This window comes from Curtobacterium sp. YC1 (assembly GCF_016267665.1).
Taxonomy (GTDB): Bacteria; Actinomycetota; Actinomycetes; order Actinomycetales; family Microbacteriaceae; genus Curtobacterium.
Genome location: NZ_CP066341.1, coordinates 1715682 through 1946367 on the forward strand (window position 1 = coordinate 1715682; position 230686 = coordinate 1946367).

The 230686-nt window shown below is 72.0% G+C and carries 201 protein-coding genes and 2 tRNA genes (2 of these 203 only partly in view); 56 read left to right on the top strand and 147 right to left on the bottom strand.

Annotated elements, in window-relative coordinates; genetic code table 11:
- The 6 genes from I8920_RS08130 to I8920_RS08155 form a co-directional block, all read right to left on the bottom strand.
- Window positions 1-948, bottom strand: the 5' portion of a protein-coding gene (locus I8920_RS08130; protein ID WP_198655903.1) for a zinc-dependent alcohol dehydrogenase. It extends 192 nt beyond the left edge of the window; 948 of the gene's 1140 nt are visible here — the first part of the coding sequence; it begins with the start codon at window positions 946-948; its stop codon lies beyond the left edge, outside the window.
- 158 nt (window positions 949-1106) lie between these two features.
- Complete coding sequence (locus I8920_RS08135) at window positions 1107-2435, bottom strand: NAD(P)/FAD-dependent oxidoreductase (protein WP_198655904.1); 1329 nt, start codon at window positions 2433-2435, stop codon at window positions 1107-1109.
- A 32-nt stretch (window positions 2436-2467) separates the two neighbouring features.
- Window positions 2468-2677 (bottom strand): hypothetical protein, encoded by a 210-nt coding sequence (locus tag I8920_RS08140; protein ID WP_198655905.1) that lies wholly within the window; start codon window positions 2675-2677, stop codon window positions 2468-2470.
- A gap of 7 nt (window positions 2678-2684) precedes the next feature.
- A complete protein-coding gene (locus I8920_RS08145; RefSeq protein WP_198658676.1) occupies window positions 2685-4478 on the bottom strand; it encodes a DEAD/DEAH box helicase in 1794 nt (597 codons plus the stop codon).
- 161 nt (window positions 4479-4639) lie between these two features.
- On the bottom strand, window positions 4640-5884 hold the full coding sequence (gene dinB, locus I8920_RS08150) for a DNA polymerase IV (protein ID WP_198655906.1): 1245 nt from the start codon (window positions 5882-5884) through the stop codon (window positions 4640-4642).
- 79 nt (window positions 5885-5963) lie between these two features.
- The gene (locus I8920_RS08155) at window positions 5964-7127 is read right to left on the bottom strand and encodes an acyl-CoA dehydrogenase family protein (protein ID WP_198655907.1); all 1164 of its coding nucleotides are present in this window, start codon (window positions 7125-7127) and stop codon (window positions 5964-5966) included.
- Window positions 7128-7150: 23 nt separating this feature from the next.
- Here I8920_RS08155 and I8920_RS08160 point away from each other — a divergent pair, with 23 nt between their 5' ends.
- The gene (locus I8920_RS08160; protein WP_198655908.1) at window positions 7151-7945 is read left to right on the top strand and encodes an SGNH/GDSL hydrolase family protein; all 795 of its coding nucleotides are present in this window, start codon (window positions 7151-7153) and stop codon (window positions 7943-7945) included.
- 109 nt (window positions 7946-8054) lie between these two features.
- Here I8920_RS08160 and I8920_RS08165 read toward each other — a convergent pair whose 3' ends face one another.
- The 3 genes from I8920_RS08165 to I8920_RS08175 form a co-directional block, all read right to left on the bottom strand.
- Complete coding sequence (locus I8920_RS08165; protein ID WP_198655909.1) at window positions 8055-9392, bottom strand: serine hydrolase domain-containing protein; 1338 nt, start codon at window positions 9390-9392, stop codon at window positions 8055-8057.
- Between the two features lie 33 nt (window positions 9393-9425).
- The gene (locus I8920_RS08170) at window positions 9426-10658 is read right to left on the bottom strand and encodes a D-alanyl-D-alanine carboxypeptidase family protein (RefSeq protein WP_198655910.1); all 1233 of its coding nucleotides are present in this window, start codon (window positions 10656-10658) and stop codon (window positions 9426-9428) included.
- A gap of 66 nt (window positions 10659-10724) precedes the next feature.
- Complete coding sequence (locus I8920_RS08175) at window positions 10725-11543, bottom strand: TrmH family RNA methyltransferase (RefSeq protein ID WP_198655911.1); 819 nt, start codon at window positions 11541-11543, stop codon at window positions 10725-10727.
- Window positions 11544-11876: 333 nt separating this feature from the next.
- On the opposite strand from I8920_RS08175, the gene I8920_RS08180 reads away from it, so the two are divergent.
- From I8920_RS08180 to I8920_RS08190, 3 genes are all read left to right on the top strand, one after another.
- Complete coding sequence (locus I8920_RS08180; protein ID WP_198655912.1) at window positions 11877-12767, top strand: Sir2 family NAD-dependent protein deacetylase; 891 nt, start codon at window positions 11877-11879, stop codon at window positions 12765-12767.
- Window positions 12768-12881: 114 nt separating this feature from the next.
- Window positions 12882-13520 carry a histidine phosphatase family protein gene (locus tag I8920_RS08185; protein WP_198655913.1) on the top strand — a complete coding sequence of 213 codons (639 nt, stop codon included), beginning with the start codon at window positions 12882-12884 and terminating at the stop codon, window positions 13518-13520.
- Window positions 13521-13579: 59 nt separating this feature from the next.
- Window positions 13580-14311 (top strand): hypothetical protein, encoded by a 732-nt coding sequence (locus tag I8920_RS08190; RefSeq protein WP_198655914.1) that lies wholly within the window; start codon window positions 13580-13582, stop codon window positions 14309-14311.
- A 127-nt stretch (window positions 14312-14438) separates the two neighbouring features.
- Here the strand turns inward: I8920_RS08190 and I8920_RS08195 are convergent, their stop codons facing one another.
- Together I8920_RS08195 and I8920_RS08200 are read right to left on the bottom strand one after the other, a co-directional pair.
- Window positions 14439-15512 (bottom strand): glycosyltransferase family 4 protein, encoded by a 1074-nt coding sequence (locus I8920_RS08195; RefSeq protein ID WP_198658677.1) that lies wholly within the window; start codon window positions 15510-15512, stop codon window positions 14439-14441.
- 5 nt (window positions 15513-15517) lie between these two features.
- A complete protein-coding gene (locus I8920_RS08200; protein WP_332873155.1) occupies window positions 15518-16564 on the bottom strand; it encodes an alpha/beta fold hydrolase in 1047 nt (348 codons plus the stop codon).
- A 114-nt stretch (window positions 16565-16678) separates the two neighbouring features.
- On the opposite strand from I8920_RS08200, the gene treS reads away from it, so the two are divergent.
- Both treS and I8920_RS08210 read left to right on the top strand, forming a co-directional pair.
- Complete coding sequence (gene treS, locus I8920_RS08205) at window positions 16679-18388, top strand: maltose alpha-D-glucosyltransferase (RefSeq protein WP_198655915.1); 1710 nt, start codon at window positions 16679-16681, stop codon at window positions 18386-18388.
- A gap of 142 nt (window positions 18389-18530) precedes the next feature.
- Window positions 18531-19238, top strand: coding sequence for a 3'-5' exonuclease (locus I8920_RS08210; protein ID WP_198658678.1), 708 nt, complete (start codon window positions 18531-18533; stop codon window positions 19236-19238).
- A gap of 387 nt (window positions 19239-19625) precedes the next feature.
- Here the strand turns inward: I8920_RS08210 and I8920_RS08215 are convergent, their stop codons facing one another.
- The 3 genes from I8920_RS08215 to glgA form a co-directional block, all read right to left on the bottom strand.
- Window positions 19626-19874, bottom strand: coding sequence for a type B 50S ribosomal protein L31 (locus I8920_RS08215; protein ID WP_017887280.1), 249 nt, complete (start codon window positions 19872-19874; stop codon window positions 19626-19628).
- Between the two features lie 102 nt (window positions 19875-19976).
- Window positions 19977-20759, bottom strand: coding sequence for an ABC transporter ATP-binding protein (locus tag I8920_RS08220; RefSeq protein ID WP_198655916.1), 783 nt, complete (start codon window positions 20757-20759; stop codon window positions 19977-19979).
- Window positions 20760-20768: 9 nt separating this feature from the next.
- Window positions 20769-21968 (bottom strand): glycogen synthase, encoded by a 1200-nt coding sequence (gene glgA, locus I8920_RS08225; protein ID WP_198655917.1) that lies wholly within the window; start codon window positions 21966-21968, stop codon window positions 20769-20771.
- Between the two features lie 47 nt (window positions 21969-22015).
- On the opposite strand from glgA, the gene glgC reads away from it, so the two are divergent.
- Window positions 22016-23257: a glucose-1-phosphate adenylyltransferase gene (gene glgC, locus I8920_RS08230; RefSeq protein WP_198655918.1), complete on the top strand. Its 1242-nt coding sequence runs from the start codon at window positions 22016-22018 to the stop codon at window positions 23255-23257.
- An 81-nt stretch (window positions 23258-23338) separates the two neighbouring features.
- Complete coding sequence (serB, locus tag I8920_RS08235) at window positions 23339-23977, top strand: phosphoserine phosphatase SerB (protein ID WP_198655919.1); 639 nt, start codon at window positions 23339-23341, stop codon at window positions 23975-23977.
- Window positions 23978-24085: 108 nt separating this feature from the next.
- On the opposite strand, the gene fabG is transcribed toward serB, so the two are convergent.
- The gene (gene fabG / locus I8920_RS08240; RefSeq protein ID WP_198655920.1) at window positions 24086-24799 is read right to left on the bottom strand and encodes a 3-oxoacyl-ACP reductase FabG; all 714 of its coding nucleotides are present in this window, start codon (window positions 24797-24799) and stop codon (window positions 24086-24088) included.
- Window positions 24800-24966: 167 nt separating this feature from the next.
- Between fabG and I8920_RS08245 the strand changes: the two genes are divergently transcribed.
- The 3 genes from I8920_RS08245 to I8920_RS08255 are packed head-to-tail and all read left to right on the top strand — an operon-like array spanning window position 24967 to window position 26659.
- A complete protein-coding gene (locus I8920_RS08245; RefSeq protein ID WP_198655921.1) occupies window positions 24967-25389 on the top strand; it encodes a DUF3099 domain-containing protein in 423 nt (140 codons plus the stop codon).
- Window positions 25389-25697 (top strand): hypothetical protein, encoded by a 309-nt coding sequence (locus tag I8920_RS08250; RefSeq protein WP_232832696.1) that lies wholly within the window; start codon window positions 25389-25391, stop codon window positions 25695-25697. The genes I8920_RS08245 and I8920_RS08250 overlap by 1 nt, the downstream gene beginning before the upstream one ends.
- Window positions 25694-26659, top strand: coding sequence for an SURF1 family cytochrome oxidase biogenesis protein (locus tag I8920_RS08255; RefSeq protein WP_198655922.1), 966 nt, complete (start codon window positions 25694-25696; stop codon window positions 26657-26659). Before I8920_RS08250 ends, I8920_RS08255 begins: the two co-directional genes overlap by 4 nt.
- A gap of 220 nt (window positions 26660-26879) precedes the next feature.
- Here I8920_RS08255 and I8920_RS08260 read toward each other — a convergent pair whose 3' ends face one another.
- Window positions 26880-28478, bottom strand: coding sequence for an ABC-F family ATP-binding cassette domain-containing protein (locus I8920_RS08260; RefSeq protein ID WP_198655923.1), 1599 nt, complete (start codon window positions 28476-28478; stop codon window positions 26880-26882).
- Window positions 28479-28594: 116 nt separating this feature from the next.
- Between I8920_RS08260 and I8920_RS08265 the strand changes: the two genes are divergently transcribed.
- Window positions 28595-29194, top strand: coding sequence for a biotin transporter BioY (locus I8920_RS08265; RefSeq protein WP_198655924.1), 600 nt, complete (start codon window positions 28595-28597; stop codon window positions 29192-29194).
- A 310-nt stretch (window positions 29195-29504) separates the two neighbouring features.
- Here the strand turns inward: I8920_RS08265 and I8920_RS08270 are convergent, their stop codons facing one another.
- The 5 genes from I8920_RS08270 to sufB all read right to left on the bottom strand — a co-directional run bounded on the left by I8920_RS08270 (window position 29505) and on the right by sufB (window position 33711).
- Entirely contained in the window at window positions 29505-29834 is a 330-nt protein-coding gene (locus I8920_RS08270) for a metal-sulfur cluster assembly factor (RefSeq protein WP_198655925.1), read from the bottom strand.
- Window positions 29834-30607 (bottom strand): Fe-S cluster assembly ATPase SufC, encoded by a 774-nt coding sequence (gene sufC, locus I8920_RS08275; protein ID WP_198655926.1) that lies wholly within the window; start codon window positions 30605-30607, stop codon window positions 29834-29836. The genes I8920_RS08270 and sufC overlap by 1 nt, the downstream gene beginning before the upstream one ends.
- Window positions 30608-30685: 78 nt before the next feature.
- A complete protein-coding gene (locus tag I8920_RS08280; protein WP_372454437.1) occupies window positions 30686-31012 on the bottom strand; it encodes a non-heme iron oxygenase ferredoxin subunit in 327 nt (108 codons plus the stop codon).
- On the bottom strand, window positions 31012-32292 hold the full coding sequence (gene sufD / locus I8920_RS08285) for a Fe-S cluster assembly protein SufD (RefSeq protein WP_232832697.1): 1281 nt from the start codon (window positions 32290-32292) through the stop codon (window positions 31012-31014). The genes I8920_RS08280 and sufD overlap by 1 nt, the downstream gene beginning before the upstream one ends.
- Window positions 32293-33711: a Fe-S cluster assembly protein SufB gene (gene sufB, locus I8920_RS08290; RefSeq protein WP_198655927.1), complete on the bottom strand. Its 1419-nt coding sequence runs from the start codon at window positions 33709-33711 to the stop codon at window positions 32293-32295.
- A gap of 251 nt (window positions 33712-33962) precedes the next feature.
- Here sufB and I8920_RS08295 point away from each other — a divergent pair, with 251 nt between their 5' ends.
- Window positions 33963-34937, top strand: coding sequence for a COX15/CtaA family protein (locus I8920_RS08295; RefSeq protein ID WP_198655928.1), 975 nt, complete (start codon window positions 33963-33965; stop codon window positions 34935-34937).
- 562 nt (window positions 34938-35499) lie between these two features.
- Here the strand turns inward: I8920_RS08295 and I8920_RS08300 are convergent.
- Complete coding sequence (locus I8920_RS08300; RefSeq protein ID WP_198658681.1) at window positions 35500-36426, bottom strand: heme o synthase; 927 nt, start codon at window positions 36424-36426, stop codon at window positions 35500-35502.
- A 424-nt stretch (window positions 36427-36850) separates the two neighbouring features.
- On the opposite strand from I8920_RS08300, the gene tkt reads away from it, so the two are divergent.
- The 6 genes from tkt to pgl all read left to right on the top strand — a co-directional run bounded on the left by tkt (window position 36851) and on the right by pgl (window position 45169).
- Complete coding sequence (gene tkt, locus I8920_RS08305; protein ID WP_198655929.1) at window positions 36851-38944, top strand: transketolase; 2094 nt, start codon at window positions 36851-36853, stop codon at window positions 38942-38944.
- A gap of 141 nt (window positions 38945-39085) precedes the next feature.
- Window positions 39086-40198, top strand: coding sequence for a transaldolase (gene tal / locus I8920_RS08310; RefSeq protein ID WP_198655930.1), 1113 nt, complete (start codon window positions 39086-39088; stop codon window positions 40196-40198).
- On the top strand, window positions 40198-41796 hold the full coding sequence (locus I8920_RS08315) for a glucose-6-phosphate isomerase (protein WP_198655931.1): 1599 nt from the start codon (window positions 40198-40200) through the stop codon (window positions 41794-41796). The genes tal and I8920_RS08315 overlap by 1 nt, the downstream gene beginning before the upstream one ends.
- 22 nt (window positions 41797-41818) lie before the next feature.
- Entirely contained in the window at window positions 41819-43357 is a 1539-nt protein-coding gene (gene zwf, locus I8920_RS08320) for a glucose-6-phosphate dehydrogenase (protein ID WP_198655932.1), read from the top strand.
- Complete coding sequence (locus I8920_RS08325; protein ID WP_198655933.1) at window positions 43354-44298, top strand: glucose-6-phosphate dehydrogenase assembly protein OpcA; 945 nt, start codon at window positions 43354-43356, stop codon at window positions 44296-44298. Before zwf ends, I8920_RS08325 begins: the two co-directional genes overlap by 4 nt.
- A 100-nt stretch (window positions 44299-44398) precedes the next feature.
- Entirely contained in the window at window positions 44399-45169 is a 771-nt protein-coding gene (gene pgl, locus I8920_RS08330; RefSeq protein ID WP_198655934.1) for a 6-phosphogluconolactonase, read from the top strand.
- Between the two features lie 925 nt (window positions 45170-46094).
- On the opposite strand, the gene I8920_RS08335 is transcribed toward pgl, so the two are convergent.
- From I8920_RS08335 to polA, 15 genes are all read right to left on the bottom strand, one after another.
- Complete coding sequence (locus I8920_RS08335; protein ID WP_198655935.1) at window positions 46095-46463, bottom strand: RNA polymerase-binding protein RbpA; 369 nt, start codon at window positions 46461-46463, stop codon at window positions 46095-46097.
- A gap of 2 nt (window positions 46464-46465) precedes the next feature.
- On the bottom strand, window positions 46466-46717 hold the full coding sequence (secG, locus tag I8920_RS08340) for a preprotein translocase subunit SecG (protein WP_058727797.1): 252 nt from the start codon (window positions 46715-46717) through the stop codon (window positions 46466-46468).
- Between the two features lie 83 nt (window positions 46718-46800).
- Entirely contained in the window at window positions 46801-47580 is a 780-nt protein-coding gene (gene tpiA, locus I8920_RS08345) for a triose-phosphate isomerase (protein WP_198655936.1), read from the bottom strand.
- Window positions 47577-48794, bottom strand: coding sequence for a phosphoglycerate kinase (locus I8920_RS08350; protein ID WP_198655937.1), 1218 nt, complete (start codon window positions 48792-48794; stop codon window positions 47577-47579). The genes tpiA and I8920_RS08350 overlap by 4 nt, the downstream gene beginning before the upstream one ends.
- 4 nt (window positions 48795-48798) lie before the next feature.
- A complete protein-coding gene (gene gap, locus I8920_RS08355; RefSeq protein ID WP_198655938.1) occupies window positions 48799-49803 on the bottom strand; it encodes a type I glyceraldehyde-3-phosphate dehydrogenase in 1005 nt (334 codons plus the stop codon).
- A 256-nt stretch (window positions 49804-50059) separates the two neighbouring features.
- On the bottom strand, window positions 50060-51040 hold the full coding sequence (gene whiA / locus I8920_RS08360) for a DNA-binding protein WhiA (protein ID WP_198655939.1): 981 nt from the start codon (window positions 51038-51040) through the stop codon (window positions 50060-50062).
- Window positions 51041-51115: 75 nt separating this feature from the next.
- Window positions 51116-52015 (bottom strand): RNase adapter RapZ, encoded by a 900-nt coding sequence (rapZ, locus tag I8920_RS08365; RefSeq protein ID WP_198655940.1) that lies wholly within the window; start codon window positions 52013-52015, stop codon window positions 51116-51118.
- Between the two features lie 103 nt (window positions 52016-52118).
- Window positions 52119-54254 (bottom strand): excinuclease ABC subunit UvrC, encoded by a 2136-nt coding sequence (gene uvrC / locus I8920_RS08370; protein WP_198655941.1) that lies wholly within the window; start codon window positions 54252-54254, stop codon window positions 52119-52121.
- Window positions 54255-57272 carry an excinuclease ABC subunit UvrA gene (gene uvrA / locus I8920_RS08375; protein ID WP_232832698.1) on the bottom strand — a complete coding sequence of 1006 codons (3018 nt, stop codon included), beginning with the start codon at window positions 57270-57272 and terminating at the stop codon, window positions 54255-54257.
- A gap of 48 nt (window positions 57273-57320) precedes the next feature.
- A complete protein-coding gene (locus I8920_RS08380) occupies window positions 57321-58238 on the bottom strand; it encodes an SDR family NAD(P)-dependent oxidoreductase (protein WP_198655942.1) in 918 nt (305 codons plus the stop codon).
- On the bottom strand, window positions 58228-60300 hold the full coding sequence (gene uvrB, locus I8920_RS08385; protein ID WP_269802241.1) for an excinuclease ABC subunit UvrB: 2073 nt from the start codon (window positions 60298-60300) through the stop codon (window positions 58228-58230). The genes I8920_RS08380 and uvrB overlap by 11 nt, the downstream gene beginning before the upstream one ends.
- A gap of 22 nt (window positions 60301-60322) precedes the next feature.
- On the bottom strand, window positions 60323-60973 hold the full coding sequence (gene coaE, locus I8920_RS08390) for a dephospho-CoA kinase (protein ID WP_198655944.1): 651 nt from the start codon (window positions 60971-60973) through the stop codon (window positions 60323-60325).
- Between the two features lie 91 nt (window positions 60974-61064).
- Window positions 61065-62531 (bottom strand): 30S ribosomal protein S1, encoded by a 1467-nt coding sequence (gene rpsA, locus I8920_RS08395; protein ID WP_198655945.1) that lies wholly within the window; start codon window positions 62529-62531, stop codon window positions 61065-61067.
- A 169-nt stretch (window positions 62532-62700) separates the two neighbouring features.
- Window positions 62701-64380, bottom strand: a complete 1680-nt coding sequence (locus tag I8920_RS08400) for a DUF885 domain-containing protein (protein ID WP_198655946.1) — start codon at window positions 64378-64380, stop codon at window positions 62701-62703.
- Window positions 64381-64503: 123 nt separating this feature from the next.
- On the bottom strand, window positions 64504-67173 hold the full coding sequence (gene polA / locus I8920_RS08405; RefSeq protein ID WP_198655947.1) for a DNA polymerase I: 2670 nt from the start codon (window positions 67171-67173) through the stop codon (window positions 64504-64506).
- Between the two features lie 101 nt (window positions 67174-67274).
- Between polA and I8920_RS08410 the strand changes: the two genes are divergently transcribed.
- Window positions 67275-67643, top strand: a complete 369-nt coding sequence (locus I8920_RS08410) for a PaaI family thioesterase (protein ID WP_198658683.1) — start codon at window positions 67275-67277, stop codon at window positions 67641-67643.
- A 4-nt stretch (window positions 67644-67647) separates the two neighbouring features.
- Here the strand turns inward: I8920_RS08410 and I8920_RS08415 are convergent, their stop codons facing one another.
- The 3 genes from I8920_RS08415 to I8920_RS08425 form a co-directional block, all read right to left on the bottom strand.
- Window positions 67648-68118 (bottom strand): GNAT family N-acetyltransferase, encoded by a 471-nt coding sequence (locus I8920_RS08415; protein WP_232832699.1) that lies wholly within the window; start codon window positions 68116-68118, stop codon window positions 67648-67650.
- Window positions 68119-68224: 106 nt separating this feature from the next.
- Window positions 68225-68830, bottom strand: coding sequence for an ANTAR domain-containing response regulator (locus I8920_RS08420; RefSeq protein WP_198655948.1), 606 nt, complete (start codon window positions 68828-68830; stop codon window positions 68225-68227).
- Between the two features lie 96 nt (window positions 68831-68926).
- Window positions 68927-69008 (bottom strand) — tRNA-Leu (locus tag I8920_RS08425).
- Between the two features lie 119 nt (window positions 69009-69127).
- Here I8920_RS08425 and I8920_RS08430 point away from each other — a divergent pair.
- Window positions 69128-69667, top strand: coding sequence for a DUF308 domain-containing protein (locus I8920_RS08430; protein ID WP_198655949.1), 540 nt, complete (start codon window positions 69128-69130; stop codon window positions 69665-69667).
- Here the strand turns inward: I8920_RS08430 and I8920_RS08435 are convergent.
- The 17 genes from I8920_RS08435 to I8920_RS08515 form a co-directional block, all read right to left on the bottom strand.
- On the bottom strand, window positions 69664-70764 hold the full coding sequence (locus I8920_RS08435; RefSeq protein WP_198655950.1) for a VIT1/CCC1 transporter family protein: 1101 nt from the start codon (window positions 70762-70764) through the stop codon (window positions 69664-69666). The two genes, I8920_RS08430 and I8920_RS08435, sit on opposite strands and share 4 nt — an antisense overlap.
- Window positions 70765-71067: 303 nt before the next feature.
- Window positions 71068-72513, bottom strand: coding sequence for a pyruvate kinase (gene pyk, locus I8920_RS08440; protein ID WP_198655951.1), 1446 nt, complete (start codon window positions 72511-72513; stop codon window positions 71068-71070).
- A 144-nt stretch (window positions 72514-72657) separates the two neighbouring features.
- Window positions 72658-74115 (bottom strand): glutamate synthase subunit beta, encoded by a 1458-nt coding sequence (locus I8920_RS08445; protein WP_198655952.1) that lies wholly within the window; start codon window positions 74113-74115, stop codon window positions 72658-72660.
- Window positions 74108-78712 (bottom strand): glutamate synthase large subunit, encoded by a 4605-nt coding sequence (gene gltB / locus I8920_RS08450; RefSeq protein WP_269802225.1) that lies wholly within the window; start codon window positions 78710-78712, stop codon window positions 74108-74110. The genes I8920_RS08445 and gltB overlap by 8 nt, the downstream gene beginning before the upstream one ends.
- 228 nt (window positions 78713-78940) lie before the next feature.
- A complete protein-coding gene (lgt, locus tag I8920_RS08455; RefSeq protein WP_198655953.1) occupies window positions 78941-79927 on the bottom strand; it encodes a prolipoprotein diacylglyceryl transferase in 987 nt (328 codons plus the stop codon).
- 96 nt (window positions 79928-80023) lie between these two features.
- Window positions 80024-80833 (bottom strand): tryptophan synthase subunit alpha, encoded by an 810-nt coding sequence (gene trpA / locus I8920_RS08460; protein WP_198655954.1) that lies wholly within the window; start codon window positions 80831-80833, stop codon window positions 80024-80026.
- Window positions 80830-82044: a tryptophan synthase subunit beta gene (gene trpB, locus I8920_RS08465; RefSeq protein WP_198655955.1), complete on the bottom strand. Its 1215-nt coding sequence runs from the start codon at window positions 82042-82044 to the stop codon at window positions 80830-80832. Before trpB ends, trpA begins: the two co-directional genes overlap by 4 nt.
- Before the next feature lie 62 nt (window positions 82045-82106).
- A complete protein-coding gene (trpC, locus tag I8920_RS08470) occupies window positions 82107-82901 on the bottom strand; it encodes an indole-3-glycerol phosphate synthase TrpC (protein ID WP_198655956.1) in 795 nt (264 codons plus the stop codon).
- A 7-nt stretch (window positions 82902-82908) separates the two neighbouring features.
- Complete coding sequence (locus I8920_RS08475) at window positions 82909-83148, bottom strand: HGxxPAAW family protein (RefSeq protein WP_198655957.1); 240 nt, start codon at window positions 83146-83148, stop codon at window positions 82909-82911.
- Window positions 83145-83843, bottom strand: a complete 699-nt coding sequence (locus I8920_RS08480; RefSeq protein ID WP_198655958.1) for a Trp biosynthesis-associated membrane protein — start codon at window positions 83841-83843, stop codon at window positions 83145-83147. The genes I8920_RS08475 and I8920_RS08480 overlap by 4 nt, the downstream gene beginning before the upstream one ends.
- Window positions 83840-85384, bottom strand: coding sequence for an anthranilate synthase component I (locus I8920_RS08485; protein ID WP_198655959.1), 1545 nt, complete (start codon window positions 85382-85384; stop codon window positions 83840-83842). Before I8920_RS08485 ends, I8920_RS08480 begins: the two co-directional genes overlap by 4 nt.
- Window positions 85381-85818, bottom strand: coding sequence for a phosphoribosyl-AMP cyclohydrolase (gene hisI / locus I8920_RS08490; RefSeq protein WP_225558016.1), 438 nt, complete (start codon window positions 85816-85818; stop codon window positions 85381-85383). Before hisI ends, I8920_RS08485 begins: the two co-directional genes overlap by 4 nt.
- Before the next feature lie 42 nt (window positions 85819-85860).
- On the bottom strand, window positions 85861-86616 hold the full coding sequence (hisF, locus tag I8920_RS08495) for an imidazole glycerol phosphate synthase subunit HisF (protein WP_225558017.1): 756 nt from the start codon (window positions 86614-86616) through the stop codon (window positions 85861-85863).
- A gap of 11 nt (window positions 86617-86627) precedes the next feature.
- Window positions 86628-87467, bottom strand: coding sequence for an ATP phosphoribosyltransferase (hisG, locus tag I8920_RS08500; RefSeq protein WP_198655961.1), 840 nt, complete (start codon window positions 87465-87467; stop codon window positions 86628-86630).
- Between the two features lie 45 nt (window positions 87468-87512).
- Window positions 87513-87776: a phosphoribosyl-ATP diphosphatase gene (locus I8920_RS08505; RefSeq protein ID WP_071256418.1), complete on the bottom strand. Its 264-nt coding sequence runs from the start codon at window positions 87774-87776 to the stop codon at window positions 87513-87515.
- A gap of 101 nt (window positions 87777-87877) precedes the next feature.
- Window positions 87878-88537: a ribulose-phosphate 3-epimerase gene (gene rpe / locus I8920_RS08510; protein WP_198655962.1), complete on the bottom strand. Its 660-nt coding sequence runs from the start codon at window positions 88535-88537 to the stop codon at window positions 87878-87880.
- A 71-nt stretch (window positions 88538-88608) separates the two neighbouring features.
- Complete coding sequence (locus I8920_RS08515) at window positions 88609-89208, bottom strand: TetR/AcrR family transcriptional regulator (protein ID WP_198655963.1); 600 nt, start codon at window positions 89206-89208, stop codon at window positions 88609-88611.
- A 62-nt stretch (window positions 89209-89270) separates the two neighbouring features.
- Between I8920_RS08515 and I8920_RS08520 the strand changes: the two genes are divergently transcribed.
- The gene (locus tag I8920_RS08520; protein ID WP_198655964.1) at window positions 89271-89924 is read left to right on the top strand and encodes an NAD(P)-dependent oxidoreductase; all 654 of its coding nucleotides are present in this window, start codon (window positions 89271-89273) and stop codon (window positions 89922-89924) included.
- 24 nt (window positions 89925-89948) lie between these two features.
- Here the strand turns inward: I8920_RS08520 and I8920_RS08525 are convergent, their stop codons facing one another.
- The 3 genes from I8920_RS08525 to I8920_RS08535 form a co-directional block, all read right to left on the bottom strand.
- Complete coding sequence (locus I8920_RS08525; protein ID WP_232832700.1) at window positions 89949-91523, bottom strand: RsmB/NOP family class I SAM-dependent RNA methyltransferase; 1575 nt, start codon at window positions 91521-91523, stop codon at window positions 89949-89951.
- A complete protein-coding gene (locus tag I8920_RS08530) occupies window positions 91520-92455 on the bottom strand; it encodes a methionyl-tRNA formyltransferase (RefSeq protein ID WP_198655965.1) in 936 nt (311 codons plus the stop codon). The genes I8920_RS08525 and I8920_RS08530 overlap by 4 nt, the downstream gene beginning before the upstream one ends.
- A 66-nt stretch (window positions 92456-92521) precedes the next feature.
- Entirely contained in the window at window positions 92522-95491 is a 2970-nt protein-coding gene (locus I8920_RS08535) for a DEAD/DEAH box helicase family protein (protein ID WP_198655966.1), read from the bottom strand.
- Window positions 95492-95638: 147 nt separating this feature from the next.
- Between I8920_RS08535 and I8920_RS08540 the strand changes: the two genes are divergently transcribed.
- The gene (locus tag I8920_RS08540) at window positions 95639-96094 is read left to right on the top strand and encodes a DUF4383 domain-containing protein (protein WP_198655967.1); all 456 of its coding nucleotides are present in this window, start codon (window positions 95639-95641) and stop codon (window positions 96092-96094) included.
- Between the two features lie 114 nt (window positions 96095-96208).
- On the opposite strand, the gene I8920_RS08545 is transcribed toward I8920_RS08540, so the two are convergent.
- The 14 genes from I8920_RS08545 to I8920_RS08610 form a co-directional block, all read right to left on the bottom strand.
- On the bottom strand, window positions 96209-98191 hold the full coding sequence (locus tag I8920_RS08545; RefSeq protein ID WP_198655968.1) for a primosomal protein N': 1983 nt from the start codon (window positions 98189-98191) through the stop codon (window positions 96209-96211).
- 8 nt (window positions 98192-98199) lie between these two features.
- Window positions 98200-99411 (bottom strand): methionine adenosyltransferase, encoded by a 1212-nt coding sequence (gene metK / locus I8920_RS08550; protein ID WP_198655969.1) that lies wholly within the window; start codon window positions 99409-99411, stop codon window positions 98200-98202.
- A 5-nt stretch (window positions 99412-99416) separates the two neighbouring features.
- Window positions 99417-99680 carry a DNA-directed RNA polymerase subunit omega gene (gene rpoZ, locus I8920_RS08555; protein WP_017887186.1) on the bottom strand — a complete coding sequence of 88 codons (264 nt, stop codon included), beginning with the start codon at window positions 99678-99680 and terminating at the stop codon, window positions 99417-99419.
- 70 nt (window positions 99681-99750) lie between these two features.
- Window positions 99751-100674, bottom strand: coding sequence for a guanylate kinase (gmk, locus tag I8920_RS08560; RefSeq protein WP_225558024.1), 924 nt, complete (start codon window positions 100672-100674; stop codon window positions 99751-99753).
- Window positions 100671-101555: an orotidine-5'-phosphate decarboxylase gene (pyrF, locus tag I8920_RS08565; protein WP_269802226.1), complete on the bottom strand. Its 885-nt coding sequence runs from the start codon at window positions 101553-101555 to the stop codon at window positions 100671-100673. Before pyrF ends, gmk begins: the two co-directional genes overlap by 4 nt.
- An 11-nt stretch (window positions 101556-101566) precedes the next feature.
- Window positions 101567-104860, bottom strand: coding sequence for a carbamoyl-phosphate synthase large subunit (gene carB, locus I8920_RS08570; protein ID WP_198655971.1), 3294 nt, complete (start codon window positions 104858-104860; stop codon window positions 101567-101569).
- A complete protein-coding gene (gene carA, locus I8920_RS08575) occupies window positions 104860-106059 on the bottom strand; it encodes a glutamine-hydrolyzing carbamoyl-phosphate synthase small subunit (protein ID WP_198655972.1) in 1200 nt (399 codons plus the stop codon). The genes carB and carA overlap by 1 nt, the downstream gene beginning before the upstream one ends.
- A complete protein-coding gene (locus tag I8920_RS08580) occupies window positions 106056-106619 on the bottom strand; it encodes a PH-like domain-containing protein (protein ID WP_198655973.1) in 564 nt (187 codons plus the stop codon). The genes carA and I8920_RS08580 overlap by 4 nt, the downstream gene beginning before the upstream one ends.
- Window positions 106616-107974, bottom strand: coding sequence for a dihydroorotase (locus I8920_RS08585; protein WP_198655974.1), 1359 nt, complete (start codon window positions 107972-107974; stop codon window positions 106616-106618). Before I8920_RS08585 ends, I8920_RS08580 begins: the two co-directional genes overlap by 4 nt.
- The gene (locus I8920_RS08590; RefSeq protein WP_198655975.1) at window positions 107971-108954 is read right to left on the bottom strand and encodes an aspartate carbamoyltransferase catalytic subunit; all 984 of its coding nucleotides are present in this window, start codon (window positions 108952-108954) and stop codon (window positions 107971-107973) included. Before I8920_RS08590 ends, I8920_RS08585 begins: the two co-directional genes overlap by 4 nt.
- Window positions 108954-109553 (bottom strand): bifunctional pyr operon transcriptional regulator/uracil phosphoribosyltransferase PyrR, encoded by a 600-nt coding sequence (gene pyrR, locus I8920_RS08595; RefSeq protein ID WP_225558028.1) that lies wholly within the window; start codon window positions 109551-109553, stop codon window positions 108954-108956. The genes I8920_RS08590 and pyrR overlap by 1 nt, the downstream gene beginning before the upstream one ends.
- A gap of 24 nt (window positions 109554-109577) precedes the next feature.
- Window positions 109578-110030: a transcription antitermination factor NusB gene (nusB, locus tag I8920_RS08600; RefSeq protein WP_198655977.1), complete on the bottom strand. Its 453-nt coding sequence runs from the start codon at window positions 110028-110030 to the stop codon at window positions 109578-109580.
- A gap of 11 nt (window positions 110031-110041) precedes the next feature.
- Window positions 110042-110605 carry an elongation factor P gene (gene efp, locus I8920_RS08605; protein WP_071255797.1) on the bottom strand — a complete coding sequence of 188 codons (564 nt, stop codon included), beginning with the start codon at window positions 110603-110605 and terminating at the stop codon, window positions 110042-110044.
- Window positions 110606-110729: 124 nt separating this feature from the next.
- Window positions 110730-112421, bottom strand: coding sequence for an ABC1 kinase family protein (locus tag I8920_RS08610; protein WP_198655978.1), 1692 nt, complete (start codon window positions 112419-112421; stop codon window positions 110730-110732).
- A gap of 154 nt (window positions 112422-112575) precedes the next feature.
- Here I8920_RS08610 and I8920_RS08615 point away from each other — a divergent pair, with 154 nt between their 5' ends.
- Window positions 112576-112866, top strand: a complete 291-nt coding sequence (locus I8920_RS08615; protein WP_198655979.1) for a hypothetical protein — start codon at window positions 112576-112578, stop codon at window positions 112864-112866.
- Window positions 112866-113060, top strand: coding sequence for a hypothetical protein (locus I8920_RS08620; protein ID WP_198655980.1), 195 nt, complete (start codon window positions 112866-112868; stop codon window positions 113058-113060). Before I8920_RS08615 ends, I8920_RS08620 begins: the two co-directional genes overlap by 1 nt.
- A gap of 9 nt (window positions 113061-113069) precedes the next feature.
- Here the strand turns inward: I8920_RS08620 and aroB are convergent, their stop codons facing one another.
- The 9 genes from aroB to I8920_RS08665 all read right to left on the bottom strand — a co-directional run bounded on the left by aroB (window position 113070) and on the right by I8920_RS08665 (window position 123861).
- Window positions 113070-114167 carry a 3-dehydroquinate synthase gene (gene aroB, locus I8920_RS08625; RefSeq protein ID WP_198655981.1) on the bottom strand — a complete coding sequence of 366 codons (1098 nt, stop codon included), beginning with the start codon at window positions 114165-114167 and terminating at the stop codon, window positions 113070-113072.
- On the bottom strand, window positions 114164-114898 hold the full coding sequence (locus I8920_RS08630) for a shikimate kinase (RefSeq protein ID WP_232832701.1): 735 nt from the start codon (window positions 114896-114898) through the stop codon (window positions 114164-114166). Before I8920_RS08630 ends, aroB begins: the two co-directional genes overlap by 4 nt.
- Entirely contained in the window at window positions 114895-116115 is a 1221-nt protein-coding gene (gene aroC / locus I8920_RS08635; RefSeq protein ID WP_198655982.1) for a chorismate synthase, read from the bottom strand. The genes I8920_RS08630 and aroC overlap by 4 nt, the downstream gene beginning before the upstream one ends.
- A 42-nt stretch (window positions 116116-116157) precedes the next feature.
- Window positions 116158-117768, bottom strand: a complete 1611-nt coding sequence (mltG, locus tag I8920_RS08640) for an endolytic transglycosylase MltG (protein WP_198655983.1) — start codon at window positions 117766-117768, stop codon at window positions 116158-116160.
- A gap of 95 nt (window positions 117769-117863) precedes the next feature.
- Complete coding sequence (gene ruvX / locus I8920_RS08645; protein WP_198658689.1) at window positions 117864-118307, bottom strand: Holliday junction resolvase RuvX; 444 nt, start codon at window positions 118305-118307, stop codon at window positions 117864-117866.
- Between the two features lie 8 nt (window positions 118308-118315).
- Window positions 118316-120973 (bottom strand): alanine--tRNA ligase, encoded by a 2658-nt coding sequence (gene alaS, locus I8920_RS08650; protein WP_198655984.1) that lies wholly within the window; start codon window positions 120971-120973, stop codon window positions 118316-118318.
- Between the two features lie 63 nt (window positions 120974-121036).
- Complete coding sequence (locus I8920_RS08655; RefSeq protein ID WP_198655985.1) at window positions 121037-121219, bottom strand: hypothetical protein; 183 nt, start codon at window positions 121217-121219, stop codon at window positions 121037-121039.
- A 425-nt stretch (window positions 121220-121644) separates the two neighbouring features.
- Window positions 121645-122274 (bottom strand): 30S ribosomal protein S4, encoded by a 630-nt coding sequence (rpsD, locus tag I8920_RS08660; RefSeq protein WP_198655986.1) that lies wholly within the window; start codon window positions 122272-122274, stop codon window positions 121645-121647.
- Between the two features lie 234 nt (window positions 122275-122508).
- Window positions 122509-123861, bottom strand: a complete 1353-nt coding sequence (locus tag I8920_RS08665; protein ID WP_198658690.1) for a replication-associated recombination protein A — start codon at window positions 123859-123861, stop codon at window positions 122509-122511.
- A 139-nt stretch (window positions 123862-124000) separates the two neighbouring features.
- On the opposite strand from I8920_RS08665, the gene I8920_RS08670 reads away from it, so the two are divergent.
- Together I8920_RS08670 and I8920_RS08675 are read left to right on the top strand one after the other, a co-directional pair.
- Entirely contained in the window at window positions 124001-124834 is an 834-nt protein-coding gene (locus I8920_RS08670) for a peptidylprolyl isomerase (protein WP_198655987.1), read from the top strand.
- 92 nt (window positions 124835-124926) lie between these two features.
- Entirely contained in the window at window positions 124927-126159 is a 1233-nt protein-coding gene (locus tag I8920_RS08675; RefSeq protein WP_198655988.1) for a DUF349 domain-containing protein, read from the top strand.
- Between the two features lie 341 nt (window positions 126160-126500).
- Here I8920_RS08675 and I8920_RS08680 read toward each other — a convergent pair whose 3' ends face one another.
- From I8920_RS08680 to I8920_RS08700, 5 genes are all read right to left on the bottom strand, one after another.
- Complete coding sequence (locus tag I8920_RS08680; protein WP_198655989.1) at window positions 126501-127463, bottom strand: bifunctional riboflavin kinase/FAD synthetase; 963 nt, start codon at window positions 127461-127463, stop codon at window positions 126501-126503.
- A gap of 8 nt (window positions 127464-127471) precedes the next feature.
- Entirely contained in the window at window positions 127472-127921 is a 450-nt protein-coding gene (locus I8920_RS08685; protein ID WP_198655990.1) for a hypothetical protein, read from the bottom strand.
- A gap of 110 nt (window positions 127922-128031) precedes the next feature.
- A complete protein-coding gene (locus I8920_RS08690) occupies window positions 128032-128397 on the bottom strand; it encodes a hypothetical protein (protein ID WP_198655991.1) in 366 nt (121 codons plus the stop codon).
- Window positions 128394-129353 (bottom strand): tRNA pseudouridine(55) synthase TruB, encoded by a 960-nt coding sequence (gene truB / locus I8920_RS08695; protein ID WP_198655992.1) that lies wholly within the window; start codon window positions 129351-129353, stop codon window positions 128394-128396. The genes I8920_RS08690 and truB overlap by 4 nt, the downstream gene beginning before the upstream one ends.
- A gap of 37 nt (window positions 129354-129390) precedes the next feature.
- Window positions 129391-129837, bottom strand: a complete 447-nt coding sequence (locus I8920_RS08700) for a hypothetical protein (protein ID WP_198655993.1) — start codon at window positions 129835-129837, stop codon at window positions 129391-129393.
- Window positions 129838-129859: 22 nt separating this feature from the next.
- Here I8920_RS08700 and I8920_RS08705 point away from each other — a divergent pair, with 22 nt between their 5' ends.
- A complete protein-coding gene (locus I8920_RS08705) occupies window positions 129860-130786 on the top strand; it encodes an A/G-specific adenine glycosylase (RefSeq protein ID WP_442873553.1) in 927 nt (308 codons plus the stop codon).
- Between the two features lie 78 nt (window positions 130787-130864).
- On the opposite strand, the gene rbfA is transcribed toward I8920_RS08705, so the two are convergent.
- From rbfA to I8920_RS08765, 12 genes are all read right to left on the bottom strand, one after another.
- Window positions 130865-131344, bottom strand: a complete 480-nt coding sequence (gene rbfA, locus I8920_RS08710) for a 30S ribosome-binding factor RbfA (protein ID WP_198655994.1) — start codon at window positions 131342-131344, stop codon at window positions 130865-130867.
- A 137-nt stretch (window positions 131345-131481) separates the two neighbouring features.
- The gene (gene infB / locus I8920_RS08715; protein ID WP_198655995.1) at window positions 131482-134319 is read right to left on the bottom strand and encodes a translation initiation factor IF-2; all 2838 of its coding nucleotides are present in this window, start codon (window positions 134317-134319) and stop codon (window positions 131482-131484) included.
- 74 nt (window positions 134320-134393) lie between these two features.
- Window positions 134394-134705 carry a YlxR family protein gene (locus I8920_RS08720; protein WP_198655996.1) on the bottom strand — a complete coding sequence of 104 codons (312 nt, stop codon included), beginning with the start codon at window positions 134703-134705 and terminating at the stop codon, window positions 134394-134396.
- Window positions 134706-134772: 67 nt separating this feature from the next.
- Window positions 134773-135768, bottom strand: coding sequence for a transcription termination factor NusA (gene nusA, locus I8920_RS08725; protein WP_198655997.1), 996 nt, complete (start codon window positions 135766-135768; stop codon window positions 134773-134775).
- A gap of 143 nt (window positions 135769-135911) precedes the next feature.
- The gene (locus I8920_RS08730; RefSeq protein WP_198655998.1) at window positions 135912-137666 is read right to left on the bottom strand and encodes a proline--tRNA ligase; all 1755 of its coding nucleotides are present in this window, start codon (window positions 137664-137666) and stop codon (window positions 135912-135914) included.
- A gap of 90 nt (window positions 137667-137756) precedes the next feature.
- Window positions 137757-138890, bottom strand: a complete 1134-nt coding sequence (gene ispG, locus I8920_RS08735) for a flavodoxin-dependent (E)-4-hydroxy-3-methylbut-2-enyl-diphosphate synthase (RefSeq protein ID WP_198658692.1) — start codon at window positions 138888-138890, stop codon at window positions 137757-137759.
- Between the two features lie 77 nt (window positions 138891-138967).
- Window positions 138968-139522 (bottom strand): cysteine hydrolase family protein, encoded by a 555-nt coding sequence (locus I8920_RS08740; protein ID WP_198655999.1) that lies wholly within the window; start codon window positions 139520-139522, stop codon window positions 138968-138970.
- A complete protein-coding gene (locus tag I8920_RS08745; RefSeq protein ID WP_198656000.1) occupies window positions 139519-140961 on the bottom strand; it encodes a purine-cytosine permease family protein in 1443 nt (480 codons plus the stop codon). The genes I8920_RS08740 and I8920_RS08745 overlap by 4 nt, the downstream gene beginning before the upstream one ends.
- A 34-nt stretch (window positions 140962-140995) precedes the next feature.
- The gene (locus I8920_RS08750; RefSeq protein ID WP_198656001.1) at window positions 140996-142330 is read right to left on the bottom strand and encodes a M50 family metallopeptidase; all 1335 of its coding nucleotides are present in this window, start codon (window positions 142328-142330) and stop codon (window positions 140996-140998) included.
- A 188-nt stretch (window positions 142331-142518) separates the two neighbouring features.
- On the bottom strand, window positions 142519-143640 hold the full coding sequence (dxr, locus tag I8920_RS08755) for a 1-deoxy-D-xylulose-5-phosphate reductoisomerase (RefSeq protein ID WP_232832702.1): 1122 nt from the start codon (window positions 143638-143640) through the stop codon (window positions 142519-142521).
- A gap of 2 nt (window positions 143641-143642) precedes the next feature.
- Window positions 143643-144614 (bottom strand): FKBP-type peptidyl-prolyl cis-trans isomerase, encoded by a 972-nt coding sequence (locus tag I8920_RS08760; RefSeq protein ID WP_198656002.1) that lies wholly within the window; start codon window positions 144612-144614, stop codon window positions 143643-143645.
- Window positions 144615-144620: 6 nt separating this feature from the next.
- A complete protein-coding gene (locus I8920_RS08765) occupies window positions 144621-145130 on the bottom strand; it encodes an OsmC family protein (protein ID WP_198656003.1) in 510 nt (169 codons plus the stop codon).
- 55 nt (window positions 145131-145185) lie between these two features.
- Here I8920_RS08765 and I8920_RS08770 point away from each other — a divergent pair, with 55 nt between their 5' ends.
- Window positions 145186-146178 carry an asparaginase gene (locus I8920_RS08770; RefSeq protein ID WP_198656004.1) on the top strand — a complete coding sequence of 331 codons (993 nt, stop codon included), beginning with the start codon at window positions 145186-145188 and terminating at the stop codon, window positions 146176-146178.
- Window positions 146179-146212: 34 nt separating this feature from the next.
- Here the strand turns inward: I8920_RS08770 and I8920_RS08775 are convergent, their stop codons facing one another.
- The 22 genes from I8920_RS08775 to I8920_RS08880 form a co-directional block, all read right to left on the bottom strand.
- On the bottom strand, window positions 146213-146971 hold the full coding sequence (locus I8920_RS08775; RefSeq protein ID WP_198656005.1) for a hypothetical protein: 759 nt from the start codon (window positions 146969-146971) through the stop codon (window positions 146213-146215).
- A 114-nt stretch (window positions 146972-147085) separates the two neighbouring features.
- Window positions 147086-149320, bottom strand: coding sequence for a zinc-ribbon domain-containing protein (locus I8920_RS16290; RefSeq protein ID WP_442873554.1), 2235 nt, complete (start codon window positions 149318-149320; stop codon window positions 147086-147088).
- Window positions 149317-151788: a DUF3488 domain-containing protein gene (locus tag I8920_RS08785; RefSeq protein WP_198656007.1), complete on the bottom strand. Its 2472-nt coding sequence runs from the start codon at window positions 151786-151788 to the stop codon at window positions 149317-149319. The genes I8920_RS16290 and I8920_RS08785 overlap by 4 nt, the downstream gene beginning before the upstream one ends.
- Window positions 151785-153098: a DUF58 domain-containing protein gene (locus I8920_RS08790; RefSeq protein ID WP_225558052.1), complete on the bottom strand. Its 1314-nt coding sequence runs from the start codon at window positions 153096-153098 to the stop codon at window positions 151785-151787. Before I8920_RS08790 ends, I8920_RS08785 begins: the two co-directional genes overlap by 4 nt.
- Before the next feature lie 98 nt (window positions 153099-153196).
- Window positions 153197-154168, bottom strand: coding sequence for an AAA family ATPase (locus I8920_RS08795; RefSeq protein ID WP_198656009.1), 972 nt, complete (start codon window positions 154166-154168; stop codon window positions 153197-153199).
- A 57-nt stretch (window positions 154169-154225) separates the two neighbouring features.
- The gene (locus I8920_RS08800) at window positions 154226-160111 is read right to left on the bottom strand and encodes an Ig-like domain-containing protein (protein WP_198656010.1); all 5886 of its coding nucleotides are present in this window, start codon (window positions 160109-160111) and stop codon (window positions 154226-154228) included.
- Window positions 160084-161496 (bottom strand): serine/threonine-protein kinase, encoded by a 1413-nt coding sequence (locus I8920_RS08805; RefSeq protein WP_198656011.1) that lies wholly within the window; start codon window positions 161494-161496, stop codon window positions 160084-160086. Before I8920_RS08805 ends, I8920_RS08800 begins: the two co-directional genes overlap by 28 nt.
- A 127-nt stretch (window positions 161497-161623) precedes the next feature.
- Window positions 161624-162445, bottom strand: coding sequence for a PP2C family protein-serine/threonine phosphatase (locus tag I8920_RS08810; protein ID WP_198656012.1), 822 nt, complete (start codon window positions 162443-162445; stop codon window positions 161624-161626).
- Window positions 162446-162448: 3 nt separating this feature from the next.
- On the bottom strand, window positions 162449-163303 hold the full coding sequence (locus I8920_RS08815; protein WP_198656013.1) for an FHA domain-containing protein: 855 nt from the start codon (window positions 163301-163303) through the stop codon (window positions 162449-162451).
- 25 nt (window positions 163304-163328) lie between these two features.
- On the bottom strand, window positions 163329-163886 hold the full coding sequence (locus I8920_RS08820; RefSeq protein ID WP_198656014.1) for a hypothetical protein: 558 nt from the start codon (window positions 163884-163886) through the stop codon (window positions 163329-163331).
- Between the two features lie 110 nt (window positions 163887-163996).
- A complete protein-coding gene (locus I8920_RS08825) occupies window positions 163997-164767 on the bottom strand; it encodes a YaaA family protein (protein WP_332873174.1) in 771 nt (256 codons plus the stop codon).
- Window positions 164764-165027: a F0F1 ATP synthase subunit epsilon gene (locus I8920_RS08830; RefSeq protein ID WP_027465776.1), complete on the bottom strand. Its 264-nt coding sequence runs from the start codon at window positions 165025-165027 to the stop codon at window positions 164764-164766. The genes I8920_RS08825 and I8920_RS08830 overlap by 4 nt, the downstream gene beginning before the upstream one ends.
- A gap of 1 nt (window position 165028) precedes the next feature.
- Window positions 165029-166483 (bottom strand): F0F1 ATP synthase subunit beta, encoded by a 1455-nt coding sequence (gene atpD / locus I8920_RS08835; RefSeq protein ID WP_065959250.1) that lies wholly within the window; start codon window positions 166481-166483, stop codon window positions 165029-165031.
- 47 nt (window positions 166484-166530) lie between these two features.
- Window positions 166531-167433, bottom strand: coding sequence for a F0F1 ATP synthase subunit gamma (locus I8920_RS08840; RefSeq protein WP_198656015.1), 903 nt, complete (start codon window positions 167431-167433; stop codon window positions 166531-166533).
- Entirely contained in the window at window positions 167434-169062 is a 1629-nt protein-coding gene (gene atpA / locus I8920_RS08845) for a F0F1 ATP synthase subunit alpha (protein ID WP_198656016.1), read from the bottom strand. It lies immediately after the preceding gene.
- Between the two features lie 108 nt (window positions 169063-169170).
- Window positions 169171-169965 carry a F0F1 ATP synthase subunit delta gene (locus tag I8920_RS08850; RefSeq protein ID WP_198656017.1) on the bottom strand — a complete coding sequence of 265 codons (795 nt, stop codon included), beginning with the start codon at window positions 169963-169965 and terminating at the stop codon, window positions 169171-169173.
- A gap of 2 nt (window positions 169966-169967) precedes the next feature.
- On the bottom strand, window positions 169968-170522 hold the full coding sequence (locus I8920_RS08855; protein ID WP_198656018.1) for a F0F1 ATP synthase subunit B: 555 nt from the start codon (window positions 170520-170522) through the stop codon (window positions 169968-169970).
- Between the two features lie 9 nt (window positions 170523-170531).
- Window positions 170532-170768 (bottom strand): ATP synthase F0 subunit C, encoded by a 237-nt coding sequence (gene atpE, locus I8920_RS08860; protein ID WP_027465781.1) that lies wholly within the window; start codon window positions 170766-170768, stop codon window positions 170532-170534.
- Between the two features lie 61 nt (window positions 170769-170829).
- Window positions 170830-171690 (bottom strand): F0F1 ATP synthase subunit A, encoded by an 861-nt coding sequence (gene atpB / locus I8920_RS08865; protein ID WP_232832703.1) that lies wholly within the window; start codon window positions 171688-171690, stop codon window positions 170830-170832.
- Window positions 171691-171794: 104 nt separating this feature from the next.
- Window positions 171795-172286, bottom strand: coding sequence for a hypothetical protein (locus I8920_RS08870; RefSeq protein WP_225559219.1), 492 nt, complete (start codon window positions 172284-172286; stop codon window positions 171795-171797).
- Window positions 172283-173509: an MraY family glycosyltransferase gene (locus tag I8920_RS08875; protein ID WP_198656019.1), complete on the bottom strand. Its 1227-nt coding sequence runs from the start codon at window positions 173507-173509 to the stop codon at window positions 172283-172285. The genes I8920_RS08870 and I8920_RS08875 overlap by 4 nt, the downstream gene beginning before the upstream one ends.
- Window positions 173506-174180 (bottom strand): L-threonylcarbamoyladenylate synthase, encoded by a 675-nt coding sequence (locus I8920_RS08880; protein ID WP_198656020.1) that lies wholly within the window; start codon window positions 174178-174180, stop codon window positions 173506-173508. The genes I8920_RS08875 and I8920_RS08880 overlap by 4 nt, the downstream gene beginning before the upstream one ends.
- Before the next feature lie 37 nt (window positions 174181-174217).
- Here I8920_RS08880 and I8920_RS08885 point away from each other — a divergent pair, with 37 nt between their 5' ends.
- Complete coding sequence (locus I8920_RS08885; RefSeq protein WP_198656021.1) at window positions 174218-174868, top strand: HAD family hydrolase; 651 nt, start codon at window positions 174218-174220, stop codon at window positions 174866-174868.
- 44 nt (window positions 174869-174912) lie between these two features.
- Here I8920_RS08885 and prmC read toward each other — a convergent pair whose 3' ends face one another.
- The 9 genes from prmC to argS form a co-directional block, all read right to left on the bottom strand.
- The gene (gene prmC / locus I8920_RS08890) at window positions 174913-175710 is read right to left on the bottom strand and encodes a peptide chain release factor N(5)-glutamine methyltransferase (RefSeq protein WP_232832704.1); all 798 of its coding nucleotides are present in this window, start codon (window positions 175708-175710) and stop codon (window positions 174913-174915) included.
- Window positions 175711-175802: 92 nt separating this feature from the next.
- Window positions 175803-176885: a peptide chain release factor 1 gene (gene prfA / locus I8920_RS08895; protein WP_198656022.1), complete on the bottom strand. Its 1083-nt coding sequence runs from the start codon at window positions 176883-176885 to the stop codon at window positions 175803-175805.
- A 3-nt stretch (window positions 176886-176888) separates the two neighbouring features.
- A complete protein-coding gene (gene rho, locus I8920_RS08900; protein WP_198656023.1) occupies window positions 176889-179120 on the bottom strand; it encodes a transcription termination factor Rho in 2232 nt (743 codons plus the stop codon).
- A 182-nt stretch (window positions 179121-179302) separates the two neighbouring features.
- Window positions 179303-180223, bottom strand: a complete 921-nt coding sequence (thrB, locus tag I8920_RS08905) for a homoserine kinase (RefSeq protein ID WP_232832705.1) — start codon at window positions 180221-180223, stop codon at window positions 179303-179305.
- Window positions 180224-180327: 104 nt separating this feature from the next.
- Window positions 180328-181407, bottom strand: a complete 1080-nt coding sequence (gene thrC, locus I8920_RS08910) for a threonine synthase (RefSeq protein WP_198656024.1) — start codon at window positions 181405-181407, stop codon at window positions 180328-180330.
- A 72-nt stretch (window positions 181408-181479) separates the two neighbouring features.
- On the bottom strand, window positions 181480-182787 hold the full coding sequence (locus I8920_RS08915; RefSeq protein ID WP_198656025.1) for a homoserine dehydrogenase: 1308 nt from the start codon (window positions 182785-182787) through the stop codon (window positions 181480-181482).
- A gap of 42 nt (window positions 182788-182829) precedes the next feature.
- Window positions 182830-184320, bottom strand: a complete 1491-nt coding sequence (locus I8920_RS08920; RefSeq protein ID WP_198656026.1) for a diaminopimelate decarboxylase family protein — start codon at window positions 184318-184320, stop codon at window positions 182830-182832.
- Between the two features lie 55 nt (window positions 184321-184375).
- The gene (locus tag I8920_RS08925) at window positions 184376-185134 is read right to left on the bottom strand and encodes a DUF2993 domain-containing protein (RefSeq protein WP_198656027.1); all 759 of its coding nucleotides are present in this window, start codon (window positions 185132-185134) and stop codon (window positions 184376-184378) included.
- Between the two features lie 321 nt (window positions 185135-185455).
- Window positions 185456-187078 carry an arginine--tRNA ligase gene (argS, locus tag I8920_RS08930; RefSeq protein ID WP_372454464.1) on the bottom strand — a complete coding sequence of 541 codons (1623 nt, stop codon included), beginning with the start codon at window positions 187076-187078 and terminating at the stop codon, window positions 185456-185458.
- 107 nt (window positions 187079-187185) lie between these two features.
- Here argS and I8920_RS08935 point away from each other — a divergent pair, with 107 nt between their 5' ends.
- The 4 genes from I8920_RS08935 to I8920_RS08950 all read left to right on the top strand — a co-directional run bounded on the left by I8920_RS08935 (window position 187186) and on the right by I8920_RS08950 (window position 193487).
- Window positions 187186-187755 carry a hypothetical protein gene (locus I8920_RS08935; protein WP_198656029.1) on the top strand — a complete coding sequence of 190 codons (570 nt, stop codon included), beginning with the start codon at window positions 187186-187188 and terminating at the stop codon, window positions 187753-187755.
- 157 nt (window positions 187756-187912) lie between these two features.
- Window positions 187913-187984 (top strand) — tRNA-Arg (locus I8920_RS08940).
- A gap of 248 nt (window positions 187985-188232) precedes the next feature.
- Window positions 188233-192117, top strand: a complete 3885-nt coding sequence (locus tag I8920_RS08945; protein ID WP_198656030.1) for a Pls/PosA family non-ribosomal peptide synthetase — start codon at window positions 188233-188235, stop codon at window positions 192115-192117.
- 26 nt (window positions 192118-192143) lie between these two features.
- Entirely contained in the window at window positions 192144-193487 is a 1344-nt protein-coding gene (locus I8920_RS08950; RefSeq protein ID WP_232832706.1) for a M1 family metallopeptidase, read from the top strand.
- On the opposite strand, the gene I8920_RS08955 is transcribed toward I8920_RS08950, so the two are convergent.
- Window positions 193484-193753: a helix-turn-helix domain-containing protein gene (locus tag I8920_RS08955; protein WP_198656031.1), complete on the bottom strand. Its 270-nt coding sequence runs from the start codon at window positions 193751-193753 to the stop codon at window positions 193484-193486. The two genes, I8920_RS08950 and I8920_RS08955, sit on opposite strands and share 4 nt — an antisense overlap.
- 32 nt (window positions 193754-193785) lie before the next feature.
- Here I8920_RS08955 and map point away from each other — a divergent pair, with 32 nt between their 5' ends.
- Window positions 193786-194553, top strand: coding sequence for a type I methionyl aminopeptidase (gene map / locus I8920_RS08960; protein WP_198656032.1), 768 nt, complete (start codon window positions 193786-193788; stop codon window positions 194551-194553).
- On the opposite strand, the gene I8920_RS08965 is transcribed toward map, so the two are convergent.
- A complete protein-coding gene (locus tag I8920_RS08965) occupies window positions 194537-195112 on the bottom strand; it encodes a 4'-phosphopantetheinyl transferase family protein (RefSeq protein WP_198656033.1) in 576 nt (191 codons plus the stop codon). The two genes, map and I8920_RS08965, sit on opposite strands and share 17 nt — an antisense overlap.
- Window positions 195113-195145: 33 nt before the next feature.
- A complete protein-coding gene (locus I8920_RS08970) occupies window positions 195146-195349 on the bottom strand; it encodes a hypothetical protein (RefSeq protein WP_198656034.1) in 204 nt (67 codons plus the stop codon).
- A gap of 209 nt (window positions 195350-195558) precedes the next feature.
- Between I8920_RS08970 and I8920_RS16295 the strand changes: the two genes are divergently transcribed.
- The 5 genes from I8920_RS16295 (at window position 195559) to I8920_RS08995 (ending at window position 201074) form a co-directional block, all read left to right on the top strand.
- Complete coding sequence (locus I8920_RS16295) at window positions 195559-197553, top strand: TPM domain-containing protein (RefSeq protein WP_198656035.1); 1995 nt, start codon at window positions 195559-195561, stop codon at window positions 197551-197553.
- A gap of 106 nt (window positions 197554-197659) precedes the next feature.
- A complete protein-coding gene (locus tag I8920_RS08980) occupies window positions 197660-198388 on the top strand; it encodes a PspA/IM30 family protein (protein ID WP_198656036.1) in 729 nt (242 codons plus the stop codon).
- Between the two features lie 44 nt (window positions 198389-198432).
- Window positions 198433-199254, top strand: a complete 822-nt coding sequence (locus tag I8920_RS08985) for an arginase family protein (protein WP_198656037.1) — start codon at window positions 198433-198435, stop codon at window positions 199252-199254.
- A gap of 54 nt (window positions 199255-199308) precedes the next feature.
- Window positions 199309-200712, top strand: coding sequence for a dihydrolipoyl dehydrogenase family protein (locus I8920_RS08990; RefSeq protein WP_198656038.1), 1404 nt, complete (start codon window positions 199309-199311; stop codon window positions 200710-200712).
- Window positions 200713-200714: 2 nt separating this feature from the next.
- The gene (locus I8920_RS08995) at window positions 200715-201074 is read left to right on the top strand and encodes a Fe-S oxidoreductase (RefSeq protein WP_198656039.1); all 360 of its coding nucleotides are present in this window, start codon (window positions 200715-200717) and stop codon (window positions 201072-201074) included.
- A gap of 412 nt (window positions 201075-201486) precedes the next feature.
- Here the strand turns inward: I8920_RS08995 and I8920_RS09000 are convergent, their stop codons facing one another.
- Together I8920_RS09000 and I8920_RS09005 are read right to left on the bottom strand one after the other, a co-directional pair.
- Window positions 201487-202314 carry an ABC transporter ATP-binding protein gene (locus I8920_RS09000; RefSeq protein ID WP_198656040.1) on the bottom strand — a complete coding sequence of 276 codons (828 nt, stop codon included), beginning with the start codon at window positions 202312-202314 and terminating at the stop codon, window positions 201487-201489.
- Window positions 202314-203216, bottom strand: a complete 903-nt coding sequence (locus I8920_RS09005) for a siderophore-interacting protein (protein WP_225559110.1) — start codon at window positions 203214-203216, stop codon at window positions 202314-202316. Before I8920_RS09005 ends, I8920_RS09000 begins: the two co-directional genes overlap by 1 nt.
- 64 nt (window positions 203217-203280) lie before the next feature.
- On the opposite strand from I8920_RS09005, the gene I8920_RS09010 reads away from it, so the two are divergent.
- The 6 genes from I8920_RS09010 to I8920_RS09035 are packed head-to-tail and all read left to right on the top strand — an operon-like array spanning window position 203281 to window position 209360.
- A complete protein-coding gene (locus tag I8920_RS09010; protein ID WP_198656041.1) occupies window positions 203281-204228 on the top strand; it encodes an alpha/beta fold hydrolase in 948 nt (315 codons plus the stop codon).
- A gap of 58 nt (window positions 204229-204286) precedes the next feature.
- On the top strand, window positions 204287-205840 hold the full coding sequence (locus I8920_RS09015; RefSeq protein WP_198656042.1) for an ABC transporter substrate-binding protein: 1554 nt from the start codon (window positions 204287-204289) through the stop codon (window positions 205838-205840).
- 34 nt (window positions 205841-205874) lie between these two features.
- The gene (locus I8920_RS09020; protein WP_198656043.1) at window positions 205875-206828 is read left to right on the top strand and encodes an ABC transporter permease; all 954 of its coding nucleotides are present in this window, start codon (window positions 205875-205877) and stop codon (window positions 206826-206828) included.
- On the top strand, window positions 206825-207739 hold the full coding sequence (locus I8920_RS09025) for an ABC transporter permease (RefSeq protein WP_198656044.1): 915 nt from the start codon (window positions 206825-206827) through the stop codon (window positions 207737-207739). Before I8920_RS09020 ends, I8920_RS09025 begins: the two co-directional genes overlap by 4 nt.
- The gene (locus I8920_RS09030; RefSeq protein WP_198656045.1) at window positions 207736-208581 is read left to right on the top strand and encodes an ABC transporter ATP-binding protein; all 846 of its coding nucleotides are present in this window, start codon (window positions 207736-207738) and stop codon (window positions 208579-208581) included. The genes I8920_RS09025 and I8920_RS09030 overlap by 4 nt, the downstream gene beginning before the upstream one ends.
- Window positions 208578-209360: an ABC transporter ATP-binding protein gene (locus tag I8920_RS09035; protein WP_198656046.1), complete on the top strand. Its 783-nt coding sequence runs from the start codon at window positions 208578-208580 to the stop codon at window positions 209358-209360. Before I8920_RS09030 ends, I8920_RS09035 begins: the two co-directional genes overlap by 4 nt.
- A gap of 208 nt (window positions 209361-209568) precedes the next feature.
- Here the strand turns inward: I8920_RS09035 and I8920_RS09040 are convergent, their stop codons facing one another.
- Window positions 209569-211014 (bottom strand): amidase, encoded by a 1446-nt coding sequence (locus tag I8920_RS09040; protein ID WP_198656047.1) that lies wholly within the window; start codon window positions 211012-211014, stop codon window positions 209569-209571.
- 40 nt (window positions 211015-211054) lie between these two features.
- On the opposite strand from I8920_RS09040, the gene I8920_RS09045 reads away from it, so the two are divergent.
- Complete coding sequence (locus I8920_RS09045; protein ID WP_198656048.1) at window positions 211055-211357, top strand: hypothetical protein; 303 nt, start codon at window positions 211055-211057, stop codon at window positions 211355-211357.
- A gap of 15 nt (window positions 211358-211372) precedes the next feature.
- Here I8920_RS09045 and I8920_RS09050 read toward each other — a convergent pair whose 3' ends face one another.
- Complete coding sequence (locus I8920_RS09050) at window positions 211373-211789, bottom strand: HIT family protein (RefSeq protein ID WP_198656049.1); 417 nt, start codon at window positions 211787-211789, stop codon at window positions 211373-211375.
- Between the two features lie 52 nt (window positions 211790-211841).
- Between I8920_RS09050 and I8920_RS09055 the strand changes: the two genes are divergently transcribed.
- Complete coding sequence (locus tag I8920_RS09055; RefSeq protein ID WP_198656050.1) at window positions 211842-213521, top strand: ABC-F family ATP-binding cassette domain-containing protein; 1680 nt, start codon at window positions 211842-211844, stop codon at window positions 213519-213521.
- A 22-nt stretch (window positions 213522-213543) separates the two neighbouring features.
- Window positions 213544-214461, top strand: a complete 918-nt coding sequence (locus I8920_RS09060; protein ID WP_198656051.1) for a L,D-transpeptidase — start codon at window positions 213544-213546, stop codon at window positions 214459-214461.
- Window positions 214462-214518: 57 nt separating this feature from the next.
- Here the strand turns inward: I8920_RS09060 and I8920_RS09065 are convergent, their stop codons facing one another.
- The 3 genes from I8920_RS09065 to I8920_RS09075 are packed head-to-tail and all read right to left on the bottom strand — an operon-like array spanning window position 214519 to window position 218000.
- Window positions 214519-215835, bottom strand: a complete 1317-nt coding sequence (locus I8920_RS09065) for a cytochrome P450 (protein WP_198656052.1) — start codon at window positions 215833-215835, stop codon at window positions 214519-214521.
- Between the two features lie 27 nt (window positions 215836-215862).
- Window positions 215863-216411, bottom strand: coding sequence for a gluconokinase (locus I8920_RS09070; protein ID WP_442873557.1), 549 nt, complete (start codon window positions 216409-216411; stop codon window positions 215863-215865).
- Window positions 216412-216416: 5 nt separating this feature from the next.
- Window positions 216417-218000 (bottom strand): GntP family permease, encoded by a 1584-nt coding sequence (locus I8920_RS09075; RefSeq protein WP_198656054.1) that lies wholly within the window; start codon window positions 217998-218000, stop codon window positions 216417-216419.
- Between the two features lie 202 nt (window positions 218001-218202).
- Between I8920_RS09075 and I8920_RS09080 the strand changes: the two genes are divergently transcribed.
- A complete protein-coding gene (locus I8920_RS09080) occupies window positions 218203-218901 on the top strand; it encodes a FadR/GntR family transcriptional regulator (protein WP_198656055.1) in 699 nt (232 codons plus the stop codon).
- An 87-nt stretch (window positions 218902-218988) separates the two neighbouring features.
- On the opposite strand, the gene I8920_RS09085 is transcribed toward I8920_RS09080, so the two are convergent.
- The 5 genes from I8920_RS09085 to I8920_RS09105 all read right to left on the bottom strand — a co-directional run bounded on the left by I8920_RS09085 (window position 218989) and on the right by I8920_RS09105 (window position 222471).
- Window positions 218989-219594, bottom strand: coding sequence for a GNAT family N-acetyltransferase (locus tag I8920_RS09085; protein WP_198656056.1), 606 nt, complete (start codon window positions 219592-219594; stop codon window positions 218989-218991).
- Between the two features lie 83 nt (window positions 219595-219677).
- A complete protein-coding gene (locus I8920_RS09090) occupies window positions 219678-220361 on the bottom strand; it encodes a uracil-DNA glycosylase (RefSeq protein WP_198656057.1) in 684 nt (227 codons plus the stop codon).
- Window positions 220362-220366: 5 nt separating this feature from the next.
- Window positions 220367-221086, bottom strand: coding sequence for a Type 1 glutamine amidotransferase-like domain-containing protein (locus tag I8920_RS09095; RefSeq protein ID WP_198656058.1), 720 nt, complete (start codon window positions 221084-221086; stop codon window positions 220367-220369).
- Window positions 221083-221616: a phosphoribosyltransferase gene (locus I8920_RS09100; protein WP_225559094.1), complete on the bottom strand. Its 534-nt coding sequence runs from the start codon at window positions 221614-221616 to the stop codon at window positions 221083-221085. The genes I8920_RS09095 and I8920_RS09100 overlap by 4 nt, the downstream gene beginning before the upstream one ends.
- 81 nt (window positions 221617-221697) lie before the next feature.
- Window positions 221698-222471 (bottom strand): SDR family oxidoreductase, encoded by a 774-nt coding sequence (locus tag I8920_RS09105; protein WP_198656059.1) that lies wholly within the window; start codon window positions 222469-222471, stop codon window positions 221698-221700.
- A 110-nt stretch (window positions 222472-222581) separates the two neighbouring features.
- On the opposite strand from I8920_RS09105, the gene I8920_RS09110 reads away from it, so the two are divergent.
- The 6 genes from I8920_RS09110 (at window position 222582) to I8920_RS09135 (ending at window position 230184) form a co-directional block, all read left to right on the top strand.
- A complete protein-coding gene (locus I8920_RS09110) occupies window positions 222582-223676 on the top strand; it encodes an acyltransferase family protein (RefSeq protein WP_198656060.1) in 1095 nt (364 codons plus the stop codon).
- Window positions 223677-223851: 175 nt separating this feature from the next.
- The gene (locus I8920_RS09115; protein WP_198656061.1) at window positions 223852-225183 is read left to right on the top strand and encodes a bifunctional o-acetylhomoserine/o-acetylserine sulfhydrylase; all 1332 of its coding nucleotides are present in this window, start codon (window positions 223852-223854) and stop codon (window positions 225181-225183) included.
- Window positions 225184-225457: 274 nt separating this feature from the next.
- A complete protein-coding gene (metX, locus tag I8920_RS09120) occupies window positions 225458-226660 on the top strand; it encodes a homoserine O-acetyltransferase MetX (RefSeq protein ID WP_198656062.1) in 1203 nt (400 codons plus the stop codon).
- A gap of 289 nt (window positions 226661-226949) precedes the next feature.
- Entirely contained in the window at window positions 226950-228107 is a 1158-nt protein-coding gene (locus I8920_RS09125; RefSeq protein WP_198656063.1) for a sensor histidine kinase, read from the top strand.
- On the top strand, window positions 228104-229426 hold the full coding sequence (locus tag I8920_RS09130) for a hypothetical protein (RefSeq protein WP_198656064.1): 1323 nt from the start codon (window positions 228104-228106) through the stop codon (window positions 229424-229426). The genes I8920_RS09125 and I8920_RS09130 overlap by 4 nt, the downstream gene beginning before the upstream one ends.
- Window positions 229427-229512: 86 nt before the next feature.
- The gene (locus I8920_RS09135) at window positions 229513-230184 is read left to right on the top strand and encodes a response regulator transcription factor (RefSeq protein ID WP_198656065.1); all 672 of its coding nucleotides are present in this window, start codon (window positions 229513-229515) and stop codon (window positions 230182-230184) included.
- A gap of 168 nt (window positions 230185-230352) precedes the next feature.
- Here the strand turns inward: I8920_RS09135 and I8920_RS09140 are convergent, their stop codons facing one another.
- A protein-coding gene (locus I8920_RS09140) for an MFS transporter (RefSeq protein WP_198656066.1) crosses the window boundary here: on the bottom strand, window positions 230353-230686 show its 3' portion. 932 nt of this gene lie beyond the right edge of the window; only the last 334 of its 1266 coding nucleotides appear in the window; its start codon lies off the right edge, out of view; the stop codon is at window positions 230353-230355.

The following is a 230686-nucleotide window of genomic DNA, read 5'->3' on the forward strand; positions in this document are numbered from 1 at the left end:
CTTGTTCATCGCGTCGCCGAACTTCACCAGGTTCGGGATCGGTCCGTACGCGCCCATGGCCGACACCGTGCCGCCCTTGCGCACGCCGTCGATCGCCCAGTTGAGCGCGACCGGCGAGCCGCCCTGCAGCTTGAGCTTCGAGGCGGTGACGTGCTGCAGGAAGCTGCCGTCGGCCTCGGCCCCGACGGCGTCGATGACGCTGTCGGCACCCAGGTGGTCGGTCTGCTTCTTCAGCTCCACCACGACGTCGTCGACCTCGGTGAAGTTGATGGTCTCGGCGTGCGCGAAGGTCCGCGCCTTCTCCAACCGGTACTCGAGCTGATCGACCACGATCACGCGGCCGGCACCCATGAACCACGCCGACTTCGCCGCGAACAACCCGACCGGTCCGGCGCCGAGCACCACGACCGTGTCGCCCTCGCGGATCGAGGCGAGCTGCGCACCGAAGTAGCCGGTGCCCAGGGCGTCCGTCATCATCAGGGCGTCGTCCGGGTCGAGCCAGTCCGGGATCACCTGCGGGCCGACGTCGGCGTACGGCACGCGCACGCGTTCGGCCTGCCCGCCGTCGTAGCCACCCGTGGTGTGCGAGTACCCGAAGATCCCACCGACCGCGGTCGCGTTCGGGTTCACGTTGTGGCAGTTCGTGAACAGGCCCCTGGCGCAGAACCAGCAGCTGCCGCACGAGATGTGGAACGGGACCATCACGCGGTCGCCCACACTGAGGTTCTGCACCGAGGACCCGATCTGCTCGACCACCCCGATGAACTCGTGGCCGAACGTGTGCCCGACGCGGGTGTCGGGCATCATGCCGTGGTACAGGTGCAGGTCGGAACCGCAGATCGCGGCCCGCTCGACCCGGACGACCGCGTCGTTCGGGTGCTCGATCCGGGGGTCGGGCTTCTCGTCGACGCGGATCCGGTAGGGCCCGCGGTAGGTCATGGCGCGCATGTCGCGCTCCTCTCGCTCGTCCGTCAACGCTGACGGCAGGCGCGTGGGAGCGGACACAGGACCGCACATGCCGGCTACTGGGGTGGACGGTGCGAACAGAGAAACGGGAGGCGCGGTGCCAGCTGGCACCGCGCCTCCCGTCCGTCTGGTGGTCTCGACTAGCTCTTCGACGCCTCGACGAAGTTGCGGCGCGGGTCGGTCTCCTTGATGAGGGAGGTCGCGTCGCGACCGGACACCGCACCGGTGATCCAGCCGATGACGATGCGGGCCTTCCGGTTCAGCGTCGGCATCGCGTACACGTGGTACGAACGGTGTGCGAGCCAGGCGAACAGGTTCGTCATCTTGACGCCCTTGATGTTCCCGGCGCCCTTGCCGACACCGTACGACGCGACCGTGCCGATGGAGGGGTGGCGGTACTCCTCGAGCGGCTTGCCCGTGATCGACGCCACGATGTTGTCGGCGGCGACGACGGCCTGGCGCACGGCGTTCTGCGCGTTCGGCGGGTAGTACGCCGGCTGCTTGTCGGCGGTCAGGTCGGGGACCTGCGCGACGTCACCGAGACCCCAGACGCCCGGCACGACCTCGTGGGTGTCCTCGGCCTCGACCTGCAGCTTCGCGTTCGCGGCGAGGTGTCCCTTCGGACCGCGCGGCAGGTCGGAGGCGTCGAGCAGCGGGTTCGGCTTGACGCCGGCGGTCCAGACGAGCAGACCGGTCGGGATCGCGTCGCCGTCGGACAGCGTGACGACACCGTTCTCCGCACTGGGCATGGTGGTCTTCAGGCGGACGTCGATGCCACGGGCGCGGAGCGACTCGAGGGTCCACTTCGACAGCTCGGGACCGACCTCGGGGGCGACGCGGTCGAGCGCATCGATGAGGATCCAGCGCGGCTGCTCGCCGGCGAGCGACGGGTAGGTCTTGATGGCGGCCTGCGACACGTCGAAGAGCTCGCCGATCGCCTCGACGCCGGTGTAGCCACCGCCGACGAAGACGCTGGTGAGCAGGCGGCGACGCTCGTCCTCGTCGCGCGTGGCAGCGGCCTTCGCGATGTTGTCGAGGAGCTTGGCGCGCACGTAGGCGGCCTCCTCGACACTCTTGAACCCGACGCCGTACTCCTCGAGCCCGGGGGTCGGGAACGTCCGGGTGACGGAGCCGAGGGCGACGACGAGGTGGTCGTAGCCGAGGGTGCGGTCGTCGCCACCGGCGGTCGCGATGGACACGGTCTTGTCGGCCGACGAGATGCCGGTGACCTTCCCCTGGATCACGCGGGTCTTGCGGAGCGCTCGGCGCAGTTCGACGGTGACGTCCTTCGGCGCGATGTGGCCACCGGCGACCTCGGGCAGGAACGGCAGGTAGGTGTAGTAGGTGTTCTGGTCCACCAGGGTGATCCGCATGGGCACCGTGGCCGCGTGCTTCTGGAGCTGCTTGACGGTGCCGTAGCCGGCGGAGCCACCGCCGAGGACGAGGACGTGAGGGATCGAGTCTGCCATTCCTCCGGTCTACCGGACTTTGCCTCGACGCGTCATGAGCTGCGCGGCCTGTCGCGGAGCCGCCACCACGCGGTCTCGGCGAGTTCCGGGCCGGTGAAGACGCCGTGCGGGGTCCGTCGCGACTCGGTGAGCGAGAACCGGCGCAGACGGTAGCCGCCCCCGAAGCGGTCGATGATCGCCTCGGGTGACGCCTCGGGGTCGCGCTTGACGTACCAGGTGCGGTCGTCGACCGGCTCGATCACGCGAGGGTCACCGACGCCCGCCGATGCGGGAGCGCAGGACGTCGATGCGCTTCTGGATCTGCTCGATGCTCGCCTGCGCCACGGCCGGACCACCGCTGATCCGCCGGAGTTCGGCGTGGATCGCACCGTGCGGCTCGTTCGAGTGCCGCGACCAGATCGACACGAGCCGGGCGAGCTCGGTGCGCTGCTCCTTGATCGTCATGTACATCGGGCGGTTCTCGGGCTCGGCGGCCTTCGGCCGCCCGTCCTTGACCGTGCGGCCCTTGGACCGCATCGCCTGGGTCGCCTGCCGTGCGCGGAGCAGGTCGCGCACCTGGTCGGGTTCGAGCAGGCCGGGGATGCCGATGAAGTCGAGCTCCTCGAGGGACCCGACCTCGCCGCCCGTCCCGAACTCGCCGCCGTCGTAGAGCACACGGTCGAACGACGCCTGCGAGTCGAGCGCCTCGAACGGCTGCACCTCGAGCAGGCTCTCGGACGCCCGGTCCTCCTTGTTCGCCTCGGCGACCATGGCGTCTTCCGGGTTGTAGAGCCCGTCGTCGGCGTCCTTCGGCCGGTCGAGGGCGTGGTCGCGCTCGAGCTCCAGGCTCGCGGCCAGCGCCATCAGGCCGGGCACGCTCGGCAGGAACACGCTCGCGGTCTCACCGCGACGTCGAGCCCGCACGAAGCGGCCGATCACCTGGGCGAAGAACAGCGGCGTGCTCGCGCTCGTGGCGTACACGCCGACGCACAGCCGTGGGACGTCCACGCCCTCGGACACCATGCGGACGGCGACCATCCAGCGCGAGGTGTCGGCGGCGAACGCGCTGATGCGGCTCGACCCGGCGGCCTCGTCGGACAGGACGACGGTGGGGCGCTCCCCCGTGATCTGCTGCAGGATGCGGGCGTAGGCGCGTGCCGTCGTGGTGTCCGTCGCGATGACGAGCCCGCCGGCGTCGGGCACGCCCCGACGGACCTCGGTCAGGCGCTTGTCGGCAGCGCTGAGCACGGCCGGCATCCACTCGCCCTCGGGCGACAGCGCGGTGCGCCACGCCTGCGCGGTGATGTCCTTCGTGACCTGCTCGCCGAGGGACGCCGACATCTCGTCGCCCATCCGGGTCTTCCACCGCATCTGGCCGGCGTAGGCCATGAACAGCACCGGACGGACCACGCCGTCCTTGAGGGCGCGGCCGTAGCCGTAGTTGTAGTCGGAGATCGAGGTCCGGATGCCCTGCTCGTCGGGGGCGTACTGCACGAACGGGATCGGTGCGGTGTCGGAGCGGAACGGGGTCCCGGACAGCGACAGACGGCGGGTCGCGCCGGTGAAGGCCTCGCGGATGCCGTCGCCCCAGGTGAGCGCGTCACCGCCGTGGTGGACCTCGTCGAGGATGACCAGGGTGCGGCCGCCCTCGGTGATCGTCTTGTGGACCTCGGGGTTCATGCCGACCTGGGCGTAGGTGATCGCGACGCCCTGGTAGTGGCGGCCGAACATGCCGTCGCCGTTCTTGAACATCGGGTCGATGCGGATGCCCACGCGGTCGGCGGAGTCGGCCCACTGCCGCTTGAGGTGCTCGGTGGGCGCGACGACGACGATCCGGTCGACGGTGCCGCGGGCGAGCAGTTCCGTCGCCAGGCGCAGCGCGAAGGTCGTCTTGCCGGCGCCGGGCGTGGCGGCGGTCAGGAAGTCGCGCGGCTCCTTCTCGAAGTACTTCGTGAGCGCTTCGACCTGCCAGGCGCGGAGCTTCGACGCGGTCCCCCACGCGGCGCGGTCGGGGAACGCGGGAGACAGGTGCTGGACGGCCGCGTTGCCGGCGGCCTCGGCCAGTGCCGCTGCGTCGGCCTCGTCACGTGCGGCGTCGCCGTCCACCGACGGTGACGACCCCGCACCGCCTCCGGCCCGGTCGTCCCCCGACTCGGCCCACAGCGTGGCGGGCTGCTGCTCTTCGTACTCCGCTGCGCTCACTGGATGCGATTCTACCGCCACCGTCAGTCCTGTCTGGCGTGCGGGACGTGACCGTCCGGGGTGCGCCGGACCAGCGACGCCGGGCGCAGCACGCCGGCGCCGAAGCGAGCCGCCACCGCGTCGACGGTGGTCTCGGTCTCGCGCCACGGCGCGTCGTCGTCCCACAGGGCGTTGCTCGCCGCGGCGGGGACGAGGTTCTCGCCGCGGACCCCGATGAGCCGGATCCGGTTGCCGGGACGGTGCAGCACGTCGTACAACTCGACGGCTTCGCGGTGCAGTCGCTTCGCGACGTCGGTGGGTTCGGCGAGCGTGCGCGACCGGGTCAGCGTGGTGAAGTCGGTGTAGCGGACCTTGAGCGCCACGGTGCGGGCCTGCACCTCGGCGTGGCGGAGCCGGACGGCGACCTTGTCGGCCAGGCGCAGGAGCTCGCGAGCGACGTCGTCGCGTTCGGTCAGGTCGTGGCCGAACGTGACCTCGTGCCCGATCGACTTCTCGCCGACGCCGGTGTCGACCACACGGGGGTCGCGCCCCCACGACAGGTCGTGCAGGCGCTGCCCACCGGCCGGACCGAGGGCGGACACCAACGAGCCGAGCGGCGTGTTGGCCAGGTCGCCGACGGTGCGGATGCCCCGGCGCTCCAGCGTCTCCTGCGTCTTGCCACCCACGCCCCACAGCGCGGAGACCGGCTGGGGGTGCAGGAACGCCACCGTGTCGGCCGCCGGCACGACGAGCAGGCCGTCCGGCTTGGACCGGCTGGACGCCAGCTTCGCGACGAACTTGGTCGACGCGGCACCGACCGAGCAGTGCAGTCCGGTCTCGGCGAAGACGGTGCGCCGGATGGCCTGGCCGATCTGCCACGGGGTGCCGTACAGCCGGAGCGCGCCGGCGACGTCGAGGAAGGCCTCGTCGATGCCGAGGCGTTCGACGCGCGGGGTGAACCGGTCGAACACCGCCATCACGGCGGCGGACTTCGCGCGGTACTTCTCGAAGTGCGGTTCGACGATGACGGCGTTCGGGCAGCGGCGCTTGGCCACGGCCATCGGCATCGCGGAGTTGACGCCGTACTTCCGGGCCTCGTACGTGGCGGCGGTCACGACGGACCGGTCGGAGTCGTGACCGACGATGACGGGCAGCCCCACGAGGTCGGGGCGGTCGAGCAGCTCGACGGAGGCGAAGAAGGCGTCCATGTCGACGTGCAGCACGGTCGCCGAGACGTCGTCCACCGGTGCGTCGGAGACGAGGCGGTTGCGTCCGTCCTGCTTGCTCACACCGCGATGATGCCAGGCGCCGCCGACATCGCCGCGACGAGCGCCCCGCCCACCCCGCCGGTACCGCCCACTCCGTCCGTCAGCCCAGGGGCCCGAGCACCGACGCCGCGATGGTCCGAGCCGCCGAGTCCCGCGTCGACGGGTGGTACTGCCCGGCCCGGACGTCACGGGCGAGTCGCGCGAGCTCGCTCGTCGACCGGAAGGCGGACCCGCCGACGACCCGCATCGCCTCGTCCACCACGTGCTGCGCCGTGTCCACCGCGCGGGCCTTCGTGCCGACGAGCAGCGGGAACCACCGCGCCCCGAGGTCGTCCTGCTCGTCGACGGACCGTGTCAGCGCGTCGACCTGCAGCGTCACGGCGTCCACCGCCCCACGCAGGTCGGCGACCGTCCGGCGCACGTCCGGGTCCTGCGACCGCGGCGTGCCGTCCGACGCCGTCCGTGCGGCGACGGCCTCGGCCGCCAGGGCGATTGCCCGCTCGGCGATGCCCACGTACACCGACGCGACCAGGAGCTCGAACGCCGCGAAGATCCCGAACACCAGGGGGTCCTGGGTCGGTCCGACCGGCAGTACCCGGACGATGCGCTCGGCGGGCACGTGCGCCGCCCGCAACCGTGTGGTGCGGCTCTGCGTCGCCCGCATCCCGAGGGTGTCCCAGTCGTCCAGGTGCTCGACGCCCCCGTCGGAGCGCAGCAGGAATCCGTGCACGAGCCGCGGCTCCGGTCCGGACGTGTCCTTGCCGAACACGCTCAGCACGTCCCATGCCGGCGCGAGCGACGTGGACACCTTGGTGCCGGTGAACCGGTACCCGCCGTCGCCGTCCGGCTCCGCCGTCGTCGACGAGTCGAACAGGACGGCGTCGTTGCCGGGTTCGCTCACCCCGAAGGCGAGCAGGTGGTCGTCGGCCGCGTGGTCGGTGACGGCCTGGAGGAACGCCCCACCCCGCGCGGTCACGCTGCGGGCCGCCTGCACCCACACCTGGTGCATGCCGAGACCGAGCGCCGTCGCCGGCGCGGCCTGGGCGAGGGTCCGCTGCACCTCGGCTGTGGCGCGGAGCCCGAGCCCGGACCCGCCCTGCTCGACGGGCACCCCGATGCGCAGGTACCCGGCCGCGCGCAGCTCGTCGAGGTCCTCGGCGCAGAACGCGTTGGCGGCGTCGTACCCGGGCGCGCGTCCGGCGATGCGGGTGAGCAGTCCCTCAGGGACCGACCATCCGGCGGCATCCGTGTTGGCCTTCGTCATGGCACGAGACTATGGTCCGGAACGTGTCAGATCGTCATCCGTGGACCAGGTACGTCGCGATCGGTGACTCGTTCACCGAGGGCATCGGTGACCCCGACCCGACCGTGCCCGGCGGCAACCGCGGCTGGGCCGACCGGGTCGCCGAGGTGCTCGCGCACCAGACCGAGGACTTCGCCTACGCGAACCTGGCGATCCGCGGGCGGCTGCTGCAGCAGATCATCGACGAGCAGGCCGAGGCCGCCGTCGCCCTGCACCCCGACCTCATCACGGTGTCCGCCGGCGGCAACGACATCATCCGCCCCGGCTCCGACCCGGACGAGCTGGCCGAGCGCGTCGACCGGCTCGTCGCCGACCTGCGCCGGGACGGTGCGACCGTCGTGCTGTTCACCGGCCCCGACGTCGGCATGACGCCGGTGCTCGGCATGGTGCGCGGCAAGACGGCGATCTACAACGAGAACCTGCACGCCATCGCGCTGAAGCACGGTGCCCTGATCGCGAACACGTGGGCGCTCCGCGTGCTCCGGGATCCGCGGATGTGGGCACCGGACCGGCTCCACCACTCCCCGATGGGCCACGCCACCATCGCCGCCGCCGTGCTCGACACCCTCGGCGTGCCGCACGGGCTCGAACCCTCGAACCCGGAGCCGCTCGAGGCCCGGCCCTGGCGCGAGGCCCGCGCCGAGGACCTCGGCTGGGCGAAGGAGTACCTGGTGCCGTGGGTGGTCCGCCGCATCCGGCACACGTCGTCCGGCGACGGGGTCTCCGCGAAGCGTCCGGAGCTGCAGATCGTGACCGAGCACCCGTCAGACACCCCGTAGCCGCCGGTCGGTCGCGGGGTCCCACGCAGTGCGCCCCGCCACGGTCGTCGCGCCCCGGAGAGCCGGGGTGCGATGACCGTCACGGGGCGCGATCGCGCGCGGGACGGGCTCAGTCGGCCGGGCGCCGCAGCGTGAGCGGGCCGTCGTGCAGCGGCTGGGTCTGCCACGCGGTCGTCACCGCGCCCGTCGCCGGGTCGACCCGCACGTGCAGCAGGTGCGGGGTCTCGACGAACCGCACGTCCACCCGCAGCGTCCCGTCCTGGTCGGCCGCCCCGCTCGCGGCGAGCGGCCCCTCGACCGTCCACTCCCCCTGCCCGACCGGCACCGACAGCGTCCCGCCGTCGACGTCGACCGTGAGCCGCCACGCGTCGCCGTCGCGCGCCAGCGGACCGACGTCGGCCGTGCCCCGGAGCGACCCGCCGACCAGGGCGGGCAGCCCCAGGGAGGCGAGCCGGGCCTCCAGGGCGCGGTCCGCAGCCGCGTCGGACGAACCGTCGACGGCGGGCAGCAGGTGCTGCCAGACCGCGTCGAGGACCGCCTGCATGTCGAGGCTCTGCCCGGTCAGGGCAAGGACGACGTCCTGCTCGGGCAGGACCACGCAGAACTGGCCGTACGCGCCGTCGCCGCGGTAGCCGTGCCGGGCCATCCAGAACTGGAACCCGTAGCCCTGCGACCAGTCCGGGTTGCCCTCGTCGGGGTTGGCCACCTGCGTGCTCGTGGCCTGCGCGACCCAGTCCTCGTCGAGGATGCGCTCGCCGTCCCACACGCCGCCCTGCAGGTACAGCTGCCCGAGCTTCGCGACCGCGGACGTCGGGGCGTAGCAGCCGCTGAAGCCGAGCTCGGCACCGGTGTCGTCCAGACGCCAGGCCAGGTCGTCGATGCCCAGCGGGTCGAGCAGGTGCGGACGCAGCCAGTCCACGAGCGAGCCACCCGTCACCCGTCGCACGATCGCCGCGAGGGTGTACGTGCAGGGCTGGTTGTAGGCGAAGACCGTGCCGGGCTCCTCGTCGGGCGGGAGCAGCAGGAAGCCGCGCACCGTGTCCGTCGGGTCGAGTGCCTCGGCGCGGTCGAGCGTCTCCTCGCGGTGCCCGCTCGCCATCGCGAGCAGGTGCCGGACGCTGATGCGGCGGCTGCGCTCGTCGGTGACGTCCGCGTCGAGCTCGGGGAAGTACGACAGCACGGTCGCGTCGAGGTCGATCAGACCGGCCCGGACGGCGATGCCCACCCCCGCGGCGGTGAAGCTCTTGCTGAGCGAGTACAGCAGGTGCACGCGCTCGGCGGTGTACGGCTGCCACCAGCCCTCCGCCGCCACCTGACCGTGCCGCAGCAGCACGATGCTGTGCGGTTCCACGTCGGGTGTGGACTCGAGTGCGTCGAGCAGGGCGGTCACGCCCCGGGCGTCGATGCCGAGCGCGGACGGGGTGGAGGCCGGGAACGTCGTCGTCACGCGTCCGACCCTACGGCTGCGACCGCCCGGGCGTCACGCCCCCTGGAACGGGTTCGTCCAGCGCCACCAGACGCCGGGATCGTCGATCGTGCGCTCGAGCACGAGCGGCACCGTGACCGGGTCGTGGTCGGAGATCCGGAACCGGACCTTCCCGACCCGCTCGCCCTCCGTGCCGACGGTCACCTGCTCGAGCTCCGTCTTCGCGGTGACGGTGGCCCTGCCCCACACGAGCACCTCGGCCGCCGTGGTCGTGACCGCGTCGGCCTCGTCCTGCCACGGTGTCGAGAACGTGCCGAAGGTCTGGCCCTCGTGCGCGAGCGTCACCACCTGGAAGTTGTCCGCCACCGAGCGGAGCAGCCGCTGCACGTCGACGTCGAGGGAGTCGTGGTCGACTCCGCCGAGCATCACGCCGATCACCGTCACGTCGCGTCCGCCGCGCTCGTACGTCGCCGCGAACAGCAGGCAGGCACCGGCCTCGTCGAGGGTGCCGGTCTTGATGCCCTCGATCCCGTCGATCCCCAGCAGCTTGTTCGAGTTCTCGATCTCGCCCACCGTGGGGATCGTGACGTCCTTCGTGCCGACGATCTCGTGCACCACCGGGTCCGCCAACGCGAGCTGGCCGAGTTCCACCAGGTCGGTCGCGGTCGAGGTGTTGTCCGGGTCGAGGCCGGTCGGCTCGTGGATCGTCGTGTCGTCCAGGCCGTGCTCGTCGAGCCAGGCGTTCGCCGCACGCTCGTACGCGGCGATCGAGCCGAAGGCCCAGATCGCCAGGGCACCCGCGTAGTTGTTCGCCGACTCCATGAGCATCACCTGGAAGGTCTGGTGCTGCGTGAGCTCCAGCCCGGCGGGCATCGGGGCGACCTCGCCGTTCTGGGCCGCGTACTTGGCGTACAGGCCCTCCATCTGCTTCGTGAAGCGGATCGACGCCCCGGACTCCCCCGCCGCCATCGGCTTCTCGTCGAGCACCACGAGCGCCGTGACGACCTTCGTGATGCTCGCGATCGACCGCGGCTTCGTGTCCCCGCTGGTGCGCAGGCTCTCCGGGAAGTCGGTGGCCTCGACGGCGGTGGCGCCGTACCCGGGGAAGCTCAGCTCGGGCACGGTCGTCTCCGGTGCCGAGTACGTCGTGGTCGAGGCGCTCGCCGGCCCGAACGGCACGATGGCCGCGGCGACGAGGTAGCCGACCACGAGCACGAGGACGGCGACCACCGAGATCGTCACCGGCCTGCGGACGGCGGAACGGGGGCGGCGCACGACTCGGGACACGGTCACCGAGCGTACCGGCCCGCGTGCGTGGCGGAGGCGGGGCGCGCCTCCAGGCCGTGGTCGGGGCTAGGAGGCGCGCCGCTGCGCGTGGGTGACCGCCCACAGGCCGACGGCGCTCGCCGCGGCGACGTTGAGCGAGTCGACGCCGTGCGCCATCGGGATCCGGACCGTCGTGTCCGCCGACGCGATCGCGGCCGGGGTGAGCCCCTGACCCTCCGTACCCATCACGAGTGCGACCTTGTCCGGCAGGTCGGCGACGAAGGCGTCGAGGTCGACCGAGTCGTCGGTCAGTGCCATCGCGGCCAGGTGGAAGCCCTGGTCGCGGAGCTCCTCGCCCGCCGCGGGCCAGTCGCCGATGCGGGTCCACGGCACCTGCAGGACCGTGCCCATGCTCACCCGCACGCTGCGCCGGTACAGCGGGTCGGCGCAGCGCGGGCTGACCAGCACCGCGTCGGCACCCAGGCCGGCCACGCTGCGGAAGACGGCGCCGACGTTGGTGTGGTCGACGATGTCCTCGAGGACGACCACGACCCGCGCGTCCCGCACGACCTCGGCGACGGTCGGCAGCTCGGGGCGCTGCACGGCGGCGATCGCGCCACGGTGCATGCGGAAGCCGGTGAGCTCCTCGAGCAGGGCGTCCGGGCCCACGAACACCGGGCCGTCGTGGTCAGCGACCAGGGGCAGGACGCTGTCGAGCCACTTCTCCTGCACCAGGATGCTGCGCGGCACGTGCCCGGCGCGGATCGCACGCTCGATCACCGTGTTCGACTCGGCGATGTACAGGCCACCCTCGGGCTCGCTCACACGGCGCAGCGCCACGTCGGTGAGGCGGGCGAAGTCGTCGAGGCGGGCGTCGTCGAGGGAGTCGATGCGGACGGGGTGCACGGGGCTCGTTTCGGTGTGGTGCGGGCGGGTGCCGGGGAGCGGCGGGGTCCTGGTCTTGGTCTTGGTCGGCTGCGCTGGACCGGGGTGCCGGGGACCGGGGTTCGGGGTTCGGGGTCGGGGCTCCGGGGTTCGGGTCCGCGGTCCGGGGTCTTGGTCGTGGTCGGCTGCGTGTGCCGGGCGCGCGCGGCGCCGGTGACCGGGGTCCGGGGTACGGGTCCTGGTGCTGGTGCTGGTGCTGGTGCTGGTGCTCGGTGCTCGGTGCCGGGTGCGGGGTGACTGCGCCGCCGCGGGAAGCGATCGGCACGGTCGGGTGTTGAGGGTACCGTGAACAGGGTGCTGGATGATGCTGCGTCGACGACCGCGCCGACCGCCGGGTCGGCCGACACGGCCGACCTCGACCGGCTGGTCGAGGTGCTCGCCGGCAAGCGCGTCGCGGTCCTCTCCGGGGCCGGGCTGAGCACCGACTCGGGCATCCCCGACTACCGCGGTGCCGGTCGCGTCGTGCGCAAGCCGATGACGTTCCAGGAGTTCCTCGCCGACCCCGCGAAGCGGCAGCGGTACTGGGCGGGATCGCACCTGGGCTGGCGGAGCTTCGCCGCGGCGACGCCGAATGCTGGGCACCGCGCGCTCGCCGCACTCGAGGACGCCGGCGTGGTCGCCGGGATCATCACGCAGAACGTCGACGGCCTGCACCTGCGCGCCGGTTCGCGCCGGGTGGTCGAGATCCACGGCTCGATGGACCGCGCGGTCTGCCTGACCTGTGGCCAGGTGTTCTCGCGCGCCGACCTCGCCGCGACCATCGACCGCGCGAACCCCTGGATCGACGAGCCCGGCTCCGTCCAGCTGCAGCCCGACGGCGACGTCGAGATCACCGACGTCGAGCGGTTCGTCGTGCCGGCGTGCTCGGTGTGCGGCGGCGACCTGAAGCCCGACGTCGTGTTCTTCGGCGAGTTCGTCCCCACCGAGAAGTTCCACGAGGCCGTGTCGATCGTCGCCGACGCCGATGCCCTGCTCGTGGTGGGGTCGTCGCTCACGGTGAACTCCGGCGTCCGCCTGGTCGACCACGCGACCCGTCGGAAGAACCCCGTCGTCATCGTGAACCGCGGGGCGACCCGGAGTGATCGCCGCGCTGCGGTGAAGGTGGACGGTGGGACCACCGAGACGCTGGTGCACCTGGCGGAGCGGCTGGTCGCGGGGGCGGCGCCGATGGCGGGCGGCGAGTAGCGCGCCGGGCCGGCCGAGCTGCCGGGGCGTGCGGGCTGCCAGCCTGCCGCGCTCGCCCCGCTCGCGCTCCGGTACGGACCCCTGGTCCCCCGCGTCGTCTGCGAAGATCGACGGGTGACGACCCACCTGTACCTCGTCCGGCACGGCGAGACCGACTGGAACGCGCAACGCCGGATCCAGGGCTCGACCGACATCCCCCTCAACGACACCGGGCGCCGACAGGCCGCCGAAGCCGCCGAACTGCTCGCCCGGCGACCCTTCGACGCCGTCGTGGCGTCACCGCTGTCCCGTGCGGCCACCACCGGGGCGATCATCGCCGACCGCCTCGGCCTCGCGGCCCCGGCGACGTACCCGGGCCTGGCAGAGCGCTCCTACGGCGAGGCCGAGGGCCTGACCGACGACGAGGTCCTGGCCCGCTACCCGCACGACGACATCCCAGGTCGTGAGTCCCGGTCCGCCCTGCTCGCGCGCACCACCGAGGCCCTCGGCGAGATCGCGGTGCAGTTCGACGGCGGGGTCGTGGTGGTCGCGACGCACGGTGCCGTGATCCGTGCCGTGGTGAACGCCTCGGCGCCGGGCACCGCAGACCGTCGGGACACCCCGATCCGCAACGGCTCGATCCACTCGTTCCGCTGGGACCCCGAGCGGTTCCACGCCGAGCTCGTCCGGTTCGACGACCCCATCGACGACGTCTCCGACGCGACCGGCGGCGCTCCGTTCGACCACCAGAACCCGCTCGAACGCCGCAGCTGACCAGGGACTAGGCTCCGACGCACCCGTATCCGCCTGCGCGTCCGGGTGGAGGGAGCGACATGTCCGACGACGGAACCGACCGCTCCACGCAGCGCGCCCTCGACCCGCCGGACGACGACCTCGACCAGGTCTTCGGCCCCGAGACCGCGTCCGTGCCGTCGCGGACGCGGGCGCGCACCTGGGTCGTCATCGGCGTCGGCGTCCTCGCGGTCGCCGCGGTCATCGTCGTGGCGCTCGGGTCGATCGTCGGGAGCGTCCAGAACGGCATCGGCGGGGTGTTCCCCCGACCGGAGGCGGCGCTCGACCGGTTCGACGCGCGCGTGAGCGACCTGCCCGGCGTCGTCGAGGTGCGGCACCACGAACCGCGGAAGACGGCGTTCGCGAGCTACGACGCGACCGCCACCGTCCGCGCCGACCCAGCCCTCGACCGCGCGGCGCGTGCGGACCTCGTCGAGGCCGTGAGCCGTGCCGCGGAGGACGCCGGCGGCAACGGCGTGCGCATCGTCGCCATCGCCGACCTCGGGGTGCTGCACGTCGGTGTCACGGGCGACCGGGCGGTGACGGAGCGCCGCCTGGTGCTCGCGGACACGCTCGACCGCATCGGCGGGGTGACCGCGGTGCGGTGCTCGTGGGCCCGGGGCACCGAGGCCTCCGACGACGACGCCGACCAGTCGGTCGTCGTCGAGACCCCGGGACGGGGCAAGGCCCTGCCACCGATCGTGGCGCGGGTCACCGAGGACACCCAGCGGGTGTTCCCGGGAGCGGACGTCGAGGTACGGGCGCCGCAGTAGCGCCAGCAGGCAGGCCGACCGCGGTGCCGCCCGGCGCCAGCAGGCAGACCGACCGCAGTGCCGCCCGGCGCCAGCAGGCAGACCGACCGCGGCGCCGCCCGGCGCCAGCAGGCGCTGGCACCCGGGGTCAGCGTGCCGCCCGGTCCCGCACGGCCCGCTCCACCGCGCGGACCACCTGCTCCGCCGAGTCCTGCCACCGGAACCGCCCGGCCCGCGCGATCGACTGCTGCGAGGCCTCCTGCCACCGCCCCTCCACGCGCCGCACCGCCGCTGCGACCGCCGACGGCGACGCCGGGTCGAAGTACTCGGCCGCCTCGCCGCCGATCTCCCGGAAGATCGGGATGTCGCTCACCACCACCGGCGTGCCGACGCCCATCGCCTCGACCAGCGGGATCCCGAACCCCTCGTCGTACGAGGCCGTGGCCAACGCCGTGGCCGACCGGAGCACCGACAGGTACTCCTCGTCCGACGCCCCGTCGTGGAACACGATCGCCCCCGCGGGCGCGAGCCCCTCGAGCCGGGCACGGTCGGCTGCGGACACGCGCGACATGCAGTGCAGCGTCCAGTCCGGGCCGAGCAGCGGCAGTGCCGCCGCGAGTGTCTCGACGTTCTTGTACGGCATGAAGGAGCCCATGTAGACGAGCGAGCGCGCACGCGCCCCGTCTGCCGGGCGTGGGTCCGCCGGGTCCGCGGCGTTGTACGCCACGGTGACCGGACGCCGGGTGAGCCGGTGCTCGGCGATGAGCGCCGCGCTGGTCTCCGACACCGTGACGACCCCGTCAGCGCCGTTCAGCAGCAGGCGCTGCGGCACCCAGGACAGGTGGAACGCCCGCCACCCGAGCCGGAGTGGCCACGAGAACTCCCGTGGAGGCGTGCGGTTGCGGTAGTAGATCAGGTCGTGCAGCGTCAGCACGAGCGCGTGGTCGCGGCCGCGCGACCCCATCGTCTGCATCGGCGAGAACACCGCGTCGAGTCCCAGACGGTTCACCCGGCGGGCGACGAGCGGCTCCCCCGCGTCGGTCGGGGCCGGCAGCAGTTCCCACGGCAGCTCACGCGGCAGCGACTCGAGCTGGCGTTCGTCGCTGACGAGCAGCACGTAGTCGTGGCGGTCGGGCAGGTGCGCCACGACGCCCGCGGTGAACCGGCTGATCCCGTCGTGCCGGCCGATCCGCACGTAGCGGCAGTCGATGCCGATACGCAGCCGCGTCACGACGCGTCCGCCTCGCCGGCCGGGGCGGCCGTCCCGTGCTGGTCCTGGTCCGCTCCCCGGGTCGCGCCGTCGCGTGCCTCGGTCGGCCGGGAGGCCCGGGTCGGCCCCGGCGACCGTCGCGCCTTCGCCCTCCGGTCGCGTGCCGGACGGGCCGGCGTGTCGGCCATCCGCCGCAGGACGGCGGCCGCGGCCGGCGCCGGCGTCTCGTAGTGCACCAGGTGTCCGACGCCCGGGATCACGACGAGCTCGGCGTCGCGCAACCGGGCGGCCAGCGCGCGCTGCTCGGGCACGGCCGTGATGTCGTCGTGCTCGGCGGCCACCATGAGCACCGGCACGTCGATCCGGTCGGCGTACTCCGACACGTCGTGCGTGACCGAGGTCCGGAACGCCTCGAGCACGCTCGTGCGGTTCGCGAAGGCCGAGAAGTACCGGTCGTGCTGGTCGTGCACCCAGCGGCGCAGCGCCGGGTCGTGGGACTTGAGCATCGCGACGCTCATCGCGCGGACGATCGCGCCGTTGCGCAGGATGCCGAGTCCGATCGGCCGGGGCAGCACCGCGCCCGCCCGGTAGTAGCCGATCGCGATGGCCGTGCCGATCGCGCGCGGACCCCGCAGGGCCGGGGCGGCGATCGGGTTGACGAGGACGAGCAGCCGGGTGTCGAGTCCGGCGGCGACGGCCGCCGAGACGACGATCGAGCCGAACGAGTGGCCGAGCACGACGGTGTCGCGGCCCAGGCCGAGCGCGGCGGCGAACCCCTTCAGCCACGTGACGTACCCGTCGACGTCGGAGACCGGCAGCGGGTCCGACTCGCCGAAGCCGGGCAGGTCCGGCACGATCACGCGGACGCCCTCCAGGTGTGCGGCGATCGTCTCCAACCCGTGGTGGTCCCCGCGGAACCCGTGGACGGCGAGCACGGTCCGGTCGGCGTCCTCGGGCCCGTAGACCCAGTGGTGCGTGGTCCGGCCGTCCACCTGGACGGCCCGGTGCACGACCGGGGTGGCGGCCATCAGCGACTGGTACGGGGAGAGCACGGGCGGTTGCATCCGCGCCAGTCTAGGGAGCCAACCGCACGAAACCCCGGACACCCGCAGCGTCGCGCGCCTATCGTGTCCGGGGCGGGCCGTCGACGGGTCCGACGACCTTCGACGAGGAGCACGGTGACCTTCACAGCCCCGATCCAGTTGCCCGGACTGACGCTCGACCCGCAGTGGTACAAGCGCTCGGTCTTCTACGAGTGCATGATCCGCTCGTTCGTGGATTCGAACGGTGACGGCATCGGCGACATCCAGGGCGTGATCGGAAAGCTCGACTACCTGCAGTGGCTCGGGGTGGACGCCCTGTGGCTGCCCCCGTTCTTCCAGTCGCCGATGCGCGACGGCGGGTACGACATCGCCGACTACCGGGCGATCCTGCCGGAGTTCGGCACCCTCGACGACTTCCGCGAGCTGGTCACGAAGTCGCACGAGCGCAACATGCGCATCGTCATCGACATGGTGATCAACCACACGAGCGACCAGCACGAGTGGTTCCAGCAGTCCCGTGAGGACCCGGACGGCCCCTACGGCGACTTCTACGTCTGGCGGGACACCGACGAGGACTACTCGAACATCCGCATCATCTTCGTGGACACCGAGGAGTCGAACTGGACGTTCGACCCGGTGCGCCGGCAATTCTTCTTCCACCGGTTCTTCTCGCACCAGCCCGACCTGAACTTCGAGAACCCGGCCGTGGTCGAGGCCGTGTACGACGTCGTCCGGCACTGGCTGGACATGGGCGTCGACGGTCTGCGGCTCGACGCCATCCCGTACCTGTTCGAGTCCGAGGAGGGCAACGGCGAGGGCGAGCCGGAGACCCACGAGTTCATCAAGAAGCTCCGCGCGATGGTGGACGACGAGTACCCCGGCCGGGTCCTGCTGGCCGAGGCGAACCAGTGGCCCCGTGAGACCGCCGCGTTCTTCGGCACGGACGAGGAACCCGAGTGCCACATGGCGTTCGACTTCCCGGTCATGCCCCGCATCTTCTACTCGCTCCGCGCCCAGCACGCGGCCGAGCTCAAGGCGATCCTGTCCGAGACCCTCGACGTCCCTTCGTCGGCGGCGTGGGGCGTCTTCCTCCGCAACCACGACGAGCTCACGCTCGAGATGGTGAGCGAGGAGTACCGGCAGGCGATGTACGGCTGGTACGGGTACGACCCGCGGATGCGCTCGAACATCGGCATCCGTCGCCGTCTCGCTCCCCTGCTCGACAACTCCCGCGCCGAGCTCGAACTCATCCACGCGCTGCTGTTCTCGCTGCCGGGATCGCCGTTCCTGTACTACGGCGACGAGATCGGCATGGGCGACAACATCTGGCTGCCGGACCGCGACTCGTCCCGCACGCCCATGCAGTGGACGCCGGACCGGAACGCCGGCTTCTCGACCGCCGACCCGGGCAAGCTGTACCTGCCCGTCGTGCAGTCCCTGGTGTACAACTACGCGCAGGTCAACGTCGAGGCACAGCTCGCACAGTCCCGCTCCCTGCTGCACTGGGTCCGGAACGTCATCCACGTGCGGAAGGCGCACCCGGTCTTCGGACTCGGCACGCTCGACGTGCAGGAGACCTCGAACGAGTCCGTGCTCGCCTTCGTCCGCTCGTGGGAGGGCTCCGGGCAGCAGTTCGGCCCGTCCGCCGAGGACGTCCTGTGCGTGTTCTCGTTCGCGACGAACCCGACCTCGGTCACCATCACGGCACCCGAGTACGCCGGTCGCCCGCTGTACGACCTGTTCGGCGGCAGCTCGTTCCCGTCCTTCGACGAGGACGGCACCGTCACGCTCACCATGGGCACGCAGTCGTTCTTCTGGCTGCACGTCGGCGCGCCGGTCGGCTGACCGGGGCGCCGGGCGGCCCACGGCTGGCCGGACGAGCGGCCGGCGGGCGGGTCGCCGTGGTGGTGTCGGTGCGTCCGGCTAGCCTCGTCGGGTGACGTACTCCGCAGCAGCGCTCGACACGCCCGCGCCGACGACTCCCCCGGTGCAGGACCTCTCCGGTCGGCCCTGGTGGCACGCGCTCGGCGTGTTCGACCTCGAGACCACCGGTGTCGACGTCGAGACCGCCCGCATCGTCACCGCCCACGTGGGCCTGATCGACGTCACCGGGCGGTCCATCGTCGAGGGCGCGTGGATCGCCGATCCCGGCGTCGAGATCCCCGAGGGCGCCGCGGCCGTGCACGGGTACACCACCGAACGCGCGCAGGCCGAGGGGCGTCCCGCCGCCGAGGTCGTGGGCGAGATCATCGCCGCCATCGAAGCGGTGTTCGCCCGCGGCATCCCGCTCGTCATCTACAACGCCCCGTACGACCTCACCGTCCTCGACCGCGAGGCCAAGCGCCACGGGTTCGCCTCGCCGGTCATCGGCAACGTCGTCGACCCGCTCGTGATCGACAAGGCGCTCGACACCTACCGCAAGGGCAAGCGCACGCTCGAGGCCGCGTCCGAGCTGTACGGCGTGGCCCTCGACGACGCCCACGACGCCGGCGCCGACGCCATCGCTGCCGGGCGTGTCGCGCAGGCCATCGCGAACCGCTACCCGGACGAACTCGGCGTCTCGGCCGAGGAACTCCACCGCAAGCAGGTCGGCTGGTGCGCCGAGCAGGCGACCTCGTTCCAGGACTACATGCGGAAGAAGCGCGACCCGGCCTTCGTCGCCGACGGCCGCTGGCCGCACCGCAACGGCGCCTGACCCGCCCGCGGGTGCACGGCAGCCGCCCACCCCATGCCGCCTGCCCGCGGGCGCACGACCGCGCCCGAGCACGCAAGCCGCGCCCGCGTCCGCGCCCGCGCCCCGCACCACCAAAGTGCATCGGAACCACACGAAGAGGTGGCGCCGATGCACTTTGGTGGTGCGCCGCCACCCCGCGCCGCCACCCCGCGCCACCCCGCGCCACCGCTCCGCACCACTCCCGCGCGCCAGCAGCACCGCGCCCCGCTCCGGTCATCGCGCCCCCGCACACCCGGGCGCAACGACCACAGCGGGGCGCAACCGGTCAGGGAACTCGCGCCGACGCCCCACAACGCGAACGGGCGGCCCTCCCGAAGGAGAGCCGCCCGTCGGCGTTGTGTGAGCTGCTTACTTGCTGAAGCCCTTGAAGCGCTGGTTGAACTTCTCGACGCGACCGGCCGAGTCGAGGATGCGCTGCTTGCCCGTGTAGAACGGGTGCGACGCGGAGGAGATCTCGACGTCGATGACCGGGTAGGTCGCACCGTCGAGCTCGATGGTCTTGTCGCTGTTCGCGGTCGAACGCGTCAGGAACGTCTCACCAGAGGCCAGGTCGCGGAAGACGATGGCGCGGTACTCGGGGTGGGTGTCGGTCTTCATGGAGATTCCTCGATAGCGGTGGTGGGATTGCGCGAACTGCGCGGGAAGTCGTCGGCTTGCGCCAGCCGTCCACGATACCAGAGAGACGACCGGATCGCAGCGCTACGCGGCGCGTGCCGTGTAGCGACCGGCGTCCTTGGTGACGGAGAGCTCGATGCCGAACGCCTCGGTCAGGGTCTGGTCGGTCAGGACCTCGTCGATCGGCCCCGCGGCCTGCACGTGGCCGTCTGCGAGGACGAGCGCGTGCGTGAACCCGGCCGGGATCTCCTCGACGTGGTGGGTGACGATGACGATCGCCGGCGAGTCCGCGCTCTGGGCGTAGCCGCCGAGGGTGCGGACGAGGCTCTCGCGGGCGCCGAGGTCGAGCGACGCGGCCGGTTCGTCGAGGAACAGGATCTCCGGGTCGGTCATCACGGCGCGGGCGATCTGGACGCGCTTCTGCTCGCCGTCGCTCAGTTCGCCGAACGTGCGGTCGGTGAAGGAGCCGAGGCCCCACTCGTCGAGCACGCGCTGGGCACGGCGGACGTCGAGCTCCTCGTACTCCTCGTTCCAGCGGCCGGTGACCGAGTAGGCCGCGGTGAGCACCACGTCGATGACCTTCTCGGTCACCGGGATGCGACGTGCCAGCGCGGTCGAGGCGAAGCCGATGCGCGGCCGGAGCTCGAACAGGTCGGCGCCGCCGAGCTCGGTACCGAGCACCTCGACGTCGCCCGAGGTCGGGAACGTCTGGGCGCCGGCCACCTGCAGCAGCGTGGTCTTGCCGGCGCCGTTCGCACCGAGCACGACCCAGCGTTCGTCGTCCTGCACCTCCCACGAGATCGCGTCGAGGATGGTGGCCCCGTTGCGGACCACGGAGACGTCTGACAAGCGCACGACCGAGGGCATGCCCCCAGCCTACGGCTTCTGCCCGAGCACCTGGTCGTAGACCTGCCGTGTCCTGGTGGCGATCGCGTCCCACGTGAACTCGGTCTCGACGCGCAGCCGCCCGGCGCGCCCCATGAGCTTCGCCAGCCCCTCGTCGGCGAGCACCTCGGTGAGGGTCGCGGCCAGGTCGGCGACGAAGCGGTCGGGGTCGGTCGGGGTGCCGGTGCCGTCCTGCACCTGGTCGATCGGGACGATGCGCCCGGTCAGACCGTCGGCGACGACCTCGGGGATGCCCCCGGTGCCGGTGCCCACGACGGGGATCCCGCAGGCCATGGCCTCGAGGTTCACGATGCCGAGCGGCTCGTACACCGACGGGCAGACGAACACGGTGCCCGACGAGAGCACGTTGACGATCTCCTGGTGGGCGAGCATCCGGTCGATCCACACGACGCCCTCGCGCTGTTCGCGCAGCGAGGAGACGAGTTCGGTGACCTCGGCGAGGATCTCCGGCGTGTCCGGCGCGCCGGCGCACAGCACGATCTGCACGTCCTCCGGCAGCGACGCGACGGCGCGCAGCAGGTAGGGCAGGCCCTTCTGGCGGGTGATGCGCCCGACGAACACGACCGAGCGCTTCGACGGGTCGATCCCGAGCGAGCGGACGGCGTCCTCGTCGACGGTGGGCTTCCACTCGTCGATGTCGATGCCGTTGTAGACGACGTGCACCTTCGCGGGGTCGATCGACGGGTACGAGCGGAGGATGTCCGCGCGCATCGCCTTCGACACCGCGATGACACCGTCGGCGTGTTCGAACGCCTCGCGCTCCATCCAGCTCGACAAGCGGTAGCCGCCGCCGAGCTGCTCGGCCTTCCACGGGCGCAGGGGCTCGAGGCTGTGGGCGGTGACCACGTGCGGGATGCCGTAGGTCAGCTGCGCGATCCGGCCCGCCGAGTTCGCGTACCAGGTGTGGGAGTGCACCAGGTCGGCGCCCTCGACGTCGGCGGCGATGGCCACGTCGGTCCCGAGGGCCTGCAGCGCGCCGTTCGCCTGACCGAGCCCGTCCGGGGTCCGGTAGGACCACACGTCGGCTTCGTCTCGGAAGGCCCCGAAGGCCCGGACACGGACGTCGGTGTCGGTTCCCGACCGCAACGCGGCGGTGAGTTCGGACACGTGGACACCCGCTCCGCCGTAGACCTCCGGCGGATACTCCCTGGTCAGCAGATCGACTCGCACTGGTTCAAGGTAACCGGTTCCCAGTGCTGACGCCTACTGTGAGCGGCATGGCACCAAAGAAGGTCTTCGGCATCGTGCTCGCTGGCGGCGAGGGCAAACGACTCATGCCGCTCACAGCAGATCGCGCGAAGCCCGCCGTCCCGTTCGGCGGCAACTTCCGTCTCATCGACTTCGCACTGTCCAACCTCGTCAACTCCGGTCTCCAGAAGATCGTCGTCCTGACCCAGTACAAGTCGCACAGTCTCGACCGGCACGTCGCGGAGACGTGGCGCATGGAGGGGCTGCTCGGCTCCTACGTGGCGTCCGTCCCCGCGCAGCAGCGGCTCGGCAAGCGCTGGTTCGCCGGTTCGGCCGACGCGATCCTGCAGTCGCTCAACCTGCTGCGCGACGAGCGACCCGACGTCGTGGTCGTCGTCGGCGCCGACCACGTGTACCGGATGGACTTCCACCAGATGGTCGAGGCGCACATCGCCTCCGGCCGCAGTGCCACGGTCGCGGCCATCCGCCAGCCGATCGGGCTCGCCGACCAGTTCGGCGTCATCCAGGTGGCCGAGGACGACCCGACGAAGATCGCGGCGTTCCTCGAGAAGCCGAAGGACGCGGTCGGCCTGGCCGACTCCCCCGGCGAGGTCCTCGCGTCGATGGGCAACTACGTCTTCGACGCCGACGCCCTGGTCGACGCCGTCCTCCGCGACGGTCAGCTCGAGACGTCGAAGCACGACATGGGTGGCGACATCGTCCCCGACTTCGTGAACCGCGGCGACGCCGGCGTCTACGACCTGCAGCGCAACGAGGTGCCGGGGTCCACCGACCGCGACAAGTACTACTGGCGCGACGTGGGCACCATCGACTCGTTCTTCGACGCCCACATGGACCTCATCGCACCGGTCCCGGTCTTCAACCTGTACAACCAGGACTGGCCGATCTTCAACCAGCAGACGAACCTGCCCCCGGCGAAGTTCGTCCGCGACGCGAACGGCAACACCGGCTCCACGGTGGACTCCCTCGTGTCGCTGGGCTGCCTGGTGTCCGGGGCGCAGGTCGAGCGCAGCATGATCGGCTCGTGGTGCTCGATCGACTCGGGCGCGAAGGTGCTCGACTCGATCGTCTTCGAGCGGGCGACGATCGGTGCCGGCGCGGTCGTGAACCGCGCCATCCTCGACAAGGACGTCGTCATCGCGCCCGGTGCGCAGGTCGGCATCGACCGTGAGACCGACGAGGCCCGCGGCTTCACCGTCACCACGTCGGGCATCACCGTGGTCGGCAAGGGCGTGCGCGTCGACGCGTAGCGCGTCACAGGGCACCGGATCGGAGGCACGGCTCGCGTCACACGACGCGGCCGTGCCTCCGTCTGTCGGTACCGTTGGTGCGTGCCCCGCTTCCTCGTCGTCCTCGATGCCGATTCCACGCTCCTCGAGGACGAGGTGATCGAACTGCTGGCGGACGCCGCCGGGACCCGACCACAGGTCGCCGCGATCACGGAGCGCGCCATGCACGGCGAGATCGACTTCGCCGCGAGCCTCCGGGAGCGTGTCGCGACGCTGGCGGGCCTCCAGGCCGACGTCTTCGCCCGCGCACAGCGGGCGGTCCGCGTCACGCGGGGCGCCGACGCGCTCGTCCGCGGCGTGCACGCCGCAGGCGGCACGGTCGGCGTGGTGTCCGGCGGGTTCCACGAGGTGCTCGACCCGTTCGCGGAACGGCTGGGGCTCGACCACTGCCGCGCCAACCGGCTCGAGGTGCGCGACGGGGTGCTCACCGGGCGGGTGCTCGGCGGGATCGTCGACGCGCACGCCAAGGCCGTCGCGCTGCGCGAGTGGGCCGACGCGGACGGTGTGGACGCGGTGCGGACCGTGGCGGTCGGCGACGGCGCGAACGACCTCGAGATGATGCGGGTCGCGGCCCTGTCCGTGGCCTTCGACGCGAAGCCGCGGGTGCGGGAGCAGGCCGACGTGTCGGTCGTCGACCGCGACCTGTCGGTCGTGCTCGCGGCGCTCGGCCTGCGCGGCTGAGCGCGCCGGGCGCACCCGTCGCTTCGACGCTTCGCGCTCGGCGACAGGTCACGCGCACGCGTGCCCGTGGAGTGTCGCCCAGCGCGAGACCACGTGCCGGCGGCGCGCCTAGTGCCCCATGCCCAGGCCGCCGTCGACCGGGATGATCGCACCGGAGACGTACCCGGCCCCGTCGCTGGCCAGGAAGAGCGTGGCGTCGGCGACGTCGTCCACGGTGCCGTAGCGGGCGGCCGGGATCGCCTTCTTGAACTCGGCCTGCAGCTCGTCGGACAGCGCCGCCGTCATGTCGGTCTGGATGAAGCCCGGGGCGACGACGTTCGCCGTGATGCCGCGCGACCCGAGCTCGCGGGTGATCGAGCGGGCCATGCCGACCAGCGCCGCCTTCGACGAGGCGTAGTTGACCTGGCCGATCTGGCCGTAGGCACCGACGACGCTCGACATGAGCACGATGCGGCCGAACTTCGCCTTCATCATGCCCTTCGTGGCGCGCTTGACGACGCGGAAGGTGCCCGTGAGGTTCGTGTCCACGACGCTCGTGAAGTCGTCCTCGGACATGCGGAGCAGCAGCTGGTCGTTCGTGATGCCGGCGTTGGCGACGAGCACCTCGACGGGGCCGTACTCGGCCTCGACCTGCGTGAAGGCGGCGTCGACCGAGGCCGTGTCGGTGATGTCGGCCTGCACGGTCAGGGCGCCCTCGGGTCCGCCCTGGCCGCTCCGCGAGGTGACCGCGACCCGGTGGCCGGCGGCGACGAACCGCTCGGCGAGGGCGCGGCCGATGCCACGGTTGCCGCCGGTGATGAGGACGGTACGGGGGGTGCTCATGGTCGCTCCGTTCGGTGGGGTGGGGTCGTGTCGATCGGCGCCGAGTGCCCGGCTGACACGCCCGGACGAGCGTACCGGAGCCGGTCCGTCCACCGGTTCGCGCGCGGCGCGAGCACGATCCACCTGACGGGCTTAGGCTTGACCACGGGTAGACGGAGACCATCTGTATGAAGAGCACGAACACGAGCATCACCTCGCTCCCGGACACGCCGGAGCAGGACCGGGCGCACCGCCTGTCCCGCTACGTCTGGCAGATGGCCGTGCGGGTCGTCCTCTTCATCGCGGCCGTGCTCATCTGGACCACGTGGCACTCGTGGATCGTCGCGATCCCGATCGTCCTGGCCGCCGTGATCCCCTGGGTCGCCGTCGTCATCGCCAATGCGGGCAGCCGCACCGAGAGCGACATGATCTCCCCCGCCGGTGCCATCGAGCTCTACGACGCCGTCGACCCGCGCCTGCGCGAACAGCAGGAGGACGCCCGGGCACAGGCCTACCGCGACGAGCAGGACCGTCTGCGGCAACAGGCGCAGCACGCCCAGGACGAGTGGCAGCGCAACGGCGACCGGTCGAAGATGTGGGGCCACCGCTGATGGGGGCGACCTTCGACCTGCAGACCGAGCCGGGGTCGACCCCGGTGTGCTCCCGCGCCGGCTGCACCTCGACCGCCGCGTGGCGGATCAACTGGCGCAACCCCCGCATCCACGCGACCGACCGCGTCAAGATCTGGGCGGCGTGCGAGGAGCACCGCGACTTCCTGGCGGACTACCTGCGCTCGCGTTCCTTCCCGGTGCGCGTCACCGGCATGCACGAGGACGTCGACCGCCTCGACGACGAACGCGACCCGGCGGCCACCCCCAAGAACGACGTCGGGGTGCGCTCCACCGGCACCACGCGATGACGCAGGACTTCGATCCGCAGTCGCGCTACGGCCGGAAGCACGCCGCACAGCTGCAGCGCGCCGCCGCGGCGGACGACCGCGCCGATGCGGGCCGCGACCCGGACGAGCCGTTCGTCGGGTGGCGCTTCGTCCGCAGCCGTCGCTGGCTCGGGTACTTCGCCATCGCCGTGGCCTTCGCCGTCGTCTGTGCCCTGTTCGGCATGTGGCAGTGGGACCGCCGCAACGAAGCCGTCCGGCAGAACGCGCAGGTCGCACAGAACTACGACCATGCGCCGGTCCCCCTCGACCAGGCGCTGCCGCAGGCCTCGAGCTGGCAGGACGACCAGGAGTGGCTCCGCGTCTCGGTGACGGGCCAGTACGACGTCGACGCCCAGCTGCTCGTCCGCAACCGCGTGCACAACGGCCAGCCCGGGTTCGAGGTCCTGACCCCCCTGGTCACCGACACGGGCCGGGCGTTCATCGTCGACCGCGGGTGGGTGCCGACCGGCAACGCGCAGGACGCGCCCGACCACGTCCCCGCGCCACCCTCGGGTGAGGTGACGGCCGTCGTCCGTCTGCAGGAGAGCGAACCACGCATCCCGGGCCGTTCCGACCCGGCCGAGTCCGACCAGGTGCAGTCGGTCACGCTCGACGACGTCGCCGCCAAGGTGGACACCCCGATCTGGACGGGTGCCTACGGGCAGCTCGCCTCGGAGTCCCCGGCCCCCGTCGAGGCCCGCCCCCTCGGCTGGGAACGCCCGAACGCCGACACCGGGCTGCACTTCAGCTACTTCATCCAGTGGTTCCTGTTCGCCGCCGGTGGCTTCGGGTTCCTGGCGTACGTGATGGTGCAGGAGTACCGGAACCTCAACCAGGACGACCCCGAGGAACGCGAACGCGCCCAGGAACGGCAGCGCCGCAAGGACGCCAAGCCGAAGACCGACGACGAGATCGAGGACGAACTCATCGCGTCCCGCCGCTGACGCGGCCCTCTCGCGGGGCCGGAAGACGCCGTCGTCTCCGGAGGACGCCTCCGGATCCGGCGGCGTCTCGACGACCGCGCGGCGTCCCCACATCACGCCGTCGTCTCCGCCTCCGACACGCGACCACGCGACGGACGGGAGGCCCGTGGCGGCGCCGCCACGGGCCTCCAGTCCGTCAGTGGGTCACGTCGGGAGGCGTGCCGCCCCGGCGCCGCCTCGCCTAGGCGAGCTCGATGAGCTCCGCGTAGTCCTTGTTCCAGTGGTCCTCGGTGCCGTCCGGCAGCAGCAGCACGCGCTCCGGGTTGAGCGCCTCGACCGCACCGGCGTCGTGCGACACCAGGACGACAGCGCCCTCGAAGCCGGCCAGCGCGCCGAGGATCTCCTCGCGCGATGCCGGGTCCAGGTTGTTCGTCGGCTCGTCGAGCAGCAGCACGTTCGCACCCGAGACCACGATCATCGCGAGCGACAGTCGGGTCTTCTCACCGCCGGAGAGCACGCCGGCCTTCTTGTAGCCGTCGTCACCGGTGAACAGGAAGGACCCGAGGACACGACGGGCCTCGGTCTCGTTGAGCTCCGACGACGCCGACACCATGTTCTCGATGACAGTGCGGTTGACGTCGATGTTCTCGTGCTCCTGCGCGTAGTACCCGATGCGCAGACCGTGGCCGGGCAGGATCTCGCCGGTGTCGGGCTGGTCGGTGCCGGCGAGGATCCGCAGCAGCGTCGTCTTGCCGGCACCGTTGAAGCCCAGGATGACCACGCGCGAGCCGCGGTCGATCGCCAGGTCGACCCCGGCGAAGATCTCGAGCGACCCGTAGGACTTCGACAGGCCCTCGGCCATCAGCGGGGTGCGCCCGCACGGCACCGGGGTCGGGAACCGGAGCTTGGCGACGCGGTCGGCGACACGCTCGTCCTCGAGGCCGGCGAGCAGCTTGTCGGCGCGCGCGACCATCTGGTGCGCCGCGGCGGCCTTCGACGCCTTCGCACCGAAGCGTGCGGCCTGGTCCTTGAGGGTCGCGGCCTTCTTCTCGGCGTTCGCGCGCTCCTTGCGGCGGCGCTCCTCGTCGGCGGCGCGCTGCCGCTGGTAGAGCTTCCACCCCATGTTGTAGACGTCGATCGACTGGCGGTTGGCGTCGAGGTAGAAGACGCGGTTGACGACCTCGTCGACCAGCTCCACGTCGTGGGAGATGATGATGACGCCGCCGGCGTAGGTCTTCAGGTGCTCACGGAGCCACACGACCGAGTCGGCGTCCAGGTGGTTGGTCGGCTCGTCGAGGATCATCGTCTCGGCGTCCGAGAACAGGATCCGGGCGAGCTCGATGCGGCGGCGCTGACCACCCGAGAGCGTCTTGAGCTGCTGGTCGAGGATGCGGTCCGGCAGCTTGAGGTTCGAGGCGATCGACGCGGCCTCGGCCTCGGCCGCGTAGCCACCGAGCGCGTTGAACTGGTCGTCGAGCCGGCTGTACCGACGCATCGCCTTCTCGGCGACGGCGGGGTCGTCGCTCGCCATGTCGAGCGTCGCCAGCCGGATGCCCTCCACGAGCTCACCGAGCCCGCGGGCGTCGAGGATGCGCTTGCGCGCGGTCTCCTCCGGGTCGCCCGAGCGCGGGTCCTGCGGCAGGTACCCGATCTCGCCGCCGCGGTCGATGGTGCCGCCCGTCGGCTGGGTCTCCCCCGCCAGGGCCTTGGTCATCGTCGTCTTCCCCGCGCCGTTGCGGCCGACGAGTCCGATCTTGTCGCCCTTCTCGACACGGAAGGACACACCCTCCATGAGGAGACGAGCTCCGACGCGGATCTCGAGTTCGTGCACGGCAAGCACAGTGGACGTCCAATCAGTTGGTGGGTTTGCACAACGACGTGTGCGTGAGGTGCACCGCTACGCTGACGGGACCGATGGTTCCAGAACGGGACCAGCAGTCCATTCTAGGAGAATCCATGACGAACGCCACCGGGTTCGCTCCCCGCGCAGTCCTCGCCGACCGTCTGCGGACGCACGGGCTGGCCACCGACGCCGCCCTGGTCGCGGGTGGAGCCCTGTTCACCGCCGCGATGGCGCAGCTCGAGGTGCCGATGTGGCCGGTCCCGGTCACGGGGCAGACCCTGGCCGTGGTACTCGTCGGTGCGACCCTCGGCGCACGTCGCGGCATGCTCTCCCTGCTCGTCTACGCGGTCGCCGGACTCGCCGGCGCTCCGTTCTTCGCCGGGTTCTCGGGCGGGTTCGCCGCCCTGGCGTCGCCGAGCTTCGGCTACGTCCTCGGGTTCATCCCGGCCGCCGGCCTCGTCGGCTGGCTCGCGCGCCGCAACTGGGACCGCCACGTCGGTCGGGCGGCCGTGGCGATGCTCCTCGCGAGCGCGATCCCGTTCGTCACGGGTCTGCCCTACCTGGCCCTCGCGCTCGGCCAGCTCGGCGCCCCGAACGACCTGCAGTCCGTGCTCGCAGCCGGCCTGTACCCGTTCATCGTCGGCGGCGTCGCCAAGGCCCTCATCGCGGCGGGCGTCCTGCCCCTCGCGTGGAAGGCACTCGGCCGCCGCTGACGCCTGGCGCGACGACGGCCCCGCACCGATCGGTGCGGGGCCGTTCTGCGTCCGGTGCGGTGCGGTACGCCGAAGGAGCCACGCCGCGTGTGCGGCCCGTCCGACGGTCACGACTCACCGTTACCCGGACCCCCGGTGGTCACGTCCGGTCGCCTGGCGCGCCGGCAGCCGACAGGGCGCGACCACTCGGCGAACGTGAGCGGGTGGTCACGACCGCTCGGCGGCGCGCCCCGCGCGTGGCGTGCGCACAGACGGACGGGAGGCGCGGTGCCAGCTGGCACCGCGCCTCCCGTCCGTCAGGGGGTCGCGACTAGATCGCGAACCCGAGGGCGCGCATCATCTCGCGCCCGTCGTCGGTGATCCGCTCCGGACCCCACGGCGGCATCCAGACCCAGTTGATGCGGAAGGCGTCCACGATGCCGTCGAGGGCGTTGGCGGTGTCGCCCTCGATGACGTCGGTGAGCGGGCAGCCGGCGCTGGTGAGCGTCATGCTGATGACCAGGGCGTTCGCCTCGTCGTCCCAGGCGAGGTCGTAGATCAGGCCGAGGTCGACGATGTTGACGCCGAGCTCCGGGTCCTGGACCTCCTTGAGGCCCTCGACGACCTCGTCGAACTTCTCGGGTGCGAGTGCCGCGATCATCAGGCCTGCGCCTCGGCGGCTGCGGCCTGCACGTAGCGGTCGTAGCCCTCGTTCTCCAGGCGCTCGGCGAGCTCCGGGCCACCCTGCTCGGCGACCTTGCCCGCGACGAACACGTGCACGAAGTCGGGCTTGATGTAGCGGAGGATGCGCGTGTAGTGCGTGATGAGCAGCACGCCGAGGCCGGTGGCGGCCTTGGCGCGGTTGACGCCCTCGGACACGATCTTCAGCGCGTCGACGTCGAGGCCGGAGTCGGTCTCGTCGAGCACGGCGAACTTCGGCTTGAGGAGCTCGAGCTGCATGATCTCGTGGCGCTTCTTCTCGCCACCGGAGAAGCCCTCGTTGACGTTGCGCTCGGCGAACGACGCGTCCATCTTCAGGTCCGTCATCGACTGGCGGAGCTCCTTGATCCACCCACGCAGGGCCGGGGCCTCGCCGTCGATCGCGGTCTTGGCGGTGCGCAGGAAGTTCGACACCGTGACGCCGGGGATCTCGACCGGGTACTGCATCGCGAGGAACATGCCGGCACGGGCGCGCTCGTCGACGCTCATCGCCAGGACGTCCTCGCCGTCGAGGGTGATCGAGCCGCCGACCACGTTGTACCGCGGGTGCCCGGCGATCGTGTACGCCAGGGTCGACTTGCCGGAGCCGTTCGGCCCCATGATCGCGTGGATCTCGCCCTCGTTGATGGTGAGGTCGACACCCTTCAGGATCTCCTTGGTGCCCTGATCGGTGTCGATCGAGACCTTGAGATCACGGATTTCCAGAGTGGACATTGCGTTCCTTCGGTTGCAGCTGTGGTGCGGCGTCAGCCGCGGGAAGTGTGGGGACGACCGATGCCGGCCGCCGTCCGGTCAGTCGACCGGGACGACGTCCTGCACGTCGACGTAGACGTCGCCGTCACGGACCTCGACCCGGAACACCGGGACGGGCTCGTAGGCCGGGAAGTTCTGCGGCTTGCCGGTGGTCAGCGAGAAGCGGGACCCGTGGGCCCAGCACTCGAGCGCGTCACCCTCGACGAAGCCCTCGGCGAGCGAGATGTCGCCGTGGGTGCACGTGTCGCCGATGGCGTGCACGGTGCCCGCCGAGTCCTTGACGATCGCGACGGCGGTACCGCCGACGACCACCCGCATCGGGCTGTCCACCGCGATGTCGGCTTCGGCGCAGACCTTCTCGGCCATCAGGCGTCGGCCCCCGTCGGAGCGGCCGTGGCCGGTGCTGCGACGGCCGTACGACCCTCGGCGAGTTCCTGCTCGACGGCCGCGATGAGGCGTTCCTCGAGCTCCGGTGCACCGATCTTCTGGATGATCTCGACCAGGAAGCCGAGCACGACCAGACGGCGGGCCTCTTCTTCCGGGATGCCACGGGCCTGCAGGTAGAACAGCTGCTCGTCGTCGAAGCGTCCGGTCGCACTCGCGTGCCCGGCGCCCTCGATGTTGCCCGTCTCGATCTCGAGGTTCGGGATGCTGTCGGCACGGGTGCCGTCGGTCAGCACGAGGTTGCGGTTCTGCTCGTACGAGTCGGTGCCGTCGCCCGCCCGGCCGATCAGCACGTCGCCGATCCACACCGTGTGCGCGCCCTCGCCCTGCAGCGCGCCCTTGTAGTTGACGCGGCCGCGGGTGTTCGGTGCGTCGTGGTTCACGTACACCTGCTGCTCGATGTACTGACCGGCGTCGGCGAAGTACACGCCGTACATCTCGGTGTCGGCGCCCTGCGCACCCAGGTGCGTCGAGGGGTTCACCCGGACGACGTCGCCGCCGAGCGAGACAACGACGTGCTTGAGGAAGGCGTCACGGCCGACCTCGGCGAAGTGCGTGGAGACGTGCACGGCGTCGTCGTCCCAGTCCTGCAGGCTGACGACCGTGAGGCGCGCGCCCTCGTGGACGACGATCTCGACGTTCTCGCTCAGCAGCGCACTGCCGCGGTTGTCGAGCACGACGATGCCCTGCGCGTGCGCCTCGGCCGTGATGACCGTGTGCGCCGCACGGGGCTGGGGACCGAAGTCCGAACGGGTCAGCGTGATGAACTCGTTCGCCTCGGTCGCGGTGATCGTCACGGCGAGCACCGCGTCGCGGGAGGTCCAGGCCGCGGCCGCAGCGCGGTCCTCGGGCAGGCCAGCCGTGCCGACGCGCGGGTCGTCGCTGCGACCCCACTCGACGTCGGCGCCCTCGGACTGACGCGCGAGGTACGGGTAGGCGGATCCGTCGAGCCCGCCGTCCAGCAGCGGCTGGAGCTTCGTCAGGGGCGCGAACTTCCAGTTGACCTCTCGGCCGGTGACCGTCGGGAACGCGTCGACGTCGCCGGACTGGAACCGCTCGGAGCGGGTCTGGACCGGGACCTTGGAGTCAGGGGCGTCCCAGCCGCCGTCGGAGTGGGCTCCGGCGCCGTGCTGGGTGCCACCCTGTGCGGAGGCAGCGGGCTCGATCGGCTGGTCGATGTGGGGAGGGGTGGTGCTGGACATCTAGCCGACGGATCCTTCCATGCTCATCTCGATGAGCTTGTTGAGTTCGAGTGCGTACTCCATCGGGAGCTCACGGGCGATCGGCTCGATGAACCCGCGGACGATCATCGCCATCGCCTCGTCCTCCGCCATCCCGCGGGACATCAGGTAGAACAGCTGCTCCTCGCTGACGCGGGAGACGGTTGCCTCGTGCCCGAGCTGGACGTCGTCGACGCGGATGTCGATCGCCGGGTAGGTGTCGCTGCGGCTGATCGTGTCGACGAGCAGCGCGTCGCAGCGCACGGTGTTGGCAGCGTGGTGCGCGGCCGGGTCGACCCGGACCTCACCGCGGTAGCCCGCACGACCGCCACCGCGTGCGATCGACTTCGAGACGATCGACGACGTCGTGTACGGCGCCATGTGGACCATCTTCGCGCCGGCGTCCTGGTGCTGGCCGGGGCCGGCGAAGGCGACGGACAGGGTCTCGCCCTTGGCGTGCTCACCGGCGAGGTAGATCGACGGGTACTTCATCGTCACCTTGGAGCCGATGTTGCCGTCGATCCACTCCATCGTGGCGCCCTCGTGCGCGATCGCACGCTTGGTCACCAGGTTGTAGACGTTGTTCGACCAGTTCTGGATCGTCGTGTAGCGCACGCGGGCGTTCTTCTTCACGATGATCTCGACGACGGCCGAGTGCAGCGAGTCCGACTTGTAGATCGGGGCGGTGCAGCCCTCGATGTAGTGGACGTACGAGTCTTCGTCCGCGATGATCAGCGTCCGCTCGAACTGGCCCATGTTCTCGGTGTTGATCCGGAAGTAGGCCTGCAGCGGGATCTCGACGTGCACGCCCTTCGGCACGTAGACGAAGGACCCACCGGACCAGACGGCCGTGTTCAGCGCGGCGAACTTGTTGTCGCCGGCCGGGATCACGGTGCCGAAGTACTCCTCGAACAGCTCCGGGTGCTCGCGCAGCGCCGTGTCGGTGTCCATGAAGATGACGCCCTGCTCCTCCAGGTCCTCGCGGATCTGGTGGTAGACGACCTCGGACTCGTACTGGGCGGCGACGCCGGCGACCAGGCGCTGGCGCTCGGCCTCCGGGATGCCGAGCTTCTCGTACGTCTCGCGGATGTCCTCGGGGAGGTCCTCCCACGACTGCGCCTGCTTCTCGGTGGAGCGCACGAAGTACTTGATGTTGTCGAAGTCGATGCCCGTCAGGTCGGCACCCCACGTCGGCATCGGCTTGCGACCGAAGAGCTGCAGCCCCTTGAGGCGGTTCTTCCGCATCCACTCGGGCTCGTCCTTGAGGGCGGAGATGTCGGTGACGACCTCTTCCGAGATCCCACGACGGGCGGAGGCCCCGGCCGAGTCGGAGTCGGACCAGCCGAACTCGTATTGGCCGAGCCCTTCGAGCTCTGGACGGTCGATGAGCACGTCGGACATGGTCTCCTCGTTTCCTTCTCGCGGACAGCGTTCTCAGGTGTGAACCCGTGGCGTCTGGACGCCATTCCACCGCAGACCGCCGACAGGCGGACACGGTGCTGCTCCCTCGCAACGACAATGGTTCCACGCAGTCCGTGGAGTGATCGGCGATCACGGCCCATTCGGAGCCGGCGCCTGCCTAGACTTGACTGCTGCTGAACCCTCGAATCCTACAGGTTCACTGCACGGAACAACAGGAAGGCACCACCCTCGTGACACGCGTCGGATCCCCCGTCGAGCAGGACGTCCGGACCGGACGGTGGTGGTCGCTCCCCCGCGTCGTCGACCGCCGGGTGGTCGCGCTGGCCTGGGCGTCGTTCGTCGTCGAGGTCGTGCTCATCGGCACCGGCGGCCTCGTGCGCCTCACCGCATCGGGCCTCGGGTGCCCGACCTGGCCCAAGTGCACGGCCGACTCGCTGGTCTCGACGCCCGAGATGGGTGTCCACGGGGTCATCGAGTTCGGCAACCGGCTGCTGACGTTCGTGCTCGTGATCGTGGCCGTCGCGATGTTCCTTTCGGTGGTGCGGATGCTCCGGACGCGTCCCGAACTCTTCTGGCTGGCGTTCGCCCAGGGCGTCGCGATCCCGGTGCAGGCCGTCATCGGCGGCATGAGCGTCTGGACGAACCTCAACCCGTTCGTGGTCGGTCTGCACTTCGTCGTCTCGGCGGCGCTCACCTCGGTCACCGCCGCCCTGGTCTACCGCACCTCGAACGGTCCGCGCACCGACGAGCGCCTGGTGCCCGGTTGGTACACCGGCGTCCTGCGCGGCACGATCGCCGCCGTCGTCGTCACCGTCCTCGTCGGCATCCTCACCACCGGCAGCGGACCGCACGCCGGTGCGGACGCCGCCGTCGACGGTGGTCGACTGCACCGCACCGGGTTCGACCCCGCGGTGATGGAGCACCTGCACGCCTGGCCCGCCTACGCCCTCTTCGCACTGACCCTCGTGCTCGTGGTCGGTGCCGTGCGGCTCGGTCGCCCGAGCAGGTGGCCGCTGCTGCTGCTCGTCGTCGAGTTCCTGCAGATCGCGGTCGGCCTGACCCAGGCGCGGACCGGGCTGCCCGTCGGGCTCGTCGGCACGCACATGGTGCTCGCCGGGCTGCTCGTCGGCGCCGTCACGGTCGTGGCGCTCTCGACGCGTGGTTCGGCCGGCCGCGCGGCCATCCGGGAGCCCGTTACCGCCTGACGCCCGGGCGCGTCGCGCGCTCGACACCGGTTCTCCGACACCCCACGAGTCGATCGTCTCGTGGGGTGTCGTGCGTCCGGACCGCGCCGGGCGGTGGGTGCCGACGCGGGACGACAGTGTCGTCGTCGCACGACATCGGTTCTGTCGCGGTCCCGTGTGCGCGGGTCCGGTGCCGCGCTCGGACGACACTGTCGTCGTCGCACGACATCGGCGTCGTCGCACTGCGTCCGCCCCGCGGCCGACGGTCGCGGCGCCGGCCTGGAGGCCCGTGGCGGGCCCGCACCGCGCCTCCAGGCCGACGCGTGCACAGCGCGAGACGCCGGCGTCACGGTGGTGGGTGCCTGGAGTGCGACGGGGGACGCCGGCGTCACGGCACGGCACCGTCGGGTGTGCGGCGGTGGACGCCGGCGTCACGGCGGGACGCCGCCGAACGTGCGAGACGCCGCCGGCAACGGCGGCGTCTCGGCGGCAGGGCGGCGCATCGGGACGACGCCGGCGTGTCAGCACGGTGCCGGCGTCTCAGCACGACGCCGGCGTCGAGCGCCTGCCCGCGCCCGCGCCCCTAGAAGGTGAAGACCTGCGGCAGCAGCGGGTCGATGCCCACCGCGATGAACAGCAGCGTCAGGTACGTGATCGAGCTGTGGAAGACGCGCATCGGCTGCACGTGCTCGACGTGCTGGATCGCCCGCGAGTACAGCCGGTGCGACTCGACGACGAACCAGATGCCGCCGGCCAGCGCGACCACGGTGTAGAGCGGGCCCATGTCCGCCACCGGGATGAGCAGCAGCGAGCAGACCAGGGTCGCCCAGGCGTACAGCACGACCTGCAGGCCGACGACGGTGCGGCCGCGCACGACCGCGAGCATCGGCACGTCGGCGGCGTCGTAGTCGTCGCGGTACTTCATCGACAGCGGCCAGTAGTGCGGCGGCGTCCACAGGAAGATCACCATGAACAGGATGATCGGGGTCCAGGTCAGCGAACCGGTCACGCCCGCCCAGCCGATGAGCACCGGCATGCAGCCGGCCGAGCCGCCCCAGACGATGTTCTGCGGCGTGCGGCGCTTGAGCCACAGCGTGTAGACGAACACGTAGATCAGGATCGCGACGACGCTCAGCGCGGCGGCGAGCCAGTTCACCAGGAACCCGAGCACCGCGGTGGACAGGATGCCGAGCACCCACGAGAACACCAGGGCCTCGCGGTCGGACAGCTCCCCCGTGACGAGCGGGCGCGTGCTCGTGCGCTTCATGAGCCGGTCGATGTCGCGGTCGATGTAGCAGTTGAAGGCCGACGCCGACCCCGCCGACATCGCACCGCCGAGCATCGTCCAGAAGACCAGCCACAGGTCGGGCACGCCGCGCTCGGCGAGGAACATCGTCGGCGCCGTGGTGACGAGCAGCAGCTCCATCACGCGCGGCTTCGTCAACGAGACGTACGCACGGACCTTGCGGGACAGCCGCGACCGGGGTCGGTCGGTGTCGGGCCGGGTCACGGTGGCAGTCGGCAAGGGAACCTCAGTCTGTTCGCATCAGCTCGCACACTCGGTGGACGACTGCGGCGGCGTCCGGGCATGCGCTGACCCGGAATGACCACGGGTCCCGACCAGTTTACGGGATGGAAGCGCCGCGATGGTGCCCCGCTTCGCCGTCCGGACCGGATCCGGACGACGCCGACACGCCCGAGCCGCTGTCCCAGCCCGGTCCCGACGCGCACATCGGGGGTCACCTGAACCCCTTCTGAGTGCCGGGTCACTATGCTGGAGAGGCCCTCCCGCAGTGCGCGCCCCGATGACGTCGGCCGCGATGAGCCGGTCGGCCGCCGCTCGACGGCGACACGACTCGGTCCCGGGATGGCCACATGTCCGTGCGATGGCACGAGCCCTCGCACATGTCGCATCAAGAAGGGTCAACATCCAAGTGGCTGAATTCACCTGGGACGCCATCGACCGGAAGGCCGTCGACACGGCCCGCGTTCTCGCCGCCGACTCGGTCGAGGCCGCCGGCAACGGTCACCCCGGCACCGCGATGAGCCTCGCTCCGCTCGCACACCTGCTCTTCCAGAAGGTGATGCGGCGCGACCCGAGCGACTCCACCTGGATCGGCCGCGACCGCTTCATCCTCTCCGCCGGTCACGCCTCGATCCTCCAGTACGTGCAGTTCTACCTGCACGGCTACGGTCTCGAGCTCGAGGACCTGCAGCACCTGCGCAAGTGGGGCTCGAAGACCCCGGGTCACCCGGAGTACGGCCACACCGACGGCGTCGAGATCACCACCGGCCCGCTCGGCCAGGGCCTCGCCTCCGCCGTGGGCTTCGGCTACGCGCAGCGCTTCGAGCGTGGTCTGTTCGACCCGGAGACCGCCGACGGCGAGTCGCCGTTCGACCACTACACCTACGTGATCGCCGGTGACGGCGACATGCAGGAGGGCGTCACGAACGAGGCCGCCAGCCTCGCCGGCCGCCAGCAGCTCGGTCGCCTGGTCGTCTTCTACGACTCGAACCAGATCTCGATCGAGGACGACACCGACATCTCCTTCTCGGAGAGCGTCCCGGACCGCTACGAGGCGCTCGGCTGGCACGTCCAGACCGTCGACTGGAAGCAGACCGGCGAGTACTCCGAGGACGCCGAGGCGCTCTTCGCCGCCGTCGAGGCCGCCAAGGCCGTCTCCGACAAGCCGTCGCTCATCGTCCTCAAGACGATCATCGGCTGGCCGTCGCCGACCAAGCAGAACTCCGGCAAGATCCACGGCTCCGCGCTCGGCGCCGACGAGCTGAAGGGCCTCAAGGAGGTCCTCGGCTTCGACCCCGAGAAGACCTTCGACGTCGACCCCGAGGTGCTCGAGTACACCCGCGGCGCGATCGCCAAGGGCCAGGAGCAGCACGCCGAGTGGCAGAAGAGCTTCGACGCGTGGGCCTCGGCCAACCCGGAGAAGAAGGCGATGCTCGACCGCATCAACGCGGGCGAGCTCCCCGAGGGCCTCGAGGAGGCGCTCCCCGTCTTCCCGACCGACAAGGCTGTGTCGACCCGCGCCGCCTCCGGCAAGGTCATCAACGCCATCGCGCCGCTCATGCCCGAGTTCTGGGGCGGTTCGGCGGACCTCGCCGAGTCGAACCTCACCACGATCGAGGACGCCAAGTCCTTCGGTCCGGCCGAGGCCTCGACGAAGACCTGGAGCACCGACCCGTACGGCCGCGTGCTGCACTTCGGCATCCGTGAGCACGCGATGGGCTCGATCCTGTCGGGCATCGTCCTGCACGGGAACACCCGCCCCTTCGGTGGCACGTTCCTCATCTTCAGCGACTACATGCGCCCGGCCGTCCGTCTCGCCGCGCTCATGCAGGCGCCGGCGATCTACGTCTGGACGCACGACTCGGTCGCGCTCGGCGAGGACGGCCCGACGCACCAGCCGATCGAGCAGATCTCGTCGCTCCGCGCGATCCCCGGTCTCGACGTGGTCCGCCCCGCCGACGCCAACGAGGTCGCGTACGCCTGGTTCGAGATGCTCAAGCACACCGACCGCCCGGCCGGCATCGCGCTGAGCCGCCAGAACCTGCCCGTGTTCGAGCGTGGTGACGGCGACGCCTCGGGCGAGGTCTTCGCTTCGGCGAAGAACGTCGGCAAGGGCGCGTACGTCCTGGCCGAGGCGCCGAACGGCACCCCGGACGTGATCCTCATCGCGACCGGTTCCGAGGTCCAGATCGCCGTCGAGGCGCGCGAGCAGCTCAAGGGCGAGGGCGTCAACGCCCGCGTCGTGAGCGCCCCGTCGCTCGAGTGGTTCTTCGAGCAGCCCGAGTCCTACCGCGAGCAGGTCCTGCCGAAGGCCGTCACCGCACGCGTCTCGGTCGAGGCCGGCATCGCCATGAGCTGGCGCGACATCGTCGGCGACAAGGGCCGCAGCGTCTCGATCGAGCACTTCGGTGCCTCGGCCGACTACCAGACGCTCTTCAAGGAGTTCGGCTTCACGACGGAGCACGTCGTGGCCGCCGCGAAGGAATCGATCGCGGCTTCCTGATCCCTCGAGGGCCGGGTCCGGTTCACCGGATCCGGCCCTTCGTCCGGGAGGCCCGGCGCGGTCCCGCCCCGGGCCTCCCGTCCCCAAGACCCCGACACCACGGCCCGTCCGGGCCGGTCGACGAAAGAAGAAGAGAAACACATGGCTGACACCACCCCCACCGCCGCCCTCTCCGCGGTCGGCGTGAGCATCTGGCTCGACGACCTCTCCCGTGAGCTCCTCGAGACCGGCAAGCTCACCGAGCTCATCGAGCAGAAGAACGTCGTCGGTGTGACGACGAACCCCACCATCTTCGCCTCGGCCCTGGCCAAGGGCGAGCGCTACGACTCGCAGGTCAAGGAGCTGGCGGCCGCCGGCACCGACGTCACCTCGGCGATCTTCGAGATCACCACGCAGGACGTCGCGAACGCGTCTGACGTGTTCAAGCCCATCTACGACGAGACCAAGGGCTTCGACGGCCGCGTGTCGATCGAGGTCGAGCCGGGCCTGGCGCACGAGACCGCCAAGACCATCGAGCAGGCGAAGTTCCTGTTCGAGAAGGTCGGTCGCGAGAACGTCCTCATCAAGATCCCGGCGACGCTCGAGGGCCTCGAAGCCATCACCGAGGTCATCGGTGCCGGCATCTCCGTCAACGTCACCCTCATCTTCTCGCTCGAGCGCTACCGCGCCGTCATCGACGCCTACCTCGGTGGGCTCGAGAAGGCCAAGGCCGCCGGCCACGACCTGTCGAAGATCCACTCGGTCGCCTCGTTCTTCGTGTCGCGCGTCGACTCCGAGATCGACAAGCGCCTCGACGCCGTCGGTACCGACGAGGCCACGGCCCTCAAGTCGAAGGCCGGCATCGCCAACGCGCAGCTCGCCTACCAGGTCTGGACCGAGGCGTTCGCCTCCGAGCGCGCCCTCGGCCTGCTCGAGTCCGGTGCGAACACGCAGCGCCCGCTGTGGGCCTCCACCGGTGTGAAGGACCCGTCGCTGCCCGACACGCTCTACGTGACCGAGCTCGCGGCGCCGAACACCGTCAACACCATGCCGGGCAAGACGCTCGACGCGACCTTCGACCACGGCGAGATCCACGGCGACGCGATCGCGGGCTCGTTCAACGACGCGCAGCAGGTCCTCGACCAGATCGCCGCGCAGGGCGTGGACTACGACGAGGTCGTGGCGCTGCTCGAGAAGGAGGGCGTGGACAAGTTCAACGTCTCCTGGGGCGAGCTCGTCGACACCGTGAAGACCGCGCTCGAGGGCGCCAAGTAGTGACGGTTTCCATCGCAGCCAGCGGCGACGCCGCGCGGGCCATCGACCAGGTGGTCCCGCGGCTCGTCGCTGACCTGGTGGCCTCGGGCATCACCGCCCAGGACGCCGACCTGTGGGGATCCGACGCCGAGGCCGAAGCGTCGAAGCGCCTCGGCTGGGTGGAGGCCGTCTCGGTCTCCCGCCCGCTCGTCGCCGAGGTGACCGCGCTGCGCGAGTCGCTGCGTGCCGACGGGGTCGACCACGTCGTCCTCGCCGGCATGGGCGGCTCGTCCCTGGCGCCCGAGGTCATCACCCGCACCGCCGGCGTGCCCCTGACGGTCCTCGACTCGACGGATCCCGCCCAGGTGCGTGCCGCCGTCTCGACCGACCTCGAGCGCACCGTGCTCGTGGTGTCGTCGAAGTCCGGCTCCACGCTCGAGACCGACTCGCAGCGTCGCGTCTACGAGCAGGCGTTCCGCGACGCCGGCATCGATCCGGCCCGTCGCATCGTGGTCGTCACCGACCCGGGTTCCGCGCTCGAGGCCACCGCGGTCGACGCCGGCTACCGCGTCTTCACCGCCGACCCCACCGTCGGCGGCCGCTACTCGGCACTCACGGCGTTCGGTCTCGTGCCGTCCGGCCTCGCCGGAGCGGACATCGCGGCGCTCCTCGACGAAGCCGACGCCATCTCGGCGCTGCTCTCCGTCGACCTCGACGAGAACCCCGGGCTCGTGCTCGGCGCGGTCCTCGCCGGCACCGCGCCCCTGCGCGACAAGATCGCCATCGTGCCCGACGGCACCCACATCGTCGGGTTCGGCGACTGGGTCGAGCAGCTGATCGCCGAGTCGACCGGCAAGGACGGCCGCGGACTGCTGCCCGTCGTGCTGCACCCCGACTCCCCCGAGGTCACCGCCGGCCTGCCGGACGTCCAGGTCATCCGCCTGGTCGGCTCGCGCGAGGACGAGCGCCACGTCGCCGAGGGCGAGGTCGAGATCACCGGCACGCTCGGTGGCCAGATCCTGGTCTGGGAGTACGCGGTCGCGATCGCCGGCCGACTGCTCGGCATCAACCCGTTCGACCAGCCGGACGTCGAGGCCGCCAAGGTCGCGACCCGCGCGCTGCTCGACGACCGCCCCGAGCCGGCGGAGCCGGCGTTCACCGAGGACGGCGTCGCCGTCCGTGCGACGCCCGGACTCGCGGTCGGGACGACGCTCGCAGAAGCCGTGTCGGGCCTCCTGTCCGCACTCGACCCCACCGGCTACGTGTCGGTGCAGGCGTACGTCGACCGCACCGCGCACGGCGACCTCGAGTCGCTGCGCGACGCGATCGCGGCGCGCACGGCGCGCCCCGTCACCTTCGGGTACGGCCCGCGCTTCCTCCACTCGACCGGCCAGTACCACAAGGGCGGCCCCGCCACGGGAGTGTTCCTCCAGATCGTGGCCGACGAAGCGGAGGACCTGGCCATCCCGGGTCGACCGTTCACGTTCGGGCAGCTGCTCCGGGCCCAGGCCGCCGGCGACGCGAGTGTCCTCGCCGAGCACGGCCGGCCGGTCCTCACCCTCACGACGTCGGACGTCGGTGCCGCCACAGCGGCGATCACGTCCGCCGTCTCCCACTGACCCGTAAGGAGTTCACCGACTCATGTCACCGGTGGCAATCACCCCGGAGCACAACCCGCTCCGGTTGCCGACGGATCGCCGACTGAACCGGATCGCGGGACCGAGCACGCTCATCATCTTCGGCGTGACAGGAGACCTGTCCCGCAAGAAGCTGATGCCCGCGGTCTACGACCTGGCCAACCGGGGGCTGCTGCCCCCGGGGTTCGCGCTCGTCGGTTTCGCCCGTCGCGACTGGGAGGACCAAGACTTCTCGCAGCTCGTGCACGACGCCGTCAAGGAGCACTCCCGGACCCCGTTCGACGAGGACGTCTGGCGTCAGCTCGAACAGGGCATCCGCTTCGTGCAGGGCTCGTTCGACGACCCCGAGGCCTTCCGTGAGCTGAAGCGCACGGTCGACGACCTCGACGCCGAACGCGGCACGCTCGGGAACCACGCGTTCTACCTGTCGATCCCGCCCAAGATGTTCCCGGTCGTCACCGAGCAGCTCAAGCTGTCCGGCCTGACCGAGAAGCGCGAGGGCTCCTGGAGCCGCGTGGTCGTCGAGAAGCCGTTCGGCTCCGACCTCCGCACCGCCCGCGAGCTCAACGCGATCGTCGAGAGCGTGTTCGCGCCCGACGACGTGTTCCGCATCGACCACTACCTCGGCAAGGAGACCGTCCAGAACCTGCTGACGCTCCGGTTCGCGAACCAGATGTACGAACCCATCTGGAACTCGAACTACGTCGACCACGTGCAGATCACGATGGCCGAGGACATCGGCGTCGCCGGACGTGCCGCCTACTACGACGGCATCGGTGCGGCGCGCGACGTCATCCAGAACCACCTGCTGCAGCTCCTCGCGCTCACCGCGATGGAGGAACCCGTCTCGTTCAAGGCCGCCGACCTGCGCGCCGAGAAGGAGAAGGTGCTCTCCGCCGTGCGCCTGCCCGAGGACCTGTCGACGGCGACCGCCCGCGGGCAGTACGCCGGCGGCTGGCAGGGCGGCGAGAAGGTGCTCGGCTTCCTCGACGAGGCCGGCATGGACCCGGAGTCCGGCACCGAGACGTACGCGGCGATCAAGCTCGACATCGCCACGCGACGCTGGCAGGGCGTGCCGTTCTACCTGCGCGCCGGCAAGCGCCTCGGCCGTCGTGTGACCGAGATCGCGATCGTGTTCAAGCGCGTCCCCGAGGACGTCTACGGCAACACGCAGTCGCCGCTCGGTCAGAACGCACTCGTGATCCGCGTGCAGCCGGACGAGGGCGTCACGCTCCGCTTCGGTTCGAAGGTCCCCGGCGTCGGCACCCAGGTGCGCGACGTGACGATGGACTTCGGCTACGGCCACGCGTTCACCGAGGCATCCCCCGAGGCGTACGAGCGACTCATCCTCGACGTGCTCCTCGGTGACCCGCCGCTGTTCCCGCGGCACCAGGAGGTCGAGCTCTCGTGGAAGATCCTCGACCCCATCGAGGAGTTCTGGGCCACGCAGGGCCAGCCCGAGCAGTACCGTCCCGGCACGTGGGGCCCGGCATCCGCCGACGCCCTGCTCGCCCGTGACGGTCGGACCTGGAGGCGTCCGTGAAGATCGACATGCCGGACACCACGGTGTCCAAGATCCAGAAGAAGCTCGTCCACATCCGCGAAGAGGGCGGCGCAGTCGCCCTCGGCCGTGTGCTGACCCTCATCATCTCGACGGCCCTGGGCCATGAGGAAGAGGCGATCGAGGCCGCGAACGAGGCGTCCCGCGAGCACCCGATGCGCGTCATCATCGTGTCGAAGAACGACGGGGACACGAAGTCGCCCGGTCGTCTCGACGCGCAGATCCGCGTGGGTAGCGACGCGGGCGCCAGCGAGGTCATCGTGCTGCGCGCCTACGGGGAGACCGCGACCGACGAGGAGAGCCTGGTCACGGGCCTCCTGCTGCCGGACGCGCCCGTCGTCGCCTGGTGGCCGCAGAACGCTCCGGCGCAGCCGGCGGCCTCGGCCCTCGGCCGGATCGCCCAGCGCCGGATCACCGACGCCGCAGCGCAGAAGGACCCCGCCACGGCGATCGAGGCCCTCGGGGCGTCGTACGTGCCGGGTGACACCGACTTCGCGTGGACCCGGTTGACGCTCTGGCGGAACCAGCTCGCCGCGGCGCTCGACCAGCCGCCGTACGAGCCGATCACCGCGGTCGAGGTCTCGGGCGCGTCCGACAGCCCGTCGACGTTCCTGCTCGCCGCCTGGCTGCAGCTGCAGCTCGAGGTAACGGTGTCGGTCGTCACGTCGCCCCGCGCGACGGGGTCGAGCGGCATCCACGGCGTCACGCTGACCCGCGAGTCCGGCACCATCGAGCTCGAGCGGTCCCTGGTGGACGTCGCGACGCTCTCGATGCCCGGGCAGCCGACGCACGACCTGTCGCTGCCACGCCGCAACCTGCGCGACTGCCTGGCCGAGGAACTCCGTAGACTCGACCCGGACGTCCTCTTCGGAGACGTCGTCAAGCACGGGGTGGCCCAGCTGCGCGAGACCATCGCCGGCTGAGCCCCACCCCACACGGTCGGGCCGCCTGTCTGGTGCAGGCGGCCCGACCGGACCGGAGCTGGTCGGATGACCGGTCGGCCGCCACGAACACGGGAGTCACGTGACCAACGAACGGCGGGTGCTCGTGCACCCGGACAAGCAGGCCCTCGGCGCGTCGGTCGCCGCACGCTTCATCACGAAGATCATCGACGTCCTCGACGAGCAGGAGCGCGCCGACATCGCCATCAGCGGCGGCTCCGTTTCGTCGCTCGTGCTCGCCGCGATCGCCCAGTCGCCGGCGCACGAGAGCGTCGACTGGTCGAAGGTGCACGTCTGGTGGGTCGACGAGCGCTGGGTGCCCGCGGGTGACGCGGACCGGAACACCACCGGCACGCAGACCGACTTCTTCGACCACGTCGACATCCCGGCCGCGAACATCCACCCGATGCCCGCCTCCGACGCCGGGATCGACATCGAGACCGCCGCCACGCAGTACGAGCAGGAGCTCCAGCAGGCCGCGCCCGAGGGTGCGGTCGCGCCCCGCTTCGACATCACGCTGCTGGGTGTCGGGCCCGACGGCCACACGGCATCGCTCTTCCCGGAGTTCCCGCAGCTCACCGTCACCGACCGCGCCGTCGTGTCGGTCGACGACTCCCCCAAGCCGCCGCCGCAGCGCCTGACGGTGACCTTCCCCGTCATCAACGCGTCGCAGCGGGTCTGGGTCATCCTGTCCGGTGCCGAGAAGGCGTCCGTCCTGGGCCTGGCCCTCGCCGGTGCGTCGGTCGACGACGTCCCGGTGGGCGGGGTGCAGGGCCGCAAGCGCACGGTCTTCTTCGTGGACCAGGACGCCGCGCGCGACGTGCCCGAGAACCTCATCGCGTCGACGTACTAGACACGCGACCTGCCTGACGGGAGGCCCGGTGCCAGCTGGCACCGGGCCTCCCGTCCGTCTGTGGTCGCGTGATGGCGGGGTCGCGGGATCGGCGGGTGGTCGCGACACCCCGCTCGTGTTCGCCGAGGTGTCACGAACCGTCGTCTCACGCCGATCCAGCCGACACAACGTGCGACGTCGGCGCGTCGCGCGCGGCATGTCGTGGCCGCTCGGCGCGCCCCGGCTCGGCGTTCGCGCCGCCTATCGCCCGGTCGGGACACGCCATCGGCACGACGCCGAGGTCGCACGAACGGTCGCCATGCGTCGGCGCAGGCGACACGAAGTGCGACCTCGGCGCCAGGCAGGCGGCACGTCGTGACCGCTCGGTGCGCCCCGGCCCGGCGTTCGCTCCGCCGGTCGCCCGGATCGCGACACGCCGCCGGCACGATGCCGTGGAGGCAGGAACTGTCGCTCGGCGCCGGCGCAAGCGACACGAAGTGCGACCTCGACGCATCGCGCGCGGCATGTCGTGACCACTCGGCGCGGCCCGTCGCCCGTCCGACCGTTCGACCTGGTCGACCGGTCGGGACACGCCATCGGCACGACGCCGAGGTCGCACGAACGGTCGCTCGGCACCGCCGCAAGCGACACGACGTGCGACCTCGGCACCAGGCACGCGGCACGTCGTGACCACTCGGCTCGGCGCGGCTCGTCGGCCGTCCGACCGTTCGATCGGTCGCGACATGCCGTCGGCACGACGCCGAGGTCGCACGAACGGTCGCCATGCGTCGGCGCAGGCGACACGAAGTGCGACCTCGGCGCCAGGCAGGCGGCACGTCGTGACCGCTCGGCGATGCAGCACCGGGCGCGCCGCACCACTGGCCGCCGGACGCACGAAGGCCCCCGGACCGGATCGGTACGGGGGCCTTCGCTGCGTTCGTGGGCGCTACGCCTTCTTCGCCGCGGTGCCGCGACGCTCGCGGAGCTGCTGGAGCGCGTCCTCGAGGAGCTGCGCTGCCTCTTCCTCGGTACGCCGTTCCTTCACGTACGCCAGATGGGTCTTGTAGGGCTCGGTCTTGGAGACCACCGGCGGGTTCTCCTTGTCGCGCCCTGCGGGGAGACCGCTGGACGGCGAGTCGACCGTCTCGGGGATCTCCTCTTCCGGCAGGTTCGCCGCGAAGTACCGCACGACCTCGTTGCCGAGGGCGTCCCAGTAGGAGATCGCCACGCGCTCGGCCTGGACCCCGCGGTCCTGCTCGCCCATGGGGCCTGCGCCGACGCGCGACCCTCGGATTGCACTGCCTCCGGTTGCCATGGTCAGCTCCCCGCCGTGAACTTGTTGATGAGACCGAGCACGATGATCGACACGATCCAGACCAGACCGAGGATCACCGTGATGCGGTTGAGGTTGCGCTCGGCGACGCCGGACGCCCCGAGGTTGCTCGTCACACCGCCGCCGAACATGTCGGACAGGCCGCCACCGCGGCCCTTGTGCAGCAGGATGAGGAGCGTGAGCAGGAGGCTCGTGATTGCGAGCAGGACCTGCAGCACGACGGAGAGTATCGCCACGACGTACCTTTCGTGTCAGTCAGCCGTACCAGTGTACCGGCCGCGCAGCGCACGGCCGGTACCCGGACGGGAGTGGTGCGGAACTACAGCCCGACGTGCTGGCGGAACCGGGCGATCGCCGCGAACTCCTGCACGTCGAGGGACGCGCCGCCCACCAGGGCGCCGTCGACGTCCGGCTCGCGGAGGAACCCGGCGATGTTGCCGGACTTGACCGAGCCGCCGTACAGCACGCGGGTGTCCGCTGCTGCCTGGTCACCCCAGGCAGCCGCGATGCCGCGACGGATCGCGGCGCACTCGTCCTGCGCTTGCTCGGCGCTGGCGGCCTGACCGGAACCGATCGCCCAGACCGGCTCGTACGCGACGACGATCTCGGACGGCTGCACCGCGTCGAGCACGACGCGGAGCTGCTCCACCGGCACGACACCGGCACCGCGCTCCTCGCGCTGCGCACCGGTCTCGCCGACGCACACGATCGGCACGAGCCCGTGCTTGACTGCAGCAGCCGTCTTCGCCGCGACGACCTCGTCGGTCTCACCGTGCAGCGTGCGCCGCTCGGAGTGGCCGACGATGACGTACTGCGCGTCGAGCGCGGACAGGAAGGCGCCGGAGACGTCACCGGTGTAGGCACCGGAGTCGTACTGCGACAGGTCCTGCGCGCCGAAGTGGATCGGCAGCTTGTCGGCCGAGATGAGCGTCTGCACACTGCGGAGGTCGGTGAACGGCGGGAACACCGCGACCTCGACGTCGTCGAAGTCGTGCCGGGCGTCCTTGAGGGTCCACGCGAGCTTCTGCACGGTGGCGATGGCCTGGAGGTGGTCCAGGTTCATCTTCCAGTTGCCCGCGATCAACGGCGTCCGGGTCATGCTGTCCACCCCAGTGCTTCGAGACCGGGCAGCGACTTGCCCTCGAGGAACTCGAGGCTCGCACCGCCACCGGTCGAGATGTGCCCGAACCGGTCGTCCGAGAAGCCCAGCGAGCGCACCGCGGCAGCGGAGTCGCCACCGCCGACGACGCCAAGGCCGTCGACGTCGGTGAGCGCCTGCGCGACCGTCTTCGTGCCGGCGGCGAAGGCCGGGAACTCGAACACGCCCATCGGGCCGTTCCAGAACACCGTCTTCGAGCCGGACACCGCCGACGCGAAGCGCGACGCCGTCTCCGGACCGATGTCGAGGCCGATGCCGTCCGCCCCGAAGGAGGACGACTCGATCGCGTCGGCAGCGACCGTCTCGTGCGAGGCGTCGGCCGAGAAGCCGGACGCCACGACGACGTCGGTCGGCAGGTCGATCGTCACGCCGAGCTCCTGCGCCCGCGACAGGTACTCGCGGACGACGTCGAGCTGGTCCTGCTCGAGCAGCGACTTCGCGACCCCGTGGCCCTGGGCCGCGAGGAAGGTGAAGAGCATGCCGCCACCGATGCAGAGCGTGTCGACCTTCGGCAGGATGTGGTCGATCACCCCGAGCTTGTCGCTGACCTTCGAACCGCCGAGCACCACCGTGTAGGGGCGCTCGGGGTCCTTCGTCAGGCGCTCGAGCACGCGGAGCTCGGTCTCGATGAGCGAGCCGGCCGCACTGGGCAGCGCGGCCGCGAGCTCGTAGACCGAGGCCTGCTTGCGGTGCACGACGCCGAAGCCGTCGGAGACGAAGGCGTCCCCGAGGGCGGCGATCCGCTCCGCGAACGCACGGCGCTCGTCGGCGTCCTTCGAGGTCTCCTCCGGGTTGAAGCGGAGGTTCTCGAGCAGCAGGACGTCGCCGTCCCCGAGGGCCTCGGCGGCCGCGGTCGCTTCGTCACCGACGGTCTCGCCGACGAACGTGACCTCCTTGCCGAGCAGCTCGGAGAGCCGCTGCGCCACGGGGGCGAGCGAGTACTCCGGGGCGGGCGAACCGTCCGGGCGCCCGAGGTGCGAGACCACGATGACGCGGGCCCCGGCGTTCACCAGCGTGTTCAGGGTGCCGAGCGACGCCCGCACGCGGCCGTCGTCCGTGATCGTGCCGTCCTTGAGCGGGACGTTCAGGTCACAACGGACGACGACGCGCTTGCCGGCGAGGTCGCCGAGGTCCTCGAGGGTGCGGAGAGCCATGCGCTTAGAGACGCTCGCCCACGTACTCGGTCAGGTCGACGAGACGGTTCGAGTAGCCCCACTCGTTGTCGTACCACGAGGTGATCTTCACGAGGCCGCCGATGACCTTGGTCAGGCCGGAGTCGTAGATCGAGGAGTGCGGGTCCGTGGTGATGTCGGTCGACACCAGCGGGTCCTCGCTGTAGAGCAGGATGCCCTTGAGCGGGCCCTCGGCGGCCTCCTTGTAGGCGGCGTTGATCTCGTCGACGGTGACCTCGGACTTGGTCTCGAGGGTCAGGTCGGTGATCGAGCCGGTGGGGACCGGCACGCGCAGCGCGAAGCCGTCGAGCTTGCCGGCGAGCTCCGGGAGCACGAGGCCGATGGCCTTCGCGGCACCGGTCGAGGTCGGCACGATGTTCAGGGCCGCGGCGCGGGCACGACGGGGGTCCTTGTGCGGGCCGTCCTGCAGGTTCTGGTCGGCGGTGTAAGCGTGCACCGTCGTCATGAGGCCACGCTCGATGCCGAACTTGTCGTGGAACACCTTGGCGAGCGGCGCGAGGCTGTTCGTGGTGCAGGACGCGTTCGAGATGATGTGGTGGTTCGCCGGGTCGTACTCGCCCTCGTTCACGCCGAGCACGATGGTGACGTCGTCACCCGAGGCCGGCGCGGAGATGATGACCTTCTTGGCACCGGCGTCGATGTGCTTCTGCGCGTCCTCGGCCTTGGTGAAGAAGCCGGTCGACTCGATGACGATGTCGACGCCCAGCTCGCCCCAGGGGAGGTTGGCGGGGTCGCGCTCGGCGAGGACCTTGATGGCCTTGCCGTCGACGACGATGTTGTCACCGTCGAGCTCGACCGTGGCGGGCAGCTTGCCCGTGATGGAGTCGTACTTGAGCAGGTTGGCGAGCGACGCGTTGTCGGTGAGGTCGTTCACCGCCACGATCTCGAGGTCGGAGCCCTTCGCGAGGGCGGCCCGGAAGAAGTTACGGCCGATACGGCCGAAGCCGTTGATACCGATCTTGACGGTCAATGGATCTCCTGATGGGTGTGGAGCGCCCGGGGGGCGCTGCTTTCGGAGTCGCGCACCCTGGCGGGCCCGCGTGTGGTGGACGATACGCCCCGTAACGTCGCCGTAACGACCCTAGCAGTCGGACACTGCGCGACCGCGCTGGATGACGGTCCGTCCGGACGGTCGCGACCGGCGCCCTGGACGCACCGGGGAACGGACGGGAGGCGCGGTGCCAACTGGCACCGCGCCTCCCGTCCGCAGGGTCGACCGACCCGACTCAGGCCCCTTCGAGCTCCTCCGGGACGCTCGCCTCGGTGCCCGGGATGCCGAGGTCCGACGCCTTCTTGTCGGCCATCGCGAGCAGGCGACGGATGCGCCCGGCGATGGCGTCCTTCGTCATGGGCGGCTCCGCGTGCTGGCCGAGCTCGTCGAGCGAGGCGTCGCGGTGCTGCAGGCGCAGCGAGCCGGCGTACTGCAGGTGGTCCGGGACCTCGTCGCCGAGGATCTCGAGCGCACGCTCGACGCGGGCGCAGGCGGCGACGGCGGCCTGGGCGGAGCGACGGAGGTTCGCGTCGTCGAAGTTGACCAGGCGGTTCGCGGTCGCACGGACCTCGCGGCGCTGGCGCATCTCCTCCCAGTCGGCGGTGGTGCGGGCGGCTCCCATGACGGTGAGCATCTGGCCGATCGCCTCGCCGTCCCGGATGACGACGCGGTGCACCCCGCGGACCTCGCGGCCCTTCGCGGCCACGCCGAGACGCGACGCGGCGCCGACGAGCGCCATCGCGGCCTCGTTGCCGGGGCAGGTGACCTCGAGCGCGGCGGCCCGACCCGGGTCGGTCAGGGTCCCCGAGGCGAGGAACGCGCCACGCCAGATCGCGGCGAGGTCCTCGCGGTTGCCGGTGGTGAGCCGGTTCGGCAGCCCGCGCACCGGACGACGACGGGCGTCCATCAGCCCGGTCTGGCGTGCGAGGGTCTCCCCCGCCTCGAGCACGCGGACCAGGTAGCGGGTGCCACGACGAGCGGACGCGGACGACCCCACCGACGCCTCGCTCCGGACGCCGTACAGCTCGGCGAGGTCCTTGCGCACCCGGTGCACGATGATCCGGGTGTCGAGCTCGACCTCGACCGCGATGCGGCCCGAGATGACGTGCAGACCACCCGCGAACCGGAGGATCGTGGCCAGTTCGGCGGCGCGGACCGTGTTGCGGTTCACGGCGACCCTGGCCAGTTCGTCCTTGACCTCGGCAGTCAACGGCACAGCATCATTCCTAACGTTCATCTGGTGGTTCCCGCAGATCCGGCGGCACGGGCGTGGGAGCGGCCGGAGGGACGGTCACTCCCGGCCGAGATCTCGGTTCTTCACACGCACGGCGACGCCTGGCATCCCGCGGAGGAGGTTCGCCAACTCGGCGACGATGGCGACCGAGCGGTGCTTGCCGCCGGTACAGCCGATGGCGATCGTAGCGTGTCTTTTGTTCTCGCGCTGGTACCCCTCGAAGACCGGCTCGAGCACGGAGGCGTACCGGTCGACGAACGGACGCGCCCCCGCCTGAGCGAGCACGTAGTCGGAGACGGGCTGGTCGAGCCCCGTGTGCGGGCGGAGTTCCGGCACCCAGTAGGGGTTCGGGATGAACCGGACGTCGGCCACCATGTCGGCGTCGGCCGGCAGTCCGTACTTGAACCCGAAGCTCATCAGCGTGACCTGGACACCGACGAAGTGGTCGTCGGCGAACTGCTCCGTCACGGAGTTCGCGAGTTGGTGGATGTTCAGGTCCGATGTGTCGATCACCATGTCGGACGCCTCGCGCAGACCGGCCAGGCGGTCACGTTCGCGGGCGATCCCGTCGAGCAGGGTGTCCTCGCCCTGCAGCGGGTGCGGACGGCGCACCTGCTCGAACCGGCGGACCAGCACGGCGTCGGTCGCCTCGAGGAACAGCACGCGGACGCGTGCCGAGGTGCTCGAGCGGACCTGCTCGACCGCCTGCTCGGGGTCGGTGAAGAAGCGACCGCCCCGCACGTCCACCACGGTCGCGATCTTCGGGATCTTCTCACCCGCGCGCTCGGCGAGCTCCGTGAGCGGCGCGAGCATCTGCGTCGGCAGGTTGTCGACGACGTACCAGCCGAGGTCCTCGAGCGCCTTGCCGACGGTGGACCGGCCGGCACCGGACATGCCGGTGACGATGAGGATGTCGTGCTGCGACGCGTGGCTGGTCGCTGGGGCGCTGTCGGTCATCTGGGAGTGGGCTCCGTCGTGGCGGCCCGGGCGCGTCGCCCGGGGAGGTCTCGGCTGCCGGACCAGGCTACCGCCCGGTCCCGGTCGGGAGGCACGGCGCCCGTCACGACGGCCGCTGCGGACCGTCGGCGGTCACCTCGGGGACCCGCACCGGGCCTCCGGGGCGGGTGGCGGTGGCGGGGTCCGCGCCGCTTGCGGGTCCGGTCTCGGTCCCGGTTCCGGTCTCGGTCCCGGGTCCGGTCTCGGTTCCGGGTCCGGTCTCGGCGATGGCGTCGTCGTCCGGTTCGGGGGCGCTCGAGGCGCTGGTGGCCGGTGCGCTCGTCGGGGTCTGAGCGAGCTTCGCGACGACCGCCGCAGCGGTCGCCGGGCCGACGCCGTTCACCTCGGCGATCTCCTCTGCGGTGGCCTCGCGCAGCCGCGCGACCGAGCCGAAGTGCTTCAGCAGCGCGTTGACCCGGGTGGGGCCGAGTCCGGGGATCTCGGACAGCCGGGAACGGACGTCGCGCTTGCGGCGGGTGCGCTGGTGCGTGATGGCGAACCGGTGCGCCTCGTCACGGATGCGCTGGATCAGGAACAGCGCCTCGGAGTTGCGCGGCAGGATGACCGGGAAGTCGTCGTCGGGCAGCCAGAGCTCCTCCAGCCGCTTGGCGATGCCGACGAGGGCGATGTCGCGCACCCCGGCCTCGTCCATCGCACGCTTCGCGGCCTGGACCTGCGGTTGACCGCCGTCCACGATGAGCAGCTGTGGGCGGTAGGCGAACCGCTTCGTGGGCTTCGACCCCTCGACGACCTCGTCCGTGGTGACGTCGGGGACGTCCGGCAGCTCGGCGTCCTCGTCCAGCCGGGCCAGCCGCCGCGTGAGCACCTGGTGCATGCTGTCGGTGTCGTCGGTCGTCTCGGCGATCGTGTAGCGGCGGTACTGGTCCTTGCGCGGCAGGCCGTCCTCGAACACGACCATCGACGCCACGACGTTCGTCCCCTGCAGGTGCGAGATGTCGTAGCACTCCATGCGGAGCGGCGCCTCGGTCATGCCGAGGGCGTCCTGGATGTCGGCCAGTGCCGCGGCACGCGTCGTGTAGTCGGCGGAGCGCTTCGTCTTGTAGAGCATGAGCGCCTGGGCCGCGTTCTGCGCCGCCGTCCGCGCCAGACCCGCGCGGTCGCCGCGCTGCGCGGTGCTGAGCTTCGTCCCGCGACCCCCGCGGCGTTCGCTGAGCCACTGCTGCAGCGCCTCGGCGTCGTCGGGCAGGGTCGGCACGACGATCTCACGGGGAGGTTCCTCGGACACGGCCGCCGGCGTGAGCTCGGAGTCGGCGTAGACGCCCTGCACGATCTGCTCGACCAGGTCGCCGGTGGCGATGTCGAGCTCCTTGTCGACCACCCAGCCCCGCACACCGCGGATGCGACCGCCGCGCACCGAGAACAGCTGCACGGCGGCGGCGAGCTCGTCCTCGGCGATGCCGAACAGGTCGAGGTCGACCGAGTCCCGGAGCACCACGGCGGACTTCTCGAGCACGGCTTCGAGCGCCTCGACTTGGTCACGGTACTTCGCGGCCTGCTCGTACTGCATGGCGTCGGCCGACGCGCCCATGCGCTGCCGGAGCTGCGTGATCACCCGGCGGTCGTACGAGCCCATGAAGCGCACGAACTCCTCGACGAGCGCGCGGTGCTCCTCGATCGTCACCTTCTGCGAGCAGGGACCGCCGCACTTGCCGATCTGGCCGGGGAAGCAGGGCTTGCCCGACTGCATCGCCTTCTTGTACGACGAGTCCGAGCAGGTGCGGATCGGGAACACCTTGATCATCAGGTCGATGGTGTCGTGCACCGCCCAGATCTTCGGGTACGGGCCGAAGTACTTCGCGCCCTTGATCCGACGGTTGCGCGTCACCATCACCCGCGGGGCCTCGTCGCCGAGGGTGATCGCCATGTACGGGTACGACTTGTCGTCGCGGAACTTGACGTTGAACGGCGGGTCGAACTCCTTGATCCAGGTGTACTCCAGCTGGAGCGCCTCGATCTCGGAGCCCACCGTCGTCCACTCGACGCTGCGCGCCGTCAGGACCATGCGGCGGGTGCGCTCGTGCAGTGTCGGCAGCGGGGCGAAGTAGTTGCTCAGCCGGGCGCGGAGGTTCTTCGCCTTCCCGACGTACAGCACCCGGCCGGCCTCGTCACGCCAGCGGTAGACGCCCGGGTCGGTCGGGATCTCCCCCGCCTTCGGCCGCCACGGAACGGTGTCCGCCACCTACCGAGCACCCGCCTTCTGCTTGCTCTTCTGGGTCGCCTTCCGGGCACCGACGGCCTGCTGCTTGCCGACCCGGGCGTCCTGCGCGTCGAAGATCTCCCGCAGGAAGACGCCGGTGTGGCTATCCGGAACGGTCGCGACGTGCTCGGGCGTGCCGGTCGCGAGCACGGTGCCGCCGCCGGAGCCGCCCTCGGGGCCCATGTCGATGAGCCAGTCGGCCGACTTGATCACGTCGAGGTTGTGCTCGATGGTGATGACGGTGTTGCCCTTGTCGACCAGGCTCTGCAGCACGAGGAGCAGCTTGCGGACGTCCTCGAAGTGCAGGCCCGTCGTCGGCTCGTCGAGCACGTAGACCGTGCGGCCGTTCGAGCGGCGCTGCAGTTCCGTGGCGAGCTTGACGCGCTGCGCCTCGCCACCGGACAGCGTGGTCGCGCTCTGACCGAGACGGACGTACCCGAGCCCCACGTCGACCAGGGTCGCCATGTAGCGGTGGATCGCCGAGATCGGCTCGAAGAACTCCGCCGCCTCGCTGATCGGCATGTCGAGGACCTCGGAGATGTTCTTGCCCTTGTAGTGCACCTGCAGGGTCTCGCGGTTGTACCGCGCACCGCCGCAGACCTCGCACGCGACGTACACGTCGGGCAGGAAGTTCATCTCGATCTTGATCGTGCCGTCACCCGCGCAGTTCTCGCAGCGGCCGCCCTTGACGTTGAAGCTGAAGCGTCCGGGCTGGTAGCCGCGGGTCTTCGCCTCCTGCGTCTCGGCGAACAGCTGGCGGATCCGGTCGAACACGCCCGTGTAGGTCGCCGGGTTCGACCGCGGCGTGCGCCCGATCGGTGCCTGGTCGACGTGCACGACCTTGTCGAGCTGGTCGAGGCCCTTGACGCGGGTGTGCTTGCCGGCGATGTGCCGGGCGCCGTTGAGCTGGTTCGCGAGCACCTTGTACAGGATGTCGTTCACCAGCGTCGACTTGCCCGAGCCGCTGACGCCGGTGACGGCGGTGAAGACCCCGAGCGGGAAGTCGGCGTCGATCGACTTGAGGTTGTTCGCCCGCGCACCCTGCACCGTGATGGCGCGCTTCAGGTTGACCGGGCGGCGCTCGGACGGCACCTCGATCGCCCGTCGGCCGGCGAGGTAGTCACCGGTGATCGACTCGCGGTTCTCGATGATGCCCTCGTAGGACCCGGAGTGCACGACGTTGCCGCCGTTCACACCGGCGCCCGGGCCGATGTCGACGACCCAGTCGGCCGTGCGGATCGTGTCCTCGTCGTGCTCGACGACGATGAGCGTGTTGCCGAGGTCCTTCAGCTTGACCAGGGTGTCGATCAGACGACGGTTGTCGCGCTGGTGCAGGCCGATGCTCGGCTCATCGAGGACGTAGAGCACGCCCGTCAGACCCGACCCGATCTGGGTCGCCAGGCGGATGCGCTGCGCCTCGCCACCGGACAGGCCGCCCGCCCCACGCGCCAGGGTCAGGTAGTTGAGCCCGACCTCGAGCAGGAACTCCAGGCGGGCGCGGATCTCCCGCAGGACCGCGGCCGCGATGTGCGCCTCGCGGTCGGTCAGCGTCAGCTCGTCCATGAACGCGTAGGCGTTGTCGAGCGACATGTCGGTGACGTCCGCGATGCTGCGGTCGTTCACCGTGACCGCGAGCACCTCGGGCTTGAGACGCGTGCCGTCGCACACCGGGCACGGGACCTCGCGCAGGTAGCCCTGGAACCGCTGCCGCTGCGAGTCCGACTCGGCCTCGGCGAACTTGCGCTCGATGTAGGGCATGACGCCCTCGAACCCGCTGGTGTACCGCATCTCGCGACCGAAGCGGTTGCGCCAGGACACCGAGACCTGGAAGTCCTTGCCGGTGAGGATCGCCGCCTGCACCGACGGGTCGAGCTGGTTCCACGGGGTGTCGAGCGAGAAGCCGAGCTCCTTGCCGAGGCCGCCGAGCAGCTTCTCGAAGTAGGAGTACAGGCCGCTCGTGCCCGTCCACGGCAGCAGCACGCCGCCGCGCAACGATGCCTCGGGATCGCCGAGGACCAGGTCGGGGTCGACCGACATGCGGGTACCGAGACCGGAGCACTCCGGGCACGCACCGAACGGCGCGTTGAACGAGAAGGTGCGCGGCTCGATCTCGGTGAGCGCGAGCGGGTGGTTGTTCGGGCACGACAGGTTCTCGGAGTAGGTCCGGACGGCGCCGGGCCCCTCGTGGTCGACCAGGTCGATGCCGACCGTGCCGTCGGTCAGCCGCAGTGCCGTCTCGAGCGAGTCGGTCAGGCGCCCGAGGATGTCTTCGCTCGCCACCAGACGGTCGACGATGACCGAGATGTCGTGCTTGACCTGCTTCTTCAGCTTGGGCGGGTCGCTGAGCTGGATGCGCTCCCCGTCGACGATCGCACGCGCGTACCCGGACGCCGCGAGCTCCTGGAAGAGGTCGACGAACTCGCCCTTCTTCTTCGAGACGACGGGGGCGAGCACCTGGAACCGCGTCCCGGTCTCGAACTGCATCAGCTGGTCGGCGATCTGCTGCACGCTCTGCTTGCTGATGACCTCGCCGCAGGTCGGGCAGTGCGGCACCCCGATGCGCGCCCAGAGCAGACGCATGTAGTCGTAGACCTCGGTGATCGTGCCCACCGTCGACCGCGGGTTGCGGTTCGTCGACTTCTGGTCGATCGAGACCGCGGGAGACAGTCCCTCGATGAAGTCGACGTCGGGGCGGTCGACCTGGCCGAGGAACTGGCGGGCGTACGCCGACAGCGACTCCACGTACCGGCGCTGGCCCTCGGCGAAGATCGTGTCGAACGCCAGCGAGGACTTGCCCGACCCGGAGAGGCCCGTGAACACGACGAGGGAGTCGCGCGGGATCTCGAGGTCGACGTCGCGGAGGTTGTGCACGCGGGCACCGCGGACGCTGAGCGTCGAGGTGCTGTGCGGCGCCGTCCCGCCGGGGATGTGGAGGTCAGCGGGCTCGCCGAAGGCGTTCCGGCCAGACGTCGAGGTACCGCGGTCAGAGGTGATGGTCATCACGGACGATTCTACGGAGCGGCACCGACATCCGTTCCGGATCGCGGCTCAGGCGAGTGCGTCGAGAGCGAACGCGACCCCCGAGGCGCGCTCGCTGGCGGCCCAGAGCTGCGCCGCCGCCGTGCGGTCGTGGGCCCAGGCCTCCGCGTGCACCCGGGCCGCGGGACCGCGGAGCTGCAACCGACCGGCCGGCCCCCAGTACTCCCCCGCCCGGACGTCCGCGCCGACCGCGGCGTGCACGAGCGGCTGCGCGCCGACGTCCTTGCCCTGGGCGACCAGCCGGTGCGCCGGTCGGATCCACGCCGGGTCGGGCCGCGTCGGGGCGATGTCCGGACGCGCGGGCGACAGGCGGTCGAGCGAGAGCCCGGGGTGCGCGACGACGCTCGTCACGGCCGACCCCGCGTCGGCGAGCCGCTGCGCGAGCTCGAAGCCGAAGAGCATCACCGCGAGCTTGCTCCGCGCGTACTGGCGGTGGTTCACGTAGTGGCCGTCCCCCAGTGGGTCGACCGGATCGAGCCGGACGAAGCGGTGGGCGATCGAGCCGAGGTGCACGACCCGGCCGCCCCGGCGCTCGAGCAGCGGCATCGCGAGCGCCGTCCACGCGAAGTGCCCGAGGTGGTTCGTCCCGATCTGCAGCTCCGTGCCCTGCGCGGTCGTCCGGCGGATCGGGGCGCCGACCACGCCGGCGTTGTTCAGGACGGCGTCGACGCCGTCCGGCTCGAGCGCCGCGAGCTCGTCGGCGGCGGAGCGGACGGAGCCGAGGTCGGCGAGGTCCAGGTGCACGTGCACGATCGACGCGTCGTCGACGAACCGCCGGATGCTCCGTTCTGCCGCCTCCGCGCGGCCGCGGTCACGAGTCGCGAGCACGACGCGGTGCCCCGCGGCCGCCAGTTGCTCCGCTGCGTGGTACCCCAGGCCGGCGCTCGCCCCGGTGACGACCACCGTGCGGCGGCCGTCAGCTGACATGCCCCGCGGACTCCATCTGCCGGAGCGCCTTCTTCAGGTCCTGCACCTCGTCGCGCAGTCGCGCGGCGAGCTCGAACTTCAGCTCTGCCGCCGCCTGCAGCATCTGGTCGTTGAGGTCGCCGATGGTGGCCTCGAGCTGGGTGGCACCCTCGCCCGCGATGCCGCCGCGGCGCAGGTTCGGCGTCGGCGAGCGTCGGCCGTCGGCCGCCGGTCGACCCTCGAGCAGGGCCTTGGTGTCGTCGTTCTCGCGCTGCAGGACCTCGGTGATGTCGGCGATCTTCTTGCGGAGCGGCTGCGGGTCGATGCCGCGCTCCAGGTTGTAGGCGACCTGCTTCTCGCGCCGTCGATCGGTCTCCTCGATCGCGACCTTCATCGAGTCGGTCATCTTGTCGGCGTACATGAGCACCTGACCCGAGACGTTGCGGGCCGCTCGACCGATGGTCTGGATCAGCGAGGTCGACGAGCGGAGGAAGCCCTCCTTGTCGGCGTCCAGGATCGCGACCAGGGAGACCTCGGGCAGGTCGAGGCCCTCGCGCAGCAGGTTGATGCCGACGAGGACGTCGTAGACGCCCTGCCGCAGCTCGGTCAGCAGCTCGACACGCTTCAGGGTGTCGACGTCCGAGTGCAGGTACCGCACACGCACGCCGGCGTTGCCGAGGAAGTCGGTGAGCTCCTCGGCCATGCGCTTGGTGAGGGTCGTGACGAGCACGCGCTCGTCCTTCTCGACGCGCTGCGTGATCTCCTCGAGCAGGTCGTCGATCTGCCCGTCGCTCGGCTTGACGACGATCTCCGGGTCGATCAGGCCGGTCGGGCGGATGATCTGCTCGACGACGCTGTCCGTGACCCCGAGCTCGTACCGGCCCGGCGTTGCCGACAGGTAGACCTTCTGCCCGACGCGCTCGAGGAACTCCTCCCACTTGAGCGGGCGGTTGTCCATCGCACTCGGCAGCCGGAAGCCGTGCTCGACCAGCGTGCGCTTGCGCGACGCGTCGCCCTCGTACATGGCGCCGATCTGCGGCACCGTGACGTGCGACTCGTCGATGACGATGAGGAAGTCGTCCGGGAAGTAGTCGATGAGGCAGTGCGGGGCCTCACCCGGCCCGCGACCGTCCATGTGCCGCGAGTAGTTCTCGATGCCGGAGCAGAACCCGATCTGCTCCATCATCTCGATGTCGAACGTCGTGCGCATGCGCAGGCGCTGGGCCTCGAGCAGCTTGCCCTGCCCCTCGAGCTCGGCGAGCCGCTCGGCCAGTTCCTCCTTGATGCTGCCGATGGCACGGTGCATCACGTCGGTGTCGGCGACGTAGTGCGACGCCGGGAAGATCGACACGGCCGGCAGGTCGTCGATCACGTTGCCGGTGAGGGGGTGCAGCGACGAGAGCGCTTCGATCTCGTCACCGAACATCTCGATGCGGATCGCGTGCTCTTCGTACATCGGGATGATCTCGATGGTGTCGCCGCGCACACGGAAGGTGCCCCGGGCGAAGTCGACGTCGTTGCGCTGGTACTGCATGGCGACGAACTTACGGACGAGCTGGTCGCGCGAGATGGTCTGCCCGACGTGCAGTGCGACCGAGGCGTTCATGTACTGCTCTGGCGTACCGAGGCCGTAGATGCAGGACACGGTGGAGACCACCACGGTGTCGCGACGGCTGAGCAGGGAGTTCGTCGTCGAGTGCCGCAGCCGCTCGACCTCGGCGTTGACCGAGGAGTCCTTCTCGATGAAGGTGTCCGTCTGCGGCACGTACGCCTCGGGCTGGTAGTAGTCGTAGTACGAGACGAAGTACTCGACCGCGTTGTTCGGCATCAGGCCGCGGAACTCGTTCGCCAGCTGCGCCGCGAGGGTCTTGTTGTGGGCGAGCACGAGCGTCGGCCGCTGCACCTGCTCGATGAGCCACGCCGTCGTCGCCGACTTGCCGGTACCGGTCGCACCGAGCAGCACGACGTCGGTCTCACCGGCGTTGATCCGCCCGGCGAGTTCCGCGATGGCCGCGGGCTGGTCGCCACTCGGCGAGTACTCGCTGATGACCTCGAACGGACGCACCGCTCGGGTCGGTTCGATCGCAACACCCATGGTGTCAACGCTAGTCGGAGCCCCTGACACCCGGGGCCGTGCTCGCCGTCGGCGTACCGTCCGCCGCGATGCGCGACCACACCTCGTCGGCAGACCGCACCGTCTGGTCGAGGGTGCCCGTCGCGTCGACCACGTGGTCGGCGAGGGCCATGCGCTCGGCGTCGCTCGCCTGCGCGGCCACGCGCCGTTCCGCTTCCTCGCGGGCCATGCCGCGGTGTGCCACCAGCCGCTCGACGCGCTGCGAAGCCGGCGCGTCCACGACCACGACGGCGTCGAAGCGCAGGGGCCGCGCGCCACGCGCCTCCGCGAGCAGCGGGACGTCGTAGACGACCACGGCGTCCGGGTCGTCCGCCTCGGCCGCGTCGAACGCCTGCTGGGCGAGCCGCCACACCTCCGGGTGGGTGATCGCCTCGAGGTCCCTGCGCGCCGCCGGGTCGGCGAACACGATCGCACCGAGCGCCGGGCGGTCGAGCGACCCGTCCGCTGCGATCACCGACGGGCCGAAGCGCGCTGCGACCTGCTCGAGGCCGGAGCTCCCGACAGCCACCGCGTCGCGCGCCAGGCGATCCGCGTCGACCACCACCGCGCCGTGCTCCGTCCACCGCCGCGAGACCGTCGACTTGCCCGCGGCGATGCCGCCCGTGAGACCGATGATGCGCACGACGACAGGCTAGCGACCGCGACCCGGGAACGCCGGAAGCCCGGCACCCCGTTCAGGGGTGCCGGGCTTCCGGTCGGTGCGACCCGCTCGATCAGTTGGTCGAGCTGAGCTTCTCGCGGAGCGCCGCGAGCGAGGCGTCGTCGGCCAGGGGGCTCGCGCCACCCGTCTCGCCGGCGAACGACGAGGACGACGACGATGCGCTGGCCGGGAGGTCGAAGCCACCCTGCGCCTCGTCGGCGATGGTCTTCGCGACCTGCGCCTTGTGGGCTTCCCAACGCGCCTGGGCGGCCGCGTACTGGCCCTCCCACTCGGTGCGCTGGGTGTCGTAGCCCTCGAGCCACTCGTTGGTCTCCGGGTCGAAGCCCTCGGGGTACTTGTAGTCACCCTTGTCGTCGTACTCGGTCGGCATGCCGTAGAGCGCCGGGTCGAACTCGTCGCTCTCCGGGTCCACGCCCTCGTTCGCCTGCTTGAGGCTGAGCGAGATGCGACGACGGTCGAGGTCGATGTCGATGATCTTGACGAAGACCTCGTCGTTGACCGAGACGACCTGCTCGGCGAGCTCGACGTGCTTGTTCGACAGCTCCGAGATGTGCACGAGGCCCTCGATGCCGTCGGCGACACGGACGAAGGCACCGAACGGCACGAGCTTCGTGACCTTGCCCGGTGCGATCTGGCCGATCGCGTGGGTGCGGGCGAAGACCTGCCACGGGTCCTCCTGGGTCGCCTTGAGCGAGAGCGACACGCGCTCGCGGTCCAGGTCGACCTCGAGGATCTCGACGGTGACTTCCTGACCGACCTCGACGACCTCGCTGGCGTGCTCGATGTGCTTCCAGCTGAGCTCGGAGACGTGGACGAGGCCGTCGACGCCGCCGAGGTCCACGAACGCACCGAAGTTGACGATCGAGGAGACGATGCCCTTGCGGACCTGGCCCTTGTGCAGGTTGTTGAGGAACGTGGTCCGGGACTCGGACTGCGTCTGCTCGAGGAGCGCACGGCGCGACAGGACCACGTTGTTGCGGTTCTTGTCGAGCTCGAGGATCTTCGCCTCGATCTCCTGGCCGAGGTACGGCGTGAGGTCGCGGACACGGCGGAGCTCGATGAGCGACGCGGGGAGGAAGCCGCGGAGACCGATGTCGACGATGAGACCGCCCTTGACGACCTCGATGACCGTCCCGGTCACGACGCCGTCGGACTCCTTGATCTTCTCGACGTCGCCCCACGCACGCTCGTACTGCGCACGCTTCTTCGACAGGATGAGGCGACCTTCCTTGTCCTCCTTCTGGAGGACCAGGGCCTCGACCTCGTCGCCGACCTCGACGACCTCGTTGGGGTCGACGTCGTGCTTGATCGAGAGCTCGCGCGAGGGGATGACACCCTCGGTCTTGTACCCGACGTCGAGGAGGACCTCGTCGCGGTCGATCTTCACGACGGTGCCGGAGATGAGATCACCGTCGTTGAAGAACTTCAGGGTCTTCTCGACCTCGGCCAGGAAGTCATCAGCCGAACCGATGTCGTTGATGGCGACCTGCTTAGGAGCCTTGGTCGTAGTGGTTGTCATGTAGAGATTGCTCCGAACGGACATGAGTCGGGCCATGGCGTGCGGGGACTCGGCCCCCGTGGTGCACCGCCGTGGCGATTGATTGTGTGACGCGGTTTGCGCCGCACAAGTCTAACCGCACCGGCGGAGCCCCCACAACCGGGCGTGTCACCGGCGCGTCACCGGCAGATCAGCGCAGCAGCGCGCTCCGCAGGGTGTCGAGCCCGATGCTGCCGAGCGAGAGCGCCCGGTGGTGGAACGCCTTGAGGTCGAAGGCGGCACCCTCGCGCGCGGCGACCTCGTCGCGGATGGACTCCCACACCCGCTGGCCGACCTTGTACGACGGCGCCTGGCCCGGCCACCCGAAGTACCGGGCGACCTCGAACCGCACGAACGCGGGGTCCATGTTGACGTTCTGCCCCATGAAGTCGAGGGCGTACTCCCACGTCCACCCGCCGCCGTCCGGGTTGGTCTTCTGCAGGTGCACGCCGATGTCGAGCACCACGCGGGCGGCCCGCATCCGCTGGCCGTCGAGCATGCCGAGCCGGTCGCCGTCGTCGTCGAGGAACCCGAGCTGCTCCATCAGGCGCTCGGCGTACAGCGCCCACCCCTCGACGTGCCCGGACGAGCCGGACAGCTGCCGGCGCCACGTGTTCAGCTCACCGCGGTTGTAGACGCCCTGGCTGATCTGCAGGTGGTGTCCCGGCACACCCTCGTGGTAGACCGTGGTCTTCTCGCGCCAGGTGCCGAACTCCGTGACGCCCTCGGGCACCGACCACCACATGCGGCCGGCCCGCGAGAAGTCGTCCGAGGGGCCGCTGTAGTAGATGCCGCCCTCCTGCGTCGGGGCGATGCGGCACTCCAGCCGACGGATGGGCTCGGGGATGTCGAAGTACGTGCCGGCCATCGCGGCGATCGAGGCGTCGCTCGTCTCCTGCATCCAGCGCTGCAGGGCGTCGGTCCCGTGCAGCACGCGCGCCGGGTCGGTGTCGAGCACCTCGATCGCACGGGCCACGCTCGCGCCGGACTCGATGCGGTCGGCGATGCGCTCCTGCTCGTCCCGCATGCGGGCGAGCTCCTCGAGGCCCCACTCGTACGTCTCGTCGAGGTCCACGACCGCGCCGAGGAACCGGCGGGAGTGCAGCTCGTACGCCTCGCGGCCGACCGCGTCGACCGGGGTGGCGAGCGGCAGCAGCTCGTGCTCGAGGAACTGCCCGAGGCTCCGGTACGCGGCCGCGGCGACCTCGGCACCGCGGACCAGCTCGGTGCGCAGGGTGTCGGGGACCGGCGAGCCGTCGTCGAACGCGGCGCCGTCGGCGAGCCGGCGGAAGAACCCGTCCTCGGCGCCGTTGCGGGCGGCCTGCTCGGCGACCAGCGCGACCTGGCGCTTCGCCGGGGTGACGTCCTCGCGCGTGCCCTCGAGCAGGGTCTCGCGGATCCCCTCGATCGCGTCGGGGAGCGCGTGCAGTCGGCTCGCGATGTCCTGCCAGTCACCCTCGGTCGCGGTCGGCATCAGGTCGATGACCTCGCGCACCGACTGGGCCGGGCTCGCGATGACGTTGAGGTCACGGAGGTGCAGCCGGCGGTCGTACGACTCCTGCACCAGGTCGAGCTCGGCACCGAGGTCGGCCTTCGTGACCTCGTCCACCGCATCGGTGGCGGCCGCGGCGTCGAGCGCGCGCTTCGCCGCACGGGCGGCGTCGGCCACGGCAGCGGCGCCGGCCGGCGACGTGTCGCCGTACTCCCCCGTGCGCCCGGGCACCCCGATCGAGGAGGCGATCGTCGGGTCGAGGTCGACGAGGGTGGTCACCCAGTCCTCGGCGACCCGGTCGACGGCGGACGGCTGGCGGTCGGGACGCTGTTCGCTCATGCACCCGAGCCTAGCCACGCGTCGGGTCGCGGTGCAGGTCGCGGGAGCCGGCGGCCGGGAGGCGCGGTGCGGGCCCGCACCGCGCCTCCCGGCCGTCACCGGTCGCGTCGCGACCGGACGGGGTCAGTGTGCCGCGCTCTCCCAGTTCGGCCCGACGCCCACCGAGACGTCGAGCGGCACGCTGAGCTCGGCCGCGCTGCCCATGCGGGTCCGGAGGATCTCCTCGACGCGCTCCTGCTCGCCGGGCGCGACCTCGAGGATGAGCTCGTCGTGCACCTGGAGCAGCAGGTGCGACCGCAGGTCGCCCGTCTGCAGGTCGTCGGCCACCCCGAGCATCGCGATCTTCATGATGTCGGCGGCCGAGCCCTGGATCGGAGCGTTCAGCGCGGCCCGTTCGGCGTTCTCCCGCAGCACCCGGTTCGGGCTCTTCAGGTCGGGGAAGGGACGACGGCGACCGAAGATGGTCTCGGTGTAGCCGTCCTCGCGCGCCTGCTCCACGACGTTGCGCAGGTAGTCGCGGACCGCACCGAAGCGGGCGAAGTACTCGGTCATCAGCGTGCGCGCCTCGGACTGCTCGATCCGCAGCTGCTTCGACAGGCCGAAGGCGCTCAGGCCGTAGGCCAGGCCGTACGACATCGCCTTCACCTTGGTGCGCATCTCGTTCGAGACGTCGGCGGGGTCGACACCGAAGACGCGCGCGCCGACGAACCGGTGCAGGTCCTCGCCCTCGTTGAAGGCCTGGATCAGTCCGGGGTCGCCGGAGAGGTGCGCCATGATGCGCATCTCGATCTGCGAGTAGTCGGCGGTGACGAGCGTCGTGTAGGGCTCAGCGACGGCGAACGCCGAGCGGATGCGTCGGCCGACGGCGGTCTTCACCGGGATGTTCTGCAGGTTCGGGTCGGTGGACGAGACGCGTCCGGTGCTCGTGCCGGTCTGCTCGTAGCGGGTGTGGATGCGCCCGTCGACCACGGCGGCGTCGAGCGTGTCGACGATCTGGCGGAGCTTCGTGGCGTCGCGGTGCTGCAGCAGGAGGCCGAGGAACGGGTGCGGGTGCTGCTCCTGCAGGTCGGCGAGGCTCGCGGCGTCGGTCGAGAAACCGGTCTTGGTCTTGCGGGTCTTCGGCATCGCCAGCTCGGTGAACAGGACCTCCTGCAGCTGCTTCGGGGAGCCGAGGTTGACCTCGTGCCCGATCTCGGCGAAGGCCTGCTGTGCCAGTTCGGCGGCGCGCTCCCCCAGCTCCTTCGACAGGCCGGTGAGCACGGGGCGGTCGATCCCGACACCGATGGTCTCCATGCCGGCGAGCACCGAGACCAGCGGCAGCTCGATGTCGTCCAGGACCTGCAGCGAGGACTCGTCGATCCGGGCGCGCAGGGCCGTCGTCACCCGCAGCACGAACCACGCGTGCACCCCGACGTTGACCGGGTCGGTCTCGGGGACGAGCTGGTTCGGGTCGGCCGTCGGCAGTTCCTCGCCGAGCTCCTGGTAGACGAGGTCGGCGAGGGGCTGCCCCTGCTTGCCGGGGTTGGCGAGCCAGCCCATGATCCGGGCGTCACCGGCGACACCGTTCACCGTGATGCCGACCGAACCGAGCGCCTTGATCGCGGCCTTGGCGTCGTGGAAGTGCTTCGGGGCGTCCGAGGCGAACCACGCCGTCAGCTGCTCGTAGTCCTTCGCACCGCTGCCGCCGGGCACGAGCACCGCGTCGTCGTGCGTCGCGATGCCGATCGCGCTGAGCCGACCGTCGATCACCTCGACCGCGACGCCGTAGCCGTTCGCTGCCTCGGTCGCGTTGCGGCGCTCGAGCCAGTAGCCGAGCTCCTCGTCGATCAGGGTCTTGACCGGCGGCGGGGTCGGCGCACCGCTGTCGACGGAGCCCTCGGCGGGGGCGTCGGACGGCTCACCGGTGCCGGCGACCTTGAACACGCGGTCGAGCAGCGTGCGGAACTGCAGCTTGGCGAACAGCTCGCGGACCGCGGTCTCGTCGAGGGGACGGAGCGCGACGTCGGCGGGGCCGACGGGCAGCTCGACGTCGGTGACGAGCCGGTTGAGCTTGCGGTTCCGGACCGCCCGGTCGCGCTGCTCGCGCAGGTTGTTGCCGACGACGCCCTTGATCTCGTCGGCGTGCTCGAGGACGCCGTCGAGCGATCCGTACTGGGTGACCCACTTCACGGCGGTCTTCTCGCCGACCTTGTCGATGCCGATCAGGTTGTCGCTCGTCTCGCCCACGAGCGCCGCGATGTCCGGGTACTGGTGGGGCTCGATGCCGTACCGCTCGTACACCTTGTCGCGGTCGTAGCGGGTGAGCTCGGAGACGCCGCGGACGGACGGGTACAGCAGGGTGACGTCGTCGTTGACGAGCTGGATCGAGTCACGGTCGCCGGAGACCACGTACACCTGGAAGCCCTGCTCCGCGCCCTGCTTCGAGAGGGTCGCGAGGATGTCGTCGGCCTCGTAGTCCTCCTTCGTGACGGTGGTGATGCCCATCGCCTCGAGCGCCTGCTGCAGCAGCGGGATCTGCCCCTTGAACTCGGCGGGGGTCTCGGAGCGCGTGCCCTTGTAGGCCTCGTACTCGCGGGTGCGGAACGAGAACCGCGAGATGTCGAAGGCCACCGCCAGGTGGGTCGGCTTCTCGCGCTGGAGCAGCATGAGCAGCATCGAGATGAAGCCGTGGATGGCGTTCGTGTGCTGCCCGTCGCGGTTCACGAAGCTGTCGACCGGCAGCGCGTAGAACGCCCGGAAGGCGAGCGAGTGGCCGTCGATGACCATGAGGGTAGGCTTTGCGGAGTCCGACACCCGGACAGCCTACCGACGCCATCCGACACGGGAGTCCTGCGCGCGTGACCGACGAAGCGACCACCACGACCGCGGTCGACGACCGCCTGGCCGAGCGCGGCATGGGCGAGCTCGCCGAGAAGATGGGCATGGTCATCACCGAGCTCACCGCCGAGCGCGCGGTGGGCACGATCCCGGTCGAGGGCAACCGCCAGCCGGTCGGCCTGCTGCACGGGGGCGCCTACGTCGTGCTGGCGGAGAGCCTCGGCTCGATGGCCGCGAACGTGCACGCCGGTCCGGGTCGCTACGCAGTCGGCATCGAGCTGAGCGCCTCGCACTCGCGCAGCGCCACGAGCGGGACCGTCACCGGCACCTGCACCGCCATCCACCTGGGCGGCACGCTCACCACGCACGAGATCGTCCTCACCGACGACCAGGGCCGGCGCTGCTCGACCGTGCGGATCACGAACATGATCCGCGAGCGGCGCTGACCCGTCAGTCCTCCGGCGGGCGCTGCAGCAGCAGGCGCGCGTCGCCGAACCCGAGGCGCCGGTAGAGCCGCTCGCCGTCCACGCTCGAGTGCACCGACGTCCGCTCGACGCCCAGCTCGTCGGCGACGTCGAGCAGCGCCGTGACGAGCCGGCCGGCGACGCCGGACCCGCGCAGGTCCGGGTGCACGTACACCGTCTGCACGTCCGCGGTCTGCCGGCTGCCCGGGCGGTCCGGTGTCGGTGGTCGCGCGACGAGCCCGAGCCACGCCATGCCGAGCACGACTCCGGCCCGCTCGGCGACCACGCACCGGTGGGTGTCCGTGTGGGCAGCCGCGAACGCCGTCATCGCCTCGCGGTAGGCCTCGACGCTCACGGCCGGCTGCGCGCCGCCCTCGTCGACGCTCCACCGCCACCGCAGGTCGGCCACCGCTGCCATGTCCTCCGGCCGGGAGGCGCGGATCACCACGTCGTCCATCGCTCCACCCTGCCAGGTGGTCGCCGCCCACGCCGCGTCGCCGCTCCGGACGCAGGAACGCCGCCGGACCGGAGGGTCCGACGGCGTTCCGTGAGCGACGGGGGCGCTACTTCTTGGCGCTGAGCTGCTCGATGATCGCCTTGGCGACGTCGTGCATGGTCAGGCGGCGGTCCATCGAGGCCTTCTGGATCCAGCGGAACGCCTCGGGCTCGGTCAGGCCCATCTTCTCGTTCAGCAGGCCCTTGGCACGGTCGACGAGCTTGCGAGTCTCGAAGCGCTCGACGAGGTCGGCGACCTCGGCTTCGAGCGTGATGATCTGCTGGTACCGCGAGAGGGCGATCTCGATCGCGGGGAGCAGGTCGTTCGGGGTGAAGGGCTTGACGACGTAGGCCAGGGCGCCGGCCTCGGTCGCACGCTCGACGAGGTCCTTCTGGCTGAACGCCGTGAGCAGGACCACGGGGGCGATGTGGTTCTTCGACAGCTTCTCGGCCGCCGAGATGCCGTCGAGCTGGGGCATCTTGACGTCCATCACGACCAGGTCGGGACGGAGGTCCGTGGCGAGCTGCACGGCGGTCTCGCCGTCGCCGGCCTCACCGACCACGTCGAACCCGTTGTCGCGGAGGATCTCGACGATGTCGAGGCGGATGAGCGACTCGTCCTCGGCGACGACGACGCGACGGGGTGCTGGTGCGGTTGCTTCTGAGTCACTCACGACGAGCAGCCTACTAGACACCGGAAGTCCCGGACCCCAGACCACGCGGGCCGGATCGTCCCACACCGCTCCGGACCAGGAGTGGGCCGTGCACAGTACGAGTGGCGGGACTTGAACCCGCACGCCGTGAGGCAGAGCATTTTGAGTGCCCCGTGTCTGCCGATTCCACCACACTCGCGAGGGCACCAACACTACCAGCCCGGCCGTCGTCCCCGGCCCTGGGAGCCCGGCATGCACGGGCGCCCGACCGACGGGTAGCGTGCTGGGGGCCTGCAGTCCGACCAGGGAGGAGTGCTCGTGGATTCCCGTGCCGTCCGCACGTTCCGGGTGTTCGTCGTCGTCACCGCCGTCGTCGCCGTGGCCCTCGGGGTCGTCGCCGTGGCTTGGCCGCGCCCGACGCTCGTGCTCGTCGCCCTGGTGTTCGGCGTCCACCTCGTCGTCGCCGGTGCGCTCCGGGTGTTCGCGGCGGTGCGCGGGCGCGACACCGCGCCGGTCTGGCGGTGGACCTCCGGCGTGGTGGGTGGCCTCGTCGCAGCGGCCGGGCTCGTCACGCTGGTGGACCCGGCGATCCCCCTGGTGGTCTACGCGGTGCTCGCCGGTGTCGGCTTCGTCGCGGAGGGCATCGCGGCGCTGGTCGGCGGGGTCGTCGGGCACCCGGGCTCGTCACGCGTGCCGACGGTGGTCAGCGCCCTGCTGTCGGTCGCGGCGGGGGTCGCCGTGCTCGCCGCTCCCGGCCTGGCGCTGACCGTGTTCGTGGTCGTCGCGGGCGTCGCGCTGGTCACCGTGGGCGCCGCGACCCTGCTGCTCCTGCCGCCACGCGCCGCCGTCCGCCGCTAGGCCGGACCGGTCCCGAAGAGCAGCCCGAGCCCGTACGTCACGGCCGCCGCGCCGAACCCGATGGCGAGCTGCCGGAACGCCCGCCTGCCCGGGGACGCCCCGCTGAGCACCCCGACGACGGCACCGGTGCCGAGCAGGGCGATGCCCACCAACCCGCCCGCGACGGCGATCGCCGGCAGCCCCTGCATACCGAGCAGGAACGGCAGCACCGGGATGACCGCGCCGGACGCGAAGAAGCAGAAGCTCGACACCGCGGCGCTGAGTCCGGTACCGACGGCCTCGTGGTCGTCGCCGACCGGTGTCGACCCGGTCGCGGGACGCCGTTCACCGATGCCGGACAACACCTCGGCGGCGTGGGCGGTCGCCTCGTCCTCGCTCATCCCGCGCGCCCGGTAGACGAGCGCGAGCTCGTTCGCGTCGACGTCCAGGTCCGACACGGCGTCCCGTGCCTCGGGGTGCGGCGCCGACGCCTCGAGCAGTTCGCGCTGCGACCGCACGGACACGTACTCCCCCGCACCCATCGAGAGCGCGCCCGCGAGCAGGCCGGCGACGCCGCTCAGCAGGACGACGTGACGGTCCGCCCCGGACGCGCTGATGCCGATGATGAGCGCCAGGTTCGACACCAGCCCGTCGTTCGCCCCGAAGACCGCCGCGCGGAAGGTGCCGGACAGCCGCATGCGCCCGCGGTTCGCGAGCCCCCGGACGACCTCGCCGTGGATGCGTTCGTCGGCCGCCATCCGTGCGGTGGCGTCGGCGTCGTCGGCGTAGGGCGAGCGGTCCTCGGCACGCTGCATGAGCGCGAGGACGAAGACCGACCCGAACCGCTTCGCCAGGGCGGCGAGCACCCGCGTCCGCAGGCTCCCTCGCTGCGGCCGTCCGACCTCGTCGCCGAGCAGGTCGATCCAGTGCTCGGCGTGACGACCCTCGGCCTCGGCCAGGGCGGCGAGGATCGCGCGCTCCTCGCCGGAACGGCGGGCCGCCAGGTTGCGGTACACCGCGGCCTCGGCGCGCTCGTCGGCCAGGTAGCGCCGCCAGCGGCGGACATCGGCCGCGGTGGGTGGGGACACGGTGTCGTCCTGGAGGCTCACACCAGCCATCCTGCCCGCTCGCGCGGCCGTCCGGGCGCGTCTGCCGCGGGGCGGGAGCGCGCCCGGCGCCCGGGGTATACGCGTCCGCGCACGGAGCGCCGGCGCGCGAGCGCGCCCCGCTGCGGTCGTCGCGCCCCGGCACACCGGGGCGCGATGACCGCAGCGGGGCGCGGAGCGGCGCAGGCGCGGCGGCGCGGAGCGGCGCAGGCGCGGCGCCGCGCGGGGTGGACGCGACAGGGCGCGGACCGGAGGCGGTCGGTGCAGCTGCACCGGGCCTCCCGTCCGCGCCCTGGTGGCGACGGATCCCGCGGATCAGTCCCGGACGTACGCCGGGGCGGCCTCGGCGTGGGCGTCGCCCACGCGGTGCACGCGGAGGTCGTTCGTCGAGCCCTCGATGCCGGGAGGGGACCCGGCCGTCACGATGACGCGATCGCCGGGGGCGGCCAGGCCGTTCTCGAGGAGGACGTCGTCGACCTGCGAGAAGAGCTCGTCGGTGTGGGTCTTCCGCTCGACCAGGAACGAACGCACGCCCCAGGTCAGGGCCATCCGTCGGCGCGTCGCCTCGTTCGGCGTGAAGGCGATGATCGGCAGGCCGTGGCGCAGGCGCGACATGCGGCGTGCGGAGTCACCAGACTCGGTGAAGACGCAGAGGTACGACGCCTCGGTGAACTCGGCGATCTCGACGGCGGCGAGGGTGATCGCACCGCCGAGCGTGCGCGGCTTGGTGCCGAGCGGGGCGATGCGCTCGAGGCCGTGGTCCTCGGTGGACTCGACGATGCGCGCCATGGTGCGGACGGTCTGCACCGGGTACTCGCCGACGCTCGTCTCGCCGGACAGCATGACCGCGTCGGCGCCGTCGAGGACGGCGTTGGCGACGTCGGAGGTCTCGGCGCGGGTCGGGATCGGCGACGAGATCATCGACTCGAGCATCTGCGTCGCGACGATGACCGGCTTCGCCATGCGGCGGGACAGCTCGACGGCGCGCTTCTGCACGATCGGCACCGCCTCGAGCGGGAGCTCGACACCCAGGTCACCGCGGGCGACCATGATGCTGTCGAAGGCGTCGATGATCTCCTCGAGGGCGTCGACGGCCTGCGGCTTCTCGACCTTGGCGATGACGGGCAGGCGCTTGCCCTCCTCGTCCATGATCTCGTGGGCGCGGTCGACGTCGGCGGCGTTCCGCACGAACGACAGCGCGATGAGGTCGGCGCCCTGGCGGATGGCCCAGCGCAGGTCCGCCTCGTCCTTCTCGCTCAGCGCGGGGACGTTGACGGCGACGCCGGGCAGGTTGATGCCCTTGTTGTTCGACACCGTGCCGGCGACGACGACCTCGGTCCGGACGCGCACGCCGTCGGTGTCGAGGACGCGGAGTCGCACGCGGCCGTCGTCGATGAGGAGCGGGTCGCCGGGCTTGACGTCCTGCGGCAGGCCCTTGAAGGTCGTGCCGCAGATCTCCTTCGAGCCGGGGACGTCCTCGGTCGTGATGGTGAAGACGTCACCCACGGCGAGGTCGTGCGGGCCGTCGGCGAACTTGGCCAGACGGATCTTCGGACCCTGCAGGTCGACGAGGATCGCGACGGGCTTGCCGAGCTCCTCGGCGGCACGGCGGACGTTCACGTAGTTGGCCTCGTGGACGCTGTAGTCACCGTGGCTGAGGTTGAGGCGGGCGACGTCGACGCCCGCTTCGATGATCTCCTTGACGGTCTCGTAGTCCGACGTTGCCGGTCCGAGCGTCGAAACGATCTTTGCGCGTCTCAATGGATTCCTTCGTGGTGGTGGATGGAGCCTGGGGTTTCCGCGCCGTGGGGCTGCGCGGAACGCAGTGAGGCCACCAGCACCTTACCGAGTGCTGGTGGCCTCACGCTCACGGCTGGGTGAGCATCTGGTGGTGACCGGTCGACATCAGACCGAGATCGCCCGGTCGGTCGCCTTGACCGGTGCCGGCAGGATCGTGGAGCCCTCGAGGTACTCGTCGACCTGGGCCGCGGCGGCACGGCCCTCGGCGATCGCCCACACGATGAGCGACTGCCCGCGACCGGCGTCACCGGCGACGAACACGCCGGCCTCGTTGGTCGCGTAGTCGGCACGGCGGTCGAGCGCACCGGAGGCCGTGGTCGGCAGTCCGAGCTGCGGCTCGATGGTGTCGGACTCGGGTCCGGTGAACCCCATCGCGACGAGCACGAGGTCGGCGGGGATCTCGCGCTCCGTGCCGGCCTTCGGGACGCGTCGCCCGTCGAGGTACTCGGTCTCGGCGACCCGCAGCGCGCGGACCTCGCCCGCCGGGTTCGCCAGGAACTCGACCGTGGAGGCGAGGAAGTGCCGCTCGCCGCCCTCCTCGTGAGCGCTCGTGACCTCGAACACCGTCGGGAACATCGGCCACGGCTGGTCCGAGGGACGCTCGAGCGGCGGCTGCTTGCCGATCGCCAGGTTCGTCACGCTCAGCGCGCCCTGGCGGTGCGCCGTGCCGATGCAGTCGGCGCCGGTGTCGCCGCCGCCGATGACGACGACGTGCTTGCCCTCGGCGGTGATCTGGTTGTCGACCGTCGTGCCGGCGTTCGCCTTGTTCTGCTGGACGAGGTAGTCCATCGCGAAGTGCACGCCCTCGAGGTCGCGCCCCGGGATCGGCAGGTCGCGCGGCACGGTGGCACCGGTGGCGACAACGACCGCGTCGTAGCGCGACTTCAGGTCGTCCCAGGTGATGTCCTTGCCGATCTCGACGCCGGCGCGGAACCGCGTGCCCTCGGCCTGCATCTGGGCGAGGCGCGCGTCAATCTGGCGCTTCTCCATCTTGAAGTCCGGGATGCCGTAGCGGAGCAGACCGCCGATGCGGTCGTCACGCTCGTAGACGGCGACCGTGTGCCCGGCACGCGTGAGCTGCTGCGCGGCGGCCAGGCCGGCCGGGCCGGACCCGACGACGGCGACGGTCTTGCCGGTCAGGCGCTCCGGCGGGTGCGGGGTGACCCACCCGTTCTGGAACGCCTGGTCGATGATCGAGACCTCGACCTGCTTGATGGTCACCGGGGGCTGGTTGATGCCGAGCACGCACGACGACTCGCACGGTGCCGGGCAGAGCCGACCGGTGAACTCCGGGAAGTTGTTCGTCTCGTGCAGCCGCTCGATGGCCTGACGGCCCTCGCCGCGCCACGTCAGGTCGTTCCACTCCGGGATGAGGTTGCCGAGCGGGCAGCCCTGGTGGCAGAACGGCACGCCGCAGTCCATGCAGCGGCCGGCCTGGCGCTTGAGGACACCGGACTCCTGCTGCTCGTAGACCTCTTTCCAGTCCATGAGCCGCACGGGCACGGGCCGCCGCGGCGGGAGTTCGCGTTCCTGGACCTTGAGGAAGCCCTTCGGGTCAGCCAACTGTTACCTCCAAGATGCGGTTCCAGACGACGTCGCCGTCGGGGTCGAGCCCCTCGTCGACGGCCTGCTTGCGGGTCTCGAGCACCGCCGCGTAGTCACGCGGCAGCACCTTGACGAAGTCGCTCAGGTCCCCGGACGCGAGCAGGTCGGACGCCAGGGTCGACCCGGTCTCGTCGGCGTGCCGGGTGAGCAGGTCGGTGACGATCGCGACGTCGGCGCTGTCGAGCGCCTCGAGTCGCAGCTCGCCGGAGGCCAGCGCGTCGGTGTTGACGTGCTCCTCGCGCAGGCCGCGGACGTACGCCGTGCCGCCGGACATGCCCGCACCGAGGTTCCGGCCGGTCTCGCCGAGCACGAGCGCGAGCCCGCCCGTCATGTACTCGAGCGCGTGGTCGCCGACGCCCTCGACGACGGCGGTGGCACCGGAGTTGCGGACCAGGAAGCGCTCCCCCACGATGCCCCGGATGAACATGGTGCCCTGGGTCGCGCCGTAGCCGATCACGTTGCCCGCGATCACGTTCTGCGCCGGGTCGAAGCCGGACTCGGCGTCCGGGCGCACGACGATCTGCCCGCCGGACAGCCCCTTGCCGACGTAGTCGTTGCTGTCGCCGATGAGCCGCAGCGTGATCCCCGCCGGCAGGAACGCGCCGAGCGACTGCCCGGCGGATCCGCGCAGCGTGACGTCGATCGAGCCGTTGGGCAGCCCGTGTTCGCCGTGCCGCAGCGTGACGTGGTGGCCCAGCATGGTGCCGACGGCCCGCTCGGTGTTGCGGATCGGCAGGTCCAGCGTGATCGAACCACCGTGCTCGAGGACGTCGGCGGTCTGCTGGATGAGCTGCACGTCGAAGTGCTCGTCGAGTTCGTGGTCCTGCTCGCGGTGGTGGCGGCGGGGTTCGGCGTCGTCGAAGTCCGGCCCCGTGAGCACCGGGCCCAGGTCGAGCCCGGACGCCTTCCAGTGCTCGACGGCGCGGTCGACGTCGAGTGCCTGCGTCTGCCCGATCGCCTCGTCCAGGCTGCGGAAGCCGAGCTCGGCGAGGAGCTCGCGGACCTCTTGCGCGATGAACTCGAAGAAGTTCACGACGAACTCCGGCTTGCCGGTGAACCGCTTGCGCAGCTCCGGGTTCTGCGTCGCGACCCCGACGGGGCAGGTGTCCAGGTGGCAGACCCGCATGAGGATGCAGCCCTCGACGACGAGCGGAGCGGTGGCGAAGCCGTACTCCTCGGCGCCGAGCAGGGCGGCGACGACGACGTCGCGACCGGTCTTCATCTGCCCGTCCACCTGCACGACGACGCGGTCGCGCATGCCGTTCAGCATGAGCGTCTGCTGCGTCTCGGCGAGCCCGATCTCCCACGGGGTGCCGGCGTGCTTGAGCGAGTTCAAGGGGCTCGCCCCCGTGCCGCCGTCGTGGCCGGAGACGAGCACGACGTCGGCCAGGGCCTTCGTCACCCCGGCCGCGACCGCGCCGATGCCGGACTGGCTGACGAGCTTGACGTGCACGCGGGCGGCCGGGTTGGCGCGCTTGACGTCGAAGATCAGCTGCTTGAGGTCCTCGATGGAGTAGATGTCGTGGTGCGGCGGCGGCGAGATGAGCCCGACACCGGCCGTCGCGTGCCGCGTGCGCGCCACCCAGGGGTAGACCTTCTGCGGGGGCAGCTGCCCGCCCTCGCCGGGCTTCGCGCCCTGCGCCATCTTCAGCTGGATGTCGGTCGCGTGCGTCAGGTACATGCTCGTCACGCCGAACCGGCCGGACGCGACCTGCTTGATGGCGCTGCGACGCTCCGGGTCGAGCAGGCGGTCGACGTCCTCGCCGCCCTCACCCGTGTTCGACCGGCCGCCCAGCCGGTTCATCGCGATGGCCAGGGTCTCGTGGGCTTCCTGCGAGATCGAGCCGTACGACATCGCGCCGGTGTTGAACCGCTTGACGATCGACTCGATCGGCTCGACCTCGTCGAGCGCGACCGGCTGCCGGGCACCCTGCTTGAAGCGGAAGAGCCCGCGCAGGGTCATGAGTTCCTCGGACTGGTCGTCCACGGCGCTCGAGTACTCGCGGAAGATGTCGTACCGGCGCGCACGGGTGGCGTGCTGCAGGCGGAACACCGTGTCCGGGTTGAACAGGTGCGGCGGGCCCTGGCGGCGCCACTGGTACTCGCCACCGATCTGCAGGCGCTCGTGCGAGAGCACCGCGCCGTCCTGCGGGTAGGCCTGGGCGTGCCGCTCGGCGTTCTCCTTCGCGATGACGTCGATGTCGACGCCGCCCAGGATCGACGAGGTGCCGGTGAAGTACTTGTCGACGAACTCCTGGCTGAGCCCGACCGCCTCGAACGCCTGCGCACCCGCGTAGCTGGACACCGTCGAGATGCCCATCTTCGACATGATCTTCAGCACGCCCTTGCCGAGCGCCTTGATGACGTTCTTGACGGCCTGCTCGGGGGTGATGCCCGGGATCATGCCGGCCCGGACGAGGTTCTCGCAGGTCTCCATCGCGAGGTACGGGTTGATCGCCGATGCGCCGTACCCGATGAGCGTCGCCACGTGGTGGACCTCGCGGACGTCACCGGCCTCGACGATGAGCCCGACCTTCATGCGCTGCTCGGTGCGGATGAGGTGGTGGTGCACGGCGGCGAGCAGCAGCAGGCTCGGCACGGGCGCCTGCTCGGCGTTGCCGTCGCGGTCGGACAGCACGATGAACTGCTTGCCCGACTCGATCGCCGCGTCGACCTCGTCGCAGACGGCGGCGATGCGCTTCTGCATCGCCTTCTTGCCGGCGTCGACGCGGTACAGGCCCCGGATCGTCACGGTGAGGTGGCGGCCGGTCGCGGACTCGTAGTGCTGGATCTTGGCGAGCTGGTCGTTGTCGATGACCGGGAAGTCCAGCACGATCTGCTCGGCGTGCTCGGGCCCCGCGGACAGCAGGTTGCGCTCCGGCCCGAGACCCAGACCCATCGACGTGATGACCTGTTCGCGGATCGAGTCGAGCGGCGGGTTGGTGACCTGGGCGAACTGCTGGGTGAAGTAGTCGAACAGCAGGCGCGGGCGCTGCGACAGCACCGCGATCGGGGTGTCCGACCCCATCGCGCCGAGCGGCTCCGCGCCGGCGGCTGCCATCGGGCGCAGCAGGATCCGGACCTCTTCCTCGGTGTACCCGAACGCGCGCTGGCGACGGGTGACCGAGGCCGGGGTGTGCACGATGTGCTCGCGCTCCGGCAGGTCGTTCAGGTTGATCCGGCCGGCTTCGAGCCACTCGGCCCAGGGACCGGACGTCGCGAGGCCGCGCTTGACCTCGTCGTCCTCGATGATGCGGCCGGCCTCGGTGTCGACCAGGAACATCCGGCCGGGGCGCAGGCGGCCCTTGCGGACGACCTTCGCCGCGGGGACGTCGATGACCCCGGTCTCGGAGCCCATCACGATGAGCCCGTCGTCGGTGACCAGGAAGCGGCCGGGGCGGAGCCCGTTGCGGTCGAGCGTCGCGCCGACCAGGGCTCCGTCGGTGAAGGTGATCGCGGCGGGGCCGTCCCACGGCTCCATGAGCATCGAGTGGTACTCGTAGAAGGCCCGCAGGTCCGGGTCCATGCCGACCTGGTTCTCCCACGCCTCCGGCACCATCATCGACACCGCGTGCGGCAGCGAGCGTCCGGTCAGCGTGAGCAGCTCGAGCGTCTCGTCGAACGAGGCCGAGTCGCTGGCACCAGGGCTGACGATCGGCAGCAGCGGCGCCATGTCCCCGAGCAGGTCGCTCTCGAGCTGCGACTGGCGGGCACGCATCCAGTTGCGGTTGCCCCGCACGGTGTTGATCTCGCCGTTGTGCGCGATCGTCCGGAACGGCTGCGCGAGCGGCCACGACGGGAACGTGTTGGTGGAGTAGCGCGAGTGGACGATGGCGAGCTTCGACGCGAAGCGCTCGTCGCTGAGGTCGGGGTAGAAGGGCTCGAGCTGCAGCGTCGTGACCATGCCCTTGTAGACCATGGTGCGGCTCGACAGCGACATGAAGTACAGGTCGTTGTCGTGCTCGGCGCGCTTGCGGAGCCGGAAGGCCTGGCGGTCGAGGGCGATGCCGCTCCACGACGCACCGTGCACGTCGTGCCGGATCGAGGCGACGAAGAGCTGCTCGAAGGCGGGCATCGCCGCCCGGGCCAGGGTGCCGAGCTCCTCGGGGCGCACCGGCACCTCGCGCCACCCGAGCACCTTCAGGCCCTCTTCGCGCGCGAGCCGCTCGACGGCGCCCTTCACGGCGTGCCGGGCGTCCTCGTCGACGGGCAGGTAGGCCGTGCCGACCGCGTACTCCCCCGCCTGCGGCAGGTCGAACGGCACGACGGCCCGCAGGAACGCGTCGGGCACCTGGCAAAGGATGCCGGCGCCGTCACCGGTACCGGCGTCGGAGCCGACGGCACCGCGGTGCTCGAGGTTCCGCAGCGCGCCGAGCGCCGCGTCGACGATGTCGTGGCCGGGCGTCCCGCGCAGGGTCGCCACCATCGCGAGACCGCACGCGTCCTTCTCGTTCGCCGGGTCGTACGCGCCGGTGGCGTCGGGCACCGCCGAGAACCGTCGGTGCGGCGGCACGAGCGTCGTCGGTGCCGAGGGCTGGGTTGGCTGGAGCGCCATGGGGAACCGTCCTCACGAGGAAGTGGAACAGGGACAGCGGTGGCCCGGTGGTGCGTTCCGCCCGAGCGGGCGGGACTGGTGCCCGTGCCCGCCGGCAACGGTGTGCGCTGCCGGCCGGCGAGGTTGCGCGGGACCCGCTTGTGGTGGGCCCGGGGGTGGTGCTGCTGCTGGTACTGCTGGTGCTGGTGCGGTGACCGCGGTGTCGGACGGGCTGTGCCGCCGCGGTGGCTAGCGGGTGGTCGTCACCGCGTCGTCGCTCGTGACGGCTGCTGCGTCGTCGTCGTCGTGCTCCGAGAAGGTGTCCTCGGAGTCTACAGCGGACCTCGGACGGGGCTCGCGACCCGGCAGGTACGGGCTCGGCTCCTTGCCCGTGTGGCGTCGGCTCTGCACCACGAAGATCAGGATGCCGACGAGGATCGCCGCCAGCGCCATCCAGACGTTCGTGCGGACACCGAAGAAGGTCTCGCTCGTGTCGACGCGGATGGACTCGAGGACCGACCGGCCGACGCCGTACCAGATCAGGTACAGGGCCAGGACCTTGCCCCACTGCAGCGTGAACCGGCGCGCGAGGAACAGGATCACGACGACGCCGAGCACGTTCCAGAGGATCTCGTACAGGAACGTCGGGTGGAACAGCGTGCCCTCGGGCAGCCCCGTCGGGAACGCCGCGTTGGTCGAGTCGATCTCGAGCCCCCACGGCAGGCTCGTCGGCATGCCGAAGAGCTCCTGGTTGAAGTAGTTGCCCAGGCGACCGAACGCCTGCGCGAGCAGCACGCCGGGCACGACCGCGTCGATGAACGACGTGAAGCGCAGCCCGACCTGGCGGCACCCGATCCAGGCGCCGACCGAGCCGAGGATCAGCGCGCCGAAGATCGCGAGCCCGCCCTCCCAGATGTACAGGAAGGACAGCGGGTCGATGCCCGGACCGAAGTAGTCGGACACGTGCGTGACGACGTGGAAGAGCCGACCGCCGATGATGCCGGCGGGGACGGCCCAGATCGCGATGTCGATGATGATCCAGCGCTCGACGCCCCGGGCGTTGAGCCGACGGTTCGCGAGCAGCACCGCGGCGACGATCCCGACGAGGATGCAGATCGCGTAGGCGTGGATGCGGAAGTCGAGGGGCAGCGACCAACCGAACGCGTCGCGCAACCAGGCGGTGAGGTCGAAGTACTGCCAGGCGGTGCTCGGGCTCGGGATGCTCAGGAGGGGCATGGAGGAACGGTCGCCTTTCGGGACTGACGGGGCGCGGTCGACGTGGCGTCGGACCCGCTCACTGTAGCGCGGGGAACGGGTCCGACAGGAACTGGACTAGCGGCGGCGGGCACCGGTGGTGAGGTCGGCGGCACGGTCGGCCACGCCCTGCACACCGAGGTCGGCCAGTGCGCGCACGAAGGCCGACCCGACGATGGCGCCGTCGGCGTACTCGAGCACCTCGCCGACCTGCTCGGCGGTCGAGATCCCGAGGCCGACGCAGGTGCGCTCGACGCCGGCGTCGCGGAGCCGGGACACCACGGTGCGTGCGGCCGAGTCGACGCCCGCGCGGGCACCCGTGACGCCCATCGTGGAGACGGCGTACACGAACCCGCGGCTCGCTTCGACGGCCTGGCGCATCCGGTCGTCCGACGACGACGGCGCGGCGAGGAACACCCGGTCGAGCCCGGTGCGCTCGGAGGCCTCGGTCCACGCCGTGGCCTCGTCGGGGATGAGGTCCGGCGTGATGAGTCCGGCGGCCCCCGCGGCGACCAGGTCGTCGGCGAAGCGGTCGACGCCGTAGCGCAGCACCGGGTTCCAGTAGGTCATCACGAGCACCGGGACGTCGGCGCGTTCGGTGATCTGGTGCACGGCGTCGAAGACCTGCGCGACGCGGAAGCCGTTCGCCAGGCTCTCCTCGGCGGCGCGCTGGATCACCGGTCCGTCCATCACGGGGTCGGAGTACGGCAGACCGAACTCGATGACGTCGACCCCGTTCTCCGCCAGGGCGACGGCCGCGTCGACGCTGGTCTGCAGGTCGGGGTACCCGGCGGGCAGGTAGCCGACGACGGCACCGGCACGCTCGGCGTTGGCGCGGTCGATCGTCGTGGCGACGGACCGGGGCGCGGTCGTCTCGTCAGTGGTCACAGCTGCACCGCGTTCTCGTCGAGGATGCCGAAGTAGCGACTGGCGGACGCGACGTCCTTGTCACCACGGCCGGACAGGTTCACGAGCACGACGCCCTCGGGGCCGAGCTCCTTGCCGAGCTTGATCGCGCCGGCCAGGGCGTGCGACGACTCGATGGCGGGGATGATGCCCTCGGTCTGACTCAGCAGGCGGAACGCCTCCATCGCCTCGGCGTCGGTGATCGGCTCGTACTTCGCCCGCCCGATGGAAGCCAGGTAGGCGTGCTCCGGGCCGACGCTCGGGTAGTCGAGGCCGGCGGAGATGCTGTGGCTCTCGATGGTCTGGCCGTCCTCGTCCTGCATCAGGTAGGACTTCGTGCCTTGCAGCACGCCCTCGCGGCCGAGCGTGATGCTCGCGGCGTGCCGACCGGTCTCGACGCCCTCGCCGCCGGCCTCGAAGCCGTGCAGCGCGACGGACTCGTCGTCGAGGAACGCCTCGAAGATGCCCATGGCGTTCGAGCCGCCGCCGACGCAGGCCGCGACGGCGTCGGGCAGGCGGCCGATGCGGTCCAGGACCTGCTGGCGCGCCTCTTCCCCGATCACCTTGTGGAACTCGCGGACCATCTCCGGGAACGGGTGCGGACCCGCGACGGTGCCGAGCAGGTAGTGCGTCGACTCGACGTTGGCGACCCAGTCGCGCAGCGCGTCGTTGATGGCGTCCTTCAGGGTGCGTGATCCCGTCTCGACCGGGATCACCTCGGCGCCGAGCAGCCGCATCCGAGCCACGTTGAGCGCCTGGCGCTCGGTGTCGACGGCGCCCATGTACACGACGCACTCCATGCCGAACAGCGCGGCGGCCGTCGCGGTGGCGACACCGTGCTGGCCGGCGCCGGTCTCGGCGATCAGGCGGGTCTTGCCGAGCCGACGGGCGACGAGCGCCTGGCCCAGGACGTTGTTGATCTTGTGCGACCCGGTGTGGTTGAGGTCCTCGCGCTTCAGGATGACGCGGGCGCCGCCCGCGTGCTTCGCGAACCGCGGCACCTCGGTGATGATCGAGGGCCGACCGGTGTAGTCGCGCTGCAGTTCGTCGAGTTCCGCCCGGAAGGACGGGTCCGCCCAGGCCTCGCGGAACGCGGCTTCGAGCTCGTCGAGCGCGAGGACGAGGGACTCGGGGACGAAGCGCCCGCCGAAGTCGCCGAAGTACGGGCCGTGCAGGTCGCGGAGTGAGGTCACGATGGGTTCTTCCCGGGACGAGCCCGACACCGCCGGGTCGGCGGGGTCGGACGGTGGAACGGTCAGCCGCGGTCGGCGGCTGCGATGAACGACGCCAGGGTGGCGGCGGGGTCGGCGCCCGTCACGAGCGCCTCACCGACCAGCACGACGTCGGCGCCGGCCGCCCGGTAATGGGCGACGTCGGCAGGACCGGAGACGGCGGACTCGGCGACGCGCACGACCCCGGCGGGGATGCGGTCGGCGAGCCGGCCGAACAGGTCGCGGTCGAGCGAGAAGTCGGTCAGGTCACGGGCGTTGACACCGAGGATCCGTGCTCCGGCGTCGAGCCCGCGGGTGACCTCGTCGGCGGAGTGGGCCTCGACGAGCACCCGCATGCCGAGCTCCTCGGCCAGGGCGTGCAGCTCGACCAGGCGCGCCTGCTCGAGCGCCGCCACGATGAGCAGCACGACGTCGGCGCCCGAGGCCCGTGCCTCGACCACCTGGTACGGGTCGGCGATGAAGTCCTTGCGGAGCACGGGTACCCCGACGCGGGCCTTCACGGCCTCGAGGTCGGCGAGGCTGCCGAGGAACTTCCGGCCCTCGGTCAGCACGCTGATGGTCGACGCGCCACCGCGCTCGTAGTCGGCGGCGAGGGCCGCGGGGTCCGCGATGGGGGCCATCGACCCGCGGGACGGGCTCGCGCGCTTGACCTCGGCGATCACCTTGACGTGGTCGCCGGGCTGCAGGAAGGTCAGGGCGTCGAGCGGCGACGCGACCCGGTCGAGGTCACGTTCGACGTCGGCGTACGGACGGTCGACGCGACGGGCAGCGGCGTCCTCGAGCGCGCCCGTGACGAGGGTCTCGAGCACGTTCGGCATGGGTGCTCTACTCGCCGTGGTGCTTGGGGACGAACTTCGGGCCGTCGACGCCGTAGCCGGCCTTCTTCATCACACCACCGGCGATGAGGCCGATGAGGACGACGCCCGCCGAGGCCCAGACGCCCCACGGCATGTCGAACCAGAAGAACAGCGTGCCTGCCGCGAATCCGATCAGCATGATCACGACGGCGGTCCAGGCGGCCGGCGAGTGGCCTTCGCCGAGTTCTGCGGGCTCAGTGTTGCTCACGGTGCTCCTCGTTCTGTTCCGGCGTCGTCGGACGACCGACGCCGCTCCGATCCTACCGTGTCGTCGGTGGGTGACCCGGCGACCGCGCCGTCCGCGGAGGTCGGGTCGACGCCCGCGCTGAGGTCGTCCCAGTCGACGACGGCGTCGCGCTCCACCGGTGCCGCACGGCGTGCCGCTGCCGCCGCTCCCGAGGTGGTCGCACCGTACTTGCGGCTCGGGCCGGGCCAGGAGCGCTGCACGACGACGACCACGACGCCGAGCAGCACGGCGAGCACGCCGCCTGCGATGCCCACGGCCGGCCACGGGCTGACGGAGACGCTCGCGACGACCTGTCGCACGGCCCCGAGGTCGCTCACACCGGCGACCTCGCCGACGGCACCGCGGGCTGCGGCGAGCGGGTCGACGAGCGCCGTGATCCCGCTGACGACCACACCGACGCCCAGCAGGATCTCCACCCCGGCGAGGACGACGCGCAGCACCCGGCCGGCGATCGTCATGGCGAGGAACAGCGCGAGGCTCGCGATCGCGAGGGCCGTGTACTGCGGCACCACCGCTGCGCCGTCGGCCGCGACGGTCGACGTCACGGCGGCGCCGGCCTGCAGCCGCACGGTGAACCAGGTCTGCGTCCAGGCGAGCATGATCACGCCGGCCACCAGGAGCCCGGCCACGACGACGATCGGGCGCGAGCGCTTCACGGGCGGACCTCGCGCATCCGGTTCGCCGTCGCGACCGCTCGGAGCGGGGCTGCGGCCTTGTTCACGGCCTCGACGTGCTCGGTCTCCGGATCGGAGTCGGCCACGAGGCCGGCACCCGCCTGCACGCGGGCGACCCCGTCCTTGATGAGGGCGGTCCGGATCGCGATCGCGAGGTCGGCGTCCCCGGCGAAGTCGAAGTACCCGACGACGCCGGCGTAGGCGCCGCGCTTCGCCGGCTCGAGCTCGTCGATGATCTCGAGCGCGCGCGGCTTCGGCGCGCCCGAGAGCGTGCCGGCCGGGAACGTCGCGCGGAACACGTCGATCGCCGAGGCCTCCGGGCGCACCCGGCCCTCGACGCTCGAGACGAGGTGCATGATGTGGCTGAACCGCTCGACCGTCATGAACTCGGTGACACCGACCGTGCCGGGCTCGCACACCTTCTGCAGGTCGTTGCGGGCGAGGTCGACGAGCATCAGGTGTTCGGCGCGCTCCTTCGGGTCGCCGAGCAGCTCCTCGCCGAGACGGACGTCCTCCTCGGGCGTCGCGCCGCGCGGTCGGGACCCGGCGATGGGGTGCGTGATGGCGCGGCCGTCCTGCACCTTGACCAGGGCCTCGGGCGAGGCGCCGACGATCCAGAAGCGCTCGTCGGCGGTGTCCGCCAGGGCCAGGAAGTACATGTACGGGCTCGGGTTGAGCGTCCGGAGCACGCGGTAGACGTCGAGCGGGTCGGCCGTGACCTCGTGGTCGAAGCGCTGCGAGATGACGACCTGGAACACGTCGCCGTCGCGGATGAACCCCTTCGAGCGGTCCACCGCCGCCATGTAGTCGGCCGGGCTGGTGCGGTGCGTCGGCGTCGGCTCGGCGATCTCGAACGCCTCGGCGACGGTCGCCACGGTGGGCTGCACCAGGTCGCCCTGCATGCGGTCGAGGCGCTGCTGCGCGTCGGCCCACAGGGTGTCCGCGTCGTCGGTGCCGTCGTTCAGCACGCTCGCGACGAGAAGCACGAGCCCCGTGCGGTGGTCGAGCGCTGCCAGCTCGGACACGAAGGACAGCGCCTGGCCGGGCACGTCGAAGTCGGCCGGCGGCACGTTCGGCAGGTGTTCGAGCTGCCGGACGGCCTCCCACCCGATGAAGCCCACCGTGCCGCCGACGAGCGGGGGCGACCCCGGCACCCGGGGCGTGGCCCACCGTTCGTGCAGTCGCGCGAGCACCTCGAGCGGTGCGCCGTCGAGCGACCCGACGGCCCGCTCCGCGGCGATGCCGGTGTCGATCCAGGCGGCGCGGTCGCCGTCCTGCGTGAGCACGCCGAAGCTGCGCACACCCACGAAGGACCAGCGCGACCACAGGCCGCCCTGCCCCGCGGACTCGAGCAGGAAGGACCCGGGACGGCCGTCGGCGAGCTTGCGGTACACGCCGACGGGCGTCTCGCTGTCGCCGTAGAGCGCGCGCACCACCGGCACGACCCGGTGGTCGCCGAGCAGGGCGTCGAACTCCGGCCGGGAGGTCGTGTGCGGCTGGTCGGACCCGGTCGCGGCCGTCACCGGCTCGCCTCCACTGCCGTGTCCGCTCGAGCGGGCCCGGTCGCGTCCGGCGCACCGGAGGACGACGGCGCCGACGCCGTCACCGGCGCGAGGGGGTCGACGTCGAAGCACCGGTGCGCACCGGTGTGGCACGCGGCACCGACCTGCTGGACCGTGACGAGGAGCGTGTCGTCGTCGCAGTCGAGCGCCGCCGCGCGCACGTACTGGGCGTGTCCGGACGTGTCACCCTTGCGCCAGTACTCGTTCCGCGACCGCGACCAGAAGGTCACGCGTCCCTCGGTGAGGGTGCGGCGGAGGGCTTCCCGGTCCATGTAGCCGAGCATGAGGACGTCCTTCGACGATTCCTCCTGCACGATGGCGGGGAGCAGGCCGTCCGCACCGAAGCGTGCGCGGTCGAGGACCGCTTCGGTGTCGGTGCTGGTGCTGTCGGTCATCAGGCTCCTAGCCTACGGCGGCGGGTGAGCGGACGGCGCCGCTCAGCGGACGACGTGGCCGGTCGCGCGGAGCGCGTCCTTGACGTCGCCCACGGTCATCTCGCCACGGTGGAAGACGGACGCGGCGAGGACCGCGTCGGCACCCGCGTCGACGGCCGGGGCGAAGTGCTCGACCCGACCCGCGCCTCCCGACGCGATGACCGGGACCGACGAGACGGCCCGCACCGCGGCCACGAGTTCGAGGTCGAACCCGTTCTTCGTGCCGTCGGCGTCGATGGAGTTGACGAGCAGCTCCCCCGCACCACGCTCGACGGCCTCGCGCGCCCAGGCGATCGCGTCGAGGTCGGACTCGGTCCGCCCGCCGTGGGTGGTGACCACGAAGCCCGAGGGCATCCGGTCGGAGCGCTTGACGTCGAGCGACAGGACGACGGCCTGCGCGCCGAACCGGTCCGCGATCTCGCCGACCAGCTCGTGCCGGGCGATCGCCGCGCTGTTCACGCCGATCTTGTCCGCGCCGCACTGCTGCAGCCGCGAGACGTCGTCCACCGATCGCACGCCGCCACCGACGGTGAGCGGGATGAACACCTGCTCGGCGGTGCGGGTCACGGTGTCGTACATCGTCGCGCGGTTCTCGACCGTCGCGCCGACGTCGAGGAAGGTCAGCTCGTCGGCACCCTGCTCGTAGTACCGGGCGGCGAGCTCGACGGGGTCGCCGGCGTCCTGCAGGTCCAGGAAGTTGACGCCCTTGACGACCCGGCCGCCCTTGACGTCGAGGCACGGGACGACCCGGACCGACACGCCACCGGCGGTCACAGGCGTGCGGCGTGGATCGGGCTGACCAGGATCGCCCGGGCGCCGAGGTCGTAGAGCGCGTCCATGATGAGGTTCGCGTCGTCGCGCGGGATCATCACCCGGACGGCGGCCCAGTCGCGGTCGTGCAACGGCGAGACCGTGGGCGACTCGATGCCGGACGCCACGGCGGTGGCCTGCTCGAGCAGGGCCGTGGGGACGTCGTAGTCGAGCATCACGTAGCCGCGTGCGACGAGGACACCCTGCAGGCGGCGGCGCAGCACGTCGATGCCGGGGATGGTCTCGTCGGTGGAGACGAGCACCGCCGTCGACTCGAGGATCACGGGGCCGAAGATCTCGAGCCCGGCCTGTCGGAGCGTGCTGCCCGTCGACACGACGTCGGCGACGGCGTCCGCGACGCCGAGCTGGACGGCGCTCTCGACGGCGCCGTCGAGCTTGACGAGCGTCGCGGTGACGCCGTGCTCGGCGAGGAACGCACCGACGAGACCGGGGTAGCTCGTCGCCACCCGCACGCCGTCGAGGTCCTGCAGCGAGCCGAAGCGCCCGGGCGTCCCAGCGAACCGGAAGGTGGAGTCGGCGAAGCCGAGCGCGTCGACCTCGTGCGCCTCGGACCCGGAGTCGAGCAGCAGGTCACGACCGGTCACGCCGACGTCGAGCGCGCCGGACCCCACGTAGGTGGCGATGTCGCGCGGCCGGAGGAAGAAGAACTCGACGCCGTTGCGCTCGTCGAGCAGGTGCAGCGCCTTCGGGTCGCGGCGCCCGGCGTACCCGGCCTCCCGCAGCATCTCGGAGGCGGTCTCGGACAGGGAGCCCTTGTTGGGCACGGCGATGCGGAGCATCAGGGGTCTGCTTTCTACGGGGAGGGTCGGCGGCTGATCAACGGATCAGAGATGTCGCCAGACGTCCGCCGGGGTGAGCCCCTTGGCGACCATGAGCACCTGGAGGTGGTAGATCAGCTGGGAGATCTCCTCCGAGGTGCGCTCGTCGCCCTCGTACTCGGCCGCCATCCAGACCTCGGCGGCCTCTTCCACGATCTTCTTGCCGATCTGGTGCACACCGGCATCCAGTTCGGCGACGGTGCCGGAGCCGTCGGGGCGCGTGCGCGCCTTCTCGGTCAGCTCCGCGAACAGGTCGTCGAACGTCTTCACGCCGACCAGGCTACCGGTCTCCGCGGTCGCCGCCGACGCACCGTCCGGACGGGAGGCCCGGGTCGGCACCGCGGGACCGCCCGCGTCCGGCGCTCCCCCGGTCACGAGCGCGCCGCTGCGGCCGCCGCGCGCAGGTCGGCGATGCGGGCCGCCGGCTCGCCGCCGTACACCGCGGAGCCCGCCACCAGCGTGTCGGCGCCGCTGCGGACGGCCTCGGGCACGGTGTCGACCGCGATGCCGCCGTCGACCTCGAGCCAGACGTCGAGCCCGGAGGCGTCGACGGCCGCACGCGCGTCGGCGAGCTTCGGCATCACCGACGGCATGAACGGCTGGCCGCCGAAGCCCGGCTCGACGGTCATGAGCAGGATCATGTCGTAGGCGTCGAGGTGGTGCAGCACCTGGGTGATCGGGGTGCCGGGCTTGACGGCGACGGCGGCGCGGGCTCCGTTCGAGCGGATCGCGGCGGCGGTGGCCACCGGGTCGTCGGCGGCCTCGAAGTGGAACGTGACGCTCGACGCACCGGTCTCGGCGTACTTCGGTGCCTCGGTGTCGGCGTCGGTGATCATCAGGTGCACGTCGAGCGGTACCGGCGACACCTGCTGCAGGCGCTGCACGATCGGCAACCCGAGGGTCAGGTTCGGCACGAAGTGGTTGTCCATCACGTCGACGTGCACCAGGTCGGCGGTCTCGATGCGGTGCAGCTCGCGCTCGAGGTTCGCGAAGTCGGCGGACAGGATGCTCGGCGAGATGCGGATCGTCACCCGTCGAGCCTACCGGCGCGTGCCTGCCCGGCCACCCCGCACCGGTGCGCGCCGCGCCGTTCCGGGCGGTCTCAGCCGGTGCCGAGAGCGCGCGTGCCGAGGTCGGACCGGAGCATCGTGCCGAGTGCTGCTCCGACCAGCCGCTCGCCCTGCGGGCGGTCGATGCGGCGCGCGACGACGAGGGCCGCGATCCCCTGCATGGTCGCGGCGAACAGGAGCTTGAAGGTGGTCCGGGGGTCGTCTCCGGGATCGACCGGTGCGGTGCCGAGCGCGCCGTCGAGCACGGCGAACAGCGACTCGGCGGCGGCGCGGACGGGCCCGGACCGACCCCCCGTCGACGCCTGGAACATGAGGTCCATGAGCGCCGCGTCGTCGATGGCGAAGTCGACGTAGGCCATCGCGACCCGGCGGAACCGGTCGTCGAGGTCCGCCGAGCCGGAGAGCGCCCGTCGCACCGCGGCGGTCAGTCGCTCGAAACCGAGCACGGCGAGGGCGTCCACGAGCGCCTGGCGGTCGACGAAGTGGCTCCGCGGGGCACCGTGACTGACCCCTGCGCGGCGCGCCAGGTCGCGGAGGGACAGCCCGTCGACGCCGTCCTCGCGCAGGACCGCGACGGCCTCGTCGAGCAGCACGGCCCGCAGGTTCCCGTGGTGGAAGGGACGCTCCGGCATGGGGAGAGCCTACCGCGGTACTAGGCATTGCCTATTTTCTAGTCAGTGCCTAGATTGGGCGCATGACACTTCGAGAGCACCTGCTCGTCTTCGGCGCCACGGGCCAGACCGGCCAGCACTTCACCCGCCTCGCACTCGATTTCGGACACCGTGTCCGCGCCGTCGCCCGGACGCCGTCGAAGCTGGCGGTCCAGCACGACGACCTGCAGGTCGTGCAGGGCTCGGTCACCGACGGCCTCGACCTCGACGCGCTGCTCGACGGCGTGACGGGCGTGGTCGTGATGCTCGGGGACGTCGCCGCGCAACGCGAGCGACCGGTCAACACGGCGTTCGTCCGCGAGCTCGTTCCGGCCATGCGCCGGAGCGGCACCCAGCGGTTGCTGTACCAGGCCGGTGGGCTGAGCGCGCCTCCCGGCAAGCGGCTCGCGCCGCTGCTCCGGCTCGTCCGGTCGACGCTCGCGCGGGAGTACCTCGGGCAGCACGCGGACAACGAGTCGGTGATGCGCTACCTCGACGCCGAGGCGCAGGACATCGCCTGGACGGTCCACCGCGCCGGCATCGGCTCGGACGGCCCCGCGAAGGGCGAGCTGCGCCGCTCGGCGCGGTGGATCAGCATCGGCACCTTCCGGGACTGCGCTGCGTACAACCTGCGCGCCCTGTTCGACGAGACGGCCGTGCACACGTGCGACGGCAGTGCCTATCGACGGTCGCGCTGAGACGATCCCGGGTCGGCGGGCTGGTCAGTCGACGCGGCGGAACAGCGCGATGAACATGGCGTCCGTCCCCACCCGGTGCGGCCAGAGCTGCACGGTGTCGCCGTCCGCCACCCGCGGGTCGCGCGCGGCGACGCCCCGGACGACCGACGCGGTGTCGAGCTGTTCGAGCAGGTCGCCGTGCCGCCGCATGAGCGCGTCGACCTGCCCCCGGGTCTCGGCCAGGTGCGGCGAGCAGGTCACGTACGCGAGCGTCCCACCGGGTGCCAGCACCCGGACGGCCGCGTCGAGCAGTTCGGTCTGCAGGGCCGCGAGCTCCTGGACGTCCTCCGGGACCTTCCGCCAGCGCGCCTCCGGCCGACGCCGCAGGGCGCCGAGTCCGGTGCAGGGTGCGTCGAGCAAGATGCGGTCGAAGGTCAGTCCGGTGCCGTCGCGCCCGTACCGCCGGGCGTCGCCCTCGACGACGCGGACGTGGTCACCGAACACCTCGAGCGCGTTCCGCACGAGGCCGGCACGCGCCGGCACCAGTTCGTTCGCGACGAGGGTCGCGCCGCCCTGCTGCGCCTCGGCCGCGAGCAGCGCCGCCTTGCCGCCGGGGCCGGCGCACATGTCGAGCCACCGCTCCCCCGCGCGCACCGCGGACGACCGGCTGAGCGCCAGCGCGGCGAGCTGCGACCCCTCGTCCTGCACGCGCAGGCGACCAGCGGCGACGCCCGGCACGCGGGCCGGGTCGCCGGAGATGCCCCGGATCCCGACGGGCGACACCGGTGACGCGTCGGCCTCCGGCACCGGGTCGACGGTCCGGACGGGAGGCACGGTCCCGGTCGCCCCGTCGGCCTCCGGTTCGTCGTCGGCCGCCACCAGGGCCGCCGGTGCGTCGCCCGCGCCGGTCGCGTCCACGAACGCGGCGTCGTCGGCGCCGTCGGCGTCCGGCTCGGTGCGCGCGGTGGCGGCGGCGACGTCCTCGTCGGTGGCGAGTCCGGGCAGCGCCGCGAGCTGCACCCGCGGCGCGGCGTTGTCGGCCGCGAGCAGGGCCGCGAGCTCGTCGCGGGAGCGCTCGGCGGCCAGGGCGTCGCGCAGTGCCGAGACGACCCAGGTCGGGTGCGACCACCGCGTGGCGAGCAGGGCGTCGCCGCCGCGCCCCTCGGTGATCAGGGCGTCCCACTCGTCGTCGGTCCGGGCGGCGATCTTCCGCATCACGGCGTTCACGAAGCCCGTCGCCCGGCGGGCACCGACCTCGCGTGCGAGTTCCACCGTGGCGTCGACCGCGGCGTGCGTCGGCGTCCGCATGGCCAGCAGCTGGTGGGCGCCGAGGCGCAGGACGTCGAGCACGTCGGCCTCGATGTTCTCCGCCCGACGGCCGGACGCGAGCGCGATGACGACGTCGTAGCGGCCGAGCATCCGGATCGACCCGTAGGTGAGCTCGGTCGCGAACCCGGCGTCGCGGGCGGAGAGACCGGCGCGGCGGATGCGCGTCGGCAGCAGCAGGTTCGCGTAGGCGTCGTCGACCTGCACGGCGCGGAGGACGTCGAAGGCGACGCGACGGGCGTTCGCCGGACGGGGGCCGCGGCGGGCCCCCTGGTGCTTCGTCGGCTGGCTCATGCGAGGACCTTCCCGTCCAGTGCACCGAGGCCACGGGCCCAGGCGGCGGCGTCCATCGCCTTCTTGCCCGCGGGCTGCACCTCGAGCAGCACCAGCGGCGTGTCGGCGGTCCCGACCAGCAGCCGACCGCCGTGGAGTGCGAGCGCGCCGGGCGCGAGCTGCGGGGCGGGGTCCCCCGTGCCTCCCGACAGGCGGGTGCTGCGGAGCAGCTTCACGCGGGTCTCGCCCAGGTGGGCGAACGCACCGGGCTCTGGTGTGACCCCGCGCAGGTGCGCGTGGACGGCGGCGGCGGGCGCTGCGAAGTCGATGCGGCCGTCGTCGATGGTCAGCTTCGGTGCGAGGCTCGGCGCACCGGACTGGTCCGTCGCGACGGCGGTGCCGGCCGCGATGTCGTCGACCACGCGGGCCACCGTCTCGGCACCGGTCTCGGCCATCGCGGCGAGGACCTCGCCCGCCGTCGCCTCCGGGTCGATGACGAACGGGTCGGCCGCGTACACCGGTCCGGCGTCGAGCGCCTCGACGAGCTGGAACACCGTCGCGGCGGTGTGCGTGTCACCCGCCATCACGGCGCGCTGCACCGGAGCGGCGCCGCGGTACGCCGGCAGGTCGGAGAAGTGCAGGTTGACCCATCCGTGCCGCGGGGCGTCGAGCGCCGGGCGGCGGAGCAGGGCGCCGTACGCGACGATCACACCGAGGTCGACGTCGAGCTCCGCGATGCGGGCGGTGACGGCGTCGTCGACCCGGCTCGCCTCGATCACCGGCAGCCCGAGCTCCTCGGCGACGACGGCCACCGGGGTGGGCGTCAGGACACGCTTCCGGCCCTGGGGCGTCGCCGGCCGCGTCAGGACCGCGGCGATCTCGTGGTCGGACGCCGCCAGACGGCGGAGGGTGGGGACGGCCGCAGCGGGGCTGCCGGCGACGACGAGACGCATGGGTTCGATCCTCCCACGAGCGCCGGGCCGACCGGCACGGTCACGCTCGGTCGGCACGGGCCGTCGTCAGGACCACTGGTCGCGCAGCGACGGCGGAGTCCGTGTCGCACCGGAGTCGCGTCGTGCGCGGAGCAGCAGGACGAGCGACCCCGGTGAGTCGATCTCGTGGAGCCGGCAGGGACCGACCGAACGCTCCCAGTCGGCGGCGAAGGCCTCGGCGTCCTCGCGCCGCCGGCCGATGCCGGTCGGCACCGCCAGGGAGCGGCCGCCCCGGGTGAGTCCGCGCGCGATCCACAGGGCGAGCGCGAGCAGCGGCGCCCGTCGGAGGCGCGCCGGTGACGCGCGCCCGGTCTCGAGCAGGAACCGCGGCGTCCGGACCGGGCCGAACAGCTCCGCGAGCGCGTGCGTGACCGTGCGGCGGTCCTCGACGCTGCCGCCGACGGCCTCGAGGGTGAACGACAGCGTCACCCGACCCGCCGTGTGCGGGGTGACGCGGATGTCGCCCTCGCCGTACGCGGGGATGCGTCCGGCGCGGTGCAGGCCGTCCACCACGGCCCGGACGGCGCCCCGGTGCCCTCCGGCGGTGTCGATCCGTTGCCGGAGCGCGGTGCCGAGCTGGCGCGCGACCGGCCAGGCGACCACGATCGCGGCCACCACCACGGCGGCGGTGCCGACCACGCCGGGGACCGCTCCGGCCCGCCAGAGCTCCACGAGGACGCGCAGCGACTGTCCGACGACGGCGAGCACGAGCGCGAGCACGGCGGCCATCACGGCGGCTGCGGTCGGTCCGGTGGTGAAGGGGGCGGCGTCGGGTTCGTGCAGGACGGCCGCGGTGCTCTCGCGGTCGGCGTAGGGCTCACCGATGCGCCAGGCTGCGTGGGTCTGCTCGCGCGGCGGCAGGATCGCGGCGAGGTCGTCGTCGAGCGCCCGCACCGTCTGCCGCCGGTCCTTCGCCACGAGTGCGGCGAGGCGCAGGGCGTGGCGGTCGCTGAGGGCGGTTCCGGTGCCGCGGACGACCTGGGTGTCGTCCTCGCGCAGGAGTCCCCAGATCTGCTCGTGCTTGCGGTGCATCCGGCTGACGTCCGGGGCCGCGAGCAGGGGGACGTCGGCGGGGAGGACCGTCGTGATCGTCCAGTTGTGCGCCACCTTGCGCGGCCAGGCGGGGTCGAGGCGGAGCGTCCGGCCGCGGAGCTGCTGGGTGGCGGACGAGGTCGCGACGGCCGTGAGGTCGATCAGGGTGTTCGCGGCCGGGCAGTCCCAGCCCTCGCCGAGGAGGCCGCGGGTCCCCACGACGAGACGGGTCGTGGCGTCGGTCAGCAGGACCGAGACGGCGGCGATGACCGCGGCCGACCCGGCGCCGGCGGTGTCGACCGCCAGGACGTCCGGTGCGCCCTCCACCGGGGTGACGGTGAGGTCGGCGTCGAGGTGTCGGCGGAGCGCGGGCAGCAGGACGTCGGCGTCGCGGGCGGCGATCCGCAGGTGCTTCGCGGTGACGAGGACCGGGTGCAGACCGGCGAGGGTCGGGTCCGCGGCGACGGTGGCGAAGGTGCGGAGGGCCCCGCCACTGCGCGCACCGGTGCCGCGGGCGTTCCCGTGGGTGGCGTGGTCGGTCACGACGACGGCCCGCAGGTGGTCGGCGCTGTCCTGCTCGAGCTCGAGCCGCAGGATCTCGCCGACGGCGGTGTCCTTCGCCGCGGACGAGGCGAGCACGGTGTCGACCGGGTCCCGGCCGCGCCGGACCCCGCGGTCGGTCAGGGTGAAGCCGAAGTCGACGATGGACCGCTTGATGCGGTGCCACTGCTCGGCTCGTCCGGGATCGGGCAGCACCCGGTCGAGGGCGTACCGGGCGAGGATCCGGAGTCGTTGCTCGGCGTCCGGGGCCGTCCGGGCACCCGGGTGCACGAGGGCGAGGACGGGGTGCTCGGGACGGACCTCGGCGAGCATGCGCGCGGCGGACTCCGCGACGGCGAAGTCGGCGTCGAAGGCGCGGGCGAGCCGGGCCTCGGACGCCGTCCCGCTCGGACGGTCGCGGTCGCCGTCAGGGTCGTCGAGCGGCGGCTGCAGGGTGTGCACGAGCCAGTCGACCCCGTCCGGGTCGTCGAAGGTCGTGCTCACGAGGGCCGCGAGCCGGTCCTGGTGGTCGCGGAGGAACGTGCGCTCCTCGTCCGTGGGTTCGACGAACCAGACGTGGTCGCGGTACGGGGCGAGGTTGCCCTCCTTCACCACGGCCGGCGTCGGGACCTCGTGGTCGACGTCGCCGAGCAGCGCGGTGTAGTTGTCGTGCGCGTCCCGGTCCTCGGTGGACGGCAGGGTCGCGGTGAGCCCGATGAGCAGGGGCTCTCGGCCGCTCTGGCGGATGCGTCCGGCGAGGTACGCGACCACGAGCGCCCAGTGGTCGAGCAGGTGGTGGCACTCGTCGAGCACGATGGTCTCGACGCCGTGGGCGACGAGCCGGTCGACGAGGGCTCGGGCGTTCGGGTGCAGTGCGGTCTCGAGGAGCGCGGGGTCCTCGCGGGCGAGTCGACGTCGGACCGCCCGCGAACGCCGGGCGATGCCCTTCCGGTACGCGGCCCGGTTCGCGGCCTCGAGCTCGACGAGCCACGCGGACGCACCGTCCTCGTCGCGGCCGCCCTCGACGAGTTCGCGCTGCCAGTCGGCGCGAGCGAGCTCGGTGAGGGGCTTGCCCGTCTCGAGGACCGAGAGCATCTGGTAGGTCAGCGCGGTCAGGTCACCGGGGTGCTCCGGGTCCTCGGACACGGTGACGGCCGGGCCGCCGTCGGTGGTGCCGAGGGCGGCCGCCGACGCCGCCCACTGGGAACGGATCGTCGCCGTGGGTGCGAGGGCGAGCGCCCGGGCGCCGTGGCGTCCGGCGAGCAGCAGCCCGAGCAGGGTCTTGCCGGAGCCGGGCGGCGCGACGACGTGCACCGGGTCCCCCGGCACGACGGGCACCCGGTCGAGCACGTCCTGCTGGTAGCGCCGCAGTGTCCCCTGGTGGCGCCAGCCGCTGAGCGGACCGCCCCGTTCCCCCGTCGTCACCCCACGAGTCTGCCACGGCCCGTCCGGCCTGCCCGAGCGGCGGCGGGCACCGCGTGCGGTCGAGCCCGGGTGTCCGGTGCGCGCGGCCTGCGCACCGACTGCGAGCGGGGTGCGTACCGTCTGCCACACCAGATCAGGGAGGGCACCATGTCCGATGTCACCACGTCCACCAACCGCTACGCCGGTTCGTCCATCCAGAAGGCCACGCTCGTCGTCGGCATCGTGTTCCTGCTCGTCGGCATCGCGGGGTTCGTCCCGGGGCTGACGACGGGTGACCTCGCGGGCGCCGGGCACGAATCGATGGGCATGCTGCTCGGCATCTTCCAGGTGTCGGTGCTGCACAACGTCGTGCACCTGCTGTTCGGCATCGTCGGGCTGCTCGCCGCCGCACGCGCGTCGGGTTCGCGGATGTACCTGGTGATCGGCGGGATCGTCTACTTCGTCCTGTGGATCTACGGCCTGTTCACCGCCGGGCACAGCTCGGGCGCGAACTTCGTGCCGCTGAACAACGCCGACAACTGGCTGCACCTGGTGCTCGCCATCGGCATGGTCGCCCTCGGCGTGGTGCTGCCGCGCGAGCGTCGCCGGCCCGTCAGCGCCTGACGGACCCCGCACCGGTCTGACGCGACACCGCGTCGGACCCGGAACGACACCGCCGACGTCGCACGACGTCGGCGGTGTCGTTCTGCGTCGGGGCATCGCGGGGCCGCCCCCGGGTCAGACCTCGGAGAACGGCTCGGCGTCGTCCAACCGCACACGGAGCGTCGGAGCGGCCCGCCGCCGGTTGCCGCCCTTGATCACCCGACGGGTGGACGAGCGCCGGATCACCTCGGCCTTGAGCGTCGCGGCGACCTCGGCACCGTGCGCGTACGGGAACCGCACGATCGCCCGGACCGTACCCGGCAGGGCGTCGTCCTCCACCGGCACCGGGCCGAGCACCGGGCCGACGACGGCGTCGCCCAGCGCCTCGACCGCCGCGGTCACGGCCTCGTCGGTGCCGGTCATCGTGGCGACCCGGACCGCGGGCGGGAAGTGCAGCTCGCGGCGGTCGGTGAGTTCGTCGTGCGCCGGGCCGTCGAGCCGCCACAGCGCCATCGCGGAGGCCAGCCGCCCGCCGATCCCGACCAGGTACACCTCGGCACCGGGCGCCGCCTTGGCCGCCGCGTTCGTCCAGAAGCGGAGGACGTCCTCCTGCACCCGCAGCCCCTCGCGGGCGAGCATCTTCTCGCCGTCGAGCAGCAGCACGCACGCGTAGCCCCCCGGCACCGACGGCTCGGCCCCGCGGGTGGCGACGACGACCGACGGCTTGGCGGGCACCTCGTCCAACGGGCGTGACCCGTCGGCGACCACGATCCGGGTGCCGGGGAAGGCCCGACCGAGTTCGTCCGCCGTCCGCTGGGCGCCCTGGCCGACCGGCTTGACGGTGCCGTTGCCGCAGGTCGGGCAGCGGAACCCGACCGCCAGGGCACCGCAGAACCGGCACTGCGGCGTCGCTCCGCGGTGCGGGGTCCCGAGCGGGCCGCCGCACACCCGGCAGTGCGCCCGCTCCCCGCACTCGGCACAGACCAGTCCGGTGCCGAAGCCGGGGCTCGCGACCTGCACGAGCACGGGCCCGTGCTGGCTCGCCTCGCGCGCGGCACGCCAGGCGGTGCTCGGGATGCGCGCCTGGGCTGCGAAGCCCTCGGCGCCGGTCTGCTGCACCGTCGGGATGACCTTCGGGGCCTTCACCCGGTGGGGCGCGACGTCCTGCAGCCAGTGCAGCTCGACCAGGCGCTGCACGTCGGTGCTGCGGGCGTGCGACACGAACAGCAGCGCTGCCCCGGACTGCGCGGCCCGCACCAGGGCGACGTCACGCGTGTGCACGTAGGGCGCCCGCTGCTCGATGAACGAGGCGTCGCCGTCGTCCCACATCGCGATCAGCCCGAGCTCCGTCGCCGGCGCGTACACCGCGGTGCGGTTGCCGATCGCCACGACCGCGTGGGTCCGGGCCTGCAGCAGGGCCTTCGCCCGTTGCCCGTTCGTCTGCTTCGCGTCGAACCGCACCACGCGTTCCGGGGGCAGCACGGCGAGCAGGGCCCGCTCGAGGTCGGTGACGTCGCGGAAGTCCGGCACGGCGATCACGGCCGACTGCTCGGCGGCCACCGTGTGCGCGGCGGTCTGCGCGAGGGTGGCGGCCCACCCGGGCACCCAGACCGGTGCGTCCGCGTCACCCAGCGCCACCGGCTGGGGAACGGCGGCGACCGCAGCGCGTCCGTGGTCGGCGACCAGGGCCTCCAGGACGCCGTCGGCGTAGCCGGAGACGGGCGGAGCGGTCACCGGCGGGGGCGACCAGGATGTGTCGCGAGCGAGCCAGGCCTTCTCGGCGCGCACCTGTCGGGGCGGGACGGCCAGGCGCAGGACGTCGGAGGCGACGCCGGCGGCACGGTCGGCGACGGCGCGTGCGAGGGTCCAGATCTCCGGCGCCAGGACGGGCACCGGGGACAGGACGGCCTCGATCTGACTGAGCTCACCGGGGTACTCACCCTCGGTGACGATCTCGACCACGTACCCGTCCGACATCCGGGCTCCGGTGCGCAGTGGCACCTTGACGCGGACCCCCGCCACGCAGTCGTCCTCGATCTCGGCCGGCACCCGGTAGTCGAACAGACGGTCCAACTGCGGGAGCGGCGAGTCGAGGACGACGCGCGCGACGGTGGTCACGCGGTGCTTCAGACGGTCGCGGTGACGAGTCCTGCGGCAGCGCGGAGTTCCTCGACGCGGTCGAGCTGCTCCCAGGTGAAGCCGGGGAGTTCGCGGCCGAAGTGGCCGTACGTCGCGGTCTGCGCGTAGACCGGCCGGAGCAGGTCGAGGTCGCGGATGATCGCGGCCGGGCGCAGGTCGAACACCTGGCGGATCGCGGCCTCGATCGTGGCGTCGTCCACGTGACCGGTGCCGAAGGTCTCCACGTAGAGCCCGACGGGCTTCGCGCGGCCGATCGCGTACGCGACCTGGACCTCGAGGCGGTCGGCGAGCCCGGCGGCCACGGCGTTCTTCGCGACCCAGCGGAGCGCGTAGGCGGCCGAACGGTCGACCTTCGACGGGTCCTTGCCGCTGAACGCGCCGCCACCGTGACGGGAGGCCCCGCCGTAGGTGTCGACGATGACCTTGCGGCCGGTGAGCCCGGCGTCGCCCTGGGGGCCACCGATCTCGAAGCGGCCGGTCGGGTTCACGATGACGTCGACGTGCGACGAGTCGAGGTCGACCAGGTCGAGGACCGGACGGATGACGTGCTCGGTGATCGCCGCGGTGAGGTCGGCCAGCGAGACGCTCGGCGAGTGCTGCGTCGACAGCACGACCGTCTCGACCGTCTTCGGCACGACGCCGTCGTAGCCCACGGTGACCTGGGTCTTGCCGTCGGGGCGCAGGAACGGCAGCTCGCCGGACTTGCGGACGGCGGCCAGACGCTCGGCCAGGCGGTGCGCGAGCCAGATGGCGACCGGCATGTACTCGGGCGTCTCGTTCGTCGCGAACCCGAACATGATGCCCTGGTCGCCGGCGCCCTGGCGGTCGAGCGGGTCGACCGCACCGGTGCGGGAGTCGAGCGACTCGTCCACACCCTGCGCGATGTCCGGCGACTGCGCACCGATCGACACCTCGACACCACAGGTGGCGCCGTCGAACGAGACGTCCGACGAGTTGTAGCCGATGCCGGTGATGACGTCACGCACCAGCTTGGGGATCTCGACGTAGCCCGAGGTCGTGACCTCGCCGGCGACGTGCACGAGCCCGGTCGTGACCATCGTCTCGACGGCGACGCGTGCGTTCGGGTCGACCGTCAGCAGTGCGTCGAGGATGCTGTCCGAGATCTGGTCGCAGATCTTGTCGGGGTGCCCCTCGGTCACCGACTCGGACGTGAAGAGGCGGAGGGCGGCTGCAGTCACCGGGATCAGTCGGTGGGCTGCTGCTGCTTGGTGACGGTGAGCTTGTCCTCGTTGATCTCGTGGAGCGCGACGGACAGCGGCTTGTCGTCGATCGTCGAGTCGACCAGCGGGCCGACGTTGTCGAAGAGCGAGCCCTCGTGCAGGTCGGCGTAGTAGTCGTTGATCTGGCGCGCACGCTTCGACGCGAAGATGACCAGCGCGTACTTCGACTCGACCTTGCTGAGCAGGTCGTCGATGGGCGGGTCGATGATGCCCTGGGGGTTGGCCATGGTGTCTCCTGTCGACTGCGGATGTCAGGGGCGCGGCACCCGGCGGGAGCCCGGCACGCGCGTGCACCCGTCAGGGCGCAGAGAACAAGTCTACGACCTCGCGTGCCGCGGTGCCGACATCGGAGTTCACGATCCGCACGTCGAACTCGTCCTGCGCCGCCAGTTCGACCTTCGCGGTCTCCAGACGACGTGCCTGCTCCTCGGCCGACTCGGTGCCGCGGCCGATGAGCCGGCGCACCAGCTCCTCCCACGTCGGGGGCAGCAGGAAGACGAGCACGGCCTCGGGCATGGCGTCACGGACCTGCCGCGCGCCCTGCAGGTCGATCTCAAGCATGACCTTCTCGCCGGCGTCGAGCGCGCGGTCGATCGGCGGCCGCGGGGTGCCGTAGCGGTACGAGTTGTGCACGGTCGCCCACTCGAGCAGCTCGCGGTCGCGGATCATCCGGTCGAACTCGGCGTCGTCGACGAAGTAGTAGTGCACGCCGTCGACCTCGCCGGGGCGGGGCTTCCGGGTGGTGGCCGAGACGCTCAGGTTGACGTCCGGGTACTGCTCGCGGATGTGCGCGCTGACCGTGCCCTTGCCGACCGCGGTCGGGCCGGCGAGCACGACGAGCTTCGAGCTGCCGCGCTTGCGGCCGCGTGCGGCGAGCCAGTCGGCCAGGGCGGTCCGCTGCCGGCTGCCGAGTCCCCCGAGGCGCTTCGACGACGCGATGCGCAGGCTGCCCATGATCGCCTCGGCGCGTGCCGGGCCGATGCCGGGCAGGCTGACGAGCAGGTCACGGACCCGGAGCGACCGCTCGGCCGAGGTCGTCTCGACGAGCGAGTCGTCCCACGCGGCGCGCGCGACGTCGAGGGCCGAGCGCTCCCCCGACGCGATCGCGGCCTTCACCGCGGCCCGGGCGCGTCGGGCCGCCACGGCGGCCTGCGCCGCCGCGACCCGGTCGACCTCGGGCGGGACGCGGTGCGCGGGCAGGTCCTGGTGCTCGTCGGTCACGCGGCGGCCCCGAGCGCGGCACGGATCCGGTCGGCGCGGTCGGCGACGGACGCACGGACCCCGTCCGGACCGTCGGCGAGCAGGCCGCGCGACTCGCTCACGAGCACCTGCTCGGCACGGGTGCCGTACAGGGCGCGGAGGTCCTCGATGCGGGCGCCCTGGGCACCGAAGCCCGGCGCCAGCACCGGCGCGGTGCCGATCGCGTCCGCGTCGATGCCGAAGTCGGCGAGGTGAAGGGTGGCGCCGAGCACGAGCCCGACGTCGCCCAGGGCCTGATCGCCCACGGACCGGTTGTCGTCTGCCACGTCCACGACGATACCGGCAGCGACCGTCCGGCCGGTACGCGGCCCCTCGGCCAGCACCGCGGTCTGCAGCACCCGGGCCTCGGGGTTGCTCGTCGCCGCGAGCACGAACACCCCGGCGCCGTTCCGCCGTGCGACGTCGATCGTGCCCGCCAGCGAGCCGTACCCCAGGTACGGCGACACCGTCATCGCGTCCGCCGCGAACGGGCCGTCGCGATCGAGCCACGCGAGCGCGTAGTCGTCACCGGTCGTCCCGATGTCGCCCCGCTTCACGTCGGCGACGACCAGGAGGCCCGTATCGCGTGCCCGACGGATCGTCGCGTCGAGCGCACGGTAGCCCGCCACCCCGGCCGCCTCGAAGAACGCGACCTGCGGCTTCACGATCGCCGCGCGGCCGGCGGCCGCGTCGACCAGGGTCGCGCCGAAGGCGGTCAACCCCTGCTCGTCGCGGCCGAGCCCCCACGCCGCCAGGGTGGCGGCGTGGGGGTCGATGCCGACGCAGAGCGGTGAACGCTCGCGCATCGCGGAGGCGAGACGGTCGCCGAAGGGGGCCGGGCCTCCCGTCCGGGTCGTGCCCACGCTCGCAGCCGTCACCAGGTCGCGCGCTCGAGCGCGTAGTCCTGCAGGCTGCGGACGTTGAGCGGCGTGCCGATCGTCTCGATCGCCGCGACCGCCGCACCGATCTGCGCGATGGTCGTGAACAGCGGCTTGTCGGCCGCGACCGTCGCCGCGCGGATCTCGTACCCGTCCGCACGACCGGCGGCACCGGACGGCGTGTTGATGACGATGTCGACCTCGTTGCGCGTCAGCAGGTCGACGACGCTCTCGCCGCCCTGGCTGTACTTGCCGACGATCCCGACCTCGATGCCGTTGCGGCGGAGCACCTCGGCCGTGCCCTCGGTCGCGATGATCGTGAAGCCGAGCTGCTGCAGGCGGTGCACCGGCAGCACGATCGCACGCTTGTCGGTGTCGGCGACGCTCACGAAGACCGTGCCGCTGGTGGGCAGACCGCCGTACGCCGCGTCCTGCGACTTGAGGAAGGCCCGCGGGAAGTCTCGGTCGATGCCCATGACCTCGCCCGTCGAGCGCATCTCGGGGCTGAGCACCGAGTCGACGACCTGGCCCTCGCGCGTGCGGAAGCGTCGGAAGGGCAGCACGGCCTCCTTGACGGCGACCGGGGCCTCCATCGGCACGAAGGCACCGTCGCGCGCGGGCAGCATGCCCTCGGCGACGAGCTCGTCGACCGTGCTCCCGGTCATGATCCGCGACGCCGCCTTGGCGAGCGGGATGCCGAGCGCCTTCGACACGAACGGCACCGTGCGGCTGGCACGCGGGTTCGCCTCGAGCACGTAGAGCACGCCCGCACCGATGGCGAACTGGACGTTGAGCAGTCCCTTGACGCCGATGCCGCGCGCGATCTGCTCGGTGGCGTCGACGACGGCCTGGATCTCGGCGCGGCCGAGGCCGACCGGGGGCAGGGTGCACGCGGAGTCACCGGAGTGGATGCCGGCCTCCTCCAGGTGCTCCATGATCCCGCCGGTGTACAGCCGCTCGCCGTCGAAGAGCGCGTCGACGTCGATCTCCACCGCGTCGTCGAGGAACCGGTCGACCAGCAGCGGGAGCTCCGGGCCGATGATCGCCTGGTCGGCCATCCGGTCGAAGTAGTCCGCGAGCGAGGCCGAGTCGTACAGGATCTCCATGCCGCGGCCGCCGAGCACGAAGGACGGGCGGACGAGGACGGGGTACCCGATCTCCTCGGCGACCGCCGTGGCGCTGGCCAGGTCGTGCGCCGTGCCGTTGCGCGGCGCGAGCAGGCCGGCGGCGTCGAGGATCGCGGAGAACTGCCCGCGCTCCTCGGCCGAGTCGATCGCCGACGGGCTCGTGCCGAGGATCGGGATCCCCGCGGCCTCGAGCGGCTTGGCGAGACCCAGGGCGGTCTGACCGCCGAGCTGCACGACCACGCCGACGAGCTCGCCGGTCGCCGCCTCGGCCTCGATGACCTCGAGGACGTCCTCGGCGGTCAGCGGCTCGAAGTACAGGCGGTCCGAGGTGTCGTAGTCGGTCGACACGGTCTCGGGGTTGCAGTTGATCATGATCGTCTCGAACCCGGCGTCGCTCAGCGCGAAGGACGCGTGCACGCAGGAGTAGTCGAACTCGACGCCCTGCCCGATGCGGTTCGGGCCGGAGCCGAGGATGACGACCTTCCTGCGGTCGCTCGGGGCGACCTCGGTCTCGGCGTCGTACGACGAGTAGTGGTACGGCGTCAGGGCCGGGAACTCGCCGGCGCAGGTGTCGACGGTCTTGAACACCGGGCGGATGCCGGCCGCGTGACGCTCGTCGCGCACCTGCTGCTCGGTGACCGGCTGCGCGTCGGTGCTCCGCAGCGACGCGATCTGGGTGTCGCTGAAGCCGTGCTCCTTCGCCCAGCGCAGGGTGTCGGCGTCCAGGGTCTCGGCGGCGCGGACCTCGGCGGCGACCTCGTTGATGAGCACGATCTGGTCGATGAACCAGGGGTCGATCTTGGTGGCCTCGAAGACCTCGTCCGCGGTGGCGCCCGCGACCAGGGCCTGCTGCACCGTGACGATGCGGCCGTCGGTCGGGGTCGTCGACTTCTCGAGCAGGGCGTCCTTGTCGAGCTCGGACGCCGGGGTGTCCCAGTGGAAGCTCGACCCGCGCTTCTCGAGCGATCGCAGCGACTTCTGCAGTGCCGTGGCGTAGTTCCGACCGATGGCCATGGCCTCGCCGACGCTCTTCATCGTCGTGGTGAGGGTGGCGTCGGCGGCCGGGAACTTCTCGAACGCGAACCGCGGGGTCTTCACGACCACGTAGTCGAGCGTCGGCTCGAAGCTCGCCGGGGTCACCCGGGTGATGTCGTTCTGGATCTCGTCGAGCCGGTAGCCGATGGCGAGCTTCGCGGCGATCTTCGCGATCGGGAAGCCCGTCGCCTTCGAGGCGAGCGCCGACGAGCGGGACACGCGGGGGTTCATCTCGATGACGATGACGCGGCCGTTCGACGGGTCGACGGCGAACTGGATGTTGCAGCCACCGGTGTCGACGCCGACGCGACGGATGATGTCGATGCCGATGTTCCGCATGTTCTGGTACTCGCGGTCGGTCAGGGTCAGCGCGGGGGCGACCGTGATCGAGTCTCCGGTGTGCACGCCGACCGGGTCGACGTTCTCGATGGAGCAGATGACGACCGTGTTGTCGTAGTTGTCGCGCATCAGCTCGAGCTCGTACTCCTTCCAGCCGAGGATGGACTCCTCGAGCAGCACCTCGGTGGTCGGGCTGGACTGCAGCCCGTCACCGACGAAGCGGACGAGTTCGTCCTCGTTGTACGCGAAGCCCGAGCCGAGGCCGCCCATGGTGAAGGACGGGCGGACGACCAGCGGGTAGCCGAGGTCCTTCGCGAACTCCTTGGCTTCTTCGAGGGTGTGGGCGATGTGGCTGCGGGCGACGTCGGCGCCGGACTCGAGCACGAGCTCCTTGAAGAGCTGGCGGTCCTCACCGCGCTGGATCGCGTCGACCTTGGCGCCGATGAGCTCCACGCCGTGCTTCTCGAGGATGCCCGCCTCGTCGAGCGCGATGGCCGCGTTGAGGGCCGTCTGCCCGCCGAGCGTCGGCAGGACGGCGTCCGGCTTCTCGATGCGGATGATCTCCTCGAGGGACGCGTTCGTGATCGGCTCGATGTAGGTCGCGTCGGCGAAGTCGGGGTCGGTCATGATCGTCGCCGGGTTCGGGTTGACCAGGATGACCCGGACGCCCTCGGCCCGGAGGACACGGCACGCCTGGGTGCCGGAGTAGTCGAACTCGGCGGCCTGGCCGATGACGATCGGGCCGGAGCCGATGACCAGGACGGAGTTGATGTCTGCGCGCTTCGGCATCAGTTGGCTTCCTTCGTGACGTCTGCTGCAGGGGTGGTCGCGTCGGCGGTGGCCGGGTCGAGCGGCTGCCCGTCGCGACGCTCGCGCACCATGTCCGCGAACCGGTCGAACAGGTACATGCTGTCGTGCGGTCCGGCGGCGGCCTCGGGGTGGTACTGCACGCTGAACGCCGGCACGTCGAGCGCGCGGAGACCCTCGACGACGTTGTCGTTCAGGGAGTAGTGCGAGACCTCGACCCGACCGAACCCGGCCGGCGACTCGAGGACCTCGCCGAGGGGCGCGTCGACCGCGAAGCCGTGGTTCTGGCTCGTGATCTCGACCTTGCCCGTCGTCGTGTCGAGCACCGGCTGGTTGATGCCGCGGTGCCCGAACGGCAGCTTGTACGTGCCGAAGCCGAGGGCACGGCCGAGCAGCTGGTTGCCGAAGCAGATGCCGAAGAACGGACGACCGCTCCGCAGCGACTCCTGCAGCAGCTCCACCTGCGCGTCACTCGCCGCGGGGTCGCCGGGGCCGTTCGAGTAGAACAGTGCGTCCGGTGCGAGCTCCGCCAGGGCCGCGGCGGAGATGTCCTGCGGCACGACGTGCACCTCGAAGCCGCGGGCGGCGAGGTACCGGGTGGTCGAGGCCTTCACGCCGAGGTCGAGCACGGCCAGGCGGCCGATCTGCTCGCCGACGGCCGGGACGACGTAGGTCTCCGGGGTGGACACGACCGACGAGAAGCTCGCCCCGGCCATGCCCGCCTGGTCGCGCACGAGCTGCTCCTGCTCGGACGCCGGCAGCGCCGCGTCGGCACCGCTGAACACGCCGCCCTTCATGGCACCGGCGTCACGGATGCGGCGGGTGAGCGCGCGGGTGTCGATGCCGGAGATCCCGACGATCCCGTCGCGCTCCAGGTGCTGGTCGAGCGAGGCGGTGGCGCGGTGGTTCGACACCACGCGGCTGGGGTCGCGCACCACGTACCCGGCGACCCAGATGCGACGGGACTCGGGGTCCTCGTCGTTCACCCCGGTGTTGCCGATGTGCGGCGCGGTCTGCACCACGATCTGTCCGGCGTAGGAGGGGTCGGTCAGCGTCTCCTGGTAGCCGGTCATGCCGGTCGCGAAGACCACCTCACCGAGCGTGCGCCCGCGGGCGCCGTAGGCCCAGCCGTCGTACCGGGTGCCGTCTTCGAGGACCAGGACGGCCCGTTCGCGTGTCATGCTTTCTTCCCTTCGCCCGCGGTCCGCGGGGCATCGGCCGCAGCTGCCTGCGGCCCGGTCTCGGTCAGTCCCTGCAGGGCGTGCAGCGCGGCTGCGTCACCCTGCGGGAACCGGAAGTAGGTGTCGAGGTCCGTCGCACCTGCGGCGCCGGTCGCCGTCCATCGCAGACGGACCAGTCCCCCGGGCTCGACCACGCGGTCGATGGCCGCCGTGGACCGGTCGGCGCCGCGGACCGCGTCACGCGCGATCCAGCGGTCGTCGGTACCGGCGAGGTGCATCACCACGCCGGTCGCGTGGACCGTCACCCCGCCGCGGCCGCGGAACCCCAGGCCGCCTGCGGTGATGCGTTCCAGCGGCTGGTCGGCGCGGGTCGTCGCGACGGTGAAGCCGTCCCACGACCCGACCGCCGGTGGCAGGTCGGCCGGCACCCGGACGGGAGGCACGGCCTCGCTCTGCTTCCGGGTGCGCGTCCGCCAGGTGCGCGCCATCGCGAGGAACAGGGCAGCGACCGCGAGCAGGATCACCGCGCCGAGGAGCCACCGCTGCGCGTCGCCGCTCACGCGTGCGCCCCCGCCCGCAGCGCCGCGGCCTGCGCCGCGACGGTGTCCGCATCGACCAGCTCGCCGTCGAGGAGGGTCGGGTAGCCCTGGTGGAAGGTCGCGACGACCCGGCCGGGCAGGGTCGTGCCGAGGTACGGCGAGTTCTGCGACTGGCCGGCCAGGTCGGTGACGGCGAACGCCCGGCTGACCGAGGGGTCGTAGAGCGTCACCTCGGCGGGGGCACCCTCGGCGATGCGCTGACCCTGGCCGGCGACCTGACCGATGCGGGCCGGCGCCTCGGACAGTACGCGGGCGACGTCGGCCCAGTCGAGCCGGCCGTCGTCGACCACGGCGGCCTGCACGACGCTCAGCGCTGACTCGAGGCCGACCATGCCGTTCGCGGCCGCCGGCCACTCGCAGCACTTCGCCTCGGCCGTGTGCGGCGCGTGGTCCGTCGCGACGATGTCGATCGTGCCGTCGGCCAGGGCGGCACGGAGCGCCTCGACGTCCTCGCTCGCGCGGAGCGGCGGGTTCACCTTGTACCGGGCGTCGTACCCGGGGGCGCCGTCGACGCCGGCGATCAGGTCCTCGGTGAGCAGCAGGTGGTGCGGCGTCACCTCGGCCGTCACGTCGATGCCGCGGGACTTCGCCCAGCGGATCACCTCGACGCTGCCGGCCGTGGAGACGTGGCAGACGTGCAGGCGTGCGCCGACGTGGTCGGCGAGCAGGACGTCGCGGGCGATGATCGCCTCCTCGGCCACGGCCGGCCAGCCGGCGAGGCCGAGCTCCGACGACAGCCGGCCCTCGTTCATCTGCGCGCCGATCGTCAGCCGGGGCTCCTGCGCGTGCTGCGCGAGCACCCCGCCGAAGCCCTTGATGTACTCGAGCGCACGGCGCATGAGCAGCGGGTCGGCCACGCACGAGCCGTCGTCCGAGAAGACGCGGACCCGCGCGCGGGAGGTCGCCATCGCACCGATCTCGGACAGGTGCGTCCCCTGCAGCCCCTGCGACACGGCACCGATCGGCCGGACCGTGACGTAGCCGGCGTCGTCGCCGAGCGCCTGGACCTGCTCGACCACCCCGGCGGTGTCGGCGACCGGGCTCGAGTTCGCCATCGCGTTGACGGCGGTGAAGCCGCCGGCGGCCGCGGCGCGCGAGCCGGTCAGGACGGTCTCGGACTCCTCGTGTCCCGGCTCGCGCAGGTGCGTGTGCAGGTCCACGAGACCGGGCAGGGCGATCAGCCCGTCGGCGTCCACGGTGGTGGTGCCGGCCGCGTCGAGACCGGACCCGACCGCGGTGATGCGCCCGGCCTCCAGACGGATGTCGGCACGCGAGCCGTCGACCAGCTGCGCGCCACGGATCAGGTGAGCGGTCATGCGGCGGACTCCTTCGGTGCTGCGGCGACCGGCGCGGTCGCTCCGGTGCCGGTCAGGGCGAGGTACAGGACGGCCATCCGGACGGAGACGCCGTTCTCGACCTGCTCGACGACCGTCGAGCGGGGGTCGTCGGCGGCGACGCCGGCGATCTCGAGCCCGCGGTTCATCGGACCGGGGTGCATGATCAGCGTGCGCTCGGACAGCCGTCCGAACCGAGCGGCGGTCAGGCCCCAGTGCCGCGTGTACTCGCGGGGGTTCGGGAAGAAGGCGTCGTTCATCCGCTCCTGCTGGATGCGGAGCGTCATGACGACGTCGGGGTCCTCGGCCAGGGCGGCGTCGAGGTCGTGGTGCACCGCGGCGCCGAACGGGTTGGCGGACACGGGCAGCAGGGTCGGCGGTGCGGCGAACGTCACGCTCGCGCCGAGGGTGCGGAGCAGCCAGGCGTTCGACCGGGCGACGCGGCTGTGCAGCACGTCCCCGATGATCAGCACGCGCACGCCGTCCAGGCCCTGACCGCGCGAGCCGGCACCGTGCAGGCGGCGGCGCATCGTGAACGCGTCGAGCAGGGCCTGCGTCGGGTGCTCGTGGGTGCCGTCACCGGCGTTCACCACGGGGACGTCGATCCAGTCGGCGTCGGCGAGCACGCGGGGTGCGCCGGATGCCCCGTGCCGCATGACGATCCCGTCGATGCCCATCGCACCGAGCGTCTGCACGGTGTCCTTGAGGGACTCGCCCTTCGAGACGCTCGAGCCCTTCGCGGCGAAGTTCAGGACGTCGGCGGACAGGCGCTTCGCGGCGGCCTCGAACGAGATCCGCGTACGGGTGGAGTCCTCGAAGAACAGGTTCACGACGGTCTTGCCGCGCAGGGCCGGGAGCTTGCGCACCTCGCGGGTGTTCACCTCGGCCATCTCCTCGGCGACGTCGAGGATGTGCACGGCCTGGTCACGGGACAGGTCGGCGGTGGAGAGCAGGTGCCGCATCACGCCACCCCCTGCTCGATGAACACGGTGTCGTCGCCGTCGGTCTCGACCAGGTGGAGCGTGACCCGCTCGTCGGACGCGGTCGGCAGGTTCTTGCCCACGTGGTCCGCGCGGATCGGCAGCTCGCGGTGGCCGCGGTCGACGAGCACGGCGAGCCGGACGGCGCGCGGCCGACCGATCCCCTGCAGGGCGTCGAGCGCGGCGCGGACGGTGCGGCCGGAGTAGAGCACGTCGTCGACGAGCACGACGACCTTGCCGTCGATGCCCCCGGCGGGGATGACCGTGCGGTGCGGCGCGCGGCCGATGCCGTGGCCCAGGTCGTCCCGGTGCATGGTGACGTCGAGCGTGCCGACACGCTCGCTGCCGATGCCGTCGACCGCCGACGCCCAGTCGGGCTCGATGCCCGCCAGGATCCGGCCGAGCCGTTCGGCCAGGACGGCGCCACGGGTCGGGATGCCGAGGAGCACGAGGTCCGAGCCACCGTGGTTGGCCTCGAGGAGTTCGTGCGCGATGCGTGTCAGGGCACGCGTGATGTCGGGCTGGTGCAGGACCGTTCTGGTTCCCACGTCGACCCCCTTCCCCGCCTCACTGGACGGCATTAAAGGATGCTGACGTGGTCAACCCTACCGGGACTCCTGGTCCCCTGCGACCGTCCGACCGGACGGTGCACGACCGCCCGAGACGGCTCCGAGCACACCGTTGACGAACCCGGCGGAGTCGTCGGTGGACAGCGACTGCGCGAGCTCGACCGCCTCGGCGATCGCGACGGCGTCGGGCACCTCCGGGTTGAACCGGAGCTCCCACACGCCCATGCGCAGGATGCAGCGGTCGAGCACGGGCATGCGGGCGATCGACCAGCCCTGCGCGTGGTCGACGATGACGGCGTCGATCTCGTGGCGGGCTTCGTCGACCCCGGTGACGATCTGCCGCGCGTAGTCCCAGCTGGACGCACGCTCGGGCTGGTCGAGGTGTCGGACGGTCTCGGTGGCCAGGACGTCCGCGATCGGCAGTTCGCGCACCTCGGCCACGTACAGCATGTCGAGGGCGCGCTTGCGGGCCTTCGAACGAGCACTCATACGGTCAGCGCCTAGGAGTTGACGCGACCGAGGAAGCTGCCGTCACGCGTGTCGATCTTCACGGTGGTGCCGCTCTCCAGGTACAGCGGGACCTGGATGCGGTGGCCGGTCGCGATGATGGTCGCGTCCTTGGTGCCGCCGGACGACCGGTCGCCCTGCAGGCCCGGCTCGGTCTCGACCTCGGTGGTGATCGACGTCGGGAGCTCGACGTACAGCGGGTTGCCCTCGTTCATCGCGATGGTGACCATCGCCGACTCGAGCAGGTAGTTCTTGGCGTCGCCGACCACGGTCGCCGAGACCGGGATCTGGTCGTACGTGTCGGTGTCCATGAACACGTAGGAGTCGCCGTCCTCGTAGAGGAACTGGTAGTCACGACGGTCGACGGTCGCGGTGTCGATCTTCGCGCCGGCGTTGAACGTGCGGTCGACGACCTTGCCGGAGACGACGTTCTTGAGCTTCGTGCGGACGAACGCGCCGCCCTTGCCCGGCTTGACGTGCTGGAACTCGACGACCGACCACAGCTGGCCGTCGATGATGAGAACGGCGCCGTTCTTGATGTCTGTGGTACTGGCCATGAGTCGTCGGTGTCCCGTTCGGTCGTGTTGTGGGGTGTCCTGGGCCGCGGACGGCCCCGGACGAGTGTAGCGGACGCCCGCCCGCCGACCGCAGTGGTCCGGGGCGTGCGCGCCGGATGCGCGCTCAGCGTCGCCGTCGCGCGCGCCACGCGTCGATCGCCGCCCAGGCGAGCAGCACCACGGCCGTCCCGCCGAGCAGCGCACCGGCCGCGCCGGTCGACAGCGCCGCGGTCGGCCGCGCGGGCATCGCCAGGTAGACGATCGACAGGACCCCGGCACCGGCGCCGAGCAGCACGAGCAGGATCCGTCGGATCGTGCCGGACACGAGTTCACGGTCGCGCCGGTCCGCGAAGAGCCGGATGTTGACGGTGAACTTCCCGGTCTCGATCGCCTCGCCGATCCGGTCGACCCGGCGCGGCAACCGGCGCGCGGCGGACACCACACCGACCAGTTCCTTGACCGCGAGGTCGCGCAGCTTGCCGGGACGCAGCTGGTCGGTGATCTGCTGTCGTGCCAGCCCCCGGGACTCTTCCAGCAGGTCGAACGACGGGGCGAGCGTGCGGAGGGTCCCCTCGAAGATCGCCAGTGCGCGGGCAGCCGCGACGAAGTCCGGCGGCGGCTTCAGCCGGTACCGGCCGAACACCTCGACGGCGTCGTCCACGGTCTCGACGCCGATGCGTGCGCCGGGGCCGAGCTCGTCCGCGACGAAGCGCGCGATGTCCCGACGGAAGTCGGGCTCGTCGTGCGCGTCGCGCACGGGTGCCATCCGCAGGACCGCATCGGCGATCCGCGAGGTGTCGTCCTGCAGGTAGGCGGCCAGCAGGTCCTGGACCGTGTCCCGGAGACCCGGGTCGAGCCTCCCGACCGACCCGAAGTCGATCAACGCGGGCCGACCGTCGGGCAGCAGCAGCACGTTCCCCGGGTGCAGGTCCGCGTGGTACAGGCCGTCGAAGACGACCTGGCGCAGGAAGGCGCGGAGGATCGCGCGCATCGGCGCGTCCAGGTCGCGCTCGGAGCGCTCGGCGCGGATCGCGCTGAGCGTGTCGCCCTCCAGGAACTCCATGACGAGCACCCGGCGGCCCGACAGCTCCGGGTACGGGTCCGGGAACCGCACCTCGTCGGCACGGGCACTGCGGGCCTGGGCCGCCCGCAGCGCGGTCAGGTTCCGCAGCTCGGAACCGAAGTCGACCTGGCGCACCAGGTCGTCGGCGTACTGCGCGGCGATGTCCTGGACCCCGACCTGCCGGGCCTCGGTCGACCACCGCGCCAGGAACCGGACGACCCGGAGGGCGATGTCGACGTCGCGGCGCACGGCGGCGTCGATCCCCGGCCGCTGCACCTTCACGGCCACCGCGGTGCCGTCCGGCAGCCGCGCCCGGTGCACCTGCGCGATCGACGCCGCGGCGACGGGCACCGGGTCGAAGGTCGCGAAGACCTGCTCGACCGGGGCGCCGAGCTCCTGTTCGAGCAGCGCGAGCACCTCGTCGGCCGGGGCCGCGGTGACGTCGCGCTGCAGGTGTGCGAGGCCCTCGGTCCACTCCTCGGGCAGCAGGTCGTCGCGCGTCGAGAGCAGCTGGCCCATCTTGACGAAGCCGCCACCGGCCTCCTCGAGGGCCCGACGCAGGTGCTCCGCCTGGTCGCGGCGCAGGTCGGACGAGGCCGGGTCGTGCGAGAAGTCCAGGCGACGGAAGGGCAACAGGTGGTGTCGGCGGGCGATCGACAGGACTTCGGTGAAGCGTCGGCTCCGGGAACGCAGCGTGCCGACGTCGGCATCGCGGGGGCCGGAGAGGTCGCTCAGGCGGGGCGGGGTGGGCACGCCCGCCAGTCTGCTCTCCGGTGCTGTGGCCCTGCTCCCCGCAGGCTGCGTCGCGTCGTCCTCCTGTTCCTCCACAGACGGGAGGCGCGGCGCGGCCTCCACAGGTCGGCCGACGCCCGGCCACCGGGCGCGTTCCGTGCGCCACGCTGCCGGCATGGAGACAGCACTGGTCGCGGCGTGCATCGCCGCAGGGGCGGCGATCGTGGCGGCCGTGGTGAGCTGGTTCGGGGCGTTCCAGAACCGGCGCGCCGCGGACCGCGATCAGGCGTGGAGGCGACTCACCTGGGCGCTGCGGGCCGATCGCCCCCGGGCGGAACACGACATTTCGAGAGCTGTCCTCGAACGGCTCATGACCGTACGGTGGGCCTCGAAGTCCGACCAGGACCTCGCACGTCGCGCCCTGCGTCGACACGTCCGCCCCGACCCCGAGATGGAGGATCCCTGATGCACCTGTTCGCCCCGCTGCCGGACCGGCCGGCCTTCAAGATCGACGGCACGCCCGAGGACGACGCCGCAGTCGACGCGTGGTCGGAGGGCGCCACGGTCGACGAGTGGCTCGAGTCTGAACGGACGGGCGTCGTCACCCTGTCGATGCGCGTGAAGTGGTGGTGGCGCCGGACCAGACGGGTCCTGCGCTGACCGGTCGGGCTAGACGCCGACCTCCTGGTAGGCGGTGAACAGCAGGTGGTCCTCCGGGCCCTCGAGCACGACGGGCTTGCCGACGCCGTCCAGGATGATGAACCGGAGCATGCCGGCCCGGGCCTTCTTGTCGCGGCGCATCGTGGCGAGCAGGCCCTGCCACCGGCCGACGCCGTACGAGGTCGGCAGGTCCAGCGAGTCGAGGATCGCCCGGTGCCGGTCCACCGTCGCGTCGTCCAGGTGCCCGGTCAGGCGCGCGAGCTCGGCCGCGAACACCATGCCGACCGACACCGCGGCGCCGTGCCGCCACTGGTAGCGCTCGGCGTGCTCGATGGCGTGGCCGAGGGTGTGCCCGTAGTTCAGGATCTCGCGGCGGCCCTGCTCCGTGAAGTCGTCCGACACGACCTCGGCCTTCAGCGCGATGGCCAGCTCGACGACACGGCGGAACTCCGGCGTGGTCGGGTCGGTGACGCGGTCGACGCCGGCCTCGATGATGTCCAGGATCTCCGGCACGGCGATGAACCCGGCCTTCACGATCTCCGCGAAGCCGGTCAGGATCTCGTTGCGCGGCAGGGTGCGTGCGAGCTCGAGGTCCACGACAACCGCTCGGGGCGCGGAGAAGACGCCGACCAGGTTCTTGCCCTCGTTCGTGTTGATGCCCGTCTTCCCGCCGACGCTGGCGTCGACCATGCCGAGCACGCTCGTCGGCACGGCCACGTAGGGCACACCGCGCAGCCACGTGGCGGCGACGAAGCCGGCCAGGTCGGTGGCCGCGCCGCCCCCGAGCCCGATCACCGCGTCGGTGCGGGTGAAGTCGGCCTGGCCCATGATCTGCCAGCAGAAGGCCGCCACCTCGACGCGCTTGGCACCCTCGGCGTCGGGCACCTCGGCGATGAGGGCCTCGAGGCCCGCGTCGGCCAGCAGGGCGCGGAGGTCGTTCGCGCGCGCACCGAGCGTCGGGGCGTGCACGATGAGGACCTTCGCGACGCGCGGGCCGAGGATCGCAGGCAGTGCGCCCAGCAGATCGGTGCCGACGGCCACGGTGTAGCCGTCGTCGCCGCCGACGCGGATCTCGGTGGTCCCGGCGGGCAGGGTCGGCTCGGTCACGGTGCTCCCTCGGTGCTGCTGTCGGTGCTGGCGCTGCCGGCGCTGGTCGCGCTGCTGGCGCTGGTGGCGCTGGTGGCGCTGGTGGCGCTGCTGGCGCTGGTGGTGCTGCTGCTGGTGGCGCCGCTGGCGGTGGCGCTGCCGGTGCTGGTCGTGCTGCTGTTGGCGTCGTCGTCGCGCAGCCACGCCACGACCTCGTCGACGACGTGGGACATCGGCCGCCGGGACGTGTCGACCACGACGTGCGCAAGTTCCGCGTAGGTGGCGGCCCGCTCGTCCGTGATCGCCTTCCACGCGTCGATCCCGCCGTTCGCCAGCAGGGGCCGGTCGGACCCGGCGATGCGCTGGGCGACGGCCTCGGCCGAGACGGTCAGCAGGACGACACGGACCCCGGCCAGTGCGCGACGGGTGTCCGGGTGCGTCACGGCTCCCCCGCCGACGGCGATGACGCCGCCGGTGGTCAGCGCGGCGCGGACCGCGTCGGCCTCGAGCGCCCGGAACGCGGGCTCGCCGCGCTCCGCGAAGATCCCCGGGATCGGCCCGTGTGCACGCACGATCGCCCGGTCGGTGTCGGTGAACGGCACGCCGAGCGCCTTGGCCACCCGCTTGCCGACGCTCGACTTGCCGGCACCCATCGGTCCGATGACGACGACGGGCGCGACGGCAGGGCCGGCGGGTCCGCCGGGTCCGGCGGCTGGTCGCCCCGAGCCCGCCGCCCCCGTGTCGTCGCTCACTGGTCGGCGGACGACGCAGCCGGGTCCGTCCGACGCGTCCGGAGGGTATCCGGGATCGCCGCGAGGTACGCGTCCAGGTTGCGCTTCGTCTCCAGGACGTTGTCGCCGCCGAACTTCTCGAGCACCGCGTCGGCGAGCACCAGGGCCACCATCGCCTCGGCGACCACACCGGCGGCGGGCACGGCGCACACGTCGGAGCGCTGGTGGTGGGCCGAGGCGTCCTCGCCGGAGACGACGTCCACGGTGTGCAGCGCGTGCGGCACGGTCGCGATCGGCTTCATGCCGGCGCGGACGCGCAGCACGGTGCCGGTGGACATGCCGCCCTCGGTGCCGCCGGCCCGGTCGCTCGTGCGGTAGATCTCGCCGTCCTCGCGGTACAGCTCGTCGTGCGCAGCGGAGCCGCGGCGTCCGGCGGTCGCGAAGCCGTCACCGACCTCGACGCCCTTGATGGCCTGGATGCCCATGATCGCCGCCGCCAGGCGCGCGTCGAGTCGACGGTCCCAGTGCACGTGCGAGCCGAGGCCCGGCGGGACGCCGTAGAACAGCACCTCCACGACGCCGCCGAGCGTGTCGCCGTCCTTCTTCGCGGCCTCGACCTCGGTGACCATGCGCGCCGACGTCTCCGCGTCGAAGCAGCGCAGCTGGTCCTCGTCGAGGCGGTCCACGTCGTCGGGCAGCGGGAGCTCGGTGCCGTCCGGCACCCGGACCGTGCCGACCTGCAGCGTGTGCGCGACCGAGCGGATGCCGAGCTCGGCGAGGAACGACTTGGCGACGGCGCCGAGGGCGACGCGGGCTGCGGTCTCGCGAGCGCTGGCGCGCTCGAGGATGGGGCGGGCCTCGTCGAAGCCGTACTTCTGCATGCCGACCAGGTCCGCGTGACCGGGCCGCGGGCGTGTCAGGGGCGCGGAACGCCCGCGGGACATCTCGGTGGACTCCACCGGCTCGGGGCTCATGACCTCGACCCACTTCGGCCACTCGGTGTTGCCGATGCGGATCGCGATCGGGCTGCCGAGCGACCGGCCGTGCCGGACACCGCCGGAAACGTGCAGTTCGTCCTGCTCGAACTTCATGCGCGACCCCCGGCCGTAGCCGAGCTTGCGGCGCGCGAGATCGGCGCGGATGGACTCGAACGACACCGGGACACCCGCGGGCAGGCCCTCGAGCATGGCGATCAGTTCGGGTCCGTGGGACTCACCAGCAGTCAACCAACGAAGCATGCGGCAATCCTCCCACAGCGTCCGTGCGTGCGACGTCCTCGGCTACTGGTACTCGGGGTGCGCGCGCAGCCAGGCCTGGAACCGGTCGACCGCCACCAGGTGCTGGTCGTACGTGTCCGAGAAGACCGTCTCGCCCGACTCCAGATCGACCGTCACGAAGTACAGCCACTTGCCCTGCGCCGGGGCCGTGACCGCCTTGATCGCGATGTCGCCCGGGTTCGAGATCGGCGCCGGCGGCAGCCCCTCGTGCACGTAGGTGTTGTACTCGTTCGACGCGTCCGCACGCTCGGCGTCGGTGGTCGTGACGGTGTGGGTGTTGCCCGTGCCGTACGCAACGGTCGCGTCGGACTGCAGCTTCATGCCCTGGTCGAGACGGTTCTGGAACACACGCGCGACCTTGGGGTAGTCGGCTGCGAGCCCGGCTTCCTTCTGCACGAGCGAGGCGAACACGATCGTGCGCTCCTGGTCGGCCTCCTTCACGCCGGCGGCGGCGAGGTGCTCCTTCATGGTGTCGACCATCGACGCGAAGTACTGCTCCGCCGTCCACCCCGGGTTGATGGGGTAGGTCGCGGGGAACAGCCAGCCCTCGAGCGTGGTGACGCCGGACGGCAGGTCGTAGGCCGACAGGTCCTTCGCCGCGGCGGCGACCTCGCGCTTCGTCAGCCCGGCCTTCGAGACCATGCCGGCCTGGATGTCCGCCAGGGCCGTGCCCTCGGGGATGACGATGGACGCCTGTACCCGGTTCGCGTCGTCCTCGAGCGCCGCCAGGGCCGACTTCGAGCTCATCTGCTTCTTCATCGCGTACGACCCGGGCTGGAACTGCACGTCGGGCGACGCGAGCAGCAGCTTGTAGAACACCTTCGAGTCCTTGACGACGCCACTGCGCTGCAGCGTGGCCGCGACGTCCTCGCCGATGTCGCCCTGCTTGATCGTGATGGTGACCTTCGCGGTGCCGTCGCCCGTGTAGTCGTCGGGCTCCTGCGACCCGCTCACCGCGGCGATGAGCTGCTGGATCTTCGGCGCCGCGAACGTGTAGGCACCGACACCGGCGGCGAGCACCACCGCGACGATGACGATCCCGGCGACGAGCGGGCCGCGCCGGCGCTTCGGTCGCGGTTCGCGGTCCGGCCTGGAGGCACGTCCGCCGCCGCCACGTCCCCCGCGTCCGCCGCCTCCCGCGGCGCTACCGCCGCCGGTGCGGTCGGTCCCGTCAGGGCCGTCCGTCCCGCGATCGCGGACGGACGGCGCGGACGGCACCTCGCCGGTCAGCAGCGCCTGCACCTCGGGGTGCAGCTCCTCCGGACGGGTGGCGATCGGCGCATCGGCGGGCGAGACGGGGCGCTCGTCGTCGACGCCCGCCGACCGGCGGTCCACGGAGTCGACGCCCTGCGGCCGGGACGCGTCCGACGGAGCGTCGGTGCGGTCCTCGCTCAGCGCCGATCCGGGCCCTGAGCTGCCAGCCTCGCCGTCCGACGTGCGACGGGCGCGCTCGGCCTCGCGGGCGCGGGCTTCGCGTCGGGACATCGGGCGATCAGGCGCCGGTGCGCCGGCGTCCTGGTCATCAGGACCCACGGTGCGGTCGGGTGCGGACGGCTTGCGCTCGGGGTCGTTGCCGGACGCGATGATCGCGTTCCAGTCCAGATCGTCTGCCAACGGTCCTCGGTCTCTCGGTCGGGAACTCCACCTGGGCACCGTCGTCCGTGGGGTGACGTCGAGAGCACCCATGTGTCACGGAACGGGCAGCCCTGTCAGGGAAGCGTGGTGCCCGGAGGGGCACCGGCACTGCGCTCGTGGTCGAGCGCGTGTTGCAGAATGATAACAGCGGCCGCTTGGTCGATCACGGCCCGCGACTTCTTCGTGTTCCGGCCGGCCTGGTGCAGCCCGCGCTGGGCCGTCACGGTCGACAGCCGCTCGTCGACCAACCGCACCGGGCGGTGGGCCGCGATCCGGGCCGCGAAGTCCCGGGCGTCCGCGGTCGACGGGGTGTCGCCGCCGGACATCGACAACGGCAGGCCGACGACGACCTCGAGCACGTCGTACTCGTCCGCGATCGCGGTGATGCGCCCCAGGTCGGTCGCGTCGTCACGGGGCACCGTCTCGACCGGCGTCGCGAGCAGGCCGTCTCGGTCGCACACGGCGACGCCGATCCGGGCGCGCCCGACGTCGATGCCGAGTCGGCGCCCGGACCGCATCCCCACGATCAGCCCGCGAGCCGGGCGGTCACGGCACGCAGCGCTGCGGGCAGCGCAGCCGCGTCGGTGCCGCCACCCTGCGCCAGGTCCGGCTTGCCGCCGCCACCACCACCGAGCACGCCGGCGGCTTCCTTGGCGAGCGGACCCGCCTGCACACCGGCGGCACGGGCCGCGTCGTTCGTCGCGACGATGACGATGGGCTTGCCGCCCACGACCGCCCCGAGGACCACCACGGCCGCACCGTCACCGAGCTGCCCGCGCACACCCGTCGCGAGCGACCGCAGGTCGTCGCCGGACTGCAGGCCGTCGACGACCTCGGCCACGACGGTCGTCGCACCGATGGTCGTCGCGGTCCGCGCGATGGTCGGGACACGCTGCTGCAGGTTCGCCGACTCGTACTCGGCGATCTTCTTCTGCGCGGTCCGCAGGTCCTCCATGAGGGTCTGGACGCGGGTCGGCAGGTCGGCGCGCGGGGCCTTCAGGGCGCTGGAGAGCTGCGAGACGATCGTGCGCTCGACGGCGAGGTCGCGGAAGCCCTCGAGGCCCACGAGTGCCTCGACGCGACGGTTCGTCGAACCGACGCTCGACTCCCCCACCAGGTTGACGAGCCCGATCTGCGCGCTCGACGCGACGTGCGTGCCACCGCAGAGCTCGCGCGACCACGGGCCTCCGATGTCGACCATGCGGACCTCGGCGCCGTACTTCTCGCCGAACAGGGCCTGCGCGCCGAGCGCCTTGGCCTCGTCGATCGGCAGGACCCGGGTGGTGACGTCGAGGTCGGTGCGGATCGCCGTGTTCACGACCTCCTCGATCTCGGAGCGGGTCTCGAGCGACACCGGCTGCGACCACGAGAAGTCCAGGCGCATGTAGCCGGACTTGTTGTACGAACCGGCCTGCAGCGCCTCCGGGCCGAGGATGTCGCGCAGCGCCGCGTTCACCAGGTGGGTCGCGGAGTGTGCCTGGGTCGCGCCGCGCCGGTACTCCGCGTCGACGACGGTGTTCGCGGCGTCGCCGACACCGACCTCGCCGGACCGCACCTGCACGGTGTGGCTCCAGAGCCCGGAGACCGGACGCTGGACGTCGAGCACCTCGAGGTCGAAGCCGTTGCCGACGATCGAGCCCTGGTCGGCGTCCTGGCCACCGGACTCGGCGTAGAGCGACGTCTCGCCGAGGATGACCTCGGCGATGTCCCCGGCCACCGCACGGTCGACGCTGACGCCGCCGACGATGATGCCGAGCACGCGGGTCTCGGCCTCCAGGGCGTCGTAGCCCAGGAAGACGGTCTCGCCGGCGGCCCGGAACGCGCTGTACACGCTCAGGTCGGCGATCGCGGTCTTCTTGCTCTTGGCGTCCGCCTTGGCACGGGCCCGCTGCTCGGACATCAGGGTCTCGAAGGCGGTGCGGTCGACGTGCACGCCGGCCTCCTCCGCCATCTCCATCGTCAGGTCGATCGGGAACCCGAACGTGTCGTGCAGCAGGAACGCCGTGTCCCCGCCGATCGAGGGCGCACCGTCCTGCTTCGCGCGCTCGACGGCGACGTCGAGGATCGTCGTCCCCTGCGCCAGCGTGCGGAGGAACGTCTCCTCCTCGGCGTAGGCGATCCGGGCGATGCGGTCGTAGTCGGACGCGACCTCGGGGTACGCGTCGCGCATGGCGTCGCGGGAGGCGGGGAAGAGCTCGGGGAACGTCGCGGTCTCGACGCCGAGCAGGCGCATCGCGCGCACCGTGCGGCGGAGCAGACGACGGAGGATGTAGCCGCGCCCCTCGTTCGACGGGCTGACCCCGTCGGCGATGAGCATGAGCGAGGACCGGACGTGGTCGGCGATGACGCGCATGCGCACGTCGTCCTCGTGCACCGCGCCGTACCGGCGTCCGGAGATCTCCGACGCGCGGTCGAGCACCGGGCGGACCTGGTCGATCTCGTACATGTTGTCGACGCCCTGCTTGATGAACGCGACGCGCTCGAGACCCATGCCGGTGTCGATGTTCTTGTTCGGCAGCTCGCCGGTGATCTCGAAGTCGTACTTCGAGCGGACGTCGGCGATCTGGTACTGCATGAACACGAGGTTCCAGATCTCGACGTAGCGGTCGTCGTCCGTCGCCGGGCCGCCGTCGATGCCGTACTCGGGGCCGCGGTCGAAGAAGATCTCGGAGCAGGGCCCCGCGGGACCGGGCTGACCGGTCGACCAGTAGTTCGTGTCCTTGCCGAGGCGCTGGATCCGGTCGTCGGGCAGCGAGGAGTGCTGCTTCCAGAAGCCGATCGCCTCGTCGTCCTCCTCGTACACCGTGACCCACAGGTCGTCGGGCGAGAAGCCGAGCCCGCCGTCGGTCTCCGGCTTGGTCAGGAACTCCCAGGCGAACTGGATCGCCTGCTCCTTGAAGTAGTCGCCGAACGAGAAGTTCCCGTTCATCTGGAAGAACGTGCCGTGGCGCGGGGTCTTGCCGACCTCTTCGATGTCGTTGGTGCGGATGCACTTCTGCACACTCGTCGCACGGGGGTACGGCGCGGGGATGAGCCCGGTCAGGTACGGGATGAACGGCACCATGCCGGCGACCGTGAACAGGAGCGACGGGTCGTCGGAGACGAGGGACGCGGACGGGACGACGGTGTGCCCGCGGTCGCCGAAGTACTGGAGCCAACGGCGGCGGATCTCTGCGGTCTGCATGGTGCTTCCTGGGTTCAGGTCGTGGGTGGAGAGGAGCGACGTGCCGGCGCGGGGCCGGACTGCTCAGACGTCGGTGCGGAGCTCGGCTTCGCGGGACCGGTAGCCGTCGGCGACGGCTCCCGTGAAGGCCTTCGTCCTGGCGTCGACCTCGGCGAGGAGCCGGGCGCCAGGTGCGGTCCGTGCGACCTGCCGGGCGGCGGCGAGGCCGATGACGATGCCGATGGCGACGAAGAACAGCTGCTTCACGGTGCCTCTCCCTCTGTGCACCCGGGCGGTGCATGCCCGGACAAGCTTAGCCGCCGAGCCCACCCGCGCGCCCGCGGCCGCACGACGCCGTCGTGTCGTCGACACGCCGCCGGATGCGGCGGCGCCTCGGCGAGCGGGAGGTGTCGGGCGGAGACACCGGCGTCGTGCGGACCGACGCGATGTCGGACGGGAGGCGCGGTGCACGTCGTGCCCCGGGCCTCCTGTCCGGCTCTGGTCGCCCCCACCGCCCACGCAGGACGCCGTCGTGTCGTCGACACGCCGCCGGAAGTGGCGGCGTGTCGACGAGCGCGAGGCGTCGGGCGGAGACGCCGGCGTCCCGCGACGTCGCGGCAGGAGCGGGCCGGGACGCCGAACGGCGGGCCGCCCTCGAGAGGACGACCCGCCGTTCGGGTGTGATCAGTGGATCAGCGAGCTGCGTAGTACTCGACGACGAGCTGCACTTCGCAGGTCACGGGGACCTCGGCGCGCTTCGGGCGACGCACGAGGCGGGCCTGGAGCTTCTCGATCTCGACCTCGAGGTAACCCGGGACCTTCGGCAGGACTTCCTGGTGGCCACCGGCGGCGGCGACCTGGAAGGGCTCGAGCGACTCGGAGCGCTGCTTGACGTGGATCAGCTGGCCCTCCTTGACGCGGAAGGAGGGGCGGTCGACGAGCTTGCCGTCCACCAGGATGTGGCGGTGCACGATCAGCTGGCGGGCCTGCGCGGTGGTGCGGGCGAAGCCGGCACGGACCACGAGGGCGTCGAGGCGCTGCTCGAGGAGCTCGACCAGGTTCTCACCGGTCAGGCCCTTCGTCTTGCGGGCCTCTTCGAAGACGATGCGGAGCTGCTTCTCGCGGATGCCGTACTGGGCGCGCAGACGCTGCTTCTCACGGAGGCGGACGGCGTAGTCGCTGTCCGCGCGACGGCGGGTGCGGCCGTGCTCACCGGGGCCGTAGGGGCGCTTCTCGAGGTAACGGGCCGCCTTCGGCGTCAGCGGGATGCCGAGCGCGCGCGACAGGCGGGTCTTGCTACGGGTACGTGACTTGGTAGACACAGGGTCCTTTTCTCTGTTCGAACTGAATACTCACCGGAGGCCGGGCACGCGAGTGCCGGTGGCCCCGACGACGGGATCCAGAGGGATGAGCCTGTGGGATCGGACGGCTACAGTCCGAACCTCTGCCCCCGTACCACCGGAGTGGCACTCTGTCCTCGACGCAGCCGTGCTCGAGGACCAGGACGTAGGCCCGGTAATGCTAGCAGCATCGGGGCGAGCGCAGAAGCACCGCCGCTAGTGCCCGCGTGTGATCTTCCGGAGTCGTTCGAGCCGCGGGCCGACCTCGCGCTCGAACCCGTTGGCCGTGGGCGTGTAGTACTCGGTGCCCTCGAGGGCATCCGGCAGGTACTGCTGCTCGGCGACCCCGTGCTCGGCGTCGTGCGAGTAGACGTAGCCCTTGCCGTGCCCGAGGCGCTTCGCCCCGGCGTAGTGCGCGTCGCGCAGGTGCATCGGGACGGTGCCCATCCGGCCCGCCTTGACGTCCGCCATCGCCTGGTTGATGCCGTTGTAGGCCGCGTTCGACTTGGGCGCCGTCGCCAGGTAGACCACGGCCTCGGCCAACGGGATCCGCCCTTCCGGCATGCCGATGAGCTGCACCGCCTGTGCCGCGGCCACCGCGATCGGCAACGCCTGCGGGTCGGCCATGCCGATGTCCTCGGACGCCGAGATGATGATGCGCCGCGCGATGAACCTGGAGTCCTCGCCGGCCTCGATCATCCGGGCCAGGTAGTGCAGTGCCGCGTCGACGTCGCTCCCCCGCACCGACTTGATGAAGGCGCTGATGACGTCGTAGTGCTCGTCGCCCTGGCGGTCGTACCGGAGCAACGCGCGGTCGACGGCCGCGGCCACGGTGTCGGCGTCGACCACGGGCACGGTGTCGTCGTCGTCGTCCTGTGCGGCGGTGGCCGAGGCCGCGGCCGCCTCGAGCGCGGTGAGTGCCCGTCGTGCGTCACCGGAGGCCAGCCGGACGATGGCACCGCGGGCCTCGTCCCCGAGGACGACCGCACCGCCGAGACCACGTGCGTCCTCGACCGCGCGGTCGACGAGCATGCCGAGGTCGGCGTCGGTGAGGGGCTTGAGGGTCAGGAGCAGCGAGCGGGACAGCAGCGGCGAGATCACCGAGAAGGACGGGTTCTCGGTGGTGGCCGCGATGAGGATGACCCAGCCGTTCTCGACGCCGGGCAGCAGGGCGTCCTGCTGGGCCTTGCTGAAGCGGTGGATCTCGTCGAGGAACAGCACCGTCGTCGAGCCGTACAGGTCACGGTGGGTCAGTGCCTTCTCCATGACCTCGCGCACGTCCTTCACGCCCGCGGTGACCGCGGAGAGCTCGACGAACTCGCGGCCGGACTGTCGGGCGATCGCCTGCGCCAGGGTGGTCTTGCCCGTGCCGGGTGGACCCCAGAGGATGACGGAGACCCCGCCCGGGTTCTCGCGCGTGCCGGAGGCCAGCTGCACCAGGGGCGACCCGCGGCCGAGCAGGTGCTGCTGGCCGGCGACCTCGTCGAGGCTGGTGGGGCGCATCCGGACGGCCAGCGGGACCGACCCCTGCGCGAGACCGGCGCGACCGCCGGTGGTCGGCGCGTGCATGCCCGATCGGTCCGCTGCCATGCTCCAATCGTAAGCCGGTCCGCCGACACCACCCGCGCCTCCAGACCGCCCTCGGCCGTCCGCAGTGTCGACTCGGCTACGCTCGTCGCAGACTGCGACGAGAGGGCAGACCAGCACCGTGGCACCGAAGAACCAGGCGCGTGACAACCGTGAGGCGCGCGAGCGTCTCCGCCTCTACCAGGCCCGCCGTGGTCTGCACGAGCGGCAGCGTCGCCGTCGCGTCCGTGACGACGTGATCGCCGTGGGGGCACTCGTCGTGGTCGCCGCCCTCGCCACGGTGTCGCAGCTGGCCTTCGCCGGGTCGCGGGACGCCGACGCCCCGGGCGCGAGCGCCTCGGCGTCGGCACCCGTCACGCCGTCGGCCAGTGCGACCGCCGGCAACACCGGCGACGTGCCGAGCAAGTCGATCGCGAAGGGCTCCACCTGGACCGGCACCCTGACCCTGAACGACTCGATCGACCTGGGCATCGAGCTCGACGGTGCCGCGGCCCCGCAGGCGGCCAGTGTCGAGATCTCGCTCATCCGCGAGCAGTTCTACAACGGCACCTCGTGCCACCGCCTCGCCGACCGCGAGGGCATGGAGTTCCTGCAGTGCGGTTCCGCGAACGGTGACGGCACGGGTGACGCCGGCTTCGAGTACGGACCGCTCGAGAACGTGCCGAGCGACGGCGTCTACGACGAGGGCACCATCGCGATCGCCCGATCCGAATCGCCGTACTCGCAGTCCACCCAGTTCTTCATCGTGACCGGCGACACCGAGCTCGACTCGTCGACGGGCGGCTACACGCGGGTCGGCACGGTGACGAGCGGCCTTTCCGAACTGCGGTCGGAGATCGCCGACCAGGGCGTCTCCTCGCCCGGCGACGATGGTACGGGCGAGCCGAAGGTGGCCACCACCATCACCGGCGCGACCATCGAGCAGGAACGGTCATCCACAAGCCGTGGCCGGTGACCGACCGCCGAGCCGGTCCGTGCAATAGGCTGACGACCTGACCGTGCCGACGGTGACGTCGGCGATGCACGACCACGATCGAGGCGAGACCTGTGGCATCTGACGAAGCAACGACCTGGGGGCGGGTCGACGAGAACGGGACCGTGTACGTCCGGTACGAGGACACCGAACGGACGGTCGGTGAGTACCCGGACGCCACCCCCGACGAAGCCCTCGCCTACTTCGCGCGGAAGTACGCCGACCTCGAGGGGCAGGTGAAGATCGCCGAGCAGCGCGTCCAGCGTGGCGCCTCGGCGAACGACGTCGCACGCACCGTCGAGCACCTGACGGCCCTGGTGGCCGAGGCCCGGGTGGTGGGCGACATCAAGTCGCTCGAGACCCGCGTCGGCGCGCTGTCCGAGCAGCTCGGCTCGCTCACCAAGGAGCAGGCGGAGCAGGCGCAGCAGGCCCTGAACGACGCCCTCGCGCACCGCACGGCCCTGGTGGAGGAAGCCGAGGCCCTCGCCGCGGTCGACCCGGCACGCGCGCAGTGGAAGCAGATCACCGCGCAGCTGGACGACGTGTTCGCCCGCTGGCAGCAGCACCAGCACGACGGGCCGCGGATCCCGAAGAACGAGGCGAACGAGCTCTGGAAGCGGTTCCGTGCCGCGCGCTCCACCGTCGACCAGCACCGCCGAGCGTTCTACTCCGAGCTCGACGCGCAGCACCGTGACGCCCGGACGCGCAAGCAGGAGCTCGTCGCCCAGGCCGAGGCCCTGGCACCCCGTGGCTCGGACGCGATCCCGGACTACCGCCAGCTGCTCGACGACTGGAAGAACGCCGGTCGAGCGGGCAAGCGGCACGACGACGCGCTCTGGGCACGGTTCAAGGCCGCCGGTGACGTGCTGTTCGAGCAGCGCCACGCCGAGAGCGCCGCCGAGAACGAGGAGTTCTCCGCCAACCTCGAGGCCAAGCAGGCGCTCCTGACCGAGGCCGAGCCGCTGCTGCAGGCGACCGACCGCGTCGCGGCGCGCAAGACCCTGACCGGCATCCAGCGCCGGTGGGACGAGATCGGCAAGGTCCCGCGCGGGGACGTCCGTCGCGTCGAGGACCGTCTGCGTGCGATCGAGGACCACGTGCGTGGCCTCGAGGACGCGCACTGGAAGGAGTCCAACCCGGAGCGCAAGGCCCGGCAGACCGGACTCGCGAGCCAGCTCGAGGACGCCATCGGCAAGCTCGAGGCCGAGCTCGCTGCTGCGCAGGCCACCGGCGATGCACGGAAGATCAAGGACGCGCAGGAAGCCCTCGACGCGCGCAAGATCTGGCTGGACGCGCTGGGCGGCTGAGCGGCCCCGGCTGACTGCGGGACGCCCCGTGACCGATCCGGTCGCGGGGCGTCCCGCTGTCCGGGCCGTCGTGCGGGGGTCGGTTCGCCGCGGTCCGAGACTCGCGCAGCCGGACACGGCTCGCGCCTCGGCAGGCGCAGCTTGTCCGTCACGCTGACGAAGCGCCCGGTACCGGGCGCGCGTCTCCGCACAGAGCGCCGGCTCGTGATCGCACCCCGCTGCGGTCATCGCGCCCCGTTGTGTCGGGGCGCGGCTTGGCGCGGCGCGGCCCGGCGCGGATCGGCGCGGCTCAGCGCGGCGCGGCGAGAGGTCATCGTCCACGCCGGCGGCCCGGTCGCCGCTCAGACCGGCGCGGGGAGCCCGAGCATCAGCCGGATGTCGAGGTCGTCCTGCCGCATCTGGGCCGCGAGCTCGTCCATCGACGAGAACTTCACCATCCCGCGCACGTACGCCACGAAGAGCACCGAGATGCGGTCGTCGTACAGGTCGATGTCGACGTCGAGCAGGTGCGCCTCGATCTGCTTCGCCGGCACCCCCTCGAAGGTCGGGTTGTTGCCCACGGAGACCGCCGCCGGGTACACGGTGCCCTCGTGCAGGACGCGTGCGGCGTAGACGCCGTCCGCGGGGACGAACCCCTCGCACGCCGGGTCGAGGTTGGCGGTCGGGTACCCCATCGCACGGCCGCGCTGGTTGCCGTGCACCACGGTGCTGCGGACCGCGTGCTCACGCCCGAGCAGCCGGGCGGCCTCGGCCACCCGGCCGTCGCCGAGGAGCTCGCGGATCCAGGTCGACGAGACGCGACGCTCACCCTCCGGACGCACGTCGTCGACCAGGTCGACGTCGTCGATGAGCTCGACGGTGAACCCGTGCTGCTCCCCCAGTCGGCGCAGGAGCGCAACGTCCCCGGCGCCCTTCGCGCCGAACCGGAAGTCGCTGCCGACGAAGACGAGCCGGGCGTGCAGCGTGTCGACGAGGACCTCGGACACGAACGCTTCGGGCGCCTTCGACTGCAGGTCCGGGTCGAATCGGAGCAGCAGCGTGGCGTCGACCCCGGCGTCCTCGAGGAGCTCACGCCGCTGCGCCGTGCTGGTGAGCGCCGGCGGGACGTGCTGCGGGTCGATGACGTTGAGCGGGTGCTGGTCGAAGGTCACGACGGTGGCGACGAGCCCCTGGTCGCGGGCGGCGCGCTCCAGGTGGGCGATGACGGCGCGGTGACCGACGTGCACGCCGTCGAACTTGCCGATCGTGACGGCGCTGGGTCCGAAGTCGTCCGGCACCTCGGCGGTGTCCTGGTAGAACTGCACGGCCGCTCCTACTCGCTCGTCCGGGCGCCCGACGGCGCGACCGGGCCGGAGCCGCTGACGGCGGCGCGGTGGTGCTTCCGGAGCCACCAGAGCCCGGCGATCGGCAGCACGAGCGGCGCGAACAGGTAGCCCATGCCGTAGTACGACCACACGGTGTCGTCCGGGAACAGCTGGCGGTCGACGAGCGAGAGCGTGCCGACGACGAGCACACCGGCCATCTCGAACCCGATGGTGACGCAGGCGACGCGGTACCAGGTGCGACCGGGCACGATCAGGGCGATCATCGCGACGATGTAGACGACCGCGGCCAGGGCGCTGAGCGTGTAGGCGAACGGGGCGTACGAGAACTTCTCGATGATCTGCACGACGCTGCGGCCCGTCGCCGCCAGCGCGAGGATGCCGTACACGGCGATGAGGACCCGGCCGACGCCGGTCGCGAGTGAGGATCTGGTCGCCATTGCACCGATCCTACCGATCACCGTGGGCCACCATGACCTCGGACGTCAGGCGAGCGCGTCAGGCGAGCGCGTCAGGTCAGCGCGTCAGGTCAACCCGTCAGGTCAGCCCGTCAGGTGAGCGCGAACCAGATCTGGTACATCCGGTACACCATGACCGCGACGGTGAACGCTCCGGCGCCGAGGACGACGGTGCTCCACTTCGTGCGGTCGATCAGCGCCCAGACCACCGCTGCCGGCGGGACCAGCAGCACGGACACCGCGTAGACGCCGAACTCCAGTGCGTTGCCCACGGGCGGGCTGCCGGTCAGGGCCTGCACGATGGAGATCACACCCTGCGCCAGCAGCAGGAGCTCGATGAGCACGAGTGCGCCGACCGTGGTGTCGTTCGGCTTCCAGCCGACGAAGCCGACCACGACCGCGAAGAGCCCGACGACGGCCGCCAGCACGACCTGCACCCACATGAACCACTCGATCATGCGCGCGACCCCGCCTGCGGTCGATCGGCGGCGGGCGCCGGGAAGTTGGTGATGACCCGGAGCAGTCCGCGACGGACCGAGACCAGCCCGACGAGCCGGTCGTCCTCGGCGGCGATCGCGGCCACCGGTCCGTCCGAGTCGGGGTGCTCGGCAGCCACGCGCTTGCCGTCGGTCAGGTCCTTCGCCGACGCGGCGTCGAGCGTCACGGACGTGAACAGTCGGCGGGCGACGTCGGCGGGTCGGGCGAGGGCGCCGCGGACGTCCACCGCGTCGTCCTCGAGGTCGATCGCGTCGTCGACGTCGAACGGTCCCACCCGGGTGCGACGGAGGGCCACGAGGTGCGCGCCGGTCCCGAGCGCGGCGCCGACGTCCCGCGCGAGGGCCCGCACGTAGGTGCCCGACGAGCAGGTGACGACGACGTCGAGGTCCACGACGGTCACCTCGGCGCCGTCGACCACGGCGGTGGCGTCGGTGCGGGCGGTGACGTCGAACTGCGACACCGTGACCCGGCGCGAGCGGAGTTCGACGGTCTCACCCTTGCGCGCGAGGTCGTAGGCGCGTCGCCCGTCCACCTTGATCGCGCTGACGGTCGAGGGCACCTGGTCGATGACCCCGCGCTGCTCGGCCACGGCACGCTCCACTGCGGCGTCCGAGACGTCGGCAGCGGCGGTCCCCACCGCGGCGGTCGGGGTGCCGTCGGCGTCGTCGGAGTCGGTCGAGACCCCGAGGCGGACGGTGGCGGTGTACGTCTTGTCGAGTCCGACCAGGTGCGTCAGGAGTCGTGTGGACGGACCGATGCCCAGCAGCAGGAGTCCGGTGGCCATCGGGTCGAGGGTGCCGGCGTGGCCGACCTTCTTCAGGCCGAGGCGGCGCCGTGCGATGGAGACCACGCGGTGACTGGAGATCCCCTGCGGCTTGTCGACCAGGAGGATGCCGTCCGGAGGGGTTTCGAGCACCACAGGAGCGTACCAGCGCCCTCCAGGCCAGAGCGGCTCAGCAGGCGTCGTTCCACTCGCGGCGCGGGTGCTCCGGGTCGGTGACGTCGAGCACCGCCGACGCCGCGATCTTGACGTCCGCCCGGCGTTCGAGGCGACCGGCCTCCTGCTCGACCCACAGCGACCACCGCCACAGCGTGCGCACCCCGGGGGCGAGGACGCCCTGCCCGTGCACGACGAGCACCCCGGCGCCGGCGCCGGTCGTCCGGAACGGCGTCACGAGGTCCGACCGCAGCGTGTCCTGGTCGGCCGAGGGCGCCGCCGCGGCCATGGCCGGGATCCCGTGCTGCTCGAAGCCGGTGACGAGTGCGGCCGCCACGCGCTCGAGGTCGGTGCCGTCCTGGCCGTCGACACCGATCACGGTGCGGTTCGTGCCCACCTGGCCGATCACCTCCGCAGCGATCGCGGCCATCGTGTCGGTCTCTTCTGGTGCCCAGCGTGCCATGCGTCCACCGTAGGCTGTCGTGGTGAACGCGAGCAGAGCCTCCCGTCCGGCGGACCGCGTCGCCGACGCGACGGTCCCCGACATCGCGACCCCGCTCGTGGCCTGGTTCCGCCGGCAGGCCCGCGACCTGCCGTGGCGCCGCCCCGGCTTCCCCGCGTGGGGCACGCTGGTCAGCGAGATCATGCTGCAGCAGACGCAGGTCGCCCGGGTGGTCCCCCGACTGGAGGCGTGGCTCACCCGGTGGCCGACCCCTGCGGACCTCGCGGCGTCGCCCCCGGCGGACGCGGTGCGTGCGTGGGACCGGCTCGGCTACCCGAGACGCGCGCTCGCGCTGCACGCGGCGGCCACCGTGATCGCGACGGAGCACGACAACGTCGTGCCGCGCGACGTCGACGCGCTCCTGGCGCTGCCCGGCATCGGCGACTACACGGCGCGGGCCGTCGCGGTCTTCGCGTACGGCGACCGGCACCCGGTCGTCGACGTGAACGTCCGGCGGGTGCTGGCGCGGGCGGTGCTCGGACAGGGCGAGCCCGGTCCGGCGAAGGCGAAGCAGGACCTGCCGCTCATGGAGTCCGTCCTGCCGGCGGACCGTGACGACGCCGCCGCGACGAACGCGGCGGTGATGGAGCTCGGCGCGCTCGTGTGCGTCGCCCGCTCCCCCGCGTGCGACGCATGCCCGATCGCCGACCGCTGCGCCTGGCGCGCGGCGGGGTACCCGGAGCACGACGGCCCGCGGGCCCCGCGACAGTCGAGGTTCGCCGGCAGCGACCGGCAGGTGCGCGGCCTGATCATGGCGGAGCTGCGGGCCAGCGACGTGCCGGTGACCCGGGCCGAGATCGCGCCGGTGTGGCCCGACGCCGAGCAGCGCGACCGGGCGCTCGCGTCGCTCCTGCGCGACGGCCTTGCCGTCGGGGACGACACGCTCGGGTACCAGCTGCCCGGACACTGAACGCGGCTGCCGGGGCGGTGTGCCCCGGCAGCCGTGTCGTCGGTGCGGACGCGGGACGTGCCCGCGGTGTCGACGCGCTCAGGCGCGAGCGGTCCCCGCGGTGTCGTCGTCGGCGGTGTCGTCGTCCGTGTCCTCGTCGTCCTCGTCGCGCTTGTACGGGTCGGCGTCGCCGGCGTACGTGGCGCCGACCGAGGCCGCCCGGACCTGCTCGTCACGCATCTGGGCCTGCACGAGCAGGTCCTCCATGTGCGCCGAGGTCTCGGGCAGGGCGTCCGCGATGAACTCGAGCGACGGGGTCAAGCGGGCGGTGATGTTCTTGCCGACCTCCGACCGGAGCATGCCGGTCGCGGCCTTCAGGGCTGCGGCGGAGTCGGCGCGCTCCTCGTCGGTGCCGTACACGGTGTAGAAGATCGACGCGTGCTGCAGGTCGCCGGTGACACGGACGTCGGTGATCGTGACGAACCCGAGTCGCGGGTCCCGCAGGCCCTTGTCGAGTCGACGTGCGACGACTTCCTTGATGCGGTCCGCCATCTTGCGTGCGCGCTGCGGATCGGCCATGGGGTCCTCTTTCGGTGTGTGGAACGGGTCGGGCCTGTGGGACGGGGTCGTACCCGTGGAACGGGGTCGGGTCCGTGGAACGGGGTCGGGCCCCGACCCTGCCGTTCGGCAGGGTCGGGGCCCAGGGAGTCACACGATCAGTCGCGCGGCTTCTCGACGAGCTCGGTGGTCTCGATCTCGTCACCGATCTGGATGTCGTTGAACTTGCCCAGACCGATACCGGCCTCGAAGTCCGTGCGGACCTCGGTGACGTCGTCCTTGAAGCGACGGAGCGACTCGATCGCCAGTCCGTCGGCGAGCACGACACCCTCACGGATGACACGCGCCTTGGCGTTGCGCGTGATCGTGCCGGAGCGGACGATGACACCCGCGATGTTGCCGAACTTCGAGGAGCGGAACACCTCGCGGATCTCGGCGACACCCGACTGGACCTCTTCGTACTCGGGCTTGAGCATGCCCTTGAGGGACTGCTCGATGTCCTCGAGTGCGTTGTAGATGACCGAGTAGAAGCGCACGTCGATGCCTTCGCGCGCCGCGCGCTCGCGGGCCTTGACGTCCGGACGGACGTTGAAGCCGACCACGATGGCGTTGTCGATCGTGGCGAGGTCGATGTCCGACTCCGTGATCGCACCGACACCGCGGTGGAGGATGCGGAGCTGGACGCTGTCGTCGACCTCGATGTCCAGGAGCGACTGCTCGAGTGCCTCGACGGCACCGGAGACGTCACCCTTGATGATGAGGTTGAGCGAGTCGACCTTGCCCTCTTCGAGTGCACGGGTGAAGTCCTCGAGCGAGATGCGCTTGCGGGCCTTGGCCAGCTGGGCGTTGCGCTCGGCGGCTTCACGCTTCTCGGCGATCTGACGCGCGGTGCGGTCCTCTTCGGTGACCAGGAACGTGTCACCGGCGCGGGGCACCGAGGACAGACCCTGCACCTGGACCGGACGGCTCGGCGTCGCGGCCTTGACCGAGACACCGTTCTCGTCCGTCATCGCACGGACGCGGCCGTACGCCGTGCCCGCCACGATGGCGTCACCGACGTGCAGCGTGCCGGACTGGATGAGGACGGTCGCCACCGCACCGCGGCCCTTGTCGAGCCGCGCTTCGATCGCGACGCCTCGGGCGTCCTTGTCGGGGTTCGCACGGAGGTCGAGCCCGGCGTCCGCGGTGAGCAGCACGGCGTCCAGGAGGTCCTGGATGCCGACGTTCTGCCGTGCGGACACGTCGACGAACATGACGTCGCCGCCGTACTCCTCGGCCACCAGGTTGTACTCGGTGAGCTGCTGACGCACCTTCGCCGGGTTCGCACCCTCCTTGTCGATCTTGTTCACCGCGACCACGATCGGCACACCGGCCGACTGCGCGTGGTTCAGTGCCTCGATCGTCTGGGGCATGATGCCGTCGTCCGCCGCGACCACGAGGATCGCGATGTCCGTGACCTGGGCGCCACGGGCACGCATGGCCGTGAAGGCCTCGTGACCCGGGGTGTCGATGAAGGTGATCGGGCGCTCGATGCCCTCGTGCTCGGTGACGATCTGGTACGCACCGATGTGCTGCGTGATGCCACCGGCCTCGCCCTCGACGACCTTCGAGTTCCGGATCGCGTCGAGCAGTCGGGTCTTACCGTGGTCGACGTGACCCATGACGGTGACGACCGGGGGACGCTGCTGCAGGACGGAGTCGTCCTCGTCGGCGTACTCGGCGTCGATGTCGATGTCGAAGCCCTCGAGGAGCTCGCGGTCTTCGTCCTCCGGCGACACGATCTGGATCTTGTAGCCCAGCTCGTCACCGAGGACCTCGAACGTGGCCTCGTCCAGCGACTCGGTCGCGGTCGCCATCTCACCGAGGTGGAACAGCACCGTCACCAGGTTGCCGGGCATGGCGTCGATCTTGTCCGCGAAGTCCGAGATGCTCGCACCACGACGGAGTCGGACGACCGTGTTGCCGTCGCCACGCGGGACCTGCACACCACCGAGCGACGGCGCCTGCCGCATCTCGTACTCGGCGCGCTTCGTCCGCTTCGACTTGCGGGCACGGCTCTTGCCGCCACCGCGACCGAACGCACCGGCGGTCCCACCACCGGGGCCACGACCACGGCCGCCGCCACCGGCGGGACGCGGGCCGCTGAACGCCGGACGCGGGAAGCCGCCACCGGCACCGCCGCCGGCACCCGGACGGGCACCGGGGCCACCACGGCCGCCACCCTGGCCCGGGCGCTGCCCGAAGCCGTTGGGACGGTTGCCCTGACCGGGACCACCCGGACGCGGAGCACCCGGACGGGGCGTGCCCGGACGCGGGGGCTGCGGACGCGGGATGCCGCCACCACCGGCTGCGCCGGCGGCAGGGCGCTGTCCCATGCCCTGGTTGGACGAGTAGGGGTTGTTGCCGGGACGCGGCGGACGCGAGCCCATGCCCTGGTTCGACGAGTACGGGTTGTTGCCCGGACGCGCGCCGGGCTTGGGGCCGCCCGGCTTCGGGCCGGCCGCGGGGGGCTTCGGGCTGCTGCCCGGCTTCACCGCGTCGGACTTCGGTGCCGCGTCGGTGGACGCGGCGGTCTGCTGCTCGGCGGCCTGCTTCTCGGCGCGGGCCTTCTGCGCAGCCTCGGCCTCGGCCTGTCGCTGGGCGACCGACTTCGGCGCGGCCGGAGTCGGCACGTCGGCAGCGGGTGCTGCAGGGGCCTCGGGCTCCGGGGTCGGAGCCGGACGGGCCGGACCCGGGCGGGGGCCGCCGGGCTTGGGGGCACTCGACTTCGGCGCGCTGGCCTTGGCCGGTGCGCTCGGCGCGGACGCCGAGGCGGCGGGCTTCGCGGCGGGGGCGCCGTCTGCCTGCAGGGCGGCACGGAGCTTCCGTGCCACGGGGGGCTCGATGCTCGAGCTGGCACCCCGGACGAACTCGCCGAGCTCCTTGAGCTTCTCGAGTGCGGTCTTGCTGTCGACGCCGAGCTCGCTTGCGATCTCGTGTACGCGTGGTTTAGCCACTGTTCTCCTTCACGGGTCCCACCCCGTGAAGGGGCAGGACTCAATGGATGACGGGTCTCATTTCGAGCCGCTCATCAGTTGTCCATAAGCCGTTCAGCCTGTTCTGTCATGTCCTGGCGCTCGGTCGTGGCCTCTGGGAGACCGGCGATGTGGTCGAGCACCGCGGACGTGTCGGGATCGCGATCCAGCCGGAGTGCACGGCGGAAGGCCCTGCGCTTGACGGCCAGATCGTAGGCATCGACCGTCGGTGTGAGCCATGCTCCCCGGCCCGGCATGACTGCCTTCGGATCCGCCACGACGCGTCCGTCGCCCAGGGCGACGACTCGGAGGAGGGAGGATCGGGGTGCGCGACGACGACTGCCGATGCACGTTCTGACGGGGACCACTGTACTCCTTGCCTCGGACGTCCGCGATCCGGCGCGCCCTCACGGGGCACGCCGGAGGCGAAATCGCCTAGTCCTCGCCGTCCATGACGGAGTCGGGCTGGATGTCGATCCGCGCGCCGGTGAGCTTCGCGGCGAGGCGGGCGTTCTGCCCCTCCTTGCCGATCGCGAGCGACAGCTGGTAGTCCGGCACGAGTGCGCGGACGGCCTTCGTCGACGCGTCGAGCACGAAGGCGCTCGTCACCTTGGCGGGCGACAGCGCGCTCGCGACGAACGACGCGAGGTCGGACGACCAGTCGACGATGTCGATCTTCTCGGCGCCGAGCTCGTTCGTGACGGACCGGACACGCGCGCCGAGCTCGCCGATGCAGGCACCCTTCGCGTTCACACCGGGCTCGTTCGCCTTGACGGCGATCTTCGTGCGGTGCCCGGCCTCGCGGGCGAGCGAGGTGATCTCGACGACGCCCGACGCGATCTCGGGCACCTCGAGCGCGAACAGCTTGCGGACCAGGCCCGGGTGCGTGCGGGACACCGTGATCTGCGGGCCCTTGTTGCCGCGGGCGACGCTCGTCACGTAGACGCGGATGCGGGAACCGTGCGTGTACGACTCACCCGGCACCTGCTCCTCGGGGGGCAGGATCGCCTCGATCGTGCCGAGGTCGACGTGCACCATCTTCGGGTTCGGGCCCTGCTGGACCACACCCGCGACGATGTCGCCCTCCTTGCCGCGGAACTCGCCGAGGATCTTGTCGTCGCCGATGTCGCGCAGGCGCTGGTTGATGACCTGCTTCGCCGCGAAGGCCGCGATGCGCCCGAAGTCGCTCGGCTGGTCGACGGCTTCACCGATGACGGTGCCCTCGTCGTCGAGCTCGGGGACGTAGACGCTGACCTCGCCGGACTTGCGGTCGAGCTCGACGCGCGACTGCGGGTGGGCCGGCTCGCCGTTCTCGTCGGCGTGCTTCTGGTACGCGGTCAGGATGGCAGATTCGATGATCTGGACCAGTTCGTCGAACGGGATCTCCCGCTCGCGCTCCATGAGTCGCAGGACTGCGAGATCGATCTTCACCGAGGTGCCTCCGTATTCAGCTGAGTCGCTCCTGCGGATGGAACCGTCGCAGAAGTCGGCCACAAGCGTACCCCAGAACCACGAGACGGACGGGAGGCCCGTGGCGGCGTCGCCACGGGCCTCCCGTCCGTCGAAGATCGCGTCTAGATCGCGCGGACCGCGTCGAGCAGCTCGGCGACCGGGACGTCGCGGCGGTCGCCCGTCGCGCGGTCCCAGAGCTCGACGACGCCGTCGGCGGCACCACGGCCGGCGACGACGACGATCGGCATGCCGAGCAGTTCCGCGTCGCGGAGCTTCACGCCGGGCGAGACCTTCGGCCGGTCGTCGTAGACGACCTCGAAGCGCTCGCCCTCGAGCTGCGCGACGATGTCCGTCGCCAGGTCGTAGGCGACCGCGTCCTTGCCCGTGGCGACCACGTGCACGTCGAAGGGCGCGACGTTCTTCGGCCAGACCAGGCCCTTCTCGTCGTTGTGCGCCTCGGCCAGGATCGCCAGGATGCGCGTCACGCCGATGCCGTACGACCCCATCGTGACGGTCGCGAGCTTGCCGTTCTCGTCCTGCACCTTGAGCCCGAGCGCCTCGGCGTACTTGCGGCCGAGCTGGAAGACGTGCCCGATCTCCATGCCACGAGCGGTCTCGAGCGGGCCGGAGCCGTCGGGCGCCGGGTCACCGGCACGGACGTCGGAGACCTCGGCGACGCCGTCGGCGGTGAAGTCGCGGCCCATGACGAGGCCGGAGACGTGCACGCCGCGCTCGTTGGCGCCGGTGATCCAGCTCGTGCCGTGGACCACGCGGGGGTCGACGAAGTAGCGGATGCCCGAGGGGCTGTCGGCACCCAGGACCTGCGGGCCGATGTAGCCCTTCACGAAGACGCCGGGGTGCTTCTTGAAGTCGTCGTCGCCGGCGGCCTCGACCTCGGCCGGCGCGAACGCCACCTCGGCGCGCTTCAGGTCGACGTCGCGGTCACCCGGCAGCCCGACGACCACGACCTCGCGCGTGCCGTCGAGGTGGGTCAGGGCGAGGACGACGTTCTTCAACGTGTCCGCGGCCGTCCAGGGGGCACCCTCGCGCGGGGCGGCCTGGTTCGCGTGGGCGACGAGGGTGTCGATCGTCGGGGTGTCCGACGCCGGCAGGGTGCTCGGCTCGGGGAGCCCCTCGACCGGACGGGACTCGGGCACCGGGGTGACGTACGCCTCGACGTTGGCTGCGTAGCCGCCCGCACTGCGCACGAAGGTGTCCTCGCCGACGCCGATCGGGTGCAGGAACTCCTCGGACTTCGAGCCACCCATCGCGCCGGCGTCCGCCTTGACGATCACGTACTCCAGGCCCAGGCGCGCGAAGATCTGCTCGTAGGCGTCGCGCATGATCTGGTAGCTGCGCTCGAGTCCCTCGTCGGTGAGGTCGAACGAGTACGCGTCCTTCATCGTGAACTCGCGGCCGCGCAGCAGACCGGCGCGCGGGCGTGCCTCGTCGCGGTACTTGTCCTGGATCTGGAACAGCGTGACCGGCAGGTCCTTGTACGAGCCGTACAGGTCCTTCACCAGGAGCGCGAACATCTCCTCGTGCGTGGGGGCGAGCAGGTAGTCGGAGCCCTTGCGGTCCTGCAGGCGGAACATGCCGTCGCCGTACTCGGTCCAGCGGTTCGTCGCCTCGTACGGCTCGCGGGGCAGCAGCGCGGGCAGCAGGACCTCCTGCGCACCCGCGGCGACCATCTCCTCGCGGATGATGCCCTCGATCTTGGCGCGCACCCGCAGGCCGAGCGGCAGCCACGCGAAGATCCCCGGGGACTGGCGACGGACGTACCCGGCGCGGACGAGCAGCTTGTGGCTCGTCACCTCGGCGTCGGAGGGGTCGTCGCGGAGCGTACGGAGGAACAGATGCGAAAGCCGAGTGACCACGCGCCAAGCCTAGCGGCGGCGCGCGGGCGGCGCGGGTCGCGCCGTGCCCGCGGCTCCGTCGCCACCGTGACGACGGACGGGTGGTCGCGCCTAGGGCGTCGTGATGACCTGGACGGACCCGGTGGCGGCCGCCGGACCCATCTCGTCGGCGATGCGGTTCGCCTCGGCGATCAGGGTGGCGACGATCTCGCGCTCCGGGACGGTCGCGATGACCTCGCCCTTCACGAAGATCTGCCCCTTGCCGTTGCCCGAGGCGACGCCGAGGTCGGCCTCGCGCGCCTCGCCGGGGCCGTTGACGACGCAGCCCATGACGGCGACGCGCAGGGGCACGGTCATGCCCTCGAGCCCCTTGGTGACGTCGTTCGCCAGCTGGTAGACGTCGACCTGGGCGCGGCCGCAGCTCGGGCAGGAGACGATCTCGAGCTTGCGCTCGCGCAGGTTGAGCGACTGCAGGATCTGCAGGCCGACCTTGACCTCCTGCGCCGGCGGGGCGGAGAGCGACACGCGGATGGTGTCACCGATGCCCTCGGCCAGCAGGATGCCGAACGCCGTGGCGCTCTTGATCGTGCCCTGGAACTCCGGCCCGGCCTCGGTCACGCCGAGGTGCAGGGGCCAGTCCCCCGCCGCTGCGAGCTGGCGGTAGGCCTTGACCATGACGATCGGGTCGTTGTGCTTGACGGAGATCTTGAAGTCGTGGAAGTCGTGCTCCTCGAACAGGCTGGCCTCCCACACCGCCGACTCGACGAGTGCCTCGGGCGTGGCCTTGCCGTGCTTCTGCAGCAGGCTCGGCTCGAGCGAACCGGCGTTGACGCCGATGCGCAGGCTCACGCCGGCGTCCTTGGCGGCCTTCGCGATGGCGCCGACCTGGTCGTCGAACTTGCGGATGTTGCCGGGGTTCACACGGACGGCCGCGCACCCGGCGTCGATCGCCTGGAACACGTACTTCGGCTGGAAGTGGATGTCGGCGATCACCGGGATCTGCGACTTCTTGGCGATGATCGGCAGCGCGTCGGCGTCGTCCTGGCTGGGGACGGCGACGCGGACGATGTCGCAGCCCGAGGCGGTGAGCTCGGCGATCTGCTGCAGGGTCGCGTTGATGTTCGTCGTCGGCGTCGTGGTCATCGACTGCACCGACACCGGCGCGTCACCGCCGACGAGCACCTTGCCGACCCGGATCTGCCGCGACCGGCGACGGGGGGCGAGGGTTTCGGGCGACTTGGGCATACCGAGGTTCACTGCGGGCACGGGTGCACTCTACGCGCTCGGTCTGACCTCGCCGGGTCCGGTCGCCGCGGGTCCGTTCAGACGTCGCCGACGGAGTCGACGACGGTGATGAGCGGCGCGTAGAGCCGCATCACCGCGAGTGCCCGCTCGTGGTCCTCGTCGCTCGCGCCCGCGCACGCGTCGGCGACGACGGTCACGGTCGCGCCCGCGTCAGCCGCCGCGAGTGCGGTCGACAGCACGCAGCAGTCCGTGGACACGCCCGTCAGCACCAGGTGCGGGTGGTCCCCGACCACGGCCTGGAGGCCCGTCCCCCACTTGCCGAAGGTGGGCTCGGTCACGACGGGGTCGTCCCGGTCCGCGGCGGCGGACGCGAAGGGCTCGGTGAGGGCGTACAGGGGGTCGGCGTCCGGGACGAGCGCGAAGGGCCAGTCGCGGTAGTACGGCACCCACGCCCCCTGCGGCTCGGACGGTGCGACGAAGCGGGTGAACACCGTGCGGCCGGTGAACCGCGGCAGCAGCCGTTCGATGCCGGCGCCGGCGTGGTCGTAGCGCGGGGCTGCCCACGAGCTCTCCCCCGTGAAGACCTGCTGCATGTCGACGACGACGAGCCAGGCGTCCGCGGGCACCGTCATCGCAGGGACTCCTGGCGACGGACGGACCCCCGGGCGAGGACGAGCGTGCCGAGGAACCCGACGACCAGGGCCACGAGGACGCCGAGGTTGGCGTAAGCCCAGGGTCCCGCGCGGCCACCGAGCCCGAGCGGTCCGAGCAGGTAGCCCTGCCAGCTCAGCCAGGCCGGTGACGCCAGGGTCACCAGGCCCCAGCCGAGCGCCGTACCGACGGCGACCAGGGCGATCGCGCGCCACCGGACGTCGCCGTAGCGCCCGCGGCGGTCGTCGAGCTCGGCCTCGGCGTACGCCGTGCGGCGGAGCACGACGTCAGCCACGAAGACCCCGGCCCACGCCGCGATGGGCACGCCGAGCGTGATGAGGAACGCCTGGAACGGGATGATGAAGTTCTCGGCGAAGAACGCGATGTAGACGGCGCCGGCGACCATGAACAGCCCGTCGACCCCGGCGGCGACCGGACGCGGGATCCGCACGCCGACGCTCAGCAGGGCGAGCCCGGACGAGTAGATGTCCAGCACCGCGCCGCCGACGAGCCCGAGGATCGCGACGATCGCGAACGGCACCAGGAACCAGACCGGCAGGATCGAGGTGAGGGCGCCGATCGGGTCGCCCTGGATCGCGGCGTCGAGATCGGGCGACGAGCCGGCGAGCAGGACGCCGAAGACCACCAGGACCGCCGGGGCGAGCGCGCCGCCGAACGTCGTCCACCCGACGACCCCGCGGGTCGAGGTCGCGCGCGGCAGGTACCGCGAGTAGTCGGCCGCGGCGTTCACCCAGCCGAGGCCGAAACCGGTCATCACGAGCACCAGGGCGCCGATGACCTGCTGGGCACTGCCGGACGGCATCGCACCGACGACGGCGAGGTCGACGGACGGCGCCGCGAGCACGATGTAGACGACCGTCAGCACCGCCGTGATGACCGTGATCCACGTCTGCAGCCGCATGATGACGTCGAATCCCGCGACGCCCGCGCCGACGACGAGCGCCGCGACGACGATCAGCGCGACGACCTTCGTGAGCACCCCGCCGTCCCAGCCGAGCTCGGCGAACACCGTCGAGGTCGCCAGGACCGCCAGGGCCGCGAGCGAGGTCTCCCACCCGACGGTGAGCACCCAGCTCAGGAACGACGGCACCCGGTTCCCACGCACGCCGAAGGCCGCGCGGCTGAGCACCATCGTGGGGGCCGAGCCGCGTTTGCCCGCGATCGCGACGATGCCGCACAGCAGGAACGAGAAGGCGACACCGACGACGGAGACGACGGTCGCTTGCCAGAACGAGATGCCGAACCCGATGACGAAGGACCCGTAGGCGATGCCGAGGACGGAGATGTTGGCCGCGAACCACGGCCAGAACAGGCCACGCGGGGTGCCTTTCCGGTCCGACTCGGCGATGACGTCGAGGCCCTGCCGTTCGACGGCGCGGACTTCCGGAGCTGTGCTCATGGAGTGAGCGTAGTGCTCCGGCGGAGTCGCCCGGCTACCCGAACAGGTCCACCGGGCGCACGAGGTCGGCGTAGATGAGCAGGGCGCTCATGCCGGCCAGGAGCACCACGACGACCATCGTGAGCGGCATGGTCTTCGCCAGGTCGATGGGCCCCGGGTCGGCCTTGCCCACGAGCCGGAAGGCACGGCGCTTGATCGCCTCCCACAGAGCACCCGCGATGTGCCCGCCGTCGAGGGGCAGGAGCGGCACCATGTTGAGCACGAACAGGCCGATGTTGAGCGAGGCGAGGAGCCCGAGGATCGTGTAGGCCTTGTCGACCACGGGCACGCCGCTCATCGACGAGACCTCGCCGATGGCCCGACCGACGCCGACCACCGAGACGGGGCTGTCCTGCGACCGCTCCTGGGCGCCGAACGCCGCGTTCCACACGGCCACCAGCCGCTGCGGCAGGTCGATGATGAGGTGCGCCGACGCGGCGATCTGGGCGCCGGTCGCGGGCAGGACCTCGGCCGGCGACTGCCGCACCAGGGACTGCCCGATGCTCACCCCGACCACGCCGACCTGCTGCGTCTTCGTGGTGCCGTCGTCGCCCTCGACCGCCTTGCCCTCGGCGTCGGTGACGTCGCGGGTGGCCGTCGCCGGGGTGATCTCGAGCGTCTTCTCGGCCCCGTCGCGCTCCACCACGACCGTGACCTGCTCGCCAGCCGACCGCTGGAAGACCTGCGAGACCCGCGCGATCGTCGGGTCCTGCTCGCCGTTCACCGACAGCACGACGTCGCCGGACCGGATGCCGGCCTGCTTCGCCGGGGACTCCTCGTCGCCCGGGGCGCACTCGGTGGCCTGGCTGGTCGGCAGCACGCAGTCGACGCTCGACGTGAAGGTCGTGGTCGGGGCACCGAACCCGCACAGCAGCACGCCGAACAGCACGATGCCGATCACCAGGTTCATGGCCGGACCGGCGACCATCACGATGATCCGCTTCCACGGGGTGAGCCGGTAGAAGGCGCGCGAGTCGTCGCCGCCCGAGTCCGCGATCTGCTCGGCGCTGGCCTGTCGGGCGTCCTGCACGAACGCCCCGTACATGCCGGTGTTCGTGATGGCGTTGGCACGACCGGAGGCACGCGGCTTGAGCATGCCGACCATCGAGATGTAGCCGCCGAGCAGGATCGGTCGGATGCCGTACTCGGTCTCACCCCGGCGGAACGACCAGATCGCCTTGCCGAAGCCCAGCGAGTACTGCGTCACCTTGACGTTGAAGAGCTTCGCGAAGGACAGGTGCCCCAGCTCGTGGAGTCCGATCGAGACCAGCAGGCCGATGATGAAGACGACCACGCCGAGGACGAAGAGCAGGACGGATTCGACGGTCACCGGGAAAGGGTACGGGACCGATCCCATGACGGAGCCGAGCGCCGTCTGGGAGGTGATCCGGGCCTCTCCCCACCGGCACGGCCGTCCCGCCGCTGACGCGTCGCGCCGGAACCGGCGGTGTGGGCCCAGGCCTGTGCGTCACGGACGCGCTCCACCGCCGCCGATGCGAACGGGAGGCGCGACTCGCGTCAGCGGGTCAGCGCGCGGTCCGCCGCGGCGCGGGCCCACTGCTCCGCCGCCAGCACGCCGTCGAGGGACGACTCCCCCGCGGTGTGCTCGTCGACGATGCGCTCGACGGTGTCGACGATGTCGAGGAAGCCGATCGCCCCGGCGTGGAACGCGGCGACGGCCTGCTCGTTCGCGGCGTTGAAGACGGCCGGGAACGTGCCGCCGAGCTCGCCGACGCGCTTGGCGAGGGCGACGGCACCGAACGCGTCGGCGTCGAGCGGCTCGAAGGTCCAGGTGCTGGCGGTCGTCCAGTCCAACGCGACGCCGACGCCGGGGACGCGGTCCGGCCAGGCCAGGCCGAGCGCGATCGGCAGCCGCATGTCGGGCGGCGACGCCTGCGCGATGGTGGAGCCGTCGACGAACTCGACCATCGAGTGCACGATCGACTGCGCGTGCACGGTGACGTCGATGCGGTCGTAGGGGACGCCGAACAGCAGGTGCGCCTCGATGACCTCGAGTCCCTTGTTCACCAGGGTCGCGGAGTTCGTCGTGACGACGAGCCCCATGTCCCAGGTCGGGTGCGCCAGTGCCTGTGCCGGGGTGACGTCGGTCAGCTGCTCGCGGGTGCGCCCGCGGAAGGGGCCGCCGCTCGCGGTGAGCACGAGCCGCCGGACCTCGGTGTCCGCACCCGACCGCAGGGCCTGCGCGATCGCCGAGTGCTCGCTGTCCACCGGCACGATCTGGCCGGGCGCGGCCGCCTGCTGCACGAGCGGGCCGCCGACGATCAGGCTCTCCTTGTTCGCGAGGGCCAGCGTCGCACCGCTCTCGAGTGCGGCGAGGGTCGGGCCGAGACCGACGGAACCGGTGATCCCGTTCAGCACGACGTCGGCCTCGACGCTCCGGACCAGGCGTTCCGCGTCCTGCGCGCCGAACGCCGTGTGGCGGACACCGAAGCGCTCGGCCTGCTCGGCGACGAGGTCCCGGTTGCTGCCGGCAGTGAGGCCGACGACCTCGAAGCGGTCGGGGTTGCGGGCGACGACGTCGAGTGCCTGCGTGCCGATCGACCCGGTGCTGCCGAGGACGACGATGCGTCGTCGGCCCGGGCCGGTGCTGCCGAGCACGTCGTCAGCGCCCCCGGTCACGGTCAGCCCTTGGCGAGGACGTCGACGACGAAGACGAGCGTGGCGTTCTTCGGGATGCCCGAGCCCTCCTGGGGGTTCGCGCCGTAGGCGTCCTCCGGGGTCGCGACGATCAGCACCTGCGAGCCGACCTTCTGGCCGACGAGCCCGGTGACGAAGCCCTTGATGAGCGCGCTCTCCGAGATCGTGAAGGTCGTCGGCACGCCCTTCGACCACGAGGAGTCGAACTCCTTGCCGGTGTCGTAGACGACTCCCTTGTACTGCACGAGGGCGGTGTCGCCGTCGGCGATCGTGGCACCGTCGCCCTGCTTGAGCACCTCGACCGTGGTCTTGGTGGGCGCCTTGACGCCGTCGGGGATGGTGATCTCCGGCTCGCCGGACTTCTTGTCCTCGACCGTGGGCAGGCCCGGGTCCTGGTCCTGCGGGGTGCCGTTCGCCTTGGTCGGGGTCTGCGCGACGACGTCCGCCACGACCACGATCTCGCCGCCGGTGTTGAACCCGAGCGCCGAGGACTGTCCGACCACGGCGAACCGGTCGCCGACCTTCGAGCAGGCCAGGAGCGCACCGAAGCCGGAGCCTCCGACCGAGAGCACCTGCGGGTTGCCCTCGTCGAAGCCGACGGTGCCGAGCTTCTTCGCGTCCGACGCCTCGTAGACGCTGTACGACACCTGCGCGTAGTCGCCGTCGTCCAGCGCCGCGCCCGTGCCCTTCACGAGCCGGGTCGCCTCCGGGGTCTTCGCGGACAGGCCCTTGTCGAACGAGACCTTCGGGGCGGCACCGCTGCCGAACGCGCCCTTCGCCGTGATGGCGTCGGAGGAGTCGCCCGGGTCGGGGCACGACGTGATCGCCGAGGCGGTGGCCTTGGCGGACGGGGTCGGCGACGCCGAGGACCCGTCCGAGCCGGGGCCGGAGCAGGCGGCGAGTCCCAGCACGACGGCGGGGACGATGGCGATCGGGAGCAGGCGGAGACGCTTCACGAGAACCTAGTGTGCCCCACCATCCGACGAGTTCCCTGCCGATGACGCAGCACGGACGACGACGCGCGGTTCGTGGTGCACCGGGAAGGCGACCGAGCGGGCGATGAAGCAGAGCTCGTTGGCGGTCGCGTGGGCGGCCTCGGCGTCGGCGACGCGGTCCGCCTCGAGGATCGTGACGACCGGGTGCAACGTGGCTCCGGTCAGCTCCCCCGACCCGTCGCGGTTCAGGGTGAGGGACGCGGTGGCGGTGTCGTGGTAGTCGACGACCGTGAACCCCCGGGTGACCGCCACGTGCAGGTAGCTGAGCATGTGGCACTGGGCCAGCGCGGCGAGGACCATCTCCTCGGGGTTCCACCGGTCGCGGTCGCCACGGAAGGTCGGGTCGGCGGAACCGGGGACGTCGGGCTTGCCGACCGCGGACACGACGTGCTCGCGGCCGTAGTCGCGGTACCCGGAGGTCCCGGTTCCCCGGTCTCCGGTCCAGCTGACGGCGACTTCGTAGGAGTGGTCGTGCACGGGTGGTCCTTCCTCGGTGCCGTCGGGCGTCGTGCGGCTTGGCTAGCATGGCGGCATGACGGTGAGCCCCGACATCCGCACTGATCGCCATCCTCTCACCGCCGACGGGTCCGTCGAACTGGCGGTCCTCGAACGCTCCGGGTTCGACGAGAGCCGACACATCGGCGCCGGGGTGGTGGTGGCACCCGACGGCACCGTCCTCGACGCCGTGGGCGACGTCACCGCGAGCATCTACCCGCGATCCACGATGAAGCCCTTCCAGGCCCTGGCGGTCCGTCGCGCCGGCGCGCTGTTCTCGGACGAGGAGCTCGTGCTCACCACGGCGAGCCACGCCGGCACCGCGGCGCACCAGGCCCTCGCCCTGCACATGCTCGAGTCGTTCGACCACGTCGAGGCGGACCTCGGCTGCCCGCCGGACATGCCGTTCGACCGCGGCACCGGGCGCACCATGGACGGTCCGCGGCGCCTGGCGATGAACTGCTCGGGCAAGCACGCCGGGATGCTCGCCGCCTGCCGGGTGAACGGCTGGGACGAGGCCACCTACCTGGACATCGACCACCCGATGCAGCAGCGCGTCCGCTCCGTCGTCGAGGAGTACACGCACGAACACGTCGACCTGGTCGGCACCGACGGCTGCGGCGCCCCCGTGTTCCCGCTCACCCTGAGCGGACTCGCCCGCGGGTTCGCGGGCGTCGTCGCGCGGGCCGACGACGACTCGGCGGCGCTGACCGACGCGGTCCTGGCGCACCCGTGGGCGATCGACGGCGTCGGACGTGCGAACACCGTCACGATCGAGCGCCTGCAGGTGCTGGCGAAGCTCGGCGCCGAGGGCGTCATGGTGATGGGGCTGCCGGGCGGCGCCGCGGTCGCCGTCAAGGTGCTCGACGGTTCGCAGCGCGCCGGCACCCTGGCGGCGCTCGCCCTGCTCGAACGCAACGGCCTGGTGGCGGCGGACGGTGTCGCCGCGGTGCTCGCCGCGACCGGCGAGCAGGTGCTCGGCGGCGGCGTGCCGGTCGGCGAGGTCCGTCGGGGCGCCGGCCTGCGCTGACCTCGCTGCTCCTGCGCGGCTGGCGCTCTCCGGCTCATGCCGTCGGCGTACCCGAGGCATCGGGGTCCCGCTGCAGCACCGGGAGTGCCGGGGACACGGTCGTCGCGTGCTGGTCGCCCGGCCGGCGGACCGAGCAGCCGTAGCGCGTGACCTCGACGGTGACGTCCCACCGCCGCGGTAGGGCGCCGAGGCCCGGGACGAGCACGACCGTGCCGCGAGGGCGGCCGTCGTCCTGCACCCGGACCGCTGCCGCGGTGTCCGGCGGCAGTGGTCGCATCGGTCCCTCCACACCGCGGAGCAGACCCGGCGCCGCGGCCGTCCGGAGCTCGGCGGCTCCGGCGGCTCCGGCGTCACCGACGGCTCCGACGTCACCGGCGGCTCCAACGTCTCCGGCGGCGAGCCGGAGTTGCTCGAGGATCCCGCGGAACACCGCCGCCGCCAGTGCGCCCTTGCCGACGACCACGACGTGTGACCGCTCGGTGACTTCGACCGCGGTGCCGTCGGGGCGGCGGCCGAGCACGAGGACCGGTGCGCCGTCCTCGTGAGCCCGCTGCTCGTCCGTAGCGAGGGCCGCAGCGGGCGGAGTGAGCACGGGTGGAGTGGCCACGGGCGGCGTCGGTCCGGTCACCGCTTCGCCCACCGACCGGTGCAGCAGCACGTCGACCAGGGCGCAGCAGGCCGCCGCCACGAACAGGACCCAGCGCTGGCCGCCGGACAGCGGCGCCAGGAGTCCCGTCAGCGCGAGCGCGCACGCCGCCCCGACCACGAGACAGCGGGCGCGGAACGGGGACACGATGCCATCGCACCACCCCGAGCGCGTCGACACGGCGCGTGATCGTCATCTGTGGAGAAGTCGACGCTGTGGCGCGTGACCGTCAGCTGTGGAGCAGTGACGGCCCGCCTGTGGTCACTGCACCAGGAAGAACTGCTCCCCGATGTCGACCCGGGCGCCGCGCTCGACGCGGTAGCGACGACCCGGCTCGCACCGACGGATCGACCCGTCGACGTGCCGGACCACCGTGCCGTTGCCGGAGAACCGGTCCGAGACCCAGAGGTCCTCGCCGTCGCGACCGAGCTCGAGGTGGGTCTTCGACACCGACTTGCCCGGGTCGTGCACGGTCAGCAGGGCGTCGAACCGCTCACCGGGCTGGGGACGCGGAAGCCGACCGAGCAGGCCCGTCCCGTGCACGCCGAACCGCTCGCCCGTGCTGAAGTGCAGCACGAAGGGGGCGTGCGTCGGGGTCTTCGCCACGATGCGGGTCTCGTCGATGTCCTCGTCGAGTTCGTCGGAGCCGGCCACCGGCGCGGGACGGTCGTCGGGTGCAGCGCGGTCGTCGAGTGCGGGACGATCCTGCGGCGGGAGCGAGAGCGCCGGGTTCGTCGCGCCGGGGATCGGCGGCAGCGGGGCGGCGGTGGGCGCGGGAGTGGCCGTCGCGGCCGGCGCGGAGGTCGGCGCGTTCGCGGAACCGGGAACCGGTGGGATCGGCGAGCCGGCGAACGGGGACCAGCGGCTCGGAGCCTCTGACTCGGACAGGGGTGCCGCGTGTGCACCGCGCGGACGGTCGGTCTGGGCAGCGTCGTCCGGCGAACCGATCGGCCACCGCTCGTCGGCGTCCTGCTGCGCGGAGGGATCGGTGCCGTCCGTCGTGGGCGCGGAGGAGGACTCGGTGCTCGTGCCGTCGCGGTCGTCCTGCGCGTCCGGGGTCGCGGTCCGAGCCCGGCGGCCCGTGCTGGTCGGAGCCTGCGACCAGGACGAGGCGACCGAGCCGGTCGTCCCCTCCACGTCGGTCGGCAGGTCTGCCGCTCGCAGGTCGTGCGCGTCGGTCCGGCCGTCGGTGCCGGCTGCGCCGTCCGCATCGGTCGAGCCGGATGCGTCCGTGGTGCCGGCCGTACCGGCCGATCCCGCCGCACCCTCGGTGCCGTCCGATGCCGCGGTGCTGTCGGAGGCCGTGGCGTCGTCGGGCGCTCCGGGACCGTCTAGGGCTTCGGCGTCGTCGGACGCCGCGACGTCGACGGAGTCGTTCGCCGCCCAGTCGGGCCGCAGCATGGGCAGGGGCACGACCGGTCCCGTGAAGGCCGCGGTCACGGCGGGTCGGACCGCACCGCACTCGCCGCAGAAGATGTCGTCGGGCTCGAGCTGGTTGCCGCAGACGTGGCAGATCGTCGTCGCGTGCATGCCCGGAGTCACGAGGGGGGACGGCCGCTGCGGGCGACGGTCGACCAACGGCTCGACGACGGCGGTGTCACCCGGTTGCGGCGGCGAGACCACGGGCGGGTGCTCGACGGCAGGGCCATCCGGGTCGGACCCGACCGCGTCGTGCGCGTCGTGGGCCTCGTCCGCCTGCTGACCGCCGTCGATCCCCTGCTGGGCGTCTGGCTCGTCACCTCTGCCGGACGGGCCGGAGGTGTCGGACGCGCCGTCGTCGTCCGGCGCGGCCGGCATCGGCGGCACGACCGGGTCGGCCGGGGCCTGAGCCGGGGCGGTGCTGCGTCCCACCCACCAGGACGGACCGGCCGGTGCCGTCGGGGGCGCTGTCGCTGCGGGCGGTGCCCAGACCGGCGCGGCCGGCTCGGCGTGGGTCGGCTCGGTGTACGTCGGCTCGGAGCTGGTCTGGTCGTCGGGCTGGGATGCGTCGCCCGCACCCGTCGCCGGGGCCGACGGCGCGCCGTTGCCCGGGGCCAGCCGGGTGCGTTCGGGGTCGTCCTCTGCCGGGGCGCCGTCGGCCTCGGACGGGTAGGCGTTGGGGTCGAGGGGCGGCTCCTGCTCGCCGCGCGCCGGGGACCAGGCTGCATCGGTCAGGCCAGATCCGGCTCCGTGCACGTGCGACGGGGCCTCCCTCGGGGCGAAGGCGTCGGGTCGCTCCACCGGCACGGTCGGCGAACCGGTTCCGCGGCGGTCGGCGCCGGTCAGCCACGCGCGGGTCGCCGGGTCGAGCGTCGACTCGGGCAACCAGGCGTCGGCGGCGGGGTCGGATCGGCGCCCGTGGGAGTCCGGCTGCTGCAGGGGCGGCGGCGGCGCCTGGTCGACGGGGGTCGGCGCGGCCGGGCGACGGCTGGCCGCCGCGGTGACCGCGCGACCGCACTCACCGCAGAAGATCGCTCCGTCCGGGAGCATCGATCCGCAGTGTTCGCATCTGATCACGGGGTGCCTCTGTCCTCACTCGGCCGTCCACGACGCTCGTCCGGCCTCGGACCACTGTAGTCGCCGCGCCCCGACGGACCCTGGCCGCGTCCGCCCCGGACCCGCCCCGGCCGTCGCAGTGATCGGAGCGACACCGCCGAGCGGAACCGCTCCCGTCGGTTCCGACCCGTGTGCAGGGTGCCGATCGCGTCCTCGGTGGCCGACCACATGCGATCGGCCGTGGTCGCGTCGGGATCGTTCGGTCCGAAGACGGCACGGTCGGCGAGGGCAGCGAGGCCGGTACCGCCGGCACCCGGAGCGCCGGCGACGGCCTCACGCCGGGTGGCCGCGCCGGACACCTCGTGGCCCCGGTCGAGCAGGGCGTCGCGGTACTCGTCCCAGGCGCCGACGATGCGACCCCGCGGCGTCGGGGCGTTCCGCCGCCTCCGCCGTCGGACGCGCTTGGCCGCGACGATCAGGGCGAAGGGCAGCAGGACGATCGCCAGGACGCCGAGCACGCCGAGCGCCCAGGGCAGGACGGCGAGCAGGATCTGCAACCACAGCGGCTGCACCGGCGGCGTGTTGCGGTCGCTCTCCGGCGGCGCCTGCTGGTCCTGGTCCTGGCGGTCGACGGGCGGCGGCGGCACGACGGTCTCCGGCCGGGTCACCGGCTGCGGGGTCTGCTGCTGCTCGTTCGGGATCTCGCGCACGGTGGGGTTCGGGTTGAGCAGCACCCACCCCCACTGGGCGGTGTCGACCTCGATGCGCGCCGTGACGTCCGATCCCCGGAAGGTCGTCGTGCCGCCCTTCTCCGTCGATGCACCGCGCGCGGCAGCACCACCGGCGTCGCCACCGGGCGTGAACCCCATGACGACCCGCGCCGGGAAGCCGAGTTCGTCGGCCATCAGTGCCGCCGCCGCCGCGTACTGCTCCTGGTCACCGATCATCAGCGGCGCGGTCAGCAGCTCCTGGATCCGGTCGGCGCCGTGCCCGGACCGGCTCGTCCGGTCGTCGCCGACACCGTGGCTGACGTAGCCGTTGCGCTTGAGCGCCTGCAGTGCCGCCAGCAGCTTCGCGCCGGGCGTCGTCGCACTCGCCGTCGTCGACTCCACCGTGTCGCGCACCGCGTCGGGCACGTCGCGCGCGGTCGGCACCGCGGCGTCGCCGGGTCGGGCGGACGCGAGCTGCCGTTCGGTCGGCTGGTCGGGCAGCACGGCCGTCAGCTCGTACGAGGTGCCCTCGTCGACGCCGCCGATCACCGCCCCCGTGCTCGTCGAGTCGTTGTAGAAGAACGCGCCGCGGGTCTCGTCCGCACCGGCCCCCGTGAAGTCGACCCGTTCCAGGTCGCCGACGGTCGGCAGCCAGACGCCGCGGTAGCCCTCGACGGTGACACCGACGTCGACCGTCGTGCCCCGGACACCGCGGACGTCGACCGCGGTCGGCACACGCTCGAAGGTGCCGGACGCCGTCCCACCGTCGGAGCCGCCCACCCGGTAGACGACCCCGTCGTACGTGTCGAGGGTGGCGATTCGGACGAACCCGTCCTCGGGCAGACCCGACACCCGCAACTGCGGCGCGTCCGCGGTGTCCTGCTCCTCGTAGGACCGGAACCCGCTCAGCGGGCTGACGTGGTCGCGCGGGTCGAAGGGCTTGACGACGTCGGTGCGGGCGACGGTGCGCTCGGCCGACGGCGGCGCGACGAGGCCGAGTCCGGTCGCGACGACCGCCGCGGCGACGATGGTCCCGGTGCCGACGAGCGCGGGGCGCACGATCGACCGCGCGACCGGCACGCGGGACCCGATGGTCGTCGCCACCGCCACGGCCCGCCGCACGTGCCGGACGGTCAACGCCCACACCAGCGCGATCGCGACCAGCACCACGGCCGTCACGATCGACGTGTCGAGTCGACTCGGTCCGACCACGATGCCGACGGCGAACAGCACCAGCGCCGGGATGCTCGCGAGCTCCTGCCTGGAGGCGCGGGTCGCCACGCTCACGGCCGTCACCGTGGCCACGAGGAGCGTCACGAAGTACGGCACGAGCAACGCCTCGTACGACCCCACCGGCAGGCTGATGGTCACCAGCTGCTTCCACCCGAGCGCAACGCCGGCGAACAGGTCGACGAGGCCACGCCCGGTGGGCAGCAGACCGTTCGCCTGGCTCGGCACCGCCGCCGGGACGCCGCTGACCGTGAAGGCCGCGACCGTCGCGATCGCCACCACGGCGGTCGGCAAGCGCAGCACCGCACCGAGCAGCGCGACGACCGTCCCGAGCACGATCGCGGTCGCCGCTGCCGTGACCATCGCGCCGTCGCGGTGGATCGGCCACCACGAGGTGCTCGCCACCGCCAGCAGCAGCCACACCACGAGCGTGCCGCCGGCCAGCCGGAACGGGACGAGCCGTCGTGCGTCGCGGCGGTCGGAGCGCCGGGTCGAGCGTCGCGCGCGGTCGACGGGCGGGGAGGGCGCGGCGACCGGTGCCTCGCTCACGCTGCCGCCGCCGACCGGTGCAGGGCGTGCCGGAGGTCGTCCAGGTAGCCGATGGTCATGACGGTCAGACCCGCGACGCGCAGGAACCGGGGCTGGGCCTCGGGCTCGCAGATCACCGCGACGACCTCGACCCCGACCGGGAACCGCGTCGCCGCGAGTCGGAGTGCCGGCAGGCCCACGGTCGACCCGACGACCAGGAAGGCCACCGAGATCCCCTCGGTCTCGGTCCCGACGATCCGCGCGACCTCTGCGATCGGCAGGCAGGCGTCCGCCAACCCCACCGAGGCGAAGTCGTCGAGCAGCCGCGTGGGCGTGACCGTCGGCAGGGTGCGGACGGCGTAGACCGCGCGCTTGGCGAACTCCGGCGTCCGCTGCGACACCACGACCGACACCTCGCGGCCGTCGCGGATCGCCCGGGCACCCAGCGAGGCAGCCGCGCTCACCGCGAGCTCGAACTCCTCGTCGTCGCCGAACTCGCCGCGCGCGATGCCGAGGGCGATCACCAGGTGCGACCGACGGGTGTCCTCGAACTGGCGCACCATGAGCGCGCCGGACTTGGCGGTCGACTTCCAGTGGACGGTGCGCGGGTCGTCGCCGGGCATGTACTCGCGGATCGCGTGGAAGGCGATGTCCGACGGGGACAGGTCCGTCGTCGCCTGGCCCTCGAGGTCGCGCACCAGGCCGGTGCTCGTCGACGGGATCGCGATGGTGCGGGGGTGCACGATGACCTGCTCGCGCGCGGTCCACACGACCTCGCGGCGCACGAGTCCGACCGGGTCGGCGCGCACACCGGTCACCGGTCCGACGTCGAGGACGCCCCGGCGCAGGGTCGGCACGGGGACCTCACGCTCGAAGGAACCGTTCGGTCCGATCACCGGGATCGCGACGTCGACGAGTCCGGAACCGACCGGGACCTCGACGGTCGTCGGCACGGACGGCAGACGGGTGGGGTTCTCGGCGGTGACCACGACACCGGCGTCGTCACCGACGGCCACGCGGTGCTGTGGCAGGCGCATCCGGATCGCCAGGCGCGACCGGCCGATCAGCGCGACGGCCGCGACGACGGCGAGCACCGCGCCGGCGAAGCCGACGACCACGACCTCGCGCAGCCCGAACCGGTACCCGGCGACGAAGGCGACGAGCGTGAGCGCGGCGACCGTCCACCCGAGCCCGGTGACGACGGACGAGACCTCGCCCCAGGCACGCTTGACGAGCCTCCAGGCCGTCGCCCAGACACGGACGATCCCGATGACCGCGTCGGCCGCGACCCCGTCGCGGTCACCGACGATGCGGGTGCGGACGTTGGTCATGCCGGCGACCGTCCCCGTGCGCTCGTACGCCGTCGTGCCACGACGCGACCGCGTCGAGGACGGACGGCGGGAACGCGTCGAGACGGGCCGGCGGTCCGTCACGTCGTGGCCCGGTCGGCGGGCGGCGGGGTCTCGACCAGGAGCTGTGCGATGACGCTGGGGGCGCTGACGCCGTCGAACTCGGCCTCGGCGTCGAGCACCAGGCGGTGAGCGAGGACCGGGACGGCCAGTGCCTTCACGTCGTCGGGGGTGACGTAGTGGCGCCCGCTCAGGGCTGCGAGCACCCGTGCGGCACGGATGAGGCCCATCGCGCCACGGACGCTGACGCCCAGCCGGACCTCGCTGGCGGACCGGGTCGCGTCCACGAGTCGGGCGACGTAGTCGGCGATCACGGCGTCGACGTGCACCGTCCTGGCCAGTGCGGCCATCTCGGTGATGGTGGCGGCGGGCACGACGCTCGCCAGTGGGACCGACGCGGACGGCGCCGACGAGGTCTCGAGGATCTTGACCGTGGCGGCGTGGTCCGGGTAGCCGATGGAGGTCTTCATCAGGAAGCGGTCGAGCTGCGCCTCGGGCAGACGGTACGTGCCGGCCTGCTCGACCGGGTTCTGCGTCGCGATGACCATGAACGGTGCGGCCAGGCGGTGGTTGACGCCGTCGACCGTGATCGCGGACTCCTCCATCGCCTCGAGCAGCGCGGACTGGGTCTTCGGGCTCGCGCGGTTGATCTCGTCGGCGAGCACGATGTTCGCGAACACCGGCCCGCGGTGGAAGTCGAACTCCTGGGTGCGCTGGTCGTAGACGCTGATGCCCGTGATGTCGCCGGGCAGCAGGTCGGGGGTGAACTGGATGCGGTTCGTGGACCCCTGCACGCTCTGCGCCATCGCCCGCGCCAGGCTCGTCTTGCCGGTACCGGGGACGTCCTCGAGCAGCAGGTGTCCCTCGCTGAGCATCGCCGTGACGGCCAGGCGGATCACGAAGGTCTTCCCGAGGAGCACCTGCTCGACGTTCGTCACGATGCGGCCGGCGACGTCGGCGAACCAGGTGGCCTGCTCCGGGGTCATGCTCATGCGTGGTGGTCCTTCGGTCGTGGCAGTGGGATGGCGGGCGGGCGGTGGGCCGCGGCGTCAGCCGGCGGGTGCGGGCTCGGGGGCGGGCTGCTCGGGTGACGGGTCGGGCGCCGGCGCATCCGCCACCGGGAACGCCTCGGTCTCGGTGCCGGCCTGCCTCAGGTCGGACCCGTCGGACGTCGTGACCGTCGCACGCACCTTCACCGAGCTCGCTCCGAGCGGCGGGGTCGGCGCCGTCTCGCCGGCGTTCCAGCTGTCGGTGGACCGGAAGAAGTCACCGTCGTCGTCGAAGTACCAGTACGCGGTGTAGCGCACGGTGCCGCCGGACGGACCGGTGACCGCGATCGGCTGTCCCTGCTGCGCCGAGGTGACGGAGACGCGGGTGTCGAAGGCCGCTGCGGCGCCGCTCCACGAATCGCCGTCCGTCGTGCAGAAGGTGCTCCCGGGTCCGCCGCACGCACGCAGCACGATCTGCGCCGACACGTTGCGGCCGCCAGTGCCCGGAACACCGGTCCAGCTCTCTCCTGGTCGGAGGGAGACCGTCCGACCATCGGCCTGGAGCTCGTAGTGGTGGACGGGCCGTCCCGGTGCCGTGACCTCGACGTTCCAGATGTTCGTGCTCGTCTCGACCGTGCGGACGCCGGGACTCGACGTCCCCGACGGGCGCTCGTACGTGACGGCGTCGACGTACTCGACGTTGCAGAAGTACCCGTTGGAGACCGTCACCGCGTACCGGGCGGAGCCTCCACCCACGCCGGTGTCACGAGCCGGGCTCGACGTACCGATCGGATCCGACGGCGGCGCCGCACAGTTCACGCTGCCCGAGCGGTAGACCGCGTACCGCAGGCCGTTCCCGCCCGCGGCGTCCGGTGCGGCCCAGGTCACCGTCACCGTGGAACGTCCGTTCGAGTCAGCCTGCTCGCCGGCGACCGCCTGCACGCTCCTCGGCTTGCCGGGCGTCCCGACCGCGGTCCCGGTCGCCGACGCCGCGTTCCACTGCACGACGGTGCCGTTGCGGTCCGCCGCGTTGCGGGCCGAGACGGTGACCTTGTACTGGGCCGCGCTCTGGGCACCGGTGAACGAGGTGCTGGTGGCCGTGCCCGTGTGGCGGGTCGTCGACAGGCCGGGGCCCTCGATGGTGACGATGTGGTCGTCGACCGGGCTGCCGCCGTTCGGCGCGGACACCTTGCCCCACTTGACGTCGAGCTGGTTCGGCGTGGACCGGCTGGTCGAGACCGTGATGCCCTTCGGCGGCGCGGGCACGAAGTCGGCACTCACGGTCCCGGAGCGGGGCGAGGGCTTCGAGTCGCCGACGGCGTTCGTCGCGACGACCTGGAACCGGTAGGAGCCCTTGGGGTCGAGCCCGGTGATGGTGCACACGGTCGCGGTGCCGCAGTCCTTCGCGACACCGTTCGTCCCGACGAGTCGGTAGCCGGTGATCGGCGAGTTGTTGGCCTGTGGCGTCGACCACGTGAGCGTGGCGCGGCCGCCCTCGTAGGAACCGGTGCGGGTCGGCGCACCCGGGGCGTCCGGGACGTCCTGCACGGCGATCGTGACGTCGCCCCAGACGTACCGGTCCGGGTCGTTCGTGGCGTCGGCGACCTGGTACTGCAGGTGCGCGTCGACGGGCTTCGCGCTGTCCGCCACGCGGACCTGCAGCCGGCTGCGGTCACCGCTCGGCGTCACGGTCACACCGCTCGGCAGGCCACCGGCGAGTCCGCGGATGTTCACCACGCGCAGACGCTGACCGGGGAACGGGTTGGTCGGCCGGTCGTTCGCGAGCACGTCGATGGTGGTGGTCTGGCCGCGCTCGGCGACCGCGCGGTCCGCCCCGGGCTGCACGAGCGGCCGCGTCGAGGCGACGACACCGACGGTGATCGTTCCGGCACGCCCGCTGTTGGCGTCGTCGGCGACGCCGATCCCGATCGACGCGGTGGTGTTCTTCTTGACGGTGTCGGCGAGGGTGATCGTGAGCTGCTGCTTCGCGATCGACGCGGTCGTGCCCGCGGACGGGCGGCCCACCACCGAGTACCGCAGCTCCGGGAGGTCCTTCGGGTACGGGTAGTCGGTCAGCTTGGTGAGGTCGATGCGCCGCGTCTCGCCCGGTTGCATCTCGACCGACGAGCCGGTGAACGCCGGCGGCTGGTTGGAGCGGGGCGTCACGGTCACCGGCAGCACGAGGGTCGCGACGCGCCCCTTCCCGCCGTTGGCCGCCGACCCGTCGGTGACCTCGAACGAGATCGACGCCTTGCCGTAGTAGAGCTTCGACGACGTGAACTGCAGGGTGGACGAGTCGACGACCAGGCTCTGCCCGTTCGCGTGGGTCGCCTTGACCGTGCCGCGGTCGGTGATCCTCGCCGTCTCGCCGTTCGCGGTGACGACGAAGTCCTCGAGCGGGATCCGGACCGTGGCCTCGCTCTTCACCGTGACCGCCCCAGCACTGCGGTTGATCTGCGGCAGCGCGTCGTCGAAACCGGGCACGTTGATGAAGCCGTACGAGACGACGTCCGGGTGGTCCAGGCGTGCCACCGAGAACGGGATCACCTGCGACTCGTCGGTCAGGCGCACCGTGATGCGGCCGTCGTCGGTGGTGCGAGCGGTGTCGCCGTAGCCGTCCACGACCCCGACGCGCAGGTCGGCCGCCGTGCCCTCGGCGAAGAAGACGTTGTCGAGCACGTCGACCGTCACGCTCTGGCGGCGCAGGATGTCCTGCAGGTCCAGGGTGGTGTCGTCGACCTCGGGACGCAGCGGTTGGGCGTCCTCGTCGACGGTCACGGTGAGGAAGGTCGTGCTCGATCCCCCGCTGGCGTTCGCGACCGTGTACAGCACCGCGTAGTCGCCCTGCTTCGCGGACTTCGGCGGGGTGACGCGGATCTGCTGCTTCCGCAGGACCTTGGCCGTCACGTCGTCGTCGGTCGGTTCCGCACGCGCGACGGTGAGCTGGCCGCCCTGCGGGTCGGAGTCGTTCTGCAGGACCCGCACGGTGACGGAGCCCCCGGGACGGATGGTGACGTGGTCGGCCTCGGCGACGGGGTTCGACGCCTGTTCCGCGCGGGGCGCGATGCCGACGCGGACGGTCCCGGTGGCGCGTGCCCCGAGTGCATCGACGACCGTGTAGGTGAACTCGTCGGTGCCGGCCGAGTAGTCGCCGGCCTCGTAGGTGAGAGCGTCGGCGGCGACGTCCGTCACGGACCCCTTGTCGGGGTTCGACGCGACGCCGACGAGCTGCACCGAATCGCCGTCCGGGTCGATGCCGTTGAGCGGCACGGTGACGCGCACGGACGAGCCCGCGACGACCCGGGCCGTGACCGTCTGCGGCACCGGCGGGTTGTTCGTCGCCGTGTCGCGCTCGCGCACCGAGATCGACACCGTGGCATCGGCGTACTGCCCGTCCGGACCGGCGACGCGGTACACGGCGGTGTGGTTGCCCGGCGTCTCCGGCGCGAGGTACCGCAAGTGGTCGCCGGATGCGAACAGGAGCCCGCCGTCGCCGGGCACGTTCTGCACCAGGTCCGGGCGCAGGGTCAGCGGCTCGCCCTCCGGCTGCGTGTCGTTGTCGAGGACGTCGATGTTCGCGACGTCACCCACGCGCACCGTCGCCGAGTCGGGCTGTGCGACCGGGGGCTGGATGCGGTCCGGACGCGGGATCTCGACCACCGTGATCGTGCCGGGCGACGACGCGAGCCCGTTGGTGACCGTGTAGCCGAACGACACCGGGCCGTCGAGCGGCGCGGTGAGCGTCACCCGGACCGTGTGCTGGTCGAGGATGCTGGCCTGCACCCCGCTGCCGCGGCCGGGCCCGTCCAGGGCGGTCACGAGCAGGACGCCACCCGCGGGGTCGATGTCGGTCGCGGTCACGTCGGTGTCCTTGGTCGACAGGGTGTCGACGAAGACCGTCTTCGGGGTCGTGATCGGCGCCGTCGAGGCGTCCGGCGGTGCGAGGACGGTGACGCGGACGATGCCGCTCGACGTCTTCACGCCGTCCGTCACCGTGTACTCGAGCTGGTGGTCCCCCGCGCGCTCCCCCTGCACCCGGAAGGTGCCGGCGTCGTAGCTCGGGGTGACGGTGAGGCCGGACGCCGACGACACGCTCGTCAGGGTCACGGTGCCGTTGCCGCCGCGGACGTGGTCGAGCGGTTCGACCGTGAACGCCTTGCCCGCGTACCCCGACACCGGGAACGGGTCGGCGCGCAGCGGCACGCTGCCCTGCTTCGCGACGCGGAGCGTGGCGGCTCCGCGACCGTCGGCCCGGCCGTCGCTGACGACGAGCTGCACGGACCGTTCGCCGGTCCGGCCGCTGTCGTTGCGGTAGTCGAGCAACCCGTCCGGCGTGGTCGACACGCGGTCGCCGTCGGAGGCCGTGGCGGACACCAGGTAGACCGGGTCGCCGTCGGGGTCCACCCAGTCGGCGAGCACGTTCGTCACGACGTGGCCGTTCTGCACGACGTCGGCCGAGGTGTCGCGGACCTGTCGCGGTGCATCGTTGCGGCTGTCGGGGCGGACGGTCACGCGGACCGTCGCGGTGTCCGATCCGCCGTTGCCGTCGGTGATCGTGTACGGGAACGAGAGCACGCCCGTCGCGCGGGACGACAGGGTCACCTGCAGCCGTTGGCCATCGCCGACGATGGTGACCCGGCCTGCGGAGCCGGGCAGGTCGCCGACCTCGCTGACGATGATCGGGTCGCCGTTGGGGTCGTAGTCGTTGAGCAGGACCGGGAGGCTCGTGGTGCGTCCCGGACGAGCGCCCAGCTCGTCGTCGACCGCCACCGGCGGCTTCTGGTCCTTGTCGACCTCGGGGTCGTCGTCGGACACCTGTTCCTGCTGCTGCTCGTCGTCCTGGTCGATCAGGTCGGCCCAGTTGTCGATGAGCTGCCCGCTGCGGTCGATCGCCCACGAGCGCCCGCTGCGCGGGTCGTTCGCGACGACCGTCTCACCGTTGTGCAGGATCTGCAGCTCGCTGGTGCCGCCGGTGCTCGCCAGCCGCTGCAGGGCACTGCCGTCGCAGGTGTCGACGGCCTGGCCACCGGCCCACGCGGCGTACGTGCACGAGCCGTCCACGAGCGGCCGCGCCGCCCGCCCGGACACCTGCATGGCGGTCGCGTCGACGGCGCCCGACGCACCGACGCGCACGAGCCCGGCGGTCCCGGCGACCGTGAACCGGTCGCTGGAGTCGGAGGACCGCTGCAGGGCCGGCGACGACCCGATGCGGTCGCCGAGTTCCACCGTCCGGCCGTCGACCGAGAGCGCCCCGCTGGTGCGGTCGAGCACGGCGAGGTGTCCGTCGGCGGTCGCGACCTGGAAGTCGTCACCGCCGTCCGCGTCGACCTTCCAGCGTTGGTCGACGGTGAGGGTCGTCCCGACGTCGACGAGCGACGCGGTGCCGGTCTTCGCCGAGTAGACCGCCACGTGGTCGTCCGAGGCGTCGAACACCGTGTCCGCGCCGAGGGTCAGGTCGGCCTTGGTCGAGGCGTCGAACTCGGCGAGGTCGGCGGCCGGTGTGGCCCACAGCTCGCCGGTGTCGGCGTTCCCGATGACCGCCGTGTCGCCGGCGAGGAAGACGCGCGGGGTCCCGGCGGGCAGCGTGACCGGGTCGCCGACCGTGGCGTGGGCGACGTCGACCCGCGCGACCGTCCCCTTCGTCTCGTCGACGCTGTAGACCATCGAGCCACGCTGCAGGACGGACACGTCGTCGCTGGTCGTCTCGACCGCGGTGTTGAGCTGCAGGACGCCGGTGTTCGCCCGGCCGACCGCTCCGTACTCGGCGGAGGGCACCCAGACGGTGCCGTCCCCCAGGTCGACGCGCTGCGTGTGGTACCCGGTGGAGACGATGGCCGTGGTCGCGACGACGGCGGCGACGAGCACGGACGCGCCGGTCGTGACGGCGGCCGACCGGTGCTTCGACAGGAAGGCGCGGATCACCCGGCGCTCCCGATCGTCGCGCACTTCTGCGCGCTCGCCGCCCCGGTCTTGCCGTCGCGGTTCACGGCGACGGCGATGCACTCCTCGTCACCGCGCTCCCCGGAGACCACGAAGGTCGTGCCGGTCTGCTGGCTCGACGATCCGTTCGACGAGATGACGTAGGTGTCACCGCTGCGCAGGCCCGGGTCGGCCCAGCTGAACGACACCGACTCGGCTGACGGGTCGGCCCGGACGTCCTCCACGGTCGGGATGGCTCCGGTGCCGAGCCGCCCCACCACCACGACCGTCGCGATCGTGAGGGCTGCGACGACCACCAGGGTCAGCGAGCCGGCCCACACGAGCGTGGAACGGTTCCGACGCCGGGTGCGTGTGACCGAACCGGTCCGGTGCACGGTGCCGACGCTCTGCGACCCGGCTGCGACCACGCCGCCCTGCACGGCACGGCGGGTGCGGCGTCGGCCCCCGACCCGCGTGGGCGGCTGGAGCTCGCGGATCATCGTCCGTTCACCGCTCGCCGTGGGGGTCGAGATCGCCCACGCCTCGACCGCGACGTCGGCGGAGGTCTGCGGGATGCCGAGCTCGGCCTCGACCTGCTGGAACCCGCGGACGAGTTCGATCACCGTCGCCGGTCGGGCCTGCGGGCGACGGGACAGCGCAGTGGCGAGCAGGCGCTCCAGCGTCGGCGGAACGTCGGTGCGACCGGTCGGCTTCGGACCGCCCTTGTCGATGCGGTGCATCAGGTCGCTGGCGCCGTTCTTCCCGCCGCGGACCTCGAAGGGGCTGCGGCCGGCCAGCAGCGAGTACACGGTGGCGGCGAGGGAGTAGACCTCGGACTGGATCGTGCCGCGGGACTCGTCGATGAGCACCTCGGGCGCGGACCACGGGATCGACATGCCGATCGGCTCGTCCGGGTCCGTGCCGCCGATGGTCGCCGCGATGCCGAAGTCGGACAGCACGGGGTTGCCGTACGCGGTCAGCAGGATGTTGGACGGCTTGATGTCGCGGTGGAGCACGCCCTCGCGGTGCGCGGTCTCGAGTGCGGAACCGATGCGGATGCCGATCGACAGCACCTCGGACACCGGGATCGGTTCGCGGCGGTAGCGCTCGCTCAACGACGAGGAGCACAGCTCCATCACCAGGTACGGGCGACCGTCCGCGGCGACGCTCGCCTGCAGGACGGTGAGGATCGACGGGTGCGTGCTGAGCCGCGCCATGAGGTTCGCCTCGGCCTGGAACATCTGCCGCACGCGGTCGTCCACGACCTCGTCGAGGAGCACCTTCACGGCGACCTGCCGGCGCGGCATGTCCTGCTCGTAGAGGAAGACGTCGGCGAACCCGCCGGACCCGAGGACGTGCACGGGGCTGAAGCCCGGGATCACCGGCGGGGTGGACGGCAGGCGTCGCGCCATGGTCCTCTCCTCCCCCGGCCGAGCGGCCAGCTTGCTCGTCGTGGCCTTGTCATTGTACGAAGCGTGGGCGACGGGCTCTCCGCGCACCGATCCCCCACGGTCGGGTGCGCTCCCCCAGTTCGGGGGGTCAGTGACGGGGCAGCGTGTCCTCGAGGTCGCCGTCGTCCGGTGCCGCGTCGACCTGCAGGACCACCACGGTGACGTTGTCGCGCCCGCCCGCCACCACGGCGTCGCCGACGAGGCGTTCGGCGAGCTCCTGGGCTCCGGGCTCCCGAGCGGCGATGCGCCCGATCCCGGCGTCGCCGAGCTCCTTCGTCAACCCGTCGGAGCACACGATGTAGCGGTCTCCGGCCCGCAGGGGCAGCGTCCACCAGTCGGGCGCCGGCGGCTCCCCGAAGCCGACCGCCCGCGTGATGACGTTGCTGTCCGGGTGCTGCTCGGCGTCCTCCGCGCGCAGCAGTCCGGCGTCCACCATCTCCTGCACGACCGAGTGGTCGACGGTGACGCGTCGGAGCACGCCGTCCTCGATGCGGTAGGTGCGGGAGTCGCCCACGTTGAAGACGAGCGCGGCGGGCTGCCCGAGCGAGGCCACGAGGGCGATGCCGGTGACGGTTGTCCCCGCACCGATCGCGTTCCCCCCGGCGGCGCGCTCGATGTCGGCGGTCGCGAGCAGCAGCGCCCGCTGGATGCCCTGACGGGTGGTGAAGGACTCCGGCGTCACCTGCTCCAGGCGGCGCACGACGGCGTCGCTCGCGCGGTCACCGGCCAGGTGTCCACCCATGCCGTCCGCCACGACGAAGAACGGAGCGCCGACGATGTAGCTGTCCTCGTTGTGGTCGCGTCGCCGCCCGACGTCGGTCGCGGCACCCCACGACAGGGTCAGGGTGGCGCCGTCGGCACCGGGGATGTCGATGGCGTGCGCAGTGGCTGCTCGGCCGAGTTCGGTCACGTGTCAGGATCGCTCTCTGGTGGGTCGGGGCGTGCCGTGTGCTGGTGGATCGGTGGGCCGGGCGGGGACCGCGGACGACCCCGGTGCCGTCGGTGCGACGCGGAGGTACGGCGAGAGCACCTCGATGGCGTTGCCGTCACCGATCTCGACTACCGTACCCGTCAGCGCGACGACCGACGCACCCGACGGCATCCGGTAGGGCGGCGCACCGGCCGGCCGCACCACCGTGCCGTTCGTCGAGCGGAGGTCCTCGACGACGACCGCCTCGCCCTCAGCGTGCAGCCGGACGTGCGACGAGGAGACCTGCCCGTACACGGAGCGCACGGTGACGAGTTCCGGCGCGGGACCGTGCGAGACGCGCGGCAGCGACGGACGTCGGCCGATGACGACCGGACGGTCGAGTCGGAAGGTCTGGTCGCCGATGCGGACCGACGGCACGTGCGCCGACGGTGCGGTCGGCGACGCGGGGAAGGCCGGGAGGCCCACACCGGCCCCGGCGAGCAGGTGGCGGTCGGCGACGGGTCGCCCTGGGACGCGGACCACGGTGTCGTCCGGTGCGGCGGTGCCGTCCGGTTCGGCGGTGCTGGCCGTTTCAGCGGTGCCGGCCTGGACGAGCGGGGGCGCGTCCACCAGCGGAGGGCGGCGGATGACGGTGTCGTCGAGCGCGCCCGCCGTGTCACCGGCGGCGCTGCGGGGCGGACGACCGATGACGGTGTCGCCGAGTGCGTCGTCCTGGTGATCATCGCGGACCCGCTGCCGGGGCGCACGGATGACGGTGTCCTCGATGTCCTCGATGTCCTCGATGTCCTCGATGTCGTCGTCGCGCAACCGGAGTCCTCCCAGGGTGGTCTCCCCCACCGTAGACGATCCTGTCGACCCCTCGTCACGGCCGCACCCACGAGGGCGCGCTGCCGGCCAGGACCGAACGCAGCACGAGGCCGGCGAGCGGGTCGTCCGCGCAGGTCTCCAGTGCGTACCGGGCACGGGTCTCGGCGCGCGCCGGGGAACCGAGCGCCCAGGAGCACCAGGAGCCCAGCGCGAGGGCGCCGGCGGCCCCGGCCGCACTGTCGGCCGCGCTCCCCTGCGCCCGCCAGGACCGCCAGGCATCCGCGCACCGGTCGCCGGCGGTCCGCACCCGGGACCGGTCCGGCTCGACGCCGCACCCGCGGAGCTCCGGCGGGGTCGGGTCGCTGAACGGGTCGAAGGCCCGGATCGACCGCGGGTCCGGGGCGTCTCGGTCGGCGATGAACCGCACCAGGGCGATGCGCGTGGCGAGGGCGCCGCACGCGGTGGTGACGGCCACCGCGGCAGCGGTGCTCGGCGGCCCACCGCCGGGCGCGACGAGCGCGGCCGCCGCTGCGGGGAGCGTGATCGCGGCGGCGATCTCGCGGGGGTAGCGGACTGCGGAGCCGGGAGCGGATCGGGCGGTGCGAGGGATCATGCACGCCATCGAAACGCAGTGCGGGCCTCCAGGCAGGGCGGACCGTGCCATCTGTGGAAGCGCCGCCGTCCTGCCAGCGCTGTGCAGGACGGACCACCTGCCCGCCGCCGTCAGGCGGGGACGGGTTGCAGGCTCTCCGCGACCAGGTCCCAGCCGGCGTCAATGCGCTCCACGACGACGCCGTGGGTCGCAGCCCAGCCGACCAGCTCGTCCATCGACCCGACGGACGCGCCCGTGCGCGCGAGCAACGCGACCAGGCGGCCCTTCGCCGTCTTGTTCCAGTGGTTCAGCGCACGGCGACGACCGGAACCGTCGACGCTCACGACGCGCGGCGCGACGGCGTCCGGGACGGGTCCGAGCTGCCGGTACCCCTCGGAGCGCAGGTCGAGCACCAGCCCTGCCGGCCGCGACGCGAGCGCACGCGCCGAGGCACCCGGCCAGTGCGACGCCAGACGCACCGCTCCGAGCCGGGAGTCGTGCGACAACCGGTACGCCGGGATGGGGTCGGCGGCACCGATCGGGCCGAACATCGCCGACTGGACCACCACGTGCCGCGCCCACCACGAACGGGTCGCGTCGTCGGCGTCCCGTGCCGCCAGCGGATCGTAGAGCACGCCCGTGTAGCGCTCGATCGCCGGCATCGTGGCCGACGTCTCGAGCTCGAGGTTCCGGAACCGCTCGGCGATCGACTTCGGACCGAGCTTCAGGGCCGTCCGGGCCGTGGACTCCTCGGAACTGACGGAGCGGGCCGCGGTGATCACCGCGGCCCGCTCATCAGCCAGTTCCGGGAAGGACAGCGCACACAGGTCGAGCGTGCGGTCCGAGTCCCCGCCCTCCCGCTTCGTCTCCGAAGGCGGGAGGAGGACGGTCAGTCCGGTCAGGACGCCAGCGCGGCCTGCCGCGCGACGATCGTCACCGTGTCGTGCTCGACCGACAGGAAGCCGTCCTCGGCGTCGACCGCGACGGTCGACCCGTCGGCCCGCGTGATGCGGACCTGACCCTGCGCCAGGATCGCGAGCATCGGCTCGTGTCCGGCGAGGATGCCGATCTGGCCCTCCGTCGTGCGTGCGACGACCATGGTGGTGTCGCCCGACCAGACCTCACGGTCGGCCGAGACGACGCTCACGCTGAGACCCGCCATGTCAGCGGTTCTCCTTCTGGATCTGTGCCCACTTCTCTTCCACGTCGTTGATGCCACCGACGTTGAAGAACGCCTGCGTCGCGACGTGGTCGAACTCGCCGTCGGCGATGGCGCGGAAGGACTCGATGGTGTCCTTGAGCGGCACCGTGGAGCCCTCGACACCCGTGAACTTCTTCGCCATGTACGTGTTCTGCGAGAGGAACTGCTGGATACGACGAGCGCGCTCGACCGTGATCTTGTCCTCTTCGGAGAGCTCGTCGACACCGAGGATGGCGATGATCTCCTGCAGTTCCTTGTTCTTCTGGAGGATCTGCTTGACGCGCGTGGCCGTCTCGTAGTGGTCGGCGCCCAGGTACCGCGGGTCCATGATGCGGGACGTCGAGGTCAGCGGGTCGATCGCCGGGTACAGACCCTGCGACGCGATCTCACGCGAGAGCTCGGTCGTCGCGTCGAGGTGCGCGAACGTGGTGGCCGGAGCCGGGTCGGTGTAGTCGTCGGCCGGCACGTAGATCGCCTGCAGCGAGGTGATCGAGTGACCACGCGTCGAGGTGATGCGCTCCTGGAGCACACCCATCTCGTCGGCGAGGTTCGGCTGGTACCCCACCGCGGACGGCATGCGGCCGAGCAGCGTGGAGACCTCGGAACCGGCCTGCGTGAAGCGGAAGATGTTGTCGATGAAGAGGAGCACGTCCTGCTTCTGGACATCGCGGAAGTACTCCGCCATCGTCAGCGCCGACAGGGCCACGCGCAGACGCGTTCCCGGCGGCTCGTCCATCTGGCCGAACACGAGGGCCGTCTTGTCGAAGACCCCCGCCTCTTCCATCTCACCGATGAGGTCGTTGCCCTCACGGGTGCGCTCACCGACACCGGCGAACACCGACACACCGCCGTGGTCCTGCGCGACGCGCTGGATCATCTCCTGGATGAGGACGGTCTTGCCGACGCCCGCACCACCGAAGAGGCCGATCTTGCCACCCTGCACGTACGGGGTGAGGAGGTCGATGGACTTGATGCCGGTCTCGAACATCGAGGTCTTCGACTCGAGCTGGTCGAAGGCCGGGGCCTTGCGGTGGATCGGCCAGCGCTCGGTGATCTCGAGCTTCTCGTCCGTGTTGAGCACGTTGCCCAGGACGTCGAAGACCTTGCCCTTGGTGACGTCGCCGACGGGGACCGAGATCGGAGCGCCCGAGTCACGGACCTCCTGGCCACGGACCAGGCCGTCGGTCGGCTTCAGGGAGATGGCGCGGACGAGGTCGTCACCGAGGTGCTGGGCGACCTCGAGGCCGATCTCCTGCGACGAGTCACCGATGGTGATGGTCGTGAACAGGAGGTTGTACATCTCCGGGATTGCGTCGTGGGGGAACTCGATGTCGACGACGGGGCCCGTGACACGGGCGATCCGGCCGACACCGGGCGCCGACGACGTCTCGACCGCGGTGGTTGCGGTGTCGGTCATGGCTGGTGCCTTCCTGAGGGTGGGTATCTGTCCGCGAACGACGCGGACTACTTCTTCTTCGACGAGAGGGCGTCGGCGCCGCCGACGATCTCGGAGATCTGCTGGGTGATCTCCGCCTGACGCGCGTTGTTCGCGAGTCGGGTGAAGTCACGGATCAGCGCGTCGGCGTTGTCGCTGGCCGCCTTCATCGCCTTCTGTCGTGCGGCGTGCTCGGAAGCAGCCGATTGCAGCATGGCGTTGAAGATCCGGCTCTCGATGTAGACCGGGAGCAGCGAGTCGAGCACCGCATCGGCGTCCGGCTCGAACTCGTACAGCGGCAGCGGCTCGTTGCCCTCGGGCTCGTCGATGCCCTCGACGACCTCGAGGGGCAGCAGGCGGACCACCTGCGGCTCCTGGGTCGCCAGGCTGATGAACCGGTTGAACACGATGTGGATCTCGTCCACGCCGCCGTCAGCGGTGTCCTGGAGGAACTTCGCCACGACGGCGTCGCCGATCTCCTTGGCCGTCGAGAACTCCGGCTGGTCGGTGTTGCCGACCCACTGCTGCTCGGACGGACGCTCACGGAACGCGAAGTACCCGACGGACTTGCGGCCGACCAGGTAGTAGACGACGTCCTTGCCCTCGCTGCGGAGCAGGGAGGCGAGCTCCTCGCCCTGCTTGAGGACGTTCGTGCTGAACGCGCCGTTCAGGCCGCGGTCCGAGGTGAAGAGCACCACGGCAGCGCGGGTCGACGACTCCGGCTCGGTGGTCAGCACGTGGTCGACGTTCGAGAACGTCGCCACGGCCGACACCGCGCGCGTGACGGCCCGCGAGTACGGACCGGACGCAGCCATGCGGGCCTGCGCCTTCTGGATCCGCGACGCCGAGATCAGCTCCATGGCGCGCGTGACCTTCTTCGTGGTCTTCGCCGACTTGATCCGCTGGCGGTAGACCCGGACCTGCGCTGCCATCTAGCGACGACCCTTGACGATCTGCTCCTGGTCGACGTCCTCGGCCTCGGCCGCGTCGAACTGCTCGGAGCCGAGGGTCTTGCCGTCGCTCGTCTGGAAGCTCTTCGTGAACTCGTCGATCTGCTTGTCCATCTCGGCGACGGTCTCGTCGCTGAGCTGGTTCGTCTCGCGCAGGGTCGTGAGGACGTCGGAGTTGCGACGCAGGTGGTCGAGCAGCTCAGACTCGAAGCGGAGCACGTCCGGCACCGGGACGGTGTCGAGCTTGCCGTTCGTGCCGGCCCAGATCGAGACGACCTGCTCCTCGACGGGGTACGGCGAGTACTGCGGCTGCTTGAGGAGCTCGGTCAGACGCGCACCGCGCTCCAGCTGACGACGCGACGCCTGGTCGAGGTCGGACGCGAACATCGCGAAGGCCTCGAGCGAGCGGTACTGCGCCAGCTCCAGCTTCAGCGTGCCGGAGACCTTCTTGATCGACTTCACCTGGGCGTCACCACCGACGCGGGACACCGAGATGCCCACGTCGACGGCCGGACGCTGGTTCGCGTTGAAGAGGTCCGACTGCAGGAAGATCTGGCCGTCGGTGATGGAGATGACGTTGGTCGGGATGTACGCCGAGACGTCGTTGGCCTTGGTCTCGATGATCGGGAGACCCGTCATCGAACCGGCGCCGAGCTCGTCGGACAGCTTCGCGCAACGCTCCAGCAGGCGGGAGTGCAGGTAGAAGACGTCACCCGGGTAGGCCTCGCGGCCCGGCGGACGACGCAGGAGGAGCGACACCGCACGGTAGGCCTCGGCCTGCTTCGACAGGTCATCGAAGATGATGAGGACGTGCTTGCCCTGGTACATCCAGTGCTGACCAATGGCCGAGCCGGTGTACGGGGCGAGGTACTTGAAGCCGGCCGGGTCGGAGGCCGGGGCGGCGACGATGGTGGTGTACTCCATCGCACCGGCGTCCTCGAGCGCACCCTTGACGGAGGCGATCGTGGAGCCCTTCTGGCCGATCGCGACGTAGATGCAGCGGACCTGCTTGTCCTCGTCGCCCGACTCCCAGTTGGCCTTCTGGTTGATGATCGTGTCGATCGCGATGGCCGTCTTGCCGGTCTGGCGGTCGCCGATGATCAGCTGACGCTGGCCGCGGCCGACGGGGATCATCGCGTCGATGGCCTTGATACCGGTCTGCAGCGGCTGGTGGACCGACTTGCGGGCCATGACGCCGGGTGCCTGGAGCTCGAGGGCACGACGGCCCTCTGCGGCGATCTCGCCGAGACCGTCGATCGGGGCGCCGAGCGGGTCGACGACGCGACCGAGAAAGGCGTCGCCGACGGGGGCGGAGAGGACCTCACCCGTACGGGTGACCTCCATGCCCTCCTCGATGCCGCCGAACTCGCCGAGCACGATGGCGCCGACCTCGTCTTCGTCGAGGTTCTGCGCGAGGCCGAGGGTGCCGTCCTGGAACCGGATGAGCTCGTTCGCCATGACGCCGGGGAGACCCTCGACGTGGGCGATGCCGTCACCGGCGTCGGTGACGTGCCCGACCTCGGCCGTGGAGGCCTTCGTCGGCTCGTAGTTCGAGACGAAGTCCTTCAGGGCATCACGGATCTCATCGGGGCTGATGGTGATGTCTGCCATGGGATTTTCCTTGTGGTTTTCCGGGGCCCTTCGGCTCCGAGAGGGTGACGCTGCCAGACTCGGCAGTTCCCGTTGTGGACTTGGGGAGGAGCGGCTTCGACCGTACGCCTAGCCGGCGAGCTGGAGCCGGAGCTCCGAGAGTCGCGTGGACACGGTGCCGTCGATGACGTCGCCGCCGATCTGCACCCGGACCCCGCCGACGACGGTGGGGTCGACGACCTGGTTGATGCTGATGTCCTTGCCGTACCGCTCGGACAGACCGCGCGTGACGCGGGCCGACTGGGCGGGGGTGAGCGCGGTGGCGGTGACCACGGTCGCGACGAGCTTGCCGGACTGGTCGGCCACGATGCGCGAGGCGTCGCGGACGATCTCACCGATGCGACGGCCGCGAGGCTGCTGCACCAGGGCCGACACGATCGTGATCGTCTGCTGCGATGCCTTGGCACCGAGCAGCCGCTCGACGAGCGCGCCCTTCTGCTCCGGGCTGCCGAGCTTCGTGCCGAGCGCGAGCTCGAGGCCGGCGTCCGAGCGGACGGCGGTCTCGAAGGCGAACAGCTCCGACTCGATCGGCGAGTCCGGACCCGCGGTGGCGGCGACGGCGCGGATACCCGCGTCCTCGATGCCGGCGAGCAGGTCCTGCTGCGAGGACCAGCGCGAGCCGGCCACCGCGGTCAGGACCGCACGCGTCGCGTCCGACTGTCCGGCGAAGACACGGTCGATGAGGACCTTCTTGCCGGCCGGGTCGGCCGTCGGGTCGGACAGCAGCCCGAGCAGCTGCGGCGCACCGGCGATCGCACGCCCGGAGGCGAGGATCTCGGCACCCACGCCCAGGTCGGCGCTCGGACCGAGGTCCGAGAGCACCGCCCTGGTGGACGCGAGTGCTTCCCTGGTAGCGCTGCGCATGCTCAGTGCTCCCCCGTCTTCGTGGCCTGCGAGGCCTCGAGGTCGGCGAGGAAGCGGTCGACCACGGCGGTCGACTTGGCGTCGTCCTTGAGGGACTCACCGATCACACCGGACGCGAGGTCCAGTGCGAGGGTGCCGACCTCGGCGCGGAGGGCCTGGACGGCGGTCTGCCGCTCGGCCTCGATCTGCGCCTGGGCGTTGGCCGTGATGCGTGCTGCATCGGCGGCCGCCTGCTCGCGGACCTCGTTGCCGATCGCCGTGGCGTCGGCGCGGGCCTGCTCACGGATGCGGGACGCCTCGGCGCGTGCATCGGCGAGCTGCTTGTTGTACTCGTCGAGCGCAGCAGCGGCCTGCTCCTGAGCGGCCTCGGCCTTCTTGATGCCGCCCTCGATGGCCTCGGTGCGCTCATCGAGCATCTTCGTGATGCGCGGCGTGACGACACGCCACATCACCACGAAGATGATGACGAATGCGAGCGCCGACCACACGATGTCGTACAGCGGCGGGATCAGCGGGTTGTGCGCTTCCTCCGCTGCGATGATGAGTGCGTTCTGCATCGAGGAACCTTAGTTGGTGAAGATGAAGTACGTGGCGATACCGATGAAGGCCAGGGCCTCGGTGAAGGCGATACCGATGTACATGAGGGTCGTCAGGCGGCCCTGGAGCTCGGGCTGGCGAGCGACGGACTCGATCGTCTTGCCGACGACGATGCCGACGCCGATGGCCGGGCCGATCGCTGCGAGGCCGTAGCCAACCGTCGCGATGTTGCCGTTGATCTCCGCGAGAACGGTCGTTGCGTCCACGTGTTTTCCTTTCGAGGTGCGGGTCCGACGGTCGCCGGTCCCGTAGGGGGTCAGTGAGGAATCAGTGCTCGTCGGCCAGCGCCAGCTGGATGTAGACGGCGGTGAGGAGCATGAAGACGTAGGCCTGCAGCAGCGCGACGAGGATCTCGAAGAAGCTGAACGCGATGCCGAACGCGATGGTCCCGACGCCGAAGGCCTTGAAGCCGAGCGATGCGTCGAAGAAGAAGAACTGCGTGGCCGAGAAGAACAGCACGAGGAGCAGGTGCCCCACGACCATGTTCATCAGGAGTCGCAGCGTCAGCGTGACGGGACGGAGCACGAAGGTCGAGACGAGCTCGATCGGCGTCACGATGAGGTACAGCGGCCACGGCACCCCGGGCGGGAAGAGCGCGTTCTTGAGGAACGTGCCCGGGTGCTTGCGGAGACCGGCGTAGATGAACGCGAGGTACGCGACGATCGCCAGGATCATCGGCATCGCGATGCGGCTGGTGCCGGCGAGGTTCATGCCCGGGATGAGACCCGTCAGGTTCATGAACAGCACGCCGAAGAAGATCGTCGCCAGGAGCGGCAGGAAGCGCTTGCCGTCCTTCTCTCCGAGGTTGTCGAAGGTGTTGCGACGGACGACGTCGAACGCGTACTCGATGAACGCCTGTCCGCGGTTCGGGACGAGCTTCAGTGCACGGGTGCCCACGAAGGCGAACACCAGGAGCACGGCGACGGCGAAGAAGCGGATGAGGACGACTCGATCGATCTCGAACGGCGTCCCGGCCCAGAGGAGGGCATCCGGGAAGAACTCGTTGATCGACGGACCATGGAACTCGGCGGCCTTGCTGCTCCCCGCCGCGACGGTGTCAACCGCAGCGGAGAGGGACAGGGGAAGAGCGTGGGATAGCAGCGCTGTCTCCTGTGTCGGCGCGCGCACATCATGGCACGCGATGGTGGACGTTGTGGAGGCTTGTCCGCCCGAGCGAGGCTCCGGAAGCGGACGTCGAGAAGCCTATCAGGTGCGAGAGGCTTCCCGGCTTCTCAGTTGCGGGGGGTCGCGTTCCCAGCGTCCGCTGAGCCGACGCCGTCGTCGCCGGGCAGGCGCACGCCGATCGGGATGCGGGCCTTCGCGACGGCGACGACGTCGATGACCAGGGAACCCACGACACCCGCGATGATGACGATGGCCAGCACCGGGAAGTCGACCCACTCGCGGTCCTTGAGCAGGACGAGCAGGACGATGAAGACGATGAACTTCAGCAGCCACGTGCCCATCACGATGCCGAAGAACGCACCGGAGATCATCTGCCCCTTCGACACGCGCAGCGCCACGAGGACGCTCACCGCGGTGAGCCCGAGGAACACGACGCTGAGCACCGCGCCGAGCAGGCCGCCGACGAGCCCGGGGCCGTCCGCGACGAGGAACCCGATGAGCCCGCCGACCACCGCCAGGGCGACGGCGAGGACCGCTCCCCAGGTGATGATGCGGCGGAACACCGGCCGGACGTGGTCGAGCGCGTTCGGTGCGGTCACGTGATGTCTCCAGGGATCGTTCGGTCGTTGGCGGCCCGGTCGAGCGGGTCGAGGCTGGCGTCCACCACGGCGGCGGACCGGTCGGCGGTCTGGGCGGCGATCTCGGTGCGCTTCCGGCCGAGCGGCGCGAAGGTGAAGACGCCGCACACGACGAACCCGACCGACACGAACACGGCGACCCAGTACCAGTCGACGAACAGGAACAGCAGGCACCCGACGGCGACGGTGGCCGTCCACGCGTAGAAGATGAGCACGGCGTGGAAGTGCGAGTGCCCCATGTCGAGCAGCCGGTGGTGCAGGTGCTTCCGGTCGGCCGAGAACGGCGACTTCCCCGCGCTGAGCCGTCGGGTGACGGCGAGCCCGAAGTCCAGGATCGGCACGATGAGGATCGCGAACGGCAGCAGGATCGGGATGAACGCCGGCAGGAGCGCCTGGCGTGTCTGCACCGCCGCCGGGTCGATGTTGCCCGTGACCGACACCGCGCTCGTCGCCATGAGGAACCCGACGAGCAGGGCACCGGCATCGCCCATGAACAGCTTGGCGGGGTGCCAGTTGAGGATGAGGAAGCCGAAGCAGGCACCGACCAGGACCGCCGTCAGCAGCGACGGCAGGTTGAAGAAGAACTCGGTCTGCACGACCACGCGGTTGATGAAGAACGTGTAGAGGAAGAAGACCCCGCCGGCGATGATCGCGACGCCGGCCACCAGCCCGTCGAGCCCGTCGATGAAGTTCACCGCGTTCATCACGAGCACCACCGCCAACACGGTGAAGATCAGGCTCATGTAGGACGACCCGACGCCGAGCGTGTTACCGATGGGCAGCGAGACGATCGCCACGCCCTGCCACGCGAGGATGCCCGCGGCGATGATCTGCCCCGCGAGCTTCGTCATCCAGTCGAGGTCCCAGATGTCGTCGGCGACACCGAGCACCACGATGATGGTCGCTCCCCCGAGGACCGCGAGCACCCGGCCCGGTTCGGAGAACACCAACCGGAAGTAGTCGGTCCCGGCGATCGAGGGGAACAGGAACCAGGCGGCGAGCAGCGAGACGATGACGCCGATGTACATCGCGATCCCGCCGAGCCGCGGCGTGGGCGTGCGGTGCACGTCGCGTTCGCGGACCTGCGGGTACCACTTGTACTTCAGCCCGAGCTTCCAGACGATCAGGCTCATCACGAAGCTGACGGCCGCGGCGATGGCCCCCGCGAGCAGGTAGTACTTCATGTGACGAGGTCGGCTCCGACGACCCGGATGATCTCCTCGTCGGGGATCACCCCGTGCCGGACGATGCGGAGCGTCCCGCCCTCTGACAAGCCGGTCGCGTCGACGATGGTCGACCCGGTGCTGGCCGCGAAGCCGTCGTGCGCGCCGATCGGCCCGCCGTCCAGGTAGATCGCAACGCTGTCGCCGAGCATGCCCTCGGCCGCGTCGACGTCCATGGCGGCCGGGTCACCGGTCGAGTTCGCGGAGGAGACCGCGAGCGGCCCGACCTCCTGCAGCAGCTCGAGCGCGATCCGCGAGTCCGGCATCCGCAGGGCGACCGTGCCCCGCGTCTCGCCGAGGTCCCAGTCGAGCGAGGGCTGGGCGCGCAGGATGACGGTCAGGCCACCCGGCCAGAACTCCGCGACCAGGTCGCGCACCGCCTGCGGCACCTCGCTGGCGAGGGCGTCGAGCGTGGGCGGTCCGGGGATGAGCACCGGCGGCGGCGACTGGCGCGTCCGCCCCTTCGCGTCGAGCAGGCGCTGCACGGCCGTCGCGCTGAAGGCGTCGGCGGCGAGGCCGTAGACCGTGTCGGTGGGGACGACGACGAGCTCTCCGCGCCCGAGGGCGGCTCGCGCGAGCCGCATCCCGGTCAGGAGCCCGTCGGAGTCGGTGCAGTCGTATCGGGAGGCCATGACTCGACGATGATAGTGCGCCACAATGGAGGACATCGTGAACGAGACGCCCGCACCCCCGCTCCTGTTCCTCTTCGACATGGACGACGTCCTGGTCCGGTACGACTGGCGGGTGCGCATGGCGGCACTCTCCGAGCTCACCGGGCACCCGTTCCAGGAGCTCCGTCGGCGGTGGTGGGACTGCGGCCACGAGATGCGCGCCGAGGCCGGTGGGTTCACCGACGGCGACACCTACCTGGCGGCCTTCGCCGAGGCCATGGAGTGCGAGGTCCCCGAGGCCGAGTGGGCCCGGATCAGGGGTTCCGCGATGACGGAGCTGCCCGAGCGCATCGAGGCCGTCCGCATCGCCGCGGAGCACGGGCGTGTCGGCCTGCTCACGAACAACGGTCCGCTCGCCGGTCGCTGGATCCACCAGTGGGCGCCGTCCCTGCCCGCGGTGTTCGGCGAGCACCTGGACACCACGAGCAACTTCGGCGCCCGGAAGCCCGAACCCGAGGTCTTCCTGCGCGCGGTCGAGCACCACGGCGTCCCGGCCGAGCGCACCTTCTTCGCCGACGACATGCCCGAGAACGTGGCCGGCGCCCGGAGCGTCGGGATCCACGCCGTCCTCGTCGAGCACGACACCGACCTGCGCGAGCACGTCCGCGCCTTCGTCGCGGCACAGCGCCAGGCCTCCCCCGTCGCCTGACGCGCGCTCGCACCCGCCGGACGGGAGGCGCGGCTCGCGTCCGACTAGCGCGTCGCGGTGGTCGTGCGGTCGCGCCCCGTCAGGTCGACGTGCGTCTCCGGGGTGCGGAACCCCCGGCGCGTCAACACCTGTCGGACGCCGGCGCCCTGCGGCTCGGCGTGCTCGACGACCAGGACGCCCCCGGGCACGAGCAGGCGCCAGGCGGTCTCGGCCAGTGCTCGCACGGCGTCGAGGCCGTCCGGCCCGCCGTACAGCGCCATCGCCGGGTCGTGGTCGCGGACCTCGGGGTCGATCGGGACCGCGTCGTCGGGCACGTAGGGCGGGTTCGACACGACGACGGAGACGGTGCCGTCGAGTTCGGGCAGCGCGTCGGCCAGGTCGCCCTCGACGAGCCGGACCGTGCCACCGTGGGCCTCGACGTTGCGCCGGGTCCAGGGCAGGGCCTCGGGCGAGCGTTCGACGGCGTAGACCACGGCGTTCGGCACCTCGGTGTCCATCGCGATGGCGATGGCCCCGCTGCCGGATCCCAGGTCGACGGCCACCGGCGCCGGCACCGCGGCCGCACGCAGCGTGTCGATGCCGAACTGCACGACGCCCTCGGTCTCCGGCCGCGGCACGAACACACCGGGACCCACAGCGAGCGTCAGGGCACGGAAGTACGCCTCGCCCGTGATGTGCTGCAGCGGCTCACGCGTGCGGCGCCGGGCGATCGCGTGCCGGAAGCGCTCGACGTGCTCCCCCGCGATCGCTCCGCCCGTCAGCGCGCGTGCCTGGACGGCTCCGCGCGACGTTCCGGTCGCCCAGGCGAGGAGCAGTTCGGCGTCGACCTGCGCGGTGGGCACCCCGGACGCACCGAGCGCCGCGGCCGCCTCCCTGAGGAGTCGGTCCGCGGCGAAGGTGACGGGCGTGTCGGCGGTGATCCGGGCCTCCAGGCCTAGGCGTCCTGGTCGCCGATGGCGGCCAGACGTGCCTCTTCGTCCGCCTGGATGGCGGACTGGACGACGGGCTCGAGCGCACCGTTCATCACGCGGTCCAGGTCGTACGCCTTGTACCCGGTGCGGTGGTCCGCGATGCGGTTCTCCGGGAAGTTGTACGTGCGGATGCGCTCCGAGCGGTCCATGCCGCGGATCTGCGACTTGCGCGCGTCCGAGGCGATGGCGTCGAGCTCCTCCTGCTGGCGCGCGAGGATGCGGGCGCGCAGGACGCGCATGCCGGCCTCGCGGTTCTGCAGCTGCGACTTCTCGTTCTGCATCGCCACCGTGATGCCCGTGGGCAGGTGGGTGATGCGGACCGCGGAGTCCGTCGTGTTGACGGACTGCCCGCCGGGCCCGGAGGACCGGTAGACGTCGATCTTCAGGTCGTTCTGGTTGATCTGGACCTCTTCGGGCTCGTCCACCTCGGGGAACACCAGCACGCCGGTGGTCGAGGTGTGGATGCGCCCCTGCGACTCGGTCGCCGGCACCCGCTGCACGCGGTGCACCCCGCCCTCGTACTTCAGGTGCGCCCAGACGCCCTGCGACGGATCGGTCGTGTTCGACTTGATCGCGACCTGGACGTCCTTGTAGCCGCCGAGGTCGGACTCGGTGCGCTCGAGGAGCTCGACCTTCCAGCCCTTCGTCTCGGCGTAGTGCGAGTACATGCGCAGCAGGTCGGCCGCGAACAGCGCCGACTCCTCGCCGCCCTCGCCGCCCTTGATCTCCATGATGACGTCACGGCCGTCGTCCGGGTCGCGCGGGATGAGCAACCGCCGGAGGCGCTCCTGGCGCTCCGCCAGCTGCTCCTCGAGCGCCGGGACCTCGTCCGCGAACGCCTCGTCCTCGCGTGCGAGTTCCTGGGCGGCGGCGAGGTCGTCCCCCGCCGCCTGCCAGGACTCGTACGCCGACTTGATCTGGTTGAGCTCGGCGTAGCGCCGGTTCACCTTCTTCGCCCGGGCCGCATCGGCGTGGAGCGCGGGGTCCGACAGCTGCTGCGTCAGGTCCTCGTGTTCCGCCAGCAGCCCTGCCACCGACTCGAACACGCGTTACTCCTGGTGGCCGTTGCCGTGGTGACCGTTGGTCGCCGGCACCGACTTCTGGATCTGGACCAGGAACTCCACGTTCGACTGCGTCTCCTTGAGGTTCCGCAGCACGACGTCGAGCGCCTGCTGCGTGTCGAGCCCGGCGAGGGCGCGACGGAGCCGCCACGTGATCGTGACCTCGTCGGCGGAGAGCAACTGCTCCTCGCGACGGGTGCCCGAGGCGTTGATGTCGACCGCCGGGAAGATCCGCTTGTCGGCGAGGTGCCGGTTCAGGCGGAGCTCCATGTTGCCGGTGCCCTTGAACTCCTCGAAGATCACCTCGTCCATCTTGGAGCCGGTCTCGACGAGCGCCGTGGCGAGGATGGTCAGCGAGCCGCCGTCCTCGATGTTGCGCGCGGCGCCGAAGAACCGCTTCGCCGGGTAGAGCGCGGCGGAGTCGACGCCACCGGAGAGCACGCGGCCCGACGGCGGCGTGGACAGGTTGTACGCACGGCCCAGACGGGTGATCGAGTCGAGCAGCAGCACGACGTCGTGGCCCAGCTCGACCAGGCGCTTGGCACGCTCGATGGCGAGCTCGGCGACCGTCGTGTGGTCCTCGGCGGGACGGTCGAAGGTCGAGGCGATGACCTCGCCCTTCACCGAGCGCTGCATGTCGGTGACCTCTTCGGGCCGCTCGTCGACGAGGACGACCATGAGGTGCGCCTCGGGGTTGTTCTTGGCGACGGCGTCGGCGATGGCCTGCAGCACGACGGTCTTGCCGGCCTTGGGCGGCGAGACGATGAGGCCGCGCTGGCCCTTGCCGATCGGCGACACCAGGTCGATGATGCGGGTCGACAGCTTGCCGGGTTCCGTCTCGAGGCGCAGGCGCTCGTTCGGGTACAGCGGGGTCAGGTCGGTGAAGTCGACGCGCGCCGCTGCCTCGTCGGCGGTCTGGCCGTTGATCGACTCGACGGCGACGAGCGCGTTGTACTTCTGGCGGCTCTGCTGCTCACCGTCGCGCGGCTGCTTGATCGACCCGACGACTGCGTCGCCCTTGCGCAGGTGGTACTTCTTCACCTGGCCGAGGGACACGTAGACGTCGCTCGGGCCGGGCAGGTAGCCGGTGGTGCGGACGAAGGCGTAGTTGTCGAGGACGTCGAGGATGCCCGCGATCGGGATCAGGACGTCGTCCTCGGTGACCTCGGGCTCGAAGTCGTCGTTCTGGCCGCCACGGCCGCGCTTGCGGTCGCGCTGGCGACGGCTGCGGCCGCTCTCGGCCTCGTCGGCGTGCTGTTGCTGCTGCTGCTTCTGCTGACCGCTGGTCTGCTGCTGCTTCTGGCCGCCGTTCTGCTTCTGGTCGGCCTTGTCGTCCTGCTTCGCCTCGGCCTGCTTGGCCTGGCCGTTCTGCTGCTCGGCCTGCTGGTTCTGCTGGCCGTTCTGCTTCTGGCCGCCGTTCTGCTGGCCGCCGTTCTGCTGGGCGTTCTGCTGACCGGCGTTCTGGTCGCCGTTCTGCTGCTCGCCGTTCTCGGCGTTCTGCCCACGACCACGACCGCGACCGCGGCTGCGGCGACCGCGGCGCGAGCCGCCCTCGCCCTGCTCGGCGTTCTGGTCACCGGAGTCGTTCTGGTCCTGCTCGGACTGGTCGGACTGGGCCGCGGAGGTCGGGGCCTGCGCGTCCTGCTGCTCGGCCGAGGCCGGCGCCTGCGACTGCTGGGCCTGCTGCGGCTGCTGGGCCTGCTGGTCGGCGTTGCCACGACCGCGGCCGCGACGCTGGGAACCGGTCTGGGCGGCCTCCTGCGCGTCCTTCTCGGCACGCACCTGGTCGAGCCCGGCGAGCAGGTCCTCGGTGCCGGTCTGGCCGTGGTTCGTGTGCTCGGCGGCCGAGGTCGGCGCGGCGTTCACGGTGCCACCGGACGACGCGCGGCGCGAACGACGGGCACGGCTGGGGGCTGCGGACTCGGCGGGTGCCTCGGGGTCGGCGACGGGTGCCTCGGCAGCGGGCTGCGCGGGGGTCTCGGCGGGCTCCGGCAGGGTCGGCTGCGCGGTGGCGGCCGGCTCGGCGGGGCTCTCGGCGACGGGTGCCGGGGTCTCGTCGGCGACGGGGCGCTTGTCCTCGATGGAGGCGATCAGGTCGCCCTTGCGGAGCTTCGAGAGCCCGGTGATGCCGAGCGAGGAGGCGATGCGCTGGAGCTCCGGCAGACGGAGGGCGCGCAGATCGCTGGGGATCTCCACCTGGGCGGAGTTGTTGTCGGTCAAGGTCGGTGTTTCCTTTCGAACCGCAGAACGCGGAGAGTTTCCACCGTCCCGGATGCTCCGGTGAGCATCGACCGCCGTTCAGACGACGGATCGGGATTCGGTGATCAGAAAGAGATGCACACTCGCGCACCGGACCCTGCGACGTCGTCGGAGCGGTCCTGGAGGACGAGCAATCCGTACGGTTACGCGGGTTCGGCTTCGAGCGCCGAGTGCGCTGCCACTGTAGCACCACCGAGATCGACGGCCAGCATGAGGGGCCGCCAGTCGGATTCGGCGTGTCGCTGCACCAGGTCGGCCGCGGTCAGGCGCTGCGCCGGGTCGCTGCCGAGCACGAGCAGGCTCGGCCCAGCACCGGACACGACCGCGGCGAGCCCGTGCTGTCGGAGCAGTCGGATCAGGCCGTCGGTCTCCGGCATGGCGCTCGCGCGGTACGCCTGGTGCAGGCGGTCCTCGGTGGCGGCCAGCAGCAGCTCGGGGCTCTGGATGAGCGCCGCGACGAGCAGGGCGGACCGGGAGACGTTGAACGCGGCGTCGGCGTGCGGGACCTGCTCGGGCTGCAGGGAGCGGGCGAGCTTCGTCGACAGGGTCGAGGTCGGCACGAACACCACGGGCGCGACACCGCGGTGCACCAGCAGCCGCTTGTACGCGGGGCCGTCCGCCGTCATCCACGCGATCGTCAGGCCGCCGAACAGCGCCGGGGCGACGTTGTCGGGGTGCCCCTCCATCTCGGTGGCCAGGGTCAGCAGCGTCGAGGCGTCGAGGTCCGCGACACCGTCGAGCAGTCCGCGCGCCGCCATCAGGCCGGCCACGATCGCCGCCGCGGACGACCCGAGGCCCCGACCGTGCGGGATCGCGTTGGTGGCGTGCAGCTCGAGCCCGGGCTGCGGGACGCCGGCGTGCTCGAGGCCGCGACGGATCGCCCGCACGACCAGGTTCGTGTCGTCGGTGGCGACCTCGCCGGCGCCGACGCCGTCGACGGTCACCGTCGCGCCCGGCTCCGGGCGCACACGCACCACGACCTCGTCGTACAGCGACAGCGCCAGGCCGAGGGAGTCGAAGCCCGGGCCGAGGTTCGCCGAGGTCGCCGGGACGCGGACGCGCACCGCCTTCCCCGACGCGAGCGCCCGGTCAGCGTGGACCGCCCGTCCGGCCGGTACAGCACTGTGGGCGGTGATGCCCTCCCCCGGTCCGGACGAGCGGTCGGCGCTCACTGCTCGCTGACCAGTCCGAGCACGTCGGCGATCGACTTCGTGTCGACCGGCACGCTCGTCGGGGTGACCTCGCCGCCGTCCTGCGTGCGCAGGGCCCACTGCGGGTCCTTCAGGCCGTGGCCGGTGACGGTGATGACGACCGTCGCGCCCTTCGGCACGATGCCGGCGTCGGCGCGCTCGAGCAGACCGGCGACACCGATGGCCGACGCGGGCTCGACGAAGACGCCGACCTCGGCCGACAGGATGTGGTGCGCGGCGAGGATCGCCTCGTCGGAGATCGCACCGAAGTAGCCGTCGGTCTCGTCGCGGGCCTCGAGGGCAAACTGCCACGACGCCGGGTTGCCGATGCGGATCGCGGAGGCGATGGTGTCCGGGTGGCGGACGACCTCGCCGCGCACGATCGGCGCGGAGCCGGCGGCCTGGAACCCGAACATCCGGGGCAGCTTGGTGCTGCGCCCGGCGGCGACGTCCTCGCGGTACCCGCGGGAGTACGCGGTGTAGTTGCCCGCGTTGCCGACCGGCAGGAAGTGGAAGTCCGGGGCGTCGCCGAGCACGTCGACGACCTCGAACGCGGCGGTCTTCTGCCCCTCGATGCGGTCGTTGTTGACCGAGTTGACGAGGTGCACCGGGTAGTTCGCCGCCAGGTCGCGGGCGATGTCGAGGCAGTCGTCGAAGTTGCCCTGCACCTGCAGCAGCTGGGCGTCGTGGGCGACGGCCTGGCTGAGCTTGCCCATCGCGATCTTGCCCTCGGGCACGAGCACCGCGGCGGTGATGCCGGCGTGCGTGGCGTACGCGGCGGCCGAGGCGCTGGTGTTGCCGGTCGAGGCGCAGATGACGGCCTTCGCGCCGTGCTCCACGGCCTTCGAGATCGCCATCGTCATGCCGCGGTCCTTGAAGGACCCGGTCGGGTTCATGCCCTCGAACTTGACGTAGACGTCCGCGCCGGTGCGCTCGGACAGGCGCCGGGCGGGGATGAGCGGCGTGCCGCCCTCACCGAGCGTGACGACGGGCGTCGCCTCGGTCACGTCGAGTCGGTCGGCGTACTCGCGCAGGACTCCCTGCCACTGGTGGGCCATCAGGCTTCTCTCTCTGTCCGGTGGTTCGGTCTGGGTGGGGCTCGGTGGTCGGTCTGGAGGCCCGTGGGCGCGTCAGGCGCCGACGATCCGCAGGACGCTGGTGACGTCCAGGACGACGTCCTCGTCGCCGAGGGCGACGACCGTGTCCGCGAGGTCCGCCTCGCGCGCCAGGTGCGTGCCGATGACGAGCGTGGCCGTTCCCTCGGCGGTGCCGGTGGTCGTCTGCTCCACCGTCTCGACGCTGACGCCGTGCTTCGCGAGCACGCCGGCCACCGTCGACAGCACGCCGGGGGCGTCCGCGACGTGCAGCGTGATCTGGTAGCTCGTGCGCACCGCGCCGATCGGGAAGACGGGCAGTTCCGACTGCGTCGACTCGGCGACGCCGGGACCGCCGATGACGTGCCGACGAGCGGCGGACACCAGGTCGCCGAGCACCGCGGAGGCCGTCTCGACGCCGCCGGCGCCGGCGCCGTAGAACATGAGGTCGCCGGCGGCCTCGGCCTCGACGAACACGGCGTTCTTCGCGCCGTGCACGCTCGCGAGCGGGTGTGCCTCGGGCACGAGTGCCGGGTAGACGCGGGCGCTGACGCCCTCGCGGCCGTCGTCGTCGGTCAGCCGCTCGGCGGTCGCCAGGATCTTCACGACGTAGCCGGCCTTGCGTGCGGCGCGGACCTGGTCGATCGTGACCGAGGTGATGCCCTCGCGGTGCACGGCGCTGAGCGGCACCGAGGTGTGGAACGCCAGCGAGGCCAGGATCGCGGCCTTCTGCGCGGCGTCGTAGCCCTCGACGTCGGCGGTCGGGTCGGCCTCGGCGTACCCGAGCTCGGTCGCGGTCGCCAGAGCGTCCTCGAACGTGGCCCCCTCGCGGTCCATCAGGTCGAGGATGAAGTTCGTGGTGCCGTTGACGATGCCCATGATCCGCACGATGCGGTCCCCCGCGAGCGAGTCGTGCAGGGGGCGGATGATCGGGATCGCACCGGCGACGGCGGCCTCGTAGTACAGCTGCGCGCCGACCTGCTCGGCGGCGGCGAAGAGCTCCGGGCCGTGGGTCGCGAGCAGGGCCTTGTTGCCGGTGACGACGTCCGCTCCGGACTGCAGCGCCTGCAGCACCAGGGTGCGCGCCGGCTCGATGCCGCCGATGAGCTCGACCACGATGTCCGCGCCGAGGATGAGCGACTCGGCGTCCGTGGTGAAGAGCTCCTTCGGCAGGTCGACGTCGCGGGGCGCGTCGATGTCGCGCACGGCGATCCCGACCAGCTCGAGGCCGGCACCGGCTCGCGAGGCCAGTTCGTCGCCGTGCTCGAGGAGGAGCCGCGCGACCTGGGATCCGACCGAGCCGGCCCCGAGCAGCGCGACGCGGACGTTGCGGTATTCGATCATCTGGTGGTTCCTGTCATCGGGCCGGGCCCGTCGGGTCGGGGGTCAGTGGCCGCTGCCGTCGAGGGGCACGGGCACGACCCCGGTGTCACGGGCGAGGAGGTCGTCGATCGACTCGCCCCGCACGAGGATACGGGCTGCGCCGTCGGCCACCGCGACGACCGGCGGGCGACCGACGTGGTTGTAGTTGCTCGCGAGACTCCAGCAGTAGGCACCGGTCGCGGCCACGGCGAGCAGGTCGCCGCGCTGCACGTCGCCGGGCAGGTACTCGTCGTTCACGACGACGTCGCCGCTCTCGCAGTGCTTGCCGACGACGCGGGTCAGCACCGCGGGGGCGTCGGAGGTCCGGGCGAGCCGTGCCGTGTAGTCGGCGCCGTACAGCGCCGGGCGGGCGTTGTCGCTCATGCCGCCGTCGACGGACACGTAGGTGCGGGTGGCGGCCTTCGCGGTCGGCGCGTCGGCGGCGAGGGCGTGGTCCTCGGTCGCGAGCACCTGCTCGGTCCCGTCGGACACGGGCGGGTCGAGTTCCAGCGTCACGGGCTTGATCGTGCCGACCGAGTACAGCGTGATGCCGGCCGGACCGACGATGTACCGGCCGGGCTCCACCGCGATGTCGGGCACCGGGATGCCACGCTCCGCGCAGGCCTCGGCGACGATCGTGGCGAGGGCCTCGGCGACGTCCTCGGGTTCGAACGCCGAGTCGGCCTCGGTGTAGTCGATGCCCCAGCCGCCGCCGAGGTTGAGCTCCGGCACCGGGCCGGTGGCCACGAGGGTCGCGTGCACGTCCATCAGGCGCCGAGCCGCCTCGCGGAACCCGGACTCGTCGAAGATCTGCGAGCCGATGTGCGAGTGCAGTCCGACGAAGGCGAGCGAGGGCTCCGCGCGCACGGCCTCGGCGACCGCAACGGCCTCGGTGAACGGGATGCCGAACTTCTGGTCCTCGCGCGCCGTGGCGAGGTACTCGTGGGTCGATGCGTGCACGCCGCTGTTGATGCGGATGCGCACCCGCTGCACCACACCGGCCTCGGCCGCTGCCCGGGCGACGCGCCCCACCTCTTCGTGGCTGTCCAGCACGAGCGTGCCGACACCGACCTCGACCGCGCGGGCGATCTCGGCGTCGGACTTGTCGTTGCCGTGGAACCCGAGCCGGCCCGGGTCCATCCCGCCGGCCAGGGCGACCGCGAGCTCACCACCGGTGCAGACGTCGACGCGCAGGCCCGCCTCGGCCATCCACGCCACGACCTGCGTCGTCAGGAAGGCCTTGCCGGCGTAGTAGACGTGCGCGTGGCTGCCGATGCGCTCGAAGGCCTCGGCGAACGCGTTCCGCACGCGGACGGCGCGGGACTGCACGTCGCGCTCGTCGACGACGTACAGCGGCGTGCCGAACCGTGCGACGAGGTCCGTCGCGCTGACGCCGCCGATCGCCATCGTGCCGTCGTCGGTCCGCGTCGCGGACGCGGGCCAGATGCGGTCCACCAGTCCGGAGGCGTCCGTCGGGAACCGCAGCCGCGGCGGTGCAAGGGGGTTCTCGCTCACGGGACCCGATCCTACCGACGCGAGCCGCGCCTCCCGGCCGTGTGACGCGACGGGGTCACCCGCAGCTGCCGACGGTGCGCAGACCGTCCTCGGTGAGCGGCAGCGAGTCGGCCGTGATGCGGACCGTCGCGTCCGACCTCGAGACGTCGAGCGAGCGCACGCGCAGCGCCTCGGGCAGGAACTGCGCCGTGCAGACCTGCACCGGGACGCCCGTGACGCCGGGGATCGAGTCGACCTTGAGCCCGAGGTCCGAGTTGGTGATCCGGACGCTCTCCGGGGTGATCGTGATGCCGCGGCCGTCGTCCTGCGCGACCACGCCGCCCTTCGCCGCGTAGGTGATGTCGTAGCCGAGCACGGCGGTCGAGCCGGACAGCTCGACGCCGTCGTCGACGAGGGTCAGCCGGTCGAACAGCGGGCTGTACTTCGCCAGGTCCTTCACGCTGGTGGACGCCAGGGTGACGGTGCCGTCGACGTCGCGGACCTCGCCCTGGCCGTCGACCGGGACGTCTCGCGCGGTGACGTCGGCGGCGAGCGGGATGCCGTCGACCGTGAGCTCGGCCGAGGAGATCTCGACGCGGTCGAGCGTGCCGCTGATGAGCTGCGGGATGACGACGCCCTCGGCGTGGGCGTCGACCTGCCCGGTCGTGCCGTCCGGCAGCGACTGCTCGACCTGCTGGGCGATGACCCGGTCGACGACGCCGCGCAGCACCAACTCGGCGATCACGACGAGGGCGGCGAGCACGACGACGACCACGAGCAGGACGACGGGCCAGCGGCGACGGCGGGCGCGGGGGCGGTCGGCGGCGAGGGACATGCGTCCCACCCTGCCAGCCCGTCCCGGCAGGCCGCCTGGAGGCGCGGGCGCCGAGGCGCGGGGGCGGGCGCGGGCCGGGGCCTGAGGGCCGGGGCACGCCGGGGGGCGCCGGGGCGGGGCGCGGCGGCGCGCGACGGCGGGCGCGCGCGCTCGGTCGCGCCCCGTCACGGTCGTTGCGCCCCGGCTCACCGGGGCGCGATGACCGTGCGGGGGCGCGACGGCGCCCTGCGCACAACCGGAGTGAGCCCGAACCGCGCGATTGTGCGGCTCGGGCTCACTCCGGTTGTGCGGGGGTGTTCCGCGCCGCTCGAGCGGGCTCGGCTACATGCGGGCGGGGGCGCTCACGCCGAGCAGACCCAGGCCGTTGCGGACGACCTGCCCCGTGGCGTCGTTCAGCCACAGGCGGGTGCGGTGCAGGTCGGTCACGGGCTCGTCGCCGAGGGGCGTGACGCGGCAGGAGTCGTACCAGCGGTGGTACAGCCCCGCCAGCTGCTCGATGTACCGGGCGATGCGGTGCGGCTCGCGTAGCTCGGCGGCCTGGCGCACCACGCGCGGGTACTCGGCGAGGGCCCCGAGGAGCGCGCCCTCGGAGTCGTGCGTCAGCAGCGAGGCGTCGAACACCGACCGGTCCACCCCGGCGGCCTCGGCGTTGCGGGCCACCGACTGCGTGCGGGCGTGGGCGTACTGCACGTAGAACACGGGGTTGTCGTTCGTGCGCTTGACGAGCAGGTCGAGGTCGATGTCGATCGCGGTGTCGCTGGCGAACCGGACGAGCGAGTACCGACCGGCGTCGACACCGACGGCGTCGACCAGGTCCTCCATCGTGACGATCGTGCCGGCGCGCTTCGACATGCGCATCGGCTCGCCGTCCTTGAGCAGGTTGACCATCTGCCCGATCAGGATCTCGAGGTTCGTGCCCGGCTCGTCGCCGAAGGCCGCGCACATCGCCATCATGCGGCCGACGTAGCCGTGGTGGTCCGCGCCGAGCATGATGAGGTTGCGCTCGAACCCGCGCTCGCGCTTGTCCAGGTAGTACGCCAGGTCGCCGGCGATGTACGCGGGCTCCCCGTCGGACTTGATGACGACGCGGTCGCGGTCGTCGCCGAAGTCGGTGGTGCGGAGCCACTCGGCACCCTCGGCCTCGTACATCACGCCGGCCGACCGCAGCCGGTCGATGGCGCGCTCGACGGCCTTCGACTCGTGCAGCGCGTTCTCGTGGAAGTAGACGTCGAAGTCGACGCCGAAGTCGTGCAGCGACGCCTTGATGTCGGCGAACATGAAGTCGACGCCCTCGCGGCGGAACAGCTCCTGCGCCTCGTCGCGGGGCAGGTCGCGCACGTCCGTCGTCGCGGGCAGGGTCGCGATGACCCGGGCGGCGATCTCGGCGATGTAGGCGCCGCCGTAGCCGTCCTCCGGCGTGGGCTCACCGAGGGCGCTCGCCACCAGGGACCGGGCGAAGCGGTCGATCTGCGCGCCGTGGTCGTTGAAGTAGTACTCGCGGGTCACCAGGGCGCCCTGCGTCTGGAACACGCGGGCCAGGCTGTCCCCGACGGCCGCCCAGCGGACACCGCCCATGTGGATCGGTCCGGTCGGGTTCGCGGACACGAACTCCAGGTTGATCCGCACGCCGTCGTACAGGTCGCCGGCGCCGAAGGCACTGCCGGACTCGACGATGGTCCGCGCGATCTCACCGGCGGCGGCGGCCTCGAGCGTGATGTTGATGAAGCCGGGGCCGGCGACGTCGACCGACGCCACGCCGTCGAGCTCGGTCAGCTCACCGGCGATCTCGGTCGCGAGCTCGCGCGGGTTCGTGCCGAGCCGCTTCGCCAGCTGCATCGCGGCGTTCGAGGCCCAGTCGCCGTGCGCGCGGTTCTTCGGACGCTCGAGCGCCACGTGGGACTCCCCGATCGTCACGGTGTCGGACGCGCCTCGTCGCTCGACGATCCCGGTCAGGATCGACAGGTACGCGGCGGAGAGTTCGGCAGGAGTCACGGGGAGCGAGTCTACCGGGACGCTCAGGTCCCTTCCGGTCGGTGCTGGATCATGTCGTGATGCCCCCACGCAGCCGGACCCGGGCGCGCACCGTCGCCACACTCGCCACCGCAGCAGCCCTCGCGCTCACCGGGTGCGCGGGCGGCGGGGACCGGACGCCCTCGGCGAGCCCGACCCCCGCCGGCACCCCCGTGTCGCAGCGCTGCGCCGAGCTCCTGCCCGCAGACGCCCTGTCGGTGTACGGGCAGACCTTCGCGCTCGACGACTCGTTCGCCCCGGCGGAGGGCTCCCCCGCTGCCACGATCGCCGACCAGCGGGGCCGTGTCTGCCGGTACGTGAGCACCGACGCCGACGCCACCACCGTCACGGTCGCCGTCGCCCACCTGCCTGAGAAGTCGCTCACCAACTTGAAGGACGCCCTGTACGAGCGGGGCGGGTCCGTCCCCACGTACGACGTCGAGGGGTACTTCGCGCTGGACGGCGAGCAGGGTCGCGCCGACGCCTTCGCCGACCCGTACTGGATCACCGCCGAGTCGACGCTCTTCACCGAGCCGGGCGGCGCGCAGCCCGTGGTCGACGCGGTGCGCGCCGCGGTGCAGCCGACCGCCTCCGCCACGCCGACGGGCTGACAGCGGCGCTCCGGCGCACGGGACGCGCGCCGGGACGGACGGGAGGCACGGTGCGGGGCCGTCCCGGGCCTCCCGTCCGCAGGTGGCCGACTCCAGAGCGCGACACGCGCTGTCCGGCACCGCCCGCCGGACCTGCTACGGTTGGTGACACCCCTCGGCCCCCATAGCTCAGGGGATAGAGCACTGCCCTCCGGAGGCAGGGGCGGAGGTTCGAATCCTCCTGGGGGCACTGGAAACTCCCGCGCAAGCAGTTGTCTTCGCTTCGCTCAGTCAGCTGCGCGCGACGTCGCCTGCGGCGACCGATCCCCCGTCGAGGCTTCTCCGGGATCGTGGCGCGTCTCGTGGTCGTGTCTGCTCGGGTGCGAGCTGCGCACGGAGCGTGCCCCGTTGCCGAGCCGCCGGTGTTTCCCGACACGTCACGTGCACCCCCTAGGATCACGGGCCGGTCGTCCCGCACGCGACCGGGAAGAGGCCTCGATGACCACCGCCACCGGGAACCCGCAGCACGAACTCGCGCGCGGCGGGCACGCCCCCGCACCACGGACCCTGTTCGACGTGCTGGCAGCCACCGCCGCGACACACCCGGACGCGACCGCACTCGAGGACCCCGCGGGCACCGTCGACTACGCGGCCCTGCTCGACCTGGTGCGGGCGCAGGCCGACGACCTCGCCCGACGCGGCGTCCGGCGGGGTGACCGGGTCGGCGTGCGGATCCCCTCCGGCGGACGCGACCTGTACCTGTCGATCCTCGCCGTGCTGGCCGCCGGGGCCGCCTACGTGCCCGTCGACGCCGACGACCCCGAGGAACGCGCCACCCTGGTGTTCGGCGAGGCCGGTGTGGTCGGCGTGATCGGTGCCGGCGGGGTCCTGCGGGACCGCGACGGCGCGGAACTCCCGGTGACGGACCCTGCGGCGAGCGCCGAGGTCCCCCGCGAGACCGACGACGCGTGGATCATCTTCACGTCCGGGTCGACGGGTGTGCCGAAGGGCGTCGCGGTGACGCACCGGTCTGCTGCCGCGTTCGTGGACGCCGAGGCGCGGATGTTCCTGCAGGCCGCGCCGATCGGGCCGGGCGACCGGGTGCTGGCGGGGTTGAGCGTGGCGTTCGACGCGTCGTGCGAGGAGATGTGGCTGGCGTGGGGGCACGGTGCGGCGCTGGTGCCCGCTCCCCGGTCGCTGGTGCGGACGGGGGTGGACCTGGGGCCGTGGCTCATCGCGCACACGATCACGGTGGTCTCGACGGTGCCGACGCTCGCGGCGCTGTGGCCGGACGACGCGTTGGAGCAGGTGCGGCTGGTGATCTTCGGTGGCGAGGCGTGTCCGCCCGAGCTGGCGGCGCGCATCGCGAGTCGTGACCGTGAGGTGTGGAACACGTACGGGCCGACCGAGGCGACGGTGGTGGCGTGCGGGTCCCTGCTCGACGGGAGCCAGCCGGTGCGCATCGGGCTGCCGTTGGACGGGTGGGACCTGGCGGTCGTCGACGCCTCGGGGAACCGTGTCGCTCTCGGCGGAGTCGGTGAGCTGGTGATCGGTGGTGTCGGGCTGGGGCGGTACCTGGACCCGGCGAAGGACGCCGAGAAGTACGCGCCGTTCCCCGAGCTCGGGTGGGAGCGGGCGTACCGGAGCGGGGACCTCGTGCGGTACGACCCCGAGGGGCTGGTGTTCCAGGGGCGTGCGGACGACCAGGTGAAGCTCGGCGGCCGTCGGATCGAGCTCGGGGAGATCGACGCGGCACTGCAGGCGCTGGACGACGTCGCCGGTGGTGCGGCGGTGGTGCAGCGGACCCCGGCGGGCAACCAGGTGCTCGTCGGGTACGTGGCGCCGGTGGCCGGGGCGACGGTGGACGTGGCGGCGGCGAACGCGCGGTTGCGCGAGGAGCTGCCGGCTGCGCTGGTACCGCTCGTCGCGGTGGTGGACGCCCTGCCGACGCGGACGTCGGGCAAGGTCGACCGTGCGGCGTTGCCGTGGCCGTTGCCCGGCGCCTCGGACGCGGCGATGCTGCCGGACACCGTGGCGTGGATCGCCGAGCGGTGGTCGGCGATCCTCGGGGTGCCGGTGGCGAGCGTCGACGACGACTTCTTCGCCCACGGTGGTGGGTCGTTGACGGCGGCGCAGCTGGTGTCGGCCATCCGGGAGCGGTTCCCGTCGACGACCGTGGCGGACGTGTACGACCACCCGCGGATCGGTGCGCTGGCGGCGGCGCTCGACGAGTCGGGTCCGGTGGCGGCGTCGGCGCGGGACGTCGCTCCGGTCCCCCCGGCGACGGGGCTGCTCATGACGCTGCTCGGGTTGCCCGTGCAGGTGCTCCGGGGGCTGCGGGTCCTGACGTGGACGGCCGTGGTGGCTGCGGTGCTGCAGGCGACGACGCTGCCGTTCCTGCCGGTGCTGCCCTGGCCGGTGCTCGTGCTCGCGGTGCTGGTGTTCGTGACGCCGATCGGCAAGATGGCGCTGACGGTGGTCCTCGCGCGTCTGCTGCTCGCCGGGGTGCGGCCGGGGTCGTACCCCCGGGGTGGTCCGGTGCACCTGCGGGTGTGGCTGGCGGAGCGGATCGCCGAGGCGGTCGACGGCCCCTCGACGGCGGGTGCGCCGTGGATCAGCTACTACGCGCGGGCGCTCGGGGCGCGGATCGGCAAGGACGTCGACCTGCACACCCTGCCCCCGGTGACGGGCATGCTCACCATCGGCAAGCGGGCGTCGGTCGAGCCCGAGGTCGACCTGGCCGGGCACTGGCTCGACGGTGACGTCTTCCACCTGGGGCACGTACGGATCGACGACGACGCCGTGGTACGCAGCCGCACGACGCTGCTGCCCGGCGCGCACGTCGGTGCAGGTGCCGAGGTCACCGCGGGTTCCGCCGTCGGCGGGCCGGTCCCCGCGGGCGAGCGGTGGGCGGGTGCGCCTGCGGAGCGCATCGGCTCGGCTCGTGACGACCGGGAGGCCCGTCCCCCGGCCCGTCGGCGCTGGCTGCTGGCGTACGGGGCCGGGTCCCTGGCCGTGGCCGGCCTGCCGGTGGTCGGGGTCGCGGTCGGGCTGCTGGTGACGGTCGCCCTGGTCGGGCGGGCACCGACACTGGGTGACGCGGTGCTCCGCGCGCTCGTGACCGTCCCCCTGGCGACGGTCGTCGCCGGCGCGGTGTACGCCCTGCTCGTGGTGGGGTCGGTGCGGTTGCTCGGCATCGGTCTGCACGAGGGCCGACACCCGGTGCGGTCGCGGATCGGGTGGCAGGTGTGGTCGACCGAGCGGGTGCTCGACGCGGCGCGCACGCTGCTGTTCCCGCTGTACGCCTCGCTCGTGACGCCGGCGTGGCTGCGGCTGCTCGGTGCCCGGGTGGGTCGGGACACCGAGATCTCGACGGTCCTGCTCATCCCGGCGCTGACGCAGATCGCGTCGGGGGCGTTCCTGGCCGACGACACCATGGTGGCCACGTACGAGCTCGGTGGCGGACGGGTGCGGATCGGCCGGTCCAAGGTCGGTCGCCGCGCGTTCCTCGGCAACAGCGGCATGACGGGTGCCGGACGCTCGGTGCCGCGCGAGGCCCTGGTCGCGGTGCTGTCCGCCGTGCCGAAGAAGGCCAAGCGCGGGTCGTCGTGGCTCGGGTCGCCCCCGGTGCGGCTGCGGCGCGCCGCGACCGAGTTCGACGAGGCGCGCACGTTCCGCCCGTCACGGCGGCTCAAGGTCGCCCGCGGCTGCTGGGAGCTGCTGCGCCTGGTCGCCCCGATGGTCTCCGCCGCGATCGCCCTCGGCGTCGCCGGAGCACTGCTGGCGCTGTGGTCGGCGGTGGGGATCGGGTGGACGGTGCTCCTCGCCGGGCCGGTGCTCATCGCCGCCGGGGCCGTCGCGGCCGTGGTGTCGACGATCGCGAAGTGGGCGTTCGTCGGCCGGATCACCGCTCGGGAGCACCCGCTCTGGTCGTCGTTCGTGTGGCGCAACGAGGTGCAGGACACCTTCGTCGAGACCGTCGCCCGGCCGTGGTTCGCCGAGCAGGCCACCGGCACCCCCGCACTGGCCGTCTGGCTGCGGAGCCTCGGCGCGACGATCGGCCGCGGCACCTGGCTCGAGACGTACTGGCTGCCCGAGGCCGACCTCGTCACGATCGGGCCGGGCGCCTCGGTCGCGCGGGGCACCGTCGTGCAGACGCACCTGTTCCACGACCGGGTGATGCAGCTCGACACCGTGCGGCTCGACGCCGGCGCGACCCTCGGCCCGCACAGTGTCGTCCTGCCCGCGGCGGGCATCGGCGCCGGCGGCACCGTCGGACCGTCGTCGCTCGTGATGCGCGGCGAACAGGTGCCGCCCGGGTCGCGGTGGTCGGGCAACCCGATCGCTCCGTGGACAGCCGGTCCGACCGCCTCGACGGACTGACCGGCGCCATGCGGTTGACTGGCTCCGTGCCGACCACCGACGACGACGACCCGTACACCCCGCACAGCGGCGACCGACGGTGGAGCGCCGAGCACTACGACCTCCGGCTCGACTACCGGGTCGCCACGAACCGCCTGGACGGCACGGCGACGATCACCGCCCGGGCCCTCGAACCGCTCGACCGGGTCGTGCTCGACCTGCACGGGCTGACGGTCGACCGGGTCGACGTCGACGGGCACCGCGCCAAGAAGGTGTCCTCGTCGACGCACAAGGTGACGGTCACCCCGGCCGCGACCATCGCCGCCGACACCGTGTTCACGGTGCACCTGCGGTACCGCGGCAGCCCACGGCCGGTGCGGAGCCCCTGGGGACCGCTCGGCTGGGAGGAACTGACCGACGGCGTCATCGTCGCCGCGCAGCCGACCGGGGCGCCCTCGTGGTTCCCCTGCAACGACCGACCCGACGACAAGGCCACCTACCGGGTCGAGATCGCGACCGAGGCGGCCTACGACGTCCTGGCGAACGGCGAGCTGCTCGCGAAGGAACGCGACCGCGTCGGCACCCGGTGGACCTACGCCACGACCGAACCGATGGCGACGTACCTGGCGACGGTGCAGATCGGCCGGTACCGCACCACGAAGCTCCGGTCCGGCGACGTCCCCGTCACGCTGCACCACCCCGCCGACCTCGCCGCGGCCGCGAAGACCGACTTCGGGCAGGTGCCGGCGATGCTCGCGCTGTTCGATGACCGGTTCGGCCCGTACCCCTTCGCCGCCTACGGGGTCGTCGTGACCGACGACGAGCTCGAGATCCCGCTCGAGGCGCACGGCCTGGCGGTGTTCGGGCGGAACCACGTCGACGGCGAGCACGGCACCGACCGGCTCATCGCCCACGAGCTGGCGCACCAGTGGTTCGGCAACTCCGTCACCGTCACCCGCTGGCGGGACATCTGGCTGCACGAGGGCTTCGCCTGCTACGCGGAGTGGCTGTGGTCCGAGGAGCGCGGCGCCGACACCGCCGACGCCCTGGCGGAACGGTACCGGCAGGGGCTGCTCGACCAGCCGGAGGACCTGGTGGTCGGCGACCCGGGTGCGCGGGACATGTTCGACGACCGCGTCTACAAGCGTGGCGCGCTCGCCCTGCACGCCGTCCGCCGCACCGTCGGCGACGACGCCTTCTTCGCCGGACTCCGGCGCATCACCGAGGAGCACCGGCACGGGTCGGTCACCGTGCCCGACGTGCTCGGCGCCTTCGCGGACGCGTCCGGCCGGTCCGTGGAGGCCGTCCGCGCCGTCACCGGGCCGTGGATCGACGAGGCCGCTGTGCCGACGCTGCCGGCTGGCCAGCAGTCTCCGCCGCCGGCCGGCTAGCCCGCCAGTTCGCCGTCGGCCGGCTCGCAGCTGACCTCGGTCCACACCGCGTCGAGCGACAGGCCGACCACACCGGCCACCGACGCGATCGTCGAGAACGCCGGCGTCGCGATGCGACCGGTCTCGATCTTCCGGAGCGTCTCCGGCGAGATCCCCGCAGCCAGGGCGGTGTCCACGATCGATCGCGGACCACGGGCACGACGGAGCAGCGCTCCGAGGCGACGACCGCGCGCGACCTCGTCGGGGCGGAGTGGGAGACGGACCATGCCCACATAGTAATACCGGTATGATTATCCGCGTGATCGAGATCCTGACCCCCGCCGAGGTCGACAAGGGCCGTGCCACCGGAGCCCTCGTCGGCACGATCCTGCACACCCTGCGCGAACGCACCCGCGTCGGCACGAACCTGCTCGAGATCGACCGGTGGGCGAAGCAGATGATCGAGACCGCTGGCGCCGACTCCTGCTACGTCGACTACGCACCCTCGTTCGGCCGCGGCCCGTTCGGCCACCACATCTGCACGGCCGTGAACGACGCCGTCCTGCACGGGCTCCCCCACGACCGGGTCCTGGCGGACGGCGACCTGCTCACCCTCGACCTCGCGGTGTCGCTCGACGGCATCGCCGCCGACGCCGCGATCAGCTTCGTGGTCGGCACCCCGCGCCCCGAGGACACCGCCCTCATCGACGCCACCGAACGCGCCCTCGCCGCCGGCATCGCCGCCGCGGGCCCCGGTGCGCGCATCGGAGACCTGTCGCACGCGATCGGCACCGTGCTCGAGGCCGCCGGCTACCCGGTCAACGTCGAGTTCGGCGGCCACGGCATCGGCTCGACGATGCACCAGGACCCGCACGTGTCGAACACCGGTCGGCCCGGTCGGGGCTACACGCTCCGGCCCGGGCTCCTGCTCGCCCTCGAACCGTGGGTGATGGCGGACACCGACGTCCTGGTCACCGACGCCGATGGCTGGACGCTGCGGAGCGCCACCGGAGCACGCACGGCCCACACGGAGCACACCATCGCGATCACCGACGACGGCGCCGAGGTGCTCACGCTGCCACGGTGACCGTGATCCCGCCCGCAGCGACCGCGAGCACCGTGTCGGCGGCGGGGAACAGCACGGTCACCGGGTGCTCGGTCCCCTCGAACACCGCGACGGTGCGCTCCAGGTCCACCTCGACCGCGCACGGATCCACCCGCAGCCCCCGGCCGTCGCGCTTCAGCACCGCCTCCTTGACGGCCCACATCGCGGCGAGCCGCGTGCCGTCACCCCGTGCCCCAGCCCGCTCCCGCACGGTGAACGCGTCGAGCGGGGCAGCAGCGACGCGCGACACCCGCTCGACGTCGACACCGAGCGACGAGGGGCCGACCGCCAGGGCGACCAGGCCGGGCGCGCGGGACAGACTCACCCCGACGGGGACGTCACCCACGGTCGTCCACGGCCGACCGTGGTCGGTGGCGGAGCAGTGCGGGCAGACGCGCCCCCTGCGCACCGCGTCGGTCCCGACACCCGTCGCCGACGCGACGGCGGCGACCAGGGCCTCCCGGTCGGTCGCACGGTCGCGACCCGGCGTCCGCAGGGTCACCGTGACGGTCTGGAGGCGCGACCCACCACCGCGGGCCACGCCCGCCGGTCGGATGGTCGCGCCCAGGGCGGATCAGGCGTGCGTCAGCGCGATGAGCGCGACGTTCATCGTGCTGTACTTCCCCTCGGAACGGGTTGCCTGACGCACCCGCCCGCGCAGGACCTCGTAGCGTCCGTCGTGCTCGCGGACGAAGCCGATGACTCCCGTCGCCGGCGTCGACACGCGGTGGTAGCCGTCCTCGAGCGGGACGACCTCGGTGTTCGTGGTGCGCTCCATCGTTGTTCCCCTTCCGTTCATCGTCGAACAGTGCCATCAGCCTACCCCGGTACGGGGGACAAAGCGTTCACAGGAAGCACGGCACCAAGGGTTCCCCGGGAGTCTGTCCGATCCCCTGTCCGGCCTGGATAGACTCCGGGCGACAGCGCCCTGGTGGCGCGGTCCGGGCGGTACCGCGGGGGTACCGGCCGGCGACGGACGGAGGACGGATGCGAGCGGTCCAGCACGGATCGGGCACGGACGGATCGAGCGGGCGCAGGGGGACAACACGGCTCTGGGGCCGTGTGACGGCGGCCCTCGTCGCGGTGCTGATCGTCCTGGCTCCGGCGGCGACCGCCCACGCCACGCCTCCCGTCGACCTGGGCGGAGCGTACGTCCTCGACGAGGCCGACGCGCTGTCGTCGTCCGAGCAGGCCCGGGTCGAGCAGGCCGTGCAGGACCTGTACGCCGAGACCCAGACGCAGCTGTTCGTCGTGTTCGTGCCGTCCTTCACCGATCCCACCGACCACACCGAGTGGGGCAGGACCGTGCTCGAACGGAACCAGATCGACACCGACGGCATCCTGCTGTCGGTCGCGGTCGACGAGCGCAACTACGACGTCCAGCAGACCAACGAGACCGCGATCTCGGAGTCCGACGTGCAGGGCGCCGTCGACGACTCCCTGCTCCCCGAGCTCAAGCAGAGCGACTGGGGCGGTGCCGCCGTGGCCTTCGCCGACGGGCTGACCCAGTCGCAGGCACCGGTCGACCTGACCTGGCTGTGGATCCTGCTGCTCGTCGTCGTCGTGGGCCTCGTCGTGGTCGTGCTCGTCGTCCGCACCCGCAACAAGCGGCGCACCGCCGAGGCGGACCGGGCGCGAGCGGCATCCCTCGCCGACCTGGAACGCACCGCCGGTGGCGCGCTCGTCACCATCGACGACGAACTCCGCACCGCCGAGCAGGAGGTCGGCTTCGCGAGCGCCCAGTTCGGCCCCGACGCCGCGAAGCCCTTCGCCGACGCCGTGCAGGCCGCGCAGCGCGAGGTCCGGAAGGCGTTCGCGATCCGGCAGCAGCTCGACGACGAGATCCCCGACACCCCGCAGCAGCGCGCCGAGTGGGCGAACCAGATCATCGTGATCTGCGAGCGGGCACATGCCGCGATCGAGGAGCAGACCGAGGCCTTCGACCAGCTCCGGTCGCTCGAGGACGGCGTCGAGGACGCCGCCGCGTCGCTGGCCCGTGCCGTCGCCGAGGCCCCGGCCTCCGTCGGTGCCGCAGCAGCAGCGCTCGACCGCGTCCGGAACCGGTACCGCGGACGGACCCTGGCCACCGTCGCCGACAACGTCGACCAGGCACACCAGGTGCTCGCCTTCGCGACCGAGCGCTCCGACGCCGCGTCCGCCGCGATCGCCGCGGGCGACAAGGGCGAGGCCGTGGTGGCCGTCCGCGACGCCCAGCACGCACTCGCCCAGGTCCAGCAGCTGACCGACGGCGCCGTCGCCGCCGAAGCCTCCTTCGACCAGGCCACCGCCCGCGCCGAGGCCATGCGCATCGACATCGAGGGCGACGTCGCCGCCGCCCGGAGCCTGCGCAGCGGCGGTCCGGACCTCGCCGCCGCGGTGACCCGGGCCGAGGCCGTGCTGCGGCAGGGGCTGGATCCGCAGGACCCGGTCGCCGCCGTCGACGCCCTGACCCGTGCGAACACGGAGATCGACCAGGCCCTCGCGGCCGCGCGGGGCGCCGAGGAGCAGCGCCGACGCGCGACCCAGGCCCTCGACCACACCCTGCGCGACGCCCGCACCCGCATCAGCCAGGCGCGGGACTACGTGTCGCTGCACCGTGGTGGCATCGGCCCGACCGCCCGCACCCGGTTGTCCGAGGCGCAGCGCGCCTACGACGACGCCGTCGAACTCGCCGCGACCGACCCGGGTCAGGCCCTCAACGCGGCCCGCGCCGCCGAACAGTACGCCGCTGCCGCGATGGACGCGGCGAACGACGACATGGGCGGCTGGGGCGGTGGCCCCGGCGCCGGCGGTGGTGGCGGGGCGCAGCTCGGCGGCCTCGTGACCGGACTCGTCCTCGGCGGACTCCTCGGTGGCCGCGGCGGCAGCTACGGCGGCGGCTCCTTCGGGGGCGGCGGCTTCGGGGGCGGCGGCGGGTTCAGCGGCGGCGGGGGCTTCGGTGGCGGCGGGGGCGGCGGCTTCTCCGGCGGCGGCCGGTTCTGACCGGTCGGACTCCCCCGCACCGATCCGACCCGACCCGACCACCGATCGACCACACACGACCTGACCGACCAGACCATCCACAGGACTTCCACGAAAGGGAACAGCAATGGCCAAGCAGACCATCTTCGGACGCATCTCCACCCTCGTGCGCGCGAACATCAACCAGATCATCGACGACGCCGAGGACCCGCAGAAGATGCTGGACCAGCTCGTGCGCGACTACACGAACAACATCGCCGACGCGAAGACGGCGATCGCGCAGACGATCGGCAACGTGCGCCTGCTCGAGCAGGACCACGAGGAGGACAAGAAGGCCGCGGTCGAGTGGGGGCAGAAGGCCGCCAACGCCTCCGCCGCCGCCGCCGACAAGTACCGCGCCGAGGGCAAGGCCTCCGAGGCGGACAAGTTCGACAACCTCGCCAAGATCGCCATCGGCAAGCAGATCGCCGCCGAGCAGGAGGTCAAGGACGCCGAGCCGAACCTGGCGTCGCAGAACGAGGCCGTCGAGAAGCTCAAGACCGGTCTCGCCGGCATGGAGCAGAAGCTCGAGCAGCTGCGCGCCAAGCGCGACAACCTCGTCGCCCGCTCGAAGACCGCCGAGGCACAGTCGCGCGTGAACGACGCCCTCGGCAACATCGACGTGCTCGACCCGACGAGCGACCTCGGCCGCTTCGAGGAGAAGGTCCGTCGCGAGGAGGCCAAGGTCCTCGGGCAGCAGGAGCTGCAGTCCTCGAGCCTCGACGCCCAGTTCGAGAGCCTCGAGGACGTGGGCAAGGACGCCGAGGTCGAGGCCCGGCTCGCCGCGCTCAAGTCCGGCGGCTCGTCGACCATCTGACCGACGCCCTGACGACGCCGGACCCCAGCTGACAGACTGAGACGATGCAGTTCCTCGTGGTCGGTCAGTGGCAGGGTTCGGCGTCGTCGCGCGCGATGCGCCTCGGGGACGGCGCCGCGGCCATCGCCGCCGACCTCCCCCGGGCCGCGACGACCGTGGTCGAGGTCCCGACCGGCGCCGGCGACCGGCTCGAGACCGCCGTCGCGCGGTACACGTCGGTGCTCGCCGTCGCCGAACGCGTCGCCGAGGAGACTGCCGTCGCACCCGAGCCCGTGCTCGTGGTCGGCGGCGACGGGGCGAGCGTCCTCGGCGCGACCACGGCGCTCACCCCGGACACCGCCTTCGTCCGCATCGCCGGCTCCAGCGGCTACCGCGCCCTGAACCGCGCCCAGCCCGTCGCCGCCGAGACCGCCGCCCTGCGCCTGCTGGTCGACCGCCCCGCCGACCTGTTCCCCGGCCTGCCGGTCGTCCCCGCCGCCTCCGTCGTCGTCGCGGGCGTCCGCGGCGTCGAGGAGGCCGAGCGCGCCGCCCTCGACCGTGCCGGTGTCACCCACCTCGACGTCGACGCCGCGACACCGGACGCCGTCGCCGCCGCGGTCGACGCGACCGGGGCGTCCGCCGTGTTCGTGCACGTCGACCTCGACGTCCTCGACCCCTCGGAGGTCGACGGCCTGCTCGAACCGGTGCCGTTCGGCCTGGACGGCGGAGCGCTCGTCGAGCGCATCCAGGCCGCGACCCGCGGCCGCCGTCTGGCGGGTGCCGCCCTGACCGGGTTCGCCCCCGTCGACCCGAGCCGGGCCGTGGACGACCTCGGCGTGATCCTGCGCGTCGTCGGAGCGGTGACCACCGCCTCCCGGACGGCCTGAACCGGCGCCGACGCACCCGGCAGAACCGATGCCGGTCCGCGTACGCTCAGGGGCATGACGGACTACGACCTCATCGTGATCGGCGCCGGCGCAGTCGGCGAGAACGTGGCGGACTACGCCAGGAAGCGCGGCCTGTCGGTCGCCGTCGTGGAGGCCGAGCTCGTCGGCGGCGAGTGCTCGTACTGGGCGTGCATGCCGTCGAAGGCGCTCCTCCGCAGCGGCCACGCCCTCGCCGCGGCGAAGCGACTCGACGGAGCGGCCCAGGCCGTCACCGGTTCCCTCGACGCCGCCCGCGTGCTGGCCCGCCGCAACTCGTTCACCTCGGACTGGAAGGACGACAGCCAGGTGGCCTGGCTCGAGTCCTCCGGCATCGACCTCATCCGCGGGCACGCGCGCATCACCGGCGAGAAGACGATCGAGGTCGACGGTGTGACGCACCGGGCCCGCGCCGCCGTCGCGCTCGTCACGGGATCGCTGCACACCCTGCCGCCCGTACCGGGTCTGGCCGAGGCGAAGCCGTGGGGCACCCGCGAGGGCACGAGCGCCCAGCAGGTGCCCGAGAGCCTGCTCGTCATCGGCGGCGGCGTCGCCGGGTCCGAGCTGGCGACGGCGTGGGCGTCCCTCGGCGCGGAGGTCACCCTGGTCGCGCGGCACGGGCTGCTCGGCGGCATGGAGCCCTTCGCGGGCGAGCTGGTGGCCGACTCCCTGCGCGAGCTCGGCGTGGACGTGCGCACCGGCGTCAGCCCGACCCGGGTGGACCGCGACGAGCACGGCCTCGTCACCACCACCCTCGACGACGGCACCACCGTCATCACGAGCGAGGTGCTCGCCGCGACCGGTCGAGCAGCACACACGAAGGACCTCGGCCTCGAGACCGTCGGACTGACCGCCGGTGACTGGCTCGACGTCGACGACACCATGCTCGTGCACGGCACGGACTGGCTGTACGCCGTGGGCGACGCGAACAACCGCGCACTGCTCACCCACCAGGGCAAGTACCAGGCGCGTGCCGCGGGCGAGGCCATCGCCGCCCGGCACCAGGGCACGCCGCTGCACACCGAGCCGTGGGGTGCGCACGTCGCCACCGCCGACCACGCCGCCGTGCCCCAGGTGACCTTCACCGACCCCGAGGTCGCGAGCATCGGCCTGACCGAGGCGAAGGCCCGCGAGCAGGGGTTGAACGTCCGCGCCGTCGAGTACGACCTCGGCGCCGTCGCCGGCTCCGCGCTGCAGGCCGACGGCTACACCGGCCGGGCGAAGATGGTCGTCGACGAGGACCGGAAGGTCGTCGTCGGGGTCACGTTCGTCGGCCAGGACGTCGCCGAGATGCTGCACGGCGCCACCGTCGCCGTCGTCGGCGAGGTCCCCGTGGACCGCCTGTGGCACGCGGTGCCGGCGTACCCGACGATGAGCGAGATCTGGCTGCGCCTGCTCGAGACGTACGGCCGCCCGGCCTGATCGTGCGCAACCCGTTCGTCGACTCGCTCGTGTCCCGGGCGGGCTGGGTGTTCGCGACGGGTGTCGGGTTGGCCGTCGGTGTCCCCCTGTCCACCGGACGCGTCCGGGTGGTCGACGGGCTCGTGGTCTGCACGGGGCTGCCGCGCTGGGTGTTCCGGCGCGGCGGCACCTGTGTCGGCTCGGTGTACCTGACGCGCGACAACGACGGCCCGCGGGTGCTCCGGCACGAGCGGGTGCACGTGGAGCAGTGGAAGCGGTACGGCATGCTCATGCCGCTGCTGTACGCCGTCGCCGGGCGGGATCCCCTGCACAACCGGTTCGAGGTCGAGGCCGGCCTGCGCGACGGCGGCTACGTCCGCTGACCCGCGCGTACGTCATCGAGGTCGCACTCCGTCCCGTTCCGACGCCGGCGGAGCGGGAGTTCGTGCGACCTCGGCACGGTGGCCGGTGCGCCTGACTGGTCACGACACCCCGCCGGCCTCGCGGTGATGGGTCACGAACCGTCGCGTGCGGTGCCGCCGGACGACGGTTCGTGACCGCTCAGCGCCCGGCACGCGACGTGTCGCGACCAGCCGACGGACTGGAGGCGCGTGGCGGCGCCGCCCCGGGCCTCCAGGCCGTTGCGCCGCACCCCACGACCCCCGGCCACCGGTCGCGACACCCCGGCGGGCCTGCGGCGAGCGGTCGCGGACCGTCGCCTGCGGCGCCGCCGGTCGACGGTTCGTGACCGCTCGGCGGCAGCCGGCCCCGGCGGTCTCGGCGGCAGCCAGCGCGTCAGGCGGCGGGGCGGCGGGGCACCACGAGGGGGGTGCCGGTCTCGGGGTCGGGGACGACGACGCACGGCAGGCCGAAGACCTCCTCGACCAGGTCGGCCGTCAGCACCGCGGCGGGCCGGCCCTGGGCGACGATCGACCCCTCGCGCATCGCGATGACGTGGGTGGCGTACCGCGCGGCCTGGTTCAGGTCGTGCAGCACCGCGACGACGGTGCGTCCGGCGGCGTGCAGCGCCGAGGCCAGTTCGAGCACGTCGTACTGGTGCGCGATGTCCAGGAACGTGGTCGGCTCGTCGAGCAGCACGATGTCGGTCTGCTGCGCGAGCACCATCGCGATCCAGACCCGCTGCCGCTGGCCGCCGGAGAGCTCGTCGACACTGCGGTCGGCGAGCGACACCGTGTCGGTCTGCTCGAGTGCCGCCTGCACGGCCTGCCGGTCGGACCCGGACGACGGGTGCAGCAGGTCCTGGTGCGGGAAGCGACCGCGGGACACGAGGTCGCGCACGGTGATGCCGACGGGCGCGATCGGCGTCTGCGGGAGCATGCCGACCCGCCGCGCCACGGCCTTCGGGCGGTACGAGTCGATCGGCGCTCCGTCGAGGAACACCGTGCCGGCCCGGGGCTTCAGGGTGCGGGCGAAGGACTTCAGCAGCGTGGACTTGCCGCACGCGTTCGGGCCGACGATGACGGTCAGCTCGCCGTCCGGCACGTCGACGTCGAGGGTGTCCACCACCACCCGGTCGTCGTACGCCAGGGTCAGGCCGCGGGCGCCCAGGGCCGTGGTCGGGACGGCACCGGGCACGGCACCGACCGTGCCCGCCCCCGGCATCAGTGCTCGGCCCTGCCGTGCCGCCAGTACCCCATGAACGCGACCTGCTTGCGGTCGATGCCGACACCGCGCACCAGGTGGCGACGGAGCTCCTTGACGCAGCCGGCCTCCCCCGCGATCCAGGCGTAGACCGGGCGCTCGTCCACGGGAGCGGGGACGTCCCACAGCACCTGCTCGTCGACGTCGACGTCGGTGAGCTCGGCGGCCGGCTCGCACGTGGCGGCGGCCGCGGGTGCGACGGTGGAGGCCCAGGCGTGCACCTGGTCGGTCATCCGGACGCCGTGCGTGGCACCGTTCCGGGCGATCCAGCGGACCTCGACCCCGGCGGGGGCGCGGACCGGCAGGCGGTCGGCGTCGGTCGGGACCTCGATGAAGACGTGGCCGACGGTGGAGACGTCGAGCGCCTCGAGGATGGCGCAGATCGCCGGGGCGGCGGTCTCGTCACCGGCGAGCAGGATCCGGTTCGCGTGCCCGGGGGCGAACTCGGCGGCCCCGGTCGGCAGGTCCTCCGGGGACTCCGGCACGCGCGGCCCGACGATGCGGAGCTCGTCGCCGACGCGGCAGGACGACACCCAGCGCGACGCGGGGCCGGCGTCGCCGTGCGCGACGAAGTCGATGTCGAGCTCGTGGGCGTCGGGGCGGAACGAGCGGACCGTGTAGGTGCGGAGCGGGTTGCGGGTCTCGTCGGGCAGGGCACGCCAGGCGGCGTACCAGTCCTCGTCCTCCGGCAGCTCGGCGAACCCGATGCCGTCCAGGGGCAGCACGACCTTGATCCGCTGGTCGAGTCCGACCGCCGAGAAGTCGGCGAGCGCGTCGCCCGTCAGCGTCACCCGGACGAAGTGCGGGGTGAGGGACGTGACGGCGGCCACACGGACGGAGAAGACGCGATACCGGGTTGCCACGAGATCGAGTATGGCATGCCTTACCTAACGTCTCCAGACCCCCGGACGGTGCGAGGATCGTCCCGTGTCCGAAGCCCCCGACGACGAATTCGCCGACCTGGCCGCCCTCGCCCGCGCGAGCGGCGTGACGGAGCCGCTCCGCGCCTCCCGGCAGGTGGTCCGCACCACGGACGGGCAGGAGATCTCCGCGATCCGGTGGGGCGACGACGGTCAGGAGGCCCGGATCACCTACCTGCACGGGCTCGGCATCGACGCGCACAGCTTCGACCAGACCGCGCTCGCCGTCGGCGAGCCGGCGGTCGCCATCGACCTGCCCGGGCACGGCCGGTCGTCGTGGCGGGACGACGCCGACTACGCGGCAGCCGTGACCGCACCGAGCGTGCTCGCCGCCCTCGACGCGTTGGCGGTGCCCCCGGGGATCGTCGTCGGCCACTCGCTCGGCGCGATCCTGTCGGCGCGGCTCGCGGCGACCGCGCCGGAACGGGTCACCGGACTGGTGCTCGTCGACATGTCGCCGGACTTCGCGCAGCGGGCCGTCGACCGGATCGCCCGGGCGCTCGAGGCCGAGGAACCGTTCGAGTCGCTCGAGCAGGTCGTCGACCGGGCGGTCGAGGCGCGCGTCGGGGACGACCGGCAGGTGCTGCTGCGCGAGGCCCGGCACACCACCAGGCTCGGCGCGGACGGGCGGCTCGTGCGTCGACACCACTTCCCGCACCTGCCCGCCGGACGGACGTCGTCGGTGGGGCGGTTCGCGGACGCGTGGCCCGACCTCGACGCACTGCGGGTGCCGATCCTGCTCGTCCGTGGCGACCGTGGGTACGTGTCCCCCAAGCTGCACGCCGGGTTCGCCGAGCGTCTGCCGGACGCCGAGATCGTCACCGTGACGGCGCGGCACGCGGTGCAGAACCAGGCACCCCTCGCACTGGCGTCGGCGATCCGGGCATGGGCGGAGCGTCACGGTTTGTTGCACCCGATCGAAGAACCGTCGCCGGACGGCAGCAGCCGCCGGTAACCTCGTGCGAGCGCGAGGCCCGATCACCGCCCTCGCGCCCGGAAGGAACCCACACCCCATGAGTCCGCTCCTGCCCCGCCGCGCCGCGCGCACCACGCGCCCCACGCGATCCGGCCGTGCTGCCCTGGCCGCCGCCGCGGTCGCCGTCGTCTCCGCCCTGGCCCTGACCGGCTGCTCGGGTCCGTCCGGCACCACCGGTGGTCCCGACGCCACGGTGCGCGTCGGCCTGGTGCTCGAGCCCACGAGCCTGGACATCCGCACGCAGTCCGGCGCCGCGCTCGACCAGGTGCTCATCGACAACGTGTACCAGGGGCTCGTCGGGCGCACCGCCGAGGGTGACATCCGTGACGTGCTGGCGTCCTCGCACGAGGTCTCGGACGACGGGCTGACGTACACGTTCACCCTGCGCGAGGGCACCACGTTCCAGGACGGCGAGCCGGTCACCGCGGCGGACGTCGTGTGGTCGCTCGAGCAGGTCAAGGCGAACGAGTCGTACGTCGACTCCGCCAAGCTGGCGGGTGTCCGGTCGATCACGTCCCCGTCCGACGGGGTGGTCCGACTGCAGCTCGCGAAGCCCGACTCCGACCTGCTCTGGAACCTCACGGGCCGGGCGGGGCTCGTGCTCGAGCAGGACGCCGAGAACGACCTGTCCGACAGCGCGAACGGCACCGGCCCGTTCGAGGTCGCGAGCTGGAAGCAGGGCGACGCGCTGACCTTCGACCGCAACGACGACTACTGGGGCACGAAGGCGAAGGTCGCGAAGATCGTCTTCCGGTACATCACGGACCCGTCCACCGCCGTCAACGCGATGGCGAACGGTGACCTCGACGTCCTGAACCCGGTCGACGGCACGCTGCAGAGCCAGCTCGAGGGCAGCGACGACATCACGCTGCACAGCGGCAAGACGACGGACAAGTACACGCTGGCGTTCAACGACCGCAAGGAACCGTTCACCGACAAGCGCGTGCGGCAGGCGATCCGGCAGGCGATCGACCCGAAGGCGCTCATCACGGCGATCGGCGGCACCGGTGTCGAGCAGGGCGGCCCGATCCCGGAGCTCGACCCCGGCTACGAGGACCTGACCGACATCGACGCGTACGACCCCGCGAACGCGAAGCAGCTCCTGGCCGACGCCGGGCAGGAGGACCTCGACCTGACGCTCACCTACGCGAACATCTACCCGACCACGATCGGTGACGTGCTGAAGTCGCAGCTCGCCGACGTCGGGATCACCCTGACCGTGAAGCGCGTCGACTTCGCCACGTGGCTGTCCTCGGTGTTCCAGGCGCCGAAGTCGGGCGAGCGGGACTTCGACCTGTCGGTGGTCGACCACGTCGAGGCACGCGACTTCGGCAACTGGGCGAACCCGGACTACTACTTCGGGTACGACAACCCGAAGGTGCAGGAGCTCTACGCCCAGTCCATCGCCGCGACGGACGAGCAGACGAAGGTCGACGCCCTGCGGAAGGCCGCCCGGATCGTCAGCGAGGACGCGGCCGGCGAGTGGCTCTACACGGCGACCGAGATCACCGCGGTGCGCTCGGGTGTCACGGGCTTCCCGGTCGACGGCGGCAACTCGCGCCTCGACCTGGCGGGGCTCGCGGTCAAGTGACCGAGCGTCACGCCGGCACCGGAGCACCGGTGTCGTGACCCGGTTCCTCATCGGGCGGGCGCTCCTGCTCGTCGTCGGCCTGCTCGTGGCGAGCGTCATCATCTTCGCCACGCTCCGCGTGCTGCCCGGTGACGTCGCCCAGGTCGTCGCCGGCACCCAGTCGACCCCGGCGCAGGTGGAGCAGCTCCGCCAGCAGCTCGGGCTCGACCGGCCCGTCGTGGTGCAGTACCTCGACTGGATCGGCGGGGTGTTCCGCGGCGACCTCGGCCGATCCCTGGTGACGAACGGTGCCGTCGCGCCGGAGATCGCGCAGAAGCTCGCGATCACCCTGCCGCTCGCCGCGATGTCGCTCGTCGCCGCGCTCGTCGTCGGGGTGCCGCTCGGGGTCGTCGCCGCCGTGCTCCGCCGCCGCCCGGGCGGTGCGGTGATCGGCTTCGCCGCCCAGGCCGTGGCCGCGGTGCCCGTCGTCTGGGCCGGCATGCTCCTCATCGCCCTGTTCGCGGTGACCCTGCACTGGCTGCCGACGCAGGGCTTCCCGCTCGACGGCTGGTCGGAGCCCGGGCGGGCGTTCGCGTCGCTCGTGCTGCCCGCGCTGACGATCGGCGCGGTCGAGGGTGCCGTGATCCTCCGCTTCACCCGGTCCGCCACACTGTCCGTGCTCGATGCCGACCACGTGCGGACCGCCGCCGCGATCGGCCTCAGCCGCACGCAGGCGCTGCTGCGGCACGGGCTGCCGTCGGTGGCCCTTACCGTGCTCGCCGTGCTCGGGGTGCAGATCGCCGGACTGCTCGTCGGGGCCGTCGTCGTCGAGCAGCTGTTCTCGCTGCCCGGGGTCGGCCGGATGCTCGTGACCGACGTCGGGCGCCGCGACATCACGAAGGTGCAGTCCGAACTGCTCGTGCTCACCGGGCTCGTGCTGCTCGTCGGGTTCGCCGTCGACATCCTGCACCGCACCCTCGACCCCCGCCAGCGAGAGGTGCAGGGATGATCCGCCGCCTGGTGTCCCGTCCGACGGGGGCCTTCGCCGTCGTCGTGCTCGGCCTGCTCGTCGTGCTCGCAGCGGTGTCGCTCGTGTGGACACCGCAGGACCCCTTCCGCGCCGACCCGTTCCACCAGTGGGAGGGCCCCGGCGCCGCGCACTGGTTCGGCACCGACGCCGCCGGCCGCGACATCGCGAGCTACCTGCTCGCCGGCACCCGCACCACCCTGCTCGTCGCCGTCGGCTCCGGGGTGATCGCGAGCGTCGTCGGCATCGTGCTCACCGCGATCGGCTCGCTCACCGCACGCTGGGTGCGCGAGGGCACGGCGGTCCTGCTCGACATCCTGGTGGCGTTCCCGACGCTGCTCACGGCCATGCTCCTGACCGCGGTGTTCGGCGGCTCGCTCGGCGTCGTGATCGTCAGTGTCGGGCTGTCCTTCGGGGTGACGATCGCCCGCGTGGCCCGGGGCGAGATCCGCCGGATCGCCCGGAGCGACTACGTCACCGCTGCCCGCGCCTCGGGGGTCGGCGGCGCCGGGGTGCTGTTCCGCCACCTCGTGCCGAACGCGGCGCCCCTGTTCACCGTGCAGCTGTCCCTCGCGATGGCCACGGCCGTGCTCGCCGAGGCTGGCCTGTCCTACCTGGGCTACGGCGCCGGATCGGACACGGCGTCGTGGGGCAGCCTGCTGTCCGACCTGCAGACCTACATCGGAGTGCACCCGTGGAGTGCGACGTGGCCGGGGGCGGCGATCGCCCTGGTCGTCGCCGCGCTGTCACTGCTCGGCGACGCGGTGCGTGACGCCTCCGACCCACGGCTGACGACGAACGACCGGGCCACGAGCGACCGCACGACGAACGACCGGGCCGCGGGCGACCGGAGCGGCGACCCGGCCACGACCACTCCCGGGGTGACCGCATGACCGCCGACGCACGGAACGGATCCGGCGCAACCGGCGCAACCGGAACCGCCCCGACCACCGCAGCCTCCGGGCTCGAGGTGCGCGGGCTGTCGGTCCGCATCACGGGGCGGACGATCCTGGACGACGTCACGTTCACCGTGCCTCCCGGCCAGCGCGTCGGCGTGATCGGCGCGAGCGGATCCGGCAAGTCCATGACCTCGCTCGCCCTGATGGGACTGGAGCCCGCCGGTGCCGTCGTGACCGGCAGCATCCGCCTGGACGGCACCGAACTGGTGGGCCTGCCCGACCGCGAGCGCGCGCGGCACCGCGGATCGGGCATCGCGATGGTGTTCCAGGAGCCGGGCACGGCCCTCGACCCGCTGCGGCGGGTCGGCGCGCAGATCGCGGAGCCACTCCGGTTGCACCGGGGGCTCGACCGACGCGCCGCACGTGCGGCGGCCGTCGAGCTCGCCGCCTCCGTGGGCCTGCCCGATCCGGGATCGCTGCTGCGGCAGTACCCGCACCAGCTGTCCGGCGGGCAGCGGCAGCGGATCTGCATCGCGATGGCGATGGCCGGCGAGCCGTCGTACCTGGTGGCCGACGAGCCCACGACGGCGCTCGACGTCACCACCGAGGCCCGCATCCTCGACCTGTTCGAGCACCTGTCGGCCGGCATGGTGTTCGTGACGCACGACCTCGCCGTGCTCGCACGCATCGCCGACACCGCCGTGGTGCTCGACGCCGGCCGGGTGGTCGAGCAGGGTCGGGTCGCCGACCTGCTCGCCGCACCGCAGCACCCCGCCACCGTCGCGCTCGTCGACGCCGCCCGCGCCACCGCCCGTCGCCCTGGAGGCTCCGCGTGACCGACGTCCTGCACGCCACCGGCCTGCACCGCACCTACCGGCTCCCCCGCCGCGGTCCGTTCGAGCCCGGTCCGCTCCGCACCGCCGTCGACGGCGTCGACCTGACGGTCGCCCCCGGCGCACGGCTCGGCATCATCGGCGAGTCGGGGTCCGGCAAGTCCACCCTGGTGCGGCTGCTCGCCGGTCTGGAGGCCCCTTCCGCCGGCACCGTCGTCGCCTCCGGTCGTCCGGTGGTCGCGTCACAGTCCGCAGCTGCGATGCGCTGGTTCCGTCGCGAGACCGGGGTGGTGTTCCAGGACCCGTACGCGTCGCTCGACCCGCGGATGCGCGTCGGCGCGATCGTCGCCGAGCCGCTGCGGGCGCTGCGGGTCCCCGGGTCGCACGAGTCACTCGTGGCGTCGGTGCTCGAGCGCGTCGATCTGCCCGCCGACGCGGTCGACCGGTACCCGCACGAGTTCTCCGGCGGGCAGCGGCAGCGGATCGCGATCGCCCGGGCCGTGGTGCACTCGCCGCGGATCCTGTTCGGGGACGAGCCGATGAGCGCCCTCGACGTGGTGGTCCGCGCCCGGGTGATCGAGCTGTTCCGGTCGCTCGCCGACGACCTCGGGCTGACCCTGGTGCTGGTGTCGCACGACATCGGCGTGGTGCAGCGGCTGTGCGACACGGTGGCGGTGATGTCCGAGGGCCGGATCGTCGAGCACGGGCCGGTGTCGTTGCTCGACGCGCCGCAGCACCCGGTGACGCAGGCGTTGGTGGCGGCGGCGCCGACGCTGCCGTAGGGGCGCGGCCGGGCGCGGCGGCAGCGGGCACGTTCTGCGACGCTCCACGAGTCGATCGACGCGTGGTCCGTCGGAACATGCGCACGCACCGGATGCGCGTGCACACTCCGACGGGACACGAGTCGATCGACGGGTGCTCGGTCGGAACATGCGCACGCACGGACGCCGCCGCGTGGCGCCGCGCGCGCGACCCGGCACGGGCCTCCCGTCAGGCGGTCCAGGCGGCCGGGTGCCGCCGCTGCCACCGCAACCGGCGCTCGAGCTGCGCGCCGATCGCGAGCAGGACGCGCTCGCCGCCGGGGCGTCCGATCAGCTGCACGCCCATCGGCAGGCCGCCGCCGTCCGGGTGGTCGTCGTCGGTGACCGCGACCGGCAGGGTGATGGCCGGCAGCCCGGACACGTTCGCCATCGACGTCCACGGCGAGTACGCGCACTGGCGGCGGAAGTCCTCCTCCGGGTCGTCGCCGTACCAGCCGAGGGGCCGCGGCGTGAGCGCGAGCGTCGGTGTGAGCACCGCGTCGAACCGGTCGAACGCGCTGATGAGCGTCGTCGAGAAGGTGTCGAGCGTGGTCATCGCCTCGAGGACCTGCGTGCCGGTCAGCGCCCGACCGCGTGCGACGAGCCACGCCACGAGCGGGGTGAGCGCCGACAGGTCGATGCCGGGCACCATCGGCAGCCGGGCGGCGGAGCTCTCCCACGCGACCCGGAACGCGTCGGCGTAGGGCACGCGGGGCATCCGGACGTCCTCGACGCCGTGGCCGACCTCGCCGAGCACCCGCACGGCGGTCTCGACGGCGGCCCGGGCGGCGGGGTCGACGACCACGTCGACGGTGTCGTCCCACGGCGAGCCGTCGAGCAGCCCGACGACGAACCGGCCCTCGCCGCGGACGGCCGCAGCGGTGAACGGCCCCTCGCCGACGTCGGGCGTGACCAGGGCGTACGGCGACGGTTCCGGCAACCCCGTGGGCGCGACCAGGGCGTCGAGGAGCATGCCGGCGTCCGCGACGGAGCGGGCGAGTGGCCCGGCGACGGACAGCCCGCCGACGCCGGAGCGGCCGGGCATCGACGGCACGCGGCCGCGGCTCGGCTTCAGGCCGACGAGTCCGGTCGCCGCGGCGGGGATGCGCACCGATCCCCCGCCGTCCGAACCGACGGCGGCCGGCAGCAGCCCGGCAGCGACGGCGACGGCGGCGCCGCTCGACGAGCCGCCCGGCGCGCGCGTGGTGTCGTAGGGGTTCCGCGTCACGCCGAACCGGGTCTCGGACGACGACGACATGCCGAACTCCGGTGACGCCGTCTTGCCGAGGCTGACGGTGCCGGCCGCGTCGAGCGCGGCGACGAGCGGGTGGTCGGCCGACGCGGGCCGCTCCGGCAGGCTCGTGGTCCCGTTCCGCGTGGGGACCCCGGCGCGGTCGTACAGGTCCTTGTCGGCGGACGGGAGGCCCCACAGCGGTCGCGACGTCGGCACCAGGTGACCGAGACGGTCGGCTCGCGTCCGTGCCGCGTCCGCCATGACCGTCACGAAGGCGCCGAGTCCGGCGTCCAGGCGTTCCACGCGGCCCAGGTAGTGCTCGGTGACCTCGAGGGCGGTCGCCTCGCCCCGGCGGATCCAGTCCCAGAGTTCCTGTGCGGAGAGGTGGTGGAGTTCGAACACGTCTCCGAGCCTAGGCGTCGGCGGCCGGTACCCTTCGGTGGTGGACTCCCCGCTCCCCTCCGGCACGACGAAGCGCCGGCTCGAACTCCGGCTCGTGCGTGCCCCGTTCACCTGGTTCGCCCGGCCGACCGTGACGATCGACGGCGTCGGCCAGCCGGCGCAGTGGGGCACCGGCACGTGGGCGGTGCCCGACGACGGCGACACGGTGGTCGGCGTGTACCTGTACAACCGCGTGTGGCGGTTCGGCGCGGTGTCGGTGACCGTCGGGCGGGCGGACGTCCTGGAGTACCGGGCAGGACTCCTGCCCGTGGGCGCGGGACGCCTGGGGCCGCCGGAGGGCTGAGTCCGGGAGCGCCGGCTACTCGAACATCTCGGCGAGCAGCGCGTGGGGGTCGCCGTCCACCACGTGCGCCGACCGTCGCTCGGGCCAGTGGGTGGTGCCGTCGTCCGGCCAGCACGGCACGACGTGGAAGTGCAGGTGCGGCACGCTCTGGCCCGCGTCCGCGCCGGAGGCCTGCAGCACCACCGTGCCCGTCGCGCCGAGTGCACCCTTCATCGCACGGGCCACCCGCTGCGCCAGGGCCGTGGTGGCGGCGAGCGCCGTGGGCCCGGCGGTGAGCAGGTCGGCGGTGTGCTCGACCGGGACGACCAGGGTGTGGCCGGGAGCGAGCGCGGAGTCCGGCAGCGGCGCGAACGCGACGGCGTGCTCCTCGCGCTCGACCCACACGGCGGGTTCGTCGTCGGCGATCACGGCACAGAAGACGCAGGAGTCCATCGGCCCAGTCTGCTGCACGTGGGTGGTGTGCTCCGCGTGGGACGATGGGCGCATGACCGCCACGCTCGTCGCCAAGGGCCTGTCCGGCGGGTACGCCGCTCGCACGCTGTTCGACTCCCTCGACCTGACGGTGGCACCCGGCGACGTGATCGGGGTCGTCGGGGTGAACGGTGCCGGCAAGTCCACCCTGCTGCGGCTGCTCGCCGGGGTCGACGAGCCCCTCGCCGGCACGGTCTCCCTGGCGCCGACGGACGCGTTCGTGGGCTGGCTGCCCCAGGAGCACGAGCGCATCGCGGGCGAGACCGTCGCCGCGTACATCGCGCGACGCACCGGCTGCGCCGAGGCGACCGCCGTCATGGACGCGGCCGCTGCGGCGCTCGGCGACCCCGACGCCGGCGATGCCGCGGCCGACCGGTACTCGGCAGCGCTCGATCGTTGGCTCGCCGCGGGCGCCGCCGACCTGGAGGACCGGATCCCGGCCGTGCTCGCCGACCTCGGGCTGGAGCCGGGCACGGGCGCCGACGGCTCCGGTGCGGACGGCGTCGGTCCGGACTCCCTGATGACCGCGCTGTCCGGTGGGCAGGTCGCCCGCGTCGGACTCGCCGCGCTGCTGCTGTCGCGGTTCGACATCGTCCTGCTCGACGAGCCTACGAACGACCTCGACCTGGACGGGCTCGACCGGCTCGAGGCGTTCGTGCGCGGGCTGCGCGGCGGGGTGGTGCTCGTCAGCCACGACCGCGAGTTCCTGGCCCGCTCGGTGACCGCGGTGCTCGAGCTCGACCTGGCTCAGTCGTCGAACCGGCTGTTCGGCGGTGGGTACGACTCCTTCCTCGAGGAGCGCGAGATCGCCCGGCAGCACAAGCGTGATGCGTACGACGAGTACGCGTCCACCAAGGCCGACCTCGTCTCCCGTGCCCGGACCCAGCGGGAGTGGTCGAGCCAGGGCGTACGCAACGCGATGAAGAAGAATCCGGACAACGACAAGATCCGCCGTCGGGCCGCCTCGGAGTCGAGCGAGAAGCAGGCGCAGAAGGTCCGGCAGATGGAGTCCCGCATCGCCCGGCTCGACGAGGTCGAGGAACCGCGCAAGGAGTGGCAGCTCGAGTTCACGATCGGCAGCGCGCCCCGCTCGTCGGCGGTCGTCGCGACACTGTCCGACGCCACGTTCACGCAGGGCGACTTCACGCTCGGTCCGGTGTCGCTGCAGGTCGACGGCGGCGACCGCATCGGCATCACCGGGCCGAACGGCGCCGGCAAGTCCACCCTGCTGCGGGCCCTGCTCGGCAAGCAGGCGCCGACGACCGGCACCGCGTCGCTCGGCTCGAGCGTCGCGGTCGGCGAGGTCGACCAGGCCCGTGCCGCGTTCACCGGCGACCAGCCGCTCGCTGCCGCGTTCGAGGCGGTCGTCCCCGAGTACACGACCGCCGACGTCCGGACGCTGCTCGCCAAGTTCGGCCTCAAGGCGGACCACGTCGGACGACCGGCATCGGCGCTCTCCCCCGGGGAACGGACCCGCGCCGGGCTGGCCCTGCTGCAGGCCCGCGGGGTGAACGTGCTCGTGCTCGACGAACCGACGAACCACCTCGACCTGACGGCGATCGAGCAGCTCGAGCAGGCGCTGGAGTCCTACGACGGCACCCTGCTGCTCGTGACGCACGACCGGCGCATGCTGGAGACGGTGCGGCTCGACCGGCAGTGGCGCGTCGAGGGCGGCCGCGTCACCGAACGCTGAGACACGACCGAGGGGACACACTGTGCGACGGACCACCTGGATCGCGACGACCGCCGGCGCGGTGGCGATCGTCACCGTCGCCGTCGTGGTGGGGGTGACGGTCGGTTCCCCGACGCCGGAGCCGACCCGTGCGGCACGCGCGACGGCGACGCCCACGCCCACGCCGACCCCGAGCCCCGAGCCCGCGCTCGCCGCCGTCCCCGCTGCACCGTCCGACGCCGCACTGGCCGCGCTGCCGTTGGCGTTCCACGACGCCGTCGTGCCGCAGCTGCTGGACGGCGGGGACGTGCAGCCCGAGGACACCTGGCGGATCGCGACCCCGCGCACGCCGCTCGTCGCCCTGTACGCGAGCCCGTCGAGCCGGGCCCGCCCCGTGGCGACCCTGTCCCACCTGGTGTCGACGATCAACCGGCCGGCGGCGACCGCGGTGTGGGGTCGCTCCCCCGGCGAGGACGGCGGGATGATCCTGGTGTCGACGCCGTCCCGCAACCGCACCCCCGGCGACGGCGGCGACCCGGACGCGCCGAGTGCGACGTTCGCCTGGGCCCGGGCGGCCGACTTCACCATCACCCGGACGGACCGGATGATCACGGTCGACGTGGCGGCGAGCACGGTGTCCGTCGTCACCCGTGGCGGCGAGGTCACCGCGACCGAGGCCGCGCGGCTCGGCACGCCGGAGGACCCCACACCGACCGACACCGCCACCTACGTCGAGGCCGCCTACGTCGACACCCGGGTCACGTACACGCAGGGCAACCCGATCATCCTGACCGGCGCGCACTCCTCACGGATCCCGTCGTACGGCGGGAACGCGGCGCTGACCGCGCTGCACTACTACCCCGACCCGACGGGCAGCTCCCACGGCTGCGTGCGGATCTCGGCGCAGATGACCCGGACCCTCGCCGCCCTGCCGGTCGGCACGCCGATCCGTTTCACCTGAGCACCGAGGACGACCGGGCGACCACGACGGCCCGGGCGGGGTCGACAGATCCGACGGTCAGTGGAACGGGCAGCCGCCCCGCACCGTCCCGCCCGACGCCGGCTTCGTGGGCAACCGCCGTCGGTCGACCTCGAGCCCGTCGTCGAGGATCGTCACCCGCGGGTCGCTCAGCACGGCGACCCCGGCTGCGAGCGCCGCGATGGCGACCTTCTCGCCGGGGCAGCGGTGACCGGTCGCGACGTCGGCACCGCCGTGCGGGACGAAGGTCGTGATCGCCTCGAAGTCGTCGACGCCGAGGAACCGCGTCGGGTCGAAGTCGGCGGCGCGGTCCCAGGAGCGGTCGTCGGTGTCGGTCCCGGTGATGTCGAGCACCACCCGCCCACCGGCACGCAGGTGCTCGCCGTCGAGTTCGACGTCGGTCGTGGCCCAGGCGGGCAGCATCGGCACGAAGGGCGCGGTGCGGCGGATCTCCTGCGCGAACGCCACCGCGAGCGGGCCGTCCACCGGCGGGCCGTCCACGGACTGCCCGTCCTCGGACGGGGCGTTCCCGGGCGCACCGGCGACCGCCGCGGTCTCGGCGGCGATGCGGGACCGCCACTCCGGGCGGTCGTGCAGCTCCTTGGCGGCGAACGCGACGAAGCGGGCGACGGCGATCGCCGGACGGATGCTGTTCTGCAGCTCGATGCCGGCCAGCCGCGGCGACAGCAGCGCCCCGTCGAGGTCACGGTGCCAGGCCCACTCGTGCAGGGCGGTGTCCGGCGCGGGCGTGAGGCGTCCACCTCGGACCGCCTCGATCAGCCGCTTCGCGTGCCGGTCGGACCAGTGCCGGTTGAGGACGGCCTGCAGGTACTCAGGCGAGTACGGCACGCCGAAGCCGTCGACGACCTGCGCCAGTCGCGCCGCCCACCGGGTCTTCGCCGCGGGGGTGCCGGGCAGTCCTGCCCACCGCATGACCGCGCGGCCGATCGCCCCGACGGCTGCGTCGTACGCCGACCGGGTCCCACCCGTGACCCAGGCGGCCCGTTCCGCCGCCCACTCCTGGGTCAGCAGGGGCGCCAGGCGCCGCACCTGCTCGTCCTCGTAGGAGACGTCGACGAACGTCGCCTTGCGGTGGTGGTGATCGGGGCCGTCGAGGCTGTGGACCGACCCGACGCCGAACAGCGTGCGCTGCACGATGGCGGGCATCGCTCCGTGTCGGGCGGTCCGGGCACCGTCGTAGAACAGCTCGACCCCCTCGGCACCGCGGACGAACAGCGCGGGCTTGCCGAGCAGCCGGAACCGCACGGCCCGCGCACCGGGGCGGGTCCGACGCCACAGGTGGGCGCCGAACCCGTAGCCGCGGGTCAGCAGGGACAGGGAGTCGTCGAGCGCCATTGGGCCATGCTGCCGGGCCGCGCCCGATCAGCCTCTCGGGATCGGGACCAGTCCGAGGCGCTCGACGACCTCGGCGCTCTCCTGTTCGGGCGTGCGGTCGGCGGCGATGGTCAGGTGGGACTCGTCGGGCTCCGGCGCCTCGAGCGTGGCGAGCTGCGACCGCAACAGCGACGTCGGCATGAAGTGGCCGGACCGCTGCGACATCCGCTCCTCGATGAGGGCACCGTCACCGGCCACGTGCACGAACACCACCCCGGGCGCCCGCAACACGTCACGGTACGAGCGCTTCAACGCCGAGCAGGTCACGACCCCGTTCGTCCCGGCGTCCAGGTGCCCCCGGATCCAGTCGGCGACGACCTCGAGCCAGGGCCAGCGGTCCTCGTCGGTGAGCGGGGTGCCGGCCTGCATCTTCGCGACGTTCGCCGCCGGGTGCATGGCGTCGCCCTCGGCGAACGCCCACCCGAGCTGCTCGGCCACCATGGCGGCGACCGTGGACTTGCCCGACCCGGACACCCCCATCACGACCAGGACGCGGGCGTCCGGGCCGGTGGTGGTGGCCTCGGCTGCTGTGGTCACGTCGCTCATCGGATGAACACCCCGGCCAGCAGCACGCCGAGCAGGCCGAACACCGAGATGAGGCACTCGAGTACCGTCCACGTCTTGAACGTCTGCCCGACGGTCGTGTTGAGGTACCCCTTGACGAGCCAGAACCCGGCGTCGTTGACGTGCGACAGGAACACCGACCCGGCACCGATCGCCAGCACGAGCAGCGACGTCATCGGCGACGACAAGTCGGCGGCGATCGGCGCCATGATGCCCGCGGCCGTCACGGTGGCGACGGTGGCCGACCCGGTCGCCACGCGCACCAGCGCCGACACGACCCAGGCGACGAGCAGCACCGAGATGCCGGACTCCTGCACGGCGTCGGCGATCACCCCGCCGATGCCGGTGTCGATGAGCACCTGCTTGAACCCGCCGCCGGCGCCGACGATGAGCAGCACGCCCGCGACGGGCGGCAGGGCGCTCTCGAGCGACTTCGCCACGGCCGAGCGGTCCATGCCGCCGCCGATCGCGAAGAAGACCATGGCGTAGACCGCGGCGATGCCGATGGCGATCATCGGCGACCCGAGGAAGTCGAGCAGGCTCACCCACGAGCCCGTGGCCTCCGGGGCGGTGGCCTCGCGGATCGCCTGCGCGAGCATGAGCACGACCGGCAGCAGGATGCCGAGCAGCGCGACCGTGAACGAGGGGCTGCGCGGCTCGCTGATGACGCGGGTGAAGTCGCTCTTGCCGTTGGGCAGGGACGCCGTGTCCTGCGTGGCGGGGCCGCGCCGGGCCTCCCGTCCGGGGTGGGCGGGGTCGTCGGCGAAGGCGCCGGACGCCGAGCCCGAGCCCGAGCCGGGGCCGGCCGGGGCGACCGCGCCACGCGAGCCGAACATGTCGGGTGCGGGGATGTCGACCCAGCGCGCCGCGAAGCGGGCGAACAACGGGCCGGCCAGGATGATCACCGGGATCGCCAGCACGATGCCGAAGGCGAGCGTGGTGCCGAGGTTCGCGCCGACCGTCGAGATCGCGACGAGCGGTCCGGGGTGCGGCGGGACGAACGCGTGCATCGTCGACAGGCCGACCAGGGCGGGCACGGCGATCTTCATGATCGGCACCTCGCTGCGCTTGGCGACCAGCACGATGATCGGGATGAGCAGCACGAGGCCGACCTCGAAGAACATCGGCAGACCGATGAGCGCACCGATCAGGGCCATCGTCCAGGGCAGCGCGGCCCGGGACGACCGGCGCACCAGGGTGTCGACGATGCGGTCGGCCGCCCCGGAGTCGACGAGCATCTTGCCGAACATCGCGCCGAGGCCGACCAGGATCCCGACGCTCGTCATGGTCGCGCCGAAGCCGTCGCCGAAGCTCGTGACCGCCTTGTCCGGTGCGAGCCCCGCGCCGATGCCGACGCCGAGCGCACCGATCACCAACGCGATGAACGGGTGCACCTTGAGCCAGGTGATGAGCGCGATGATCACCACGATGCCGACGACCGCGGCGATGATCAGCTGCGGGACGGACCCCGAGGGGTCGACGGTCTCGGTGGTGCCGCCACCGGCGGCGAGGACGAGCCCGAGGTGGTCCGGTCCGGCCGGGTCTGACAGAGCGTGAGGCATCAGCGCCCCTTCCTGGAGCCGCACCTGCGCGGCTCCGTCGCCTTCGTGTCGGGGTCGGACCGACGCATCGGCCGACCCCGCAATAATCTGATTTATCAGAGTGTACGACGGGTGCCGCGCGCCGTCCGCCCTCGGCCGCAGTCTGCCGCTTCGATGGGACCCACGTCACGGTCGCTCGTGACACGTACTGCACGGAGGAACGATGCCCACCGCACGCGGCCTGCACGCCCACGTGCTCGAGACCCTCGGGCAGCGGATCGTCGACGGTGTGCTCGCGCCCGGCGACCTCGTACGGCCCGAGCAGGTGGCCGACGAGTTCGGCGTGTCGCGGTCGGTCGTCCGCGAGGCGCTCCGCGTGCTGCAGTCGCTCGGCCTGGTCGAACCCCGACAGCGTGTCGGCACGCTCGTGCGCGGCATCGCCACGTGGGAGTTGCTCGCACCGACGGTGATCCGGTGGCGGGGCGCGTCGCCGGCGTACTTCGTGCAGCAGCGCGAACTGCTCGAACTCCGCCTCGGTGTCGAACCGGTGGCGGCGTCCCTCACCGCCGGCGGACCCGGTGCCGCGGCGGTGCTCGAGGCCGCGCGGGACATGCTCGACGCCTGCGGGCGGCAGGACGGCCACGCCTACCTGGAGGCCGACGTCCGCTTCCACCGCGCCCTGCTGACCGGGTCGGGGAACGCCGTGTTCACCCACTTCGCCGGCACCGTCGAGGCGCTGCTGTGCACCCGCACCTCGGAGTCCCGCGACCCCATCACCGGGTGGACGCGCGAGGCAGCCCTCCGGCACGAGGCCGTCGGGCTGGCGGTGGTCGACGGCGACGCGGAGGCCGCCGCCGCGGCGGCGTCGGCACTGGTGCGGGTGACCCGCGACGAGTTCATCGCGGAGGCGCCGGCGCGCTGAGGCGCAGGGGCGTGCTCGCACGGAACGTGACCACGGGACGGACGGGAGGCCCGGGGCGGGGCCGTCACGTGCCTCCCGTCCGGCGGGCTACCGACGGCGCGCGAAGAGGCGGGGGCCGCGCAGCCGGAGGCGCATCGTGACGGTGCCGAGCCAGCGGTCGTACTTGTAGCCGACCTTGCCCATGCGACCGACCTCCTCGAAGCCGAGCCGCTCGTGCAGCCGGATCGACGCCTCGGCCTGCCGGTCCGCGATCACGGCGACGACCTCGCGGACGCCCGCAGCGCGGCACTCGTCGAGCAGCGCCTCCATGAGCGCACGACCGAGTCCCTTGCCGCCGGAGGCCGCGCCGAGGTAGATCGAGTCCTCGACCACGTGGTTCGAGCGGTCGCGCGGGTTCCACGCGTCGACCAGGGCGTACCCGAGGATCTGGCCGGCGGGGTTCTCCGCCACCAGGAACGGCAGGGTGCGCCGACGGATGTCGTCGTAGCGCTGCTTCCACGCGGCGAAGGTGAACGCCGACGGGTCGAAGGTCACCGACGAGTTCCGGACGTAGTGCGTGTGGATCTCGCGGACGTCGGGCAGGTCGCTCACCTCGGCCGCACGGATGCGGTACGCGAACGCGGTCTCGGCCGCCGCCGGGGCACGCAGGTGACGCGGCAGGACCCGCCGTCGCTGGTATTCCTCCTCGAGCACGTTCCGAGCCTACTGAGCACGGCCCCCGGCCGCGCAAGCCGAGAGCGAGTGCGCAACACTGGTGCCCCGCGCCGGCGGACCGCCTAGGCGCCGGGCAGTGACCAGTCGACGGGCTCGGCGCCCTGCGACTCGAGCAGCGTGTTCACCTGCGAGAACGGTCGGCTGCCGAAGAACCCGCGCGAGGCACTGAGCGGGCTCGGGTGGGCCGAGGCGACGACCGGGGTGTCACCGAGCAACGGCCGCACCGATCCGGCCTGGGCGCCCCAGAGCACGGCGACGAGCGGCGTGCCGCGCTCGACCAGGGCGCGGACGGCCTGGTCGGTGACGGCCTCCCACCCCTTGCCGCGGTGGCTGCCGGCATCGCCCGCACGCACCGTGAGCACCCGGTTGAGCAGCAGGACGCCCTGGTCGGACCACGCCCGCAGGTCACCGTGCGGGGGCGGGGTCACGCCGAGGTCGTCGGACAGCTCGCGGTAGATGTTCGCCAGGCTGCGCGGCACCGGGCGGACGGCCGGGTCGACCGCGAACGACAGACCGATCGGGTGCCCGGGCGTCGGGTACGGGTCCTGACCGACGACCAGGACCTTCACGGCGTCGAACGGGGCCCTGAACGCGCGCAGCACGTCGGCGCCGGCCGGCAGGTACGGGCGACCGGCGGCCGTCTCGGCCCGCAGCCAATCGCCCATCCGGTGCACGTCGTCCTCGACGGGGGCGAGCGCCGCTGCCCAGCCCGGGTCGACCAGGTCGGCCAGGGGTCGTGGTTCCACGACGACTACGCGCCCATGGTGGCGACGGAGACCGATTCCTCGCCGGCGACCACACGCCAGACGCTGCCGGTCCCCCGGACCTCGAGGGCGCCCTCGCCCACGACGAGCGTGGTGTCCTCGTCGATCGCGAGCCCGGCCGCGACGAACTCGGCCTCGGCGCTGGCGATCAAGCGGGTGAGCGTGCCGGCCTGCACGGCGTGCACGTCGATGGTCAGGTCGACCAGGCCGAGGCCCTCGCGGAGCTCGACCTCGTCGAGCCCCTCGGATGCGCCCTCGGGGCAGATCTCGACGCCACCGATGCGCCATCCGCCCACCAGGGCACGGTCGGCCGCGATCATCGCACCGGCCGAGTAGCCCAGGTAGGGCAGGCCGTCGGAGACGAGCAGCCGGAGCTGGTCGACGAGCGGGGCGACCGCCGTCAGGTAGTCGGGGGTCACGCCGCCGCCGACGACCAGCGCGTCGACGTCGCTCAGCACGGCGGTGTCGAACGCCTGACCGGCAGCGACCTCGGTGACGAGCACCTCGGCCGCACGGGCGCCGCCGAGGACCTCGGCGATGTCGGCGGTCGACGAGGGGCTGGCGCCGTCGGGACGGGCGACGGAGAGCAGGGCGATGCGCGGGACGGTCCGCCCGACGGCTGCCGAGCGCGCGGTGGCCTCGGCGAGGAACGGTGCTGCGGCGTCCGAGGCGGCGAAGGGTCCGCCGCCGACCAGGTGGATGCTCACGACTCGGCCGTCACGGGTGCGAGGGCGCTCCAGGGGAACGTGATCCAGCCGTCGACCCGGCGCCACACGTGGTCCGGTTCGAGGACGGTGCCCGGCTTGGAGTACAGGCAGGCGCTGCGGACGTCGGCCCCGGCGTTGCGGACGATGTCGACCACCAGGCGCAGAGTGCGGCCGGAGTCCGAGACGTCGTCGACGACCAGGACCCGCTTGCCCGCCAGGCTCGGGGCGTCGAGTGCGGGCGTGAGGACGACGGGTTCCTCGAGCCGCTGCTCGACGTCGGTGTAGAACTCGACGTTGATCGAGCCGCACTCCTTGGTGCCGAGCGCGTAGGCCACGGCACCGGCGATGATCAGCCCGCCGCGGGCGACCGCCACGACGACCTCGGGCTCGAACCCGGAGGACAGGACGTCCTTGGCGAGCAGGCGTGCGGCGTCACCGAACTCCAGCCACCCGAGCACCTCGGGCCCGCTCGTCACGGTCACGGTCGACTGAACCGACGCCGTGGGCTCGGGTTCGCTGCTGATCGGCATCCGACCACGGTACCGGCAGGGAGCCTGCGCCCGCGACCCGCGACCACCGCCCGGGCGCTGCGCGCGGCATCGTGCTCCGGCTCAGCGCGGGGTGAGCGGCCCGCGCGCCAGCTTGTGCTGCGCCGACTGCGCCACCGGTCGCAGGGTGACGAGGTCCAGGTTGACGTGGGTCGGCAGCTCGACCGCGTGCACGATCGCCTCGGCGACGTCCTCGGCCACCAGCGGGTCCGCCACGCCCTCGTACACCGCGGCGGCCTTCTGCGCGTCGCCGCCGAAGCGCGTCAGCGAGAACTCGTCGGTCTGCACCATGCCCGGCGCGATCTCGACCACCCGGATCGGTTCGCCGTTCAGCTCGAGGCGCAGCGCCCCGACGAGGGCGTGCTCGGCGAACTTCGCGGCGTTGTACCCGCCGCCGTTCTCGTACGCCACGAAGCCGGCGGTGCTCGTCACCGTGACGACGTCCGCTCCCCCGGTCGCACGGGCCCGGTCGCGCAGGTGCGGCAGCAGGGCCGAGACGACGCGCTTCGTGCCGATCACGTTGACCTCGAACATGGCGCGCCAGTCCTCGACGTCGGACTCCTCGACGCTCGCGGACCCGAAGGCGCCGCCGGCGTTGTTCACGAGGACGTCGGCACCGCCGAGCTCCGCCACGCGGTCCGCGAGCGCCGACACGTCGGCCGCGCTCGTGATGTCCGCCACCAGGACGTCCGCCCCGGTCTCCGCGGCGAGCGCCTCGAGCTTCGCGGCGCGGCGGGCGACGGCGAGCACGTCCCACCCCCGCGACCGGAACAGTCGGACGGTCGCCGCCCCGATGCCCGAGCTCGCTCCGGTGACGACTGCGCGCCGTGCTGCCATGTGATCTGCCTCCTGCGTCGGTGGCCGGACGCACGTGGCCCGGCTCGCCCACCGTACCGAGCGGGACGGCGCCGGGCCGACCATGTCACGATCCGGTAACGTGACCGACGATGACGACGGACGCCGCCCCTCCCGCGCCCTCGGCCCCCGCGACGCACCTCGAGCCCGGCCGGACGCCCCGACGGATCCCCATGTGGGACACCGCGCGCTTCGTCGCGGTCACGCTCGTCGTGATCGGGCACGCGATCCAGCGCCAGACCCCCGCGAGCGAGCACGCCCTGGCGCTCTACACGTTCATCTACGCGTTCCACATGCCCGCGTTCGGCGTGATCAGCGGCTACTTCTCGTCGGCGGACACCCCCACCGCGAAGCGCATGCGCCGCACGATCACGGACATCGTCGTGCCGTACATCATCATGCAGACGATCTGGACCGTGGTGCAGGGCATCGTCGAGGGCGGCAAGGACTTCAACCCGACCCAGCCGACGTGGACCCTGTGGTTCCTGCTGGCCCTGGGCATCTTCAAGCTGATCCTGCCGTACCTGGCGCAGCTGCGGTGGCCGCTGTTCTGGGCGGTCGTGTTCAGCATCGGCGTCGGCTACTTCGACAACGTCGACTCGACGCTGTCGCTGTCCCGCGCGATCAGCCTGCTGCCGTTCTTCCTGCTCGGGTGGCAGGTCAAGCAGTGGGGGCTGTTCGACCGCTGGTACGAGGCCTCGCGCCGCACGGTCGTCCGGGTCCGCGCCGCAGCGGTCGTGGTGTTCGCGGCCTGGGCGGTCTCGTGTGCGATCTGGATCCCGCAGTTCAAGGAGTTCGACCTGCACCACTGGTTCTTCTACGACGACTCGTACTCCGGGCTCGGCGAGGACGCCTGGTGGGCGGGCGGCGTGCGCTTCGCCCTGATGCTGCTCGCGACGCTGCTCACCGCGTCGTTCCTGCTGCTCATCCCCCGGCGCACGGTCTGGATCACCCGGTTCGGTGCCGCGACGATGTACGTCTACCTGCTCCACACGTTCGTGCTCTACCCGATCCGGGAGTCCGGTGTGCTCGCCGGCGAGCACTCCGCGTGGCCGTTCGTGCTGCTGATGGTCGGGATCGCCTGCGCCGTCAGCCTGTTCCTGGCGCAGCCCTTCGTGCGGCGCGGCATGCGCTGGCTGCTCGAACCGAAGGTCGACTGGTTGTTCCGGAAGGACGAGGTGCGCTAGGCGCACCGAGCCGGCCGGGAGGCACGACCCGCCTCCGTCACGTCCGTTACGCCCCGAGGCGGGTGCGCTGGTGCGGGATCGGCCACGTGCGTACCGTGACGGTCGACGCAGCGTCGCCACGGGCCTCCCGGCCGACGGCGCGCCCCGACGACCACCGCACCCGACAGGAGCACCGATGAGCACGAACGACGCCGCCGCCTGGCGGTTCGAGACCACGCAGGTCCACGCCGGGGCGCAGCCGGACCCGACGACCGGTGCCCGCGCGACGCCGATCTACAAGACGACCTCGTACGTGTTCGAAGACTCGGACCACGCCCGTGACCTGTTCGCGCTGGCCCGGCCGGGCAACATCTACTCGCGGATCATGAACCCGACGAACGACGTCGTCGAGCAGCGCATCGCGGCGCTCGAGGGCGGCTCGGGGGCGCTCCTGGTGTCGTCGGGGCAGGCGGCGGAGACGTACGCGGTGCTCAACATCGCCGGCGCGGGCGATCACATCGTGTCGTCGTCGTCGATCTACGGCGGCACGTACAACCTGTTCAAGTACACGCTGGCGAAGCTCGGCATCGAGACGACGTTCGTCGAGGACCAGGACGACCTCGAGGAGTGGCGTCGAGCCGTCCGCCCGAACACCAAGCTGTTCTTCGCCGAGACCATCGGCAACCCCAAGATCAACGTGCTCGACATCACCGGCGTGAGCGACGTCGCGCACGAGTCCGGCGTCCCGCTCATCGTGGACAACACGATCGCCACGCCGTACCTGATCCGGCCGTTCGAGCACGGGGCGGACATCGTCGTGCACTCGGCGACGAAGTTCCTCGGTGGGCACGGCACCGTGATCGGCGGCGTCATCGTCGACTCCGGCCGGTTCGCCTGGTCGGAGCACGCCGACCGGTTCCCGGAGTTCAACACGCCCGACCCGTCGTACCACGGGGCCGTCTTCGCCCAGGCCGTCGGCAACGAGCTCGCCTACATCGTCAAGGCACGCGTGCAGCTGCTCCGCGACCTGGGCGCGTCGAACTCGGCGGACACCGCGTTCACCCTGCTGCAGGGCATCGAGACGTTGTCGTTGCGCATCGAGCGGCACGTGGCGAACGCGCAGGAGATCGCCGAGTGGCTCGACCGGCACCCCGACGTCGCGACGGTGTCGTACGCCGGGCTGCCGACGTCGCCCTGGTACGCGGCGGCCAACCGGTACGCGCCGAAGGGCGTCGGTGCCGTGCTGTCGTTCGAGCTCAAGGGCGGGGTGCCGGCAGGCAAGGCGTTCGTCGACGAGCTGCAGCTGTTCTCGCACCTGGCGAACATCGGCGACGTGCGCTCGCTCGTGATCCACCCGGCGTCGACCACGCACTCGCAGCTCACGCCCGAGCAGCAGCTGACGACCGGGGTCACGCCGGGGCTCGTCCGCCTGTCGGTCGGGATCGAGAACGTCGAGGACCTGCGGGCCGACCTCGAGGCCGGGCTCGCCGCGGCCCGTGCCGTCGCGCAGGAGGGCCAGCGCGCCTGACGCCGGTCGCCCGGGCGTGCGCGGCGCGTGCCCGGGTGCGAGCGCGTCGATACGAGTGCATGTTCCGACGTCCCACGTGTTGATCGACGCGTGGGATGTCGTCCGTTGCACACGCATCCGGTACGTGTGTATGTTCCGACGTTCCACGAGTCGATCGACGCGCACGATGTCGGAACATGCGCACACACGGAGCGGCGAGCGCGACCCGGGCACGCGCCGGGCGTGACGTAACACGGCGACGGCGACCCGCGCCTCCCGGCAGACTGGACGCACCATGGACTGGCAGACGACCCCCGAGGACTCCGTGCCGTCCACCCTGGTGCCCGGCACCGAACTCGGCACCCTCGGCAAGCCGCCCGTCACCGGTGCCTGGCGTCCGGGTGACCACCCCGGGGCCCGCCGGTTCGAGGCCCTCGGTGAGCAGTGGGTGCGGGGCGGGCGGCTGCCGGCCGTCCGCGTCGCCTACGAGACGTGGGGCACGCTCGACCCCGAGCGGAGCAACGCCGTGCTCGTCCTGCACGCCCTGACCGGGGACTCGCACGTCGCCGGAGCACCCGGACCGGGGCACCGCACCGCCGGCTGGTGGAACGACGTCGTCGGCCCCGGCCTGGCCATCGACACCGACCGCTGGTTCGTCGTCGCGCCGAACATGCTCGGCGGCTGCCAGGGCACGACCGGACCGTCGTCGGTGGCGCCCTCCGGGGGCGAGTGGGGCTCGCGCTTCCCGTTCCTGACGATCCGCGACCAGGTCGAGGTGCAGCGGCAGCTCGCGGACCGGCTCGGCATCGAGGTCTTCGCGGCCGTCGTCGGCGGGTCGATGGGCGGGATGCACGCCCTGGAGTTCGCCGTCACACACCCGTCGCGCGTGCAGCGGTTGGCGGTCCTGGCGTCGACCGCGCAGACCACGGCCGACCAGATCGCCGCGAACTCGCTGCAGCGGGCCGCCATCCAGATGGACCCGGCGTTCGCGGGCGGCGACTACTACGAGGCCGACGCGGGCGAGGGACCGCACCGCGGGCTGGCCCTGGCGCGGCGGATGGCGCTGATGACCTACCGGGCGCCGGACGAACTCAACGGCCGGTTCGCCCGGTCGTGGCAGAGCGACGTCTCACCGCTCGGCGACGACGGACGGTTCTCGGTGGAGAGCTACCTCGACTTCCACGGCAACAAGTTCACCCGGCGGTTCGACGCGAGCTCCTACGTCACGCTGACGCACGCGATGGACTCGCACGACGTCGGTGCCGGAAGGGGCGGGGTCGCCGCAGCGCTCGGGCAGGTGACGGCCCGCACGCTCGTCGTCGGGGTGTCGAGCGACCGGCTGTTCCCGATCGAGGACCAGCACCGCATCGCGGCCGGGGTGCCGGACGCCCTGGACGGCGACGAGGCCGCGGTGATCGACAGCGAGTTCGGGCACGACGGGTTCCTCATCGAGCACGAGCAGGTCGGGGCGCACCTGCGGCGGCTGCTCGAGGCCTGAGCGGCGGCTGCGCGGCTCCGCGGGCGGCAGCACGGTCGCGGCCGCCCGGCCGCGGCACCGGACGCCACCGCACACCGCGGCGGTGCCAGCGTTGCCGGACGCAACCGCGCACCGCGGCTGTGCCAGCTTCGCCGGACGCCACCGCAGTAACGATCTCGCTGCATCCGACACGACCTGGCGCGCCGGAGACCCCTCAACGGGTGTCGCGCGTGGAATGATGGCTGGGAGTTCGGCGCTGACCGACGCTCGGTTTCCCGTACCACCCAGACCGTCACCGACCAGGACATCGATGGACTTCATCGCAGAGGAACGCGACCGCTTGCTGCGGTCGACGACCCGTGTCGTGGGCGTCGTCTGCGCGCTCCTGAGCGTCGTCGGCATCGTCGCCGCCGCGGCCGTGCCCGCGCCGTCGCTCACCGCGGGTCTGCTGTGCATCGCCGCCATGGTCACGGCGCTCGTGTTCTTCGGCCGTTCCGGCGCAGTCTGGTGGACCGCCGCGATCGTCACGACCGGCCTCGCGGCGATGCTGCTGCTGTTCTTCGGCGTCGACGACCCCGTGCGTCCGCTCATCGCCAGCGCCGTGATGCCCCTCGCCGCCGGCGGGATGTCGTCACCCCTGATGGCGCAGCGCGGGCACCCCACCGGCCTCGGCATCACGATCGCCGGGGGCGTCGCCGTCGTCGTCGTGATGGTCTGGGGTTCCGGGTCGGTGCTGTCGACGCCGGTCAGCGGCGCGCTGCTCGGCTGGGTGCTCATGGCCGTCGTCGCCGTCTGGATCTCGCGCAGCATCCCCCGCGTCGCTCGTCGCATCTACACGATCGGCTCGGCCCACCGCGCGGAGCGGCAGGCGAGCGAGACCGAGGCCCAGCGCCGCCAGGGTGCCCGGCTGCTCCACGACACCGTCCTGGCCACCCTGACGCTGCTGGCGCACTCCGGCGTCGGGGTGTCCGACCAGGCGATGCGCGAGCAGGCCGCCGAGGACGCCCGACTCCTGCGCCACCTGCGCCTCGGCGCGACGCCGCAGCCGCAGTCCTCCGGCGACTACTCGCTCACCCGCGAAGAGGAGTCGCCGCTCGGGCAGACCCTGGAGTCCGTCAAGCAGCGCTTCGGCCGGATGGGGCTCGAGGTCAGCTGGCACGGCACCGGCCAGGTCCTGCTGCCGTCGAACGTGCTCGACGCGTTCCTGCTCGCCCTGGGCGAGTGCCTCGAGAACGTCCGCCGGCACGCCGGGGTCGGCGAGGCGCACGTGACGATCGTGCACGACAACGAGATGGTGCGCGCGATGGTCACCGACTCGGGCGTCGGCTTCGACCTCACCACCGTGAGCGCCGAGCGTCTGGGCTTCAAGGAGAGCGTCGTGAACCGACTGCGCGAGGTCGGCGGCGACGCCAAGCTGTTCTCCGCGCCGGGTTCCGGCACCACCGTCGTGCTGGAGGCACCGCGATGACCAGGGTCCCCGAGGACACCATCGGCCGACGGCTGCCGGGCGAGACCGCGCCGCCCGCACCGCGCACCCGGCGGGAGGCCCGTGAGCGGTACCGGACGAGCGAACGTCGGCAGGCCCGCGGGCTGCCGTCCACCTCGACCGGCGCCCGTTCGCTGCGCCAGGCGGCCAAGCCCGGTGCGTCGCTCGGCGCGGGGTACCTGGGCCTCGGTGCCGCCATCCTCACCGCCATCGAGGCCGTCGCCGGCATCGCGTTCTTCCTGATCCGGTGGGACGAGTACTCCGATCCGCTGCTGCCGGCCGCCGCCTGGGGCCTGTACATCGTCGCCGCAGTGATCGTCGGACTGAGCGTCCTGACGTACGGGGAACGCCTGACCGGGCCGGCGTTCGCGCTCATCTGCGTGGTGCTCGCCGGCGTGGTGGCGCTCGACTTCGTCGGCATCTGGCCCGAACACGACATCGCCCACACCGCCACGGCGTCGATGGCGGCGGGCTTCGCGCTGCTGCCCATCGCGACGCTCCGGCCCGCCCGCGAGGTCGCGGCGGCGATCACGGTGCTCGGCCTGGCGTTCGTGGTGATGGCCGCGGTCTCCACACCGATCACGGCGGACACCCTGCCCGGCATCGTCTCTCTGCTCTCGCTCGTCGTGGTGCCGCCGGCGATCGCCCTGTACGTCGTGCAGCGGTTCCGGCAGCTCGTGCAGCGCGAACTCGACCGCGTGCTCGTGCAGAGCAACGTGCAGGCGCCGCAGTTCGCCGTCGGCATGCTGGCGTCCGACGAGCTGGCCCGGCTCGACCTGGCCGCCGAGAAGCTGCTCGACGCCGTCGCGAACGGCACCGACCCGCTGCCGCTGTCCGACGCCTCGAGCTCCGTCGCCGCGTCGCTCGCCACCGAGCTGCGACTGCACCTCATCGAGGGCCGCCGCGAGACCTGGCTCTACCACGCCATCACGGAGTCCGACCACCTCGGCCGATCGGTCAGCGTCGCCGACCCGACCGCCCTCGCCGGCCACCTCTCCCCCACGCAACGCGACGGCCTGCTGCAGGCGCTCTGGCAGATGGTCGGCGACGGCCGGACCGCCCAGCCCGGCATGCCCGTGGTCTCGGTGACGCTCGGCCCCATCGGCTCCGACGGCCACCCGGTCTCCGACGAGACCATGGACGTGCCCGTCGTCATCGAGTCCCGCGGGGTCCCACGGCGCAGCCTCGGCCCGACGGCGTGGAGCGCACTGCAGCGCATCGGCCCGTACACCGAGACGGTGCGGGACGGCGCGCTGCACATCGTCGCGCACTGCGTCGTCAACCGACATCCGTCGATGTAGGCGCGGGACACCCGCACGCCTGCACGTCAGCTGAACCCGTTCCTCCTAGGATCGGTGGAGCAACCGCACCGAGAAAGGACGCCAGCATGGCGACTCCAGAGGAACCCATCCGACTCGCACTCGTCGACGACCACAGGATGCTGCTCGGCGCGCTGACGGAGTGGATCCGCAACGCTGCGGACGACATCACCCTGGTCGCCGCCGTGACGACCTGGCCCGAGCTGCTCACCAGCCCGGCGTTCCCCGTCGACGTGGTGCTGCTCGACCTGGACCTCAAGGACTCCATCCCGGTGTCGCTGAAGATCTCGACGCTCAAGACCGCGGGCGTCAAGACCGTCGTGATGAGCACCTACTCCGAGCCGAACGTCGTGCGCGAGGCCCTCGGCGCCGGTGCCCTCGGCTACCTGGTGAAGAGCGAGGACGCCGACATGATCGTCGAGGCGATCCGCTCCGCGCAGCGCGGCGAGCAGTACGTCTCCGCCGAGCTCGACCTCGCCATCAACAGCGGTGACGTCGGCGGCGTCCCGAAGCTCAGCGCCCAGGAGCGTCGCGTGATGGCCCTGTACGGCGGCGGCGAGCCCGTCAAGAGCGTCGCCTACCAGCTCGGCATCTCCGAGGAGACCGCGAAGAGCTACCTCAAGCGCATCCGCGAGAAGTACCGCGTCGCCGGCTTCGACGTCGGCACGAAGGTGGCACTGCGGAAGCGTGCGATCACCGACGGCATCATCGTGCAGGACGGCAGCCCCCTCAACCTGTAGCGCGCTGGCTGCCCGCTTCGTGAGCAGGAGAGGTCGGGTCCCGTCACGGGACCCGACCTCTCCTGCTCACGATGGGCGGTCTGCCGCACCACGTTGACGGACGGGAGGCCCGGTGCGGCGCCGCCCCGGGCCTCCCGTCCGGCGGGTGGGCACGCCCACCGCGCGTGGTCAGTGGATCGGGACCGGTGCGGTGATCGGGCCGGTGCTCGGCGACGAGGAGCGCAGCTCGGCCCGGCGCGTGGATCGCCGCTCGACCGAGTAGCTCACCATCGTGACGAGGACGCCGAGCAGCGCGAGGACGATGCCGAGCCAGCCCGGCGCGAGGAACCCGAAGCCGGCCGCGATGACCGCGCCGCCGAGGGCGGCACCGAGCGAGTTGCCGATGTTGAACGCCGAGTGGTTGAGCGCCGCCGCGATCGTCCGGGCGTCTCCGGCGACGTCCATCAGGCGCGACTGCACCGCCGGCGGGATCGCCGACGACGTCGCTCCGAGCAGGAACGCG

Coding starts and splice junctions, on each gene's coding strand:
- I8920_RS08255 (WP_198655922.1), top strand. CDS start 25,694: ATGACGCAGGACTTCGATCCGCAGTCGCGCTACGGCCGGAAGCACGCC.
- I8920_RS08435 (WP_198655950.1), bottom strand. CDS start 70,764: ATGGCTGGTGTGAGCCTCCAGGACGACACCGTGTCCCCACCCACCGCG.
- I8920_RS09105 (WP_198656059.1), bottom strand. CDS start 222,471: ATGGCAGCACGGCGCGCAGTCGTCACCGGAGCGAGCTCGGGCATCGGG.
- I8920_RS08875 (WP_198656019.1), bottom strand. CDS start 173,509: ATGAAGTACTACCTGCTCGCGGGGGCCATCGCCGCGGCCGTCAGCTTC.
- I8920_RS09080 (WP_198656055.1), top strand. CDS start 218,203: ATGCCCACCGCACGCGGCCTGCACGCCCACGTGCTCGAGACCCTCGGG.
- I8920_RS08590 (WP_198655975.1), bottom strand. CDS start 108,954: ATGCGGCACCTGCTCTCCACCGCCGACCTGTCCCGTGACCAGGCCGTG.
- tpiA (WP_198655936.1), bottom strand. CDS start 47,580: ATGACCCGGACGCCGTTGATCGCGGGCAACTGGAAGATGAACCTGGAC.
- I8920_RS09025 (WP_198656044.1), top strand. CDS start 206,825: ATGATCCGCCGCCTGGTGTCCCGTCCGACGGGGGCCTTCGCCGTCGTC.
- hisI (WP_225558016.1), bottom strand. CDS start 85,818: ATGACCGACAGCACCAGCACCGACACCGAAGCGGTCCTCGACCGCGCA.
- I8920_RS09125 (WP_198656063.1), top strand. CDS start 226,950: ATGGACTTCATCGCAGAGGAACGCGACCGCTTGCTGCGGTCGACGACC.
- I8920_RS08350 (WP_198655937.1), bottom strand. CDS start 48,794: ATGGCTCTCCGCACCCTCGAGGACCTCGGCGACCTCGCCGGCAAGCGC.
- I8920_RS08135 (WP_198655904.1), bottom strand. CDS start 2,435: ATGGCAGACTCGATCCCTCACGTCCTCGTCCTCGGCGGTGGCTCCGCC.
- I8920_RS09110 (WP_198656060.1), top strand. CDS start 222,582: ATGACGACGGACGCCGCCCCTCCCGCGCCCTCGGCCCCCGCGACGCAC.
- I8920_RS08985 (WP_198656037.1), top strand. CDS start 198,433: ATGCAGTTCCTCGTGGTCGGTCAGTGGCAGGGTTCGGCGTCGTCGCGC.
- ispG (WP_198658692.1), bottom strand. CDS start 138,890: ATGCCCAAGTCGCCCGAAACCCTCGCCCCCCGTCGCCGGTCGCGGCAG.
- nusB (WP_198655977.1), bottom strand. CDS start 110,030: ATGAGTGCTCGTTCGAAGGCCCGCAAGCGCGCCCTCGACATGCTGTAC.
- I8920_RS09075 (WP_198656054.1), bottom strand. CDS start 218,000: ATGCCTCACGCTCTGTCAGACCCGGCCGGACCGGACCACCTCGGGCTC.
- I8920_RS08540 (WP_198655967.1), top strand. CDS start 95,639: ATGTCCGATGTCACCACGTCCACCAACCGCTACGCCGGTTCGTCCATC.
- I8920_RS08990 (WP_198656038.1), top strand. CDS start 199,309: ATGACGGACTACGACCTCATCGTGATCGGCGCCGGCGCAGTCGGCGAG.
- I8920_RS08525 (WP_232832700.1), bottom strand. CDS start 91,523: ATGAGCCAGCCGACGAAGCACCAGGGGGCCCGCCGCGGCCCCCGTCCG.
- carB (WP_198655971.1), bottom strand. CDS start 104,860: ATGCCGAAGCGCGCAGACATCAACTCCGTCCTGGTCATCGGCTCCGGC.
- I8920_RS08155 (WP_198655907.1), bottom strand. CDS start 7,127: ATGACGAAGGCCAACACGGATGCCGCCGGATGGTCGGTCCCTGAGGGA.
- fabG (WP_198655920.1), bottom strand. CDS start 24,799: ATGAGCACCCCCCGTACCGTCCTCATCACCGGCGGCAACCGTGGCATC.
- sufC (WP_198655926.1), bottom strand. CDS start 30,607: ATGTCCACTCTGGAAATCCGTGATCTCAAGGTCTCGATCGACACCGAT.
- I8920_RS08805 (WP_198656011.1), bottom strand. CDS start 161,496: ATGGCGCGACGCCTGCCGTCCACCCCGCCGGTGATCCCGGGCTTCAGC.
- I8920_RS08280 (WP_372454437.1), bottom strand. CDS start 31,012: ATGGCCGAGAAGGTCTGCGCCGAAGCCGACATCGCGGTGGACAGCCCG.
- rpoZ (WP_017887186.1), bottom strand. CDS start 99,680: ATGGCCAACCCCCAGGGCATCATCGACCCGCCCATCGACGACCTGCTC.
- tal (WP_198655930.1), top strand. CDS start 39,086: ATGGCTGACACCACCCCCACCGCCGCCCTCTCCGCGGTCGGCGTGAGC.
- I8920_RS08840 (WP_198656015.1), bottom strand. CDS start 167,433: ATGGCAGCGCAGGTCCGGGTCTACCGCCAGCGGATCAAGTCGGCGAAG.
- thrC (WP_198656024.1), bottom strand. CDS start 181,407: ATGGCCCACCAGTGGCAGGGAGTCCTGCGCGAGTACGCCGACCGACTC.
- I8920_RS08685 (WP_198655990.1), bottom strand. CDS start 127,921: ATGGCGACCAGATCCTCACTCGCGACCGGCGTCGGCCGGGTCCTCATC.
- metX (WP_198656062.1), top strand. CDS start 225,458: ATGGACTGGCAGACGACCCCCGAGGACTCCGTGCCGTCCACCCTGGTG.
- I8920_RS09000 (WP_198656040.1), bottom strand. CDS start 202,314: ATGCCGGGGGCGGGCACGGTCGGTGCCGTGCCCGGTGCCGTCCCGACC.
- I8920_RS08740 (WP_198655999.1), bottom strand. CDS start 139,522: ATGACGGTGCCCGCGGACGCCTGGCTCGTCGTCGTCGACATGCAGCAG.
- I8920_RS08250 (WP_232832696.1), top strand. CDS start 25,389: ATGGGGGCGACCTTCGACCTGCAGACCGAGCCGGGGTCGACCCCGGTG.
- I8920_RS08945 (WP_198656030.1), top strand. CDS start 188,233: ATGACCACCGCCACCGGGAACCCGCAGCACGAACTCGCGCGCGGCGGG.
- alaS (WP_198655984.1), bottom strand. CDS start 120,973: ATGCAGACCGCAGAGATCCGCCGCCGTTGGCTCCAGTACTTCGGCGAC.
- I8920_RS08190 (WP_198655914.1), top strand. CDS start 13,580: ATGTCCGACGACGGAACCGACCGCTCCACGCAGCGCGCCCTCGACCCG.
- atpD (WP_065959250.1), bottom strand. CDS start 166,483: ATGACCGACACCGCAACCACCGCGGTCGAGACGTCGTCGGCGCCCGGT.
- I8920_RS09015 (WP_198656042.1), top strand. CDS start 204,287: ATGAGTCCGCTCCTGCCCCGCCGCGCCGCGCGCACCACGCGCCCCACG.
- I8920_RS08215 (WP_017887280.1), bottom strand. CDS start 19,874: ATGAAGACCGACACCCACCCCGAGTACCGCGCCATCGTCTTCCGCGAC.
- zwf (WP_198655932.1), top strand. CDS start 41,819: ATGTCACCGGTGGCAATCACCCCGGAGCACAACCCGCTCCGGTTGCCG.
- I8920_RS09030 (WP_198656045.1), top strand. CDS start 207,736: ATGACCGCCGACGCACGGAACGGATCCGGCGCAACCGGCGCAACCGGA.
- I8920_RS08200 (WP_332873155.1), bottom strand. CDS start 16,564: ATGCAACCGCCCGTGCTCTCCCCGTACCAGTCGCTGATGGCCGCCACC.
- I8920_RS08585 (WP_198655974.1), bottom strand. CDS start 107,974: ATGACCGCTCACCTGATCCGTGGCGCGCAGCTGGTCGACGGCTCGCGT.
- sufD (WP_232832697.1), bottom strand. CDS start 32,292: ATGTCCAGCACCACCCCTCCCCACATCGACCAGCCGATCGAGCCCGCT.
- I8920_RS08530 (WP_198655965.1), bottom strand. CDS start 92,455: ATGCGTCTCGTCGTCGCCGGCAGCCCCGCTGCGGCCGTCCCCACCCTC.
- I8920_RS08380 (WP_198655942.1), bottom strand. CDS start 58,238: ATGTCAGCTGACGGCCGCCGCACGGTGGTCGTCACCGGGGCGAGCGCC.
- I8920_RS08270 (WP_198655925.1), bottom strand. CDS start 29,834: ATGATCGCGGCACTCGCACCCGAGAAGTTCGACGAGGTCGTCGAGGGC.
- I8920_RS08615 (WP_198655979.1), top strand. CDS start 112,576: ATGGAGACAGCACTGGTCGCGGCGTGCATCGCCGCAGGGGCGGCGATC.
- rpsA (WP_198655945.1), bottom strand. CDS start 62,531: ATGACAACCACTACGACCAAGGCTCCTAAGCAGGTCGCCATCAACGAC.
- I8920_RS08665 (WP_198658690.1), bottom strand. CDS start 123,861: ATGCACGCGCCGACCACCGGCGGTCGCGCCGGTCTCGCGCAGGGGTCG.
- I8920_RS08925 (WP_198656027.1), bottom strand. CDS start 185,134: ATGTCCCTCGCCGCCGACCGCCCCCGCGCCCGCCGTCGCCGCTGGCCC.
- I8920_RS08935 (WP_198656029.1), top strand. CDS start 187,186: ATGCCCCCACGCAGCCGGACCCGGGCGCGCACCGTCGCCACACTCGCC.
- I8920_RS16295 (WP_198656035.1), top strand. CDS start 195,559: ATGCGAGCGGTCCAGCACGGATCGGGCACGGACGGATCGAGCGGGCGC.
- I8920_RS08915 (WP_198656025.1), bottom strand. CDS start 182,787: ATGATCGAATACCGCAACGTCCGCGTCGCGCTGCTCGGGGCCGGCTCG.
- trpC (WP_198655956.1), bottom strand. CDS start 82,901: ATGCCGAACGTGCTCGAGACCCTCGTCACGGGCGCGCTCGAGGACGCC.
- I8920_RS08980 (WP_198656036.1), top strand. CDS start 197,660: ATGGCCAAGCAGACCATCTTCGGACGCATCTCCACCCTCGTGCGCGCG.
- I8920_RS09065 (WP_198656052.1), bottom strand. CDS start 215,835: ATGGCGCTCGACGACTCCCTGTCCCTGCTGACCCGCGGCTACGGGTTC.
- I8920_RS08790 (WP_225558052.1), bottom strand. CDS start 153,098: ATGACCAACGTCCGCACCCGCATCGTCGGTGACCGCGACGGGGTCGCG.
- pyrR (WP_225558028.1), bottom strand. CDS start 109,553: ATGCCGTCCAGTGAGGCGGGGAAGGGGGTCGACGTGGGAACCAGAACG.
- I8920_RS08850 (WP_198656017.1), bottom strand. CDS start 169,965: ATGCGCAGCGCTACCAGGGAAGCACTCGCGTCCACCAGGGCGGTGCTC.
- uvrA (WP_232832698.1), bottom strand. CDS start 57,272: ATGACCATCACCTCTGACCGCGGTACCTCGACGTCTGGCCGGAACGCC.
- gltB (WP_269802225.1), bottom strand. CDS start 78,712: ATGGCGCTCCAGCCAACCCAGCCCTCGGCACCGACGACGCTCGTGCCG.
- I8920_RS08400 (WP_198655946.1), bottom strand. CDS start 64,380: ATGAGCGAACAGCGTCCCGACCGCCAGCCGTCCGCCGTCGACCGGGTC.
- aroC (WP_198655982.1), bottom strand. CDS start 116,115: ATGCTTCGTTGGTTGACTGCTGGTGAGTCCCACGGACCCGAACTGATC.
- I8920_RS08955 (WP_198656031.1), bottom strand. CDS start 193,753: ATGGTCCGTCTCCCACTCCGCCCCGACGAGGTCGCGCGCGGTCGTCGC.
- I8920_RS09100 (WP_225559094.1), bottom strand. CDS start 221,616: ATGCCGATCAGCAGCGAACCCGAGCCCACGGCGTCGGTTCAGTCGACC.
- sufB (WP_198655927.1), bottom strand. CDS start 33,711: ATGTCCGACGTGCTCATCGACCGTCCAGAGCTCGAAGGGCTCGGCCAA.
- I8920_RS08795 (WP_198656009.1), bottom strand. CDS start 154,168: ATGAGCATGACCCCGGAGCAGGCCACCTGGTTCGCCGACGTCGCCGGC.
- glgC (WP_198655918.1), top strand. CDS start 22,016: ATGGCACCAAAGAAGGTCTTCGGCATCGTGCTCGCTGGCGGCGAGGGC.
- I8920_RS08245 (WP_198655921.1), top strand. CDS start 24,967: ATGAAGAGCACGAACACGAGCATCACCTCGCTCCCGGACACGCCGGAG.
- I8920_RS09135 (WP_198656065.1), top strand. CDS start 229,513: ATGGCGACTCCAGAGGAACCCATCCGACTCGCACTCGTCGACGACCAC.
- I8920_RS08970 (WP_198656034.1), bottom strand. CDS start 195,349: ATGGAGCGCACCACGAACACCGAGGTCGTCCCGCTCGAGGACGGCTAC.
- efp (WP_071255797.1), bottom strand. CDS start 110,605: ATGGCCAGTACCACAGACATCAAGAACGGCGCCGTTCTCATCATCGAC.
- I8920_RS08335 (WP_198655935.1), bottom strand. CDS start 46,463: ATGGCAACCGGAGGCAGTGCAATCCGAGGGTCGCGCGTCGGCGCAGGC.
- I8920_RS08620 (WP_198655980.1), top strand. CDS start 112,866: ATGCACCTGTTCGCCCCGCTGCCGGACCGGCCGGCCTTCAAGATCGAC.
- I8920_RS08410 (WP_198658683.1), top strand. CDS start 67,275: ATGGGCGAGCTCGCCGAGAAGATGGGCATGGTCATCACCGAGCTCACC.
- I8920_RS08700 (WP_198655993.1), bottom strand. CDS start 129,837: ATGGCACGCTGGGCACCAGAAGAGACCGACACGATGGCCGCGATCGCT.
- I8920_RS08745 (WP_198656000.1), bottom strand. CDS start 140,961: ATGAGCACAGCTCCGGAAGTCCGCGCCGTCGAACGGCAGGGCCTCGAC.
- I8920_RS08415 (WP_232832699.1), bottom strand. CDS start 68,118: ATGGACGACGTGGTGATCCGCGCCTCCCGGCCGGAGGACATGGCAGCG.
- I8920_RS08265 (WP_198655924.1), top strand. CDS start 28,595: ATGACGAACGCCACCGGGTTCGCTCCCCGCGCAGTCCTCGCCGACCGT.
- I8920_RS09130 (WP_198656064.1), top strand. CDS start 228,104: ATGACCAGGGTCCCCGAGGACACCATCGGCCGACGGCTGCCGGGCGAG.
- I8920_RS09050 (WP_198656049.1), bottom strand. CDS start 211,789: ATGGACTCCTGCGTCTTCTGTGCCGTGATCGCCGACGACGAACCCGCC.
- I8920_RS08770 (WP_198656004.1), top strand. CDS start 145,186: ATGACGGTGAGCCCCGACATCCGCACTGATCGCCATCCTCTCACCGCC.
- I8920_RS09055 (WP_198656050.1), top strand. CDS start 211,842: ATGACCGCCACGCTCGTCGCCAAGGGCCTGTCCGGCGGGTACGCCGCT.
- ruvX (WP_198658689.1), bottom strand. CDS start 118,307: ATGCGGTCCGGGCGCCGACTCGGCATCGACGTCGGGCGCGCCCGGATC.
- I8920_RS08855 (WP_198656018.1), bottom strand. CDS start 170,522: ATGCAGAACGCACTCATCATCGCAGCGGAGGAAGCGCACAACCCGCTG.
- I8920_RS08880 (WP_198656020.1), bottom strand. CDS start 174,180: ATGGCCTCCCGATACGACTGCACCGACTCCGACGGGCTCCTGACCGGG.
- I8920_RS08830 (WP_027465776.1), bottom strand. CDS start 165,027: ATGGCGGGTCTCAGCGTGAGCGTCGTCTCGGCCGACCGTGAGGTCTGG.
- carA (WP_198655972.1), bottom strand. CDS start 106,059: ATGACACGCGAACGGGCCGTCCTGGTCCTCGAAGACGGCACCCGGTAC.
- rapZ (WP_198655940.1), bottom strand. CDS start 52,015: ATGACCGACAGCGCCCCAGCGACCAGCCACGCGTCGCAGCACGACATC.
- I8920_RS08515 (WP_198655963.1), bottom strand. CDS start 89,208: ATGCCGGAGCGTCCCTTCCACCACGGGAACCTGCGGGCCGTGCTGCTC.
- rbfA (WP_198655994.1), bottom strand. CDS start 131,344: ATGGCCGATCCGCAGCGCGCACGCAAGATGGCGGACCGCATCAAGGAA.
- atpA (WP_198656016.1), bottom strand. CDS start 169,062: ATGGCAGACATCACCATCAGCCCCGATGAGATCCGTGATGCCCTGAAG.
- I8920_RS09115 (WP_198656061.1), top strand. CDS start 223,852: ATGAGCACGAACGACGCCGCCGCCTGGCGGTTCGAGACCACGCAGGTC.
- I8920_RS08820 (WP_198656014.1), bottom strand. CDS start 163,886: ATGATCCCTCGCACCGCCCGATCCGCTCCCGGCTCCGCAGTCCGCTAC.
- hisG (WP_198655961.1), bottom strand. CDS start 87,467: ATGCTCCGCATCGCCGTGCCCAACAAGGGCTCCCTGTCCGAGACCGCC.
- I8920_RS08520 (WP_198655964.1), top strand. CDS start 89,271: ATGACACTTCGAGAGCACCTGCTCGTCTTCGGCGCCACGGGCCAGACC.
- I8920_RS08690 (WP_198655991.1), bottom strand. CDS start 128,397: ATGATCGAGTGGTTCATGTGGGTGCAGGTCGTGCTGGCGGCCGTCGTC.
- lgt (WP_198655953.1), bottom strand. CDS start 79,927: ATGCCCCTCCTGAGCATCCCGAGCCCGAGCACCGCCTGGCAGTACTTC.
- I8920_RS08220 (WP_198655916.1), bottom strand. CDS start 20,759: ATGCCCTCGGTCGTGCGCTTGTCAGACGTCTCCGTGGTCCGCAACGGG.